This window comes from Polaromonas sp. (assembly GCF_029945895.1).
Taxonomy (GTDB): Bacteria; Pseudomonadota; Gammaproteobacteria; order Burkholderiales; family Burkholderiaceae_C; genus Polaromonas.
Map to the genome: position 1 here is coordinate 1 of NZ_JAQSDL010000084.1, position 165,999 is coordinate 165,999.

General features: G+C 64.5%; 146 protein-coding genes, 3 tRNA genes, 2 pseudogenes and 1 riboswitch. Of the genes and pseudogenes, 67 read left to right on the forward strand and 84 right to left on the reverse strand.

The window, feature by feature from the left end; all coding sequences use genetic code 11:
• The first annotated feature begins 278 nt into the window (after positions 1-278).
• The gene (locus tag PSV33_RS10660) at positions 279-572 is read left to right on the forward strand and encodes a DUF4148 domain-containing protein (RefSeq protein ID WP_300557699.1); all 294 of its coding nucleotides are present in this window, start codon (positions 279-281) and stop codon (positions 570-572) included.
• Positions 573-857: 285 nt separating this feature from the next.
• The gene (locus tag PSV33_RS10665) at positions 858-1,169 is read left to right on the forward strand and encodes a hypothetical protein (protein WP_300561450.1); all 312 of its coding nucleotides are present in this window, start codon (positions 858-860) and stop codon (positions 1,167-1,169) included.
• On the opposite strand, the gene PSV33_RS10670 is transcribed toward PSV33_RS10665, so the two are convergent.
• Positions 1,156-2,067: a LysR substrate-binding domain-containing protein gene (locus PSV33_RS10670; RefSeq protein WP_366945593.1), complete on the reverse strand. Its 912-nt coding sequence runs from the start codon at positions 2,065-2,067 to the stop codon at positions 1,156-1,158. The genes PSV33_RS10665 and PSV33_RS10670 overlap by 14 nt on opposite strands.
• 221 nt (positions 2,068-2,288) lie before the next feature.
• Here PSV33_RS10670 and PSV33_RS10675 point away from each other — a divergent pair, with 221 nt between their 5' ends.
• Positions 2,289-2,573 (forward strand): DUF4148 domain-containing protein, encoded by a 285-nt coding sequence (locus PSV33_RS10675; RefSeq protein ID WP_300561454.1) that lies wholly within the window; start codon positions 2,289-2,291, stop codon positions 2,571-2,573.
• A gap of 101 nt (positions 2,574-2,674) precedes the next feature.
• On the opposite strand, the gene PSV33_RS10680 is transcribed toward PSV33_RS10675, so the two are convergent.
• The 5 genes from PSV33_RS10680 to PSV33_RS10700 form a co-directional block, all read right to left on the reverse strand.
• Positions 2,675-3,130 carry a MaoC family dehydratase gene (locus PSV33_RS10680; RefSeq protein ID WP_300561456.1) on the reverse strand — a complete coding sequence of 152 codons (456 nt, stop codon included), beginning with the start codon at positions 3,128-3,130 and terminating at the stop codon, positions 2,675-2,677.
• 74 nt (positions 3,131-3,204) lie between these two features.
• Positions 3,205-3,822 carry a ParA family protein gene (locus tag PSV33_RS10685; RefSeq protein ID WP_293595462.1) on the reverse strand — a complete coding sequence of 206 codons (618 nt, stop codon included), beginning with the start codon at positions 3,820-3,822 and terminating at the stop codon, positions 3,205-3,207.
• A 250-nt stretch (positions 3,823-4,072) separates the two neighbouring features.
• Complete coding sequence (locus tag PSV33_RS10690; protein WP_300561458.1) at positions 4,073-5,989, reverse strand: serine/threonine-protein kinase; 1,917 nt, start codon at positions 5,987-5,989, stop codon at positions 4,073-4,075.
• Positions 5,990-6,065: 76 nt separating this feature from the next.
• Entirely contained in the window at positions 6,066-6,953 is an 888-nt protein-coding gene (locus PSV33_RS10695; RefSeq protein WP_300561460.1) for an adenylate/guanylate cyclase domain-containing protein, read from the reverse strand.
• 148 nt (positions 6,954-7,101) lie between these two features.
• The gene (locus tag PSV33_RS10700) at positions 7,102-7,857 is read right to left on the reverse strand and encodes a sulfite exporter TauE/SafE family protein (protein ID WP_300561463.1); all 756 of its coding nucleotides are present in this window, start codon (positions 7,855-7,857) and stop codon (positions 7,102-7,104) included.
• 266 nt (positions 7,858-8,123) lie between these two features.
• Between PSV33_RS10700 and yghU the strand changes: the two genes are divergently transcribed.
• A complete protein-coding gene (gene yghU / locus PSV33_RS10705) occupies positions 8,124-8,993 on the forward strand; it encodes a glutathione-dependent disulfide-bond oxidoreductase (protein ID WP_300561465.1) in 870 nt (289 codons plus the stop codon).
• Positions 8,990-9,622, forward strand: a complete 633-nt coding sequence (locus PSV33_RS10710) for a glutathione S-transferase (RefSeq protein WP_300561468.1) — start codon at positions 8,990-8,992, stop codon at positions 9,620-9,622. Before yghU ends, PSV33_RS10710 begins: the two co-directional genes overlap by 4 nt.
• Positions 9,623-10,002: 380 nt before the next feature.
• Here the strand turns inward: PSV33_RS10710 and PSV33_RS10715 are convergent, their stop codons facing one another.
• Positions 10,003-10,887, reverse strand: coding sequence for an intradiol ring-cleavage dioxygenase (locus PSV33_RS10715; protein ID WP_300561470.1), 885 nt, complete (start codon positions 10,885-10,887; stop codon positions 10,003-10,005).
• Positions 10,888-11,160: 273 nt separating this feature from the next.
• Here PSV33_RS10715 and PSV33_RS10720 point away from each other — a divergent pair, with 273 nt between their 5' ends.
• Both PSV33_RS10720 and PSV33_RS10725 read left to right on the forward strand, forming a co-directional pair.
• Positions 11,161-11,286 (forward strand): hypothetical protein, encoded by a 126-nt coding sequence (locus PSV33_RS10720; protein WP_300561472.1) that lies wholly within the window; start codon positions 11,161-11,163, stop codon positions 11,284-11,286.
• 6 nt (positions 11,287-11,292) lie between these two features.
• Positions 11,293-12,963, forward strand: coding sequence for an FAD-dependent oxidoreductase (locus PSV33_RS10725; protein WP_300561476.1), 1,671 nt, complete (start codon positions 11,293-11,295; stop codon positions 12,961-12,963).
• Positions 12,964-13,058: 95 nt separating this feature from the next.
• On the opposite strand, the gene PSV33_RS10730 is transcribed toward PSV33_RS10725, so the two are convergent.
• The 4 genes from PSV33_RS10730 to PSV33_RS10745 all read right to left on the reverse strand — a co-directional run bounded on the left by PSV33_RS10730 (position 13,059) and on the right by PSV33_RS10745 (position 16,629).
• Positions 13,059-13,667 (reverse strand): hypothetical protein, encoded by a 609-nt coding sequence (locus PSV33_RS10730; RefSeq protein ID WP_300561478.1) that lies wholly within the window; start codon positions 13,665-13,667, stop codon positions 13,059-13,061.
• A 329-nt stretch (positions 13,668-13,996) separates the two neighbouring features.
• Complete coding sequence (gene pcaF / locus PSV33_RS10735) at positions 13,997-15,202, reverse strand: 3-oxoadipyl-CoA thiolase (protein WP_300561481.1); 1,206 nt, start codon at positions 15,200-15,202, stop codon at positions 13,997-13,999.
• A 67-nt stretch (positions 15,203-15,269) separates the two neighbouring features.
• The gene (locus PSV33_RS10740) at positions 15,270-15,911 is read right to left on the reverse strand and encodes a 3-oxoacid CoA-transferase subunit B (RefSeq protein WP_300561484.1); all 642 of its coding nucleotides are present in this window, start codon (positions 15,909-15,911) and stop codon (positions 15,270-15,272) included.
• A 1-nt stretch (position 15,912) separates the two neighbouring features.
• Entirely contained in the window at positions 15,913-16,629 is a 717-nt protein-coding gene (locus tag PSV33_RS10745) for a 3-oxoacid CoA-transferase subunit A (protein WP_300561487.1), read from the reverse strand.
• 93 nt (positions 16,630-16,722) lie between these two features.
• Between PSV33_RS10745 and PSV33_RS10750 the strand changes: the two genes are divergently transcribed.
• Complete coding sequence (locus tag PSV33_RS10750) at positions 16,723-17,541, forward strand: IclR family transcriptional regulator (protein ID WP_300561490.1); 819 nt, start codon at positions 16,723-16,725, stop codon at positions 17,539-17,541.
• A 298-nt stretch (positions 17,542-17,839) separates the two neighbouring features.
• Here the strand turns inward: PSV33_RS10750 and PSV33_RS10755 are convergent, their stop codons facing one another.
• Positions 17,840-18,061 carry a hypothetical protein gene (locus PSV33_RS10755; protein ID WP_300514193.1) on the reverse strand — a complete coding sequence of 74 codons (222 nt, stop codon included), beginning with the start codon at positions 18,059-18,061 and terminating at the stop codon, positions 17,840-17,842.
• Positions 18,062-18,239: 178 nt separating this feature from the next.
• Here PSV33_RS10755 and PSV33_RS10760 point away from each other — a divergent pair, with 178 nt between their 5' ends.
• Entirely contained in the window at positions 18,240-18,674 is a 435-nt protein-coding gene (locus tag PSV33_RS10760; protein ID WP_300561493.1) for a DUF1841 family protein, read from the forward strand.
• Between the two features lie 126 nt (positions 18,675-18,800).
• On the opposite strand, the gene PSV33_RS10765 is transcribed toward PSV33_RS10760, so the two are convergent.
• Entirely contained in the window at positions 18,801-19,466 is a 666-nt protein-coding gene (locus PSV33_RS10765) for a c-type cytochrome (protein ID WP_300561495.1), read from the reverse strand.
• Positions 19,467-19,602: 136 nt separating this feature from the next.
• On the opposite strand from PSV33_RS10765, the gene PSV33_RS10770 reads away from it, so the two are divergent.
• The 6 genes from PSV33_RS10770 to PSV33_RS10795 are packed head-to-tail and all read left to right on the forward strand — an operon-like array spanning position 19,603 to position 28,572.
• On the forward strand, positions 19,603-20,445 hold the full coding sequence (locus PSV33_RS10770) for a MoxR family ATPase (RefSeq protein ID WP_300561498.1): 843 nt from the start codon (positions 19,603-19,605) through the stop codon (positions 20,443-20,445).
• A gap of 7 nt (positions 20,446-20,452) precedes the next feature.
• Positions 20,453-20,692: a hypothetical protein gene (locus PSV33_RS10775; RefSeq protein WP_300561499.1), complete on the forward strand. Its 240-nt coding sequence runs from the start codon at positions 20,453-20,455 to the stop codon at positions 20,690-20,692.
• Positions 20,689-21,294 carry a GNAT family N-acetyltransferase gene (locus PSV33_RS10780; RefSeq protein ID WP_300561501.1) on the forward strand — a complete coding sequence of 202 codons (606 nt, stop codon included), beginning with the start codon at positions 20,689-20,691 and terminating at the stop codon, positions 21,292-21,294. Before PSV33_RS10775 ends, PSV33_RS10780 begins: the two co-directional genes overlap by 4 nt.
• A gap of 13 nt (positions 21,295-21,307) precedes the next feature.
• Positions 21,308-22,528 carry a VWA domain-containing protein gene (locus PSV33_RS10785; protein ID WP_300561504.1) on the forward strand — a complete coding sequence of 407 codons (1,221 nt, stop codon included), beginning with the start codon at positions 21,308-21,310 and terminating at the stop codon, positions 22,526-22,528.
• 9 nt (positions 22,529-22,537) lie between these two features.
• Positions 22,538-24,520, forward strand: a complete 1,983-nt coding sequence (locus PSV33_RS10790) for a BamA/TamA family outer membrane protein (RefSeq protein WP_300561506.1) — start codon at positions 22,538-22,540, stop codon at positions 24,518-24,520.
• A gap of 5 nt (positions 24,521-24,525) precedes the next feature.
• Positions 24,526-28,572, forward strand: a complete 4,047-nt coding sequence (locus PSV33_RS10795; RefSeq protein ID WP_300561508.1) for a translocation/assembly module TamB domain-containing protein — start codon at positions 24,526-24,528, stop codon at positions 28,570-28,572.
• Positions 28,573-28,589: 17 nt separating this feature from the next.
• Here the strand turns inward: PSV33_RS10795 and PSV33_RS10800 are convergent.
• From PSV33_RS10800 to cysM, 5 genes are all read right to left on the reverse strand, one after another.
• Positions 28,590-28,665: transfer RNA gene (locus PSV33_RS10800), tRNA-Arg, on the reverse strand.
• Between the two features lie 393 nt (positions 28,666-29,058).
• On the reverse strand, positions 29,059-29,952 hold the full coding sequence (locus PSV33_RS10805) for a sigma-70 family RNA polymerase sigma factor (protein ID WP_300561510.1): 894 nt from the start codon (positions 29,950-29,952) through the stop codon (positions 29,059-29,061).
• An 8-nt stretch (positions 29,953-29,960) separates the two neighbouring features.
• Positions 29,961-30,410, reverse strand: coding sequence for a carboxymuconolactone decarboxylase family protein (locus tag PSV33_RS10810; RefSeq protein ID WP_300561512.1), 450 nt, complete (start codon positions 30,408-30,410; stop codon positions 29,961-29,963).
• Between the two features lie 248 nt (positions 30,411-30,658).
• Positions 30,659-31,189: an NUDIX domain-containing protein gene (locus PSV33_RS10815; protein WP_300561514.1), complete on the reverse strand. Its 531-nt coding sequence runs from the start codon at positions 31,187-31,189 to the stop codon at positions 30,659-30,661.
• A gap of 115 nt (positions 31,190-31,304) precedes the next feature.
• Positions 31,305-32,207, reverse strand: a complete 903-nt coding sequence (gene cysM, locus PSV33_RS10820) for a cysteine synthase CysM (RefSeq protein ID WP_300561516.1) — start codon at positions 32,205-32,207, stop codon at positions 31,305-31,307.
• 40 nt (positions 32,208-32,247) lie between these two features.
• Here cysM and PSV33_RS10825 point away from each other — a divergent pair.
• The 3 genes from PSV33_RS10825 (at position 32,248) to PSV33_RS10835 (ending at position 35,087) form a co-directional block, all read left to right on the forward strand.
• A tRNA-Leu gene (locus PSV33_RS10825) sits at positions 32,248-32,332 on the forward strand.
• A gap of 291 nt (positions 32,333-32,623) precedes the next feature.
• On the forward strand, positions 32,624-33,919 hold the full coding sequence (locus PSV33_RS10830) for an amidase (RefSeq protein WP_300561518.1): 1,296 nt from the start codon (positions 32,624-32,626) through the stop codon (positions 33,917-33,919).
• Positions 33,920-34,031: 112 nt separating this feature from the next.
• Positions 34,032-35,087 (forward strand): S1C family serine protease, encoded by a 1,056-nt coding sequence (locus PSV33_RS10835; protein ID WP_300561519.1) that lies wholly within the window; start codon positions 34,032-34,034, stop codon positions 35,085-35,087.
• A gap of 68 nt (positions 35,088-35,155) precedes the next feature.
• Here the strand turns inward: PSV33_RS10835 and PSV33_RS10840 are convergent, their stop codons facing one another.
• Positions 35,156-36,094, reverse strand: coding sequence for an NAD-dependent epimerase/dehydratase family protein (locus PSV33_RS10840; RefSeq protein ID WP_300561521.1), 939 nt, complete (start codon positions 36,092-36,094; stop codon positions 35,156-35,158).
• Positions 36,095-36,160: 66 nt separating this feature from the next.
• On the opposite strand from PSV33_RS10840, the gene PSV33_RS10845 reads away from it, so the two are divergent.
• Positions 36,161-37,204 (forward strand): CDP-6-deoxy-delta-3,4-glucoseen reductase, encoded by a 1,044-nt coding sequence (locus PSV33_RS10845; protein ID WP_300561524.1) that lies wholly within the window; start codon positions 36,161-36,163, stop codon positions 37,202-37,204.
• Between the two features lie 636 nt (positions 37,205-37,840).
• Here PSV33_RS10845 and PSV33_RS10850 read toward each other — a convergent pair.
• The 9 genes from PSV33_RS10850 to PSV33_RS10890 form a co-directional block, all read right to left on the reverse strand.
• Complete coding sequence (locus PSV33_RS10850) at positions 37,841-38,833, reverse strand: tripartite tricarboxylate transporter substrate binding protein (RefSeq protein ID WP_300561526.1); 993 nt, start codon at positions 38,831-38,833, stop codon at positions 37,841-37,843.
• A 183-nt stretch (positions 38,834-39,016) separates the two neighbouring features.
• Positions 39,017-39,745, reverse strand: a complete 729-nt coding sequence (locus PSV33_RS10855; RefSeq protein ID WP_300561528.1) for an ABC transporter ATP-binding protein — start codon at positions 39,743-39,745, stop codon at positions 39,017-39,019.
• Between the two features lie 14 nt (positions 39,746-39,759).
• Positions 39,760-40,527 carry an ABC transporter ATP-binding protein gene (locus PSV33_RS10860; RefSeq protein ID WP_300561530.1) on the reverse strand — a complete coding sequence of 256 codons (768 nt, stop codon included), beginning with the start codon at positions 40,525-40,527 and terminating at the stop codon, positions 39,760-39,762.
• Between the two features lie 10 nt (positions 40,528-40,537).
• Positions 40,538-41,656: an ABC transporter ATP-binding protein gene (locus PSV33_RS10865; RefSeq protein WP_300561533.1), complete on the reverse strand. Its 1,119-nt coding sequence runs from the start codon at positions 41,654-41,656 to the stop codon at positions 40,538-40,540.
• 9 nt (positions 41,657-41,665) lie between these two features.
• Positions 41,666-42,595, reverse strand: coding sequence for a branched-chain amino acid ABC transporter permease (locus PSV33_RS10870; protein WP_300561535.1), 930 nt, complete (start codon positions 42,593-42,595; stop codon positions 41,666-41,668).
• A gap of 264 nt (positions 42,596-42,859) precedes the next feature.
• Positions 42,860-44,200, reverse strand: coding sequence for a replication-associated recombination protein A (locus tag PSV33_RS10875; RefSeq protein ID WP_300561538.1), 1,341 nt, complete (start codon positions 44,198-44,200; stop codon positions 42,860-42,862).
• Between the two features lie 21 nt (positions 44,201-44,221).
• Complete coding sequence (gene lolA, locus PSV33_RS10880; protein ID WP_300561540.1) at positions 44,222-44,935, reverse strand: outer membrane lipoprotein chaperone LolA; 714 nt, start codon at positions 44,933-44,935, stop codon at positions 44,222-44,224.
• Between the two features lie 107 nt (positions 44,936-45,042).
• Positions 45,043-47,388, reverse strand: coding sequence for a DNA translocase FtsK (locus PSV33_RS10885; protein WP_300561544.1), 2,346 nt, complete (start codon positions 47,386-47,388; stop codon positions 45,043-45,045).
• Between the two features lie 70 nt (positions 47,389-47,458).
• Positions 47,459-48,136 carry a Crp/Fnr family transcriptional regulator gene (locus PSV33_RS10890; protein WP_293595424.1) on the reverse strand — a complete coding sequence of 226 codons (678 nt, stop codon included), beginning with the start codon at positions 48,134-48,136 and terminating at the stop codon, positions 47,459-47,461.
• Positions 48,137-48,339: 203 nt separating this feature from the next.
• Here PSV33_RS10890 and trxB point away from each other — a divergent pair, with 203 nt between their 5' ends.
• The 3 genes from trxB to rpmG all read left to right on the forward strand — a co-directional run bounded on the left by trxB (position 48,340) and on the right by rpmG (position 49,945).
• On the forward strand, positions 48,340-49,281 hold the full coding sequence (gene trxB / locus PSV33_RS10895) for a thioredoxin-disulfide reductase (protein ID WP_300561546.1): 942 nt from the start codon (positions 48,340-48,342) through the stop codon (positions 49,279-49,281).
• Between the two features lie 251 nt (positions 49,282-49,532).
• A complete protein-coding gene (rpmB, locus tag PSV33_RS10900; RefSeq protein ID WP_096666509.1) occupies positions 49,533-49,766 on the forward strand; it encodes a 50S ribosomal protein L28 in 234 nt (77 codons plus the stop codon).
• Between the two features lie 11 nt (positions 49,767-49,777).
• The gene (rpmG, locus tag PSV33_RS10905; protein ID WP_007863188.1) at positions 49,778-49,945 is read left to right on the forward strand and encodes a 50S ribosomal protein L33; all 168 of its coding nucleotides are present in this window, start codon (positions 49,778-49,780) and stop codon (positions 49,943-49,945) included.
• A gap of 298 nt (positions 49,946-50,243) precedes the next feature.
• Here rpmG and PSV33_RS10910 read toward each other — a convergent pair whose 3' ends face one another.
• The gene (locus PSV33_RS10910; RefSeq protein WP_300561548.1) at positions 50,244-51,443 is read right to left on the reverse strand and encodes an acyl-CoA desaturase; all 1,200 of its coding nucleotides are present in this window, start codon (positions 51,441-51,443) and stop codon (positions 50,244-50,246) included.
• A 195-nt stretch (positions 51,444-51,638) separates the two neighbouring features.
• Positions 51,639-52,892 (reverse strand): RsmB/NOP family class I SAM-dependent RNA methyltransferase, encoded by a 1,254-nt coding sequence (locus tag PSV33_RS10915; RefSeq protein ID WP_300561549.1) that lies wholly within the window; start codon positions 52,890-52,892, stop codon positions 51,639-51,641.
• A gap of 48 nt (positions 52,893-52,940) precedes the next feature.
• Here PSV33_RS10915 and PSV33_RS10920 point away from each other — a divergent pair, with 48 nt between their 5' ends.
• A complete protein-coding gene (locus tag PSV33_RS10920; RefSeq protein WP_300561552.1) occupies positions 52,941-53,183 on the forward strand; it encodes a DUF1653 domain-containing protein in 243 nt (80 codons plus the stop codon).
• Positions 53,184-53,301: 118 nt separating this feature from the next.
• On the forward strand, positions 53,302-54,918 hold the full coding sequence (locus PSV33_RS10925) for a peptide chain release factor 3 (protein ID WP_300561555.1): 1,617 nt from the start codon (positions 53,302-53,304) through the stop codon (positions 54,916-54,918).
• A 95-nt stretch (positions 54,919-55,013) separates the two neighbouring features.
• Here the strand turns inward: PSV33_RS10925 and PSV33_RS10930 are convergent.
• Positions 55,014-55,957: pseudogene (locus PSV33_RS10930) on the reverse strand (esterase-like activity of phytase family protein).
• A 165-nt stretch (positions 55,958-56,122) separates the two neighbouring features.
• On the opposite strand from PSV33_RS10930, the gene PSV33_RS10935 reads away from it, so the two are divergent.
• Positions 56,123-58,003 carry a 7TM diverse intracellular signaling domain-containing protein gene (locus PSV33_RS10935; protein WP_300561558.1) on the forward strand — a complete coding sequence of 627 codons (1,881 nt, stop codon included), beginning with the start codon at positions 56,123-56,125 and terminating at the stop codon, positions 58,001-58,003.
• Here the strand turns inward: PSV33_RS10935 and PSV33_RS10940 are convergent.
• Positions 57,970-58,437: an Lrp/AsnC family transcriptional regulator gene (locus tag PSV33_RS10940; RefSeq protein WP_300561561.1), complete on the reverse strand. Its 468-nt coding sequence runs from the start codon at positions 58,435-58,437 to the stop codon at positions 57,970-57,972. The genes PSV33_RS10935 and PSV33_RS10940 overlap by 34 nt on opposite strands.
• Positions 58,438-58,539: 102 nt before the next feature.
• Here PSV33_RS10940 and mdeB point away from each other — a divergent pair, with 102 nt between their 5' ends.
• Positions 58,540-61,224 carry an alpha-ketoglutarate dehydrogenase gene (gene mdeB / locus PSV33_RS10945; protein WP_300561565.1) on the forward strand — a complete coding sequence of 895 codons (2,685 nt, stop codon included), beginning with the start codon at positions 58,540-58,542 and terminating at the stop codon, positions 61,222-61,224.
• A gap of 92 nt (positions 61,225-61,316) precedes the next feature.
• On the opposite strand, the gene PSV33_RS10950 is transcribed toward mdeB, so the two are convergent.
• The 3 genes from PSV33_RS10950 to PSV33_RS10960 all read right to left on the reverse strand — a co-directional run bounded on the left by PSV33_RS10950 (position 61,317) and on the right by PSV33_RS10960 (position 63,829).
• A complete protein-coding gene (locus tag PSV33_RS10950) occupies positions 61,317-61,871 on the reverse strand; it encodes a fasciclin domain-containing protein (RefSeq protein WP_300561567.1) in 555 nt (184 codons plus the stop codon).
• A gap of 135 nt (positions 61,872-62,006) precedes the next feature.
• Positions 62,007-62,600, reverse strand: coding sequence for a phosphoribosylglycinamide formyltransferase (purN, locus tag PSV33_RS10955; RefSeq protein ID WP_300561568.1), 594 nt, complete (start codon positions 62,598-62,600; stop codon positions 62,007-62,009).
• A gap of 38 nt (positions 62,601-62,638) precedes the next feature.
• Positions 62,639-63,829, reverse strand: coding sequence for an MFS transporter (locus PSV33_RS10960; protein ID WP_300561570.1), 1,191 nt, complete (start codon positions 63,827-63,829; stop codon positions 62,639-62,641).
• 155 nt (positions 63,830-63,984) lie between these two features.
• On the opposite strand from PSV33_RS10960, the gene PSV33_RS10965 reads away from it, so the two are divergent.
• Genes PSV33_RS10965 through PSV33_RS10975 form a run of 3 tightly spaced genes read left to right on the forward strand, consistent with a single transcriptional unit; the run spans position 63,985 to position 67,729 of the window.
• Positions 63,985-65,166 carry an acyl-CoA dehydrogenase family protein gene (locus tag PSV33_RS10965; RefSeq protein WP_300561573.1) on the forward strand — a complete coding sequence of 394 codons (1,182 nt, stop codon included), beginning with the start codon at positions 63,985-63,987 and terminating at the stop codon, positions 65,164-65,166.
• Positions 65,167-65,178: 12 nt separating this feature from the next.
• Positions 65,179-66,294 carry an acyl-CoA dehydrogenase family protein gene (locus PSV33_RS10970; protein ID WP_300561574.1) on the forward strand — a complete coding sequence of 372 codons (1,116 nt, stop codon included), beginning with the start codon at positions 65,179-65,181 and terminating at the stop codon, positions 66,292-66,294.
• 58 nt (positions 66,295-66,352) lie between these two features.
• Entirely contained in the window at positions 66,353-67,729 is a 1,377-nt protein-coding gene (locus PSV33_RS10975; RefSeq protein WP_300561576.1) for an alpha/beta fold hydrolase, read from the forward strand.
• 386 nt (positions 67,730-68,115) lie between these two features.
• On the opposite strand, the gene PSV33_RS10980 is transcribed toward PSV33_RS10975, so the two are convergent.
• Positions 68,116-68,673: an HNH endonuclease gene (locus PSV33_RS10980; protein WP_300511629.1), complete on the reverse strand. Its 558-nt coding sequence runs from the start codon at positions 68,671-68,673 to the stop codon at positions 68,116-68,118.
• Between the two features lie 159 nt (positions 68,674-68,832).
• Between PSV33_RS10980 and PSV33_RS10985 the strand changes: the two genes are divergently transcribed.
• The 5 genes from PSV33_RS10985 to PSV33_RS11005 all read left to right on the forward strand — a co-directional run bounded on the left by PSV33_RS10985 (position 68,833) and on the right by PSV33_RS11005 (position 76,496).
• Positions 68,833-69,867, forward strand: coding sequence for a bifunctional riboflavin kinase/FAD synthetase (locus PSV33_RS10985; RefSeq protein ID WP_300561578.1), 1,035 nt, complete (start codon positions 68,833-68,835; stop codon positions 69,865-69,867).
• Positions 69,868-69,976: 109 nt separating this feature from the next.
• Positions 69,977-72,823, forward strand: a complete 2,847-nt coding sequence (gene ileS, locus PSV33_RS10990) for an isoleucine--tRNA ligase (RefSeq protein ID WP_300561581.1) — start codon at positions 69,977-69,979, stop codon at positions 72,821-72,823.
• The gene (gene lspA / locus PSV33_RS10995; protein ID WP_300561583.1) at positions 72,823-73,320 is read left to right on the forward strand and encodes a signal peptidase II; all 498 of its coding nucleotides are present in this window, start codon (positions 72,823-72,825) and stop codon (positions 73,318-73,320) included. Before ileS ends, lspA begins: the two co-directional genes overlap by 1 nt.
• 269 nt (positions 73,321-73,589) lie before the next feature.
• A complete protein-coding gene (locus PSV33_RS11000; protein ID WP_300561586.1) occupies positions 73,590-75,257 on the forward strand; it encodes a Na/Pi cotransporter family protein in 1,668 nt (555 codons plus the stop codon).
• Positions 75,258-75,275: 18 nt separating this feature from the next.
• A complete protein-coding gene (locus tag PSV33_RS11005) occupies positions 75,276-76,496 on the forward strand; it encodes a multidrug effflux MFS transporter (protein WP_300561588.1) in 1,221 nt (406 codons plus the stop codon).
• A gap of 127 nt (positions 76,497-76,623) precedes the next feature.
• On the opposite strand, the gene PSV33_RS11010 is transcribed toward PSV33_RS11005, so the two are convergent.
• The 4 genes from PSV33_RS11010 to PSV33_RS11025 all read right to left on the reverse strand — a co-directional run bounded on the left by PSV33_RS11010 (position 76,624) and on the right by PSV33_RS11025 (position 81,423).
• Positions 76,624-77,436, reverse strand: a complete 813-nt coding sequence (locus PSV33_RS11010) for an NUDIX domain-containing protein (protein WP_300561590.1) — start codon at positions 77,434-77,436, stop codon at positions 76,624-76,626.
• Positions 77,437-77,501: 65 nt separating this feature from the next.
• Positions 77,502-78,869, reverse strand: a complete 1,368-nt coding sequence (locus PSV33_RS11015) for a DUF1501 domain-containing protein (RefSeq protein ID WP_300561592.1) — start codon at positions 78,867-78,869, stop codon at positions 77,502-77,504.
• Between the two features lie 20 nt (positions 78,870-78,889).
• Positions 78,890-80,344, reverse strand: a complete 1,455-nt coding sequence (locus PSV33_RS11020) for a DUF1800 domain-containing protein (RefSeq protein ID WP_300561595.1) — start codon at positions 80,342-80,344, stop codon at positions 78,890-78,892.
• An 83-nt stretch (positions 80,345-80,427) separates the two neighbouring features.
• Positions 80,428-81,423: a quinone oxidoreductase gene (locus tag PSV33_RS11025; RefSeq protein WP_300561598.1), complete on the reverse strand. Its 996-nt coding sequence runs from the start codon at positions 81,421-81,423 to the stop codon at positions 80,428-80,430.
• A gap of 166 nt (positions 81,424-81,589) precedes the next feature.
• Between PSV33_RS11025 and PSV33_RS11030 the strand changes: the two genes are divergently transcribed.
• Positions 81,590-82,489, forward strand: coding sequence for a DMT family transporter (locus PSV33_RS11030; protein WP_300561601.1), 900 nt, complete (start codon positions 81,590-81,592; stop codon positions 82,487-82,489).
• Positions 82,490-82,698: 209 nt separating this feature from the next.
• On the opposite strand, the gene PSV33_RS11035 is transcribed toward PSV33_RS11030, so the two are convergent.
• On the reverse strand, positions 82,699-83,532 hold the full coding sequence (locus tag PSV33_RS11035; RefSeq protein WP_300561603.1) for a hypothetical protein: 834 nt from the start codon (positions 83,530-83,532) through the stop codon (positions 82,699-82,701).
• Between the two features lie 107 nt (positions 83,533-83,639).
• Positions 83,640-84,737 carry an SMP-30/gluconolactonase/LRE family protein gene (locus PSV33_RS11040; RefSeq protein WP_300561606.1) on the reverse strand — a complete coding sequence of 366 codons (1,098 nt, stop codon included), beginning with the start codon at positions 84,735-84,737 and terminating at the stop codon, positions 83,640-83,642.
• Between the two features lie 126 nt (positions 84,738-84,863).
• On the opposite strand from PSV33_RS11040, the gene PSV33_RS11045 reads away from it, so the two are divergent.
• Positions 84,864-86,084 (forward strand): MFS transporter, encoded by a 1,221-nt coding sequence (locus PSV33_RS11045; protein WP_300561609.1) that lies wholly within the window; start codon positions 84,864-84,866, stop codon positions 86,082-86,084.
• Positions 86,085-86,226: 142 nt separating this feature from the next.
• On the opposite strand, the gene PSV33_RS11050 is transcribed toward PSV33_RS11045, so the two are convergent.
• On the reverse strand, positions 86,227-87,021 hold the full coding sequence (locus tag PSV33_RS11050) for an SDR family oxidoreductase (protein ID WP_300561612.1): 795 nt from the start codon (positions 87,019-87,021) through the stop codon (positions 86,227-86,229).
• Between the two features lie 36 nt (positions 87,022-87,057).
• On the opposite strand from PSV33_RS11050, the gene PSV33_RS11055 reads away from it, so the two are divergent.
• Together PSV33_RS11055 and PSV33_RS11060 are read left to right on the forward strand one after the other, a co-directional pair.
• A complete protein-coding gene (locus PSV33_RS11055; protein ID WP_300561615.1) occupies positions 87,058-87,645 on the forward strand; it encodes an SH3 domain-containing protein in 588 nt (195 codons plus the stop codon).
• 8 nt (positions 87,646-87,653) lie between these two features.
• Positions 87,654-88,718 (forward strand): M48 family metalloprotease, encoded by a 1,065-nt coding sequence (locus PSV33_RS11060; RefSeq protein ID WP_300561618.1) that lies wholly within the window; start codon positions 87,654-87,656, stop codon positions 88,716-88,718.
• Between the two features lie 47 nt (positions 88,719-88,765).
• Here PSV33_RS11060 and PSV33_RS11065 read toward each other — a convergent pair whose 3' ends face one another.
• From PSV33_RS11065 to PSV33_RS11105, 9 genes are all read right to left on the reverse strand, one after another.
• Positions 88,766-89,635, reverse strand: coding sequence for a DMT family transporter (locus PSV33_RS11065; protein ID WP_300561785.1), 870 nt, complete (start codon positions 89,633-89,635; stop codon positions 88,766-88,768).
• Between the two features lie 78 nt (positions 89,636-89,713).
• A complete protein-coding gene (locus PSV33_RS11070) occupies positions 89,714-91,324 on the reverse strand; it encodes a gamma-glutamyltransferase family protein (protein ID WP_300561621.1) in 1,611 nt (536 codons plus the stop codon).
• A 55-nt stretch (positions 91,325-91,379) separates the two neighbouring features.
• Positions 91,380-92,375: a tripartite tricarboxylate transporter substrate binding protein gene (locus PSV33_RS11075; RefSeq protein ID WP_300561624.1), complete on the reverse strand. Its 996-nt coding sequence runs from the start codon at positions 92,373-92,375 to the stop codon at positions 91,380-91,382.
• 99 nt (positions 92,376-92,474) lie between these two features.
• On the reverse strand, positions 92,475-93,986 hold the full coding sequence (locus tag PSV33_RS11080) for a tripartite tricarboxylate transporter permease (protein ID WP_300561627.1): 1,512 nt from the start codon (positions 93,984-93,986) through the stop codon (positions 92,475-92,477).
• Positions 93,987-93,996: 10 nt separating this feature from the next.
• Positions 93,997-94,485: a tripartite tricarboxylate transporter TctB family protein gene (locus tag PSV33_RS11085; protein WP_300561631.1), complete on the reverse strand. Its 489-nt coding sequence runs from the start codon at positions 94,483-94,485 to the stop codon at positions 93,997-93,999.
• A gap of 136 nt (positions 94,486-94,621) precedes the next feature.
• Positions 94,622-96,427, reverse strand: a complete 1,806-nt coding sequence (locus PSV33_RS11090; RefSeq protein WP_300561634.1) for a GspE/PulE family protein — start codon at positions 96,425-96,427, stop codon at positions 94,622-94,624.
• 52 nt (positions 96,428-96,479) lie between these two features.
• Positions 96,480-97,262 (reverse strand): spermidine synthase, encoded by a 783-nt coding sequence (locus PSV33_RS11095; protein ID WP_300561636.1) that lies wholly within the window; start codon positions 97,260-97,262, stop codon positions 96,480-96,482.
• A 36-nt stretch (positions 97,263-97,298) separates the two neighbouring features.
• A complete protein-coding gene (locus PSV33_RS11100; protein ID WP_300561638.1) occupies positions 97,299-97,799 on the reverse strand; it encodes a DNA-deoxyinosine glycosylase in 501 nt (166 codons plus the stop codon).
• A complete protein-coding gene (locus PSV33_RS11105; RefSeq protein ID WP_300561640.1) occupies positions 97,793-98,641 on the reverse strand; it encodes a TatD family hydrolase in 849 nt (282 codons plus the stop codon). Before PSV33_RS11105 ends, PSV33_RS11100 begins: the two co-directional genes overlap by 7 nt.
• Positions 98,642-98,779: 138 nt before the next feature.
• Here PSV33_RS11105 and PSV33_RS11110 point away from each other — a divergent pair, with 138 nt between their 5' ends.
• Genes PSV33_RS11110 through PSV33_RS11125 form a run of 4 tightly spaced genes read left to right on the forward strand, consistent with a single transcriptional unit; the run spans position 98,780 to position 102,834 of the window.
• Positions 98,780-99,679 carry a trypsin-like peptidase domain-containing protein gene (locus PSV33_RS11110; RefSeq protein WP_300561642.1) on the forward strand — a complete coding sequence of 300 codons (900 nt, stop codon included), beginning with the start codon at positions 98,780-98,782 and terminating at the stop codon, positions 99,677-99,679.
• 11 nt (positions 99,680-99,690) lie between these two features.
• Entirely contained in the window at positions 99,691-100,701 is a 1,011-nt protein-coding gene (locus PSV33_RS11115) for a MoxR family ATPase (protein WP_300561645.1), read from the forward strand.
• A gap of 2 nt (positions 100,702-100,703) precedes the next feature.
• The gene (locus PSV33_RS11120; protein ID WP_300561648.1) at positions 100,704-101,759 is read left to right on the forward strand and encodes a DUF58 domain-containing protein; all 1,056 of its coding nucleotides are present in this window, start codon (positions 100,704-100,706) and stop codon (positions 101,757-101,759) included.
• 31 nt (positions 101,760-101,790) lie between these two features.
• Positions 101,791-102,834, forward strand: a complete 1,044-nt coding sequence (locus PSV33_RS11125; RefSeq protein WP_300561788.1) for a VWA domain-containing protein — start codon at positions 101,791-101,793, stop codon at positions 102,832-102,834.
• 641 nt (positions 102,835-103,475) lie between these two features.
• On the opposite strand, the gene PSV33_RS11130 is transcribed toward PSV33_RS11125, so the two are convergent.
• The 6 genes from PSV33_RS11130 to PSV33_RS11155 form a co-directional block, all read right to left on the reverse strand.
• Positions 103,476-104,687, reverse strand: coding sequence for a hypothetical protein (locus tag PSV33_RS11130; RefSeq protein WP_300561651.1), 1,212 nt, complete (start codon positions 104,685-104,687; stop codon positions 103,476-103,478).
• Between the two features lie 14 nt (positions 104,688-104,701).
• Positions 104,702-105,460, reverse strand: a complete 759-nt coding sequence (locus PSV33_RS11135) for a hypothetical protein (protein WP_300561654.1) — start codon at positions 105,458-105,460, stop codon at positions 104,702-104,704.
• Between the two features lie 33 nt (positions 105,461-105,493).
• Positions 105,494-106,066 (reverse strand): hypothetical protein, encoded by a 573-nt coding sequence (locus PSV33_RS11140; RefSeq protein WP_300561658.1) that lies wholly within the window; start codon positions 106,064-106,066, stop codon positions 105,494-105,496.
• Between the two features lie 13 nt (positions 106,067-106,079).
• A complete protein-coding gene (locus tag PSV33_RS11145) occupies positions 106,080-106,370 on the reverse strand; it encodes a DnaJ domain-containing protein (RefSeq protein ID WP_300561661.1) in 291 nt (96 codons plus the stop codon).
• Between the two features lie 201 nt (positions 106,371-106,571).
• Positions 106,572-107,255, reverse strand: coding sequence for a lipoprotein-releasing ABC transporter ATP-binding protein LolD (gene lolD, locus PSV33_RS11150; protein ID WP_300561663.1), 684 nt, complete (start codon positions 107,253-107,255; stop codon positions 106,572-106,574).
• A gap of 21 nt (positions 107,256-107,276) precedes the next feature.
• Positions 107,277-108,530 carry a lipoprotein-releasing ABC transporter permease subunit gene (locus PSV33_RS11155; RefSeq protein WP_300561666.1) on the reverse strand — a complete coding sequence of 418 codons (1,254 nt, stop codon included), beginning with the start codon at positions 108,528-108,530 and terminating at the stop codon, positions 107,277-107,279.
• A 92-nt stretch (positions 108,531-108,622) separates the two neighbouring features.
• Between PSV33_RS11155 and PSV33_RS11160 the strand changes: the two genes are divergently transcribed.
• The 4 genes from PSV33_RS11160 to PSV33_RS11175 all read left to right on the forward strand — a co-directional run bounded on the left by PSV33_RS11160 (position 108,623) and on the right by PSV33_RS11175 (position 112,493).
• Positions 108,623-109,687: a hypothetical protein gene (locus PSV33_RS11160; protein ID WP_300561669.1), complete on the forward strand. Its 1,065-nt coding sequence runs from the start codon at positions 108,623-108,625 to the stop codon at positions 109,685-109,687.
• Complete coding sequence (gene recJ / locus PSV33_RS11165; protein ID WP_300561672.1) at positions 109,684-111,420, forward strand: single-stranded-DNA-specific exonuclease RecJ; 1,737 nt, start codon at positions 109,684-109,686, stop codon at positions 111,418-111,420. The genes PSV33_RS11160 and recJ overlap by 4 nt, the downstream gene beginning before the upstream one ends.
• Positions 111,421-111,533: 113 nt before the next feature.
• Positions 111,534-112,184 (forward strand): Crp/Fnr family transcriptional regulator, encoded by a 651-nt coding sequence (locus PSV33_RS11170; RefSeq protein ID WP_300561675.1) that lies wholly within the window; start codon positions 111,534-111,536, stop codon positions 112,182-112,184.
• A gap of 111 nt (positions 112,185-112,295) precedes the next feature.
• Positions 112,296-112,493 (forward strand): DUF2892 domain-containing protein, encoded by a 198-nt coding sequence (locus tag PSV33_RS11175; protein WP_300561677.1) that lies wholly within the window; start codon positions 112,296-112,298, stop codon positions 112,491-112,493.
• Positions 112,494-112,839: 346 nt separating this feature from the next.
• On the opposite strand, the gene PSV33_RS11180 is transcribed toward PSV33_RS11175, so the two are convergent.
• Positions 112,840-113,511, reverse strand: a complete 672-nt coding sequence (locus PSV33_RS11180) for a glutathione S-transferase (protein ID WP_300561680.1) — start codon at positions 113,509-113,511, stop codon at positions 112,840-112,842.
• Between the two features lie 91 nt (positions 113,512-113,602).
• On the opposite strand from PSV33_RS11180, the gene PSV33_RS11185 reads away from it, so the two are divergent.
• From PSV33_RS11185 to PSV33_RS11210, 6 genes are all read left to right on the forward strand, one after another.
• Complete coding sequence (locus tag PSV33_RS11185) at positions 113,603-114,463, forward strand: 3',5'-nucleoside bisphosphate phosphatase (RefSeq protein WP_300561682.1); 861 nt, start codon at positions 113,603-113,605, stop codon at positions 114,461-114,463.
• Positions 114,460-115,365: a DMT family transporter gene (locus PSV33_RS11190; protein ID WP_300561685.1), complete on the forward strand. Its 906-nt coding sequence runs from the start codon at positions 114,460-114,462 to the stop codon at positions 115,363-115,365. The genes PSV33_RS11185 and PSV33_RS11190 overlap by 4 nt, the downstream gene beginning before the upstream one ends.
• 21 nt (positions 115,366-115,386) lie before the next feature.
• Positions 115,387-116,022, forward strand: coding sequence for an L-threonylcarbamoyladenylate synthase (locus PSV33_RS11195; RefSeq protein WP_300561688.1), 636 nt, complete (start codon positions 115,387-115,389; stop codon positions 116,020-116,022).
• Positions 116,023-116,190: 168 nt separating this feature from the next.
• The gene (locus PSV33_RS11200; RefSeq protein ID WP_300561690.1) at positions 116,191-116,859 is read left to right on the forward strand and encodes a site-2 protease family protein; all 669 of its coding nucleotides are present in this window, start codon (positions 116,191-116,193) and stop codon (positions 116,857-116,859) included.
• Between the two features lie 13 nt (positions 116,860-116,872).
• The gene (locus tag PSV33_RS11205) at positions 116,873-118,219 is read left to right on the forward strand and encodes a tryptophan--tRNA ligase (protein WP_300561692.1); all 1,347 of its coding nucleotides are present in this window, start codon (positions 116,873-116,875) and stop codon (positions 118,217-118,219) included.
• Positions 118,220-118,424: 205 nt separating this feature from the next.
• On the forward strand, positions 118,425-119,009 hold the full coding sequence (locus PSV33_RS11210) for a response regulator transcription factor (protein WP_300561694.1): 585 nt from the start codon (positions 118,425-118,427) through the stop codon (positions 119,007-119,009).
• A 33-nt stretch (positions 119,010-119,042) separates the two neighbouring features.
• On the opposite strand, the gene PSV33_RS11215 is transcribed toward PSV33_RS11210, so the two are convergent.
• The 6 genes from PSV33_RS11215 to PSV33_RS11240 form a co-directional block, all read right to left on the reverse strand.
• Positions 119,043-120,464 carry an ATP-binding protein gene (locus tag PSV33_RS11215; protein ID WP_300561696.1) on the reverse strand — a complete coding sequence of 474 codons (1,422 nt, stop codon included), beginning with the start codon at positions 120,462-120,464 and terminating at the stop codon, positions 119,043-119,045.
• A 170-nt stretch (positions 120,465-120,634) separates the two neighbouring features.
• A tRNA-Ser gene (locus PSV33_RS11220) sits at positions 120,635-120,722 on the reverse strand.
• Between the two features lie 37 nt (positions 120,723-120,759).
• A complete protein-coding gene (serS, locus tag PSV33_RS11225; protein WP_300561698.1) occupies positions 120,760-122,100 on the reverse strand; it encodes a serine--tRNA ligase in 1,341 nt (446 codons plus the stop codon).
• A gap of 48 nt (positions 122,101-122,148) precedes the next feature.
• The gene (locus PSV33_RS11230) at positions 122,149-123,090 is read right to left on the reverse strand and encodes a threonine/serine dehydratase (protein ID WP_300561699.1); all 942 of its coding nucleotides are present in this window, start codon (positions 123,088-123,090) and stop codon (positions 122,149-122,151) included.
• Positions 123,091-123,106: 16 nt separating this feature from the next.
• Positions 123,107-124,099 (reverse strand): 4-hydroxy-3-methylbut-2-enyl diphosphate reductase, encoded by a 993-nt coding sequence (ispH, locus tag PSV33_RS11235; RefSeq protein WP_300561701.1) that lies wholly within the window; start codon positions 124,097-124,099, stop codon positions 123,107-123,109.
• A gap of 119 nt (positions 124,100-124,218) precedes the next feature.
• Positions 124,219-124,707, reverse strand: a complete 489-nt coding sequence (locus tag PSV33_RS11240) for an FKBP-type peptidyl-prolyl cis-trans isomerase (protein WP_300561703.1) — start codon at positions 124,705-124,707, stop codon at positions 124,219-124,221.
• Between the two features lie 157 nt (positions 124,708-124,864).
• Between PSV33_RS11240 and radC the strand changes: the two genes are divergently transcribed.
• Positions 124,865-125,539, forward strand: a complete 675-nt coding sequence (gene radC / locus PSV33_RS11245; protein ID WP_300561705.1) for a DNA repair protein RadC — start codon at positions 124,865-124,867, stop codon at positions 125,537-125,539.
• A complete protein-coding gene (locus PSV33_RS11250) occupies positions 125,539-126,201 on the forward strand; it encodes a Smr/MutS family protein (protein WP_300561707.1) in 663 nt (220 codons plus the stop codon). The genes radC and PSV33_RS11250 overlap by 1 nt, the downstream gene beginning before the upstream one ends.
• 208 nt (positions 126,202-126,409) lie before the next feature.
• On the opposite strand, the gene PSV33_RS11255 is transcribed toward PSV33_RS11250, so the two are convergent.
• From PSV33_RS11255 to apbC, 17 genes are all read right to left on the reverse strand, one after another.
• Positions 126,410-126,826, reverse strand: a complete 417-nt coding sequence (locus PSV33_RS11255; RefSeq protein WP_300561710.1) for a group II truncated hemoglobin — start codon at positions 126,824-126,826, stop codon at positions 126,410-126,412.
• A gap of 2 nt (positions 126,827-126,828) precedes the next feature.
• Positions 126,829-129,372 carry an FtsX-like permease family protein gene (locus PSV33_RS11260; protein ID WP_300561712.1) on the reverse strand — a complete coding sequence of 848 codons (2,544 nt, stop codon included), beginning with the start codon at positions 129,370-129,372 and terminating at the stop codon, positions 126,829-126,831.
• Positions 129,373-129,520: 148 nt separating this feature from the next.
• Positions 129,521-130,501, reverse strand: a complete 981-nt coding sequence (locus PSV33_RS11265; RefSeq protein ID WP_300561714.1) for a formate dehydrogenase accessory sulfurtransferase FdhD — start codon at positions 130,499-130,501, stop codon at positions 129,521-129,523.
• 65 nt (positions 130,502-130,566) lie between these two features.
• Positions 130,567-130,962, reverse strand: coding sequence for a hypothetical protein (locus tag PSV33_RS11270; protein ID WP_300561716.1), 396 nt, complete (start codon positions 130,960-130,962; stop codon positions 130,567-130,569).
• Between the two features lie 46 nt (positions 130,963-131,008).
• Positions 131,009-132,190, reverse strand: coding sequence for a formate dehydrogenase subunit gamma (locus PSV33_RS11275; RefSeq protein ID WP_300561718.1), 1,182 nt, complete (start codon positions 132,188-132,190; stop codon positions 131,009-131,011).
• A 12-nt stretch (positions 132,191-132,202) separates the two neighbouring features.
• Entirely contained in the window at positions 132,203-132,424 is a 222-nt protein-coding gene (locus PSV33_RS11280; protein ID WP_300561720.1) for a hypothetical protein, read from the reverse strand.
• Positions 132,421-133,044, reverse strand: a complete 624-nt coding sequence (gene fdh3B / locus PSV33_RS11285; protein WP_096669558.1) for a formate dehydrogenase FDH3 subunit beta — start codon at positions 133,042-133,044, stop codon at positions 132,421-132,423. Before fdh3B ends, PSV33_RS11280 begins: the two co-directional genes overlap by 4 nt.
• Positions 133,045-133,135: 91 nt before the next feature.
• On the reverse strand, positions 133,136-136,111 hold the full coding sequence (locus PSV33_RS11290) for a formate dehydrogenase subunit alpha (RefSeq protein WP_300561725.1): 2,976 nt from the start codon (positions 136,109-136,111) through the stop codon (positions 133,136-133,138).
• 33 nt (positions 136,112-136,144) lie between these two features.
• Positions 136,145-136,351 (reverse strand): twin-arginine translocation signal domain-containing protein, encoded by a 207-nt coding sequence (locus tag PSV33_RS11295; RefSeq protein WP_300561727.1) that lies wholly within the window; start codon positions 136,349-136,351, stop codon positions 136,145-136,147.
• A 240-nt stretch (positions 136,352-136,591) separates the two neighbouring features.
• Positions 136,592-137,212: a molecular chaperone TorD family protein gene (locus PSV33_RS11300; protein WP_300561730.1), complete on the reverse strand. Its 621-nt coding sequence runs from the start codon at positions 137,210-137,212 to the stop codon at positions 136,592-136,594.
• 9 nt (positions 137,213-137,221) lie between these two features.
• Positions 137,222-139,309: a 4Fe-4S binding protein gene (locus PSV33_RS11305; RefSeq protein ID WP_300561732.1), complete on the reverse strand. Its 2,088-nt coding sequence runs from the start codon at positions 139,307-139,309 to the stop codon at positions 137,222-137,224.
• A complete protein-coding gene (locus tag PSV33_RS11310) occupies positions 139,239-139,937 on the reverse strand; it encodes a DUF3306 domain-containing protein (RefSeq protein ID WP_300561734.1) in 699 nt (232 codons plus the stop codon). The genes PSV33_RS11305 and PSV33_RS11310 overlap by 71 nt, the downstream gene beginning before the upstream one ends.
• Positions 139,930-140,520 (reverse strand): DUF3305 domain-containing protein, encoded by a 591-nt coding sequence (locus PSV33_RS11315; RefSeq protein ID WP_300561737.1) that lies wholly within the window; start codon positions 140,518-140,520, stop codon positions 139,930-139,932. The genes PSV33_RS11310 and PSV33_RS11315 overlap by 8 nt, the downstream gene beginning before the upstream one ends.
• Before the next feature lie 74 nt (positions 140,521-140,594).
• On the reverse strand, positions 140,595-143,471 hold the full coding sequence (gene fdhF / locus PSV33_RS11320) for a formate dehydrogenase subunit alpha (protein ID WP_300561740.1): 2,877 nt from the start codon (positions 143,469-143,471) through the stop codon (positions 140,595-140,597).
• Positions 143,468-145,282: an NADH-ubiquinone oxidoreductase-F iron-sulfur binding region domain-containing protein gene (locus PSV33_RS11325; RefSeq protein WP_300561743.1), complete on the reverse strand. Its 1,815-nt coding sequence runs from the start codon at positions 145,280-145,282 to the stop codon at positions 143,468-143,470. Before PSV33_RS11325 ends, fdhF begins: the two co-directional genes overlap by 4 nt.
• Positions 145,283-145,323: 41 nt before the next feature.
• Positions 145,324-146,295 carry a LysR family transcriptional regulator gene (locus PSV33_RS11330; RefSeq protein WP_300561745.1) on the reverse strand — a complete coding sequence of 324 codons (972 nt, stop codon included), beginning with the start codon at positions 146,293-146,295 and terminating at the stop codon, positions 145,324-145,326.
• Between the two features lie 25 nt (positions 146,296-146,320).
• On the reverse strand, positions 146,321-147,412 hold the full coding sequence (apbC, locus tag PSV33_RS11335; protein ID WP_300561748.1) for an iron-sulfur cluster carrier protein ApbC: 1,092 nt from the start codon (positions 147,410-147,412) through the stop codon (positions 146,321-146,323).
• A 171-nt stretch (positions 147,413-147,583) separates the two neighbouring features.
• Here apbC and metG point away from each other — a divergent pair, with 171 nt between their 5' ends.
• A complete protein-coding gene (gene metG, locus PSV33_RS11340; protein ID WP_300561751.1) occupies positions 147,584-149,665 on the forward strand; it encodes a methionine--tRNA ligase in 2,082 nt (693 codons plus the stop codon).
• A 19-nt stretch (positions 149,666-149,684) separates the two neighbouring features.
• On the opposite strand, the gene PSV33_RS11345 is transcribed toward metG, so the two are convergent.
• On the reverse strand, positions 149,685-151,436 hold the full coding sequence (locus PSV33_RS11345) for a 7TM diverse intracellular signaling domain-containing protein (protein WP_300561754.1): 1,752 nt from the start codon (positions 151,434-151,436) through the stop codon (positions 149,685-149,687).
• Between the two features lie 144 nt (positions 151,437-151,580).
• Here PSV33_RS11345 and PSV33_RS11350 point away from each other — a divergent pair, with 144 nt between their 5' ends.
• A complete protein-coding gene (locus tag PSV33_RS11350) occupies positions 151,581-153,251 on the forward strand; it encodes a SulP family inorganic anion transporter (protein WP_300561755.1) in 1,671 nt (556 codons plus the stop codon).
• 58 nt (positions 153,252-153,309) lie between these two features.
• Here the strand turns inward: PSV33_RS11350 and PSV33_RS11355 are convergent, their stop codons facing one another.
• Positions 153,310-153,831, reverse strand: a complete 522-nt coding sequence (locus PSV33_RS11355; RefSeq protein WP_300561758.1) for an outer membrane protein assembly factor BamE — start codon at positions 153,829-153,831, stop codon at positions 153,310-153,312.
• 126 nt (positions 153,832-153,957) lie between these two features.
• Between PSV33_RS11355 and PSV33_RS11360 the strand changes: the two genes are divergently transcribed.
• The 11 genes and pseudogenes from PSV33_RS11360 to panB form a co-directional block, all read left to right on the forward strand.
• Positions 153,958-154,182 (forward strand): DUF3460 family protein, encoded by a 225-nt coding sequence (locus PSV33_RS11360; RefSeq protein ID WP_300561761.1) that lies wholly within the window; start codon positions 153,958-153,960, stop codon positions 154,180-154,182.
• A gap of 162 nt (positions 154,183-154,344) precedes the next feature.
• Positions 154,345-155,142, forward strand: a complete 798-nt coding sequence (locus PSV33_RS11365) for a ScpA family protein (RefSeq protein ID WP_300561791.1) — start codon at positions 154,345-154,347, stop codon at positions 155,140-155,142.
• A gap of 326 nt (positions 155,143-155,468) precedes the next feature.
• A complete protein-coding gene (locus PSV33_RS11370; RefSeq protein ID WP_300561764.1) occupies positions 155,469-157,142 on the forward strand; it encodes a ShlB/FhaC/HecB family hemolysin secretion/activation protein in 1,674 nt (557 codons plus the stop codon).
• Positions 157,143-157,189: 47 nt separating this feature from the next.
• Positions 157,190-159,436: a filamentous hemagglutinin N-terminal domain-containing protein gene (locus PSV33_RS11375; protein WP_300561767.1), complete on the forward strand. Its 2,247-nt coding sequence runs from the start codon at positions 157,190-157,192 to the stop codon at positions 159,434-159,436.
• Between the two features lie 213 nt (positions 159,437-159,649).
• Positions 159,650-160,324 (forward strand): hypothetical protein, encoded by a 675-nt coding sequence (locus tag PSV33_RS11380; protein WP_300561770.1) that lies wholly within the window; start codon positions 159,650-159,652, stop codon positions 160,322-160,324.
• A 107-nt stretch (positions 160,325-160,431) separates the two neighbouring features.
• Positions 160,432-160,545, forward strand: a riboswitch (TPP riboswitch).
• 94 nt (positions 160,546-160,639) lie between these two features.
• Positions 160,640-162,541 (forward strand): phosphomethylpyrimidine synthase ThiC, encoded by a 1,902-nt coding sequence (thiC, locus tag PSV33_RS11385; protein ID WP_300561773.1) that lies wholly within the window; start codon positions 160,640-160,642, stop codon positions 162,539-162,541.
• Positions 162,542-162,568: 27 nt separating this feature from the next.
• The gene (thiO, locus tag PSV33_RS11390; protein ID WP_300561776.1) at positions 162,569-163,633 is read left to right on the forward strand and encodes a glycine oxidase ThiO; all 1,065 of its coding nucleotides are present in this window, start codon (positions 162,569-162,571) and stop codon (positions 163,631-163,633) included.
• A complete protein-coding gene (gene thiS, locus PSV33_RS11395; RefSeq protein ID WP_300561778.1) occupies positions 163,630-163,839 on the forward strand; it encodes a sulfur carrier protein ThiS in 210 nt (69 codons plus the stop codon). Before thiO ends, thiS begins: the two co-directional genes overlap by 4 nt.
• A gap of 7 nt (positions 163,840-163,846) precedes the next feature.
• A complete protein-coding gene (locus PSV33_RS11400) occupies positions 163,847-164,629 on the forward strand; it encodes a thiazole synthase (protein ID WP_300561780.1) in 783 nt (260 codons plus the stop codon).
• Between the two features lie 8 nt (positions 164,630-164,637).
• Positions 164,638-165,831, forward strand: coding sequence for a thiamine phosphate synthase (locus PSV33_RS11405; RefSeq protein ID WP_300561782.1), 1,194 nt, complete (start codon positions 164,638-164,640; stop codon positions 165,829-165,831).
• A 19-nt stretch (positions 165,832-165,850) separates the two neighbouring features.
• Positions 165,851-165,999, forward strand: a pseudogene (panB, locus tag PSV33_RS11410) (3-methyl-2-oxobutanoate hydroxymethyltransferase); the annotation flags it as partial.

The window sequence follows — 165,999 nt, forward strand, 5'->3', positions numbered from 1 at the left end:
CGGCGGCGGCAAATCCGCCGTCGTCCACGACTTGCTGGAAGGCGCGCATGGATAAAAGTCGGTCCATAGGGTTATTACCAGGAGTTCAAGCTCTTATTGTTCCATAAACAGCAATTAGTAATTGATTGATTTGCTATTTTTCTTTGTTATTGGCAACAGTACAGTTCATACATCGATGAGCCGCAACCAATAAACGACTCACCGAGGCTGGACAGACGGGGATCAACAAGCCCGCCATGCCCGGAAATGTTTATTCATTCTCACAAGGAAATTTCATCATGAACGCATCCAAATTCTTCGCTGTTGCCGCTCTTGCCACCGTTGCCTCTTTTGGCGCCCACGCCGACGAGGCTGACGGTTCGCAATTTGCCGTCCAGTTCAACTCGACCCGTTCCGTGGCCGAAGTCCGCGCCGAAGCCGCCGCCAAAGTGGCCACCCACAGCCAGGAGCCTGCCGGCTCGCGCGTGGCAGCCACCGTGCAGTCTTCCACCGACCGCGCCACTGTCCGTGCACAAGCCGCTGACGCTGTCCGCCTGGGCCAGATCCCGCGCGGCGAAGCCAGCTACATGTAATTGAGTTGACCGGCCGATTTGCGGCTCCTTTCAAAACCGCCCGGGGCTCGCTCCGGGCGGTTTTTTCGTTCCGGAACCCCCCGGACGCGCCCGGTGCACTGCCGGCCCCTTGCAGCACCGTTGCGGCAAATGTCACATCGGGTTAGGGCCACCTGCCTACCCCGTCACAGGGTAGACCCTAAAATCGGTTAGCACGCTTACGTTTGATGGCCGCGATCCGGCTCACCAACGTTTCCCTCGCCCTCCCCCTGCGGTCTACCCGACCTCAGGAATCCACAGGTTCCCATGGCTCTTTCCTCCATTTTTGCCGCGATGCGGCCAGTTGCCGGCGCGCCCGACGCTCCGGACCGGATGCCGATTGAGCAGATCCGGCATCAACTGCACCAGACCCTGCATGACTGCAAGAACATTGACGCTCAACGCATCATTTTCAGGATCAACACCGCCGATACCCCGGCCGATCTCTGGCTGTTGCGCTGCGATCTGTACCAATGCATCTCGCGCGCACGCGATCAGGCGGAAGCCGCCAGACGCATCAACGCCCTGCTGGGCACCTTCCGCGGCTGGCTGCCTGCAGCCCAGCTCACCCCGATTTAGGACGACCGGTCCCTTCCTGCGGAGCAATCTCCGCCAGGAAATCAAGGAAGGCCCGGGTCCGCGACGGCATGAACTTGCGCGTGGGCAGCGCGGCGTAAATCGTGAAGCGACCAAACACCCAGTCCGGCAAAAGATGCACGAGCGAGCCGCGCTCCAGATGCGATGCCACCAACATGCGTGACAGGAAGGTGATGCCGGCGCCATCCAGCGCGGCCCGCAGCAACACGTCAAAGCTCGTGGTTTGCAGGGAAGGCCGGAGGTCCACGTCCACGGCTTCACCGCCGGCTGCCGGTTGCAGGCGCGTCTGCCGGCCATAGTGGCCGGAGTTCTGCGGCCACTGGAATTTCAGGTAGGTGTGGCCAAGCAACTGGTCTGGAGTCTCCGGCGTTCCGGCACGCTGGAGATACCCGGGCGATGCGCAGGCGATCCAGTCGGTCGTGGCCAGCGGCCGGGCCACGATGTCTCCGTCAAAGCCCTCGTCCACCACCAGGAAGGTCACGTCAAACTCCTCGATACGCGGCTGGGGGAAGGGATCGATCTGCAGATCCAGCATCACCCCGGGGTGACGCGCTTGCCAGGTGGCAATGCGCGGCGACAGGAAATACGAGGCCAGCACTGGTGTTGCCAGCACGTGAAGGGTGCCCTGCAATTCGCGCGTGTGTTCAGCCGCCGCCGACTCGGCGTCTTCCACCTCGTGCAGGATGCTGCGCACCCGCAGCAGGTAAGCCTCACCTGCATCAGTGAGCGCCAGCTTGCGTGTCGTGCGCTGGAGCAGCCGTACGCCCAGGTGTTCTTCCAGGGCCGCGATCATGCGCGTGACGCCAGCAGGCGACATGTCGAGGGAGCGTGCCGCTGAGGCGAAACCACCCTCGTCAATCACGCGCTGGAAGACCCTCATTGAACTGAAACGATCCATAGTGCAACAGATTGTATTCTTGATTCTTTATTGTTTCAATTACTGAAATGGTTAATTGATGACTATGTAGTTTTAATTTGACCGATACAGGTTTAAAGTTCAACCCATCGATGAGCACAAACCGACTCACCGAGACTGGACAAGACGGGAATGATGATGCCCACCTTGGCCGGAACTCTGTACCAACCCTGAAAGGATTCATCATGAAAACCACCCAACTGTTTGCTGTCGCTGCTTTTTCCACCCTTGCCGCCTTCGGCGCCCATGCCGACGAGGCTGACGGTTCGCAATTTGCGGTTCAGTTCAATTCGACCCGCTCTGTCGCCGAAGTCCGGGCTGAAGCACTCAACCCGGTGAAAATCACCAATGGCAGCACCGGCTTTGTCGGCGTGACCAACTCCGGCCTCGAGCGTAGCGCCGTGCGCGCCAAAGCCATCGCAGCATTGCGGAACGGGGAAATCCCGCAGGGCGAAATCGGCTACATGTAAGCCTGCCGCCCGGGAGGCCTGCCGCTCCCGAAAAAAAAGCCCGCTGCTTGACTGCAGCGGGCTTTTTTGCGTGGCTCAGATGGCTCAGGCCTGATGGCTTGTCAGGGGTAACGTCGCACCAGAGATTCGGCCACACACACCGGCCTGGCAGATCCTTCCCGCTCGACCGTCACTTCCCAGGTCATCTGCTGCCCGTCATTGTCAACCGGCGCGCAGGCTAGCAGCTTCAGACGGGCGCGCAAGCGACTGCCAACCGGCACCGGCGCCGTAAACCGCACCCGGTTGAGCCCGTAATTGACGCCCATGCGGGACTGAACGATCTCCAGGGACGATTCAAAAAATTTAGGCAACAGCGACAGGGTCAGGAAGCCGTGTGCAATCGGCCCGCCAAACGGACCTTCTCTGGCTTTTTCCGGGTCCACATGGATCCACTGGTGGTCGCCAGTGGCTTGGGCAAACAGGTTGACCTGCTCCTGGGTGATGGTCAGCCAGTCGCTGATCGCGACTTCCTGGCCGACACAGGCCGCCAGTTCGGAGAGGGTCTGGAAGGTTTTCATGCCCGGACTTTAACGTCCGCACCGATGGCGGCCTGTCCAGCCAGCGACATGGCCGGCCCCGCAAGCCGCCCCTGTCACTGGTCCAGCCAGCGGCAGATGCCCTGCCATTGCTGCAGGTCTTTTTCCACCCGCCCCGGGGCGACATCGAACACGGTCAGGCCGCGGGCCGCCAGATGGATGTAGTTCTGGGTATCGCGCACATAACCGAGCACCGGCAGGCCCAGGCCTTCAACAAAAGCACGCAGCTTGTCAGCCGCAATGGTGCGGGCATCGACGCGCATGCCGACGATGCCGACCTGCATCTTGCCGGCATGGCGGTGTTCGGCGAGCTGGTCCAGAAAGCTGCGGGTGGCAAAAATATCAAACACGCTGGGCTGCAGCGGCACGATCACCTTGTCGGCCAGCTTGAGCACGTCGTTAAAACGCCAGCCATGCAGGCCGGCGGGGGTGTCGAGTACCACGTGGGTCGTACCCTTGGGCGGTTTGACGATCAGGTCGGCGTTGACATCCCAAGTCGAGATCGGCCGCGCCGCGGGCGGCCGCAAGCCCAGCCAGAGCCGGGACGACTGCTGGCGGTCTGCATCGCCCAGCATGACCGCATGGCCCTGGCTGGCGAAATAACCCGCAATATTGGTCGACAGCGTCGTTTTACCGACGCCGCCCTTCGGATTGGCAATCACAACCACAGGCATGCGAATCTCCCGGAATTTGGACCCTATGGTAACGGCTGGCCACAACATTGGCCAAACCGCGGGAAGGGCTGGCGGCTGCCCACAGATCGGCCCGGTTTGGCCCGGGCTGCAGCCATGTCCGCCACGTCACCCCACCATGTGAGTCAAATACCTCCGCAGCCCTTGACAGGCGGGCGTGTGCAGCTCCTGTTTTTATAGTGACGGTGACAAGCGCAGCCATGCGGCACTCGGATCGCCTCTCAAAACCGCCTCAATTGCGCTGGTCCTGCGCCTCCCGGCGCATCTTTTCCATCGCGCGCCGTTCGACGCAGACCGGGTGCCTGCTGTAAGCCGGTTTGGCACATTGTTCGTTCATGCAGATCTGATACCCAAGCAGCACACGGCCTTCACAGGCCTGCACCGGACTGGAAGGCTGCGCCGGGGCAGCAGCAGGCGCTGTCACTGCAGCGCCCGCGCCCTCCGGGCCCGCTGCGGGCCGCGATGGCGCTGGCTTGTCCGTGCGCACCGGGCTGGCGCGTTTGACCGACGGAGTGACGGAGGCCGGCGCTGCTTCCACCTTCGCTGGAGGCGGTGATCCCGGCGCCCTTGCTGAGGGAGCAGGGTTGACCGGGGCCGCATCGGCAGCGGTGGGCGCCGCAGTTGCATCAGCCGGCGCCGCCACCACGGGCGCCGGCGGGCTGGACAAGCCCTTGAACAGCACGCCGGCCAGCACCAGGGCCGCCACCCCGGCCAGCGCGAACAGAGGCGTCCTTGAGCGGGGTGCCGGCGGCGTGGGTGTGCCTGCCTCCTTCGGCGCCGCCGCTGCGCTCATCGGCGGCGGGCTCATGTCGGCAGCAGCATCGACCGAAGCCGGAGCCGAAAACGGCACCGCTGCAACATCCTGGCGCCCGTCAGGCTCTTCGGCGTCCGGCCTGGCCGCAGTCGTTGCGGCGGGGCCGGGCGGCGTGTCTGGGGTCGGCGGCGGGACCGCTCCGGCGTTGAGCCCCTGCAGCCGCGTCCATTCACTGACTTCTTCAGAGAAAGCGCCGGTGCCGGTGCCAGAGCCGTCGGCCTCCACCATGCTCCCCAGTTTCCGCAGGCGCCGGCGCGCCAGATCGGCGTAGATGCCGGAAGGAAATTTGTCCAGAAACACTTCCAGGTCTTCCAGGTCCCCGGAGTCCTTGATGTCCTTCCAGTAGACCAGCTCAAGCTCCTGCGTCACGGTAGAGCCGGTGCCGGTGTCGGTGCCGGTCGTGTTGAGTTTGACGGTGGAGCCACCCGCGCGGGAGCGGCCGGTGTCGGTGGCCGTGCCTGCGCGCCCGCCAGACGCGCTCACCGGCGGCACGATGGTCGGATCCGTTGCCTGGCCGCTGGCCTCCAGCAACGCAGCCGAAAATTCCTGCGCCGTCGCAAAACGCTGGTCGCGTTTTTTGGCCAGTGCCCGCACCATCACCGCATCGATGGCGGCCGGCAACAGCGTGTTGAAGCTGCTGGGCGCTGCCGGCGTGTGGTTCACGATCTGCTGGATGATCGCAAAGTCGGTATCGCCGTCGAAGGGCCGCTTGCCCGTGAGCAGCTGGTACAGCACCACCCCCACCGCAAACAGGTCGGCCCGCGCATCGATCGGCAGGCCCTGCACCTGCTCGGGCGACATGTATTTGAGGGTGCCCACCATGGTTCCCTGGGTGCGTGTGGCTTCGCTGGAGTCCTGGATGCGGGCCACGCCGAAATCGGTGAGTTTGACCCGGCCATCGGCTTCGATCAGCAGATTGGCAGGCTTGACATCGCGATGCACGACGTTCTGCCGGTGCGCATAGTCCAGCGCAGACAGCAGGTCCCGGACCATGCGCAGGGTTTCCTCCAGCGAATAACGCCGGCCCGCGTCCAGATGGTGTTTGAGGTCTTCGCCCTGGATGAACTCCATGACCAGAAAGGCCATGTCGCCATGACGGTCCGAGTCATACACACTGACAATATGGGGGTGCTGCAAGCGCGCGGCCGAATGTGCCTCGGTGCGAAACCGCGCCTCGTACTCGGCAGCGGCCTCTTCCGACAGGTTTTCAACCTTGATGGTCTTGATCGCCACGCGGCGGTTCAGGTTGGGATCGCGCGCCTCGTAGACCAGCCCCATCGCGCCTTTGCCCAGCACGCGAATGATGTCGTAGCGTCCCAGCTTGTTCAGGCTCATGGGGTGAAGGGGGAAAAGAAAAAAAAGGGGAAGGGCACTGGATACGTTTGGAAACACCAATTCTAGGGTCGGAGCGTCAGCTCCGGATAGAAAAACTGATCAAGGGGCTGCCTTCCTTGCGTTCGCACCCTGCGCTGATCTGGCCGTTGCCGACCAGGTAACACTCGGTGCGGCGCAACACCACGGCTTCGTTCTGGTTGCCGAAGTAGACCCAGGTGCCATAACTGGAGGCATCGCTGAGCACGAACTGCCCACCGCGCCACTCCAGCGTGGCGTGCATGCGGGACACCCGCGGATCGTTCAGGGCCAGTGAGGCGTCGGCACCCCGGCCGATGGACATCCTGGCGCTGCCGGCGTTGATTTGCACGGTCTGCGCACCGGTCACCAGCTCCAGTACCAGCGGCCCGGCCTGAGTGGCCATCGAGCGCCCCATCATGGTGGCATCGTCATCCCGGCCAGCCTGCCATTCCACCCGGTACACCAGACCCGCTTCCGCCTTGCCGCGCAGGTGCATGGGCCCCAGGCTGCGCAAGGAAGCGCGCTGCACGGGCCCCAGGGCCGACCAGACGTTGTGCGTGGTGAGAATCTGTGCGGCGCCGGCCAGGTCGGCCAGGCGCGCCGCCGAATTGACGGTATCGCCGAAGCAGTCGCCGTCGATCTCGATCACCTCGCCGGACTCCATGCCCATCTGCATCTGCACCGGCGCGCCATTGCCACCGGGAAGGATGGGTTTGTCGAGGAGGCGTTTCTGGATGGCAACGCAGGCGGCCAGCGCGTCGCCCTCCTGCGAAAACACCACAAACAAGCCGTCGCCAAGCAGCTTGACGACACGGCCGCCGTGCTGCTGAAAGACCTGGCTCAGCGCGCCCACCAGCTGCGTCACAAAGCGCGAGGCGGTTTCGTCCCCCAGCCGCTCGAACATGCTGGTGCTGCCGACAAGATCGGCAAAAACGACGGTCGTCATGAAAACTTTCTGGAAAACCAGAAGGTTGAACAAGCCGGCACGCACACGGTGTCAGACGGCAACACGTAACCTTTTGTTCTCATGTGGGCGATTTTTACAGAAAATCAGCCCCTCCCGCGTGTGACGTTTTTACCGTGAGACCCCGCGGTCAGCGCAAACCGTCCCACAGCAACTTGCAGCCGGTGAGGAACATGCCGCCGTACAGCACCCGGTAAAAAAGCAGCTGGCTGATGCGCCTGGCCATGCGCACACCAGCCCAGACACCCACCGGCGCCAGCGGCAGCAGGACCAGCGAGGTCGCCATGTTGCGCAGGTCCAACAGCCCCAGCCAGGCATAGGGAATCCACTTGGAGAGGTTGATCACAAAGAAGAAAAAGGCCAGTGTGGCGGTGAACTTGAGCGGGCTCAGGCGCAGGGGAATGACGTAGGCGCTGATGGGCGGGCCGCCGGCATGGGCCACAAAACTGGTGAAACCCGAGGTTGCGGTCAGCAGCGCACCCAGCCATTTCGGCGGCGGCGGGCTGTCGGGCCGGGGCGGAAACAGCAGGCGCTGTGCCAGAAACAGCAGGGTGAAAAAACCCACGATGCCGGCCACCATCTTGCCGTCGAGCAGGCTGAACAACAGCGCGCCTGTTAGCGTGCCGACCAGGCCGCAAGGCACCAGGAACTTCAGCAGTTTGAGGTCGAAGTCCTTGCGGAAAGCCGCCATGCCGAGCAGGTCCATCAGCAGCAGCACCGGCATCAGGATGGCCGCCGCCTGCGGCACGGTCACCGCCAGCGCCATGAGGGGAACGGCCAGCGAGCCGAAACCCGCCCCGAAGCCGCTTTTGCTGATCCCCAGCAAGAGCACGGCGGGTACCGCCACGCCGTAAAAAAAGGGGTCGGTGATGAATGGAAAGGGCACGGGCTTGCGGGGGAGGTGGAGGCTGCTGATTATCACGCCTGCAAGGATGGCGGCGGCGCCGGGCCGTCCATCCGACAGACCCGTGCCGCATGGGTGTTGATGCATCAAATCAGGCCCCAGCCCCTGCTGGGCGGGCGCGAATAGCTATTGTTTCAGGAGCAGCTTGCGGCATGGCAGCGCTGACGAAATGACGCCTTGCAAGATCGACTGTTTTTTCATGCTGCGGTGCTGTGCAGACAAATCCAAACTCAGGCAATATGGCCCGCATGAACGACTCTGCCTCCTACACCCCTCCCAAAATCTGGTCGCCGCCACCCTCCAGCGGCGGACGTTTTGCCAACATCAACCGGCCCGTGGCCGGCCCCACCCATGACAAGGAACTCCCGGTGGGCCGCCACCCCTTGCAGCTGTATTCGCTGGGCACGCCCAATGGCATCAAGGTCACGGTGATGCTGGAAGAGTTGCTGGCCCTGGGCCACAGCGGCGCAGAATACGACGCCTGGCTGATCCGCATCCACGAGGGCGAACAGTTCGGCAGTGGCTTTGTGGCGGCCAACCCCAACTCCAAGATCCCGGTGCTGGTGGACCACAGCGGCTCTGTCCCCCAGCGGGTGTTCGAGTCGGGCGCGATTTTGCAGTATCTGGCCGAGAAGTTCGGCGCGTTTTTACCCGCCAGCGGAGCGCCGCGCGCCGAATGCCTGTCGTGGCTCAACTGGTTGATGGGCAGCGCCCCCTTCCTGGGCGGTGGCTTCGGCCATTTCTATGCCTATGCGCCCAGCAAGATTGAATATGCCATCGACCGTTATGCAATGGAGGTCAAACGCCAGCTGGACGTGCTGGACCGCCGTCTGGCCGAGGTGCCGTATCTGGCGGGTGACGACTACACCATTGCCGACATGGCGGTGTGGCCCTGGTACGGCGCCCTGGTCAAAGGCCAGCTGTACGAAGCGGGCGAGTTCCTGCAGGTACAGACCTATGCCCATGTGCTGCGCTGGACGGACGAAATCGCCAGGCGCCCCGCCGCCAGGCGCGGCCGCATGGTCAACCGCACCTGGGGCGAGCCCTCCAGCCAGTTGCATGAGCGCCATGATGCGAGCGACTTTGACACCCGCACCCAGGACAAGCTGGCCCCATGATCACCCTGTACGACTGCGCCACCGCTCCGAGCCCGCGGCGCGCCCGCATCCTGCTGGCTGAAAAAGGCGTGGCCCACGACACGGTGCAGATTGATCTGCGCACCAACGAGCAGATGGGTGAAGCCTTCCGCCGGATCAATCCACAGTGCACCGTGCCGGCGCTGCGTATCGACGACGGTACGGTGCTCGCCGACAACGCCGCGATTGCCGCCTGGCTGGAAGCGTACTGCCCCCAGCCCCCTTTGCTGGGCAGTACCGCGCTGGAAAAAGCCGACATCGCCAGCTGGCAATGGCGCGTCGAGTTCGAAGGCCTGACGGCCATCGCCGAGTGCCTGCGCAACAGTTCTCCGGCCATGGCCAACCGCGCCCTGCCCGGGCCGGTGGACTACCCGCAGATTCCCGAGCTGGCCCAGCGCGGACTGCTCCGTGTACAGCAGTTCTTTGCCATGCTCAATGAACGGCTGCAGGGGCGCGCGTTCATTGCGGCAGACCGGTTCAGCGTGGCCGACATCACCGCCGTGGTGGCGGTGGACTTTGCCCGCATCGTCAAGGTCAAGCCCGGCGAGCAGCACCCGGAACTCATGCGCTGGCGTGCGGCCATGGCGCAGCGGCCGTCCATGGCGCTGTAGGGGCGCTCGTCCCCTGCCAACAAGGACAAGCCGACCGCCAGCTGATGGGCAAGGGCAAGACCTCCTGCCTGCCTGCCTGCCCGCCCCCCTCCTGCCGGCGATTTGCGGGGGCTGAAACCCAGGTTTTGATAAAAATGTAGCTATTACGCCCGTGGATATTGCGCCAACAGCTATCAAAATCAGAGCAAACCGGGCCTGTTGAAACCCGTTCCCGCACCAACGCTATGCCCTGCCCCGCGCCGATACACATGGCGCACAACGCGTAGCTGTCGCCGGTGCGGTCTGCCACGGCAGCCAGGTAAGCCTTGTCTTCAGGCCGCATGCGCTGGCGCAGCTCGCTCCTGCCGGGTTTGTCGATCCGGAAAAAGGGATGGATCGCTTTATGGGGCCGGTGGACGCGGTTGAATCGGTTGAATCGGTTGAACAGGTTGAACAGGTTGAACTGGGTTAAGGACAAAGTCGAAGTCCAGGCTGTAAACACCGTCGGGCTGTTTGATCCAGTCGGCCACCAGCGACTGGCGCACGCCGAACACCGCGTCCGAGTCGAGGTAAGGGTCGCCGCTGCGGAACACGTGCGTGACCAGCTTTTCATACCCCGGCGCCGTGATCATGAAATGCAGGTGCGCCGGCCGCCAGGGGTGACGCTTGGTGGCGCGCAGCATCTCGCCCACCGGCCCGTCGACGGGAATGGGGTAGGCCTCGGCCACGATGGTTTTGAAATGGAAGCGTCCGTCCGTACCGGAGGTAAGCACACCGCGCGCCCGGTGTTTGTCCAGGCCCGGGTATTGCACGTCGTAGTTGCCCTCGGCGTCGGCCTGCCAGACCTCCACCACGGCGTCGGCCACCTCTTCGCCGTCCCGGCCCAGCACCCTGCCCCGCACGATACAGGGCTCACCCGCCGCACCGTTGGCCACATCGGCACCGTGTTCGTAATGCGGCGCGCCTTCAACATGGAAGGGGCCGAACACCGTGGCTTCGGTGCAGCCCTGCGGCTTGTCATTGTTCATGGCCACGGTCAACATCGACAGACCCAGCGTGTCGCTGAGCAAAATGAACTCCTGGCGCTTGTCGTCGCATTTCTGTCCAGTGGCGGTGAGAAACTCAATGCCCGCCAGCCACTCTTCCTCGGTCAGCTTCACTTCACGGGCAAAGGCATGCAGATGCTGCACCAGGCTGGTCATCAGTTCCTTCAGCCGCGCATCAGGCGTGCCGGCAAAACGTGCAAGCACCGCCTGGGTGATCGTGTCCTGGTTGAGGTTTCGCACGTCAGGCTTTCCGCCATGCCGTCTCGGGGCGGGCTTGCGTTCTCTGGGGGGTCGGCGAACAAAGGTGATCGTGGGGTTGCATGGGTTTCATCAGGTGAGCTCTCTGAGCCAGAAATGCAGGAGGCGGGCAGAAGTTGGGGAAGGAGAATCCGGCGGGCGACAATGACTTTTTCACGCGGCGGAAGAAACGTCCTGCAGTCTGCCCCACATTGCAGACCACCACAAGGGCTGGCAAATGGAGACTGGGCTCGCTGCACGGAAATTGAACTGTTTGTGCGGGTGGCCGAAACCGCCAGCCTGGCCCGCGCCGCCGAAGTGCGCACCTTCATCGACTTCGCCGCCGCACACTTCGCCAGGCAGGACGATGAGCGCGCGTGGACGGGTCGTTTTGGCGTGTAATGATCCATGCGCAAACTGATTCAAACCGATGTACTGATCGCCGGCGGCGGCCCCTGCGGCCTGATGCTGGCCAACGAACTCGGCCGCCGCGGCATACCTTGCCTGCTGGTGGACCCCAAACCCGGCACCGCCTTCAACCCGCAGGCCAACGCCACGCAGGCGCGCACCATGGAACATTTCCGCCGCCTCGGTTTTGCCGGCGAGATCCGCGCCCAGGGCCTGCCGGCCGACCACCCCACCGACATTGCCTACTTCACGCGTTACACCGGGCATGAGCTGGCCCGCCTGCACCTGCCCACCGCCGCGCAGGCGGTGAACAACATCAAGGCCATGGGCGGCTCCTGGAGTGCGGCCGAGTTGCCGCACCGGGTATCGCAGAAGTTTGTCGAAGCCACCTTGCGCCGCCACGCTGAAGTCCTGCCCGGCGTCGATGTGCGTTACGGCTGGGGCCTTGAAGATTTCGAGGACCGCGGCAGCCATGTGCAGGCGCAAGTGCGCGCCACCGCCGGCGGCGAGTCCCTGGACGTGCAGGCCGCGTACCTGGTCGGCGCCGACGGCCCGCGCAGCCTGGTGCGCAGCACGCTGGGCATCGCCTGGGATGGCGCCAGCGGCGTCAGGCGCGAGTTCATGGGCGGCAAGATGTTTGCGGTCTACCTGCGCGCGCCGGATTTCTACACCGTCTTCCCACATGCTCGCGCCTGGATGTATGTGTCGGTCAATCCCCAGCGCCGCGCCTTCATGGCCTCGGTGGATGGTCAGTCGGAGTTTGCCTTTCACGCCGCCGTGCATGAGGGCGAGGATGCCGAGGCCTGGTCCGCCGAAGATGCGCAGCGCATCGTCGACGAAGCCATGGGCGTGCATCTGGCCATCGAGGTCTTGTCGGTCGGCACCTGGACCGCCGGACATTCGCTGGTGGCGCAGAGTTTTCAGCGCGGGCGGGTCTTCCTGGGCGGTGATGCGGCCCACCTGTTCACGCCGACCGGCGGCCTCGGCTACAACACCGCGGTCGAAGACGCAGTCAACCTCGGCTGGAAACTGGCCGCCGTGGTGCGCGGCAAGGCGCTGCCGCAGTTGCTGGACAGTTACGGACCGGAGCGTCAGCCGCTGGCCGAACGAAACACCGGCTATGCCCGGCGTTTTGCCGATTCGGTCGGCAGCTTCCGCGCCACCGCCCTGCTGGAGCAGGAAGATGCCAACGGGCAGGCCGAGCGCGAACGTGCCGCCAGCTACCTGAACCAGCACGTGCGCCTGGAGTTCAACATTCCCGGCGTGACCTTCGGCGGACGTTACGACGGCTCGCCCCTGATCGTGAAGGACGGCAGCACACCACCGCCGGACGACGCCGGCCACTACCAGCCCAGCGCCAGCCCCGGTGGCCGCGCGCCGCACGCGTGGCTGGAGGACGGCCGCTCGCTGTACGACAGTTTCAACTTCGAATGGACGCTGCTGGCCCTGGGGCCGGAGGCACCCGACACGCGCGGCTTTGTGGACGCAGCGGCGGCGCTGGGCCTGGATCTGGAGGTGGTGGCGCATCCGTCAGAGGCGCTGCGGGGGCTCTACGAAGCGCCGCTGGCCCTGATCCGTCCGGACCAGATCGTGGCCTGGCGCGGCAACAACGGCCGGCAGGCCCTGCAGGTGCTGAAACAAGCCAGCGGGCATGCCGACGGCACGTTCTGACCAGCCTCAACCGCTACTGATTTGATAGCTGTTCGCGCCCGTCTGATATGGGCTGGTTCCCGATTTGACTGAAATCCTGTTAGCACCCCGTCTGTTCAGCGGCCTACCACCGCCAGATAAGCCTTCCGTGTCTCCGGGTCCACCGACGTCAGCAGTTGCTGGTAGGGCGTCTTGTGCCGGGCCAGCACGCGGGCCGAGGCGACAGCCCGGGAGCGGCAGTACCAGTGGCAGGTGTGCTGCAACAACAACAGTTCGGCCGTGAGCGTGTACGCCTTGTCACGCGGCGCGCGGCCCTGTGCATTTTTTGCCGCGCGCTCCATCCCCTCTGCATGAACAAGCAGGGCGCGCCGCATGTCGAAGGTGTTGTCAGGAAAAAACCGCTCAGCCTCGGGCAGAAACGCCGGCAGCTTGCTGACGCGGGCCTCGGCTTCGTCCACCGACGAAAAATCCGTGGCAAGACACCGTAACTGCTCACACAGTTGCTCCTCGGACAAGGCCAGCATGCGCCAGAGTCGGGTCTGACGCTCTGGAGCTTTCTCCTCCAGCGCCTTGAAGTAGCCTTCGATCAGGTTTTCCATCAGCCGGTCCAGCTGGTAGCGACCAACAAAGCCGTCCAGCAAGGCAACACGCCGGGTCCGGTTTTCCGATTTGAGCTTCCAGGCGCCTAAGGCGGTGACCATCAGCAGCAGAACAAGAATTTCCATGACAACACGGGTCTGTCCACAGAGGACGCAAGTCTAATACCGCCATCCGAAAATGGCGAATCACTGGAAACGCGGCTTCTCCGCCATGGCGACCGCCCGCGTTTTTTCAGGCGTCGAGGCGCTGCCCGTCGGACGCCCCGGCCGAGGCCCATGGGATGCGCTTGCCCATTGTTTTTCCCGTTTTTTGATCGGGCTGCAGTGAGCCGCAGCACGGTCTGTGGCGCGACTGGCGCCTGCCCGTGCGGCAGGTGGGCCACCAGGGCCCGCCCCTTCACCCAGGAAGCGTTGCGGCCGGGGCGCACCGTGGCGCCGGCCTTGTCTGGTTCAGCTCACACCCGTTCCAGCACCAACGCAATGCCCTGCCCCACGCCGATACACATGGTGCACAGCGCATAACGCCCGCCGGTGCGGTGCAGCTGGTTCACTGCGGTGGTGACAAGGCGTGCTCCCGAGGCTCCCAACGGATGGCCGAGTGCAATCGCGCCGCCGTTCGGGTTGACGCGCACGTCGTCGTCCTGCAGGCCCAGCAGCCGCAGCACCGCCAGGCCCTGGGCGGCGAAGGCTTCGTTGAGTTCGATCACATCCATCTGCGCCAGGCTCAGGCCGGTCAGCGCCAACACCTTCTCGGTGGCAGGTGCCGGGCCGATGCCCATGATGCGCGGCGGCACGCCGGCGGTCGCCATGCCGACGATGCGCGCGCGTGGCGTCAGGCCGTTCTGCTTCGCGGCCTCTTCGTTGGCGATCAGCAGCGCGCAGGCGCCGTCGTTCACGCCCGAGGCATTGCCCGCCGTGACACTGCCGTCAGGCCGTACCGCGCCCTTGAGCTTGGCCAGGGCCTCCATTGAGGTTTCGCGCGGGTGTTCGTCCTTGCTCACCACCACGGGGTCGCCTTTTTTCTGGGCAATGGTCACCGGCGTGATCTCGGCGTCGAAGAAACCCGACTTCTGCGCGGCCACCGCCTTGAGCTGGGAGGCCAACGCCATCTTGTCCTGGTCTTCGCGGCTGATCTTGTATTCCAGCGCCACGTTTTCAGCGGTTTCCGGCATGGCGTCCGTGCCGTATTTTTCCTTCATCAGCTTGTTGACGAAGCGCCAGCCGATGGTGGTGTCGTACATCTGCGCGGCGCGGCTGAAGGCACTCTCGGCCTTGGCCATCACAAAGGGCGCGCGGCTCATGCTTTCCACACCGCCGGCAATCATCAAACGTGCCTCGCCGGCCTTGATGGCACGGGCCGCCGTACCCACCGCGTCCATGCCCGAACCGCAGAGGCGGTTGATGGTGGCGCCCGGCAGCTCCAGCGGCAGGCCGGCCAGCAGGGTCGCCATGTGGGCGACGTTGCGGTTGTCTTCACCGGCCTGGTTCACGCAACCGTAGATCACGTCGGTCACGGCCAGCCAGTCGACATTCGGGTTGCGCGCCATCAGCGCCTTGAGCGGCACGGCGGCCAGGTCGTCGGTGCGCACGCTGCTGAGCGCGCCGCCATAACGGCCGAAAGGAGTACGGATGGCGTCGCAGATAAAAGCTTGGGGAGTCATGGTGGTTCTCTCGGATGGGTTGTCAAAGGGCCTGGACAGGCTGGCCCGAACGGAAATTTTCGCGGCCTTACACCGCAATGGGAAGGCCGACCAGCTTCTCCAGCTCGTCGTGCGCCAACCCCTCGACTTTATCCACCAGCCGCAGGCCTTGCGGCGTGCATTCCAGAGTGGCCAGGTCGGAGTAAATGCGTTTGACACAGCCGATGCCGGTCAGCGGGTAGCTGCAGGTCTTGACCACCTTGCTTTCGCCTTTTTTGGTCAGCAGGTCCATCATGACCCAGGTCTGACGGGCACCGATGGCCAGGTCCATGGCGCCACCCACCGCCGGAATGGCGCCAGGCTCGCCGGTGCTCCAGTTGGCCAGATCGCCAGTGGCGGACACCTGAAAGGCACCTAGCACGCAGATGTCCAGGTGGCCGCCGCGCATCATCGCGAAGCTGTCGGCATGGTGGAAATAGGCGCCGCCCTTGAGCAGCGTCACCGGCTGCTTGCCGGCATTGATCAGGTCGAAGTCCTTCTCAGCCTCGGCGGGCGCAGGGCCCATGCCCAGAATGCCGTTCTCGCTCTGCAGGATGACCTCGATGCCTTCGGGCAGGTGGTTGGCGACCTGCGTCGGCATGCCTATGCCCAGGTTCACATAGGCGCCGTCATGGATGTCGCGCGCCACGCGGGCGGCCAGCTGCTCTTTGCTGCGTTTCTGGTAAGTCATGTCAGGCTGCCTGTTTGAAGCCGCCGGCCTGCGTGGCGACACGGTCAATTTTCACGATCTGCTGCACAAAGATGCCGGGGGTCACGATGTGCTCGGGGTCCAGCGCACCGAGCTCCACGATCTCGTGCACGGTCGCCACTGTGTGTCTGGCCGCCGTCGCCATGACCGGGCCGAAGTTGCGCGCCGCCTTGCGGTACACCAGGTTGCCCCAGCGGTCGCCGCGCTCGGCCTTGATCAGCGCCACGTCGCCGTAAATCGGCATTTCCAGCACGTAGTGCCGGCCGTTGATTTCACGGGTTTCCTTGGGCGAACCATCGGCATGTTTTGCCAGTTCAGTGCCGTAGCCGGTCGGGGAAAAGAATGCGCCTATCCCCGCGCCCGCCGCGCGCAGACGCTCGGCCAGGTTGCCCTGCGGCACCAGTTCCAGCTCGAGCTTGCCTGCGCGGTACAAGCCGTCAAACACCTGACTGTCTGCCTGACGCGGAAAACTGCAGATGATCTTGCGTACCCTGCCCATCTTGAGCAACGCCGCCAGTCCCGATTCGCCATTGCCGGCGTTGTTGTTGACGACCGTCAGGTCTTTGGCGCCTTGCTCTATCAGCCCGTCAATCAATTCGTTCGGAATACCTGCTGTGCCAAAGCCGCCAATCAGCACGGTCGCTCCGTCCTGCACACCGGCCAGCGCCTCAGCCACCGAGCGGGCTGTCTTGTTGATCATCAAGCTGTCTCCGTCGGAAAAATGACTCGTCTGATATTTGTTCTTATGTAGAACAAATGTTCGTATAATGAATTTTAGGAGATTTTGACAGCCATGGCAATTGCAGCTTCCTCCCTGCGTCCCGACAGTGCGCCCGGTCCCGTGCCGGGCGACAGCTATGTCCAGTCCTTTGCGCGCGGGCTGGAGGTCATCCGCTCCTTCAGCGCACAGTCGCCCCGCCAGACACTGAGCGAAGTGGCCGCGCGCAGCGGCTTGACCCGCGCCGGTGCGCGACGAATCCTGCTGACCCTGCAGACCCTGGGCTATGTGAACAGCGACGGCAAACATTTTTCGCTGACCCCGCGCATCCTGGATCTGGGCTTTGCCTATCTGTCGTCCATGCCGATCTGGAACCTCGCCGAACCGGTGATGGAGGGTCTGGCCGAAGAGGTGAGAGAGTCGTGTTCTGCCGCCGTGCTGGAAGGCACGGACATCGTGTATGTGATGCGGGTGGCCACCCACAAGATCATGAGCATCACGCTGGGGGTGGGCTCGCGCCTGCCGGCTTACTGCACCTCCATGGGACGCGTGCTGCTGGCCGGCTTGCCGGAGGGCGAAGCGCTGGCCTGCCTGAAAGCCTCGGAACTGGCGCCCCTCACCCGCCACACGGTGACCGATCTGGACGCCTTGCGCCAAAAAATAGCGCAGACGCGCAGGCAGGGCTGGTGCCTGGTGAATCAGGAACTGGAAGAAGGCCTGGTGTCTATGGCCGCGCCGATTCAGGACCGGCAGGGCAAGACGGTGGCAGCCCTGAACATCAGCGGCCAGGCCAACCGGACCAGCGCCAGGGCCATGCAGGAAAGCATGCTGCCGCCCCTGCTCCAGGCGGCGCAAACGATTTCACGCCTGCTGGCGGTGCAGAACAAGGGATGAGCAGGGCAGGCAATTCGCGCCTTTGGAGGGCAAAGCGTTACACGCAGTGAACGAACGTGGCTCTTCAATCCAGCCGGGGCCGCGCAGTACACGCAGCGACAAGCGTGGGGGCTCTTCTCTTTTCAAGCAGGGGCCGCGGGTCCGACTTTGCCGGCCCGCAGGCGCAGCGGCCCCCTCGGGGCTGGTGGCAGCGGCTCCGAACCTGCCTGGGCAGGTTGGACAGGCGCCAGAAGCAAAGCCTCCGGCGAGCGGCGGCCTGCAAGGTGCGGGCGCTACACGCAGTGAGCAACCGTGGGGACTACGACTTGCGCGAACCCATCACCAGCACCACGGCGCCCAGGACAATCGCGCCAATGCTGAGCCACTGGGGCACATTGATCGACTCTTTTTCCTTGACGACCAGTTCCAGCGGGCCAATGTTGGCTTTGGTGGTGTCTTTGGTGAAGCTGAAACCGCCGGTGAAAAAACCGGCCAGGCCCAGCACGATCAGGACAATGCCTGTGATTCTGACTGCATTCATGAAGTTCTCCTCGCCGGATGATGGTGATGTCGGCGCGCGCTTGCCGGAATCACGCTGCCATGAAGCTAATCTAGCCGATAAAGGCCTGCGGGGCCGTAGGACATTGCCGATGGACGATTCCGGCGTCCGGAAAACACCACGGCGGCAGCGGCAACAGAGCCCATGCTACGCTTGCCCCATGTTCACGCCTTCGCAAGCCGACGTTCGTCGTTTTTTCTGCTCTGTTTACGCCAAAGCCCGCTCAGGGCAAGCGCTGGAAGCTATTGAAATCATAGCAAGTCAGTGGCTGGACGAGCACCCCGAGTACCACGCCGATTTTGCCGATGCCGATGCGGCGATGGAGAAGATGTACGACGTGGAAGGCGGCAGGACCAACCCCTTCCTGCATCTGTCCATGCACCTGTCGATCAGCGAACAGTGTTCGATCGATCAGCCGCGCGGCATCCGGCAGGCCGTCGAGTTGCTGACCGCCCGCCGCAATTCGCTGCACGACGCCCACCACGAGGCCATGGACTGCCTGGGTCAGATGGTCTGGGAAAGCCAGCGGGGGGGCAGGCCGCCCGACGGCGACGCCTACCTTGCCTGTGTGCAGCGCCACGCCACTAGAGATTAGCCCCCCACGGTCGCTGGCTCCGCGGCCCCCGCTTGAAAAGAGAAGAGCTTCCTTTGCGCGCCTGTGTCGGTGGCTCACAAAAAAAAGCCGCTGGGTCAGCGGCTTTTTCGTGGATGCAAGGTGCGCTTAACGGAACTTGCTCTGCGGAATGGTTTTCAGGTCCCCTTCCACCGATGCCAGGTAGTTGGCCAGCTGCTTGAGTTCTGCATTGGTGTACTGCTTGGCCATGCCGGCCATGATGGCGTTGCCGCGGCCGACCTTGGGGTTGTTCTCGACCTTGTAGGCCTTGAGCGCCACAAACAGGTAGTCGGCATGCTGGCCGCCGAGCTTGGGATAGGACGGGTCGATCGGCTTGCTGAAGTCGGCGCCATGGCAGGATGCGCAATTGGCCTTGCCGAGCAGGGCAGCAACGGCAGGGCTTGGCGTTTTGGCGGTGTGCGCTGCGGCAGCTGCACCTTCGGTCACGCCATGCTGGGAGTAATAAGCGGCCAGGTCGGCAATGTCCTGGTCGTTCAGCGATTCAGCGATGCCACGCATCGTGGGGTGTTTGCGTTCGCCCTTTTTGTAGGCATGCAGGGCCGCGTCAATGTACTTGGCGTTCTGGCCCGAAATCATGGGGACTTTATAGACCTCTGGAAAGTTGGCCTGGTAACCCTTGATGCCGTGGCAGCCAATACACATGGCATTTTTGCTCTCGCCGGCCTTGACATCACCCTTGATGTCCTGGGAATGGGCGGAAACCGTCACAAACGAGACAGCCAGAGCGAATAAGGTGGTGAACAGCTTGGTCATTTTGCGCGCACAATCAGGTGAGAATTTGTTATAAAAAACAACCGCTGATTATATCTGCGACCGCCGCGGCCCGGTTCTGCCCCGGCTTGATCACCGCAGATTCACCCAACTTTCCTGTCCTTACCTCCTGCCCATCATGAAATTCCAAGGCTCCAAAAACTACGTCGCCACCCAGGACCTGATGCTCGCCGTCAACGCCTCCGCCACCCTGAAAAAGCCGCTGCTGGTCAAGGGCGAGCCCGGCACCGGCAAGACCATGCTGGCCGAGGAAGTGGCCGAAGCCCTGAAGTTGCCGCTGTTGCAGTGGCACATCAAGTCCACCACCAAGGCGCAGCAGGGCCTGTATGAATACGACGCGGTGTCGCGCCTGCGCGACTCGCAGCTCGGCGACGAGAAGGTCAAGGACATCCACAACTACATCATCAAGGGCGTGCTCTGGCAGGCCTTCACGGCCGATGAGCCGGTGGCGCTGCTGATCGACGAAATCGACAAGGCAGACATCGAGTTCCCGAACGACCTGCTGCGCGAGATCGACCGCATGGAGTTCTACTGCTACGAAACGCGCGAGTTGATCAAGGCCAAACACCGGCCGCTGGTCTTCATCACCTCGAACAACGAGAAAGAGCTGCCCGACGCCTTTTTGCGCCGCTGCTTCTTCCACTACATCAAGTTTCCCGATGCCGACACGATGAAACTGATCGTCGATGTGCACTTCCCCGATCTCAAAAAGGAATTGCTGGCGGCGGCCATGAAGACCTTTTACGATGTGCGCAACCTGCCCGGCCTGAAGAAAAAGCCATCCACCAGCGAGCTGCTGGACTGGCTCAAGCTGCTGGTGGCCGAAGACATTCCGCTGGAAGCCCTGCAAAGCAAGGAAGACAAGGTGTCCGTGCCGCCACTGGTGGGCGCGCTGCTCAAAAACGAGCAGGACGTCACCCTGTTTGAAAAACTGGTGTTCATGCAACGCCACAACCGCTAGACCGGCCATGGCAAGCGACAAGCGCAATCTCCTGATCGAAGGCCTGTCCGACGCCGTCGGTTTTGTCGGCGGCGCCCTGCTCGGCTTCTGGCTGGGCCGGATGTTTGGCCTCGACATCTTTGCCGCGGGTTACGGCAACAGCGCCATCGGCGGCATCGTGCTGGTGGGCCTGGGCGGCGGGCTGGGGTTGCAGATCGCGCGGCGCTGGCGCCGTGCGCAGGCAAAAAAACAGGGCAAAGAGCCATGAGTTTTGTGCAACCCGTCATTCTTTCCGGGCGCGGCGTCGAGCTGGTGCCGCTGGCACTCGACCACGAAGCCGGCCTGCGCGCCGCGGCCGCCGACGGTGAACTCTGGAAGCTGCGTGTCACCTCGGTGCCGGAGCCAGACCAGACCCGCACCTATATTGACGACGCGCTCAAGGCCCGCGACGCCGGCCACCGCTTCGCCTTCGCCGTGCGTGATCAGGCCAGCGGCACGGTGTTGGGCAGCACCAGTTACCACGACATTTTGCCGGCCGTGAAACGCGTGGAGATTGGCTACACCTGGTACGCCGCGCGTTGCCAGCGCACCCATGTCAACACCACCTGCAAGCTGCTGATGCTCACGCACGCGTTTGAAACCCTGGGTTGCCAGGTGGTCGGCTGGCGCACCGACAATTTCAACTTCGCCTCGCAGCGAGCCATCGAGCGCCTGGGCGCCAAAAAGGACGGCGTGATCCGCGGTCACGCGCTGCGCCGCGACGGCACGATTCGCGATACGGTGATGTACAGCCTGCGCTCGGGCGAGTGGCCGGAAGTCAAGGCGCAGCTGCTGTACCTGCTGGACAAACCACGCGCGCCCAAAGGCTGAAAGGAGTCCTGCCATGTTGATCGACTTCTTCTACACCCTCCGTTCGGCCAAGCTGCCGGTCTCGGTCAAGGAATACCTGATGCTGCTCGAGGCCTTGCAGGCCGGCGTGGTCGGGCCCAACAGCGGCAAGGATGCTGCGGACGGCGAGATCGGCGAGGGCGCGTACAAAATCGACGACTTCTACTACCTGAGCCGCACCGTGCTGGTGAAGGACGAGAAACACTACGACAAGTTTGACCGCGCCTTCGCGGCCTACTTCAAGGGTGTGGAGATGATTGCCGACTTCACCAAGGACATTCCGCTCGAATGGCTGCGCAAGAACCTGGAGCTGGAACTCAGCGCCGAGGACAAGGCCAAGATCGAGAAGATGGGTTGGGACGAGCTCATGGAAACGCTCAAAAAACGTTTCGAAGAGCAGAAGGAACGCCACGAAGGCGGCAGCAAGTGGATAGGCACGGGCGGCACCTCGCCCTTCGGCGCCAACGGTTTCAACCCGCAGGGTATACGCATCGGCCAGGAAAAAAGCCGCAACAAAAGTGCGGTAAAGGTGTGGGACCAGCGCGCCTACAAGGACTACGACGACACGCAGGAGCTGGGCACGCGCAACATCAAGGTCGCGCTGCGCCGCCTGCGCAAGTTCGCGCGCGAGGGCCATGTCGAGGAACTGGACCTGGACGACACCATACGTTCCACCGCCGCCAACGCCGGCTGGCTGGACATCAAGATGGTGCCCGAGCGCCACAACAACGTGAAGGTGCTGCTGCTGATGGACGTGGGCGGCACCATGGACGAACACATCAGCCGCGTGGAAGAACTGTTCTCGGCCACCAAGACCGAGTTCAAGCACATCGAGTTCTATTACTTCCACAACTGCGTCTACGACTTTATGTGGAAGAACAACCGGCGCCGCTTCAGCGAGAAGTTCGCGACCTGGGACATCATCCGCAAGTACAACAAGGACTACAAGCTGATCTTTGTCGGCGACGCGACCATGAGCCCTTACGAAATCCTGCAGCCGGGCGGCAGCGTCGAATACAACAACGAGGAGGCCGGCGTCGAATGGATGCAGCGGCTGACCAACGCCTTCCCGAAATTCGTCTGGATCAACCCCGAGCCGCAGGGCGTCTGGCAGTACCGCCAGAGCATCAGCGTGATCCAGCAGCTGGTCAACCAGCGCATGTACCCCCTCACCATCAAAGGCCTTGAAGAGGCAATGCGCCTGTTGTCCAAGTAAACTGGAAATGTGCCCCACCCCAGTTTCTGCCGCACGTACCGGGCGCTGACCCGGTTCCTGATCGCCGCGCCACTCGCCTCGCTTCTCCTTGTCCTGGCCACGGCCGCCGCAGCGCAGCCGGCTGCGGCCGTGCCATCGGCACCGCCGATGGAAGTCAACACCTCGCCCGCTTCGGGCGTGACGCAAACCGCACCCGCCCCCGCCGCCCCGCCCGCCAGCGTGACCCCGCCGCCCACCCCGGCAGGCTCGGTCGGGCCGACGCAGGCGCAGACCGAGGTCACCGCCTTCGACATTCAGGTACGCGCGCCCGACGGCGTGCGTGAGCTGCTCGAGCGCCACCTCGAACTGCAGCGCTACCGCGCAGTGACCGACCTCGACGATGCCGAGCTGGCCCGCCTGATCGTGCTGGCCGAGCGCAATGTGCGCAACCTGGTGGGCACACTCGGTTACTTCAGCCCCGAGATCCGCATCACGCAGGAAGGGGCCGCCGCGCAGCACCCCACCATTGCGATTGCCGTGACACCCGGCGAACTCACCCGCATCCAGGACGTGGCCATCGATTTCACCGGCGACATCGCCACCTCGTCCGACACCGACGCAGTGGCGCAGCGCGAGGAAATCCGCAGCGACTGGCGCCTGCCCGCCGGCCAGCGCTTCACCCAGGACAACTGGGACAGCGCCAAAACCCAGGCTCTGCGCGGACTGGTGGCCAGGCGCTACCCGGCGGGCCGGCTCGCCGACAGCCTGGCCGACATCGACCCCGCCAGCGAGAGCGCGAAGCTCTCGCTGCGGCTTGATTCCGGACCGCTGTACCGGCTGGGGCCCATGCAGGTCAGCGGCATCCAGCGCTACGACCCGCTGCTGGTGCCGCGGCTGGCACGCCTGCCGCCCGGCTCGGTGTACGACCAGAACCGGCTGGTCGAAGCCCAGCAGCGCCTGGCTGCCAGCGGTTATTTTGATTCGGCCGCGATTTTTGTCGATCCCGACAGCGACCCGGCGGCCGCCCCGGTGCAGGTGCAGGTGCGTGAGGCAGCGCTGCAGAAAGTGGTGTTGGGCGTGGGCATCACCACCGACAGCGGGCCGCGCGCGTCGGTGGAACACACCCACCACCGCGTGCCCGGCATCGGCTGGCGCGCCGTCACCAAACTGCAGCTCGAGCGCAAGTCCCCGTTTGCACAAACCGAATGGACCGGCATCCCCGATGACGACGGCTGGCGCTGGGGCGCGCTCGGCCGGGCCGAACGCCTGGACGACGACGAGCTCGTCACCCGCGCGCAGCGCCTGCGATTCGGCCGCTCGCAGGCCGGCGAACGCATCGACCGCAACCTCTACCTGCAGTACGACCGCGCGAGTGTGCAGACCCGGCAGGCCGGCGCCCTGGCCGGCAGCGACATCGGCGACGGTTCGGCCCTGAGCGCCAACTACGTCTGGACCGGCCGCTATTTCGACAGCCTGCCTTTTCCCAGCAAGGGTTACGGGCTGGGCTTTGAACTCGGCGGCGGCGTGACGCTGGGCAATGAACGCAAGCCTTTCCTGCGCACCACCGGACGCTGGCTGGGCGTGAAGTCGCTGACCAGTGGCCGCCTCGCCCTGCGCGCCGAAGCCGGCGCGGTGGTGGCTGCGGACTCGGCGCGCATTCCCGCCACACAGCTTTTTCGCACGGGCGGCGACAACACCGTGCGCGGTTACGGCTACCGCGACATCGGCGTCGAGCGCGCCAGCGGCGTGACCGGGCCGGGCCGTTACCTCGCCGTCGGCAGCGTCGAGTGGCAAAGGCCAATACGGCGCAACGGCCTGCCCACCGAATGGGAGCACACGCTGTTTGTCGACGCCGGTTCGGTCGCCGAAACGCCGAAAGAGCTGAAGGCCAGGGTCGGCGTGGGCACCGGCGTGCGCTGGCGCAGCCCGATCGGTCCGCTGCAGATTGACCTGGCCTACGGTTTGACCCCCAAAAAACTGCGGCTGCACATGAGTGTGGGTTTTGTTTTCTGATGGTCATGCCCGCCACCGCTCCCCGCAACGCTCCCGATAGCGCGGCACCACCGCCACGGCGCCGCTGGCGCAAGGCGGTGGCCGCGGCATGCAGCGCCATGGTGCTGGCGCTGCTGCTGGCCCTGGCGGGCCTCTGGGTGTGGTCGGGCACCGAAGGCTCGCTGGCCAGCGCGCTGCGCTGGGCCGGGCGCGCGCAACCGCTCAGCGCCGAAGGGGTGAGCGGCTCACTGCGCGCCGGCGGCCAGGTGCAGACATTGCGCTGGCAGCAAGAGCGCCTGCAACTCGTCGCCAGCGATGTCCAGCTGCGCTGGCACCCGCTGTCGCTGCTGACCGGCACCCTCCGGCTCGAGCGCCTGGCCGCAGCCAGCCTGACGGTGGACGACCAGCGCCCGCCGGCTGAAGCCGCCGCCGCTCCGCCGGTCTCGGTGGCGCTGCCCTTTCGCATCACCCTGGATGAACTGGCCATCGACCGGCTGCTGTGGCTGGGCCCGCCCGCGCTGGAAGCCAAAGCCATTCGCGCGCGTTATGCCTTTGATGGCGTGCACCACCGGATCGAGCTGGCGAACGCACTCATCGCTGACGGACGTTACAGCGGCCGCGCCAGCCTGCTGGCCACCGGTGCACTGACGCTGGACGCTGCCATGTCGGGCGTGCTGGAAGCCACCGTGCCCGGCAGCGCGGCCCGCGTGCCACTGGCGTTTCAGGCCACGGCCCAAGGCCCGCTGGCTGACTTGCAGGCCAGCGGCGCCCTTCAGCAGGTCGGCACACCCACCCGCCCCGGCGCCACGCCGCAGGCCAGCGCCACCGCGCGCATCACGCCCTGGGCGGCGCAACCGCTGCCGCAGGCCGATGCCAGCTTTGTCGCGCTCGACCTGGCCAGCCTCTGGCCGGGCGCGCCGCAGACCGGGCTCAGCGGCAAGCTCAGTGTGCGGCCCGACAGCCGCCGCAGCGACGCCTGGCAACTGCAGACCACCCTCAGCAACAGCCTGCCCGGCCCCTGGGACCAGCAGCGCCTGCCGCTGGACAAGCTGCAGGCCGAGGGCGAGTGGCGCGGCGGCGTGGCCATGGTGCGCAGCCTGCAGGCCCGGCTGGCTGGTGGCGAGATCACGGCCAGCGGCCAGTGGTCGCAGGCGGCCCCTGCCACCGCCTCCCCCACAACGCCCGCGGCGCCTGTTGCTGCCGGCGCGCAGGGCTGGCAGGTGCAGGCCACGCTGAAAAACATCAACCCCGCTGCGCTGCACACCCAACTGGCGGCACTGCCGGTGGACGGGCGCGCGGACGTGAATGGGCAGGCGGGCGCGATCGAGTTCGATGCCGCCGTTGCAGCCAGCGGCAAAACCGCCGCACCGCCCACCCGTTCCGCCCGTTCCGACCGTTCCGACCGTTCCGACCGTTCCGACCGTTCCGCCAACAACCCATTGGCCGCCCTGCGCCTGCGCGACGCAAGCGCCACCGGGCGCTGGGCGGGCGACACGCTGACGCTGTCGGCACTGCAACTTCGCACCGACGACGCCGAGTTGGCCGGCACGCTGCAAGTGCAGCCCGCCGCCCGCAGCGGCAAGGGCCGGCTGGACCTGACCGCGCCCGGCCTGGCCGCCCAGCTGCAGGGTGAACTGCAGGCCACACGGGGCGCGGGCCGGCTCAGCCTGCGCGGCCGCGATGCGGCCCTGGCCTTGCGCTGGCTGCAGCGCCTGCCAGGCGCACCGGCCGCCCTGCAACAGGCCTCGGCCAGCGGCAGCGCCGAACTCCAGCTCGGCTGGCAAGGCGGCTGGCGCGACCCGTCGTTGCAGGCCAGCCTGAGCCTGCCCGCCTTGGACTGGCGCAATGGCGTCGCCCCTGCCAGCCCGTCTTCCAACACATCTTCAAACCCATCTTCCAGCACATCTGAAAAAACTTCGACTCCCACCCGCCCCGCAGCCCCTGCCGGCGTGCTGCAGTTCCGCGCTGTCCAGGCCACCCTGTCGGGCCGCCTGAGCCAGGCCGAACTCAAGCTCCAGGGCCGGCTGCACCAGCAGCAGCGCCGCTACGCCCTGCAACTGGCCGCCAGCGGTGGCCGCAGCGGCCCGGCCCCGGCCAGCCTTGCCGCATGGAGCACCGCGCCGTGGCAAGCCCTGGTGCAGCCACTGCAGCTGTCGGTCGAAGACCCGGCCCTGGGCGCTGGCGCCTGGCGCCTGGCCACGCAGAAAGCGGTGCCGCTGAAGTGGACGCCAACATCGGCCGGCGGCGCACTGGAAGCCGGCGCTGGCCAGGCCCTGCTGACTGCCCCCGCGCGCGCAGCCGCGGCAGGTTCCCCTTCACAAGCCACCCTGGCCTGGCAGCCGGTGCGCTGGCGCGCCGGCGAGTTGCTCACCGCTGGCACCCTCACCGGTTTGCCGCTGGCCTGGCTGGAGCTTGTCGCCGGCCCGCAACTGGCGGGCGCTGGCCTGGCCGGTGATCTGGTGTTCGACGGCCAGTGGGACGCGGCGCTGGGCAGCACCCTGCGCCTGAAGGCCAGCCTGGCGCGCAGCCGCGGCGACATCACGGTGCAGGCCGAAACCGCGCAAGGCAGCGCCACACGGGTCGCCGCCGGGGTGAAGGAGGCGCGCCTGACACTGGAAAGCAACGGCGACGCCCTCACCCTGGGCCTGCGCTGGGACAGCGAGCGCGCCGGCAACGCCGACGGCCAGCTCACCACGCGGCTGGCCAGAAGCAGCGCCGGCTGGGCCTGGCCGGCAGATGCGCCGCTCAACGGCCGCCTGCGCGCGCAACTGCCGCGGATCGGTGTGTGGTCCGTGCTGGCGCCACCGGGCTGGCGGCTGCGCGGTTCTCTGGCCGCCAATGTGGCCCTCAGCGGCAACCGCGCCGCGCCGCAGCTGGCCGGCACCTTGCAGGCCGACGACCTGGCATTGCGCTCGGTGGTGGACGGCATCGAGTTCGGCAAGGGCACGCTGCGCGCCACGCTGGACGGCACCCGCATGCGCATCAGCGAGTTCACCCTGCAGGGCGCTGGCGGCCAGGGCACCGGCGGCCTGCTGCGCGCGCAGGGCGAAGCCGGCTGGATCAATGGCAAACCGGAGGTGCGGCTGGACGCCAAACTGGAACGCCTGCGCGCCAGCCTGCGCACCGACCGGGCGCTCACCGTGTCGGGCGACCTGCGGGCCAGCCTGGTCGGCAAGGCGGCGACGCTGACCGGCAAGCTGCTGATCGACCAGGCGCGCATCCTGTTGCCCGACGAAAGCACGCCGCAGCTCGGTGACGACGTGGTGGTGCGCAGCAGCAGCGGCGCAGCCGCCGGCAAAAAAGCGCCGGCCGAGGCCCATGCGCCCGCCGCCGCGCCCGCCAGCCAGGACAGCCGCAGCCTGAGCCTGGCGGTGCAGATCGACCTGGGCCAGGACTTCCGCATTCGCGGCAAGGGGCTGGACACGCGCGTGCAGGGCGTACTCGCGCTCAGCGGTGAGTCCCTGGGCAACGCGCGCCTGAACGGCACGGTGCGCACCGTGGGCGGTCAATACCGCGCTTACGGCCAGCGCCTGGATGTCGAGCAGGGGCAACTGCGTTTTACCGGCGCCATCGACAACCCGACGCTGGACATCCTGGCGATTCGCCCCAACCTCACGCAGCGCGTGGGGGTGCAGATCACCGGCACGGCGCTACTGCCGCGCGTGCGCCTGTACGCGCAGCCCGAGCTGTCCGACGCAGAGAAACTGTCCTGGCTGGTGGTGGGCCGCGCCTCGGCCAGCGGCGGCGCCGAAGCCGCGCTGCTGCAGCAGGCGGCGATTGCGCTGCTGGGCAGCAAGACCGGCGGCATGTCCGGCGGGCTGGCGGCCTCGCTGGGGCTGGACGAGCTGTCGTTCCGCGGCGCATCAAGCAACACCGACGGCAGTGCTGCCGAAGGCGCGGTTACGCTGGGCAAACGTTTTTCGCGCAACTTCTATGCGGCCTACGAACGCAGCCTGTCGGGCGCACTCGGCACGCTGTACCTGTTTTACGATTTGTCGCAGCGCTTCACCATCCGGGCCGAAGCCGGCCAGCAAAGCGCGGTGGACCTGATCTACACGGTGCCGTTTGACTAGGGCCGTGAATTGCAAGATGGTGCCCTTGGCAGGAATCGGACCTGCGACCTATCCCTTAGGAGGGGATCGCTCTATCCACTGAGCTACAAAGGCAGACGCGTAGTTTAACAAGGGTGAACAGGCCGGTGCCGGCTGGCCGCGCTGCGGCGGGGAATCGCAGGCCTTCTTGGGCGGGCGCCTGGAGGCAATCCGGCGCAAGCATGAGCTTCTCCACCGCCTCCAGATCCATGCAGGCTCTGGTGGACTGGAGGACTGGGGGATTGCCCGTGAACTGACCGGGCAGCGCCGCAACCGTGTTTTTGTCCATGAAGCTTGTCTGAACATCCTCTACGAAGGGGCGAGCCCCTTTGAGTTCAGTCAAGGCAGACGCGGGGAAGTATCGCTCCTGCTTTGATAGCTGCTTGCGCCCACCGCATCAGGTCTGGAGAGCTCAAACACCTGTGCAAATACCGTTTCAGGCGCATTTGCCGCCGCAGCGCACCGGCCTCACGCCAACACCTCCGGCCCAAAGGCCAGCCCGTCGAGCTTGTCGGGGTTGCGCAGGATGTAGATATTGGTCGCCTGGCCTTCGTCGTTGTAGGCAAAGGTGATGGCGGTCACGATCTCGCCGTTCGCGCGCAGCTGGATGGCGCGGCCGCCGTTGATCTCGCAGGGCACCCATTCGTAAGCCGCCCAGTAGCGCGCCAGCTGGGTGGTGACCAGCGTGAGCACGCTGCCCTTGCCCTGAAACACGCCTTCGACGGAGGGGACCTTGCCGCCGCTGTCGGCGCTGACGGCGATGTCGTCCGACAGCAGACTGGCCAGCGACTCGGTGCTGCCGCCGGTAATGGCCTCGCGAAAAGCGGCGAGCAGCTCGTCCTGCACCTTGGGCGGCGTCACGTGGCGCACCCTGCCCTGGGCGATGTTGACGCTGGCGCGCGAGACCAGCTTGCGGCAGGCGGCTTCTTCCATGTCCAGTATGCCGGCCACCTCGGCGTAGGGCGTTTCAAAAATCTCGTGCAGCAGGTAGGCGGCGCGCTCCCTGGGCGTGAGCCGTTCGAGCAGCAGCAAAAAGGCCATGCTCAGCGACGAGGCCAGCAAGGCATGCGTTTCGGGTGTCTCTTCGGTGCGGGTGTGGATGGGTTCGGGCAGCCAGGTGCCAACGTAGTCCACCCGGCTGCGCTGCGCGTCGCGCAGCATGTCAATGCAGTGCCGCGTACACAGCGTGGTGAGCCAGGCCGCCGGCGTGGCAATGCTGGCATGGTCGGCCCCCAGCCACTTGATGTAGACGTCGTGCACGGCGTCTTCGGCATCAGCCCGTGAACCGAGGATGCGGTAGGCCAGGCCGAACAGGTGCCTGCGCCTTTCTTCAAACACGGCCGTGGGGCTGATGCCTTGCATGGTGGGGCCTAATGCGCCGAGACCTGGGTGCGGTTCCAGAGGTTGATCATGGCAATCGTGGCGGTCAGCGCGCCGATCTCCTTGTCGCTGAACGACTTGCGCAGCCGGCCGCGCAGGCTGGCGTAGTCGGTTTTGTGGTCAAGCACGGTCAGCGCTTCGGTCCAGGCCAGTGCGGCTTTTTCGGCCTCGCTGAAGTCGCTCACATGGGCCCAGACAATGAGGCGGTCCAGCCTGTCACTGGTTTCGCCGTCTTCACGGGCCTCGCGGGTGTGCATTTTCACGCAAAAGCCGCAGCCGTTGAGCTGCGAGGCGCGCAGGTGCACCAGGTGGTGAAGCTTTTTCTCCAGGCCCAGGCCGTCAATCACCTCTCTCACCTTGAGCAGGACGGGGAAGACTTCCGGAATGACGAGGTCCAGACGGATGGGCGCGGTATGTGCAGCAGTGGCGGTGGCAGTCATGGTGTTTTCCTTTAAAAGTTGGAGGTGACACCGTATTGACGATCCAGCGTTGCAGCTTGTGACGTGGGGGCAGAAAAAATAAAAGGTCTGAAGCCGTCCAGCTTCAGGCGATGGCGATGGCGATGGCGGTAGACAGGTTCCATCTGACGGCCATCACCCGCTACAACTTTAATAGCTGCCTGCGCCCATCCAGCAAGGGCTGGTGGCCAAAAAGATCTTGAAGCTTCCGGCCGCCCGGGCCAAGACCCTCAGTCCCGCTTGGCCCACTCCACAAACTCCGGCTGGTAACCCCTGGACTTCAAAAAGTCTGCCAGGGCGTACCCAGTGCCGGCCGGCCAGCACTTGACGTCTTCATGGGCGTACAGCCGGTAGTCCACCAGCTCGGGCGAGAGTTTGACTTCACCGTGGCCGACGGCGCTGTAGGCAATGATGATCTGGTTCATGCGCTGGAAGTCGTAGACGCCAATCAGCTGGAGGTCGGTCACGTCCAGGCTGGTTTCTTCCTTGATCTCGCGGGTGATGCCGCCCTCGGGCGTTTCGCCGGCTTCCATGAAACCAGTGATCAGCGCGTACATCTTGCCGGACCATGCGGCGTTGCGCGCCAGCAGGATCTTGCCCTGGTGCTCGATGACCGCGGCCAGCACCGGCACCGGGTTGTTCCAGTGGGTGTAGTCACAGGCCGGGCAACGCAGGCGCACGGTCTCGCCGCTGTCTTCCAGCTGGGAAATCATCGCCAGCGGGGTGGCGCAGCTGGGGCAAAACTTGAATTCGTGGCTCATGGCATGCAGACCTTTTTGCTTCTTTTTTGATAGCTGCTTGCGCCCGAAGGACAAGGGCAACAGCCACTTTTTATATACAAACCCGGCTCAACCGTTCGCTCGGAGCTTGTCGGCATCAGGCCGGAAACACGCCGGTGGAAAGATAACGGTCGCCGCGGTCGCAGACGATAAAAACAATCACCGCGTTTTCCACGGTTTTGGCAATCTCCTGCGCCACCCAGCAGGCGCCGGCGGCCGAGATGCCGGCGAAGATGCCTTCTTCGCGCGCCAGACGGCGGCACATGTCTTCGGCGTCGCTCTGGCTGACCAGCACGGTCTCGTCAATATGGCGGGCATCGTAAATTTTCGGCATGTAGGCTTCGGGCCACTTGCGGATGCCGGGAATGCGCGAACCTTCGCTGGGCTGCGCGCCGATGATGCGGATCGCCGGGTTTTTTTCTTTCAGGAAGCGAGACACGCCGGTGATGGTGCCGGTGGTGCCCATGGCGCTGACAAAGTGCGTGACCTTGCCCGCTGTGTCGGCCCAGATCTCGGGGCCGGTGGTCTCGTAGTGGACGCGCGGGTTGTCGGGGTTGGCAAACTGGTCCAGCACGCGGCCCTTGCCCTCGCGCTGCATCTGGTCGGCCAGGTCACGTGAGTGCTCAATGCCTCCGCTTTTGGGCGTGAGGATCAGTTCGGCGCCGAAAGCCTTCATGGTTTGCGCGCGTTCAATCGACAGGTCCTCCGGCATGATCAGCACCATGCGGTAACCCTTGATGGCCGCGGCCATGGCCAGCGCGATGCCGGTGTTGCCGGAGGTGGCCTCGATCAGCGTGTCGCCCGGTTTGATGTCACCGCGCTCCTCGGCGCGCTTGATCATCGACAGCGCGGGCCGGTCTTTCACCGAGCCGGCGGGGTTGTTGCCCTCGAGCTTGCCGAGGACGACGTTGTGGCGTTGGGTGTTGCTGTCAGCCTGGATGCGTTGCAGTGCCACCAGGGGCGTTTTGCCAATGGCGTCTTCAATGGTCGGATAATTCATACCCTGCACTGTGCCATAATTTGCCTCTTTGCTTCTTGCAGCCCGGGTGGTGAAATTGGTAGACGCAGGGGACTCAAAATCCCCCGCCGCAAGGCGTGCCGGTTCGATTCCGGCCCCGGGCACCACCTCCTCTGAATACTTGTTTGTTGGCTCTCGCGAACCAGCACGCCTTTGGGCGATATTGACAAAGCGCACTTCGTGCGCGGGTTCGATCCCGGCCCCGGGCACCACCTCCTCTGAATACTTGTTTGTTGGCTCTCGCGAACCAGCACGCCTTTGGGCGATATTGACAAGGCACACTTCGTGCGCGGGCTCGATTCCGGCCCCGGCACCAGATACAGGCCCTTCCAGTTTTGGCGGGGCCTTTTTTGTGGGCGTTTGCGCGCAAAAACGCAGAAGCACAGATACTGGCGGACATGACCACACGCTCCGCCACACCCCTGCACCAACTCGACGCCTGGCAAGCCGCCAGCCTGCTCACACGCCGCGAACTCAAGGCCGTGGACCTGGTCCGCGCCTGCCTGGACCGAATGGCCGAACGTGAGCCGCAGCTGCAGGCTTTTGTGCAACGGGGCGCCGATGCCGCGCTGGCAACAGCCCGCGAACTCGACGCCGGGCCGGTGCGCGGCCTGTTGCACGGCCTGCCGTTTGGCGTGAAGGATCTGTTCGACACCTTTGACCTGCCCACGGCTTACGGCTCGCCGATTTATGCCGGGCAACAGCCGCCGGCCGACGCGGCGGCGGTGGCGTTGTGCCGTGAAGCCGGTGCGGTGCTGCTGGGCAAAACCGTGACCACCGAGCTGGCCAACATGTTCCCCGGCGCCACGCGCAACCCGCACAGCCCGGCGCACACGCCGGGCGGCTCGTCCAGTGGCTCGGCCGCCGCCGTGGCCGATGCCATGCTGCCGCTGGCGCTGGGCACACAAACGGCCGGCTCGCTGATTCGGCCGGCGGCTTTCTGCGGCGTGGTCGGGTACAAGCCCAGCCACAACCGGGTGCCGCGGGCCGGCGTCAAAAGCCTGTCGGAAACGCTGGACACGGTGGGCGGCTTTGCGCGCAGCGTGCGCGACGTGGCACTGCTGGGCGCCGTGCTGACCGGTGATGCGCGGCTGGCCGACCCCGCTGCTTTTGCACAGACGGCCGCGCCGCGCATCGGCTTTTGCCGCACACCCGAGTGGGCGCAGGCCGATGAGGACACGCAGCAGGCCTGGGCCCAGGCCGAAGCCGCGCTGGCCGGCCACGGCACGCCCATGGCGCTGCCGCCCGGGTTGTCGGACCTGGTTGCCGTGCAGAAGGAGGTGCAGGCCTTTGAGACCGCGCGCTCCCTGAGCGATGAGCGCCTGCGGCACCGCGACTGGCTCAGTGCGCCGCTGCAGGCGCTGATCGCCGCGGGGCTGGCCATCCGTGGTGAAACACATGCGCACAACCTGCGGGTGACCGCGCAGGCACGGCGCCAGGTGCAGGACTTGTTTGGCCCCCACGACGTGTTGCTGGCTCCCAGCAGCATCGGCGAGGCGCCGGCCGGGCTGGACGGCACGGGGGACCCGCTGTTTTGCCGCAGCTGGACGCTGCTGGGCCTGCCCTGCGTGCACCTGCCTTTTGCCCGCGGTCGCAACGGCCTGCCGGTGGGCCTGCAACTGGTGGGCGCTGCTGGCGAGGACCACCGCCTGCTGGCGGCAGCGCACTGGGTGCACGCGCGCCTGCGCCCCTGAGTGCCCGCCGCAAGGCGCAGGGGCCGGGCAAATTTGACCCAGCGCCTTGCCATGGCATTGAATTAGGCGCATTCTCGAATCGCAGTTTTTTCTGCGGCTTCGGGAGTCCGTCATGCGCTCACTTCCTCGTTGGACCCAACCCCTTGTTGCGGCCTTCCTGCTGGGTGCCCTGCCCCTGCAGGCGGCCACGGTGCAGCCGCCGACCGCACAGGAAATGATTGCCGCGCTGGCCAGGGCCAATGCCTCGGTGGTGGGCGTGCGTGTTTTGGTGGACGAGGAGGCGCAGTCGGCCAAAACCCTGGGTCAGCAGCGCCGCGGCTCCGGAGTGATGATTGCGCCGGACGGCCTGATCCTGACCATTGGCTACCTGATGCTGGAGGCCGAGCAGATTGAAATCGTCACCCAGGACAACAAGACCCTGCCGGCGCGCGCCGTGGCCTACGACCTGGCGACCGGTTTCGGGCTGCTGCGGCCCTTGCTGCCCCTGCGCGCTGGCAGCGGCGTCAGTGCCGCCGTGCTGGGCAGCAGCCAGCCCCTGCAACCGGGCGAGGCGCTGATGGCGGTGACCGGCCCGCAGGGCAGAGACGACGGCGAGGTCAGCATGACGCAGCTGGTCAGCAAGCGCGCGTTTTCCGGCAACTGGGAGTACCACATCGACACGGCCCTGTTCACCAGTCCGCCCCTGCTGGGCAACGGCGCCAACCACAGCGGCGCACCGCTGTTCAACCAGAAAGGGGAGCTGGTGGGCATTGGCTCGCTGCTGGTGGCCGACGCCAGCGGGCAGAACCAGCGCCTGCCCGGCAACATGTTTGTGCCGGTAGACCTGCTGCGCCCCATCCTGGCCGACATGCAGCGCTCCGGCAGCAGCGCCCAAAGCCACCGGCCCTGGCTGGGCCTGAATTCCAGCGACCAGGGCGGGCGCATCCAGATCGTGCGCGTCAGCAAGGACAGTCCGGCCGAACTGGCCGGGCTGGAAGCCGGCGACGTGGTGCTGGCGGTGGACGGCGCCACCGTCGCCACGCTGGAGGCTTTTTACAAAAAGCTCTGGAGTCGCGCCACCCCCGATGCGGAGGTCTCCCTGACAGTGCTGCAGGGCGCCGAGGTCAGGACTCTGGTGCTGAAAGCGCAGGACCGGCTGCTCACACTCAGGAAACCATCCGGCATCTGAAATTTCAGGTCAAATCGGCCACCAGCCCTTGTGTAGCGTTCGCAAACAGCTCCTGATTTAATAGCAAATCAGCAGGCGGGCGGTAGCACCAGCCCTTGTGCCACTGTCGGGTAACGCAGCGCCACGCGCAGTTCCTCTTTGAGCCGCGTGTTGTCAAGCCGGCGCGACTCGCTCATGAAGCTCAGCAGCATCAGCGGCAACTCGTCCTGCGCGGTGCTGCGCGCCACCCGCGGCGGGCGCGGCAGGCGATACAGGTCGGCGGCCAGGTCGAAGTAGTCGCCCATCTTCAGCTCGGTGTCGTCGCTGGCATTGGTGCTGCGCTGCGGTTTGCCGCGCCACAGGGCCGCCACGCAGGCGCGCGCCAGGTCGTCGGCATGGATGTGGTTGGTGAACACGTCGTCGGCCGGCGCCAGCACCGGCGTCCCCTTGAGCAGGCGCCCGCGCGGCGTGCCACCCTCGCGGTCCGGCGCGTAGATGCCCGGAATGCGCAGCGTGTGCACCCGCACACCGCTGGACCGTCCAAAAAAGCGCAGCTGCGCTTCGGCATCGACGCGGCGCCAGGCGCGCGGCGTGTGCGGGTTGACGGCGCGGGTTTCACTCGCCCACTCTCCCTGGCAATCGCCGTACACGCCGCTGGTTGAGCCATACACCACCGCCTGCGGCAAGCCGCGCAGGCGCAAGGCTCGCAGCAAGGCCAGCGTGCGCGGGTCGCGGCGCCAGTCGGGCAGGTTTTCGCCGGGCGGCGGCGCCAGGTGCACCACGCGGGTGGCCAGCCCGGCCAGCCGGCGCAGGGTGGCGGATTGGTCCAGGTTGCCGGCCAGCGGCGTGATGTGACGGGCGCGCAGTTCAGGGCAACGCTCGGGCGACGAGGTCAGGGCCAGCAGCCGCACACGCGGCGCCAGCTGGCGCGCGACACGCAGGCCGACGTCGCCGCAGCCGATGATCAGAATGCGCTGGCGGCGAAAGCGCGAAGGCAGGGCACCGAGGGGACTTTGGTTTGAGGGCAAAATTGGGGAATGGGCTGGGAACAGCCAGAGTTATAAAAAACAGGATTACGTCAGAGGATAACCAGTATGACTTTCAACGTCACCGTGCTGCCCAGCGGCCGCTCGTTCACCGCCAACCCCGACGAAGCGCTGCTGGCCGCGGCCATCCGCCAGGGCATAGGCATGCCTTATGGATGCAAGGACGGCGCCTGCGGTTCCTGCAAATGCAAAAAGATCGAGGGCACGGTCGTGCACGGCCCGCACCAGCTCAAGGCGCTGAGTCACGAGGAAGAAGCCGCGGGCTTCATTCTCACCTGCTGCGGCGTGGCGCAAACCGACGTGGTGCTGGAGTCGCGCCAGGTGACCGACGAAAGCGCCTTCCCGATCAAGAAAATGCCGGCCCGCGTGAGCAGCCTGGCGCGCGCCTCGCTCGACGTCGTCGTGATCCGCCTGCAGCTGCCGGCCAGCGATGTGTTCAAGTACCACGCCGGCCAGTATGTGGAGTTTTTGCTGCGCGACGGAGATCGCCGAAGCTACTCCATGGCCAATGCGCCACACACGCAGGCGGACACCCCGGGCATCGAGCTGCACATCCGCCACATGCCGGGCGGCAAGTTCACCGAGCAGGTGTTTGGCACCATGAAGGAAAAAGACATCCTGCGCATCGAAGGGCCTTACGGCAGCTTCTTCCTGCGCGAAGACAGCAAAAAACCCATGGTGCTGCTGGCCTCGGGCACCGGTTTTGCGCCCATCAAGGCGCTGATCGAACACATGCAGTTCAAGGGCATCACCCGGCCCGCAATACTGTACTGGGGCGGCCGCCGCCCGGCCGACCTCTACATGAACGACTGGGTGATGGCCAAGGTGGCCGACATGCCCACCCTGACCTATGTGCCGGTGATCTCCAACGCGCTGCCGGAAGACAACTGGACCGGCCGTACTGGCTTTGTGCACCAATCGGTGCTGGAAGATTTTCCCGACCTGTCGGGCCACCAGGTCTATGCCTGCGGCGCCCCCATCGTGGTCGATTCGGCCCGCGCTGACTACAGCGCGCTCGGCGGCCTGCCGGAAGAAGAGTTTTTTGCGGACTCGTTCACGACGGAGGCGGACAAGGCCAAGGCTTTGGCGTGAAAGCTCGGAGTTGAGGCGTCACGCTGCGTCCCCGGTTCACCCTGGACAGTAGGACGGACTCCCCACTCCCACCCCTAGCCCCTGCCCTCGCCCCGCTGGGCGATGGAGGGGACTTCATTTGGCTCCGTGTGCTGCTCTCACGTGCAAACATGACGGTCCCGTACTCCGACGATGACGCGCAAAGCGCGTCATCGCCTCCCCGAACCCGAACCCGAACCCGAACCCGAACCCGAACCCGAACCCGAATCCGCATTTGTCCCTCCACCCGTCGGGCTGGGCCGAGGAGCGCAGGCAAAAGCGGATCAGGGCTCGCGATTGTCTGAGCCGAAGGCGAGTTCGAGCGAGACCCCGCTTTTACCGAGCACCGGAGGTTGCCCGTAGCGAAGCGGAGGGACCCAGACCATCGGGTCGCCTTTCTTTCCGTTAGGTTTCTTTGGCGAGACAAAGAAAGGTAACTCGCCCGCCGGGGCGAGACCCGGCTTGCTGGCAAACCACGAAAAGTGGAACAAGGTAGTCAGCACACATGTATCCCGGATCAGGTCCGGGATGACAACTGCGAAGCACACTTTAGCTATGAATTACATAGCTATCTGCGCACATCCCATAAGGGCTGAAGCCTCAAAAGGCTCAACAAAATCAATCCACCCGAGCCCCGGAAGCCTTCACCACCTTCTCATACTTGGCCAGCTCGCTTTTCATGAAAGCGCCAAACTGCTCGGGCGTGCTGGCCACCGGTTCGGCCAGCAGGGTGGCAAAGCGGGCTTTGGCTTCCGGCGAGTTCAGCGCGGCGACAAAGGCCTGGTTCAGTTTGGCGACCACGTCTTTCGGCGTGGCGGCCGGGGCCACCAGGCCCCACCAGGTGTCGATGGCAAAACCCTTGAGCGTTTCGGCCACGGCCGGCACATCGGGCAGCGCCGCGCTGCGTTTTTCGGTGGTCACGGCCAGCGCCTTGAGTTTGCCGGCCTTGATGTTGGCGGAGGCGGTCGCGAGGTTGTCAAAGTTGAAGTCCACCTGGCCGCTGAGCAGCGCCAGCTGCGCCGGGTTGCCGCCGTTGTAGGGAATGTGCAGCGCAAAAATGCCCGCGTCTTTCTTGAACATTTCCCCGGCGAGGTGGCCGGCGCTGCCGTTGCCGCCGCTGGCGTAATTGAGTTTGCCCGGGTTGGCCTTGGCATAGGCAATCAGGTCCGCCAGCGTGTTGATGTTCAGGCGTCTGGCGGTGTCAGCGTTCATCACCAGCACGTTCGGCACGCGCAGCATCTGCGTGATGGGCGCAAAGTCGGTGGCCGCGTTGTAGGGCATCTTGCTGTAGAGCCACGGGTTGATGGCGTGGGTGGCGACGGCGGCGATGCCGATGGTCAGGCCGTCGGGTGCTGCCTTGGCGATGGCGTCCACCCCGATGTTGCCGCCTCCGCCTGGGCGGTTTTCAATGATCACGGTACCCAGCGAGTCCTTGACGCGCTCGGCCATCAGGCGCGCGGTCACGTCGATCGGGCCGCCGGGTGCATACGGCACGATGATGCGCATGACCTTGGGCTGCGCGGTGGCAACAGTGGAAGACAGGGCCAGCAGGGCAAAGGCCGTGAGGGCCAGCGTACGGGCCGCGAAGGAAGGGAGGAATGAAGATGTCATGCCCCGATTGTGCAAAAAAATGCCGGCCGCGTCACTGTGACAATCCCGGACAACTTCGATCGGAGCCAACCTGTACCGTCTTCCGCCGACGCGTCCCGAACCGGTGAACTCAGATGACGCTATGAATCAAATAGCTGCTTGCGCCCACCCCATAAGGGCCAGGCGCGCACAATTCTTGAAGAATCACTCGCCCAGATAAGCCGCTCTCACCCGCGGATCATTGAGCAGCTCCTTCGCCTCGCCATTCATCGTGACCAGGCCCGACTCCATGACATAACCGCGGTCGGCAATGCCCAGGGCCCGGCTGGCGTTCTGTTCGACCAGCAGCACGGTGACGCCCTGCGCCGACACGTCCCGGACCACTTCGAAAATCTTGTCGACCATGATGGGGGACAGGCCCATGGACGGTTCGTCGAGCAGCAGGACGCGCGGACGGCTCATGAGCGCGCGGCCCATGGCCAGCATCTGCTGCTCGCCGCCGGACATGGTGCCGGCGAGCTGGTCCTTGCGTTCGCGCAGGCGCGGGAACAGCGCAAACATCTTTTCCATGTCAGCGGCGATTCCAGCCTTGTCATCGCGGATGTACGCGCCCATCTGCAGGTTTTCCGTGATGGTCATGCGGGTGAACACGCCGCGGCCTTCCGGCACCATGGCCAGGCCTTCCTTGACCAGGTCCCAGGCGCCCTGGCCTTTGATGCTTTTGCCCAGGTATTCGATGTCGCCGCCCAGCAGCGGCAGCGTGCCGGTGATGGCCTTCATGGTGGTGGTCTTGCCGGCGCCGTTGGAGCCGATCAGCGTGACCAGCTCACCCTCCTTGACTTCGAAATCGATGCCCTTGACCGCCTGGATGCCGCCATAGGCCACTTTGAGGCCGGTGACTTTGAGCAGGGTGGTATGACTTGTAGTGGCCATGTTCTTGGTTTCCTTCAATGACCTGTGCCCAGATAGGCGGTGATCACTTTTTCATTTTTCTGCACCTCGGAAGGCGGGCCTTCGGCAATCTGCTTGCCGTAATCGAGCACGGTGACACGGTCGCACAGGCCCATGACGAGCTTCACGTCGTGTTCGATCAGCAAGATGGTGCGGTTGTCCTTGCGGATCTGGTCGATCAGCTCGCGCAGCTGCACCTTCTCGGTGGCATTCATGCCCGCGGCAGGTTCGTCAAGGGCAATCAGCTGCGGGTCGGTCGCCAGTGCCCGCGCGATCTCGAGGCGGCGCTGGTCGCCGTAGCTCAGCGTGCGCGCCTTGAAGTCCGCGTATTTGCCGATGCCGACGTAGTCGAGCAGTTCCTGAGCGCGCCTGGAAATCGCCGCTTCTTCGGCCTTGAAACCGGGTGTGCGAAAAACCGCACCGATCAGGCCCGATTTGGTGCGGATGTGCCGTCCCACCATGACGTTTTCCAGCGCCGTCATGTCGGCAAACAGGCGGATGTTCTGGAAGGTGCGCGCAATGCCGGCCTTGGCCACCTCATGCACGGCCGACGGCTTGTACGGCTTGCCGGCGAGTTCGAAGGTGCCGCTGTCGGGCGTGTACAGCCCGGTCAGCACGTTGAAGAAGGTGGTCTTGCCGGCGCCGTTGGGGCCAATCAGGCCGTAGACCTGGCCGCGTTCGATGTGGATGCCGACGTCGCTGAGGGCCTGCAGGCCGCCAAAACGCTTGGACACGCCCGAGACTTTGAGAATGGTTTCGCTCATGACCTTGCCCTTATTTGCCGTTGCCGGTGTTGACCAGCGATTTGCCATGGTCAGGCGCCGGCCACAGGCCGCGCGGCCTGGACAGCATGATGGTGATCATGGCCAGCGCAATCAGCAACTGGCGCAGGATGGCGGAGTCGAGACGGCCGCCCGTCATGGCCTGCAGCGGCCCGGCCACGTGACGCAACACTTCGGGCAGCGCGGCCAGCAGCAGCGCGCCGAGAATGACACCCGGCAGGTGGCCGATGCCGCCCAGCACGACCATGGCCACAATCATGACCGACTCCATCAGGCTGAAGGACTCGGGCGAGACAAAACCCTGGAAAGCGGCAAACATGGAGCCGGACACGCCGCCAAACGTCGCGCCCATGCCGAACGCCAGCAGCTTGAGGTTGCGGGTGTTGATGCCCATGGCCTTGGCGGCAATCTCGTCTTCGCGAATCGCCATCCAGGCGCGGCCGATGCGCGAATTTTCAAGCCGGTGGCAGATGACCACCGACACAATCACCAACACCAGAAACAGGTAGTAATACATCGAGACCGATGCCACCTCGATGCCGAAGAAGCTGTGCGTCTTACCGAGGTCGAAACCAAAAAACTTGATCGAATCGATCTGGTTGATGCCCTTGGGCCCGTTGGTCAGGTTGATCGGGCGGTCCAAGTTGTTCAGGAACACGCGGATGATCTCGCCGAAACCCAGTGTGACAATCGCCAGGTAGTCGCCACGCAACTTGAGCGTGGGCGCGCCGAGGATCACGCCGAAGAGGCCGGCGAGAGCCGCCGCCATCGGAATGATGGCCCAGATCGGCAGGTGCAGGCCGTTCGGGAATTCAGCTGCAATCCAGGGAAAAGCGCTGGCCAGATGAGGAGACCCCAGAAGCGCGAACAGATAGGCACCGACCGCGAAGAAAGCGACATACCCGAGGTCAAGCAAGCCCGCATATCCCACAACGATGTTTAACCCCAGCGCCAGCAGCACATACAGCAGCGCCATGTCCAGAATACGGACGTATGCGTTGCCACCCGTTTGACCAAAAAGCCGGGGCAAAATTTCCTGTAAAAATAACGGAAGCACCAGCAGCAGCACGGCCACCACCAGGAAAGAAAGGAGTCTGTGTTTTTTCATCATGGTGGTCTCCTAGGCCCTGTCCGCCACACGTTCTCCGAGCAGCCCTGAAGGCCGCAGCGTGAGCACAAAAATAAGCACGATGAAGGCGAAGATGTCCGAGTACTGGCTGCCCAGTACACCCCCGGTCAGCGGGCCGATGTAGCCGGCGCCAATGGCTTCGATCAGCCCGAGCAGGATGCCGCCCAGCACCGCGCCGCCGAGGTTGCCGATGCCGCCAAACACGGCGGCGGTGAACGCCTTGAGGCCGGGCAGGAAGCCCATGGTGTGCTGCACCGTGCCGTAGTTGGATGCGTACATCACACCGGCCAGTGCGGCCAGCACGGCGCCGATGATGAAGGTCGCCGAGATGACGGTGTCGGGCTTGACCCCCATCAGCGCGGCCACTCGCGGGTTCTCGGCGGTGGCACGCATGGCCCGGCCCAGCCGGGTGTAGTTGACCAGGTACATGAGGATGGCCAGCGACACCGCCGTGGCACCCAGAATGAAAATTTGCGTGACAGTGATCACCGCGCCGGCGAACTGCAGCGGCTCGGACGGCAGCAGCGTCGGGTAAGGCTTGTAGTTGGGCTTCCAGATGATCATGGCCAGGGTCTGCAGCAGGATGGACATGCCAATGGCGGTGATCAGCGGCGCCAGCTTGGGCGAGTTGCGAAGCGGCCGGTAGGCGACTTTTTCAATCGCGAAATTGAGCGCACCACACACCACAAAGGCGATCAGCAGCGAGATCACCAGAATGACCCAGCCCGGCGTGCCGGGCATGGCTTCCTGCATCCACACAATGATGGTCCAGCTGGTCAGCGCGCCCACCATCAGCACCTCGCCATGCGCGAAGTTGATCAGGTTGATGATGCCGTACACCATGGTGTAGCCCAGGGCGACCAGGGCATACATGCTGCCCAGCACCAGCCCGTTGATGATCTGCTGAAGCAAAACTTCCATAACTCACTCTCCCGATTGGTTGAAATTGTCAACGCCGCCTGGCGGCCACGACCCCCCGGGATCACCGTGAGGCCGTGTGAGTTAACAAAAAGCCCGCCTATCAACACCAGAAGACAACTGGATTGGGTGGCGAGCTAATCCGCAAATTGTAGCCATGCGTCTCTAGCGAGAAACGGGCCAGCAAGCCGGTTTTCGCGGGGTTTACCCTTGAGAAACCGCATTTATCGAACCGGATCAGGCTTTATCAGCAGGATTTGTTTTTCATTAGTTTTTCTGCTTGTTCAGCAGCTTCAACTCATTCAGCTTATCGGCAATCCGGATCTCCAGACCCCGGTTCACGGGGCGGTAAAACACCGGGACCGGCATGCCATCGGGAAAGTAGCTTTCGCCGGCAGCAAAGCCGCCCTCCTCATCATGGGCATAGCGGTAGTTCTTGCCGTAGTCGAGGTCTTTCATCAGCTTGGTCGGCGCATTGCGCAGGTGCAGCGGCACCGGTCGGGTGCCGTCTTTTTTCACCAGGGCGCGCGCCTCGTTGAAGGCCTTGTATACCGCGTTCGACTTGGGGGCGATGGCCAGGTAGACCACACATTCGGCCAGCGCCAGCTCGCCCTCGGGCGAGCCCAGCCGCTCGTACACCTCGGCGGCGTCCAGCGCCAGCCGCAGCGCACGCGGGTCGGCCAAGCCAATGTCTTCGCTGGCCATGCGGATCAGGCGCCGCGCCATGTATTTGGGCTCGGCGCCGCCGTCGAGCATGCGCACCAGCCAGTACAGCGCGGCATCCGGGTCGGAGCCGCGCACCGACTTGTGCAACGCCGAGACGGTGTCGTAAAACTGCTCGCCGCCCTTGTCGTAGCGGCGCATGCGTTCGCCCAGCACCTTGAGCAGCCAGGCCGCCGAGACCTCCAGGCTGCCGCCCTTTGTTTCACGCTGGGCCGCCACGTTGAGCGACTCCAGCGTGTTGAGCAGCCGCCGGGCATCGCCGTCGGCGTAGGCCACGAGCTGGCCGGCAGCATCAGACGCTATGCTTTTGATAGCTGGTAGCGCTTTCTCGGCAAGGACTCTGGCAATGATTTGCTTGAGATCTTCTTCCCCCAGGGGCTGCAGCACATACACCGCGGCGCGTGACAACAGGGCCGAGTTGACTTCAAACGAGGGGTTCTCGGTGGTCGCACCGATGAAGGTGAACAGGCCGCTTTCCACATGCGGCAGGAACGCATCCTGCTGGCTTTTGTTGAAGCGATGCACCTCGTCGACAAACACGATGGTGCGTTTGCCGCCCTGCCCCTGCCAGATGCTGGCCTGCTCGACCGCTTCCCGGATTTCCTTGACGCCGCCCAGCACGGCCGAAATGGTGATGAAGTGGGCGTCGAAACTGCTGGCCATCAATCGTGCGATCGTGGTCTTTCCCACGCCGGGCGGGCCCCAGAGGATGCAGCTGTGGGGTTGGCCCGACTCAAAGGCAATACGCAGCGGCATGTCCGCGCCGAGCAGGTGCTGCTGGCCGATCACCTCACCGAGGTTTTTCGGACGCAGGCGCTCGGCCAGCGGGGCCGCGGCCCGGGCATCGGCGTCCTGCCCGAAAGGGGTCCCGTCGAGAGCGGCCATGCCTGTCTTCTTCTGTTTGTTCTATTGGCGAATCACGTCCGCGCCGGCAGGCGGCTTGAACTCGAATACGCTGGCGCCCAGGGCCGGATTGACCTCGAACTGGGTGAAGGTCATCACCGAGCGCTGGCCGAAGCTGTCGAGGATTTCCAGCACCGCCAGCTCGCTGCCCTTGCCGGTGTTCCTGAAACCCACGGTGATGCTCTGCACCTGGCCGTCCCGGGTTCTGGGTGAGGCCTGGACCCACTCGAGTCCGGCCCGGTCGGGCTGCGGCACCAGGGTGAAATCGGCCTGCAAGGCCTTGATGTCTGCCGCCGCCGCGATCACGGCGGCGGGCGTGCCGCCGAGCACCTGCGTGAGTTTGCGGGCGGTCACCTGGTTCAGGTCCACGTCGTGCAGCCACAGGGTCTGGCCGTCGGACACGATGCTTTGCTCGAACGGCTTTTTGTAGACAAACTTGAACCGGTTGGGCCGCAAAAATTCGAAGCTGCCGCTGGAGGTCTTTGTCTTGGCGGTTTGCCCTTCGCGCGCGGGGCTGGTCACCACCTGGGTGAACACAGCGCGCCCGCTTTTCGTGTTCTTGACAAAAGCCTCCAGGCTTTCCAGGCCGTTGGCAGTGTTCACCTGCGCGCTGGCAGCGATGGCAAAAACAGCCAGAAAAGCGGCCGATGCGGCCCGGAATGCGCCCCCCAGGGGGCGGCGGGCGGCGAGGGCGGGAAATGGAAGGGAATGGATCATGGCAAATGGAGGGGTAAGCCCCGTTGGGTGAACAGTGCTTGTGGGACTCATGCGACGGGCATTGGTTGCCTGAAGAATGTATCGCTGCGGTAAATGCCCCGCTGTCGTCATTCGGCGCGTGCGGGCACCAGAATTTCACGCTGCCCGCTGCCCGACATCGCGCTGATCATGCCCGACTTCTCCATCTCCTCAAGCATGCGGGCGGCACGGTTGTAACCGATCTTGAGGTGGCGCTGCACCAGCGAGATCGAGGCCTTGCGGTTTTTCAGCACGATCTCGACCGCCTGGTCGTACATCGGGTCCTTGTCGCCCTCGCTGCCGCCGTTGCCGTCACCCAGCAGGTCGCCCTCGCCGTCCACGGTACCGCCTTCGAGCACACCGTCGATGTAGTTGGGCTCGCCCTGCTGCTTCAGATAGGCAACGACGCGATGCACCTCATCGTCGCTGACAAAGGCGCCGTGCACGCGAATCGGAAAACCGGTGCCGCTGGGCATGTACAGCATGTCGCCCATGCCCAGCAGCGCTTCGGCGCCCATCTGGTCCAGAATGGTGCGGCTGTCAATCTTGCTGCTGACCTGGAAGCTCAGCCGCGTCGGAATGTTGGCCTTGATCAGGCCGGTGATCACGTCCACGCTGGGGCGCTGGGTGGCCAACACCAGGTGGATGCCGGCAGCGCGCGCCTTTTGCGCCAGCCGGGCGATCAGCTCCTCGATCTTCTTGCCGACCACCATCATCAGGTCGGCCAGCTCGTCGATCACAACCACGATGTAGGGCAGGCGCTCCAGCGGCTCGGGCTGCTCGGGTGTCAAGCTGAAGGGGTTGTAGATGAACTCGCCGCGCACCTTGGCTTCGTCGATCTTGACGTTGTAGCCGGCGAGGTTGCGCACACCCATCTTGCTCATCAGCTTGTAGCGTTTTTCCATCTCGGCCACACACCAGTTCAGGCCGTGCGCGGCCTGGCGCATGTCGGTCACCACCGGGGCCAGCAGATGCGGAATGCCTTCGTAAACACTCATCTCGAGCATCTTCGGGTCGATCAGCAGCAGGCGCACATCACGGGCATCGGCCTTGTAGAGCAGGCTCAGGATCATGGCGTTGATGCCGACCGACTTGCCCGAGCCGGTGGTGCCGGCCACCAGGCAATGCGGCATCTTGGCGAGGTCGGCCACCACCGGCGCGCCGCTGATGTCCTTGCCCAGGCCGATGGTCAGCATGGACTTGGCTTCGTTGTAGACCTGCGAGCCCAGAATTTCACTGAGCTTGATGGACTGGCGCTTGGCGTTGGGCAGCTCGAGCGCCATGTAGTTCTTGCCGGGAATGGTCTCGATCACGCGGATGGACACCAGGCTGAGCGCACGGGCCAGATCCTTGGCCAGATTGACAATCTGCGCGCCCTTGACACCGGTGGCCGGCTCGATCTCGTACCGCGTGATGACCGGACCGGGCGCCGCTGCCACGACACGCACGTCCACGCCAAAGTCCTTGAGCTTTTTCTCGATCAGCCGCGAGGTCATCTCCAGCGTCTCGGGTGCCACGGTTTCCTGACGTATCAGCGCACCGTCGAGCAGATCCACCTGAGGCAGCTTGGAGTCGGGCATCTCGCTGAACAGCGGCTTTTGCCGCTCCTTGGCAACCCGCTCGCTTTTTGGAATCTCGACCAGCGTCGGCTCGATCAGAACCGGCACCGGGTGATGCTCCTCGATCTCGGTGCGTTCTTCCTGCAGGACTTCCTCGCGTTCGCGGGCTGCGACGCGGCCCACGGCCAGATCCTCGGCGATCTCGCGTTTTTCGCGGCGCGACTCGATCAGCTCGTCCAGCCATGCGCCTATGCGCTGGGCCGTGTGAGCCCAGGAAAAAGCAAACACCACAGACACCGCAATCACGCCGACAGCAATCCAGACCAGGCCGGACCCTGTGAAACCCAGCCACTTCACGCTGGCGGGCCCCGCCAGGTAACCCAACACCCCGCCTGCATGGCCGGGCAGCCTGAATTCAAAGCGGTACAGCCGCGACCATTCGAGCGCCGCGCTGGCCAGCAGCAGCAGCGCCAGACAGGACCAGAACCTGACGCGATCAAACGCCGTGCTGGCCGCCGGCTGGCCACGCAGACCGCGCGCCAGCGAGCCCAGCCAGGCGCGCACCCCCGCAGCCAGCGCCCACCAGACGGAAAAACCGAACAGGAAATAGCTGGCATCGGCAAGATGCGCGCCCAGGCGTCCTCCCCAGTTGCGTGTAACGGCCTGGCCCGCCTTGAGCGCGCCGGCCGCTTCGGTGCTGCCGGTGGTGGACCAGGCCGCATCCTGCGGCGAATAGCTGAGCAGGGCTCCGATCCAGAAGACCAGCGCGAGCAGGCCCAAAATCAGGCTGACTTCATGCGCGAAGCGTTTCACACCACCTGCGGGACCGGCGGTGGCAGAGGTTCGGGAGTTCAGGGTATCAAGCGAATAAGTCATAGGGCAAGGACTGAGCTTACCTCAGTTAACCTGCCCTGCACGGCGCAAAAAGGTGACAGAAAAGCTGTCGTCAGCCCAGGGTATTGAGCCTGTCCTTGACCCACATCGAGCCATCGGCGCGGGTCTCGATAAAGCCGCGCTCTTCCAGGTCTTTCATCACGCGGCTGACCATCTCGCGCGAAGCCCCGACCATTTTGGCGAGGTCCTGGCGCGAGACCTTCTCGCGGATCACGGTGTTTCCCTCGCGGTCCGGCACCGCCGACTCCAGCAAGGCTCGGGCCACGCGGCCGTAGACATCCATCAGGGCCAGTGATTCAATCTTGCGGTCGGCCTGGCGCAGGCGTTGCACCAGACCTTTCATGACCGCGTAGGCCATGGAACTGTTTTCGGGCAGGCAACGGGCAAACTCCGGCCGGCCGACCACCAGCACGTCGGTCTGGACTTCGGTGCGCACGGTGGCCGAATGGGGTTCGTTGTCGATCAGGCTCATCTCGCCAACGTAGTCACCGGGGTGCAGTGTGGCCAGGATCACTTCGCGGCCACGTGCATCGGTCGTCACGACGCGCGCCCGTCCTGTCAGGATGATGGCCAGTGCATTGGACTTCTTGCCCTGCTCGACAATGGCCTCCCCCCGCTTGTAGCGGCGCTTGATCACGGCCTGGGCCACGGATTCGGCCTGACTGGTTGTCAGCATCGAGAACAGAGGTACCCGACGAATCAGTTCAAGGTTAGACACCATCGTAGACATGACAGACTTCTCCAGACCGCGCGGTGAAAGGGCTCCAAAAGCCTGCCGGCGCCCGAACAAGGGCCCCAGGATGCAAACTTCTGAAACGGGTTCTTACAATAGCGTGTGTTGTGCCAACTATTTACGCCCATCGGGGGTTTTAAACCCTGTGGTCAGCCCCGACTCTAACTGAGTTCAAATGCTTTCCCCTACAGATTTTCACCATGCGACATTCTAAAGTTCTCATTCTGGGGTCTGGCCCCGCAGGCTACACCGCGGCTGTTTATGCGGCGCGCGCCAACCTCAACCCGGTGTTGATCACCGGGATCGCGCAAGGGGGGCAGCTGATGACCACCACGGACGTGGACAACTGGCCAGCCGATCCGCTGGGCGTACAGGGCCCGGCGCTGATGCAGCGTTTTCTGGAACATGCCGAGCGCTTCAAGACAGAAATCATCTTCGACCACATCAACAAGGTCGACTTCAGCCAGCGTCCCTTCACATTGACCGGCGACAGCGGCACCTACACCTGCGACGCGCTGATCATCGCCACCGGTGCGTCCGCCAAATACCTGGGCCTGGACTCCGAGACGGCCTTCATGGGCCGGGGCGTGTCGGGTTGTGCCACCTGCGACGGTTTTTTCTACCGCGACCAGGAAGTCTGCGTGGTCGGCGGCGGCAACACCGCGGTGGAAGAGGCCTTGTACCTGTCCAACATTGCGAGCAAGGTCCACCTGGTGCACCGGCGTGACAAGTTCAAGGCCGAAGCCATCCTGATCGACAAGCTCCACGAAAAGGTGGCTGCCGGCAAGATCGTGCTGAAGCTGCACCAGACACTCGATGAAGTGCTGGGGGATGCCGCCGGTGTCAATGGTGTGCGGCTCAAACACACGCAAACCGGTGCCACTGAAGATCTCCCCGTACAGGGCTGTTTCATCGCCATCGGCCACCAGCCGAACACCGACATTTTTGCCGGCCAGCTGGACATGAAGGACGGTTACATCGTCACCCGCGCAGGCTTGCAGGGCTTTGCCACCATGACCAGCGTGCCTGGCGTTTTTGCCGCCGGTGACGTACAGGACCATGTCTATCGCCAGGCCATCACGAGTGCCGGCACCGGCTGCATGGCGGCCCTCGACGCCCAGCGTTTTCTGGAACAGAGTTAGGCCTCCACGCTTGTCGCCTCGCGTACTGCACTGCCCCCCGAGGGCGCGCTACGCCTGCGGACCGGTGAAGCCGGCCCTGCGGCCCCTGCTTGATTTTTTCCGGGGAACGGCAGGCCATCAGGCTCTCCGCCTTCACCGCAGGAAACTTGAGACTTGAGGGCTGCTGGTTTTCAGGTTATAATCGCAGGCTTGGCTGAGTATCCGACGGGTGCCAGCATCCCTTTTTTTCTTTTTTTATACGGAGAGTGCTCATGGCACGCGTCTGTCAGGTTACGGGCAAAGGCCCGATGGTGGGAAACAACGTTTCTCACGCGAACAACAAAACCAAGCGCCGGTTTTTGCCTAATCTGCAATACCGCCGTTTCTGGGTCGAGACGGAAAACCGCTGGGTGCGCCTGCGTACGTCCAGCGCCGGTTTGCGCCTTGTCGACAAGCTCGGCATCGACGCGGTCCTGGTGGACCTTCGTGCCCGCGGTGAAATCTAAGGAGAGTCATCATGGCAAAAGGCGCACGCGAAAAAATCAAGCTGGAATCGACTGCCGGCACGGGTCACTTCTACACGACCACCAAAAACAAGAAAACCACGCCCGACAAGATGCTGATCATGAAGTTTGATCCCAAGGCACGCAAGCATGTGGAATACAAGGAAATCAAGCTGAAGTAATTCAGCCTGAACCTGCAGCACTTGTGCTGCACCCTGAAAAAACCCGCCCTGACCGAGTGTCCTGGCGGGTTTTTTCATGGCCGTACCCGTCTGCTCGGCCGTCGCCATGGGCCATCCGGCAGGCCTTCACGGCGTGGGCCCAGGGCTGTCCCGCAACAAGGCAGCCTCCCGGACTTGCTCACGGCCGCCCCTTCCGTGTCGATGGGCGGAACAAGGGCCAAAGAAAAACCGCCAGGGCGCGGAGCACCGAGGCGGTTTGCAGCGTGGGGGAGCAAGCCCCCCCCCCCTGACAGCGGTATCAGGCGCGTGCGGCGCGCAGCTTCATCGAAAAATCCTGCAAGGCGGCAATGCCACTTTCCTCGGCGCGGCGGCACCAGGCCTGCAGGTCGGCAGCCAGCTGCTCGCGCGATGCCGACCTCGACAGCCACATCTGGCGCAACTCTTCACGCATGGTGACCATTTTGTCGAGCACCGGGTGCTCGGCACGGGCCTGCGCCACCTGGGGCTTGGCGGCGGCAGGTACCTTGTCATCGTCACGATGCAACCAGCGGTTGGCCGTCTGCAGCACCGAGATGTCGGCCTTGCGGGCCTTGAGCGCCTCGATTTCGGCCTTGCCGGCGCGGCGCAGTTCACGCGCAAAGCCGGCCATCACCTCATAGCGGTGGGCAATCAGGGCTTCGAGGGTTTTCTCGTCGGCCACAGGCTGGATGTCCCCGAGCTGAAGCCGGGGCGGAACCTTCTTGACCGTCGCCAGGCCGACTTTTTCCATGGCGCGGATGTACACCCAGCCGATGTCGAATTCGTAGGGCTTGACAGAGAACTTGGCCGAGGTGGGATAGGTGTGGTGGTTGTTGTGCAGTTCTTCGCCGCCGATGATGATGCCCCAGGGCGAGACGTTGGTGCTGGCATCCGGCGCCTCGAAGTTGCGATAACCCCAGTAGTGGCCAATGCCATTGATGATGCCGGCGGCCGTCACGGGGATCCAGATCATCTGGACAGCCCAGACTGCCAGACCGGCTGCGCCGAACAAAGCCAGATTGATGATCATCATCAGGCCAACACCCTGCCAGCTGTAACGGGTGTAGAGGTTGCGCTCGATCCAGTCGTTCGGCGTTCCATGGCCGTACTTGACCATGGTCTCCTTGTTCTTGCTTTCAGCACGGTACAACTCGGCACCTTCCCAGAACACCTTCTTGATGCCGTAGGCCTGCGGGCTGTGCGGATCTTCCGCCGTTTCGCATTTGGCGTGGTGCTTGCGGTGGATGGACACCCACTCCTTGGTGACCTGACCGGTACCCAGCCAGAGCCAGAAGCGGAAAAAATGCGAGGGGATGGCGTGCAGGTCCATCGCGCGGTGCGCCTGGTGGCGGTGCAGATAAATCGTCACGCTGGCAATGGTGATATGGGTCGTCACCAGGGTGTACAGCACAATTTGCCACCAGCTGGCGGCGAGCAAACCATTGGCCAGCCAGTCAAGGGCGGCATCAAACAAGACCATGAGAATCCTTTAAACAGTCACCAGCCACGCATATCAAAGTTGTCTCCGGAGGCTGCGCCGGACAACTTTCCATTGTAATTGGGCCCGTGCCAAACATCAAGCCGGAGCACCCGCACCAAAACCGGCAAAAAACGAACAAAATCGCCGATTAACCGGAAACTTCGGCTTACTCGCCTTCTTTTTCCGTCAAATATATCAAATCTTTTGCCATACCGCGGCGAAAAACCCGTCCGTCTGATGCAGGTAGGGCCAGAGCCGCAGGTAGGGACCCCGGCAGAGTGTTTCCGCCTTTTCTACCCCTAGATGGGTCAACAAGGGTCCGGTTTCAAGGACGGCGAATTCTTTATTCGCGGCGCTGAAGGCCTCGGCGATCGCCTCGTTTTCCTCGCGCAGGATGCTGCAGGTGGCATACACCAGCCGTCCGCCCGGCTTGAGCAGCCTTGCGGCGCTCTGCAAGATGGCGGTCTGCTTGGCGGTCAGTTCCTCAATGGCCTGGGGGTTGTGCCGCCATTTGAGGTCGGGGTTGCGGCGCAGGGTCCCCAGGCCCGAACAGGGCGCATCGACCAGCACCCGGTCAATCTTGCCGGCCAGGCGCTTGATGCGCTCGTCCCGCTCGTGCGCGATCGCCACCGGGTGGACATTGGACAGACCGCTACGGGCCAGCCGCGGTTTGAGCGCGTCGAGCCGGTGGCCCGAGGTGTCAAAGGCGTAGAGCCGGCCGGTGTTGCGCATGCTGGCGCCCAGGGCAAGCGTCTTGCCGCCTGCGCCGGCGCAGAAGTCCACCACCATTTCACCGCGTTTGGCATCGACCAGCAAGGCGAGCAACTGGGAGCCCTCGTCCTGCACCTCGATCGCGCCGCGGGTGAACGCGTCCAGCTTGTTGAGCGCCGGTTTACCGGCCAGCCGCAGCCCCCAGGGGGAATACGGCGTGGCGACGGCCTTGATGCCGGCCTTGGCCAGCTCCTTCTGGATGTCGGCGCGCTTGTCTTTCAGGGTATTGACCCGCAGGTCCAGCCCGGCCGGCGCATTGAGGCTTTCCACCAGCGGCCAGAAGTCGTCGCCGAGCTGGGCCTTGAGTGGCTCGACCAGCCACGCCGGCAGGTTGTGGCGGTGCGGCTCCATCAGGTCGTCCGGCTTGACCTGGTCGCAGCGCGACAGCCAGTCTTTTTCCTGGTCCGTCAGGGCACCGAGCAGGAAATCGCGTTCGGCTGCAAAACCCAGAATGGCGAGGCGCCGCTCGGTCGGGCCGCTGCCGTGCTGGGCCAGATAGGTGTAGAGATTTTTTTTGCGCAGGACACCGTAAATCGTCTCGGCCACGGTCGCGCGCTCGCGCGGGCCGAGGCGCTGTTCACGAAAATGGCGCGACACCACCATGTCGGCGGGGTGTTCAAATCTGAGGACCTGCTTGAGAAGCGTGGCACAACTGTCGAGTAAGGCGTTAGGATGCATCCCCCTATTGTCCCACTGCGGGCCCGCAGCACGCCTTTTTGCATCTGGATGACCATGCCTGACAACCTTCCCCCGCTGATCACCACCCCGCCCGGCTTGTACCGTCATTACAAGGGCATGCTGTATGAAGTGGTGGGCACGGTGCGCCACAGTGAAACCCTCGAACCGCTGACGCTCTACCGGGCGCTTTACGGCGAGCATGGCCTGTGGGTGCGACCGGCCGCGATGTTCAATGAAGAGGTGGTGATCGACGGCGTGAGGCAACCACGCTTTACACGGCAAGCTGGTTAAAAACAGAAGCGGCCGCAGCGCAGGGCCGCCCCAGGCAAGGCCAGCCCCCTCGGGGCGCAACGTATGACTCGCAGTGAAAAGCGTGGGCGTCTTAGCTGGTCAACGATAATCGTGGGTTATGTCCGAATCCACTGAAATCGAAAAACAGGTCAAGCGCCGCCGCACGTTTGCCATCATCTCCCACCCTGACGCCGGCAAGACCACGCTGACGGAAAAGCTGCTGCTCTTTTCGGGCGCGATCCAGATCGCCGGCAGTGTCAAGGCGCGCAAGGCCGCGCGCCACGCCACCTCCGACTGGATGGAAATCGAAAAGCAGCGCGGCATCTCGGTGGCCAGCTCGGTCATGCAGATGGAATACCGCGACTGCGTGATCAACCTGCTGGACACCCCCGGTCACCAGGACTTTTCGGAAGACACCTACCGCGTGCTGACCGCGGTGGACGCTGCGCTGATGGTGATCGACGCGGCCAATGGCGTCGAGCCGCAGACACGGCGCCTGCTGCAGGTCTGCCGCGCCCGCAACACGCCCATCCTGACCTTTGTCAACAAGATGGACCGCGAGGTGCAGGACCCGATGAGCGTGATGGACGAGATCGAGCAGGAGCTCGGCATGACGGTCGTGCCCTTCACCTGGCCGGTCGGCATGGGCAAGCTGTTCCACGGGGTCTATGACCGGCGCGAAAAGCGCATGCGTGTGTTCAGTCCCGGCGAGGACAAGGCCGGCGGCGACGATGAGATCCTGGCCGGCCTGGACAACGCCGAAGCGGCCCGGCGTTTTGGTGCCGAGTTCAGCCAGGCGCAGGGCGAGCTCGAACTGCTGGAAGGCGCCTCGCCGGAGTTTGACCGTGCCGCGTTCCTCGCCGGCAAACAGACCCCGATGTTTTTCGGCTCGGCGATCAACAACTTTGGTGTGCAGGAAGTGCTGGACGCGCTGGTCGACCTGGCACCGGCGCCGGCCGACCGCAGCGCCCTGCAGCGCGTGGTGCATCCGGAGGAGAAGAAATTCTCGGGCGTGGTCTTCAAGATCCAGGCCAACATGGACCCGGCGCACCGCGACCGCATCGCGTTTTTGCGCGTGGCCAGCGGCGAGTTCACACGCGGCATGCGCCTGAAGGTGGTGCGCAGCGGCAAGGAAATCCGGCCCAACACCGTGGTGAGTTTCATGAGCCAGCGCCGCGAACTGCTGGACACCGCTTTTGCGGGCGACATCATCGGCATTCCGAACCACGGCATCCTGCAGCTCGGCGACACGCTCACCGAAGGCGAGGCGCTGCAGTTCACCGGCCTGCCCTTCTTCGCGCCGGAAATGTTCCGTGCAGTCGAGGTCGCCGACCCGCTGCGCAGCAAGCAGCTGCGTGCCGGCCTGACCCAGCTCGGCGAGGAAGGCGCGATCCAGGTGTTCCGGCCGATTGCCGGCTCCCTGCTGCTGCTGGGCGCGGTGGGCCAGCTGCAGTTTGAAGTGGTGGCGCACCGGCTCGAGCACGAATACGGCGTCAAGGCGCGCATCATGCCGAGCAACTTCAACCTCGCGCGCTGGGTCACCTGCGACGACCCGAACGAGCTGAAAAAATTCATCGACGCCAATGCGCACCGGGTGGCACTTGACGCGGTGGATGCGCCCACGCTGCTGGTGGACCACAGCGCCACCTTGCGTGCGGTGGAACAGCAGTGGCCCAAGATCCGCTTCCACGCGCTGCGTGAACACGCGGGCCTGGTGTTCCAGTCGAAAATATAGATTCCGAGGCCTCCCTCAGCCCCCCACAGGCCTCCAGCCCAGCAAGGACGGGCGCAAGCAGCTATTGATTCAATAGCATCTGCGCCCTGCCCCCGTCACTGCGCCTTGAGGAAGTCGCCGACTTCCAGCAGGATCAGCGCGTTGTCGTCGGCCTTGTTCGGCTCGCGGCTGCTCGAAAACGGCAGGTTGTTGTCATTGCCCACGATGATGTGCGTGGCATCCACCACATCCACGTTTTCGATCGTGAGAAGGGAAAAGTCAACACCCCATTGTTCAGCGGCTTGCGCGCCAGCCTGTTCGGGTCGGCAATCACCATCAGGTCGATGTAGCCAATCTTGCGCACCGCCGCGCCGACATTGGCCTGGCTCAGCTCGATCTTGTAGACGCGCTTGAATTTGGCGAGGCCATGGAAGCAGTCGGGGTGTTTCTGGCCTTCCGGGCAAGCCTTGTCGGCCGTGCCTTCGCCGTTGTCGCGTTCGATGATCAGTCCCGTCGTGCCGTCGATCATGTTGAAGTCGCCGATCGCATGGCTGGCGCCTTCCAGCACATACTTTCAGTGGCGGCCGGTCCAGGATTCGCTTTTGACATCGAACTCAAGCACGCGCAGGTAGTCCCTGCCGTCGAGTTTTTCGTTGCCCTTGGTGGACGTGTCCCACAAGGCGCCTTCGAGCAGCGCATACAGCTTGCTGCCGTCTTTCGAGGACGCCATGCCTTCAAATCCCTTGGAGCGACGCACCTGGAAATCCACCACGCCACCGGGTGCACCCGGCGTGATGCCCGAATGGCCTTGAAGAGGCTGACCGTTGAATGGCCGCGACACGCCGGTAGGGCGTCCGGCCGACAGGCCTTGGACCGTGCCCAAAGCCTCGACGCGTTTGCCGGTGGTGAATTTTCCGGCGTTCCTGAGATCCTGCGGGGCGTCCTTGGGCGCGGCCATGAAGGACTGTGCTGGCAGCAGTGCGTGGCAGGCCAGCGTGGCCGGGTAGGCGGTCTGTGCCTGCAGCGGTGCGGCCGCCAGCGCAGCAAGAACCGGCTGCATCGTCAGGCGACGGACTCGGGTGAAGCGAAAACAGGGCATGTGATATCCGTTGTTGAGAAAAGACGCATGGGGGTCATTTCCTGTGACATCGTGATGACCGGGCGGACCGCTATCGGACAAGCGACACTTATGCAATAAGCTATGCGAATGTTCGGAAAGGCCAGCTTGCGCGTTTTTTTCCTGGTTCTGCTTGGCCTGGTGCTGCGGGCAGGCCACACGCAGGACTTTGGCCGTCTTTACAGCGACAGCGTCACCATCACGCTGGCTGAACCGCTGCAGTGGGTGGCCGTGCCCAAAGGCAGCATCACCTCGCCTGACGCCTTCACCGCCGCCGGCCCGTGGCCCTTGCAGCCCTACGCCGACGGCACGGAGCTACCCACCTCCGGCAAGCATGACGTCTGGGCCACCTTCTCGTTGCCGGCCACCGAGTCGCTTCAGACCTGGTTCATCCGGTTGCCGGGCCAGGCGCTCATCAAGGCCAGCCTTTTTTCCCGTGGTCCCCGGGACGAGTGGCTGGTCCAGTCCGCCGGCGAAGTGATTGCGCCGGCCGACTGGTCCTTGCGCACGCGTGTGCCCAGCTTTGAACTGCAAACCCGCACGGATCGCGTACAGACCTTTTACATGCGCTTTGAGAACAACCGGGCCCTCACCGGGCAGCCCATGCTGCTGTCTCCCGTGGAGTACGTTGACGGCGCGTCCCGGGTGGGGGTGGTGATCGGCCTGATGTGGGGCATGTTCAGCGTGCTGGCCGCGCTGAGCCTGGCCGCTCTGGCGATGGCGCGCAACCGTGTGTTCCTGTGGTTTTGCGCCGTGGTGGTGACGCTGATGTTCACGCAGCTGGTGCTGATCGGTTATGGCGGCTGGCGCATCTGGCCAGGCAGTGCTCACCTCAACCAGGTCATGGGCTGGGTTTCGGCCGCGCTGAGCATGGCCGCCGGGGCATGGTTCTGCGCCCAGGCCAGTTACGCCAGGAGCGCCCACCCGCGGATTTACCGGCTGCTGGCCACGGTCGCGGCGGGCAGCCTGCTCATGGCCGGGCTGATGGCAATTGATCGGGACTTCATCCCGCGCGACCTGCGCAATCTGTGGCTGGCACTGGCCACCCTGGCGATCCTCGGCAGCCTGGTGTGGATGTCCCTGCGTGGGCAGGCGTGGAACCTGTTGTTGTTGGTGGGCACGGCGCCCATCGCGCTGGCGGCGCTGGCCCGGCTTTCGCACAACGCGGGCTGGGTGCAGAACGTCGAGGCGGCACAGGCCGCCGGTGTCCTGTCGGCCATGGTCGGGCTGCTCTGGATCTTCCTGGTGCTGGCGTGGCGCAGCCGGGCGGCACTGTTTTCCAACCAGCGCGGAGCCGCCCTCGCTACCTATGATCCGGCCAGCGGACTGATGCTGCCCCGGGTCATCGACAACCGGCTGGCGCAAATGCTGGTGCGCGCGCGTCGCAAACGCTCGGAATGCGGCCTGATCATGCTGAGCTGGCTCGACCAGGCCCCCAGCCCGGACGAACTGAGCGATCACAAGCGCAGCACCGCGCTGTCGCGCGTCGGGGAAATCCTGCGCCGGGCTGCACGCGACATGGACACAGTGGTTCGCTACGACGAGAACCTCTTTCTGATGCTGATTGAGGGCCCGGTCAACCGCGAGGCCGTCACCGAAGTCGCCACCAAAATCCAGGCCGACTGCATCCGCCTGTCCGAAAAACTGGACGACCCCAACGCCTTCAACCTGCACATGGCCATCTGGCATGGCAACCCCGGCGACCAGACCGGGCAGCAAATCATCGACAGCCTCAAAACCCGCTTGCGGCGAATGACGTCGGGACCGAGGCGTTACGTCCAGTTTGTCGATGCTGGCGGCGAACCTGCGAGCGTTCCGGCGGAGGCCGGTGCCAGGCGGGAAGACCTGGTCGCCAAAATCAATGCGATCGAAGTCTCGCACCCGGCCCTGACCAGCGAAACGCAGGCACAGCTGCTGGATCCGGCCGCACAAGCCGGGCTCCAGGAACACCCCCGTCAGGGCGCAGGCAGCGGCAACGCGGTCTTGTAGCGCACCTGCTTGAGCGCAAAACTCGAGCGTATTTTTTCAATGCCCGGAATCGGCGTGAGCTGCTCGAGGATGAATTTTTCGAGCGCAGCGATGTCGGCCACGGCGACGCGGATCAGGTAGTCGCTGTCGCCCGTCATCAGGTAACACTCCATGACCTCGTCGTGCTCGGCAATGCGCCGCTCGAACCCGGCGAGCGAGTCCTTGTTTTGCGAGCGCAGGCTGATGGAAATAAACACACTCAGACCCAGCCCCAGTGCGGCGGCATTGGCGATCGCCACATAACGGTCGATCACCCGGGCCGCCTCCAGCGCTTTGACCCGGGCCAGGCAGGGGGACGGGCTCAAATGCACGCGCCTGGCCAACTCTACATTGGACAGCGAACCGTCGCGCTGCAGTTCGTCGAGTATCCGCAAATCCAGTGCATCCAGCTTCATGGCGCTTCATCTCTCCAGTTTGCAGCATTTTATGCCGTTAACAAGGCCCTTGACGGCGCATTTTGACAGCTCATAGGGGGGCCATCGGCCTATATTGAGAGTATGAATGCACCCGTCCCCCTCCACGCCCTGCAGCCAGCTGCCCTGACCACACCCGACACCGATCCGCAGGAAACCGCCGAATGGCGCGAAGCGTTCATGGCGCTGGCCGCGACGCAGGGCCAGGCCCGGGCGCGTTACCTGCTGGATGAGCTGGCCCGGCTCGCACGCGAGCAGCGTATCGGCTGGAAGCCGGAACTTGCCACCCCTTATGTCAACACCGTGGGGGTCAACGAGCAGCCGGTGTTTCCCGGCGACCTGGCGATGGAAGAACGGCTGGCCTCGCTGATGCGCTGGAACGCCCTGGCCATGGTGGTACGTGCCAACCAGGCCGAGTCCGGCGGATCGGCCGAGCTGGGCGGCCACATCGCCAGTTATGCGAGCGCGGCCGACCTGTTCGAAACCGGCTTCAACCACTTTTTCCATGCGCGTGAAGGACTCGGCGAAGGCCAGCACAGGGGAGACCTGGTGTTTTTCCAGCCGCACAGCGCGCCCGGCGTGTATGCCCGTGCCTACCTCGAGGGCCGTCTCAACGAGAAGGATCTGGGTTTTTACCGGCAGGAACTCTCTGCGGCCAGGCAAGGCGACGGTTCGGCCAGAGGCCTGTCGAGCTACCCGCACCCTTACCTGATGCCGGACTTCTGGCAGTTCCCGACCGGCTCCATGGGGATCGGTCCGATCAGTTCGATTTACCACGCGCGTTTCATGCATTACCTCACGCACCGCCGCCTGCTGGACTGCGCCGGGCGCAAAGTGTGGGGGGTGTTCGGCGACGGCGAGATGGATGAGCCCGAATCCATGAGCGCGCTGACGCTGGCCGCACGCGAAGGCCTGGACAACCTGGTCTGGGTCGTCAATTGCAACCTGCAGCGGCTGGACGGCCCGGTGCGCGGCAACGGCCGCATCATCGACGAGCTTGAAAAACTGTTTGCAGGCGCGGGCTGGAACGTCATCAAGCTGGTCTGGGGCAGCGACTGGGACGGCCTGTTTGCGCGCGATCTGACGGGCGCGCTGACCCAGGCCTTCGCCCACACGGTGGACGGCCAGATGCAGACTTTTGCCGCGAAAGACGGCCGCTTCAACCGCGACAACTTCTTCGGCCAGAACGAGGAGCTTGCGCGCCTGGCGCAAGGCATGACGGACGAGCAGATCGACCGGCTCAAACGCGGCGGCCACGACTTGGTGAAAATCCACGCCGCCTACGCCGCGGCAGCCAAGCACACCGGGCAGCCCACAGTCATCCTGGCGCACACCAAAAAAGGCTACGGCATGGGCAGCGCGGGCCAGGGCAAGATGACCACACATTCGCAGAAGAAGTTTGACGAAAACGACTTGCTCGAATTCCGCAACCGATTCAACCTGCCGCTCAGCGACGAACAGGCCCGGCAGCTGGCGTTTTACAAGCCGGCCGCAGACAGCCCGGAAATGCAGTACCTGCATGCCCGACGCACCGCGCTAGGCGGTTATCTGCCCAAACGCGACACCCATGCCGAAACGGTGGCGATCCCGGCCCTGCCCGCCTACGCCAACTTTGCGCTGGCTGCCGACGGCAAGGAGATGAGCACCACCATGGCCTTTGTGCGCATGCTGGGCGGCCTGCTGAAAGACGCGTCACTCGGCCCGCGCATCGTGCCCATCGTCGCCGACGAGGCACGCACCTTCGGCATGGCCAATCTGTTCAAACAGGTCGGCATTTATTCGAGCGTCGGCCAGAAGTACGCGCCGGAAGACATCGGTTCGGTGCTCAGTTACCGCGAGGCGCTGGACGGACAGATCCTGGAAGAAGGCATCAGCGAGGCCGGCGCCCTGGCCAGCTGGACGGCGGCTGCCACCAGCTACAGCGTGCACGGGCTGGCCATGCTGCCCTTCTACATTTACTACTCCATGTTCGGCTTCCAGCGCGTCGGCGACCAGATCTGGGCCGCGGCCGACCAGCGCGCGCGCGGTTTTTTGCTGGGTGCCACCTCGGGCCGTACCACGCTGGGCGGCGAGGGCCTGCAGCACCAGGACGGCTCCAGCCACCTGGTGGCCGCGACCATTCCCAACTGCAAGGCTTACGACCCGGCCTTCGCCTGCGAGCTGGCCGTCATCATCGACCGGGGTACACAGGAAATGATGGTGGAGCAGCAGGACGTTTTTTACTACGTCACGCTGATGAACGAGAACTATGCCCAGCCCGATCTGCGGCCCGGCTCGGAAGCCGGCATCGTTCGCGGTTGCTATAAATTTGGTAGCTATTCACGCACATCCGACAAGGGCCGGAGCCCGAAAAAGCTTGAAAACGTGACGCTGATGGGCTCCGGCGCGATTTTGACCGAGGTCATCAAGGCGGCACAGCAGCTGACCGAACGCGGCATCGACGTCACGGTGTACAGCGTGACCAGCTGGAGCGAACTCGCGCGTGACGGCGCGGCCTGCCAGCAGCGCGCGCTTCAGGGCCAGCCGGCGTCCGCGCCCTTCATCGCAGAACAGCTCAAGGACAGCGCAGGCCCCATCATTGCCGCCACCGATTACGTTCGCGCTGTGCCTGAAAGCATCCGCGCCTTCCTGCCACCGGGCCGCAGTTACCTGACGCTGGGCACCGACGGTTTCGGCCGCAGCGACACGCGTGCAGCCCTGCGCGGTTTCTTCGGTGTGGACGCGGCCAGCATTGTCGGGGCGGCGCTGCACCAGTTGGCACAGGCCTGAAACAAGGTCCCAACAGACAAGGCCCCCGCGCGGCGCACACCGTGCGGGGGCCTTTCATTCCAGGCCGGCCCCGGGGGCAGGCGCAGCGGACATCACTTCGGCAGCAGCACCTTGTCGACCACGTGGATCACGCCATTGGACTGGTACACGTCGGCGATGGTCACGGTGGCCGAGCCGCCTTTTTCATCCGTCACCATGACTTTGCCGCCCATGGCCTTGGCCGTCAGCGTGCCGCCAGCCACGGTTTTCAGCGATGCCGACCCCTTGCCCGCGGCAATCGCCTTGGTCAGTGCGGCGGCGTCCATCTTGCCGGCCACCACGTGGTAGGTCAGGATGCCGCTCAGCGTGGCCTTGTTCTCTGGCTTGAGCAGCGTGTCCACGGTGCCGGCAGGCAACGCGGCAAAGGCGGCGTTGGTCGGCGCAAACACGGTGAACGGGCCGGGGCCTTTCAGGGTCTCGACCAGGCCGGCGGCCTTGACGGCGGCGACCAGGGTGGTGTGGTCCTTGGAATTGACGGCGTTGTCGATGATGTCTTTCGAAGCCAGCATGGGCGCGCCGCCGACCATCACCTGGGCGAAGGAAGAAGCCGCAGCCATGGACATGACCACGGCGAGACCGATGGACGCCAGTTTGTGTTTCGTTTGCATGTAGATACCCTTTGAAGTTGAACAAAAAGCCGACATCCAGGATGGGACATCAACGGCTGTGTTGGATACGGCCGCGCTGGGCGACTGGATTCAACCGCGTCCGGTACTCGGGTATCTTTTTGTATCCGCCGCCGCTCAGGGCTGCGCCTGCAGCCAGTCGTGCACCGCCTGGGGGTACAGCAGGTGCTCCTGCACCAGCACACGCGCGGCCAGCGTGTCTGCGGTGTCGTCCGGCAGCACCGGTACCACCGCTTGCGCCAGGATGGGCCCGTGGTCCAGCTCGGCCGTCACCTGGTGCACCGTGCAACCGGCCTCGCGGCAACCCGCATCAATGGCGCGCTGGTGCGTGTTCAGGCCCGTAAAGGCCGGCAGCAACGACGGGTGAATGTTGACCAGCCGCCCCGCGTAATGCCCGACAAAACCCGGCGTGAGGATGCGCATGAACCCGGCCAGCACCACCAGGGCGGGCTCATGGGCGTCGATCAGCGCCATCAGCGCGGCATCAAAGTCCTCGCGCGATTCAAACGCCTGGTGGCGCAGGACCTGCGTGGCCGCGCCCAGCGACTGCGCGAGTTGCAGCCCGGCCGCGTCGGGCCGGTTGCTGATCACCGCGGCAACCCGGGCACCGAACTGCTGCTGCCACTGCTGCGCCTGCGCGGTCCGGACGATGGCCGCCATGTTCGAGCCACTGCCCGAAATCAGGATCACGATGTTTTTGGGCTGGGGCATCCGGTTTGGCATGGGTGCATGGATTATCGCAACCCCGATCACGCCCGCGGCTGCGGCGGCCTGGCCAGGGCAAACAGCGCCAGCGTCACCACACCCATGCCGACCAGCAGCCAGAGCAGCCCGGTGTAGCCGCCCAGCCCCAGCAAGGCCCAGGCCGTCAGGAAGGGCGCCGCCGCGCGGGTGCACAGTGCAATGCCCGACATCGCGCCAGTGATGCGTCCCACATGTTCCCGGCCATAAAAGTCGGGAACGATGTTGCTGCGCACAATGGTGATCAGGCCGTTGGCCACCCCAAACAGCACGGCAAACCCCACCAGCACCAGCGGCTGGCGGCCGAGTGCAAAAATCCCTAGCGCCAGCGGAAACAAGGCCAGCACCACGAGGCCCAGCGCCCGGTGGTTCAGCCCCCGGCCCAGCCACAGGAAGGCAAAACGCCCCGCCACCTGGGCCGGACCGAACCACACCATGACCGCCACCGCCTCGGTCTGCGACAGCCCGCGCGATTCGAACGCCGGCATCAGGTGCGCCCAGATCGTCGACAGCGCAAACGCATACAGCGTGAAAGTCGCGGTCAGCAGCCAGAAGGTGCGCCCCTGCATGGCCTGGCGCAAGGTCGCCTGGTCCTGCAGCACCGCGCCGGCCGGCACGGTGCCGGGCACGGTGGGGCGCTTCCAGGGGCCGCGCAGCACCCAGGCATGCAGCGGCGCCACCAGCAGCAGCACCCCGGCCATCACCAGCAGCGCAGGCCGCCAGCCCAGGGTGAGCAGCAACCACGCCGCGGCGGGAAAGGAGAGCGTGCTCGCAAAGCCGCCGACCAGCGTGATGGTGGTGATGCCCTGGCGGTAGCGGTCAGGGAAACGTTTGGTGATCTCCATGAAAGCGGGCTCGTACAGCGTCATCGCCATGGCCAGCCCGAGCAGCGCCCACGCAGCGTACAGCAGCGGCAGGCTGTGCGCCTGCGACCAGAGGGCACAGCCGGCCGCGCCGAGCAGCGCCCCGCCGGTCAGCACAAAACGCCCGCGTCCGCGGTCAATCGCGGCGCCGACCGCATAAGTCGCCAGGCCCCAGACCATCAGGCCCAGCGTGAAGGCCCCCATGATGTCGGGCTGGCTCCAGCCCATGTCGCGCTGCATCGGCAGCACAAAGGAAGAAAAGCCGTAATACATGACGGCCCAGACAAGAATCTGGCCGACACTGAGGGCGCTGATGATGGTGCGGTAGGAAGGCAAAGTGGAGTGATTATCCGGGGCGGCAAAAAACGCTGGCCTGCGCCCGATTCTGCAAGGCGGAATCGCTCGCTATTTGTCCCAACTGGGACATAAAATTCCGAACGACCGTGCTAAAAATGCGGCAGTAACTTGAACCCCACGGAGACACGCATCTTATGGATCTCGCTTTCACCCCCGAAGAACAGACATTCCGCGAAGACATTCGCGCCTGGGTTCATGCCAATCTGCCGGCCGACATTTCGCACAAGGTGCACAACGCCCTGCGCCTGAGCCGTGACGACATGCAGCGCTGGGCAAAAATCCTCGGCAAAAAAGGCTGGCTCGGCCACGGCTGGCCCAAGGAATTTGGCGGCCCCGGCTGGAACGCGGTGCAAAAACACCTGTTCGAGGAAGAATGTGCGCTCGCCGGCGCGCCCCGCGTTGTGCCTTTTGGCCCGGTGATGGTGGCGCCGGTGATCATGGCCTTTGGCACACCCGAGCAGCAGAAACGTTTTCTGCCCGGCATCGCCAGCGGCGAGGTCTGGTGGAGCCAGGGTTACAGCGAACCGGGTTCGGGCTCGGACCTGGCCTCGGTCAAATGCCGCGCCGAACGGCAGGGTGACAAATACATCGTCAACGGCCAGAAAACCTGGACCACGCTGGGCCAGTACGGTGAGTGGATTTTCTGCCTGGTGCGCACCAGTACCGAAGGCAAGCCGCAGACCGGCATTTCCTTTTTGCTGATCGACATGAAGTCGCCCGGCGTGACCGTGCGCCCCATCGTGCTGCTCGACGGTGAGGCCGAGGTCAACGAGGTCTGGTTCGACAACGTCGAAGTCCCGGCAGAGAACCTGGTCGGCGAGGAAAACAAGGGCTGGACTTACGCCAAACACCTGCTCAGCCACGAGCGCACCAACATTGCCGACGTGAACCGCGCCAAGCGCGAGCTTGAACGCCTCAAACGCGTCGCCAGAGCCGAGGGCGTTTATGACGATCTGCGCTTCCGCGACGAAATCGCAAAGATGGAAGTCGATGTGGTGGCGCTGGAGATGCTGGTGTTGCGTGTGCTTTCCGCCGAGAAGTCCGGCAAGAACTCGCTGGACATCGCCGGCCTGCTGAAAATCCGCGGCAGTGAAATCCAGCAGCGCTACACCGAACTCATGATGCTGGCGGCCGGCCCTTTCAGCCTGCCCTTCATCGAGGAAGCCATGGAAGCCGGCTGGCAAGGCGACTTTCCCGGCGGCATCACGGCCGACGCGCCGCTGGCCTCGACCTATTTCAATATGCGCAAGACCACGATTTACGGCGGATCCAACGAGGTTCAGCGCAACATCGTGTCGCAGTTCGTGCTCGGTTAACAAGGACACATCATGGATTTTGATTTCAGCGACGATCAGGAACAACTGCGCGATGCCGTGGGCAAATGGGTAGCCAAGGCTTACGACTTCGAACGCCGTCGCGGCATTGCCAAGGCCGGCGGTTTCTCGCGAGAGGCCTATGGGCAGCTGGCCGAACTCGGCCTGACCGGTCTCTACATTCCGGAGGACGACGGTGGACTCGGCATGGGCCCGGTGGAAGGCATGGTCGTGATGGAGGAACTCGGTCGCGGTATCGTGCTCGAGCCGCTGGCCCAGGCGCTGATTGCCGGCGCTGTGTTGTCCGGCTACGCACCCGCCGATGTCAAAGCCGCCTGGCTGCCAAAAATCGCCGGCGGCGAAGCGCTGGTGGTACTCGCCGCGCAGGAGCGCGCCGCCCGCTACCAACTTGATGTCTGTGAAGCAAAAGCGGCTCCAGCCGGCGCTGGATGGACGCTGACAGCTACCAAAAACATAGTGCCCGCCGGTGACCAGGCCGATGCCTTCATCGTACCGGCGCAGGCCAAGGGCAAGATCGCGCTGTTCCTGGTCGAGCGCACGGCCCAGGGCGTCACCACCCGCGGCTACGGCACACAGGACGGCGGCCGTGCGGCCGACGTGGTGCTTCAGGACGCGCCGGCCACGCTGATCACGCTGGACGGCCTGGCGGCGCTGGAGCATGCCACCGACATCGGCATCGCCGCCACCTGCGCCGAAGCCGTCGGCGTGATGGACAAGACCCTGGCCATCACGGTCGAGTACATGAACACGCGCAAGCAGTTCGGCGTGGTGATCAGCAGCTTCCAGGCGCTGCGGCATCGCGTGGCCGACATGAAGATGCAGCTGGAGCTGGCCCGCTCCATGAGTTATTACGCCTCGCTCAAACTCAACGCGCCGGCCGCCGAACGCCGCGCCGCCATGGCGAGAGCCAAGTACCAGCTCGGCGTCTCCATGCGTTTTGTTGGCCAGCAGGCGGTGCAGCTGCATGGCGGCATCGGCGTGACCGACGAATACATCGTGAGCCACTACTTCAAGCGGCTGACACAAATGGAGATGAGTTTTGGCGACACTCTGCACCATTTGGGCGAGGTGTCGGCGAGAATGCAAGACACCGCAGGCGTATTCGCCTGATCACGATCACAACAAGCATCAGCCCGCCCTCGCGGGCTTTTTTCATCGGGAGACAACCATGACCTCACGCCGCAGCCTATTTGCCATCCTCGCCAGCAGCCTGCTGCTGGCGGCCTGTGCCACAGCGCCCAGCCTTGAATCGCAGCCACCGATTGTTTTTGTGCACGGCAACGGCGACAGTGCCTCGATCTGGCAAAGCACGGTCTGGCGTTTTGAGTCCAACGGCTGGCCGCGCGAACGCCTGCACGCCATCGATCTGCCCTACCCGCTGGCGCGCGACGATGACGGCAAGGCCCAGCCGGGACGCACCTCGACCGCGGAACACATGGCCTACCTGAAGGCGGAAGTCGACAAAGTGCTGCAGGCCACGGGCGCCCGCCAGGTGGTGCTGGTCGGCAACTCGCGCGGCGGCAACGCCATCCGCAACTACATCTACAACGGCGGCGGCGCCGCGCGCGTGAGCCACGCCATCCTGGGCGGCACACCGAATCACGGCGTCTGGGCGACGAAAGGCTTCCGCGAAGCCAACGAGTTTTCCGGCACCGGGCCTTTCCTGACAGGGCTCAATGCGCCCAAGAATGCCGCCGGCGACGAAGTCAGCGGCCCGGTCAAGTGGCTGACCCTGCGCTCTGACAACAACGATAAATTCGCCCAGCCAGACGGCCTGTGGATAGGCGCCAAAGGCACACCCACCAACGTCAGCTTCGAGGGCCCGGCGCTCAAGGGTGCGACCAACACCGTGCTGCCGCGTGTGGACCACCGCGAGACTTCTTTTTCTCCTGCTGCGTTTGAGGCGACCTACCGCTTCATCACCGGCCGGGCGCCCCAGTCTTCAGCGATCCAGAGTGAAACACCGGTGGTGCTGAACGGCAAGATCACCGGCATGGGCCTGCGCCCGACCGACCCGGCGTCGGGCAACTATTCGAACAACCTGCCGCTGCCCGGCGCGCAACTCACGGTCTACGCCACCGACCCGGCCACCGGCGCACGCGTGGGCAACGCGGTGCACAGCAAAACGGTTGGCGCCGACGGCCTCTGGGGCCCCTTCACCGCCCAGCCCGGCACGCCTTATGAATTTGTCATCAGCGCGCCAGGGTATGCGACCACCCACATCTACCGCAGCCCGTTTGCACGCTCCAGCCAACTGATACACATGCGCGCAGACCGATCCGCCGAGGCCGACAAGAGCGCCAAGTCCAGCGTCACCCTCACCCGGCCGCGCGGCTACTTCGACGCCGCGCGCGACAAGATGTCCTTCGACGGCAAAGCGCTGCCTGGCGTGCCGCCCGCGGGCGCAGGCGTGTCGAGTTCCAAGATCAACCTGAGCCAGGAAGGTGTCCGGCCGATTGCGGCGGAGTTCAACGGCGAAAAAATCACCGGCCGGACCTGGCCCATGGCGGAGGGGCACCTGGTGGTGCTGGAGCTGACCTACTGAGTTTCTGAAATCACCGCTCGGCAATGGGGCTGAGCGTGTCGAAGTCCGCTCGGTGGCAAGGTCACCCTCGCCTATTGTGTGAACAGGGTTCGCTATCACTTTAATAGCTGCTCACGCAAGCCCCCAAAGGACTGGGGGCAATTTCTCGCCGTACGTTAGCTACACCGGCCTGTCTGATATCCGAAGCAAGGAAGGCCAAGCCCCGGGGCTTGCTGTGCAGGCTAGCGGCAAGAAAGTGTCCGGCGAATGACGTGTAAAAAGCTGCATTGAAAGTTAGCTGGATAGCTCCCGAAACAAAGGCGGGCAGGGTCTCAAGCCGGATGAAACTTGCCCATCCGTTCGCGGATATCTGCACTCAGCAAATTTTGCAGCAGAAGCCGTCCAGCTCACACCAGCAGCCGCGACGTCCTCGGCACATGCGCCATCAGAAACTCCATCTGGTCCGCCAGGATGCGGCGGTTGCGCAGAATGAAGTCTTCCCAGAGGCTGGGAACATACGGTGTGTAGAGCAACGGCATGTGTGCCTGCTCGGGGGTGCGGCTGCTCTTGCGGTGGTTGCAGGCGCGGCAGGCAGTGACCACATTCATCCAGGTGTCGATGCCGTTCTGCGCGAACGGGATGATGTGCTCGCGGGTCAGGTCTTCTTCATGGAAATGGTCGCCGCAGTAGGCGCACACGTTGCGGTCACGGGCGAACAGCTTGCTGTTGGTCAGCCCGGGCTTGAGGTCGAAGGGGTTGATGTTGGGCACGCCCTTGGTGCCGATGATGCTGTTGACGTTGATGATGGACTGGTTGCCGGTGATGGCGTTGTGGCCGCCATGAAACGTGGCCACCTGCGCACCCATCTCCCAGCGCACTTCATCCGAGGCATAGTGCAGCACGGCTTGTTCGAGGCTGATCCACGATTGTGGCAACCCCTGGGCTGAGAGCTTCAAGACCTTCAAACGAACCTCCATTAGTCAAAAACCACATGGAAACCGGACTTAAACTGCTTGAGCCCTCAATATACAGGGAATTTGTGACAAAGCCTGGTCACAAGCCCTTTCAAGGCGCCCGGGCCGCATGGGACCGGCGCCAAGTGCTATTAAAACGATAATAAAACGATGAAAGTTTTCCGCGGCTACCTCCACCCCCAGCTGGCGGCGCAGTGCGCGCTGACGATCGGCAACTTCGACGGCGTGCACCGCGGCCACCAGGCCATGCTGGCACTGCTGAAAAACGAGGCTCAGCACCGCGGCGTGCCCAGCTGCGTGATGAGTTTTGAGCCCCATCCGCGCGACTACTTCGCGGCTGTGACGCGCAAGCCCGAACTGGCGCCGGCGCGCATCGCCACCCTGCGCGACAAGCTGACCGAGCTGGCGCGTTGCGGCATCGACCAGTGTGTGGTGCTGCCCTTCAATGCGCGGCTGGCGTCCCAACCGGCCGAAGCCTTCATCGAAGACGTGCTGGTCAAAGGCCTGGGCGTGCGTTATGTGCTGGTGGGTGACGACTTCCGCTTTGGTGCCAAACGCGCGGGCGACTACGCCATGCTGGACGCAGCCGGCGAGCAACTGGGTTTTGACGTGGCCCGCATGAACAGTTATGAAGTGAGTAACACCCGGGTCTCCAGTTCAGCCGTGCGGGAAGCCCTGGGCCAGGGCCAGATGAGCCGCGTGGCCAGCCTGCTGGGCCGGCCATACAGCATTTCCGGTCATGTGGTGCACGGCCGCAAGCTCGGGCGCGAGCTCGGGTTTCGCACCCTGAACCTGCGCTTTTCCCACTGGAAACCGGCAGCCAGCGGAATTTTTGCGGTGCAGGTGTTTGGCCTGACGGACCAGCCCGTGCCCGGTGTGGCCAACCTGGGCATCCGGCCCTCGCTGGACCCCGCCGACGTGAACGGCGGACGCGTGTTGCTGGAGACCCATTGCCTGGCCTGGCCGGCCGGCTTGGGGCCGGAGGAGGCATACGGTAAAATCATTCGGGTGGAACTGCTACACAAACTGCACGACGAACTGAAATACGACGGTCTGAACAGCCTCAAGGCGGGCATCACCAGAGACTGCGATGATGCGCGGGCATTTTTTGCCGAGGCCGCAAAGTCATTTTCAGCGTCCATGCACACGGAAACCAGCCGCCAGACCACGCGCGACCGAATTTAGACGATCTCGTCGCTCCTGGCCCCGCCCCTTCCTCCGGGCGACCGGCTTTCTTCCCGACCCGTATTTCCGGCGGCTTGGCCTCATCAGGCCGCTTCAACAAGAGCATCCCATGTCCGACAACAAGACCGATTACCGCAGCACCCTGAACCTGCCCGACACACCTTTCCCCATGCGCGGCGACCTGCCCAAACGCGAAGCCGGCTGGGTCAAGGCGTGGGACGACAAGGGCATCTACAAGAAGCTGCGCGACGTGCGCGCCGGCAAACCGAAGTTTGTGCTGCATGACGGCCCGCCGTATGCCAACGGCCAGATCCACATCGGCCACGCAGCCAACAAGATCCTCAAGGACATGATCGTCAAGGCGCGCCAGCTCAAGGGGCTGGACGCCGTGTATGTGCCGGGCTGGGACTGCCACGGCCTGCCGATCGAAAACGCCATCGAAAAACTCCATGGCCGAAATCTTTCAAGAGACGACGTGCAGGCCAAGAGCCGTGCTTTTGCCACCGGGCAGATCGCGCAGCAGAAAGAAGACTTCAAGCGCCTGGGCGTGCTCGGTGAATGGGCCAACCCCTACCTGACCATGAACCCCGGCAACGAAGCCGACGAGATCCGCGCGCTCAAACGCATCATGGAACGCGGTTTTGTCTACCGCGGCCTCAAGCCTGTCTACTGGTGTTTTGACTGCGGCTCCTCGCTGGCCGAGTTCGAGATCGAATACGCCGACAAAAAATCGCAGACCCTGGACGTCGGCTTCCCGTGCGACCAGCCGGACAGGCTGGCCGCCGCCTTCGGCCTGAAGAGCCTGACCAAGGACGCCTTCGCCGTGATCTGGACCACCACCGCGTGGACCATTCCGGCCAACCAGGCGCTGAACCTGAACCCCGATCTGGACTACGCGCTGGTCGATACCGAACGCGGCATCCTGCTGCTGGCCGCCTCGCTGGTGGACAAGTGCCTGGAGCGTTACCAGTTGACCGGCACGGTGCTGGCCACCACGGCCGGCAAACACCTGGCGCTGATCAATTTCAGACATCCGCTGTACGACGTGAAAGACAGCAACGGAAACCACGGCTATCGGCGCCTGAGCCCGGTCTTCCTGGCCGACTACGCGACCGCCGACGACGGCACCGGTATCGTGCACTCCTCGCCCGCCTACGGCGTGGAAGACTTCAACTCCTGCGTGGCCAACGGCATTGCCTACGACGACATCCTGAACCCGGTGCAGGGCAACGGCCGTTACGTTGACGAGCTACCGTTGTTCGGCGGCCTGAACATCTGGAAAGCCGCACCGATGGTGATCGAGGCCCTGCGCGACGCCGGCCGCCTGTTTGCCACGCATGACATCGTGCACAGCTACCCGCACTGCTGGCGTCACAAGACGCCGGTGATCTACCGCGCCGCCGCCCAATGGTTCATCCGCATGGACGAGGGCGAAGGCGTGTTCACCCAGGACAAGGCGCCGCGCACCCTGCGCCAGCTGGCACTGGCCGCGATCGAGGAAACCAGCTTCTACCCGGAAAATGGCAGGGCCCGCCTGCACGACATGATTGCCGGCCGGCCCGACTGGTGCATCAGCCGCCAGCGCAACTGGGGCGTGCCCTTGCCGTTTTTTGTCCATACCGCCACCGGTGAATTGCACCCGCGCACCATGGAGATCATGGACCAGGCCGCCGCCATGGTGGAGGCCGGTGGCATCGAGGCCTGGAGCAAGGCCAGCGCCGAGTCCATCATCGGCGCCGACGGTGAACATGGGGCCCCCAACTACATCAAGAGCACCGACATCCTCGACGTCTGGTTTGACTCGGGCACCACCCATTTTCACGTGCTCAAGCGCAGCCATGCCGAACAGTCGGCCTGGCCGGCCGACCTGTATCTCGAAGGCCACGACCAGCACCGCGGCTGGTTCCACTCCTCGCTGCTCACCTCGTGCGCGATGTACGACCACGCGCCCTACAAGGGCCTGCTGACGCACGGCTTCACGGTGGACGGCAAGGGCCGCAAGATGAGCAAGAGCGAAGGCAACGTCGTCGCGCCGCAGGAGATCTCGGGCAAGCTGGGTGCCGAAATCATCCGCCTGTGGTGCGCATCCACCGACTACTCGGGCGACCTGGCGATCGACGACAAGATCCTGGCCCGTGTGGTGGACGCCTACCGCCGCATCCGCAACACGCTGCGTTTTCTGCTGGCCAATGTCAGCGACTTCGACCCGAACCAGGACACCGTGCCGCTGGAGCAGATGCTGGAGATCGACCGTTACGCGCTGAGCCGCGCAGCCCAGCTGCAGGCCGACATCCTGGCGCACTACGAGGTCTACGAGTTCCACCCGGTGGTCTCCAGGCTGCAGATCTACTGCAGCGAAAACCTGGGCTCCTTCTACCTGGACATCCTGAAAGACAGGCTGTACACCACCGCACCGAAGTCGCTGGCCCGACGCAGCGCGCAGACGGCCTTGCACCAGATCACCCACGCCATGCTGCGCTGGATGGCGCCGTTCTTGAGCTTCACGGCCGAAGAAGCCTGGCAGGTGTTCGGCAGTTCGGAGTCCATCTTCATGGAAACCTATGCCGACCTGGCCGCGCCCGATGAGGCCCTGCTGGCCAAATGGACACGCATCCGCGAATTGCGTGATGCGGTCAACAAGGACATCGAGGCGCTGCGTACCGACGGCAAGGTCGGCTCATCGCTGCAGGCCAGAGTGAGCCTGGAGGTCACCGCCGACGACCACGCCCTGCTGGCCAGCCTTGGCGAGGATCTGAAGTTCGTCTTCATCACTTCCGCTATTGATTTAATAGCTGGAGACGCACAATCCATAAGGACTGAAGCCAGTTCTGCCGTCAAATGTGAGCGCTGCTGGCATTACCGCGAGGACGTGGGCCACGACGCCGCGCACCCGACGATCTGCGGCCGCTGCACCAGCAACCTGTTCGGTGCAGGGGAAGAAAGGAAGTACGCCTGATGACCAAAACCACCTTCGGAACCACCTCCCCCAGCCTGCTGCCCTGGCTGGGCCTGGCGTTGATCCTCCTGATTGCCGACCAGCTCACCAAGGTGCTGATCCTGGGCTATTACCAGCTTGGGGACGCGACCTATGTCACCTCTTTTTTCAACGTGGTGCGGGTGCACAACACCGGTGCCGCGTTTTCCTTCCTGGCTTCCGCGTCGGGCTGGCAACGCTGGTTCTTCACCGCCATCGGTATCGCTGCGGCGCTGTTCATCCTGTGGATGCTCAAGTCGCACGCGGGGCAAAAGCTGTTCTCCTTTGCACTGGCCTGCATTCTGGGCGGCGCCGTCGGCAACGTGATTGACCGCACCTTGCACGGCTACGTGGTTGACTTTCTGGACTTCCACTACGCCGGCTGGCACTTCCCCGCGTTCAACGTGGCCGACAGCGCCATCACCGTCGGCGCCATCTGCCTGGTGCTGGACGAATTGCTGCGCGTGAAGAGAAGTTAGCCCCCCACGCTGCGCCGCTCCGCGGGTCGCGGCACCTTGCAGGCCGCCGCTCGCCAGAGGCTTCGCTTCTGACGCCTGTCCAAACCGGCTCAAGCAGGTTAGGAGCTGCAGGCGCCAGCCCCGAGGGGGCGCTGCGCCTGCGGCCCGGCCAAGCCGGTTCCGCGGCCCCGGCTTGCAGGAGATTGCCATCGTGCTTCCCCGCATCGCCTCCTGAGGCTTCGAAGAATGCCTCCCGGCCAGCGCGCGGAGGTTATAGTGATTCCCAGTTTATGAAGCATCTGTTGAATCTGCTGGCCGCCATAGCGCTGCTGGTCTGGGGTACCCATCTGGTTCGCACCGGCATCCTGCGGGTGTTCGGGGCCAACTTACGCCATGTGTTATCCCACAGCATCGGCAACCGGTTCACCGCCGCCCTGTCGGGCATCGGCGTGACCGCGCTGGTGCAGTCCAGCACCGCCACCTCACTGATCGTGTCCTCCTTTGTCGGCCAGGGGATGATTGCACTGCCGCTGGCCCTGGCCGTGATGCTGGGCGCCGACATCGGCACCAGCCTGATGGCCGTGGTGTTCTCGTTTGACTTGTCCTGGCTTTCGCCGCTGTTCATCTTTACCGGAGTGGTGCTGTTCATCTCGCGCCAGACCACCAATGTCGGGCGCTTCGGCCGCATCCTGATCGGCCTGGGGCTGATGCTGCTGGCGCTGCGCCTGGTGACCGACTCGACCGCAGTGCTGACCTCGAACACGGCCGTCAAGGCCCTGCTGGGCACGCTCAGCAGCGACATGCTGCTGGAGATCACGGTCGGTGCGGTGCTGGCGGTGGTGTCCTACTCCAGCCTGGCCATCGTGCTGCTGACGGCCACGCTGGCGGCCTCAGGCGTGATTCCGCTGGACGTGGCGCTCGGGCTGGTGCTGGGCGCCAACCTCGGCAGCGGCCTGCTGGCGGTGCTGACCACGGCCCGCTCGGCCATCGAAGTGCGGCAGGTGCCTCTGGGCAACTTTCTTTTCAAGCTGCTCGGCGTCGCTGCCGCCGCCCCCCTTGTCGGCCTGTGGCTGCGCCATGTGCGCCCCCTCCTCGGTGAGGCCGCCACCACGGTCGTCCTGTTTCACCTGATGTTCAACGTGCTGGTCGGGCTGGTGTTCATCACCTCGACGCAGGTGGTGGCACGCTGGGTCGAGAAACTCCTGCCGCGCCCGGTCAAAGGTGCCGCGGCCGGCGGCCGCCCGCACCATCTGGACCCGTCGGCGCTGACGACCCCGTCTCTGGCCATCTCGTGCGCCGCCCGCGAAGCGCTGCACCAGGCTGACGTGGTGGAAAGCATGCTGATCGGCATGCTGGAAGTCATGCGCCGCAACGACCTGCGGCTGGCCGAAGACCTGCGCAAGATGGACGACACGGTGGACGAGCTGTATTCGGCCATCAAGTACTACCTGACCAAGATTTCGCGCGAGGCCCTGGGCGAGGAGGAAAGCCGGCGCTGGACCGACATCATCAGCTTCACCATCAACATGGAGCAGATCGGCGACATCATCGAACGCGTACTGATCGACATCGAGGACAAGAAGATCAAGCCAGGCCGCAACTTCTCGGAAGCCGGCATGGCCGAGATCTGCGAGTTGCACCAGCGCCTGCTCGACAATCTGCGCCTGGGCATGAGCGTCTTCCTCAACGGCAGTGTGCGCGACGCGAAAAAGCTGCTCGAAGAAAAAGCGCGTTTCCGCGACCTGGAGCGCGCCTACGCCACCACCCATCTGGGCCGCCTGTCCGAGCGCACCATGCAGAGCATGGAAACCAGTTCACTGCACATCGATTTGATCAGCGACCTCAAACGCATCAACTCGCACATCTGCTCCATCGCCTACCCCATCCTCGACTCCGCCGGTGCGCTGGTGCCCAACCGTCTGCGCCAGAGCGCCTTCAGTGATTCCGTCTCCCGCTGACCGCGGGAACATGTTGCGATGAATCCCGACGCCCAACAGCTCTGGCGCGCCCCGCGCTGGGCACTGGCCGCGCTGCTGGCGCTGCTGGGCATGCTCGGGCCGTTTTCCATCGACACCTACATCCCGGCGTTCTCGGGCATTGCGCATTCGCTGGGCGCGACGCCGGTCGAGATGCAGCAGACGCTGTCGGCCTACCTGTTCGGTTTTGCCTTCATGAACCTCTTTCATGGCGCGCTGGCCGACAGCTTCGGCCGCCGCCCCGTGGTGCTGTGGGGCATTGCGATGTTCACCCTCGCCTCGGCCGGTTGCGCGCTGTCGCAAAGCATTGAACAGCTGGTGTTTTTCCGGGCGCTGCAGGGCCTGTCCACGGGCGCCGGCATTGTGGTCTCGCGTGCCGTGATCCGGGACATGTTCCCGCCCGCGCAGGCCCAGAAGATGATGAGCCAGGTGACAATTTATTTTGGCGTGGCACCGGCGATAGCGCCCATCATCGGTGGCTGGCTGTTTGTGCACCTGAACTGGCACGCGATCTTCTGGTTTCTCACCGGCGTCGGCGTGCTGCTGTGGAGCGCCAACTACCGCCTGCTGCCCGAGACACTGCATGTCTCACAGCGCCAGCCCTTCAATGTGAAACACCTGATGCGCGGCTACTGGCAGCTGGGTTCGAGCGCGCGCTTCCTGCTGCTGGCGCTGGCGAGTGGGGTGCCCTTCAACGGCATGTTTCTCTACGTGCTGGCGGCGCCCGAGTTCCTGGGCTCGCACCTGGGGCTGGCGCCCACCGAATTTTTCTGGTTTTTTGTCCTGACCATTTCCGGCATCATGGCCGGCGCATGGGTCAGCGGCCGCATGGCGGGCAGGGTCGCGCCCAAGCAGCAGATCCGCCACGGCTTTGTCATCATGCTGGTGATTGCGGTGCTCAACCTGGCGGCCAACCTGCTGTTCAAGGCGCACGTTTCCTGGGCGCTGTTCCCGATTGCCGTGTTCGCCTTCGGCTGGGCCCTGATGGTGCCGGTGGTAACGCTGCTGGTGCTGGACCTCTACCCCGAGCGGCGCGGCATGGCGTCGTCGCTGCAGGCCTTTATCGGCTCCACCGCCAACGGCCTGGTGGCCGGCGTGATCGCGCCGCTGATCATGCATTCCACCGTGGCACTGGCGGCAACGTCGCTGCTGATGATGGGTATCGGCCTGCTGGCCTGGCTTTACCTGCATCACCGGTGGCCCGAAATCGGAAGGAGTTAAGGCCCCCACGCTCCGCCGCTCCGCCGCTGCGCGGGTCGCTGCCCCCCGAGGGGGCGCTGCGCCTGCGGACTGGCGAAGCCAGATCCGCGGCCCCTGCTGAATTTAAAGCTCCCGCGCTGCTGACGTGTTATGCCAGCAGCGCGGCCTGGATCAGGGCTGCCTCGAGCGTGAACTCACCGTCGCGCATCTTCTGCAGCAGCTCGTAGCCGTCCATCAGCGCGAAACACGCGACCTCGCCGTCCTGGTTCACCGGCGTGACACCATCCGGCACGGTGCAGTGGTACCAGTCCAGATATTCCTGCAGATAACCGGCACCGCCGCCATCGCGGGCAGGACGGCAGGTGTGGATGCGCCCGCCGTAACGCAGCGCCTGGAGATCGGCCAGATGCAGGCCGGCCTCTTCCCAGGTCTCGCGCGCCAGCGCGCTGTCCAGTGTGTCTTCGGCAGACACCATGCCACCCATCAGGGTGTCCCAGAGGCCGGGATCGTTGGGTTTGTCGAGGGCGCGCTGCTGCACCCAGAAGCGTCCGTCGCTCGTCTGCCCGACCAGATGCACGGCCCGCGTGACGATGCCCAGCGGCCGCACCGCCGCCCTTTCCACCGTGCCCAGCACCTGCCCCTGCGCGTCGGCCACGGCCAGTTGTTCGTCGCGCCAGGCACCTGCCAGACCCAGCTGGTGCAAGGCTGCGGCGATCTGGTGGAGTCCGGCGCTCAGCTCTCCCTGGAGGTGCCAGCCAGGCTCTCCGAATCGCTCCTCTTTTAATAGCTTCTCGCGCCCGTCCGGTAAGGGCTGGAGCACGATTTTGCTTAAAAACTCGGGCTCGACCGAGCCGATCACTACCTCGCCCGCCCACAGCGGCACGCGCGGCCGCAAAGGAGGCTGCGTGGCGGCGGCGTGCAGGGTGCGCAGGTAGTCCGGATCCGGTGTGGGCAATTTCATGGCCCGTATTACAACGCAAGCCCGTGACAGCTGTCGCACTGGCACCGGGGCCAACGCCGGGTGGCTCAGGTTTTTGCCATCAGGCCATCGAGCCGGCTGTCCCAGCGCGCGCCCGGCAGCGCCGTGGCCAGTGCCGCATCACCCAGCGCAAAAGTGCGGCGCAGCACCTGGGCCAGCACGGCACGGTAGTCGTGGTGGGCCGGCAGGTCGCGGCCTTCGTTGAGGTTGCCCCGCGCCAGGCCCGTCCACTGGCCGTGCCAGCGGCCGCCGCTCACACGGTTGCCGATCAGCCACATCGCATTGCCGAAACCGTGGTCGGTGCCGCGGGTGCCGTTTTCCGCCGTGGTGCGGCCGAACTCGCTCATGACCACGATCACGTCGCCCGGTTCGGAGAAGTCCCGACGCAGCTGCGCCACACCGCGCGCCAGGTTGCCGAGGTTGTTGGCCAGCAGGCCGGTGACCGCGCCCTGGTTGGCGTGGGTGTCCCAGCCGCCGGCCGACAGGAAACCCAGGCGAAGGCTGCGGTCGTTTCGCATCAGCGTGCCCAGGTGTTGGGCATCGAGCTGCAGGCCCACCGGGTCCGGTGCGCCGTTGCTCGCCGCCAGCATTTGCGCGGACTGGGCCTGGGCACCAGCTGGGGTGCCGTCGCGGTCCAGCTGGCGGTCCGCCATGGGCATGCCAGCCTGACCCATGGCGTTGCGGCGGACGTCGGCAGCGGCTTTTTCGCTGCTCAATTCCTGCGCGCTCTGCATGCGGCTGCCCGCCCCCTGGCGGAAGGCCCGGCTGATGTTGTCGTCACCGGCATAGAGGTCCAGCAGGGCCTGGCGCGTTTTGTCGTTGGCCAGCACACCGGTGCGTTCGGCGGCCTGCCCGCGCGGGATCAGCTTGACCGACGCCGGCCCGCCGAGAATCGCCGGGTTGGCCTCGCCCACGCCCAGTGCCGCTGCGGGGCCTTTGGCGCCGGCACGCAGGCCGGCCACCTGGTTGAGCCAGCCCGGCGCACTGCTGGTGCGCCCGGGCTGTGCAATTTCCATCTGGTACTGCGCGTCGAAGTGCGATCGGTTTGGTGCAGGCAGGCCGGCCGCCGGAACAAAACCCAGCACACCCTGCTGCCACAGCGGCAACAGGGGCGCCAGCGCCGGATGCAGCGCAAAGGTGTTGTCCAGCCGCAAGGCGGTTTGCGTACTGCCATCCGGTGCGGCAATCGCGATATTCGGCCGCACGGCGTAGTAGTCGCTATCGGCATAAGGCACCAGCGCCGACAGACCATCGTAGGCGCCGCGCAGCAAGACCACCACCAGGCGGCCGCCGTCGAGCGAGGTGGTCCCCGGCGCCAGTGCCTGCGCCCAGGCGCCCGCGCCCAGGGGCAGTGCTGACAGTGCGCCCGCCTGAAGCAGGCGGCGTCGTTGCAGGAAGAACAGATCTGGATGCATGAAAACTCCTCGGCGCGGTGTTATTTGCGCATGAAATCGGGGCTGGCCAGCAACAGGCCGGTGCGCAGCGGCGCGGCCTCGCGGCCAATACGCTCGCGTGTCGGGCCGCCCAGAAACACGTTCAGGTAGCCGGGTTCTGCCATGCGCTGCGCCAGGCCCAACGCATAATCCGCGCGCCGGGTCAGGGCCTCGGGCGCCAGCCAGGTGGCGGCATCGGTCTTGTAGCCGTCCGGGGTTTGCCAGCCATGCATGGGCTGGCCGGCCTGCGTCAGAAAACCCAGGGTCTGCATCAGGTCGCGCCGGTCCTTCACGCCGCCGGCAACGGTCAGCGCCGAGCAGGCATAGTCCAGCGGCGTCTTGAAGAGCTGGTTCCCGGCTGCCCAGAACTCCGGCGCCGACACAAGCGTGCGCATCACGGCGCGGATGTCGCCTTGCGTGGCCAGAAAGGTCTTGCTCAGGCGGTCCACCAGCGCCGGCGGCGGCTGGTCGGCCACAAAAAAGCTGGCCAGGCGCGTCGCAATTCTTCGCGCCGTGGCCGGCTGGCGCGCCAGAAACCGGATGGCCTCCTCGCCTTCGGCCATCCCCTGCGCGGCGTAGGAACGGCCCAGCAAGGTCTTGTCACCGTGGTCGTGCAGGCGCTCGACAAAACGAAAACCCTCACCGCCCCGAATATTCACGGTCCAGCCGGTCAGGATGCGGGCCAGCTCGCGCACGTCGGCCTGGGTGTACCCGCTGTTCACACCCAGGGTGTGCAGCTCCATGAGTTCACGGGCGTAGTTTTCGTTGAGTCCGCGGCTGTTGCTCTGCGCCTGGTCCAGGTAAAGCAGCATGGCCGGGTGCTGCGCGCTGGCCAGCAGCAGGTCTTCAAAACGCCCGAGCGCGTGGGGCCGGATCACGTTGACGACGTAGTGCCCGACAAAAGGCCGCACCGTGCCCTTGCCGACAAACACGTTGAGATGGTTGAACCAGAACTCGGTCATTCGGGCCAGCAGGGGGTCCTCGACAGCCGGGTTACTGCAGGCCACCAACCGCCAGGCTGCGGCACTCTGGGCCATCTCGCGGCTAAACACCTCCGCACCGCCCGCGCCGGGCAATGGGGTTCGCCCGGCAGCGTCCGGCCTGGCCTGCTCGCGCAGGGTTTTGCGGGCTTCGCGTTCTTCATGGAATTCGCGGACGATGTCGTTCAGCGGTGCATTGATGCGCGCCAGCTCGGCCGGCAGCCGGGGCGGCCGCTGGCTGGCAGCGTAGGCGACGTCAACCTGCTGCAGCGCCCAGGCACGGGGGCCGGCCTGGGCTGCCTGCGCCAATGCGGGTGTGGGCGCATACCCGAGCCGCGAGGTGGCACGCCAGGCGGCCGCCGTGTTGGCGGAAGGCGCGCCGGCGTCGGTCTGCGCCCGCAGCGCGGGGCTGCCGAGGCTGGCCAATGCTGCCAGCATTCCTGCAAGCAGTCGGTTGAGCGTGGTGGCTGTGGGCATGGTCACTCCTGAAGCCCCATTTAACGCCGGGACCAGGCCTGGCGTTGAACCGCAGCCGCAGCTTTACACAGCTTTGCCGCTGCCTACAGCGTGAGGATGGTGCAGCCGGTGGTCTTGCGCGCTTCCAGCGAGATGTGCGCCTGCTGCACCTCGGCCAGCGGGAAACGCTGGTCAATCGGAATATTCACCTTCCCGCTGCTGACCATGGCAAACAGCTGGTCGGCCATGTCCTGCGTGCTTTCGCGCGTGGCGATGTGGGTGAACAAGGTGGGGCGCGACACATACAGCGAGCCCTTGGCGGCCAGCAGGCCGATTTCCAGCGGCTCGACCTTGCCCGAGGCGTTGCCGAAATTGGCCAGCAGGCCAAACGGGCGCAGGCAGTCGAGCGACTTGAGGAAGGTGTCCTTGCCGACCGAGTCGTACACCACCTTCACGCCCTGGCCGCCGGTGATCTCCTTGACGCGGGCGACAAAATCCTCTTTCGCGTAGTTGATGACAAAGGCCGCGCCTTGCGCCTTGGCCAGCGCGCACTTGTCGTCCGAACCGGCCGTGCCTATGAGTTGCAGACCCATGGCCCGGGCCCACTGGCAGGCGATCAGGCCGACACCGCCGGCCGCGGCGTGAAACAGCACAAAATCGCCAGCCTGCAAGCCGCCTTGCGGCTGGGTGCGGTTCAGCAGGTACTGCACCGTCAGGCCCTTGAGCATCATGGCTGCGCCGGTCTCGAAGGAAATGTCGTCGGGCAGCTTGCAGACACACTTGGCCGGCATCACGCGCAACTCGCAGTAGCTGCCGGGGGGCTGGCTCGCATACGCCGCGCGGTCACCGGCCTTCAGGTGCGTGACACCCTCGCCGACGGCCTCGACCACGCCCGAGGCCTCCATGCCCAGCTGCAGCGGCATCGGCAGCTTGTACAGGCCGGCGCGCTGGTAGACGTCGATGTAGTTCAGGCCCACCGCCTTGTGACGGATGCGGATCTCGCCGGGGCCGGGTTCGCCGACAGTCACCTGCACCAGCTTGAGTTCTTCGGGACCGCCGTTCCGGTCAATCTGGACGGCGAGCGAGGTGGTCTGGGCCATGGGGGTTCCTTGGAATGCGATGGAAGGGCTGCAAAAAGAAGAAAGCGGCCTGCATCCTGCCACGAATCAACGTGATCTGCTCGCCGCAGCCGCAGCGGACCCGGGCACCGGGCGGGTGTTCAGGCTTTCTTCAGCAATCGCGCCGCGTGCTGGGTACAGTCGCCGCATGACGCCCGGCCTGACTCCTCGCACTGCCCTGCTCCTGATCATCCCGCCGCTGCTCTGGGCCGGCAATGCTGTGGTCGGGCGGCTGGTCAACCAGCTGGTGCCGCCCATCACGCTGAACTTCCTGCGCTGGGCGCTGGCGTTTGTCATCCTGCTGCCGCTGGCCAGCTGGGTGCTGCGCCGCCGCAGCGGCCTGTGGGCCCACTGGCGGCGTTTTGCGCTGCTGGGTCTGCTGGGGGTGGGCGCCTACAACGCGCTGCAATACCTGGCTCTGCAGACATCGACCCCGCTCAATGTGACGCTGGTCGCGGCCAGCACGCCGGTGTGGATGCTGGGCATAGGCTGGCTGTGTTTTTCCCAGAAGGTGTCGCGGCGGCAGATCATGGGGGCACTGCTGTCCATCGCCGGCGTGCTGGTGGTCCTGTCACGCGGCCAGTGGTCCCTGCTGACCCAGGTCCGGCTGGTCCCCGGCGACCTGTATGTGCTGCTGGCCACCATGGCCTGGGCGTTTTACAGCTGGCTGCTGGCCAAACCCGCGGAGCCGCCGGAGATCCGCAACGACTGGGCGGCCTTCCTGATGGCGCAGATGATTTTCGGGCTGGGCTGGTCCGGCCTGTTCGCGGCCAGCGAATGGGCGCTGACCGATGCCCACATCCAGTGGGGCTGGCCCCTGATCGCCGCGCTGCTCTATGTCGCACTCGGCCCGGCCATCCTGGCCTACCGCTGCTGGGGCGTGGGCGTGCAGCGCGCCGGTCCCGCAGTGGCGGGCTTCTTCGCCAACCTCACGCCGCTGTTTGCAGCCCTGATGTCGGCCGCGTTCCTGGGCGAGTTGCCGCACCTGTACCACGGGCTGGCGTTCGCGCTGATTGTGGGCGGGATTGTGGTGTCGGCGCGGCGATAAGCCGCTCACCAGTCCCGATCGGTGACGTAACACGTATGCCTTCATCCCACGGCCGACAATGGTTCGCTGCATCTGGAGGAGAAGGTCTTGCGGATTGCCAGCGCCAGCCAAGGCACTATGGACTGGTCGGCGCCGGTCGGTGATGCTGCCCTCGGCGTCCGTGCCGGCCAGGCAATGATTGACGCGCAGCAAGGCGAGGTGCGAAAAAACTAATCGAGTCTCGAAAGCGTGAGCGCAAGCGCTGGAAAGTCCTGGTTGTTGATGCGCGTCGCAAGCTTGGTGCCCGTCATGGTGCTGCCGGTCATCTCGAGTTCATAGGTCATTGCACTCCGGTTGGACTGCATTGCACCGTCATTGGCATACACAATGACGGTAACCCTGTTGCCCTGTCGGCTCCAGCGCGCAGGATACTTGTCCGCATAACTCGCCGCGCCCTCGCCCTGAATGGTCAGCCTTGCGCGTTCGCCAGCTTCCGTGACCACCTGCCAGACGCCCACCGGCGTGGACTGCGCCGCCGGTCTTTGAGGGGCAACGCTGGACGGTAGCGCCGGCTCAGCTTTCGTGGTCGAGGCCTGCTTGCCCGAGCCAGCGCCAATACACTGAAAACTTCCGTCGGGTGAGTCCTTGATTTCAGACTTTCCAAAACCGATGCTGCCCTCACAGGCCGCATAGCGATAGTCCTGGATGCCGCTGGCGCGCGTGCTGGCTCCCGCTTCAATGTTGTTGGAGTGGGTATAAAAACTGTTTCCCGCGGGCCCGTCACCGCACCTCTTTTTGGTGTACTTCTGCTCGCCACACCAGACCACAAAAACCTTGTAGTTGCAGCTGTTCCTGAAAACAATGTCCTGTCTGTCGCGCGATGCGGAAACACAGTCCATGGCGCTCCGGCCGGGGTTGCCGGCCGCTGACGCGCCCGCCGCAAAGAAGGCCAGCAATATGGCCAGCAAATACCGATGTTTCATTTTCTCTCCCCAGAGAGTTATCCGGAAAGTTGGCCATCTCCCTGCGGGGCCAACACAGAAGGGGAGCTTAGAGGCAGGCATCTGATTGCGCCATCCCCGGAACAGGGGGTGCGGAAATACACAGTCCAGGCTTGAACACCCCGTGGTTGCGGCTTGACCCTGGGTGGGTCGTCGCCGTACCGGCTGGTTTACTTCGCCAGCCAGCCCAGGCCTTTGGCGTGCAGGCTCTGGATGTAAAGCCTGTCAGCTGTTTCCGTGACGCCGGTGGTTTCCGGGTAAGCCCCGCTGGGGTCCTGCAGGTCGGCGACGATTTTTCCGTCTTCGGTGAATGCCAAGACATGCCCGTACGAGGACGGAATGGGCCACATCGCGCGCGGCAGCCGCAGGGTGAGCTTGCGTAGAAAAGGATGGTCCGCGAGTTTGTCGACCGTCGGGTTTCTGGGCTTGGCCAGGCCCAGCCAGATTCTGCCGTCCAGGCCGCGCATGAGGTTGTCGGGGTAACCGGGCAGGTTGTCCAGCAGCACACTGGCTTGCGGATTCGGTTGCGCCACGTCCAGCTGGCTGGCGTCCACGGAAATTTTCCACACACGGTACTTGCCGGTTTCGTTGACGAACAGGAACCGGCCGTCCTGGCTCAAGGCCACACCATTGGCAAAACTCAGGCCCTGGGCAAGCACCCGGGTGGCCCGGGTCGCCGGGTCGTATTCCAGGATTCGCCCCGTCGAGGACTGCTCGAGAATGTCCAGCACACTGGCTTCAAAGGTGCCGCCCCACGCGGCCGGCGAAAAACGTGTGGAGGCATCGCTGACATACATTTTCCCGTTGCCGGCCACAACGACCGCGTCCGCATAACGGATCGGGTCTGCCCCGACCCGGTCGGTCAGCAGCGTGATTTTTCTGTCCGGACTGATGGACAGCAGGCCCTTGACCGCATCGGCCGCTATCAGCTGGCCTGCGGCGTCAAAATCAAAACCCAGCACCCTGCCGCCGGTGTTGGCGAACACCTCCTGCGCACTGCCGTCGGGATTCATGCGCAGGATGTTGCCGCTGGCGACGGTGGCGTACAGCTTGCCGTCCCTGGCGATCACCACATGCTCGGGCCCTTCTTCCGCACCCAGCGAAATCATTTGCAGCCCCGCCAGTCGGGTGTTGACCGCGTGCGTTCCGGTGTAGCCAGGGGGCGTGTTTGCGTTCCAGCTCACGGGCTCTATCGGTACCGGCCACCCACTCAGGTACGCACCCGCCGCCACCACCATCAAGACCACGATCCATGTTGCCTTTTTCATGGCTGCACTATAGCCTTGAGCGCAGCCTGCAGCCGACCATGCAGGCCTTCGTTGACAGGTCCGCCAATGGCCAGCCGTCGCGCGGAGACCGCGGCATGATGCCCGTTTCCGGAAAACACCCACCCCATGACACCTGCGCTTCCCCGTTCCCTGCTGACCCTCACCAACGCCAACCTCGCGGCGCAGTCGGCCGAGCAGCTGAGTCTGGCGGCGGTGCCCATCGTCGCTGTGCTGGCCCTGGGCGCCGGGCCCGGCGACATCGGTCTGCTGGCGACCGCCCAGACCCTGCCCTTTCTGCTGCTGTCGATTCCCCTGGGTCTGCTGGCCGACCGTACGTCGCGGCGTCGCCTGATGGTGTGGGCCGAAACCTTGCGCGGCCTGGCCATGTTCGGCCTGCTGGCCGCCGTGATGTCCGGCCAGCTCTCCATCGGCCTGCTGGCCGTGCTGGGATTTCTCGGTGCGGTCGGCACGGTGGGTTTCAGCGTGGCTGCGCCTGCGCTGGTCCCCGCGCTGGTGCCGCGTGAAGCCCTGGCGCGTGCCAATGGCCGGCTGGAGCTTGCCCGAAGTGCCGCGTTTGCCGCCGGGCCCGCGCTGGGCGGCGCGCTGGTCACCTGGGCCGGCGCACCGGCTGCGTTTGTGCTGGCGGCCGTGTTGTCAGGGTCTGCGGTGGTTTTGCTGCTGCAACTGGTGGAGCCACCGCGCGCCCTCATGGCCAGGCGCCACCCCCTGCTCGACATACGGGACGGCGCCCACTGGGTCTGGGGTCATGCGCTGTTGCGGCCCATTTTTCTGACGGCTGTGGCCTGGAATATCTCCTGGTTCGTCCTGCAGGCCGCCTACGTGCCCTACGCCATCCGTCTGCTCGGCCTGAGTGCTGCGGCCGTGGGCATGACACTCGCCGCGTATGGCGCCGGCATGGTGGTGGGCGCGCTGCTGGCGCCGCACCTGGTTGCGAAGCTGCCCTTCGGCCGGGCCATTCAGCTGGGGCCGGCCGTGTCGGTGCTGGCAGCGCTGACCATGCTCGCCACACTTGCCCTTCCATCCGGCGTGCTGGCGGGCCTGGCATTTTTTCTTTTTGGCGCCGGCCCGATTGTCTGGACCATCACCTCCACAACCTTGCGGCAGACCGTCACCCCCGGCGCGATGCTGGGGCGCGTGTCGGCGATTTTTCTGGCCGCCAATACCGGGGCCAGGCCGATCGGCGCCGCACTGGGCGGCTTGGTTGGTGCGACCTGGGGCGAACCCGCCTGCCTGGTGCTGGCCCTGGCGGGGTTCGCCGTGCAGGCGTGGGTTATTTTCGGCTCGGAAGTCAGGGTGCTGCAGCGCCTGCCCCAGGCATTGGGCTGAGCAGCGTGCCCGTCAAAAAGCGTCCGTCAGGCGCGATGTGAACCCACACGCACCCACACAAGGCACGCCGCCATCCAGTGCCCGACCGGACGCGTTCCGGAGATCGAGGAAGTTGCGAAGGAACGCCCTCTGCGGATCAGGTTCAATAGGTCCCGGGATAAGCCCCACCATCGGCCAACACGTTCTGACCCGTCATGTACGCGGCATGGGTGCTGCACAAGAAGGCGCAGATCGCACCGAACTCGTCGGGCGTGCCAAAGCGGCCAGCTGGAATTTGCGCCTGTTGCGCGCGGCGGACCTCTTCGACACTCTTGCCGGACTTCTCGGCAGCAGCACGCACGGTGGTAGCGATGCGGTCGGTGTCGAACTTGCCGGGCAGCAGGTTGTTGATCGTGACACCCTGGGCTGCCAGTTTGGTGCGTGCCACGCCAGCAACAAACCCCGTCAGCCCGCTGCGCGCACCGTTGCTCAAGCCCAGAATATCAATCGGCGCCTTCACCGAGCTGGAGGTGATGTTGATGATGCGGCCGAAGCCGCGCGCCGCCATGCCGTCCACCGTGGCCTTGATCAGCTCGATCGGGGTCAGCATGTTGGCGTCCACCGCCTTGATCCAGGCGTCGCGGTCCCAGTCGCGGAAGTCGCCTGGTGGCGGACCGCCGGCGTTGGTCACCACGATGTCGAAGTCCTTGCGCACCGCGAAGACCGCCGCGCGGCCTTCAACGGTTGTGATGTCTGCTGCAACAAACTGCACGCTGGCGCTCGCCGGTCGGGCGCTGTCAGCTATCAATTTTGCAGCAGTCGCTTCCAGGACCTCGGCGCCCCGCGCGACGATCAACACATTCACACCTTCGCGCACCAGCGCCTGGGCACAGCCCAGACCGAGGCCCTTGCTTGCGCCGCACACCAATGCCCATTTGCCTGCGATACCTAAATCCATAATAATTTCCGCTTCTTCGTTGAAAGTTGATGGGCCATGATACTGAGTAAATCCAAGCGCGTTCACTGGCTGGGCTCTTGCTCCCTTCTGCTGGCCGGCGCCCTGGCCCATGCACAAACGGAAGCAGTGCTGGTCAAGCGCAGCACCGAATTGCGCGAGGCACCTGGGGAAACATCGCGCAGCCTGGCCCCGCTGGCGGCGCGCACACCGGTCACGCGCTCCGGTGCGCGCCAGGGCGCATGGATCCAGGTGCGCACCGCCGAAGGCGCCAATGGCTGGGTCCACATGTTCGACGTGGCCCCGGCCAGCAGCGCCACGGCGCCCAGCACCGGCGCCAATGCACTGCGCGGCCTGACCAGCTTCTTCAACAAGGGCAGCGCCCAGGGGGGGACCACCACCGCCACCTCCACGGTGGGCATACGGGGACTCGGCGCGGAAGACCTGGCGCGCGCGCAACCCGACATGGCGGCGGTGGCGCAAGCCGACACGCTGCGCATGGATGCCGACCAGGCCCGGCAGTTCGCCAGCGCAGCGGCACTGAGCAGCCGGCCGGTGGAGGCCCTGCCCAACCCGGCGCCGGCGCCGCTGCAAAACACCGGCCCTGCGGGCAATAACAACAACTAGGAGCCGCCATGACGCAGCCACCCCTTTCCCCGCAACCGGCCTGGCTGTTGACGCTGGCCCTGACAGCCGGTCTGGCCTGTTTGCCAGCGCACGGCCAGGACGCCGGCAAGGCCCTGAACCTGCTGGGCTCTTTTCTGCGCCAGGCGGCCCCTGCCGAAGCGCCGGCGCCAGCCCAGCCGTCCACGCCCGGCGGGATGCTGGGAAACATGCTGGGCGCCAGCTTCGCGCCGGCCGGCGCTGGCCAGGCGGCACGGGCCGGTGACCTGATCGGCCTGCTGTCGCAGTCGCTGGAACAGATTGATGAACCGAAGGAAATTGAAATCGGCCGCCAGCTGGCCGCCGTCTTGCTGGGCAGCAAGCCGCTGCATCCCGACATGGCGCTGCAGCGTTACGTCAACCAGCTCGGGCGCTGGATCAGCCTGCAGTCCGCGCGGCCGCAACTGCCCTGGACCTTCGCGGTGCTGGACGATGCCGGCTTCAACGCCTTTGCCGCGCCCGGCGGTTATGTGTTCGTGACCAAGGGGTTGATCGAGCGTGTTGCCGACGAGGCCGAGCTCGCCGGCATCCTGGCGCATGAAATCACCCACGTGACCGCCAGACACCACCTGCAGGCAATCGCTAAGACCGCACGCGCCGGCCTGCTCACACAGGTCATCGGATCGCAGGTCAAGGGGGAGCTGGCAGGCGCGGTGTCGGCCCAGTTCCTGAGCCTGGGGCGCGACCTGTATTCACGCGGGCTGGACCAGAGTGATGAATTCGACGCCGATCGCAGTGGTGTCGCACTGGCCGCGCGTGCCGGTTTCGACCCCTACGGCCTGGTGGCCGTGTTGCAGCAGCTGCGCACCGCCACGCCTGACAACCCCCTGTTTGCACTGTCGCTCAGCACCCACCCGCCCGCGCAGCAGCGGCTGGACCTGCTCGAGCAGGCCATGGGCAACCGGATGGATGGCCTGAGCGGACAGCAGGCCGTCACCGTGGCCCAACGCATGGAAGGCCTGGCAGTACGGCGAAATACCAACGCCAGCGCCGCGCCGTCTGGTCCCGCCCCCAAACGCACGCCCGTCAAGAAATAACCAGCACGTTCACCTGCCGCTGCGCACGCAGTGAGCGACCGTAGGGGCTATTTCCCGCGGGAGAACACGAAGATGCCGGTAATCACCAGCACCGTCCCCGCCGCCACCCAGGCGGTAAACGGCTCGCCCAGAATCAGCACCCCCATCAAAATGGTGGACATCGGGCCGACCATGCCGGTCTGCGCGGCCATGCTGGCGCCTATGCGTTCAATAGCCATCATCACCATCAACACCGGGGCCGCCGTGCACAGCGTGGCATTGAGCACCGACAGCCAGACCACCTCGGGCGCGACCGCCGCAGCACTGAACGGTCTGAGCAGCACGAACTGCAGGATGCAGAACAGGCAGGCGACCGTGGTGGCCAACCCCACCAGACGCAAGGCGCCCAGGCGCTGGACCATCTCGCCGCTGTAGACCAGGTAGAGCGCGTAACTGACGGCGCTCAGAAACACCAGAAGCGCACCCCAGGCGGCCTCCGGCCCCAGCAGGGTGATCTCGTGGCCGAAGACCAGCACCACGCCGCTGTAGCTGATCGCCATGCCCATGATCTGCGGGGCGCTGATGCGCCTGCGGTACAGCACCAGACCCAGCAGCAAGACCAGCGTTGGGTTCAGGTAGAGGATCAGCCGCTCGAGCGAGGCGCTGATGTAGGCGAGCCCGGCAAAGTCCAGAAAACTCGCCAGGTAATAACCGGTGAAGCCCAGCCAGAGCACACCCAGCCAGTCCTTGCGGGTCAGGGCCGCCTTGCCCCGGCTGGCCCACCACGCCATGACCGCAAAGATCGGCAACGCAAACAGCATGCGGTACATGATGAGCGTGACCGCATCGACGCCGTAACGGTAGGCGAGCTTGACGATGATCGCCTTGCCGCTGAAGGCGATGGCGCCGAGGGTTGCCAGCAGCAACCCGGTCGCTATGCTTTTAGGAGCTGTCTGCGCCCGCTGGTCTTGGGCTGGGAGTGTTTTTGACTCTGAACTTTTGGACAAGAGGAAATTCTAGAAACCGACGGCCTGACCGTCGCGCCGGCTGTCACTGGCCGCCACATAACCTTCGACCTTGGGATCGCCCGCGCGGCAGATGAACTGGCCCGCGCCGAAGTCCTGGTAGGAGTCGTTGATCACTTCCATGCGGTGGCCGCGCTCCGACAGGCCCTGCACGGTTTGCGGGTTCATCGCCGCCTCGACATTGATTTCAAAACCGGCGTTGTAGCGCCAGCGCGGCGCATCACAGGCGGCCTGCGGGTTCTGCCCGTAGTCGAGCATGCGCACCAGCGTCTGCATGTGGCCCTGGGGCTGCATGTTGGCACCCATGACGCCGTAAGACATGACGGGCTGTCCGTCCTTCGTGAGGAAGGCCGGGATGATGGTGTGGAAAGGCCGTTTGCCCGGCGCCACCTGGTTGACGCCGGTCTGCAGGCTGAAGCCGTGGCCGCGGTTCTGCAGGCTGATGCCGAACTCGGGCTCGACACAACCCGAGCCAAACCCCATGTAGTTGCTCTGGATGAAGCTGACCATCATGCCGTCCTCGTCGGCTGCGGTGAGGTAAATGGTGCCGCCCTTGACCGGGTTGCCGGCGCCGAAGTCCTGCGCTTTTTTCATGTCGATGAGTTTGGCACGGGAGGCAAGGTAGCTGTCATCGAGCATTTGATCGACGCTCACCTCCATTGACGATGGCTCCGCCACGTATTTGTAGACGTCGGCAAACGCCAGCTTCATGGCTTCAATCTGCAGGTGCTGTGAATCCACCCCGTCCACCGCAAGGCCTGCGACATCGAACTTGTCCAGGATGCCCAGCGCAATCAGTGCCGAGATGCCCTGGCCGTTCGGCGGAATTTCGTGCAGCGTGTATCCGCGGTAGTCCTTGCCGATGGGCTGGACCCACTCCGGCTGGTAGGACGCAAAGTCTTTGGCCGTCAGGCTGCCGCCGTTTTGTGCGGAGAATTTTTCAATCGCCTGCGCAATCTCACCGCCGTAGTAGGCCGCACCCTTGCTCTGGGCGATTGCCCGCAGCGCCCTGGCCGCCGCCTTGAACTGGAACAGCTCGCCCACATTCGGCGCGCGGCCCCAGGGCAGAAAAGACTGGGCAAAACCGGGCATGGCTTTGAGTTCATCGGTAGCGGCCGCCCACTTCTGTTGCACCACCGGCGGCAGCAGGTAGCCCCGCTCGGCGATTTCAATCGCGGGCTCCATCAGGTCGGCAAACGGCAGCCGGCCAAAACGCTCGCTCATGGCGACCCAGCCGGCCACGGCACCGGGCACGGTCACCGAATCAAGACCGCGCTTGGGCGGGGTGACGGCGCCGTCGCCGTATTTGCGCTTGAAGTAATCCGGCGTCCAGGCCTGCGGTGCACGCCCCGAGGCGTTGAGGCCATGCAATTCCTTGCCGTCCCACAGGATGCAGAAGGCGTCGCTGCCCAGGCCGTTGCTGACCGGCTCGACGATGGTCATGGCAGCGGCCGCAGCAATCGCCGCATCCACCGCGTTCCCGCCCTTGAGCAGCATGCGCAGCCCGGCCTGCGCGCCCAGCGGGTGCGAGGTGGACACCACATTGCGGGCAAACAGCGGAATGCGGGTGGAGGTGTAGGGATTGTTGTAGTCGAAGTTCATGGACGGCTCTGAAAAAAGAGGGCTGGCGCCAGGCCCTGGCGCCGGATTAGCGTTGTCAGTCGGTGGTGATCTTGCGCTCGGAAATGATTTTTTTCCACTTGGCGTTGTCGGTCCTGACCATGGCCGCAAAAGCCTGCGGGGTGCCACCGGTGGGCTCGGCGCCCAACCGGGCAAAACGATCCTTCACGTCGGGGTCGGCCAGCGCCGCATTGAGCGCCTGGTTCACCCGCGCCGTCAGCTCGGCATTCAGGCCTTTGGGGCCGTACACGCCAAACCAGGTCACTGACTCGAAGCCCGGCAGGCTCTCGGACACCGTCGGAAGGTCAGGTGCGAGCGCCGTGCGTTTGAGGCTGGTCACGGCCAGGGCGCGCAGCTTGCCGTCCTTGACATGCGGCATGCCGGTCACAAAGGAGTCGAACAACACGTCGAGCTTGCCGCTGATCAGGTCCGGCATGGCCAGCGCCGTGCCCCGGTAGGGAATGTGAAGAATGAAGGTGCCCGACTGCGCCTTGAAGTACTCGGTGGTCAGGTGCACGATGGTGCCGTTGCCGCTGGACGCGTAGTTCAGCCGACCCGGATTTTTTCGCGCATGGTCCATGAACTCCCGCATGGTCCTGGCCGGCGAAGACATGGGCACCAGCACCACGTTGGGCGAACTCGCGACATAGGCGATCGGCGTGAAATCGGTCTCGGCGTTGTAAGGAATTTTCGGGTTGATGGCCGGGCCTATGCTGTGGGTGCTGGAAGTCGCCAACAGCAGCGTGTAGCCATCCGGCGCGGCCTTGGATGCAGCGTCGGCGCCTATGGTCCCGCCGGCGCCGGGCCGGTTGTCGACCACCACGGTCTGCCCGATTTTTTCACCGAGCTTCTGCGATAGCGCGCGCGCCAGGATGTCAGTGGCGCCGCCTGCCGGAAAGGGCACGATCATGCGGATCGGCCGCGAAGGGTAAGCCGTGCCCGGGGCGGCCGCAGAAGTCTGTGCCGCAACGGGCATCGCGGCCGCAATTGCCAGGCTGGCGGTCGTCACGAAAATGATATGTCTACGTTTCATTTCGACATTGTGCAACGGTTTTCCCATTGGCACTGTTCAAACAGTTTCACTCAAAAAAAACGGCACCCGAGGGTGCCGTTGGGATGTTTCATCGAGTCATCATTCCTCGACAAAAGCCTCTTCACGCTTGTTCTTGACCGACGGCAAAAGCACGATCACCAGCAGCAAGGCCCCGGCAGCAAGCAGGCCGGCAGACAGCGGACGCGTCACGAACACGCTCCAGTCGCCGCGTGACAGCAGCAGCGCACGGCGCAGGTTTTCTTCCATCATGGGGCCGAGGATGAAGCCCAGCAGCAACGGCGCGGGTTCCGTCCCCAGCTTGATGAAGAGGTAGCCAATCACGCCAAAAATACCCACCATCCAGATGTCCCAGGTGTTGTTGTTGGTCGAGTAAACACCAATCGCGCAGAACAACACAATCGCGGGGAACAGGAAGCGGTAAGGCACGGTCAGCAGCTTGATCCAGATGCCGATCAGCGGCAGGTTCAGGATGATCAGCATGGCGTTGCCGATCCACATCGAGGCAATCAGGCCCCAGAACAACTCGGGGTTGCTGGTCATGACCTGCGGGCCGGGCTGGATGTTGTGGATCGTCATGGCGCCAACCATCAGGGCCATGACCGCGTTGGGAGGAATACCCAGGGTGAGCAGCGGAATGAAGGAGGTCTGCGCACCGGCATTGTTGGCCGACTCGGGACCGGCCACGCCGCGGATATTGCCCTGGCCGAAGGGGACTTCGCCCGGTTTCATCTTGATTTTCTTTTCCAGCGTGTAGGCAGCAAACGCGGCCAGCAGCGCTCCACCGCCAGGCAGGATGCCCAAAGATGAACCCAGAATGGTGCCGCGCAACACGGCTGGTGTCATGTCCTTGAAGTCCTGCTTGGTCGGAAACAGGCCAGACACCTTGGCGGTGAACACTTCACGTTCGTGCTCGGGCTGGGCCAGATTGCTGATGATCTCGCCGTAGCCGAACACACCCATGGCGATCACGATGAAACCGATGCCGTCGGTGAGTTCGGGAATGTCAAAGCTGAAACGTGCCACACCAGAGTTCACGTCGGTGCCCACCAGGCCCAGCAACAGGCCCAGCACAATCATGCCGACCGCCTTGAGCAGCGAGCCCGAAGCCAGCACCACGGCACCAATCAGGCCCAGCACCATCAGGGCGAAATATTCGGCCGGGCCGAACTTGAACGCCAGTTCCGTCAGCGGCGGCGCAAAAGCGGCCAGGATCAGGGTGCCGACGCAGCCGGCAAAAAACGAGCCCAAACCAGCCGCGGCGAGGGCCGGCCCCGCTCGCCCCTTTCTGGCCATCTGGTAGCCGTCGATACAGGTCACCACGGACGAAGACTCGCCGGGCAGGTTCACGAGGATGGCGGTGGTCGAACCGCCGTACTGTGCGCCGTAATAAATGCCGGCCAGCATGATGAGTGCGGACACCGGGGGCAAGGCGTAGGTGGCCGGCAGCAGCATGGCAATGGTGGCCACCGGTCCAATGCCGGGCAACACGCCAATCAGGGTACCGAGCAGGCAGCCGGCGAAAGCGTAGAGCAGGTTGATCGGCGTGAATGCCACGCCAAAACCCAAAGACAAGTTTGCGATCAGATCCATTTTATTTTCCTTAGCCGGTGATGAAGGACGGCCACACCGGGAACTGCAATTTCAGCGCAAGAACAAAGGCCAGATAGCTGCCAACGGCCAGGATGGTCGCCAGAATGAGGGTCGTCTTGAATTTCCAGCCGGGCTCGGCCATGCTGGCAATGAAAGTCAGCGCATAAATCGCCACGATCATGCCGAAGGCCGGAAACTTGATGGCCGGCAGGCCCGCCAGCAAAATGCCGAACACCACGTTGGCGGCAATGATGTAGAACAAGGGCTTCCAGGCCCACTTGCCGATCCTGTCTCCGCCCACCGTCTCGACCACGAGGGCCTTGAACGTAATCACCGCCCCAATCAGCGCCAGCAGGACGCCCAGCATCAGCGGGAAATAGCCCGGCCCCATGCGTGCGCCGGTGCCGACGTTGTAAGTCGTTGCACCCCACGCAAATGCCACACCGACACCCATGAACATGAGACCGGCAAAAAAGTCTTTCTGACTCTTGATATTCACGGTTTGGCTCCTCTGACTAAAGAATGAATCGGTGGATTGTGCATGTAATTGCCCCTGAAGGGGATGTGGCTTTCACTTACGCAAAAAAGGCGCAGAAAGCGCCAAAAGAGTCCACCTGTCCCCCCGGGGACAGGGTTCAGGCCATCGGCGGTGTCGTGGAAAGTATTTCCTCGATGGTGGTCAGGCCTTCCGCCACCTTGAGCGCACCCGCCAGCCGCAGCGGCCGCATGCCGTCGGCCACGGCCTGGCGCCGCAGCGCGTCGATGCTCGGCTCTTTGGTGACCTTGTCCTTGAAGGCCTCGGTCACCGTCAGCAGTTCATACAGCCCCATGCGGCCGAGAAAACCGGTCATCCGGCAGTCGACACAGCCGACCGGCTTGTAGGGCTGGTAGGCACCGTTGATCTGCCAGGGCTTGACGATTTCGGTGAGCGTCTCGCGCGAACTGCCTTCGTCTTTCTCGCGGCACTGCGGACACAACGTGCGCACCAGCCGCTGCGCCAGCACGCCCAGCAAGGTGGCATTGATCAGATAGGAAGGCACGCCGAGTTCCATCAGGCGCGACACCGCCGAAGGGGCGTCGTTGGTATGCAGCGTGGAAAACACCAGGTGGCCCGTCAGCGCGGCCTGCACCGCCATTTCCGCGGTCTGCAGATCGCGGATCTCGCCGACCATGATGATGTCCGGGTCCTGCCGCATCAGCGCGCGCAGGCCTTCAGGGAAATCGAAATCGAGGTGCGCCTGAACCTGCGTCTGGTTGAAGGCCGGCTCGATCATCTCGATCGGGTCCTCGATCGTGCTGACGTTGACCTCTTCGGTGGCGATACGTTTGAGCGTTGAATACAGGGTGGTGGTTTTGCCCGAGCCGGTCGGGCCCGTCACCAGCACGATGCCGTAGGGCCGCTTGACGAGCTGTTCCCAACGCGTCGCATCGTGCTGGGAAAACCCGAGTGCATCGAGGTCCTTGACGGTGGTGTCCGGGTCAAAGATCCGCATCACCATTTTTTCGCCGAAGGCCGTCGGCAAGGTCGACAGCCGCATTTCGATTTCGTCGCCGCGCGGGTTACGGGTCTTGATGCGGCCATCCTGCGGCCGGCGCTTTTCGACCACGTCCATGCGGCCTAGCAGCTTGATGCGCGCCGTCATGGCGTTGTGCACCCCCATGGGCAACTGGTAGACCGGGTGCAACACGCCGTCGATGCGGAAGCGGATCACGCCCTGGTCGCGCCGCGGCTCGAGATGGATGTCACTGGCGCGCTGGTCAAAGGCGTATTGCCAGAGCCAGTCCACCACCTGCACCACGCCCTGGTCGTTGGCGTCGAGCTGCTTGTTGGTTTTGCCCAGCTCCACCAGCTGTTCGAAACTGGCGGCACCGGCATTGCCGCCTGCTTTCATCGCCGCTTTCACCGACTTGGCCAGCGCAAAAAATTCGGCGGTGTAGCGGGCAATTTCGGTCGGATTGGCCACCACCAGGCGCACGCTGCGTTTGGACTGGCGCTCGACCTCGGAGACCCAGTCGGTGACGAAGGGCTCGGCGGTTGCGACCACCACCTCGGACGTGGTGACCTGCACCGGCAGCACCTTGTGGCGTTCGGCATACACCGCTGACATGGTGTCGGCCACCTTGCCCACATCCACCTTCAGGGGGTCGATGCGCAGATAGCCCAGGCCGGCCCGGCCGGCCAGCCACTGGGAAATGGTTTCAATGTCCAGCGGCTTGCCGTCGGCCACGCGGGTCATGCTGACGCTGGCCAGCCGGATCAGCGGGTGTTGCGCGCTCTGCACCTGGGAGCAGCGCGCAATCGTGCGTTGCGACTCGGCCGCCGAAATCACCCCGTCCTCACTGAGCCACTCCACCAGTCGGCGCCAGTCCAGTGGTCCAGCCGGGGCGGCGGACCGGGGTGTGGATTCAGAGGGGTTTTTGGGAGGCACGGCAGCACGCATGCTGGCACTTTAACTGATCGCCCCTTGCGGCAGAAAACTTCTCAGGCAAGGCTCAGAAAACGGGTTTGAACAGCCTCAGCCACTTTTTGGCGGGCAGGCCGAAGCGGGACTCGATCCCCTCGGCCCTCTGCGAAAGTTCTGCCCGCCCGGGTCGGGTCGGCTCGCGTTGCGCCGCCACGACGGTGTTGCCCTCCCGCGTTGGTTTGAAGGCCCAGACAGACTCGGGGCCAAAAGCTTCGGCGATTTTTTCCAGCGAGCTGATGTAGCTGGAGTCGCGCCCGAACAGGTTGACTGTCATGACGCCATCCTCACTGAGCAGTTCGCGGCAATCGGCATAAAAGTCCGCGCTGTCGAGCACCGGCGCTGCAGCTTCGTGGTCGTACAGGTCCACCTGCAACGCGTCCACCGTGCCATGGTGCTCCGCCTTGCGGATTTCCTGCGCAGCGTCGGCCACGATGACCTTCAGGCGCAGGTCATCGGCGGGGAGCTTGAACCACAGCCGGCAGGCGGCCAGTACCTGCGGGTTGAGCTCGATGGCCGTGGTTTTCATCTTCAGTTTTTTGTAGCAGAACTTGGTCAGTGCTGCCGAGCCCAGGCCCAGCTGCATCGCGTGGCGCGCGGCCACCGCTCCGGGCTCGGCAAGCAGCAGCCAGGCCATCATGCGCTGGACATACTCCAGTTCGATGTCGAAAGGTTTGTCCAGCAGCATCGACCCCTGCACCCATTGCGTGCCCAGATGCAGGTAACGGACGTCGCCGTAATCGGAAAAATTCACCTCGGGCAGTTCTGCCTGTGGAAGCCGGGAGTGGTGGTTGCTGGTTTCTTTGCGGGCCATTAGGTCAATCGGTCAATCGGTCAATCGGTCATTCGGTCATTCGGTCAATCCGTGTTTTTCAAATACGTCACGCCAGGCAGCGAGTTTGCGCTCAAACGACCAGGAGGCGTTGGCCGGGCTGGTGGAGGGCAATTTATAAACGGGCCGACCCAGCAGCGCGGTGTACCGGGCATGTTTGAAACTCTCCCCGCCATTGTGGGCGATCGCCTCCAGCGCCGGGCACTGTCGCTGCATTTTCGCGAAATCGTTGACCACCGGATGGCGGATGCGGCTGTCCAGGCTGCCCTCGCGCTCGCAGGCCGCATACACGTCCCAGAGGCCCAGCCCTCTGTCCAGCAGCCATGCGCTACGGTTTTGATAGCTGTCTGCGCCCACTGGTATTGTGCTGGATGACCAAATGGCTTGCAGGATTCTCCAGAACTGGTTTTGCGGGTGGCCGTAATACTGCTGCGCCGCCAGCGAGGCGACGCCGGGAAAACTGCCGAGGATCAGCACGCGGGTCCGGCTGCTGACCAGCGGCGCCAGGCCCGTCAGCATGCGGACAGGGCCTGCAGCCCGGGCAGCGCCGCGCCGGCGTTGGCCGTGGTCGCCAGCGCCAGGGCGTCGACCGTGATGCCGCGCAGTTCCGCCACCACGGCGGCGATACGCGGCAGCTCGGCCGGTTCGTTGCGCCCCTGGGCCTGGCCCGCGCCGCGCTGCTGCGCCGTGGCGTACAGCCAGTGCGGCGGAATGTCCGGCGCATCGGTTTCCAGCACCAGCGCCTCCAGCGGCAATTCGGTCGCCAGGCGCCTGAGCTGCAATGCCGGCTCAAAAGTGACGGCCCCGCCAAAACCGAGCTTGAGGCCCAGCTTGAGGAATTCATCGGCCTGTTGCCGGCTGCCGTTGAAAGCGTGGGCAATGCCGCGCCAGCCTTCCTGCGGCGCGAGCTCGCGCAGATGTTTGAGCAGCTTGTCGGCGGAGCGGCGCACATGCAGGATCACCGGCAGGCCGTGCTTGCGTGCCAGCAGGAGCTGCTCGCGGTAGAAAAACTCCTGGCGCTCGCGCAAGGGGCTTTGTGTCAGGGCCGGCACAAAATAATCGAGCCCGATTTCACCCACCGCCACCAGCCGGGCGTCGGCTTTGCGCAGGGCAAGTTCGGCATCGAGCAGGGCCAGGTCGCCCTCCTGCGCCTGACCGACAAACAGCGGGTGAATGCCGAGGGCATAACTGTCGCCGAAATCGTGCGCCAGTGTGCGTACGGCTGCAAAGTCAGCCACCCCGACCGCCGGCACAACACAATGCACCACGCCGGCGGCTGCCGCCCGCGCCCGCACGGCGACACGGTCCCTGTCAAATTCCCGGGCATCGAGGTGGCAATGGGTGTCTATCCAGCGCGGCATATTCCCATGATGCCTGATCGCCGGCCCGCCGCGATGACCCCACGGATGCCTGAAGAATGTGCAGGGTTGGATCAGACGTGATACCGTGCATTCGTCAGTCCGGAAATCCCCGGGAAACCCTTTTGACAGGTGACACGGATGCGCAGGCCAGCCCTCTACAGCAGCTCCAGCAGCCCCCCTCCGGCGGAGGTGCCCGGGCAGCAGGCGCAAACCGGGCCCGTCATTGAGCATGCCCCCGGAACACGCTTTTTCTCGCTGTCCAGCCCGCGCCTTCTCTGGGCCGCGCTCGCGGTGATGGCCTTGCTGCTGGCCCTCAGCCTCTCGCTGGCGCTGCGGCCGCAGCCACGCAAGCTGACGCAGGCCGACATCCATGCAGCCGTCCTGAAAACGCTCGAAACCGCCCAGCTGCCCTCAGCCGTCGCCAAGGCCTACGACACCATTCGCCCCTCGGTGGTGCGCGTCACCGGCTACGGCAAGAGCAAGAACGGCAAGGAGGACGTGGAGGTCGGCGTCGGCACTGGCGTGGTGATTGTCGACAAAGGCATCATCCTGACCAACCTGCATGTGGTGCAGGGGGCGCAGACCATCAAGGTGGTGTTTTCCGACGGACTGGAATCCACCGCACACATCACCGGCGCCCAGCCCGAAAACGACCTCGCGGTGTTGCAGGCCCACAAGATTCCCGACGACATGATTGCGGCAACCATGCGCTCCACCGGTGACCTGGCGCCCGGCGACCATGTGCTGGCCGTGGGTTACCCCTTCGGCATCGGGCCATCGGCCTCGGCTGGTGTGATCTCCGGCCTCAAGCGCACCTTCCGCTCACCCGAAGGCAAGCAGGAAATGCGCAACCTGATCCAGTTCGACGCCGCCGCCAACCCCGGAAATTCGGGCGGCCCGCTGGTCACCATGGACGGCGAAGTGGTCGGCATCGTCACCGCCATCCTCAACCCCAACCAGCAGCGAAGTTTTGTCGGCATCGCTTTTGCCGTGCCGATTGAAAACGCCGCGTCCGCCGTCGGCCTGACCCCTTTCTGAAGGACCTCCCCATGCAAACACCCGCCACTTCGCAGGACCCGCACACCGCACAACTGATGGAGCAGATCCTCTACGAGGTCAAACGTGTGGTCGTCGGCCAGGACCGCTTTCTCGAACGCGTGATGGTGGCCATTCTGGCGCAGGGGCACCTGCTGGTCGAAGGTGTGCCGGGCCTGGCCAAAACCCTGACCGTCAAGACCCTGGCCAATACCATCCAGGGCAATTTCAAGCGCATCCAGTTCACGCCCGACCTGGTACCGGCCGACCTGGTGGGCACCCGCATCTACAACCAGAAAACCGGCGACTTCAGCACCTCGCTCGGTCCGGTGTTCACCAACCTGCTGCTGGCCGACGAGATCAACCGCGCGCCGGCCAAGGTGCAAAGCGCCCTGCTGGAGGTCATGCAGGAGCGCCAGGTCACGATCGCCGGCGAGACGCACCGCGTGCCCGAGCCCTTTCTGGTGATGGCCACGCAGAACCCGATCGAAACCGAAGGCACCTATCCGCTGCCGGAAGCGCAGGTGGACCGTTTCATGATGAAGGTGCTGGTGGACTACCCGACCGACGAGGAAGAGTTCGTGATTGTCGAGCGCGTGATCGGGCCGGCCGTGGCCGTTTCCAGCGTCGCCACCACCGCGCAGCTGGCGGAGCTGCAGCGCGAATGCCGGCGCGTCTATGTGGACCCGTCGCTGATCCAGTACGCCGTGCGACTGGTCTCCGCCACCCGCACACCCGAAAAACACGGCCTGAAGGACCTGGCCCGCTTCATCACCTTCGGCGCCAGCCCGCGCGCCACCATCAACCTGACCGAAGGCGCGCGCGCCCTGGCCATGCTGCGCGGACGCAGCTATGTGCTGCCTGAAGACATGACGGACCTGGTGCCCGATGTGCTGCGCCACCGGCTGGTGTTGTCCTACGAAGCGCTGTCCGAAGGCCTGAGCGCCGACACTGTCGTCGCCAGAATCATGGCGAAAGTACCAGCGCCCGCACGCCCTCTCGAGCATGAAAAACTGGCTGCCTAGGCATGCCCCACGGTAGCTCGCTGATCATGAAAAACTGGTTTCGCAAAGCTGTTCGGGCTGAGCCTGTCGAAGCCGCAAGCACTTCGGTAGCTGCGACGGCCGCTCCCACCCCAGGCCATGGCGCCGAGCACGTGCTGCGCCGCCTCGAATGGACGGTGTTGCGCCGGCTCGACGGGCTGTTGCAGGGCGACTACCGCACGCTGATGCGCGGCACTGGCATGGACCTGGCCGACCTGCGCGAGTACCAGCACCACGACGACGTGCGCCACATCGACTGGAACGTGACAGCGCGCCTGCAGTCGCCGCATGTGCGCGTGTTCACCGAAGACCGCGAAATGGCCAGCTGGTTTTTGCTGGACCTGAGCCCGTCCGTCGATTTTGGTTCGGGCGACCAGCGCAAAAGCCAGGTCTCCGCCGAGTTTGTAGCGGTGCTGGCTCGCGTGCTGACACGCCACGGCAACCGTGTGGGCGCCATGCTGTACGGCGCCGGCGTGGACACCGTGCTGCCGCCGCGCGGCGGGCGGGCGCATGTGTTGCAGCTGCTGCACACGCTGCAGACCCGGCCCGCCACCACCGGCACGGTCACCACACGCCTTGACGATTTGCTGACCTCGGCTGCCCAATTGGTGCGCCGGCGTTCCACGGTGTTTGTGGTGTCCGACTTCATCAGTGAACCCGGCTGGGAAAAAGCGCTGGGGCAGCTGGCGCAGCGCCACGAGGTGGTGGCCGTGCGCCTGCTGGACCCGCTGGAACTTGAACTGCCCGACCTCGGTCTGATCCCGATACGCGATGCGGAAACCGGCGAGCAGTTGCTGGTCGACACCCACGACGCGGGTTTTCGCAAGCGCTTTGCCCGCATTGCCGCGCAGCGCGAAGCCGATTTGCGCCAGGCGTTGGCGCAGGCCGGCGTCGACACGCTGGAATTGTCTACCGACGGCGACCTGGTTGACGCCATCATGCGTTTCACCGAACTGCGCAAGCGCCGCGGCCAGGTCTCGGGCGCCGCTGGCCGAGGTGGCCGCGGCAAGCTGCCCGGCCACCTGAAGGTGGCGGCCTGAGCCCCAAGGAGATGACACCATGACCTCCCCCATGACCTTTCTCTGGCCCCAGTTCTTGTGGCTGATGCTGGCCCTGCCCCTGCTGGTAGTGGTTTATGTCTGGCTGCTGCGCCGCAAAAAGAAAATGGCGCTGCGTTATGCCAGCCTGTCCATCGTGCGCGAAGCCATGGGCACGGGGCAGAGTGTGCGGCGTCACATTCCGCCGCTGTTGTTCCTGCTGGCCATCGCCGCGATGCTGCTGGCTGCCGCGCGGCCGTTCGCCGTCGTCACCCTGCCCTCGCAGCAGGAGACCATCATCCTGGCGATGGACGTGTCGGGAAGCATGCGCGCCACCGACGTGTTGCCGAACCGCCTGGTGGCCTCGCAAAACGCCGCCAAGGCCTTCCTGGCCGACCTGCCGCGCAGCGTGCGGGTGGGCATTGTCGCGTTTGCAGGCACCGCCTCGGTGGTGCAGTCGCCCACCCTGAGCCGGGAAGACCTGGTCACGGCCATCGACAAGTTCCAGCTGCAGCGCGCCACCGCCATTGGCAACGCCATCGTCGTCTCGCTGGCCGAATTGTTTCCGGATGCCGGTATTGACCTGGCGTCGCTGACCTACGGCCGCAACCGCAACAGCGGCATCGCGATTGACCAGGCGCCGAAAGAGCAAAAAAAGGAGTTCACACCCGTGGCCCCCGGCTCCTACACCTCGGCCGCCATCATCCTGCTGACCGACGGCCAGCGCACCACGGGGGTGGACTCGATGGAGGCTGCCAAGATGGCGGCCGACCGCGGTGTACGCATCTACACCGTGGGCGTCGGCACCGTCGACGGTGAGACCATCGGTTTTGAAGGCTGGTCCATGCGCGTCCGGCTCGACGAGGAAACCCTCAAGGCGATTGCCAACAAGACACAGGCTGAATACTTCTATGCCGGCACCGCGGCGGATCTGAAAAAAGTCTACGAGACCTTGAGCTCGCGCCTGACCGTGGAGAAAAAGGAAACCGAAATCTCCGGCTTGCTGGCGCTGGTGGCGTCGGTGCTGGCGCTGCTGTCGGCGGGCTTGTCGCTGCTTTGGTTCAACCGGATTCTTTGAGCCTGCTGCTCCCCGGCATCACGCTGCGTCCATGCTTCGCCCAGGACAGTAGGCGCAACTCCCCACTCCCAACCCCCCGCCCTTCCCTCGCCCCGCTGGGCGATGGCGGGGAGCCTCATTTGGCTGCGGGTGCTGCGCTCGCGTGCAAACATGACGGTCTGTTGAGTCCGACATGACGCGCTTCGCGCGTCATGTCTCCCCGCCTCCGCATCCGTTCTCGCATTTGTTCCTCCACCCGTCGGGCTGGGCCGAGGAGCGCAGCCGAAAGCGGATCAGGGCGAGCGATTGTCTGAGCCGAAGGCGAGTTCGAGCTCGACCCCGCTTTCGGTGAGCACCGGAGGTTGCCCCGGAGCGCAGCGCAGGGGACCCAGACCATCGGGTCGCCTTTTTCTTTGCTTACTTTCTTTTTGGCGACGCAAAAAGAAAGCAAGTTGCCACCGGGCAACCCCCGGCTTGCAGGCAAACTGCAGCGCTTCAAAAAAATGAGTAGTGGGCAAACATGGATACCGGCTCAAGTCCAGGTTGGCAAGGCACAGAAAACATTCGCTATAAATTCAATAGCTATCTGCACACGTTCAATAAGGGCTACAACCCCAAATCACTTGAAAAACCACGTTTCTTCCACCGCAGACGGCAAGCACCTACTGCACATGGCATTCCCGCCGCAACAGCGCCACCGCGTCATTGAGCGCGTGAATCGCATCGCTTTGCAGCGTGGGCTGCGCCTCTTCCACGAAGTCTTCCCACAAACTGGCGTAAGCGTCCTGATGTTGCGCCGGGGCGTGGTCGAGCAGGTATTGGTGGGCCAGCGCAGGATGGAAACCTGATTTCCAGATCTTGCGCACCAGGGTCGCAGCACTTTTTTCGGTCAACATGGTTTTGGGGGGCGCGCCGGCGGCCACGCACAGCAGCAGGGTCAGCAGCGAGCCATCGTCGCTGTTGCCGCCGGTGACCTTGTTCCATGCCGCAGACGCCTGGCGGTCGTGGTGGTCGACTTCATGGAGGGCGTCTTCCACCCAGAAATAACGGCCCATGAAAGCAGGGCTGCGGTCGAACAAGGCGCGCGCCGGCAGGGCCGCATCGAGAATTTTGGGCGCGTCGGCCAGCACCGACTGCCGCACCGCTTCCACCGCCGGCCGCAGATGCATGGGCAATTTTTTCGGAACAACGACCGGTAGCGCCGCCGGCACCACGGCGAACTTCTTGCGCAGGGCGGTGATCATTTTTTCAAACGCGACCCAGTCCGGCATCTCGGTGCGGCCAGCCGCCAGCACCAGCAAGGCGCTGCGTATCACCGCTTCGGCATCCTTGCCCGCCTCTTCGAGTTCGTCCGCGTCCATGCCCAACTCGCCGGCGAGCCAGAGCGCCGCGTCCACCACCTGCGCCACCTGGCTGCGTCTGGCGAGTTCGCCCTGGTAGTCGGCCAGATCGCGCAGCGACCACTTGGCCAGCAGCGGAATGTGCTCGTCGCGAAAACCACCGCGCTCGCTCATGCCAAAGTGGCTGTTCTGCGGCATGGCGATCAGGGCCTTGAGCATGTCCGAGCCACCCTTGGAGCGCGACAGCAGCGAAAAATCGCGCAGCGACTCGGCTGCCTGCTGCACATCGCCGTCGCAGCTGGCTTCGAGGTACAGGCTGACCAGGTTCACCATGCGGTCGCGGGCTTTTTCAAGCTCCGGGCGCAAAAACTCGTTGCCGAAATAACGCGCGATCTGCACCATGCCCTTGGGGCCCTCGATCCGCATGGCCCCGATTTTTTCCGGACCGATGATGCCGTGCAACACACCGTGCTGCAGCGCCTTTTCGAAAAAAGGGCGCGCGTCGTAGAGCGAGACGGCGGTCGGCGAAGGCATGGGCGTGTGCAAGGTCAGATCGCCGATTCCTCGTCGGACTCGCGCGCTGTCGGCGTTGCCTTGCCACGGTCGGTGTCGCCGGTCTCGACCTTGCCATCGTCCTCGGTGTCTTCCTCGTCGTCCTCTTCCTCCGAAGCCGTGGCCTGATGCGCACTGACCTTGGCGCGCAGCACCATCAGCATTTCGATGAACAGGTCGGGCAATTGGTAACGCAGGATCCAGGCGAGTTCCATCCAGTCCTTGTCGGCGATTTCATCCTGCTGCACGCGCGGCTTCTCGTAAGCCGAAGCCAGCAGGGCGGACTGCGACAACATCTTGCCGTACTCGTCAGCCGGCTCGAAGCTGCCGCTGCGCGCGAAACCCTCGACACGGCTCCACTGATCCGAAAAATAGTCGGCGAGAGCCTCGGCGCCGCCGTCGAGGTCACCGATGGCCGTGAGGAATTCCACCGGGTCCGCATCCTCCCGGAAGATCACCGCGTTGACCATGCCGCGCAGGTGTGTGCGGGTCAGGTCCTTGTAGAGTTTTTCGATCACCACGGCGCGCGCGAACTGCGCCGGTGATACCAGCAGGCTGACCACCGACTCCTTCGAGTTGTCGTATTCGCGGATCACGGCCAGCACATCCTTGGGCGGCAACTGCTCCAGCACCACCATCAGCGCGGCATCGCCTTCGGCATCGGCCAGTTCCACCAGCGCCGACTCGGCACCCACGATGTCGCCGGCCGCAATCAGGCTTTGGGTTTTTGCTATCAGGGCAAGATGCTGGGTCATCAGGGTTTCACTTTCGGGTTCCAATTGCTTGCATCAGTCTTTGGCGTCAAAGCCCTGCTGGACCAGCCAGTCGGCGCCCGCCTCCTGGCGTGTCCGGGCGTCGCTGCCCTGACCGCCCTCGCCATCGTCCTCAAAAATCACCAGGTCCTGGTCGTCGTCCCGGTCGCTGTCTTGGTCTTCATCCTGGTCTTCGTCGCTGACGATGATCGCGCTGGCCACCGGCAGACCGGCCATGTACTCCAGACCGGCCGTCACCGCCAAAAACCTCTCCCCACCCGGCGACCGCAGCACGATCTCGGCCAGTTCCCGTGCCCAGGGCGCCAGCGCCAGGCTGCCAGCCAGGCTGCTCCAGGGCGGAAACACATCCTCGTCATGCGTGAGCAGGTGCTCCATGGCGGCTTTCCCGGTGAAGTCAAAACCCTGGTGAAAAACGACGGCCACCATTTCCGGGCTGATATCCATCATCTGCACCAGAAAGGCCATCTCCTGGCGTTTGCCGGCCAGGCGCTGCTGCAGCACGTCGCGCCCTTCGGAGTCGAAGCGCAGGTCCTCCATCTCGGACTGGTAGGCCGAGCGCAACTCAAGGAAGTAGGGGGAGATGCTCATGCAGCCGGGGTTTTCATGGTTCAGTTCCTTGGGTCAGCGGGTCGAAATAGTTTTGCCAGATGTCAGTCGCGGTGGCCAGCGGGCTGTCCAGCAGGTTGCGGCGGCGGTTGTCGTCGTAAGCCTGGCGTTTTTCAGTGTCCGACAGCACTTCGTACGCTTCCTGCACCGCCCGAAAACGCGCCGGCGCCTGCGGATCAGCATTTTTGTCGGGGTGCCAGAACGAAGCCTTCTGGCGAAAGGCCTTCTTGACGTCGGCCAGCCTGGCAGCGCTGTCCAGCCCGAGGGCGGTGTAGTGATCGGTCATGCGCAGGTGAGGTTGTGCTGGACCGAAGGCAAGGCGCTGCCACGGCATGTTGAAGGGCTCACCGGCAGGGAAAAGCACAGGCGCGGGCGACGGGGAGACCCAGGATTATGCACGCCCGGCCCTTTTCAGGGCGGGAGGCCGTTGAATGCCCTTGCGCCCGACCGGCCGGGCCGGGTTAAGCGCTCAAGACGGCCCGGGGCCTCAAGCCCACGCCGACAAGCGCCCCGACACCAGCCTGAAACGCCGGCCACAGCGCGCCGCCAGCGTTTCGTCATGAGTCACCATCACAAAGGCCGTGCCGTGCTCGCGGGCGAGTTGCAGCATCAGTTCGAACACGCCGTCGGCGGTGCTCCGGTCCAGGTTGCCGGTGGGTTCGTCGGCCAGCACACAGGCTGGCCGTGTGACCAGCGCACGCGCAATCGCCACACGCTGTCGCTCGCCGCCCGACAGTTCAGCCGGGCGGTGGTGAATGCGGTCTTTCAGGCCCACGCTGGCCAGCATCGCGCCGGCGGTTTGCGCCGCCTTCTCGCGATCCTCACGCCGTATCCACAGCGGCATGGCCACATTGTCGAGCGCGCTGAACTCCGGCAGCAGGTGGTGGAACTGGTACACAAAGCCCAGATGCCGGTTGCGCAACTCGCCCTGTTCGGCCGGCGACAGCGCAGACATCTGTTGCCCCTTGAGCTCGACGCTCCCGCTGGTGGGTGCATCCAGTCCGCCCATCAGGTGCAGCAAGGTGCTTTTGCCGGAGCCGGAGGCGCCGACGATGGCCAGGGTTTCACCGGCAAAGACCTGCAGGTCCACACCGTGCAGCACGGTCAGGTCGATCGGGCCTTCGTGGAAGCGTTTGGTCAGGCCCTGGGCCTTGAGCACGACCTCATTCATAGGAGACACCCAAAAAATCTTTTATTCATATCTGAGAGCCTCTGCGGGGTTCACGCGGCTGGCGCGCCAGCTCGGATAAATGGTGGCCAGGAAAGCCAGCACCAGTGCAATCACGACGATGGGCATGATGTCGGCGTACTGCGGTTCACTGGGCATGCGGCTGATCAGGTAGATGTCTTTAGGTAAAAAGCTGGCGTTGAGCAGGCGCTCCAGCGCGGGCACGATCACGTCGATGTTGAGCGCAATGCCCAGCCCCAGCAGCAGGCCGGACAAGGTGCCGATCACGCCAACCATCGCGCCCTGCACCATGAAAATGCCCATGATGCTTTTGGGGCTGGCGCCCAGGGTGCGCAGGATGGCGATGTCGGCGCGTTTGTCGGTGACCGTCATCACCAGGGTGCTGACCAGGTTGAAAGCGGCAACGGCCACGATCAGGGTCAGGATGATGAACATCATGCGTTTTTCAAGCTGCACGGCGGCAAACCAGGTCTTGTTCTGCCGCGTCCAGTCGCGGATCAGCAAATCACCGCTGAGGCTGCGCGACAACTCGGCCGCCACTTCGCGCGCCTGGTGCAGGTCCTTGAGCTTGACGCGGATGCCGGTCGGGCCTTCAAGGCGGAAAATCCTGGCGGCGTCGTCCTGGTGCAACATCACCAGCGCCGAGTCGTATTCGAAGTGGCCCGAGTCGAAGGTGCCGACCACGGTCATCTGCTTGAGGCGCGGCACCACACCCGCCGGCGTGACCTGGCCACTGGGGGCAATCAGCGTCACCTGGTCACCCTCACGCACCCCCAGCGAACGTGCGAGTTCGCCGCCCAGCACCACGCCGAACTGGCCGGGCACGAGCCTGGCCAGCGTGCTGACCGAGGCGGCAGCGAGGTCGGTCACCTGGCCCTCCAGCGCCGGATCGATGCCGCGCACCAGCGTGCCCTTCATGTCTTCGCCACGCGCCAGCAGGGCCTGTGCGGAAATAAACGTCGCAGCACCCACCACCTGCCGGTTGGCCTTGATTTCGGACAGTGTTTTCTGCGGGTCCGGCAGCGCCGCGCCATTGGGTGCAAACACCTCGATGTGCGAGATCACGCCCAGCATGCGGTCGCGCACTTCCTTCTGGAAGCCGTTCATCACGCTGAGCACAATGATCAGCGCAGCTACTCCGAGCGCGATGCCCAGCATGGAAACGCCCGAGATGAAGGAAATAAACCCGTTGCGCCGCGTGGCGCGGCCGGCGCGGGTGTAGCGCCAGCCCAGAATCAGTTCATAGGGGATTTGCATGGGACGATTGTGGCATCAGCCGGGGACCTTCCACATAACTCCCGCCCTGCACGGGTTATGCAGAGGGGCCTTGCATCCCGGACAATAGGGGCATGCCCGACTCCCTCCCCCCGCCCTCACACCATGGGGTGTTGCCTTTTGCCGCCTGCGCTTCTGACGACTGGCTGCCTGCCGTCCAGGCCATGCCAACCGGTGCTTTTCGCAACTTTGGCAAGTTGCTGCAGGGCATGCAGCCGGTCCACACCGACAGCGGCGATGTGCGCTCGCTGTCGCCGCCGCACGAGCGGGTGCTGGCCCGGGCGCTGGGCCTGCCCGCGTCCGACGGCCTGATCCCCTGGGCCGCCTGGCAGCACCTGCAGGCCGGCGGCACGCCCCCGGACCGGGCCTGGGCGGTCATCACGCCTTGCCATTGGGCCATGGGCCGCGAACACGCCACCATGACCGACCCGGCCGCGCTGGACCTGGCGGAGGGCGAGTCGCGCACGCTGCTGGCGGCCATGCAGCCCTACTTCGAGACCTACGGCATCACGCTGCACTATGCGGACCCGACACGCTGGCTCGCCGAAGGCGAGCTGTTTCGCCACCTGCCCAGTGCCTCGCTGGACCGCGTGCTGGGCCGCAATGTGGACCCCTGGCTGCCCGGCGCTGGAAGCGTGGGGGCCCGTTTCGGCGCCGGGCCGCCCCAAGCCGAAACAGCCCCCTCGGGGGGCAGCGTATTCCACGAAGCGAAAACCGTGGGGGCCAAAGCAATGCGTTTGCTGCAGAACGAAATGCAGATGCTGCTTTACACCCATGCGGTCAACGACGCGCGTGCGGCCAAAAGGCAGCTGACCGTCAACTCCTTCTGGATCAGCGGCAGCGGCGCCCTGCCTGATACCTTCCATGCCAAAGTGCAGTCGGCCACCACGCTCTCGCGCAGCCTGGCCCACGCCGCATTCAGCGACGACTGGGCCGCTTACGCACAAGCCTGGATGGCGCTTGATGCCGGCGAAGGCGCGCGGCTGCTCGCCCTGCAGCAAGGCGGCGCGACGGTCCGGCTGAGCCTGTGCGGTGAACGTCATGCCATCACCTTCGAAACCGCAAAAACCGGAATCTTCTCCAGAATGAAACGTCTTTTTGGCCAGCAGTCCTTGTCTGCTCTGCTCGAGCAGCTATGAAAATAATAGTACGTGAGGCACCGCCGCGCAGCGTCTGGGCGCTGCAGCAGGCTGGCGTTCACCCCTTGCTGGCGCAGTTGTATGCGGCGCGCGGGGTGCGCACCGCCGACGAGCTCGACGACGGTCTGGCCCGGCTGCTGCCGCCAGCGTCCATGAAAGGCACTGCGGAGGCCGCCGTGCTGCTGGCTGACGCCATCGCCGCGAACAGGAAGATCTGCGTGGTGGCCGACTACGACTGCGACGGCGCCACCGCCTGTGCCGTCGCGCTGCGCGGCCTGCGCCTGCTGGGCGCCACCCAGGTCGGCTACATCGTGCCGGACCGCGTGGTTGACGGCTACGGGCTGACCGCAAGCATTGCGGAGCGCGTCAAGGCCACGGGCGCCGACCTGCTGGTCACGGTGGACAACGGCATCGCCAGCATCGACGGCGTGGCGCGCGCACGCGCGCTGGGCATGCAGGTGCTGGTGACCGACCACCACCTGCCGGCGTTGAAAGACGGTGCCATCGTGCTGCCCGACGCCGACGTGATCGTGAACCCGAACCAGCCCGGCTGCACGTTCGAGAGCAAGGCCATGGCCGGCGTCGGCGTGATGTTTTATGTGTTGCTGGCGCTGCGTGCCGAGCTGCGAAAGCGCGGCATGTTTGATTCAGCCAATCAGCCCAAACTGGATGTCCTGCTCCCGCTGGTGGCACTCGGCACGGTCGCCGATGTGGTCAAACTCGACACCAACAACCGCCGCCTGGTGGCGCAAGGCCTCAAGCGCATACGCAGTGGCGCCCTGCCGGCTGGTCTGGCGGCGCTGTTCACCGCCGCCGGCCGCGTCGCGGCGGTGGCGACCAGTTTCGACTTCGGGTTTGCCGTCGGCCCGCGCATCAACGCCGCCGGCCGGCTCAGCGACATGACGCTGGGCATCGAGTGCCTGCTGACCGACGACGCGGGCCGCGCCGGGGAACTCGCCAAAACCCTGGACGGCATCAACCGTGAGCGGCGTGACATCGAGGCCGGCATGCGCGAGCAGGCCCAGTTGGCCGCCGACGCGATGATCGACGAAGACGCTCACGGGGAATATGGGCCGCCACCGGCGATTGCCATCTTCGACCCCGACTTTCACGAAGGCGTGGTCGGCATCGTGGCCTCGCGCATCAAGGACAAGCTGCACCGGCCGACCTTTGTGTTTGCGGCCAGCCAGGCGCCGGGCAAGGAACATGAACTCAAGGGCTCGGGCCGCTCGATCGCCGGCTTTCACCTGCGCGACGCGCTGGACCTGGTGGCCAAACGCCACCCCGGCGTCTTGTTGCGTTTTGGCGGCCACGCGATGGCGGCCGGCTGCACGATTGCCGAGGAACACTTCGAGGTGTTCGAGCAGGCGCTGCAGCAGGTGGCGCACGAGTGGCTGGACGCGGCCACCTTGCTGCGCCGCCTCGACACCGACGGCCCGCTGGCACCCGAGTACCGGCGCGCCGACCTGGTGGACACGCTGCACAAGGAGGTCTGGGGCCAGGGTTTTGCGGCGCCGACCTTCAGCGAGGAGGTCGAGGTCATCTCGCAGCGGCTGGTGGGCGAAAAACACCTGTCGCTCAAGCTCAAGCACCAGGGCCAGCCGGTGGACGGCATCTGGTTCGGCCACACCGAGTCGCTGCCGGCACGAGTCAAGCTGGCCTTCCGGCTCGATGCCGACGAGTGGCAGGGCATCAAACGTGTGCGTTTTCTGGTGGAGGCAGCAGAAATTTGAGTGATTTTGGCCTCCAGCCCAACAAGGACGTACGCGAGCAGCTATTTATTTGGTAGCACTTTAGGCCGGCGCAGCCTGCCATCACCATCACCCCCGGAAGTGAGCGTCATCCCATGAACGACCCCCTCGTCTTGTACCCCGCCCTGGCCCAGGTCGTGCCCGCGCTGGCCGAGCTGGGGCCGGAGGCCGGCCCGCTCAGCGTGCCGGCCGGCACCGTGCTGTTCGATGAAAACGCGCCCTGCCAGGGTTTTCCGCTGGTGCTCAGCGGCGAGATCAAGGTCTCGCGCCATTCCGGCGACGGGCGTTCGCTGGAACTCTACCGGGTGGTCCCCGGCGAGTTGTGCCTGGTCTCCAGCGCCTGCCTGTTTCGCAGCCAGCCGCTGTCGGCCCAGGGCCTGACCACCAAGCCCACCACCCTGCTGCTGATTGCCCCGCCGGTGTTTGCCCGCTGGCTGGAAACCCCGGTGTTCCGCAATGCGGTGCTGGGACTGTTTGCCGAACGCATGGCCGACCTCACCGGCTTGATCGACGCCGTCGCCTTCCAGCGACTGGACCAGCGGCTGGCGGCAGCCCTGCTGGGCCGTGGCCAGGACCTGGCGCTGACGCACCAGGCGCTGGCCGACGAGCTGGGCACCGTGCGCGAAATCGTCTCGCGCCTGTTGCGCCGCTTTGAGCGCGAGGGCTGGTTGGAGCTGGCGCGTGAGCACATCCACATCCGCGACAGCGCTGCACTCCGCGCCATGGCCGCGGCCCTGCACGCCTGAGTTCCGCACGGCCCAACAGGCCGCTGCGTGACCCAGGTCACAGACCCGGGCCGCGCCGGGGCGCCCAATGCAGGTGTCAGCTTTTGTTTCCGCTTTTCAAAGGAGCCCACCATGAAATCCAACGTCGGCGGCATCGACCGCACCCTTCGCATCGTCCTCGGCCTGGTCCTGATCGGGCTGGCCGCCACCGGCACGGTTGGCCTGTGGGGCTGGATTGGTGTCGTCCCCCTGGCCACCGGCGCCATCGGCTGGTGCCCGCCTTACGCCCTGTTCGGCTGGAACACCTGCTCCATGAAAAACAAGGCGTGACGCGCCAGGCCTGAGCTCAAGCCGGGGCGCCGCCTGCGCCTTGCGCGGCGCGTCCCGCGCTGTAGCTTTTGTCTGACGACCCCTGACAGGGCATGCCTACAGTCGCAAGCCGCGGCCCGGTCCATGATCTGGGACAGAAGGTGCACCCGCCGGTGCTTCCATAAAACTCCCAGAGGAACAACATGAACACCATCATTTACATCGTCGGCCTGGTCGTCATCATTGGCTTCATCCTGTCCTATTTCGGCTTCCGCTGAAATCCACACCGGCGCGACCAACGCTATTTAATTGATAGCTGCTTGCGCCCGTCCTTCATGGGCTGAAGGCACAAAAGACTTGAACATTTTCAGTGCAGCAGGGTGTATTCCCCGCCGCGCTGAATGGCCCGCTGGTAGGCCGGACGCGCGTGAATGCGCTCCAGAAAGGCCATCAGCTTCGGGCGGCTGGCGTCCAGCCCGCCGCGCGCTGCCGCTGCCTCCAGCACAAAACTCAGCTGGATGTCCGCACCGCTGAAAGCTTCACCTGCAAACCAGGTGCTCTTTCCCAATTCCCCCTCCAGATAATCCAGGTGCTGCCTGATTTGCGGCTCGATGAAGGCCGCCTTGGTCTTGCTGCTGATCGCCTTGGCGATCGGTTTGGCAAAAAACGGCATGGGCGTGGTTTCTATCTTGTCGAACACCAGCTTGAGCAGCAGCGGCGACATGGCCGAGCCCTCGGCGTAGTGCAGCCAGTAGGTGTAGCGCAGCCGCGCCGGCGTTCCGGGCGCCGGAGAGAATTTTCCGGCTCCGTAACGCTCCACCAGATAGTCGATGATGGCCCCCGACTCGGCCAGGGTCAGCTCACCGTCGGTGATGACCGGCGACTTGCCCAGCGGATGCACGGCGCGCAGGGCCGCGGGCGCCAGCATGGTTTGGGGGTCGCGCTCGTAACGCTGGATCTCGTAGTCAACGCCCAGTTCTTCGAGCAACCAGAGGATGCGTTGCGAGCGGGAGTGATTGAGGTGATGGACAGTGATCATGGGAGCATCCGGTGAAGTTCAGGAAGTGTTGCCATGGTAGGCCATGACACGGCGCGCCACGCCAGCAGGGCATAAAGCCTAAAATGAAGCGGTGACCCTCAAAAACATCCTGAACGCTGATCTGCACTGTCACTCCGTGGTGTCCGACGGCACCATGACCCCTGAAGCGCTGGCCGAGCGGGCCAAAACCAACGGCGTCGAACTCTGGTCCCTGACCGACCACGACGAAATCGGCGGCCAGCACCGCGCCGCCGCCGCGGCCCGGGCGCAGGGCATGCACTACCTGACCGGCACGGAAATTTCTGTGACGTTTGCCGGTGAAACCGTGCACATCGTCGGCCTCGGATTCGACCCCGACGACGCGGCCATGCAGCAGGGCCTGCGCAAGACGCGTGGCGGCCGCGAACAGCGCGCCATGGAAATGTCCGACTCGCTGGCCAAAGCAGGCATTCACGGCGCCTACGAAGGCGCACTGAAGTTTGTCGGCAACCCGGACCTGATCTCGCGCACCCACTTTGCGCGCTTCCTGGTGGAAACCGGTGTCTGCAAGGAAACCTCCGAGGTGTTTCGCAAGTACCTGACCGAAGGCAAACCCGGCTACGTGCCGCACCGCTGGGCCAGCTTGCAGGACGCCGTGACCTGGATCACCAGCGCCAAAGGCGTGGCAGTGATCGCCCACCCGGGGCGCTACAAATTCACTCCCAACGAAGAATACGCGCTGTTCACCGAGTTCAAGTCCCATGGCGGGCAGGCCGTGGAGGTCGTGACCGGCAGCCACAGCACGCAGGAATACGTGAAATACGCCGAAACCGCCCAGGAGTTCGGCCTGGCCGCCTCGCGCGGCAGCGACTTCCACAGCCCCGACGAAAGCCACACCGACCTGGGCACCCTGCCCTTTTTGCCCGGCCACCTCACGCCCGTCTGGGAGATCCTGGAAGACCGCATCCTGTGAGCCGCACACCTTCAGCCCTTGCAGGCATTGCGCTGGTGATTGCTGCCACCGCCTTTTTTGCAACGCTGGACACCACCACCAAGTTTGTCAGTGCCAGCGTGCCGCTGTTGATGGCCCTGTGGTTTCGCTACTTTTTCCAGGCGCTGGCCACCACGGCCGTGGTGCTGCCGCTGCGCGGCCTGAGCGTGCTGCGCACCGCCCACCCGAAATTCCAGTGCCTGCGTGGCCTGCTGCTGCTGTGCAGCAGCCTGTTCGCCTTCCTGAGCCTCAAGTACATGCCGGTGGCCGAGTTCACCGCCATCGGCGCCATCGTGCCCCTGCTCATCACCCTGCTGGCCGCCACCGCGCTCGGGGAAAAAGTCTCGGCACTGCGCTGGTCGCTGGTGCTGGGCGGATTTGCCGGCACGCTCATCATCATCCGTCCCGGCGGCGAAGACTTCACCTGGACGCTGTTGCTGCCGCTGGGCATGGTGGCGACCAACACCGGCTTCCAGGTGCTCACCAGCCGACTGGCCAAAACCGAAGACCCGATCACCATGCACCTGTACACCGGCTGGGTCGGCACGCTGCTGGCCTCGCTGGCCCTGCCTTTTGTCTGGATCACCCTGCCCTCGTGGTCACTGTGGGGCTGGCTGCTGTTGATGGGTGTGGCGGCCACCGTCGGCCATTTCATGCTGATTCTGGGTTACATGCGGGCGCCGGCCGCCACCCTCACGCCCTACCTGTACGCGCAGATCGCCTTTGCGATGGTCGGCGGCTGGATGGCCTTTTCGCATGTGCCGGACGGCTGGTCCATGATCGGCATGCTGATGATTGCCATCTGCGGCGCGCTGGGGGCCTGGCTGACGGCGCGCGAAAGCCGGGCGCTGAGAGAGTTCAGTGTGCGGCCGGCCGAGTCCTGACATCATTGCGGAACACACCCCATGGCCCAGTATTTCGAGATTCACCCTGACAACCCGCAAGTGCGCCTGCTCAGGCAGGCGGTGGCGCTGCTGACGCGCGGCGCGGTCGTGGCCGTGCCTACGGACTCCAGCTACGCGCTGGTCTGCCACCTTGACGATAAAGCCGCTGCCGACAGCCTGCGCCGCATCCGCGGCGTGGACGACAAACACCACCTGACCCTGCTGTGCCGCGACCTCAGCGAACTGGCCAACTACGCACGCGTCGACAACAGGCAATTCCGCCTGATCAAGGCCGCCACGCCGGGGCCCTACACCTTCATCCTCGAAGCCAGCAAGGAAGTGCCGCGGCGCCTGAGCCACCCCTCGCGCAAGACCATCGGCCTGCGTGTGCCGGGGCACAAAACCCTGCAATGCCTGCTGGAGCTGCACGGCGCGCCGCTGCTGGCCACCACGCTGATTCCACCTGGTCAGACCGAGCCGCTGAACGACGCCAGCGAGATCCGCGACCACATGGAGCACGACCTGGCGGCGGTCATTGATGCCGGCGCCTGCCCCAAGGAAGCCACCACGGTGATCGACCTGACCCCCATGGGCCAGGGCGGCGAGCCGGTGGTGGTGCGGCAGGGGCGCGGTGACCTGGCTGCGCTCGGCTTGTAGAGCCCCCACGGTCGCTCACTGCGAGCCAGCGGCAGCTCCCTGCCCCTTGCACTGGAAGAGGGGCCGCTACGCCCGCGGCCCCGGCTGGTCTGAAGAGACCCCCCTGGGGGCAGCGCAGTACACGCAGCGAGCGACCGTGGGGGCACCATCCTCTGAGACAATCCATTCATGGATATCGCCAACCTGATTCAAACCGTCGCCATCTACGCACTTCCCGTGCTGTTTGCCATCACCGTGCACGAGGCGGCGCACGGTTATGTGGCCCGGCATTTCGGCGACAACACCGCCTGGATGCTGGGCCGCGTGACGCTCAACCCGCTCAAGCACATTGACCCGGTGGGAACCATCCTGATGCCGCTGGTGCTTTACTTTGCGACCTCGGGCGCCTTTTTGTTCGGTTATGCCAAGCCGGTGCCGGTGCAGTTCGGCAAGCTGCGCAACCCCAAGCGCGACATGGTCTGGGTGGCGCTGGCCGGTCCGGGCGCCAATCTGGCCCAGGCCCTGCTGTGGGGAATTGCGCTCTACCTGCTGCAGGGCGCGGCCATCACCGAGCCGTTTTTCATCAAGATGTGCCAGGCCGGCATTCTGGTCAATGTGGTGATGCTGGTGTTCAACCTGTTTCCCTTGCCGCCGCTCGACGGAGGTCGTGTACTGGTGGGCCTGTTGCCGTGGAAACAAGCCATGCTGGTCTCGCGCGTGGAGCCTTGGGGGTTCTTCATCGTGATGGCGTTGGTGATTGCCGGCGTGATCACCAACCTGTGGATGCGGCCGCTGATGACGCTGACCTACGCCCTTCTTGAAATCGTGCTGACGCCTCTGGCGATGCTGGTGCAATGACCCTGGACAAATGATGACAACCAAGCCTTCCGACCCCGCCGTGCGCCCCGCCACTTCGCCTTCGCCCCAACGCTTTCTCACCGGCATCACCACCACCGGCACGCCGCACCTGGGCAACTATGTCGGTTCGATCCGGCCCTCCGTCGCAGCCAGCACAGGCGTCGGCGCAGAGAGCTTTTATTTCCTGGCCGACTACCACGCGCTGATCAAGTGCGACGAGCCCGCGCGCATCCAGCGCTCGACGCTGGAGATCGCTGCCAGTTGGCTGGCCGCCGGGCTGGACCCGGAGCGCGTGACCTTTTACCGCCAGTCCGACATCCCCGAGATTCCCGAACTCACCTGGCTGCTGACCTGCGTGACGGCCAAAGGGGTGCTCAACCGTGCCCACGCGTACAAGGCATCGGTGGACAAGAACACGGCAGCCGGCAACGACCCGGATGCCGACGTCAGCGCGGGCCTGTTCATGTACCCGGTACTGATGGGCGCCGACATCCTGATGTTCAAGGCGCACCACGTGCCGGTCGGCCGCGACCAGATTCAGCACATCGAGATGGCGCGCGACATGGCGCAGCGTTTCAACCATCTGTATGGTGAACACTTTGTGTTGCCGCAGGCGCTGATTGAGGAATCGGTGGCACTGCTGCCCGGCCTGGATGGCCGCAAGATGAGCAAGAGTTACGACAACACCATCCCGCTGTTCACGCCGCGCGAGCAGCTGAAAAAACTCATCGCCGGCATCGTCACCGACTCGCGCGCACCGGGCGAGCCCAAGGACGTTGAAGGCTCGGCCCTGTTCCAGATTTACCAGGCCTTTGCCAGCGAGCTTGAGACCGCCGCGCTGCGCCAGGCCTACAACGAAGGGATTGCGTGGGGTGACGCCAAGCAGCTCCTGTTCGAGCGGATTGACCAGGAAGTGGCGCCCATGCGCGCCCAGTACGAGGCGCTGATGAAGGACCCCGCCAGGATAGAAACCATCCTGCAGGCCGGCGCCGACAAGGCACGCCAGCTGGCAGCGCCCTTCCTGCGGGAACTGCGCCACGCGGTGGGCCTGCGCAACCTGGGTGCCCGGGCAAGCGCCGCCCCCCAAGAGAAGGCCGCCAAGGCCTCCCTGCCGGTCTTCAAGCAATACCGCGAAGCGGACGGCAAGTTTCATTTCAAGCTGGTCGATTCCCAGGGACAGCTGTTGCTGCAAAGCCACGGCTTCGACGCCCCCAAGGAGGCCGCGCAGGCGATTGGCCTGCTGCAGACCCACGGCGCCAGCGCACTCGACGGATTGCGGGACAAACTGCAGCCTCTGTCCGGAATCACCGCGCCAGCACTGGATCTGGCCTTGCAACAGCTGGTCGAAGCGCGGTCCTGACGATCGGAACGCGGCTGTCAAAACACCTCCTGCAGCCGGAGTATCAGGTTGACGAGTAATGAAAAAGGATGCGTTTTTAGCACTGAAACGTGAACTAGTTCCGGACTTAGAATCTATCGTTTCCTCGCCAACTTGACAGTCAGCAGGTAAGCTTACTTTTTGTTCCAGTTATTGACAGTCTTTCACACTCTCACCAGCAGGCCCCATGCGTATTTTTGTCATTGATGACCATCCACTCATGCGCGAAGCGGTGGTGATGCTTATTCGCCGTCTGCATACAAAAGCGAGCGTCATCGAGCTGGACAGGCTGGCGGCCATTGGCGCGGCTGTGGAACAGCATGGCATTCCGGACATCATCTGCCTCGACCTCAAACTGCCGGACACCCATGGCGTGTCCGGCGTGCGGGAGGTGCGTCAGCAGTTTCCCGAGGTGCCCATCGTCGTGTTGTCAGCCGCTCCGGCACAGGACTACCAGGACCTCTCGCTGGAAGCCGGCGCCGATGTCTACATTGAAAAATCTGTCGGTGCGACCGAGATCGCCAAGGTTCTGAAAACTTTTCTGGACGACAGCGCCGACCCGGAAGCCAGCACCGAACCCGAGAAACTGTCCAAACGCCAGAAGCAGTTGCTGGTGATGCTGGACAAAGGCATGAGCAACCGCGACATTGCCGCCGAGCTGCAGATCAGCGAACACACGGTGAAAGTTCATTTGTGGCGGCTGTTTCGCAGGCTCAACGTCAAGAGCCGCTCACAGGCCAGCCACCTGGCCCGCACGCAGGGCCTGCTCTAAAGCCTGCTCGGGCCTCGGAGCCCGGGCGCCGCTTCAGTGGTGAATGTCCGGCCGCCCGCGAGCGACCTCCCCTTCGTCAAAGGCCTCCATGTCGAGCCGGAACACCGTGCCCTGCCCAGGCCGTGACTGCATGCTCAGGCGGTGGTTCAAGGCGCCACACAAACGCGTGACAATGGCCAGGCCCAGCCCGAAGCCTTCCTCGGTGCCGTTGTGCCTGGCCACGCGGTAAAACTCCTGGAAAATCGCCTGCTGGTGCTCCGGTGCCACGCCCACGCCGGTATCCCACACCTCCACACGCCAGCCGTCCTCACCCGGGCGAACCGCCAACAGCACGCCACCCCGCTCGGTATGGCGGATCGCGTTGGACAGCAGGTTGCCAAGCAGGCGCTTGAGCAGCACCGGGTCGGAGCGCACCGCCCCCGCCAGCACATGGCTGCGCAGGTCCAGCCCCTTCTCCCTGGCCAGCGGGGCGTACTGCATCTCCAGCTCCCCGACCATCGACGGCAGGTCCACCCGCTGCCAGTTCACCTCGACCACGCTCGCATCGAGCTTGGCCAGATCAAACAGCGAGTTGAAAAGCTCATTGACGGCCTGCGTGGACTGCACAATTTTGGGTGTGATCTGCAACACCAGTTCCGGCTCGGCGCGTAGCCAGTCGGCATACAGGCTCAGGGCATGCACAGGCTGACGCAAATCATGGGCGGCACTGGCGATGAACCGGTTTTTCGCCTCGACCGCCTCCAGCGCCGTGCGTGTCTTGTCGGTCAGCGAGGCGATCAGCTGCGCATTGGCAAACTGCAGCTCCAGGTTGGAACGCTGCACGCGGTGCAGGCGTTGCCCAGCCATGCGCACCGCCGACCAGTAGATCAGCACCAGCAGCACCAGTGCATAGGTCGTCACAGTGCCGGGAAAGGGCCGCTCTACCGCCACGCTCCAGGCCATCGCGGCCAGGATGGTGTAAGCCAGCCCGTTGATGTACCCCATGAAACAGCGCAGGCACGCGGCAAACGCCCCCACCGAAAAACCCGCCATGCCCACCAGCACGATCAGGCAGATGAACTGGTCAAAGTCCGGCGCCTTGCGAAAGTACAGGAACATCGACGAGCCCCAGACCACGGCCCCCAGGGTCCAGGTCCAGCCATAACGTGCAATGAAGGCCCGCTGCCGGTCGATGCCCGAACCCGCATAGTCGCGCTGGTAGATCCGCACCACCTGGAAGCGCATCACCATGAGCAGCACGGCCGCCAGCGTCCAGCTCAGCAAAGCGAAGTGGTTGACGTTGTTGTAGAGGACAAGCACGATGACGGGAATCACCAGCGCAGCTGAATTGAGCGCCGGCCGCGCATTGCGCATGAAGTTGCGCGTCAGCTTGGCATCCACCCAGTCATCACGCGCGGCGATGTCCGCCACGACATGGCGGCTGTCACCGGGTAAAAGCGGGGCGGCGGAATCCATGGCTGGAGTTTAGCGGCGGGCACGACGATGTATCCGCCGCGCCACCCCGATCACGGCAAATCCTCCATTCAGGAGCCAACTTCTCCGGCGCCCGGATGCAAAAAAGCCCCGTCAACACTGGGTTTGCGGGGCTTTTAGGGGTCCATGCTGGACTGTATAAAACGAATCCTTGGCGGAGAGGGTGGGATTCGAACCCACGGTACCTTGCGGTACGCCTGATTTCGAGTCAGGTACATTCGGCCACTCTGCCACCTCTCCTAAATCGAACCGCAATTCTAGCAGGCTGGCGAACCGGTCAGCGAGCGGGCGGTGCCAGTACCGTGATGCCGCCCATGTAAGGCTGCAGGGCAGCCGGCACCGCAATGCTGCCGTCTTCGCACTGGTAGTTTTCCAGCACCGCGACCAGCGTGCGGCCCACGGCCAGGCCGGAACCGTTGAGGGTGTGCACAAATTCGTTTTTACCCTGGGCGTTCTTGAAGCGGGCCTGCAGGCGGCGGGCCTGGAAGGCTTCGCAGTTGGAGACAGAGCTGATTTCGCGGTAGGCGTTCTGGCCCGGCAGCCAGACTTCCAGGTCGTAGGTCTTGCTGGCGCCGAAGCCCATGTCGCCGGTGCACAGCAGCATCACGCGGTAAGGCAGGCCCAGCTTTTGCAGGATGGCTTCGGCGTGACCGGTCATGGCCTCGAGTGCGTCGTAGCTGTGGTCGGGGTGCACGATCTGCACCATCTCGACCTTGTCGAACTGGTGCTGGCGGATCATGCCGCGGGTGTCGCGGCCGTAGCTGCCGGCCTCTGACCGGAAGCACGGCGTATGCGCGGTGAATTTGAGCGGCAACTGCGCCTCGGGCAGCACCTCGTCGCGCACAAAGTTGGTCAGTGGTACTTCGCTGGTAGGAATCAAATAGAGCGCCGTGCTTTCGGCTTCTGCTGCACCTTCCTGCCCGCCCTTTTTGGCGGCAAACAGGTCTTCTTCAAACTTGGGCAACTGGCCGGTGCCGCGCAGGGAGTCGCCATTGACGATGTAGGGCACATAACACTCGGTGTAGCCGTGTTCGGCCGTCTGCACATCGAGCATGAACTGCGACAGCGCCCGATGCAAACGCGCCAGCTGTCCCTGCATGACGGTGAAGCGAGAACCGGTGAGCTTGGTGCCGAGTTCGAAGTCCAGCCCTAGCGGCTGGCCCAGGTCCACATGGTCTTTCACTTCAAAGGCATAAGCCGGTGGCTCGCCACCCCAGCCTTCCACCGGCGTCCATTTGCGCACTTCAACGTTGCCGGCTTCGCCCGCGCCCTGCGGCACGCTTTCATGCGGCAGATTGGGCACGGCCAGCAGCAGCGCCTGCATCTCGGCCTGGATCTGCTCGAGCCGGACGCTGGAGGCTTCGAGCTCGATCTTGGAGCTGCTCACCTGCGCCATCACGGCGCTGGCGTCTTCGCCTTTGGACTTGAGCTGGCCGATCTGTTTGGACAGGGTGTTGCGCTGGTTCTGCAGCTCCTCCGTCCTGATCTGCAAGGCCTTGCGCTCGGCCTCCAGCGCCTGGAAGGCTTCCACGTTCAGGAAGGCTTGGGGGCTTTTGCGGGTTTCCAGCCGGCGAATAGCCGAGGGCAGGTCTTTACGGAGCAGGTTGATGTCTAGCATGGGCTCATTGTATTTTGTGCCGCGGCAGGCCGGCCACCGGGGCGGGGTTCAGTTCAGGCTGGCCGGGTCGAGGTTGGCGCCGCAGATGATCAGGCAGACTTTTTCGTCCGGCCGCGGCAGATAGGCGCCGCTGTGCAGCGCAGCCAGCGGCAAGGCCGCGGCCGGCTCCACTGCCAGCCTGAGCTCCTTCCACAGCCACAGCTGGGCGGCCCGGATGGCGTCGTCGCTGAGCAGCAGCGCATCACGCACATGCGCCTGGGTGGCCGCCCAGGCCAGGTCGCCAATACGTTTGGCGCCGAGCGAGTCGGCAGCCACACCGCTGACGGCCACGTCGACCGGCTGCCCGGCTTCACGCGCCTTGAACAGCGTGGGCGCCAGTTCGGGCTCGAGTGCAACCACGCGGGCGCGCTGCTCGAACCAGCTCGCCACCCCGGCGATCAGGCCGCCGCCACCGACGCTGACCAGCACGGCGTCGGGCAGGCCGGCCTGCTGTTCGATCTCCAGCGCCAGCGTGCCGGCGCCGACCACCACTTCGCTCTGGTCGTAAGCATGGGTCAGCAGCGCGCCGGTTTGCTGCTGGCGCGCCAGGCAGGCCTGCAGCGCTTCCGAGTAAGCCGCGCCGGTGACCACCACCTCGGCGCCCAGGGCGGCCAGCTTGGCGCGTTTGGCCGGGCTGGACACCTCGGGCACAAACACCTCGCAGCGCACACCGAGCTCACGCGCGGCGGCCGCGGTGGCAATGCCGGCGTTGCCGCCCGACGCCACAATCACGCCACTGGGCGGGATGGGGTTGGACAGCAGGCGGTTGAGCATGCCGCGCGCCTTGAAGCTGCCGCCGGTCTGCAGCTGCTCGAGTTTGAGCCAGACTTCGGCGCAGTCCACGCCGAGGGCCTTGCCGGGCAGCTTCCATACCGGGGTTTGACGAATAAAGTGGCTGTAGCCCTTATGGAATGTGCGCTGACAGCTCTCAATTTGATAGCGATAGGACATATCTGGCATACCGGGCCTAGGACTCGGCATGCAAATCACTGCCGATGGCGTCCAGCGCGGAGCCATGCAGCTTGAGCCCCTTGGGCAGCGGAAACTTGAGCGTCTCCTCGATGCCGGCCATCTTTCGAACCGACACCGCCCCCAGCGCCTTGATGCGGTCGATCACCTGCTTGACCAGGATCTCGGGCGCAGACGCCCCGGCAGTCAGGCCGACGCGGCTTTTGCCCTCGAACCACTCGGGCTTGAGCTCGGTGGCGTCGTCCACCATGTAGGCCTCGGTGCCGAGCTTGACGGCCAGCTCGCGCAGGCGGTTGCTGTTGGAGCTGGTCGGGCTGCCGACCACGATCAGGATGTCGACCTGCGGGCTCATGATCTTGACGGCGTCCTGCCGGTTCTGCGTGGCGTAACAGATGTCCTGCTGCTTGGGCGAGCGCACGTTGGGGAAACGCGCCTTCACCGCGGCGCTGATCTCGGCGGCGTCGTCCACACTCAGCGTGGTCTGCGTCACCACTGCAAGTTTTTCGGTCTGCGCGGGCTGGATGCGTGCCACGTCGGCCACGTCTTCCACCAGATGAATGCCGCTGTCGAGCTGGCCCATGGTGCCCTCGACCTCGGGGTGGCCCTTGTGGCCGATCATGATGAACTCGTAACCTTCCTTGTTGAGCTTGGCCACTTCGACGTGCACCTTGGTCACCAGCGGACAGGTGGCGTCAAAAATCCGGAAGCCGCGCGCTTCGGCCTCGCGCTCCGTGGCCTTGCTGACTCCGTGGGCGCTGAACACCAGAGTAGCGCCGGCGGGCACATCGTCCAGGTCTTCGATGAAGATCGCGCCTTTGTCCTTGAGCTCGTTGACCACATAGGTGTTGTGCACGATTTCGTGGCGCACATAAATCGGCGCGCCGAACTTGCCAAGCGCGCGCTCGACGATTTCAATCGCGCGGTCCACGCCGGCGCAGAAGCCGCGCGGCTCGGCGAGGATGATTTCCTGGGGTGAGTTCTTGGCCCCCACGCTTGTCGCTTCGCGTGCCTCCGGCGTTACGCTGCCCCTTTCACCTGACACAGGGGTTGATTTTCCCAGGGGCGGCCCGTCGGAAAATTGTCCTTCTGCGTTGATGTCCTTGTTGTCAGTCATAAAACGCCAATCACCAAAACTTCAAACACCACCGGCTGGCCGGCCAGCGGGTGGTTGAAGTCGAACTGCACCGCGTCGCCTTCCTCCTTGACCTGCTGCACGCTGCCTGCGTACTGGCCCATGCCGTCGGGCGTGGGGAACTGCACCACATCACCGACCTTGTACTGCTCGTGCGGGTCGCCCAGCTCATTGAGCAGCTTGCGCGCCACCCATTGCACCAGCTCGGGGTTGCGCTCGCCGAAAGCCTCGCCGGCGGCCAGCTCGAAGCTGGTGCGCGTGCCTTCCGGCAGGCCCAGCAGGCGCTGTTCGATGGCGGGGGACAGCTCGCCGGCGCCCAGGCTGAGGGTGGCCGGCTTGCCCGCGAAGGTGTTGATGATGTCGGCGCCTGGTTTTCCGTCCGTGGACGGCCCGGCCATGCGGTAGTGCAGGGTCAGGAAAGAACCGGGCTGAACGACGGGGGGAGCGGATGTTTCCACGGTGGACATAGGACTTTCGGGTGCCGGCCCGGCGGGCCGCCAACTGTTTGTAAACTGCCCCTATTGTAGAAAGTGCTGAACGGACAAAAAAAACACCCCGGTTTACCCCTGCTACCGCCCTGCCAGCCCGCGCCGTCTGTCCGTCAACCCACCCAAAAGCCTCGCCATGCTGCTCAAAGACCTGCCCGAGGACGCCCGCCCCCGCGAAAAGCTGCTGGCCAGAGGCCCCGGCGCGCTCAGCGATGCCGAGCTGCTGGCCCTGTTGCTGCGCAGCGGCATTCCCGGCAAAAACGCGCTGCAGATGGGCCAGGAGTTGGTGGACACTTTCGGCGGCGTGGCCGGCCTGCTGCACACCGGGCACGAAGCTCTCAAAAACATCAAGGGCCTGGGGCCGGCCAAACGCGCCGAACTGGTGGCGGTGCTGGAACTGGCGCGCCGGGCGCTGGCGCAGGAGCTGCAGGACAAGCCGCTGTTTTCCACGCCGCAGGCCGTGCGCGACTACCTGCAGCTGCAGCTCGGCAGCCGGCCGCATGAAATTTTTGCGGTGCTGTTTCTCGACAGCCAGCACCGGCTGATTGCGCTGGAAGAGCTGTTTCGCGGCACGCTGACACAAACCAGCGTCTACCCGCGCGAGGTGGTGGTGCGGGCGCTGGCCCTGCACGCTGGCAGCGTGGTGCTGGCGCACAACCACCCGAGCGGCGAAGCCCGGCCCTCGCGTGCGGATGAGGCGCTGACGCAGACGCTCAAAGCCGCGCTGGCCCTGGTGGACGTGCGGGTGCTGGACCATTTTGTCGTGACCCGCACGCAGGCCGTCTCGATGGCGGAACGGGGGCTGCTCTGATGGCAGTCCGACCACCGGCCATCAAGGACCTGAAGGGCCTGAAAGCCGTCAAGCTCGAGATAGAAACCCGGGCCCGGCAGGAGGCCGAACTCAAGGCGGCACGCGCGGCTGCCGCTGCGCAGGCAAAGGCCGAAAAGGAGCTTTTCTCACGCGCCATCGGCCCGGTCAAGGCGCTGCCAGCCCGGCACCGGCCCGGCCACCGGGCGCAGCTGGCACCGGCCCAGCCCGCGCCGATTCCGGTGCAGCAGCAGCGCGACGAGCTGGCCGTGATGCGCGAGGCCATTTCCGACGAATTTGATGTGGAAACTCTGCTCGACACCGACGAGGCGCTGAGTTTTCGCCGCCCGGGCATGGGGCCGGACGTGGTGCGCAAGCTGCGCCGCGGCGGCTGGAGCATCCAGCGCCAGCTCGACCTGCACGGCCTGCGCCGCGAGGACGCGCGTGACGCGCTCTCGGCTTTCATTCGCGAGGCCCACAAGGCCGGCATGCGCTGCGTGCGTGTGGTGCATGGCAAGGGACTGGGTTCGCCAGGCAAGACGCCGGTGCTCAAGGGCCGGGTGCAGAGCTGGCTGATCCAGAAGCAGGAAGTGATTGCCTTTGTGCAGGCGCGGCCGGCCGAGGGCGGCGCCGGCGCGCTGGTGGTGCTGCTGGCGCAGAGCTGAATTTTCCCGTTTTGCTATGAATTCAGGAGCTGTTGGCGCACGACACGCAAGGGCTGAAGGCCAATATCACCGATAAATGCCAGTGAAAATGCCGGTAAAAATGGCGGTGCGAAGCAGTGTGCGGGATTTTTGAAGTCAAAAGTGCCCGTGGCCCAGGTGGGGCGGGCGCAAGCAGCTACCAAATAAATAGCAACCTCCCGGACGGCGCCTAGGCTGGCGAATTGCGCATCCAGTCGGCGGTCTGGAAAAATGAGGTCTGCAAGCGCTCGCGCAGGGCTGGGTCGACACCGGTTTCGCCCATCGCCTGGTCCATGCAGGCCAGCCACTGGTCGCGCTCGAGGATGCCGATGACAAAAGGCATGTGGCGCAGGCGCAGCTTGGGGTGGCCAAAACGTTCGGTGTAGTGTTGCGGCCCACCGAGCCAGCCGCACAGGAACCAGAACAGGTGTTGCCGCGCCTTGGCCAGGTCGCTGCCGTGGGCTGCGCGCAATGCAGCGTAGCCGGGTTCCAGGTCCATCAGGTCGTAAAAACGGTCCACCAGCGCCTTCACGCGCGCTTCGCCGCCTATCCAGTCGAAGGGGGTGGCGAACGGCGCGGCACCCGGTGGTTTTTCTTCGGCCTGCATGCTCATTGCGCCTTGCGCAAGGTTTCCACGACGGGCGTGTTGAGCACGGAGCGCAGGCCCCACCAACCCGCCGCCATCGCCAGCACAGCGCCGGCGAGGCTGCCCAGCAGCGGCACGGTCCAGGAGCCGGTCCAGCTGAAATCGAACACATAACGCGCCAGGCCCCAGCCCACCACCAATGCGACGATGGACGCGAGGAAGCCGGCCAGCAGGCCGACGCCGGCGAGTTCGGCGCGCTGCACCTGGCGCAGCAGCGAGGCGCGCGCCCCGACGGCACGCATGATGGCGAACTCATGCGCGCGCTCTTCGCGCGTCGCCGTGATGGCCGCAAACAGCACCACCAGGCCGGCGGCCAGCGTGAAACCGAACAGGTACTCCACCGCGCGTATCACCTGGTCGAGCACACGCTGCACCTGGGCGATGGTGCTGCTCATGTCGACATTGGTGATGTTGGGAAAGGCCTTGACCAGTTCGTTGTCAAAGCTGCGCGGCTTCACCCCGCCCTGCGAGGGCACACGCTCGGGCGCGCGGAAGGCGCTGATGTAGGACACCGGCACATCCGTCATTTTCGCCACCGGGTACATCACGAAAAAGTTGACCCGCATGGAGCCCCAGTCGACCTTGCGCAGGCTGGTGATTTTTGCCTCGCTGAGTTGGCCGCCGATGTCGAAACGCAGGCTGTCGCCCAGCTTGAGGCCCAGCGTTTTGGCCAGCCCGTCCTCGACACTGATGGCACCGGCCTCGTAGGCCGTCCAGCGGCCGGCCACCACCTGGTTGTGCGAGGGCTGCTGCGCGGCATGGGACAAATTGAACTCGCGGTCCACCAGGCGCTTGGCGCGGTCATCCTCGAAATCGTCCGGGGTGACGTCCTTGCCATTGACCGCGACCAGGCGGCCACGAATCATGGGGTACCAGTCAAACTTCGTGACACCGCCATCGCGCAGGGCCTGCTGGAATGCATCGCCCTGCTCGGGTTGCACATTGATGACAAAACGATTCGGCGCGTCGGGCGGCGTGGCGCGGCGCCAGCTGCTGATCAAATCGGTACGCAGCAGCACTAGCAGCATCAGCGCCAGCAGGCCGACCGCCAGCGCGCTGACCTGCACCACGGCATAGCCGGGGCGGGCCGACAGCTGGCGTGTGGCCAGCACCAGCCAGCGTGGCGCGGTGGTTTCGCTGACGCTGACGCGCAGCAGCTTGACGGCCGCGAAGCTGGCCACGGCAAACACCACCACGGCCCCGGCAAAACCGCCGACGGCAATCAGGCCAAGCTTGAGGTCGCTGCTGGCGGCCACCAGCAAGGCCGCAAAACCGAGCACCCCGACCAGCAGCACGGCGAGAGAGGCCGGACGCAGGTTGCCGACATCGCGGCGGATCACGCGCAGCGGCGGCACCTGGGCCAGCTGCAACACCGGCGGCAGGCCGAAAGCGAGCAGCAGGGTCAGCCCCATGCCCATGCCAAACGCCACCGGCCAGAAGGTAGGCGCCGGCAAGGCGGTTTCGACCAGGCCGGCCAGCAGCAGCACAAAACCGTAGTGCACGGCAAAACCGATCAGCACCCCGAGCGCACTGGCTGCCAGGCCGGCCAGAACGAACTCAAAGGTGTAGGCCAGCGCGATGGTGCATTGCGGCTGGCCCAGCACGCGCAGCATGGCGCAGTCGTCCAGGTGTTTGGCTGCAAAGCCCCGTGCCACGATGGCCACGGCCACGGCGCTCAGCAGGGCGGCCAGCAAGGCCACCAGATTGAGGAATTTTTCGGCACGGTCCAGTGTCTGGCGCATCTCGGGGCTGCCGGTTTCCAGCGACTCGATGCGCACACCGCGGAAGTCGGCCTTCTTGATTTCCTGCGTGGCCCACTGGACAAAGGTCTTCACCGCGGCATCGCTGCCGGCCACGGCAAAGCGGTAATTGGTCCGGCTGGCCGGCTGGATCAGGCCGGTGGCCGCCAGGTCGGCACTGTTGATCATCACGCGTGGTGAAAAATTGGCAAAACCGCCGCCGCGGTCCGGCTCCTGGACAATCACCCGCGCCAAGGTGAAGCGCGCGTCGCCCATCAGCAGGGGCTGGCCGATGCGCAGGCCCAGCGCATCGAGCAGCGATGCATCGGCCCAGGCCGTGCCCGGGGCGGGAATCTCGCGGGTGGCCGCGCCGACAGCCTCGGGGCTGGTTGCGACCTGCAGGGTGCCGCGCAGCGGATAACCTTCTGGCACCGCCTTGAAGGCCACGAGTTTGCTGCTGCCGCCGTCTTCCTCGCTCGCTCGGCCCATGGTCGGGAAGGTCACGGTGGAGGCAACTTGCAGGCCCAGGCTGCGCGCCTTGGCGATGAACACCTCGGGGGTCATGCCGTCGCTGCGCAAAACGGCATCACCGCCGAGGAGCTGGCGGGCGTCGCGCTGCAGCCCCCCCTTGAGACGGTCCGCAAAAAACCCGACGGCCGTCAGGGCTGCGACTGCCAGCGTCACCGCGACGATCAGCAGCCGCAGTTCTCCGGCGCGCAGGTCGCGCAGCAGCGTGCGCCAGCCGAGTTTGAGGAAAAGGGTGTTCATCGCCTGACGATAACGCAAAGTGCACAGCCCCGGCGTCTGACGGTTTCTGCTGCCGGTCAGCCGGAACATGGGTTGGGCAAGACCACGCAGGGAAATGCCGCTCCGGGACCAGGGGGTCAGGCGATCAGGCGATCAGGCGATCAGGCGATCAGGCAGTCTCTGGCGCCCGGAGCCGGGGACCAGCGAGGTCCGGTTGCAGCTTGAGCCGCCCGGGCTGGGCATAACAGACAAAACGCCGGTTGGTCGCGCGGCCTATGGCGCACAGCCCCACAGCCTGTGCCACCTGGTGACCCATCTGCGTGATGCCGCTGCGTGAAACCACAATCGGCACGCCCATTTGCGCCGACTTGATGACCATTTCGCTGGTCAGGCGCCCGGTGGTGTAGAACACGAGTCCGGAAGGCTGGCGGGAGAGCGTGGTGGCTCCCTCTTCATCATCCGGGGCCGCGGGTCTGGCTTCGCCAGCCCGCAGGTGCAGCGCCCCCTCGGGGGGCAACGAACCACACGCAGTGGGGAGCGTGGGGGCCAACAGATGGACAGCCATCCAGCCAGCAATGGTGTCGATGGCGTTGTGCCGCCCCACGTCCTCGACAAACAGCAACATTTCCGGCTCCGCAGCCGCCAGGGAAAACAACGCGCAGGCGTGAACGGATCCCGCCGATTTGTAGGTGGTCTCCTTGAGTCGGATGGTGTTGACCAGTCCGTAAAGCTGGGCCTGGGTGATGCAGGCATCGGCCGGCAGTTCGATCTGGTCCACCTCGTCCATCAGGCCACCGAACACACTGCCCTGCCCGCAGCCGGTGGTCACCACCTTGCGCGCGGTTTTTTCCTCGATGTCGGCAATGCCGTGACGCGTCTTGACAGCCGCTGCGCCCACATCCCAGTCCACGGTGATGGACTCGATGTCTGCAGCGTCCCTGACCAGCCGCTGGTTGCGCAGGTAGCCCAGCACCAGCAGCTCGGGGTGGGCGCCCAGCGTCATCAGGGTGACCAGCTCGCGTTTGTCGACATACACCGTCAAGGCACGTTCGGCCGGAATGGCAATCTGGAGCGGCTCGCCGTATTCGTTAACCGCGTCGATCTCGCAGGTGAGCGGCGCACGGGCCTGGGTCAGGTAGGGCAAAGGCATGATCGGAGACTACAACAAAAAGGCCGGCACCTTGCGGGGCCGGCCTTTTTGCGGTGAGTGGGCACTCAGGATTTCTTTTCAGGGGCAATGGCTGCCGCAGGAGTCTTGCTGCTGGGCGGGCTGGTAGCGGTAGCCGCCGGCGAGTGGGCGCCTGAAGCCTCAAGTGGCTTGATTGCCTCAGGCGGCTTGTAGCTGAAAGCCCCAGGGTCTGCACACGCTGGCGTGGCAACCGGTGGCTTGGTTTCCTTGCCTGCCGCCTTGGCCGTCTTGAAATAACTGGCTGCCACCTTGTCCATGGATTTGCACAACAGGTAGCCATCGACCTTGCCGGCCCAGGCGGCCTTCGCGGCGACTTCCGCGGCCTTGGCTTTCGCTTCGTCGCTCAAGACAGGGGCAGGTATTTTGGCCAGTACCACGGTGGAGACGCCGGCAAACAAGGCGGCAATAAGAATTTTTTTCATGGAAATCCTCGCTGTTCGGATCTGATCGGGGGCCTGCTCCCAGGCCCTAGGCCTGGACGGCCTGGCTCGGTGGCGCCGGCTCGCTGCGTTGCGCTGGAATCTTGCCAGCCTTCACGTCGTCATACCAGTACTCGTGGTGTTCCCTGGCCCAGGTCTCGTCCACATAACCGGTTTTCATGCCGTCGTAGGCACCCTGCATGCCAATGGTGCCAATGTAGATGTGGCCAATGAACATCGCCATCATCAGCACCGTTGCCACGGCATGCACCATGTGCGCGATCTGCATCGTGTCGCGAACATAGATCAACCCGGGAACCAGCTTGTCGAGCACCAGGCCGGATGCCACCACGATGACACCGAGGAAAAACACGCCGCCCCAGAACACCAGTTTTTCGCCGGCATTAAAGCGGTGTGACGGCACTTCCTTGCCCGACAGCAAGCCGCCCCCCTTGAGCAGCCAGCCGAGATCGCCACGGCTTGGGAGGTTGTCGCGGACAAATGTAAAGAAGATGATCACCAGCGACACCGCAAACAGCGGACCGGCGAAGTTGTGCATGTTCTTGAGCAGATAGGTCAGCCAGCCGAAAAGAGTGAGGCCCATGACGGGCAACAGGAAGAATTTTCCAAATGCCATAACGATGCCGGAGATGGCAAGAATACAGAACGCAATGGCGTTGGCCCAGTGCGCTGAACGCTCAAACGGCGTGAAACGTTCGATCTTGCGACCGGTTTCGGCCCCGTGCAGATTGATCCGCCCCTTCCCAAGGTAAAACAGCGCAATCGCACCCACCACGATCAGTAGCAGGGCGCCACCGTAGGGAATGAGCCAGTTGTTGCGCACCTGCCGCCAGGCCTCACCCGCATTGGTCAAACGCGAGCCCGGGTATTGCACAAAAGGCTGGATCAGGTTGCCCGCCTCGGGCGCCTCGCTTTTTGGCAGGCTGCTGTAGCCGGTGACGCCCGACCCCACCTGACGCCACATCGGCGCATTGTTGCCCGGCTGGACCTTGGCGCGCTCGCCATTGGTCTGCTCGGCGTATTTGGGCTCTGCGCTGGCATCGGGTTTGACCTCGAAGATGTTGGCACTCTGGATACCGCCTGCGGGTGCGGGTGCAGCAACCGCTGCGGCCGGTGTGGCCGGTGTGGCAACAGGTTGTGCCGACACCGTAGCCGAGAAGCCAAACGCTGCAAAGAGAAGTGTCGCAAGAAATCGCGATGGGCGTTGCATGTGAACTCCCTGTTATTTCACGCGGTTGTATTCGTTCTGGCCGGCCTGCGCGCGGGTCTTGAGCTGCTGCTCCCAGGCGGTTTTGTCGCCGGCCTTCCAGCCCGGGGCATTGAAGGCGTTGTTGGTGCCCTGGAACGCGGCCGTATCGCTTTTGACGCCAGCAGCGGTTTGCGGCTTTTCGCCGCAAGCCGCAAGCCCGATAACGGCAACCGTAAGCAGTGCAAGACGCATCATGATTTTGCTCCTTGCACGGGAGGCTGACCCGCCTGTTTGGAACCGTAGGCCGTTCCCCAGCCCCACACTTCGGCGCCCTTGCCGCGCTGCACCACACGGGTGCGGAAGATGTCGGCAACCACATCGCCATCACCAGCAAGAAGCGCCTTGGTCGAGCACTGCTCGGCACAGGCAGGCAGCTTGCCTTCGGCCAGCCGGTTGCGGCCATATTTTTCGAATTCAGCCTGGCTGCCGTTGGCCTCGGGCCCGCCGGCACAGAAGGTGCACTTGTCCATCTTGCCGCGCACACCGAACGTGCCCTGGGACGGAAACTGGGGAGCGCCGAACGGGCAGGCATAAGAGCAGTAGCCGCAGCCGATGCAGACGTCCTTGTCGTGCAGCACCACACCCTCGTCGGTGCGGTAGAAGCAGTTGACGGGGCACACAGCCATGCAGGGTGCGTCGCTGCAATGCATGCAGGCCACCGAAATGGACTTCTCGCCGGGAACACCGTCGTTGAGCGTGACCACACGGCGGCGGTTGACGCCCCATGGGACTTCGTTTTCATTCTTGCAAGCAGTAACGCAACCGTTGCACTCGATGCAGCGCTCTGCGTCACAGACAAATTTCATGCGTGCCATGGTGTCTCCTTATTTTTTCCGCCGGGCCGCCCCAAGGAAAAAGCGGCCCCCTCGGGGGGCAGCGTGTTACACAAAGTGAAAAGCGTGGGGGTCATGCTCGTTCGACGTTGCAGACCGTCGTCTTGGTTTCCTGCATCATCGTCACGCTGTCGTAACCGTAGGTGGTCGCCGTATTGACCGCTTCGCCGCGCACCACAGGGGCGGCGCCCTTGGGGTAGTAGGCCAACATGTCGGCGCCCTGCCAGCGTCCCGAAAAGTGGAAAGGCAGGAACACCGTATCGGGTCCCACACGCTCCGTCACCAGCGCCTGGACATTCAGGCGCGCGCCCGTCGGCGTGCTGACCCAGGCGCGTTCGCCGTTGCGTATGCCCTTCTCGGCAGCCACCTTGGGATTGATCTCGATGAACATTTCCTGCTGCAATTCGGCCAGCCAGGGGTTGGAACGGGTTTCCTCGCCACCCCCTTCGTACTCGACCAGACGGCCCGAGGTCATGATCAGCGGGTATTTCTCATGCACCTTGTCGGCGATGTTCTTCTGCTGGATGGTCTTGTAAAGCGTCGGCAGGCGCCAGAAGGCCTTCTTGTCATCATGCGTCGGGTACTTGGCCATGAGGTCGGGCCGGTTGCCGTACAGCGGCTCGCGGTGCTGCGGAATCGCGTCCGGGAAGTTCCAGACCACAGCACGTGCCTTGGCATTGCCAAAGGGATGACAGCCATGGCCCTGCATGAACACTCGTATCAATCCACCTGAGGAATCGGTCTTCCAGTTCTTGCCTTCAGCTGCGGCCTTCTCCGGCTCGGTCAGTTCATCCCACCAGCCAAGCTTCTTGAGCAGCAGATGGTCAAGTTCCGGGTAACCGGTCTGGATATCGGCGCCCTTGGAGTGCGAACCGTCTTCGGCCAGCAGGTTTTTGCCTTCGCGCTCCACGCCAAAATTGGCGCGGAAGTTGCCACCGCCGTCCATGACATGTTTGGAGGTGTCGTAGAGGTTGGGGGAACCGGGGTGTTTCATTTCCGGGGTTCCGAAACAGGGCCATGGCAGACCGAAATAGTCACCGGTCGTGTCGTACCCCGTTTCCTTGTCCTTGCCGCCTTTGGACTTCAGCGTCTTGACGTCGAACATGTGCATGTTGCGCATGTGAGCCTTCAGGCGCTCGGGGCTTTGCCCGGTATAGCCGATGGTCCAGACACATTTGTTGATCTCGCGCAGGATGTCTTCCGGCACGGGCTCGTCCATGCCCTTGACCTTCTGCATCTTGTAGTTCTTCGACAGCTCCTTGGCGAAGCCGAGTTTTTCGGCCAGCTGGTGCATGATCATGTGGTCGCTGCGGCTTTCCCACAGCGGCTCGATGACTTTTTCGCGCCACTGCAGCGAGCGGTTGGAAGCCGTCACGGAACCGCTGGTCTCGAACTGGGTCGCAGCCGGAAGCAAGTAAACGGCTCGGTTGGGGTTGAGGTCTTCGGCCTTGCCCGGCATGGCCGCCATCGCGGCCGTGGCGGACGGATAGGGGTCAACCACCACCAACAGGTCCAGCATGTCCATGGCGCGTTTCATCTCCAGGCCGCGGGTCTGGGAATTGGGCGCATGACCCCAGAACACCACACCACGAAGGTTGGAGTCCTGGTCGATGAATTCGTTTTTCTCCATCACGCCATCGATCCAGCGCGACACCGTGATGCCGGGCTTGCCCATCATGGCGGGCGAGGCATAACGCCCCTTGATCCAGTCAAAGTCCACGCCCCAAGTCTTGGCGAAGTGTTTCCAGGAACCTTCGGCCAGGCCGTAATAACCTGGCAGCGAATCCGGGTTGGGGCCGACATCGGTCGCACCCTGCACGTTGTCATGGCCGCGAAAAATATTGGTGCCGCCGCCGGAGACGCCGACGTTGCCAAGGGCCAGTTGCAGGATGCAGGAGGCGCGAACCATGGCGTTGCCGATGGTGTGCTGGGTCTGGCCCATGCACCAGACGATGGTGGACGGCCGGTTCTTGGCCATCATCTCGGCGGCCATGTACACGCGTGCTTCGGGTACGCCGCAGGCTTCCTCGACCTTGTCCGGCGTCCACTTCGCGAGTACGTCTTCCTTGACCTTGTCCATGCCGTAGACACGGTCGTTGATGTACTTGGTGTCCTCCCAGCCATTCTTGAAGATGTGATACAGCATGCCGAACAGGAACGGGATGTCCGAACCGGAGCGGATACGGATGTATTCGTCGGCCTTGGCGGCTGTACGCGTGAAGCGCGGGTCCACCACAATCATCTTGCAGCCGGTTTCCTTGGAGTGCAGCATGTGCAGCAGGCTGACCGGGTGGGCTTCGGCGGCGTTGGAGCCGATGTACAACGCGCACTTGCTGTTTTGCATGTCGTTGTACGAATTGGTCATGGCGCCATAACCCCAGGTGTTGGCAACGCCAGCCACCGTGGTGGAATGGCAGATGCGCGCCTGGTGGTCGCAGTTGTTGCTGCCCCAGAAGCTCACGAACTTGCGCATCAGGTAGGCCTGCTCGTTGTTGTGCTTGGACGATCCGACCCAATACACCGAATCAGGGCCGCTGGCCTTGCGCAGCTCCATCATGCGCGCGCTGATTTCATTGAGTGCCGTGTCCCAGCTGATGCGCTCGTACTTGCCGCCCACCAGCTTCATCGGGTAACGAAGGCGGTATTCGCCATGGCCGTGCTCGCGCAGCGCAGCCCCCTTGGCGCAATGCGCGCCGAGGTTGATCGGCGAGTCGAACACCGGTTCCTGCCGGACCCAGACGCCGTTTTCGACAACAGCATCAACGGCACAACCCACCGAGCAGTGGGTGCAGACCGTGCGCTTGACCTCGATTTTTCCGCTGCCGTCCCCGGCGCCGGGCGTGGCCGCCTTGGCTTTCTTGACCAGCGTCAGCTGGGTGGCAGCCAGACCGACGCCGACCCCCAGGCCCGAGCGTCGCAGGAAAGCGCGACGGTCCATGGTCGGCAGGGCATTCGACAGTCCGCGCGACAGGCTTTGTACAAAACGTGCAGATCCGGCGCGCTGCGCCGTATCGCCATGAACACCGTGATTTTTTTTCGTGAGCAGCATGGAGCTCTCCGTAAGAGGGGAAACGGGGAAGAATCAGAGACGCGTGGTCTGGTAGTAGCGCTTGACGTGATCCGACAGGCTGTAGCCTCCGCCTTTTTCCGGCGCGGGCTTGGGTTCCTGGAGGGCCGCCTCGGGCACTTGCACCCCAGGCAGGGCAACTGCCACGGCGGCAACGGCGCCGGTGGCGGCAGCACCGAAGAAGAAGCCCCGGCGCGATGGTTTTGGCTGGCTGTCCTGCATAGTGGTCTCCAAGGAAGCACGCTGTTATGAACTGGTTTGCATACTTACTGACCTGCCTACTTTACGTCAGACCTGCACATGCGACAACGGTCAGGCTCAGCCAAATGCAACACCTAGGGGAAAACGATAGGGCATCTTAGTTTTTACCCCGAGGGTTCTAATCAAAAGAAAGTGTCGCATTTTGAGAAAAAGCTGCTGCGCGGCGCGTGCGGAGCCCTGCCTGGCATGGGCCCGGCCTGCTCAGGCCAGCATGTCGAAGCCCTGGGTTTCAACGCTGAGAAAAGTGTGTGTGAAACCGGCCAGACTGCGGTAGAAATCCGCCTTCGGATGGGCACTGACTGCATCGCACAGGGTGGTGGCCCAGGGCTGCAGATGGCGTGCGAAAAACTCGCGCTGACGCGTCAGGTTGGCGACCGCCACATCGTCCCCCGCGATCAGGTAGCGCATCACCTCGCACAGATAGGCGATATGGTCTTCGGTTTCGGGCATGGTTTCGTCACGCGCCAGACCCAGTGCTTCCAGATCGGTGCGCAGCGCCGCCAGCGGCTTCTCGTTGAGGAAACCACTGAGGTAATGGGAGCCAAACAGGTAGACCTCGGGCTTGCCGACGCCGCCAAACAGCGCTTCGTATTCCCGGGCGATCTCCGCGTCCGACAGCCTGCGGGCAGCACCGACGAGTTCAGACCACGAGGCTTCCAGCAAGGCGCCGGCAGCAGGCGCTTCGGTCACGGCCACCCGCAGGTTGTCAAGCAGGGCAGCCGGCGGCGGCGCGTAATACAGCGCAGCCAGCAGTCCATAAATTTCAGCGCGGGCGGTTTCTTCATCCAGAGTGGACGCTACGAGTTGGGCGGGCTGGGTCATGGGATGAATTTAGCGGATGTCCGTGATCTTGATTTCGTTGTCGGCGGAGTAGATGTCAATCACGCGGCAGTCGCTGCACATTTTCAGGCGTTCGGCAGCCGCTCCCTGGAACATGGCATGTCCGGCCAATTTGCCCAGCATGGACTCGATCGCCTTGAGCGTACCGAACGGCTTGCTGCAGCGTATGCACTGGTAGGGCTGGCTCTCGTTGAGCACACGCGCTTCCTTGCGCTGCGGGGTGAGCAGCAGGCGCGGCTGCAGGGTGATGGCGTTTTCCGGGCAGGTCGTCGCGCACAGACCGCATTGCACGCAGTTTTTCTCGATGAATTTGAGCTGGGGCCGCTCCGGGTTGTCCTGCAGTGCGCTGGCCGGACAGGCGCTGACGCAGCTCAGACACAAGGTGCAGGCATCCTTGTTGATGGACAGCGTGCCCAGCGGCGAACCAGCGGCCGGCAGCGCAATCGCCTCGGGCCTGGCGGTGGCCTGCGTCATCAGGTGATCCAGCGCCAGCTCCAGGGTGGCACGTTTGTCGGCCTGCACGGCAAAGCCGGCCGCCTGGCCGACGCCCTGGGCCGGCGCCGCCTGCAACTCGGCGTCGAGCGTGCCCAGATCACGTGCGTCCCTGGCTTCGAGGATGCGAAAGTGTTCCCCCTGGTAACCGAGGCCTCCCAGGATGGCCTGCGCCACGTCCATCTGCGCGCGCACGGCCTCGCGGTACTGGGGCGCTTCCTCGTGCGTCATCAGAACCCACACCTGGGAAGCGCCATGGGCGATGGCTGAGAGCCACAACTCCAGGCCCACCGACACGGTGTGCCACAAGGCCAGCGGCAAGACGCGCGCCGGCACGCCGTGCGTGGCCGGATCGAGCCGCGCCATGCGGCCCAGGTCACCCAACAGCCGGGTGCCCGCTTCCTGGCTGTGCAGCAGCAAGGCCGCCTGCTTGCCGCCGGCACGCGCATAGGTGCCCAGCAGGGTCTTGATCTTCGCGCCCTGCTCCCCGGGGCGCGGGTAGGCAAAGGTCAGTGCCCCGCTCGGGCAGACCGTGGTGCAGGCACCGCAGCCCACACACAGATTGGGATTCACAACGATTTGCTGTCGGTCACGCTGGCTGCTGATCGCCGAGGCCGAGCAGACGTCGATACAGGCGGTGCAACCGGTTTTTTCATTGCGGCTGTGGGCACAGAGTTTTTGCTTGTAGTTGAAGAACTTCGGCTTTTCGAACTCACCCACAAGGGAGCGCAGCTGCAGCAACGTGCTGGTGTCCTGGCCATCCCAGCGGAAATAACCCTGGGGCAAGGCATGTTGCGTAAAGGCCGGGGTGGCGCGCAGGTCCAGCACCAGATCGAATTTTTCGCTCAAAGCCTCGGGGGCGCGGCCGAAATCGATCGCCCCGGCCACACCGCACGCCTTCACGCAGGCGCGGTGCGACTTGCACAGGGCGTTGTCGATCTGGTAGTCGAAACCGATGGCGCCTTCGGGGCAAACCGCCAGACAGGCATTGCAGCGGGTGCACAGGTCGAGGTCGATCGCGTTGTCGCGCTGCCAATGGAGCTCGAAAGCGCCCAACCAGCCGGTCAGGCGCTGGATCTTGCCGGCGAGCACCGGATAACGCCGTTCCTGCAGGCCGCCGTCCCGGCCCGTTCCCAGACTGAACAGCGTCACGTCCAGCGCGTCGGACAGCAGGCCGGCGGCACGCTCGGCCACGTCGAGCTCACCAATGATGAGCACACGACCGGCGCTTTTGTAGGTCACGGTGGCCACGGGCTCGGCATCCGGCAGATGGGCGACAGCAAGCAAGGCCGCTATCTTGGGGCTGGCCTGCGCAGCATCCCGGCTCCAGCCGCCGGTTTCACGGATGTTGACAAACTTGATGACGGACGTCGCGCCCTCGGTCTGCTGGGCCAGTTCGGCGAACAGCCGGGTCTCCTGGGTACAGGCCACCACCACGTCGTCGCCGGACTGAACCGCCTTCTGGAAGGCGCCGGCTTCGCGGCGGCACAGCGCCGAATGCAGCGTCAGTTTTTCATCAAGTGCCGTGCCCAGCGTCTGGGGCTGGAGCGGCATGGTCTGGTTGCAGTCGCAGATCAGTGTGGGCATGGTTTTCTTGGCTGTCGCCGGAGCCAGGCTGCGGCTCGGGTTGGCTGGAGTGTTCTTGGGAAATGGCTGGATCCGGGGTGGGCAGGCCTTCCCGGGACTGTGCCACGGTTTCATCTTTGGGGTTATTCGCAGTTTCCCGTGGTGCAGTGGCCGGTGCCGCCTTCCCCACCTCTTTGTCTGCCTGCTTTTCCTTGTCCTCATCCTCAAACAGATTGAGGAATTTGGCGCTCGCCATCTGCCGGAGCATGGACTCGGGAATGGGATCGGACTTGGAATAGTCGTCGATGTAGATGTCCAGGCCGTCCATCACATTGAAGTGCGGATCGGCGAACAGCTTTTTCATCGCGGCATTGCGAACTTCGGGCCCGACATCACCGGCCATGAAGGGCTTGAAATCGGAATCCCGGGTCAACAGCTTCGCGTCTTCCAGTGTCAACAACTTCTTTTCGGGCGGCGCAGCGGCATCGGTCGGGGGGGGTACCGCTTCCGGGGGAACTGGCGCTCCCGTCCGGGCTGCTGCCACAGGCGCAATCGCGGCAGGCGCCGGTTCGTCGAGCGGCTTGCCCTGCAGGGCGTCCGTCTTGCGCCGCGCCCACCGGCCCAGGAATCCGGAGGCTTCGTCAGCCATGGCCACCGCCTCCGCCAAACTTTTTGTCGGTGCTCACGCGCGCCGGGTTGCCAAAACGGTCCTGCAGCGTCTTGAAGCTTTGCGGGCGCTGCCGGCGCTTGGCCTCCAGCACGTAATGGGCATCGACAAAAGCCTGCACCCACTCGACCACATCGCGCGGCGCAGCCACCTGCTCCACGGTTTCCTGCGCGTCCAGCCAGCGCCCGGCGTCGTGGTAACTCAGGGTCACGGTCTGCGGCACAGCCACCGGTTCGTCGGCCAGCGCCGCCTCTTCCTCCATGCGCCAGACGACCCAGAAGCAGGGCTGGGGCGTGGTGACATTGAGGTAGTAACCTTCGGCGTCGTCGGTGAACAGTTCCACCTTGAACCCGGGGTGCAGCCAGCGTTCTTCCTGCTCGTCCTTGAGCAACAGGCGCGGCTGCGCACCAAAATTTTCCTCGTGCGGGACGATGTCGGCCAGCGACCAGCGCCAGGGCTGCCAGCGGTTGTCGATGTGCTCGCGGCGCATGACCACCGCCACTGCCACAGAGGGGCGGCGAAGGGCCGGATCGGCGCCGGGAAGCTGCAGGACGAATTCAGACATGCATGCAGTGTACGGCTGTCTTCACGCACATTTTCAGCACAACTCTTTTGCCGCTCGTGCCGAAGGTCAAAGGGTCAATGCCCTTTGGCCGTGCCGGTTTGATAGCCGGCAAACCCTGCAAGCTGCCCGCCCCGATGAATGGCCACGGCGCAGTACTTGAACTCGGGGATTTTCCCGAAGGGGTCCAACGCTGCGTTGGTCATCAGGTTGGCGGCGGCTTCGTAATAGGCAAACGGAATGAACACCGCCCCCTGCGGCGTGCCGTCATCGCGCCGCACATGAAGTACCACCGCCCCGCGCCGCGATTGCACGGTCACCGCATCGCCCGGCGCCAGCCCCAGCGCCAACAGGTCGGCGCCGCACAGCGAGGCCGTGGCCATGGGTTCGATGGCATCGAGCACGGCGGTTCGCCGCGTCATGCTCCCGGTGTGCCAGTGCTCGAGTTGCCGCCCCGTGATGAGCACAAACGGATAGTCGGCATCGGGCCGTTCGTTCGCGGGAATGATGTCGGCCGGGACCAGGTGGACGCGGCCGTCTTCGGTGGCAAAGTGATCGATGAACACGATGGGTTCCCCGGGGTCGTCTTCGCTGAGGCAGGGATAGGTCACGCTGGACTCGCGCTGCAACCGCTCCCAGCTGATGCCCGAGATCGCGGTGTGCATGGCCTGACGCATTTCCTCATAAACTGCGGCCACGCCATCGTGCATGCCTGCGTAATTCCAGCGCAGCCCCATGCGGCTGGCGAGTTGCTGGATGATCCACAGATCGGGTTTTGCATCCCCTGGCGGCTCGACAGCCTGCTGGCCGAGCTGCACCATGCGGTCGGTGTTGGTGACGGTGCCGGTCTTTTCCGGCCAGGCCGTGGCGGGCAACACCACGTCGGCCAGCCACGCGGTTTCGGTCATGAAGATGTCCTGCACCACCAGATGCTGCAGGCTGGCCAGCGCGTGGCGCGCATGGTTCAGGTCGGGGTCGCTCATGGCCGGGTTTTCGCCCATGATGTACATGCCGCGCACCTTGTGCGGGTCGCTCTCGGGCGCCAGCGCCTTGTGCATGATTTCCACCACGGTGTAACCGGGAGACCCGTCAAGTCTGGTATTCCAGAAATTCTCGAACCATTGGTGCGCGGCGGCGTTGTCCACGCGCTGGTAGTTGGGAAACATCATGGGGATCAAACCCGCGTCACTGGCGCCCTGTACATTGTTCTGGCCGCGCAGCGGATGCAGGCCGGCGCCGGGTTTGCCGATCTGCCCGGTCACGGTGGCCAGCGCGATCAGGCAGCGCGCGTTGTCGGTGCCATGGACATGCTGGCTGATGCCCATGCCCCATAGAATCATGGCGGCTTTGGCTTTGGCGAAAGCACGCGCGACTTCGCGCAGCGTTGCAGCCGGGATGCCGCAAACCGGCGCCATGGTCTCCGGGCTGTAGCCCTTGACGTTTTCCCGGAGCGCTTCGTAGTTGCTGGCGCGCCTGTCGATGAAGTCCTGGTCCACCAGGCCCTCGTCAATCACCGCATGGATCAGCGCATTGAGCATGGCCACGTCGGTATCGGCCTTGAACTGCAACGTGCGCCAGGCGTGTTTGCCGATATCGGTGACGCGCGGGTCGGCCAGCACGATTCTGGCGCCCTTCTGCGCGGCGTTCTTCATCCAGGTGGCGGCCACGGGGTGGTTGGCCGACGGGTTGGAGCCGATCACAAAAATAAGGTCCGAATGCGCCACATCGTTGACCTGGTTGCTCACGGCGCCCGAACCCACGCCTTCCAGCAGGGCTGCCACGCTGGAGGCATGGCACAGGCGCGTGCAATGGTCCACATTGTTGGAACCAAAGCCGGTGCGCACCAGCTTCTGGAACAGGTAAGCCTCCTCATTGCTGCCCTTGGCGGAGCCAAAGCCGGCGAGCGACTTGCTGCCATGACCATCGCGCAGGCCATTGAACCCGGCACTCGCCAGACCCAGCGCCTCGTCCCAGCTCGCTTCGCGAAACACCTCCGACCAGTCCGCCGTGTTGCGGTTCAGATGCTGCAAGGCAGCCGGGTCCTTGGAGACACCCGCCTTGCGGATCAGGGGTTTGGTCAGGCGCTGGGGGCTGTGCGCATAGTCAAAACCAAAACGCCCCTTGACGCACAGCCGCGAATGGTTGGCGGGTCCGTCGCGACCATCGACGCTGACAATTTTGTTGTCTTTTACCTTGTAGGTCACCAGGCAGCCGACGCCGCAGAAGGGGCACACGGAGTCGACCTTTTTATCGACAAGCTGCGATCCCATCAGGGTCTTGGGCATCAGGGCGCCGGTCGGGCAGGCCTGCACACATTCGCCGCAGGCCACGCAGCTGCTGTCGCCCATGGGGTCGGCCAGGTCGAAGGCGATTGCGCTGTGCGATCCGCGCATGGTGTAGCCGATCACGTCGTTGACCTGCTCCTCGCGGCAGGCGGTCACGCAACGCTTGCACTGGATGCAGGCGTCCAGATTGACGGCCATGGCCGGGTGCGACAGGTCGGCGGCCGGTTGGGCACGGCGCAGGACCTTGAGTGCGGGGCGCACGGAAACGTCCAGGCGCGCGGCCCATTCGCTGAGCTCGCCATGCTGCAGCGACTCATCGGTTTCACTCCATTTGTAACCGGTGTCGGGCATGTCAGAGAGCAGCATCTCGAGCACCATCTTCTGGCTCTTGACGGCGCGTTCGCTGTTGGCCTGCACCTCCATGCCGGCCGTGACGTTGCGGCAGCAGCTGGGCGCCAGCGTGCGCTCGCCCTTGATCTCGACCACACAGGCACGGCAGTTGCCGTCGGCGCGGTAGCCGTCCTTGTAGCAGAGGTGCGGAATGTCCACACCATGGCGCTGGGCGGCCTTGAGGATGGTTTCGCCCTCAAAGGCATGGAGGGTCTTGTCGTCAAGCCTGAACTCGACGGTTTGCGGCAGCACTTCAACAAGTTTGGCCGGCGCGTTCATGCGGGAGTCCCAATTTCATGCGGAAAATATTTCTGGACGCAGCGCACCGGGTTGGGCGCAGCCTGCCCCAATCCACAGATGGAAGCATCGGTCATCACCTGGTTCAGATCGTCCAGCGTGACGTGGTCCCACAAGGAAGACTCCATCAGCGTGGCTGCCTTGACCGTGCCAACGCGGCAGGGCGTGCACTGGCCACAGCTTTCATGGGCGAAGAAACGCATCATGTTGAGTGCTGCATCCCGCGCCTTGTCCTGGTGCCCCAACACGATGACGGCAGCCGAGCCGATGAAGCCGCCGTGCGGCTGCAAGGTGTCGAAGTCGAGCGGCAGCCTGGCATGGCTGGCCGGAAAAATGCCGCCAGAAGCGCCGCCCGGCAGGTAGGCATACAGGGTGTGGCCCTCCTGCATGCCGCCGCAATACTCGTCGATCAGCTCCAGCAAGGTGATGCCAGCGGGCGCCAGCTTGACGCCGGGGTCCTTCACCCGGCCGCTGACGCTGAAAGAGCGCAGGCCTTTGCGGCCGTTGCGGCCAAAGCCGCTGAACCACTGCGGGCCTTTTTCGACAATGTCGCGCACCCAGTACACGGTTTCGAAGTTGTGCACCAGCGTGGGCCGCCCGAACAGCCCGACCTCGGCGAGATAGGGCGGACGCAGGCGCGGCTCGCCGCGTTTGCCTTCGATGCTTTCAATCATGGCCGACTCCTCGCCGCAGATGTAGGCGCCCGCACCGCGCCGCAGTTCGATCAGGGGCAGCGGGCACGGCGGATCAGCCAGCAGTTTGGCCAGCTCGGCTTGCAGCATGGTGCGGCAGTCGTGGTATTCGTCGCGCAGGTAGAGGTAGCAGGCCTCTGTGCCCACCACCTGCGCCGCGATCAGCACGCCTTCCAGGAAACGGTGCGGATCGCGTTCCAGCCAGGTGCGGTCCTTGAACGTACCGGGCTCGCCTTCGTCGATGTTGATCGCCATCAGGCGCGGGCCGGGCTGGCCCTGCACGATGCGCCACTTGCGCCCGGCCGGAAAACCCGCGCCACCCAGGCCGCGCAGGCCGGAATGTTCCATGGCGACAAGCACCGCCCCGGCATCTTCTTCCCCATTAACCAGCGCCGCCGCAAGCGCATAACCACCGTGGGAGCGGTAGGTGGCGTAGTCGGTGAAAGCCGGCACCACCTGGTCGGCCGAGCCCGGGACACTTTTTTCCGCATGATCAGATGCTACGAAATTAATAGCTGCTTGCGCTTTCCCCTCCTGGGCCGGAGGCCGATTTGTCATCAGAACCACGGCCTCGGCCGTGGCCAGCGGCAGCGCCTGCTGGTGCACCAGAACAGCCGGCGCCTGCTCACAGCGTCCCAGGCACGGCGCGGCGATCACCCGCACCTCCTGCCCCAGCAGCGCGGGCAGGCGCGCCAGCAGGTCCTGCGCACCGGCCAGCTCGCAGGCGAGCCCGTCGCACACACGCACCGTGAGGCGCGGCGCCGGGCCGTCGCCCTTGACCACCTCGAAGTGGTGATAAAAGCTCGCCACCTCGTACACCTCGGCCATGGGAATGTTCATCTCCCGCGCCAGCGCCACCAGGTGCCGCTCATGCAGGCAGCGCCAGGCGTCGTTGAGTGAATGCAAGTGTTCGATCAGCAGGTCGCGCCGGTGGCCGCCCTCGGGTCGCCCGCCAATCAGCGCGCGAACTTCGGCCAGGGACACCTCGTCGGCCTGGCGGCCCTTGAGCTTGCTTTTGCGGCGGATGCGCTCGCGCATGTCGTCCAGCGTGGCCAGGGCCACGGCGGGAACAGGTTCAGGGGGGACCGGGGAAGCGTTCATGACGCACTGTCGCCGCTGGGCCCGGCCGCGTCAAATTGAATTCATGTATGCGCTGATTCAGGATCTGAATGCAGTGCCCCGCTGTGCTGCGCCGCGTGACGCAACCACGCCCCGTCCCGGGCCAGCACCAGCGCAGCCTGCAAGGCCCGCGAGGGGGTCGCCTTGGCCAGCGTGAAAAAGCCGACGGGTGTCGTCAGCTCCGGCTGGACCAGCGGCAGGGCTTCGAGTTCGGCATAACTGCGGACCGCGCCCACCAGCGCACCCGGCAACACGCTGCAGACCTCGCCGGCAACCACGCTGAGAGCCAGCGCCAGGATGGAATTGGTCTCCATGACCGGCCTGACCGCCAGCCCGAGGCCGGCAAAGGCGCTGTCCACAATGCTGCGGTTGTGCATCTCGGGTGTCAGCAGGCACAGCGGCAGCTGCGCCGCATCGCGCCAGTTCATGGCCGGCCCCACATGCAGCCCGCTGCCCGGCCGGCCGGGCGCCGCCGCGCGCCGCACCAGGAAGTAGTGTTCGGTGTACTGCGGCAGCAGCTCGAAACGGCGGGTGTGCTGGTTCAGGCGTTCGACAAAGCCGAGGCCCAGATCCAGCGACAGGTTCTCCAGGCCGAGTTCAATTTCCTGTGAGCTCAGCGACCGAACCACGGGCGCGATGCCCGGGTAACGTTGCCGGAGTTGGGCCGCGAAACGCGTCGCCACCGGCACGGCCGTCGGCACCACGCCCAGGTGCAATGCACCCTGCGGCTGGCCGGCACTGCTGCGCAGTTCCTGCTGAAGCAATTCGTGTTCGTGCAGCATGCGTTGCGCGGTGGCCAGCACGCGCTCGCCTTCCGGCGTGAGGCCGGCGTAGGTGCGGCCGCGCTTGACGATGGCGATGCTGAATTCCTTCTCCAGCGCACGCAGGGCGTTGGACAGCGCCGGCTGGGTGATGCCGCAGGACTGGGCGGCGCGAGCGTAATGCCGGTGCTCGCTGAGGGCCACCAGATAACGCAGCGAAGCGAGCATGTTCATGGTTGGCCCCCGACACCCGGGAAGATCAGGTGTTTTTCGAGATCGTGATGGTCGGGAACTTGGCGGAAAAGTCTTTCGCCTTGGCGGCAATCGTGATGGCCACCTGACGTGCCACAGCCTTGTAGATGCCGGCGACCTCGCCGTCCGGGTCGGCCACCACCGTGGGTCGGCCGTTGTCGGCCTGCAGGCGGATCTGCATGTCCAGCGGCAACGCACCGAGGTAACTCATGCCGTAGTCGGCCGCCATCTTCTTGCCGCCGTCCTGGCCAAAAATATGCTCGGTGTGGCCGCACTTGCTGCAGATATGCACCGCCATGTTTTCGACGATGCCCAGGATGGGCACGCCCACCTTCTCGAACATCTTGATGCCTTTTTTGGCATCAAGCAGCGCGATGTCCTGCGGCGTGGTGACGATCACTGCGCCCGTCATGGGCACGCGCTGGGACAGCGTGAGCTGGATGTCGCCGGTGCCCGGCGGCATGTCGACGATCAGATAGTCCAGGTCTTTCCAGTTGGTCTGGCGCAGCAGCTGCTCGAGGGCTTGCGTGGCCATCGGGCCGCGCCAGATCATGGCCTCGTCCTGGGCGACCAGAAAACCGATGGACATGACCTGGATGCCGTAGTTCTCCATCGGCTCCATGTTCTTGCCGTCCACGCTTTCCGGGCGGCCCTCGATGCCCATCATCATGGGCTGGCTGGGGCCATAGATGTCGGCGTCAAGCAGGCCGACGCTGGCGCCCTCAGCAGCCAGGGCCAGCGCCAGGTTGACGGCGGTGGTGCTTTTGCCAACACCGCCCTTGCCGGAGGCCACGGCCACGATGTTCTTGACGTTGGGCAGCAACTGCACGCCGCGCTGCACGCTGTGGCTGGCGATCCTGAAGCTCACATTGACCGACACGTTGGTCACGCCCGCCACACCCTTGGCGGCGGCAATCAGCAGCTTGCGGATACCGGCCAGCTGGCTTTTGGCCGGGTAACCCAGTTCCACATCAAAGGACACGTCACCACCGGCGATCTGCAGGTTTTTCAGGGCCTTGGTGCTGACAAAATCCTTGCCGGTGTTGGGGTCAAGCACGCCTTGCAGGGCGTTCAAAATTGCCTGTTGTTCTACAGCCATCGGGATAGGTCTCCGGGTAAATCTGACAGGGCAGCCTGGGCCGCCGGAATTGCCGCCAAGTCTAACGCCGCAAAACAAACCGGGGTGCCGTGAGGGATTGGCGCCGGGGCTCAGGCGCGGACGCGCCTTAAAATCGCCGGTCTGCCTCTTCAAAGCCACAAAGCCCTCTTTATGTCCCAGCGCCGCCTTTTCGTCACCACCGCCCTGCCCTACGCCAATGGCAATTTCCACATCGGCCACATCATGGAGTACATCCAGGCCGACATCTGGGTGCGCTTCCAGAGGATGCAGGGCCATGCGGTAAATTTTGTCGGCGCTGACGACGCGCATGGCGCACCCATCATGATCGCCGCAGAAAAAGCCGGCAAGACGCCGCAACAATTTGTGGCCGACATCGCCGCGGGACGCAAGCCCTACCTCGACGGATTTCACATCAGCTTTGACAACTGGCATTCCACCGACGCGCCGGAGAACCACCAGTTGGCCCAGCAGATCTACCGGGACCTCAAGAAGGCCGGCCTGATTTCGACAAAAACCATCGAGCAGTTTTTCGACGCCGAAAAGAACATGTTCCTGCCCGACCGCTTCATCAAGGGCCAGTGCCCCAAGTGCGGTGCGAAAGACCAGTACGGTGACAACTGCGAGGTCTGCGGCGCCGTGTACGCGCCGACCGACCTGATCAACCCGTACTCCGCCCTGTCGGGCGCCACGCCGGTGCTCAAAAGCTCCGAGCATTTCTTTTTCCGGCTGTCCGACCCGCGCTGTGTCGAGTTCCTCGAGCAGTGGACGCAGGACGGAAAACTGCAGCCCGAGGTGGCCAACAAGGTCAAGGAGTGGTTCTCGGTGCGTGACAACGCCGACGGCACCCAGAGCGAAGGCCTGGGCGACTGGGACATCTCGCGGGACGCCCCCTACTTCGGCATCGAGATCCCGGATGCCCCGGGCAAGTATTTCTATGTCTGGCTGGATGCGCCTGTGGGTTACCTCGCGTCGCTGAAAAACCTGCTGGACAAGCGGGGCGAGGACTACGCCGCCTACATGGCCGACCCCGCGCTGGAGCAGTACCACTTCATCGGCAAGGACATCGTCACCTTCCATACCCTGTTCTGGCCGGCCATGCTGCATTTCAGCGGCCGCAAGACACCGGACAACGTGTTTGTGCATGGTTTTCTGACCGTCAACAACGGCGAGAAGATGAGCAAGAGCCGTGGCACCGGGCTGGACCCGCTCAAGTACCTGAGCCTGGGCATGAACCCCGAGTGGCTGCGTTATTACCTCGCCGCCAAGCTCAATGCGCGCAATGAAGACATTGACTTCAACGCCGACGATTTCATGGCGCGGGTCAACAGCGACCTGGTGGGCAAATACATCAACATCGCCAGCCGCGCGGCCGGCTTCATTGCCAAACGCTTCGCTGGCCGGCTCGGGGAGATCTCCGCCGACGGCGATGCGCTGCTGTCCGTACTGCGCGACCAGAGCGACACCATCACGCAGCTGTATGAATTCCGTGAATTCGCCAAGGCCCTGCGTGAAGTCATGCTGCTGGCCGACCGCGTCAATGCCTATGTGGACCAGAACAAACCCTGGGAACTGGCCAAAAAAGAAGGCATGGACACCCGCCTGCAGGATGTCTGCACGGTCTGTATCGAGGCGTTCCGCCTGCTGACGATTTACCTCAAGCCGGTGCTGCCGGCGCTGGGCGCGCAGGTCGAGAACTTCCTGAAAACCGCACCGCTCGGCTTTGCCGATGCCGCAGTCCTCCTGGGCAGCGGGCACCTGATCGGTGACTACGCCCATTTGATGCAACGTGTCGACATCAAGCAACTTGACGCACTGTTTGAGCCTCCAGCCCAGGCGGAGCAGGCGCCAACAGCTATTGAATCCATAGCACCCGGCGGCGAGGAGATGGCACCTGTCATCACCATCGACGACTTCAGCAAGATCGACCTGCGGATTGCCAGAATCGTCAATTGCGAAGCCGTCGAAGGTTCAACCAAATTGCTGCGCCTGACGCTGGACGTGGGCGAAGCTACCCTGCGCAACGTCTTCAGCGGCATCGCCAGCGCCTACAAGCCCGAAGACCTGATCGGCAAACACACGGTGATGGTGGCCAACCTGGCGCCGCGCAAGATGAAGTTCGGCATCAGCGAAGGCATGGTGCTGGCCGCCAGTCACGCCAATGAAAAAGCCCAACCCGGCATCTTTGTGCTGGAGCCTCTGCCCGGCGCGCAGCCCGGCATGCGCGTGCGGTAGGGCAAGCGCTCAGCCGCCCTCAGACAACAAATCGCAGGGCCTTGCCCGGACGGGCCGCCATCTCGGTGACCGCCGCATCCAGCGCCTGCAGCAACAGGGCCACCCCCGCCGCCTGAAACGGCGCCGCAGCGATGGCAACCTTGAGCTGCAGCACCGCGCCCGGCGGCAGCAGTTCACTCGGCGCCAGTCCGCGCGCAATCAGGCGCTGCCCCATGTCCGAGATCTGGTCGCGCGTGACACGGCCTTGGAGGATCAGCACAAAATCACCGTCGCGGTGGCGCGCCACGGTGTCGCCCTCCCGGGCCACCTGGGTGATGCAGGCGCCGGCATGGACCAGCGCCATCTGCGCCACCTGCAGGCCGTACTCGTCGCGGATCGCCTGGAGGTTGCCGATGCGCACGCGCAGCACTGCCCCCAACGCGGGTTCGCGCAACTGGGCAATGAGCAAGCGGTGCAGACGCTCCAGCATCACCCGGTGGTTGACCGCGCCGGTCAGCGGATCAATCCGGGCCATGGCCTCGACGCGAGCCCGGTTGTCGCGCCGTTCCTGGGTGCGCAGGTACAGGGCAACCAGCAGCAGCGGAATCTCCAGCGCCACGCCCAGTTGGGCCCCGTATTGCGTCATGAAAGACACCGGCAGCAGCTGCATGTTGCGCAGGACGGGAAACACGGCGCCGGCCAGCACCGCCAGCACGCCGGCCAGCACCCACAGGCCGACGCGCGGCGTGCGCCAGGCGTACCACAGCGCCACACCGAGATAAACCACGAAACTCGCCAGGTAGTAGGGGCCGGAGATCGCAAAAAACGGGTTGCGTCCGACAAACAGGAAACACCCAGCCAGCACGGCGCCCAGGCCTCCCATCGCCAGCATCAGGTGCGTGGCCCAGCGGGCACCGCGCCCGACCACCAGTTCGCGCATGAAAAAGTGGCCCAGCGCCGCGCCTGTCACCGGAAGCACGTTGGACGCCACGTCATTCCACCAGGGGTTGTCGGGCCAGAAATACTCGCCGGCCAGCCCCGTGAGCGAGAGCTGGCCCAGAGCGATCACCAACACATAGGCCGCATAATAAAAATGGATGGAGTCGCGCCAGAAATAGGCGTTGACGGTGCAGATCACGAGCACCAGTGCCACGAACCCGGCATAAACGCCCAGCAGGAAATGCCAGCGCTTGCCCGACTCCTGGAAATCGCGGGCAGGCCACACGGTCCAGCGCACGCTGATGGGATGGCTGTGCTGCACCCGCAGGTAGCTGGGCCGGGCCTCCCCCGGCTGCTGCACCAGCTCGAACGCCGGATGCAGGTAAGGCAAGGGCCACTGCGACACCGGAATCGAATCGCCCGAACGCTCCACACGCCAGCCACCCTCGGCTGCCGGCCGGTACAGGTCCACCCGGTTCATGCCGGGGTGCGGCACCGCCAGCACCAACGCGGTCGGCGCACTGACGGCAGGCAGTGCCAGCTGGTACCACAGGGCAGCAACGCCGCCGGCCGGCATGATGCGGTCGGCGCTGGCCGGCGTGGCCTCGCCACCGGCAAAACGCTGCTGGACCTGCGCCAGCGTCTGCTCACCCGACAGGTCGACCAGGACCAGCGCCTCGCCCTGCTGGCCCAGCCATCCGGAGGCGGGGGCGGCGCCGGACTGCGCCAGCACCGGCGGGCTGGCCACCAGCCAGCAGGCCGCCAGCAACAAGGCAAGACACGCGCGCAGGACCCGGCCAGGACGGTCCGTGACCCGACAGGACAAACACCAACGGCTGGGGGAAAGTGACATGGAGCGTGCGTGCGCGGCTTAAGATGAGCAACCGCAGGTATTTGAATAAGAAAAGACGTCCCGCACTTTAGCAAGGGACTCCCGGCCTGACCATCCCACAGATGGAGGATGAATCCGGCCGGCATGTCACCCTGGAGTCTTCTGATGAACTTGCCCGCCTACCTCGCACCCTTTCGCCCCCGCATCCTGTCGGCGCTGCGCGGCTACACGCGCGAACGTTTCGGCAAGGACCTGGGCGCCGGCCTGACCGTCGGCATTGTGGCCCTGCCGCTGGCCATGGCCTTTGCGATTGCCTCGGGGCTGTCGCCGCAGGCCGGCATCTGGACTGCCATCATTGCCGGCGGGCTGATTGCGCTGCTGGGCGGTTCGGCCGTGCAGATTGGCGGGCCGGCGGGCGCCTTCATCGTGATCGTCTACGGCATCGTCGAGCAATACGGCCTGCCCAACCTCCTGATTTCCACCGCCTGCGCCGGCGTGCTGCTGTTCCTGCTCGGGTTTCTCAAAATGGGCACCCTGGTGCGGTACGTCCCGGTCAGCATCGTGGTCGGTTTCACCAACGGCATTGCGGTGCTGATTGCGCTGTCGCAGCTCAAGGACCTGCTGGGCCTGCAGATTGCCAGAATGCCGGCTGACTTTTTCTCGCAGATCAAGGCGCTGGCGACCCACATGGATTCCTTCAACGCCAGTGCCCTGGGCCTGGGCGCGGCCTGTTTTCTGGGCCTGGTGCTCTGGCCGAAACTGTTTGTGAGCCGCTCCCTGGGCACCAACGGCTTCACCGCCCGCCTGATCAGCCGGATGCAGGCGGTCGAGGGCGTGCAACTGCTGCGTGCGACCCGCGCAGTGTCCCGCGTGCCTGGACCCATCGTGGCGCTGATCACGCTGACGGTGTTTGCCTGGCTGCTGCACCTGCCGGTGGACACCATAGGCACACGTTTTGGCGGCATTCCGCAGGCCCTGCCGGACTTTACTTTGCCGGCTTTTTCATGGGACACCGTGCGCCTGCTGCTGCCGCCCACACTGACCATTGCGATGCTGGGCGCGGTGGAGTCACTGCTGTGCGCGCGTGTCGCCGACCAGCTCTCCGGCCTGCCCAAACACGACCCCAACCAGGAGCTGATGGCGCAGGGCATCGCCAATTTCGTCGTGCCTTTTTTCGGCGGGATGCCGGCCACCGGCACCATGGCCCGCACCGTGACCAACCTGCGCGCGGGCGCCAGCTCGCCGGTGGCCGGCCTGACCCATGCCCTGACGCTGATGCTGGTGGTGCTGGTCGCCGCGCCGCTGGCCATGCATGTGCCGCTGGCCGTGCTGGCCGGCTTTCTGGTGCATGTGGCCTGGAACATGGGCGAGTGGCGCGAGTTTGCGCACCTGCGCCAGTACAGCAGCCACTACCGCCTGCTGATGCTGGGCACCTTTCTGCTGACCGTGGTTTTTGACCTGACGGTGGCCTTGCAGGTCGGCCTGCTGCTGGCCTGCGTGCTGTTTGTACGGCGCATGAGCAGTCTGTTCCAGGTGGTGGAGACGGGACGCACCGACGATTCGGTCAACTTCCAGCTCTACGGCTCGCTGTTTTTCGGCGCCGTCGCCAAGATCGACCCGGTGCTGTCAGTGGTTGAAAGCGCGCCACAGGGCCTGCTGGTGCGTCTCGATGTCCAGTCCTTGCAATCGCTCGACGCCTCCGGGCTGGACGTGCTGGTGCAACTGCACAAGGCCGTCGTGCTGCGCGGCGGCCGGCTGGTGATCTCGGGCCTGAACGCCCAGCCGCGCGCGGTCATGGCGCGTTCGGGGTTTCTGGCGAAGGTTGAAGAGCTATGAAAACAATAGCTGCTTGCGCTTACCCCATAAGGGCTACAGCCATTTTTGATGCCTGACTTCAGCGGCTGGGGCCGCTCGGACCGGTCACCTCGGCGTCCACCGAGGCGGTGCGCACAACGCGCAGGTCCCGGTCAAACACCACGGTGAAAATTCTCGGCGTGACCGGGGGCGACAGGTAACGCCAGTCGTAGTGGGTCTCCTGCTGCAGGGCATAAGGCGTGACCTTCATCGGTTTGCCCAGCATCTTGCGCACCTGCTCCATGGGCATGCCTGGCAGGACCAGCGCGAAGTTCTGCGGCGTGAGGACCTGGCGCAGCGCGCTCATCTTTCCGTCAGCGCCTATGGTGATCATGTAGTTGACCTGGCCTTCGGGCTGGCGGTTGTACTCCAGCGTGCGCGCACCGGGCTGGGCGGCCACACCGGGAAAGGGGTTGCCGGCCAGGTCGGCGGCGCTCCAGATTTTCTCGGGCTCACCGAAGCGGGCGCGCACATCGGCTTCAGTGGACACACCTTCCTCGAGTTCGGCGATGCGCTGCGGGTCGCAACCCACCATCCCCAGCAATACTGACAGCAGTCCCATGAGCGCCCAGGTCCTTGTGTGCGGCCGGCCAACCGCTGCGCGGCCCGCCCTGAAAACGAAAAAAGGCAGGCACATGGTGGTCCCCGGTAAAATCGGCCAATTCACTATTTCAGGCAGTTTAGTCCCATGTCCATTTTCGCCCGCCCCCACTACACCTCGGAAGTAACCCTGTTCATCGAGGAACTCAAGGCGAAAAAACCCACGCTGGAGGCCGAGCAGCGCGCGGGGCGCGCGATCTGGTGGGACAAGAAACTGGACCGTTCCGAGCAGGCGGACTACCAGGATGCGCGCGTGGCCCAACAGCCCTATGTGTATGGCACCAGCGGCCACCCGAACAGCGAACAGGCCTGAAACCAATAGCCAAAAAGGCCTCCAGCCCTTGCTGGATAAGCGCCGGCAGCTATTGTTTTCATAGTTTCTGACGCAACGCCCCCTCCCATGTCCACGATCACCGAACTGCCGCCCTCACCGTCCGAGCCGGGATCGCCCCCCGACGCACTGGCGCTGGCCGGCATGCCCGCGGTGATCGACCAGGTCGCGCTGGCCCGCCTGTATGGCGAGCCGCTGTTCGCGATGCCGCAGGATTTGTACATCCCGCCCGACGCGCTGCAGGTGTTTCTGGAGGCCTTCGAGGGCCCGCTGGACCTGTTGCTGTACCTGATCCGCAAGCAGAACTTCAACATCCTCGACATCCCGATGGCGGCCGTGACGCGCCAGTACCTGGTGTACGTCGACGAAATCCGCGCCACCAACCTGGAGCTCGCCGCCGAGTACCTGCTGATGGCGGCGATGCTGATCGAGATCAAGTCGCGCATGCTGCTGCCGCCGAAAAAGGTCGCCGACGGCCAGGAGCCGGAAGACCCGCGTGCCGAGCTGGTGCGCCGGCTGCTGGAATACGAACAGATCAAGCTGGCCGCCCACAAGCTCAACGAGATTCCCCAGTTTGGCCGCGACTTCCTGCGCGCCCAGGTCTATGTGGAGCAGGCGCTGCAGCCGCGCTTCCCCGATGTCAGCGTGGTCGATCTGCAGGAAGCCTGGCGCGACATTGTCAAACGCGCCAAGCTGGTCCAGCACCATGTGATCTCCCGCGAAGAGCTGTCGGTACGCGAACACATGAGCATCGTGCTGCGCAAACTGCAAGGCCAGAAGTTCGTCGAATTCGAACACCTGTTTGAAACGGCCCGCGGCATGCCGGTGCTGGTGGTCACCTTCATCGCGCTGCTTGAACTCTCCAAGGAAGGCCTGATCGACGTGACCCAGGCCGAGGCCTACGCACCGATCTACGTGCGCCTGGCCTACACGCCGGCCTGATCCGGGGCCTGCGGCTTCCCGCCCCGGCCGGGGACTCCAACGACGACGTGGCATGGCCCCTGGTTGGGGCGGTTCCTCCCTGGCGGTGTTGGCAACATGCCGGCGTCGGGTGTGAACCCATGGTCGCCACGCCAGCCAAATCATCTCGTTTTTGCCTCAGCCCATGCAGTTGACCTAGATCAAATGCCCCCCTTTCGGGCTTACATCTCGGCGCCATCTCCTACACCCGCTTACGAATGTCGCGGTCCAAATGCAACAGAGCGTTGAAATAGGCGCGGAGATGGAAAAGAGGGCCCCCAAGCCCGATCAATAACGAGGAAAACGTCATGCTGCAGAACAAACTACTTCCCCTGGCCTTGCTGGCGCTCAGCCAGGGCGTGCTGGCCCAACAGCCGCCCACGGCCGGCAGCCAGATGCAGCAACTCCCTGCCCCGCCGGCCCCCCAGAAAGCGCCGCCCGAAATCCGCATTGAACGAGGAACCCCGCCCGTCGCCGCCACGGCGGATGAGGCAAAAATCCTGGTCCGCAGCCTGCGCGTCACGGGCGCAAAAGCGTATACCGAAGCCGATCTGATCGCGGTCACCGGTTTCACCCCCGGGACCGAGCTGACGCTTGCCGATCTGCGCGCGATGGCTTCAAAAATCACCACGTACTATGCAAAAAACGGCTATTTCGTGGCCCGCGCCTTCCTGCCCGCGCAGCAAATTGCGGACAACACCGTCACCATCGAGGTCAGCGAAGGCCAATACGGCAAGATCATCCTGCGCAACCAGAGCAGGCTTTCCGACGATCAGGCCTACCGGCTGCTTGGCGGACTGAACAGCGGCGACCCCATCCTCAATGACCCCCTGGAAAGCCGCCTGCTGCTGCTCTCGGACACACCGGGCGTGAATGTCAAGTCGACGCTGGTGCCGGGCGCCACGCCGGGCACGTCCGACCTCATTGTGGACCTCACACCGGGCAAAAGCGTCAGCGGCAGCGTTGACGCCGACAACGCCGGCAACCGTTATACCGGCGAATACCGCGCCGGGGTGACCGTCAACCTCAACAATCCCCTGGGGCTGGGCGACCAGGCGAGTGTGCGCGCCGTCACTTCCGGCTCGGGGCTCAACTACGGTCGTGCGTCTTATCAGGTGCCCTTCGGCAAAACAACCGTGGGCGTCGCTTACAGCCGGCTGGAGTATGAACTGGGCGAGGAGTTCGCTCCCCTGCAGGCCAACGGCACGGCAGAGATTGCCAGCCTCTACGCGATCCGCCCGCTGATCCGTTCGCGCAACAACAACCTGTACGGCCAGCTCGCGTACGAAGCCCGGACTTTCCAGGACAGGATTGACAGCACCGTCCCGAGATCGGTCACCGACCGGAAAGCCGATGTGTTGTTGGCCAGTCTTTATGGCGACCACCGGGACAACCTGGGCGGCGGCGGCATCAGTGCCTATTCGCTGACCTGGTCAATCGGCAACCTCGACATACAAACGCCGTCGGCACTGGCCGCCGATGCGGCAAGCGCCCGCACCAACGGCTCTTACAACAAGCTCGCCTTCACCGCCTCGCGGCTGCAACGCGTGACCAACGTCATCTCGCTGTATGGGTCCCTCAGCGGGCAACTTGCCTCGAAAAACCTCGACTCCTCGGAGAAGATGGACCTGGGCGGCATGAGCGGTGTACGCGCCTATCCCCAGGGTGAAGCCTCTGGCGACGAGGGCTACCTGGTCAACCTCGAAGCCCGGCTGCTGTTGGGCAAGTTATCTGACCGGGTTCCAGGCCAGGTGCACCTGATCGGCTTCATCGATGCCGGCAGCGTCACCATTCACAAAAATCCCTGGACTGCCGGGACCAACCACCGAAACCTGGGCGCTTACGGCGTGGGCGCCAGCTGGGGCGAACCCGGCAATTTCCTGGTGCGGGCGTACTACGCCCGCAAGCTGGGGAACGAGGCGGCGATCTCCGCCCCCGACAAGTCAGGCCGGTTCTGGATTCAGGCCATCAAGTATTTCTGACATCTGACCGCTTCTGCGCCACCACGACAGCACACCAAGGACTCACCATGAACCGCATTCACCAATCCATCTGGAGCGACAGCTCAGGCGCCTTTGTCGCCGTGTCTGAAAACGCCGGCGGCGCAGGCAAGAAAAAATCATCCACCGCAACCGGACGTCCCGGCGCAGTGCGCTTTGCCGTCAAGGCCCTGTCAGCCTGCCTGATGCTCGGCTTGGGCGCCTCTGCCTACGCCTTGCCCACAGGGGGTGTGGTGGCAGCCGGCGGCGCCAGCATCACCAGCGGCGCGTCCACCACGACCATCACACAGTCCACCGCCAACGCGGCCATCAACTGGCAGAGCTTTGGCATTGCCGCCGGCCAGACGGTGCAGTTCATACAGCCCGGCAGCACATCGGTGGCCCTGAACCGGGTTCTGGGCGGCGATCCGTCCAGCATCATGGGCAACCTCTCGGCCAACGGCAGGGTCTTTCTGCTCAATCCGAACGGCGTCCTGTTTGGCAGCGGAGCACAAGTCAACGTTGGTGGCCTGGTGGCATCCACCATGAGCCTGAGCGATGCGAAATTCATGTCCGGCGACTATAGTTTCACCGACGCAGGAAACGGCTCCGTCGTCAACCAGGGCAACATCACCGCCGCCGACGGCGGCTACGTGGCGCTGATGGGCAAATCCGTCAGCAACCAGGGCGTGATTTCAGCGCGGCTGGGTTCGGTGGCGCTTGCCGCCGGCAACGCCGTCACCATGGACGTGGCCGGCGACGGCCTGCTCAATATGTCGGTGGCTCAAGGCGCTGTCAACGCGCTGGTTGAAAACGGCGGGATGATTCGCGCCGATGGCGGCCGCGTGCTGCTGACGGCGCAGGCGGCGGGCGACCTGCTGCACACCGTGGTCAACAACAGCGGCGTGATCCAGGCACAAACCATCGGAAACCGAAACGGCACCATCCTGCTGCTGGGTGACATGCAGACCGGCACCATGAATGTCAGCGGCACGCTCGACGCCAGCGCGCCGAACGGCGGCGGCGGCGGATTTATTGAAACCTCGGCGGCACACGTCAACATCCGCGACGATGTACGCGTCACGACTGCGGCGCCGCAGGGTCTGATGGGCACCTGGCTGATCGACCCGCAGGACTTCATCATCGGCGCAGGCGGCAACATTTCCGGCGTCACACTCTCGGCGCAACTGGTCAACAACAGCGTCTCCATCGTGACGGCACCCGGCCCTGGCAACGGTGATATTTTTGTCAATGACGCGATCACGTGGACGGCAGCCGGCGCCCCGACGACCCTGACCCTCACGGCCGCCAGAGACACCAACATCAATGCCGCAGTCACGGCCACCAACGGCAGCTTTGTGGCCTGCTGCGGACGCGATGTCAACGTCAACGCCGCCATGACCACCACCAACGGCAGCATCCTGCTGAGCGCCGGGCGCAATGTCAATGTGAACGCCGCCGTCACCGCCACGGACGGCAACCTCATGATGTGCGCGGCCAACGACGTCAACATCAGCAACAAGATCACCGTGACCAATGGCACCTTGGACGCGGCCCGCAGCCTGGGCCTGCCCCGTGGCCTGACCCTCAGCGCGGACACGGACGGCACAGGCCCGGGCGTTGCTGGTGGAACCGTGGTGTTCGCCGCGCTGGCCCCCATGGCAGCCGTCACCAATGCCCCCGTGGTTGTCACCTACAACCCCGTCTCGTACACCACGCCGACGGACTATTCGACCAAGTTCACCCTGACTGCGGGTGCGACGCTGACGCAGCGCATGCTGGTCTTTCCCGACGCCACCAGGTACTTCGACGGCACGACCAATGCCGTTCTCACCACATTGAAAGGCGACCCTGCCGGCGTGAGCCTGATTGCCGGTCCCGGCGCAACGGCCACGTTCGACAATGCGACCGCTGGAACCAACAAGTCCGTCACCTTCACCGGCTATACCCTGGGTGGCCCCAACGCCAGCCAGTACGCACTCGCCTCCAGCTGCTGCGCGCCCATCGTCCAGAAGACCACCGGAACCATCCGGCCGGCGATTCTCCCGACGACCGTCAGGGGCGTCACTGTCAACCCGGATGGCAGTATCGATCTGCCGTACGTCGAACTGGCCATGCCCGCACTCGCCACTTTGGCGTCGTATCGGTCGGGCCTGATGCCAACCTACCTGTCCGACGCGGGCGACGTGTTTTTTGTCACCAAGGAAGAAGAAGCGGCAGCACCGACGGTGATCCCGTTCACCCCGCCTCCTCCTTATATCGCGCCACGTTATGCACCCCGGCCTGCCCGTAACTGATCGCCACGAACCCCGCGTATCTCTCGTGAAACAACGGTTTCCGGCATGCCGATGCAGCTGACGAAAGCACACCAACCCTCCGGCCTGAAACGGGCCGGACTCTGCCTGGCCTTGCTGGCGGCTGGCCTTGCGTGTCCTTCGGCTTTTGCCGGCGGCGATGCCGGGCAGCAGCCTGGTGCTTCCGCGAGTGCCGCAAAACCATCAGCCCCCGCAATGGCCAGTTCTTCCGCGCGTGACCCGGCGACCAGTCAACCCAGACGCGCCCAGTTCGGCCGGGAGCGTGCTTCCCCGGAGGCCTCCCGGCTCGCCGACTGGGTCGTCGAGTCCGCTGACAGCCAGGGCATGCCTTTCATGATCGTGGACAAAGTCCAAGCCAGGGTGCTGATGTTTGATGCCGACGGCCGGTTGCAAGGCGCGGCGCCGGCGCTGTTGGGCCTGGCAGTGGGTGACGATTCCGTTCCCGGCATCGGTGAGCGCAAGCTCTCGACCATCCGCCCCGAAGAGCGGACAACACCCGCCGGTCGTTTCGTCGCGTCCCTGGCGCGAGACATCCATGGCCAGGAAATGCTGTGGGTGGACTACGACACGGCGATCTCGCTGCATCGGGTCGTTAAAGGCACACCCAGCGAACAGCGGGCGCAGCGCCTGAACAGCGTGACAGCGGCCGACAACCGTGTTTCCTACGGTTGCATCAATGTTCCGGCGAATTTTTACGACAAAGTGGTGAGTCCGGCATTCACCGGAACCAACGGTGTTGTGTATATCCTGCCGGAAACCCGGTCGGCGCGAGAAGTTTTCGGCTCTTACGACGTCCATCCAGGCGGTGTCCAGATGGCCAGAGAACAAGCCGCGACGCCGACGAGCGGCTCTGCTGCCACCCGGAAGTGATACCGGCGATCGCCGCCGTCGTGCAAGTCGCCCGACGCGGAAACAGGACGCGGATTCCCGGTGAGCCATTGCAGCGTTGCACGCTGCCTGGAACCCTGCACTAGAATGGACCTGCTCCGGGGTGCAGCCCGACCATGGTGGTCGGGTCGCTGAGATGGCCAACCCAAACCCGTGAACTTGAATCGGTTCGTACCGACGTAAGAAGAGCTGACTGCCACCGGTCCCCCGGCCCAGTCAACAACCAACACCACAGCGCTGGTGCTGGCCACACCTTCGGAGCATTTTGTGCCTGCCAGCACGTGAAGGAATGCCCCGATGAACGCTCCCGACAAATTTTCCCAGTTGCTGTCCCTGACACGTGAGCCGTTTCCGGCTTCGCGCAAGATCTACGTGCCGGGACAGATTCACCCGGACCTGCGCGTACCGATGCGCGAAGTCAGCCTGAGCAACGGCGAGTCCGCCACGCTGTACGACACCTCCGGCCCCTACACCGACCCGGGCGCTGACATCGACGTGCGCCGCGGACTCGATGGGCTGCGGGCGCCGTGGATAGCGGCACGCGGCGACACCGAGGTCTACACCGGCCGCACCGCGCAGGCGGTCGATGACGGCAAGCGCCGCCAGGACCGCGATGATCCGCAAGACCCGGAGGCGCAACGCATCGCCGCCCTGCGCGCCCAGGCCGCCGGCCTGCAGCGCACGCCGCGCCGCGCCAAGGCCGGCGCCAACGTCAGCCAGATGCACTATGCGCGCCGCGGCATCATCACGCCCGAGATGGAGTACATCGCGCTGCGGGAAAACACGAAACGCGAATGGATGGCCGAGTACCTGGGCGACGCAGAGCGCGCGGCCCGCGTGCGCGGCAACCCCATGGGCGCACAACTGCCCGCCTTCGTCACGCCCGAGTTCGTGCGCGACGAGGTGGCGCGCGGCCGGGCCATCATCCCGGCCAACATCAACCACCCTGAAGTCGAGCCCATGGTCATCGGCCGCAACTTCCTGGTGAAGATCAACGCCAATATCGGCAACTCGGCGGTGACCTCCAGCATTGATGAAGAAGTCGAGAAACTGGTCTGGGCCATCCGCTGGGGCGCCGACAACGTGATGGACCTGTCGACGGGCAAAAACATCCACACCACCCGCGACTGGATCATCCGCAACTCGCCGGTGCCCATAGGCACGGTGCCAATTTACCAGGCGCTCGAAAAAGTCGGTGGCATCGCCGAAGACCTGAGCTGGGAGATTTACCGCGACACCTTGATCGAGCAGGCCGAGCAGGGCGTCGACTACTTCACCATCCACGCCGGCGTGCGCCTGCCCTTCATCCCGATGACGGCCAACCGCCGCACCGGCATCGTCTCGCGCGGCGGCTCCATCCTGGCCAAGTGGTGCATGTCGCACCACAAGGAAAACTTCCTGTACACCCACTTCGAAGAGATCTGCGAGATCATGAAGGCCTACGACGTGAGTTTTTCGCTGGGCGACGGACTGCGGCCAGGCTCCGGGGCCGACGCCAACGACGAGGCGCAGTTTGCCGAACTGCGCACCTTGGGCGAGCTGACCAAAATCGCCTGGAAGCACGATGTGCAAACCATGATCGAAGGCCCCGGCCATGTGCCCATGCACATGATCCAGGCCAACATGGACGAGCAGCTCAAACATTGCCACGAAGCGCCGTTCTACACCCTGGGCCCGCTGACCATCGACATCGCGCCGGGTTACGACCACATCTCCAGCGCCATCGGCGCGGCCATGATCGGCTGGTTCGGCACGGCCATGCTGTGTTACGTCACGCCCAAGGAACACCTGGGCCTGCCCGACCGCAACGATGTGAAGCAGGGCATCATCGCCTACAAGATCGCTGCACACGCCGCCGACGTGGCCAAGGGGCACCCGGCTTCGCGCGCGCGCGACGAGGCGCTGTCGAAAGCGCGTTTTGAGTTCCGCTGGCACGACCAGTTCAACCTGTCGCTGGACCCGGACACCGCGCGTCAATTCCACGACGAAACCCTGCCCAAGGAAGTCAGCAAGGTCGCGCATTTCTGCTCCATGTGCGGGCCGAAATTCTGTTCGATGAAAATCAGCCACGAAGTGCGCGAGTTTGCGGCGCAGCAAGGTCTTGACGAGGCTGCGGCGCTGACGCAGGGAATGCAGGCAAAATCGGCCGAGTTCCGTGACGGCGGCAGTGAAATTTACATTCCCATCCAGAAACTCTGAAACACGCTGACAAGGGCGGACACATCCATGCACATCGGTATCGCAGGCGCAGGCTTGCTGGGGCGGCTGCTGGCTTTCGAGCTGGCCCGGACCGGCCATTCGGTCGAGGTATTTGACCCGGCACCCGGGCCGCAGGCGCCGGCGGCTGGCAGGTACGCCGCCGGCTGGACGGCCGCCGGCATGCTCAGCCCCACGGCCGAGCTGGAGTCGGCTGATGAACAGGTGTTTGCGCTGGGCCTGCGTTCGCTAGACCTCTGGCCAGCCATCGTCGCTGCGCTGGACCAGCCGGTAGAACTTCACAGGCGCGGCAGCCTGCTGCTGGCGCACCGCGGCGACGAAGGCGCGGCCCGCCGCGTGGTGGACCTGCTGCAGCACAAGGCACCAGCCGCCCACGCACCGCAGCGGCTCGACGCACCGGCCCTGCGCGACCTTGAGGCCGAAGTCCATGGCGTCGCGCACGCCTGGCTGCTGCCGCACGAGGGCCAGATCCATACCGTGCAGGCCATGCAGGCGCTGGCCCATGCCGCCGCTTCGGCTGGGGCGCGTTTTCACTGGAATTCTGCGGTGCAGCGCCTGCAGGCCGGTGAAATCCACCTCGCGCAGGACGTGAAGAAATACGACTGTGTGTTCGATGTGCGCGGCACCGGCGCGCGACCGGAAAACTCCGCCACCGGACAGGACGAAGGGTTCACGCCGGAAGTCCGTGGCGTGCGCGGTGAAATCATCTGGCTGCATGCGCCCGGTGTGGCGCTGCAGCGGCCGGTGCGCCTGCTGCACCCGCGGCACCGCGTCTACCTGGTGCCGCGTGCAGGGGATCACATCGTGGTCGGCGCCAGCGAGATTGAAAGCGAGGACCGTTCACCGATCTCGCTGCGCAGCATGGTCGAACTGCTGGCGGCCGCGCACAGCATCATTCCAGGACTGGCCGAAGCGCGTATTGTTCACACGGAAACAAACCTGCGCCCTGCCCTGCCCGACAATTTGCCCCGCGTCGAACAGAACCCCGGGCTGGTGCGTATCAACGGCCTGTTCCGCCACGGCTGGCTGATCGCGCCGGCGCTGGTTGAGCAAACGCTCAAGGACCTGGCATGACCAACATCACCGTCACCCTCAACGGCGAAGCCCGTGAACTGCCAGCCGGCAGCTCACTCGCCGATGTACTGGCGGCCAGTGGCCAGCCGCCCGCGTCTTTTGCCAGCGCCGTCAACGGCGAGTTTGTGCCGCGTGATGCGCGTGCGAGCACCACACTTTCGGACGGCGACGCCATTTTTACCTTTCAAGCCATCACGGGAGGCTAGACGCACCATGACTTTTTCCATTGCAGGTATCGAGCTCAAGAGCCGCTTTTTCCTGGGCACGGCCAGCTACCCGTCACCGCAGGTGTTGCAGGATGCGATTGCCGCCTCCGGTGCCGAAGTGGTCACCGTCGGGCTCAAGCGCCAGATGGCGGCCGGCGGCGCTGGCACCCAGAACGACTTTTACAGGATGATCCGGAGCAGCGGTGCCCGCCTGCTGCCCAACACCGCCGGCTGCCGCAGCGCGCGCGAAGCGGTCACCCTGTCGCAGATGGCGCGTGAATTGTTCGGCACCCACTGGATCAAGCTCGAAGTCGTCGGCGACGAACACACGCTGCAGCCGGACCCTTTTGAACTGATCACGGCCGCGGCCGAGTTGGCGCGCGACGGCTTTGAAGTGTTTCCCTACTGTACCGATGACCTGGTCAGCTGCCAGCGACTGCTGGACGCGGGCTGCCGCATCCTGATGCCCTGGGGCGCGCCCATCGGCTCAGGCCAGGGACTGGTCAACCCCTACGCGTTGCGCACGCTGCGTGCCCGCCTGCCCGATGTGCCGATGATCGTGGATGCCGGCATCGGCTCACCGGCCGACGCGGTGCAGGCCATGGAACTCGGTTACGACGCCGTGCTGCTCAACTCGGCCGTGGCCCATGCGCGCGACCCGGTGCAGATGGCGCGCGCCTTCAGGCTCGGCATCGAGGCCGGGCGGCTGGCGTACGAAGCCGGGATCATGGCCCAGCAGGACATGGCGGTCGCCTCCACTCCGGTGACTGGCCGGCCTTTTGTTCTATGAGCGCCGTCATGACTCCCGCTGTCTGGACCTTCGCCACCCACGCGAAGGAGATACAACAAGGCATCGAGCACATCAGCGCGCCGCCGGGGCCTGCCCTGCTCTGCCTGAATCGCCATGAAGCTGCCACGCTGATGGGCCTGCCCGCACTGGATCAGCCCTCGGCCGTCATACAGGCCGCAGCCCGTTTGCGCGCTTCCGTTTGCGAGGCGGTGGTGATCACCGGCGACGAAGCCGACTATGCCGACACGCCGCAGGCCAGCGGCTGGCTGGGTCATCCCGCCATGACCGGACACCCCAAGCGCCACACCGATGCGGGCGCGGTGTTCGCCGACGCTGCCGCGCAGGCGCTGATGAAGGGCTTTGTGGCGATCGAAGCCATCGTTTTGGCCTGCATGGCGAGAAACGATGCCCTAAGCCAGCACACCGATGCCGGGCCGCTACAGCCGCGCGCTGACTTTGCGCAACGCAGCGCCAACCTGCCCTTTTTCAGCCTGCCGCAGGCAACACCGGTCAACGGCTTTGCCGCGCTCAGCGACCCGGACCTGGCCCTGTACGCCGTGGTGGACAGCGCCGCCTGGGTGGCCCGCGTCGTGGCCGCCGGCGTGCGCACGGTTCAGTTGCGCATCAAGGACGCGGAAGGTGAGCAGCACCGCGCGATGGTGCGCGAGGAAATTCGCCAAAGCATTCGCGCCGCCACTGCAGCCGGCGCGCAGCTGTTTATCAACGACCACTGGCAGCTTGCCATCGAAGAAGGCGCGTACGGCGTCCACCTGGGGCAGGAAGACCTGCACGTCGCCGACCTCGCAGCGATCGCACGCGCCGGCCTGCGGCTGGGCATCAGCACCCACGCCTACTGGGAAGTCTGCCGCGCCTGGGCGCTGCGGCCCAGCTACATCGCCTGCGGGCCGATTCACCCGACCCAGGCCAAAGCCATGCCCTGGGTACCCCAAGGCAACAACAACCTGGCCTATTGGTGCACGCTGTTGCCCCTGCCTGTCGTCGGCATTGCCGGCATGGACGTGGTGCGGACCGAACAGGCCGTGCGGGCCGGCGCCGCCGGTGTGGCGGTGATCAGTGCCATCACTGCGGCTGCCTCGCCGGAGGCCGCCATCGGGCAGCTGCAGCAGGCCGTGCAACGCGGTCGCAAGCAGCCGCACCTGACGGCACCGCTGCTGCCCCAGCCCACCCTGTTGCCCACCTGACCTTTTGCAAAGGCCCAACATGACCCAAGCCCCTGCCCACGCGCACGCCGGCCCCGCCGCCAGCCCCTATGGCACGTTGCCCGCCGCGCCGCCCCCGGCCGTGCGCAAGCCCCTCAGCCTGCCGCGCCTGCGCGAGATGCATGCCCAAGGCGAAAAAATCACCATGCT

Excerpts from the sequence above, each read along its gene's own strand:
- PSV33_RS10660 (WP_300557699.1), top strand. The coding sequence starts at position 279 with ATGAACGCATCCAAATTCTTCGCTGTTGCCGCTCTTGCCACCGTTGCC.
- PSV33_RS10665 (WP_300561450.1), top strand. The coding sequence starts at position 858 with ATGGCTCTTTCCTCCATTTTTGCCGCGATGCGGCCAGTTGCCGGCGCG.
- PSV33_RS10670 (WP_366945593.1), bottom strand. The coding sequence starts at position 2,067 with ATGAGGGTCTTCCAGCGCGTGATTGACGAGGGTGGTTTCGCCTCAGCG.
- PSV33_RS10675 (WP_300561454.1), top strand. The coding sequence starts at position 2,289 with ATGAAAACCACCCAACTGTTTGCTGTCGCTGCTTTTTCCACCCTTGCC.
- PSV33_RS10680 (WP_300561456.1), bottom strand. The coding sequence starts at position 3,130 with ATGAAAACCTTCCAGACCCTCTCCGAACTGGCGGCCTGTGTCGGCCAG.
- PSV33_RS10685 (WP_293595462.1), bottom strand. The coding sequence starts at position 3,822 with ATGCCTGTGGTTGTGATTGCCAATCCGAAGGGCGGCGTCGGTAAAACG.
- PSV33_RS10690 (WP_300561458.1), bottom strand. The coding sequence starts at position 5,989 with ATGAGCCTGAACAAGCTGGGACGCTACGACATCATTCGCGTGCTGGGC.
- PSV33_RS10695 (WP_300561460.1), bottom strand. The coding sequence starts at position 6,953 with ATGACGACCGTCGTTTTTGCCGATCTTGTCGGCAGCACCAGCATGTTC.
- yghU (WP_300561465.1), top strand. The coding sequence starts at position 8,124 with ATGAACGACTCTGCCTCCTACACCCCTCCCAAAATCTGGTCGCCGCCA.
- PSV33_RS10710 (WP_300561468.1), top strand. The coding sequence starts at position 8,990 with ATGATCACCCTGTACGACTGCGCCACCGCTCCGAGCCCGCGGCGCGCC.
- PSV33_RS10725 (WP_300561476.1), top strand. The coding sequence starts at position 11,293 with ATGCGCAAACTGATTCAAACCGATGTACTGATCGCCGGCGGCGGCCCC.
- PSV33_RS10730 (WP_300561478.1), bottom strand. The coding sequence starts at position 13,667 with ATGGAAATTCTTGTTCTGCTGCTGATGGTCACCGCCTTAGGCGCCTGG.
- pcaF (WP_300561481.1), bottom strand. The coding sequence starts at position 15,202 with ATGACTCCCCAAGCTTTTATCTGCGACGCCATCCGTACTCCTTTCGGC.
- PSV33_RS10740 (WP_300561484.1), bottom strand. The coding sequence starts at position 15,911 with ATGACTTACCAGAAACGCAGCAAAGAGCAGCTGGCCGCCCGCGTGGCG.
- PSV33_RS10745 (WP_300561487.1), bottom strand. The coding sequence starts at position 16,629 with ATGATCAACAAGACAGCCCGCTCGGTGGCTGAGGCGCTGGCCGGTGTG.
- PSV33_RS10750 (WP_300561490.1), top strand. The coding sequence starts at position 16,723 with ATGGCAATTGCAGCTTCCTCCCTGCGTCCCGACAGTGCGCCCGGTCCC.
- PSV33_RS10755 (WP_300514193.1), bottom strand. The coding sequence starts at position 18,061 with ATGAATGCAGTCAGAATCACAGGCATTGTCCTGATCGTGCTGGGCCTG.
- PSV33_RS10760 (WP_300561493.1), top strand. The coding sequence starts at position 18,240 with ATGTTCACGCCTTCGCAAGCCGACGTTCGTCGTTTTTTCTGCTCTGTT.
- PSV33_RS10765 (WP_300561495.1), bottom strand. The coding sequence starts at position 19,466 with ATGACCAAGCTGTTCACCACCTTATTCGCTCTGGCTGTCTCGTTTGTG.
- PSV33_RS10770 (WP_300561498.1), top strand. The coding sequence starts at position 19,603 with ATGAAATTCCAAGGCTCCAAAAACTACGTCGCCACCCAGGACCTGATG.
- PSV33_RS10775 (WP_300561499.1), top strand. The coding sequence starts at position 20,453 with ATGGCAAGCGACAAGCGCAATCTCCTGATCGAAGGCCTGTCCGACGCC.
- PSV33_RS10780 (WP_300561501.1), top strand. The coding sequence starts at position 20,689 with ATGAGTTTTGTGCAACCCGTCATTCTTTCCGGGCGCGGCGTCGAGCTG.
- PSV33_RS10785 (WP_300561504.1), top strand. The coding sequence starts at position 21,308 with ATGTTGATCGACTTCTTCTACACCCTCCGTTCGGCCAAGCTGCCGGTC.
- PSV33_RS10795 (WP_300561508.1), top strand. The coding sequence starts at position 24,526 with ATGCCCGCCACCGCTCCCCGCAACGCTCCCGATAGCGCGGCACCACCG.
- PSV33_RS10805 (WP_300561510.1), bottom strand. The coding sequence starts at position 29,952 with ATGCAAGGCATCAGCCCCACGGCCGTGTTTGAAGAAAGGCGCAGGCAC.
- PSV33_RS10810 (WP_300561512.1), bottom strand. The coding sequence starts at position 30,410 with ATGACTGCCACCGCCACTGCTGCACATACCGCGCCCATCCGTCTGGAC.
- PSV33_RS10815 (WP_300561514.1), bottom strand. The coding sequence starts at position 31,189 with ATGAGCCACGAATTCAAGTTTTGCCCCAGCTGCGCCACCCCGCTGGCG.
- cysM (WP_300561516.1), bottom strand. The coding sequence starts at position 32,207 with ATGAATTATCCGACCATTGAAGACGCCATTGGCAAAACGCCCCTGGTG.
- PSV33_RS10830 (WP_300561518.1), top strand. The coding sequence starts at position 32,624 with ATGACCACACGCTCCGCCACACCCCTGCACCAACTCGACGCCTGGCAA.
- PSV33_RS10835 (WP_300561519.1), top strand. The coding sequence starts at position 34,032 with ATGCGCTCACTTCCTCGTTGGACCCAACCCCTTGTTGCGGCCTTCCTG.
- PSV33_RS10845 (WP_300561524.1), top strand. The coding sequence starts at position 36,161 with ATGACTTTCAACGTCACCGTGCTGCCCAGCGGCCGCTCGTTCACCGCC.
- PSV33_RS10850 (WP_300561526.1), bottom strand. The coding sequence starts at position 38,833 with ATGACATCTTCATTCCTCCCTTCCTTCGCGGCCCGTACGCTGGCCCTC.
- PSV33_RS10855 (WP_300561528.1), bottom strand. The coding sequence starts at position 39,745 with ATGGCCACTACAAGTCATACCACCCTGCTCAAAGTCACCGGCCTCAAA.
- PSV33_RS10860 (WP_300561530.1), bottom strand. The coding sequence starts at position 40,527 with ATGAGCGAAACCATTCTCAAAGTCTCGGGCGTGTCCAAGCGTTTTGGC.
- PSV33_RS10865 (WP_300561533.1), bottom strand. The coding sequence starts at position 41,656 with ATGATGAAAAAACACAGACTCCTTTCTTTCCTGGTGGTGGCCGTGCTG.
- PSV33_RS10870 (WP_300561535.1), bottom strand. The coding sequence starts at position 42,595 with ATGGAAGTTTTGCTTCAGCAGATCATCAACGGGCTGGTGCTGGGCAGC.
- PSV33_RS10875 (WP_300561538.1), bottom strand. The coding sequence starts at position 44,200 with ATGGCCGCTCTCGACGGGACCCCTTTCGGGCAGGACGCCGATGCCCGG.
- lolA (WP_300561540.1), bottom strand. The coding sequence starts at position 44,935 with ATGATCCATTCCCTTCCATTTCCCGCCCTCGCCGCCCGCCGCCCCCTG.
- PSV33_RS10885 (WP_300561544.1), bottom strand. The coding sequence starts at position 47,388 with ATGACTTATTCGCTTGATACCCTGAACTCCCGAACCTCTGCCACCGCC.
- PSV33_RS10890 (WP_293595424.1), bottom strand. The coding sequence starts at position 48,136 with ATGTCTACGATGGTGTCTAACCTTGAACTGATTCGTCGGGTACCTCTG.
- trxB (WP_300561546.1), top strand. The coding sequence starts at position 48,340 with ATGCGACATTCTAAAGTTCTCATTCTGGGGTCTGGCCCCGCAGGCTAC.
- rpmB (WP_096666509.1), top strand. The coding sequence starts at position 49,533 with ATGGCACGCGTCTGTCAGGTTACGGGCAAAGGCCCGATGGTGGGAAAC.
- rpmG (WP_007863188.1), top strand. The coding sequence starts at position 49,778 with ATGGCAAAAGGCGCACGCGAAAAAATCAAGCTGGAATCGACTGCCGGC.
- PSV33_RS10910 (WP_300561548.1), bottom strand. The coding sequence starts at position 51,443 with ATGGTCTTGTTTGATGCCGCCCTTGACTGGCTGGCCAATGGTTTGCTC.
- PSV33_RS10915 (WP_300561549.1), bottom strand. The coding sequence starts at position 52,892 with ATGCATCCTAACGCCTTACTCGACAGTTGTGCCACGCTTCTCAAGCAG.
- PSV33_RS10920 (WP_300561552.1), top strand. The coding sequence starts at position 52,941 with ATGACCATGCCTGACAACCTTCCCCCGCTGATCACCACCCCGCCCGGC.
- PSV33_RS10925 (WP_300561555.1), top strand. The coding sequence starts at position 53,302 with ATGTCCGAATCCACTGAAATCGAAAAACAGGTCAAGCGCCGCCGCACG.
- PSV33_RS10940 (WP_300561561.1), bottom strand. The coding sequence starts at position 58,437 with ATGAAGCTGGATGCACTGGATTTGCGGATACTCGACGAACTGCAGCGC.
- mdeB (WP_300561565.1), top strand. The coding sequence starts at position 58,540 with ATGAATGCACCCGTCCCCCTCCACGCCCTGCAGCCAGCTGCCCTGACC.
- PSV33_RS10950 (WP_300561567.1), bottom strand. The coding sequence starts at position 61,871 with ATGCAAACGAAACACAAACTGGCGTCCATCGGTCTCGCCGTGGTCATG.
- purN (WP_300561568.1), bottom strand. The coding sequence starts at position 62,600 with ATGCCCCAGCCCAAAAACATCGTGATCCTGATTTCGGGCAGTGGCTCG.
- PSV33_RS10965 (WP_300561573.1), top strand. The coding sequence starts at position 63,985 with ATGGATCTCGCTTTCACCCCCGAAGAACAGACATTCCGCGAAGACATT.
- PSV33_RS10970 (WP_300561574.1), top strand. The coding sequence starts at position 65,179 with ATGGATTTTGATTTCAGCGACGATCAGGAACAACTGCGCGATGCCGTG.
- PSV33_RS10975 (WP_300561576.1), top strand. The coding sequence starts at position 66,353 with ATGACCTCACGCCGCAGCCTATTTGCCATCCTCGCCAGCAGCCTGCTG.
- PSV33_RS10985 (WP_300561578.1), top strand. The coding sequence starts at position 68,833 with ATGAAAGTTTTCCGCGGCTACCTCCACCCCCAGCTGGCGGCGCAGTGC.
- ileS (WP_300561581.1), top strand. The coding sequence starts at position 69,977 with ATGTCCGACAACAAGACCGATTACCGCAGCACCCTGAACCTGCCCGAC.
- lspA (WP_300561583.1), top strand. The coding sequence starts at position 72,823 with ATGACCAAAACCACCTTCGGAACCACCTCCCCCAGCCTGCTGCCCTGG.
- PSV33_RS11000 (WP_300561586.1), top strand. The coding sequence starts at position 73,590 with ATGAAGCATCTGTTGAATCTGCTGGCCGCCATAGCGCTGCTGGTCTGG.
- PSV33_RS11005 (WP_300561588.1), top strand. The coding sequence starts at position 75,276 with ATGAATCCCGACGCCCAACAGCTCTGGCGCGCCCCGCGCTGGGCACTG.
- PSV33_RS11010 (WP_300561590.1), bottom strand. The coding sequence starts at position 77,436 with ATGAAATTGCCCACACCGGATCCGGACTACCTGCGCACCCTGCACGCC.
- PSV33_RS11015 (WP_300561592.1), bottom strand. The coding sequence starts at position 78,869 with ATGCATCCAGATCTGTTCTTCCTGCAACGACGCCGCCTGCTTCAGGCG.
- PSV33_RS11020 (WP_300561595.1), bottom strand. The coding sequence starts at position 80,344 with ATGCCCACAGCCACCACGCTCAACCGACTGCTTGCAGGAATGCTGGCA.
- PSV33_RS11025 (WP_300561598.1), bottom strand. The coding sequence starts at position 81,423 with ATGGCCCAGACCACCTCGCTCGCCGTCCAGATTGACCGGAACGGCGGT.
- PSV33_RS11030 (WP_300561601.1), top strand. The coding sequence starts at position 81,590 with ATGACGCCCGGCCTGACTCCTCGCACTGCCCTGCTCCTGATCATCCCG.
- PSV33_RS11035 (WP_300561603.1), bottom strand. The coding sequence starts at position 83,532 with ATGCCTGCCTCTAAGCTCCCCTTCTGTGTTGGCCCCGCAGGGAGATGG.
- PSV33_RS11040 (WP_300561606.1), bottom strand. The coding sequence starts at position 84,737 with ATGAAAAAGGCAACATGGATCGTGGTCTTGATGGTGGTGGCGGCGGGT.
- PSV33_RS11045 (WP_300561609.1), top strand. The coding sequence starts at position 84,864 with ATGACACCTGCGCTTCCCCGTTCCCTGCTGACCCTCACCAACGCCAAC.
- PSV33_RS11050 (WP_300561612.1), bottom strand. The coding sequence starts at position 87,021 with ATGGATTTAGGTATCGCAGGCAAATGGGCATTGGTGTGCGGCGCAAGC.
- PSV33_RS11055 (WP_300561615.1), top strand. The coding sequence starts at position 87,058 with ATGATACTGAGTAAATCCAAGCGCGTTCACTGGCTGGGCTCTTGCTCC.
- PSV33_RS11060 (WP_300561618.1), top strand. The coding sequence starts at position 87,654 with ATGACGCAGCCACCCCTTTCCCCGCAACCGGCCTGGCTGTTGACGCTG.
- PSV33_RS11070 (WP_300561621.1), bottom strand. The coding sequence starts at position 91,324 with ATGAACTTCGACTACAACAATCCCTACACCTCCACCCGCATTCCGCTG.
- PSV33_RS11075 (WP_300561624.1), bottom strand. The coding sequence starts at position 92,375 with ATGAAACGTAGACATATCATTTTCGTGACGACCGCCAGCCTGGCAATT.
- PSV33_RS11080 (WP_300561627.1), bottom strand. The coding sequence starts at position 93,986 with ATGGATCTGATCGCAAACTTGTCTTTGGGTTTTGGCGTGGCATTCACG.
- PSV33_RS11090 (WP_300561634.1), bottom strand. The coding sequence starts at position 96,427 with ATGCGTGCTGCCGTGCCTCCCAAAAACCCCTCTGAATCCACACCCCGG.
- PSV33_RS11095 (WP_300561636.1), bottom strand. The coding sequence starts at position 97,262 with ATGGCCCGCAAAGAAACCAGCAACCACCACTCCCGGCTTCCACAGGCA.
- PSV33_RS11100 (WP_300561638.1), bottom strand. The coding sequence starts at position 97,799 with ATGCTGACGGGCCTGGCGCCGCTGGTCAGCAGCCGGACCCGCGTGCTG.
- PSV33_RS11105 (WP_300561640.1), bottom strand. The coding sequence starts at position 98,641 with ATGCCGCGCTGGATAGACACCCATTGCCACCTCGATGCCCGGGAATTT.
- PSV33_RS11110 (WP_300561642.1), top strand. The coding sequence starts at position 98,780 with ATGCGCAGGCCAGCCCTCTACAGCAGCTCCAGCAGCCCCCCTCCGGCG.
- PSV33_RS11115 (WP_300561645.1), top strand. The coding sequence starts at position 99,691 with ATGCAAACACCCGCCACTTCGCAGGACCCGCACACCGCACAACTGATG.
- PSV33_RS11120 (WP_300561648.1), top strand. The coding sequence starts at position 100,704 with ATGCCCCACGGTAGCTCGCTGATCATGAAAAACTGGTTTCGCAAAGCT.
- PSV33_RS11125 (WP_300561788.1), top strand. The coding sequence starts at position 101,791 with ATGACCTTTCTCTGGCCCCAGTTCTTGTGGCTGATGCTGGCCCTGCCC.
- PSV33_RS11130 (WP_300561651.1), bottom strand. The coding sequence starts at position 104,687 with ATGCCTTCGCCGACCGCCGTCTCGCTCTACGACGCGCGCCCTTTTTTC.
- PSV33_RS11135 (WP_300561654.1), bottom strand. The coding sequence starts at position 105,460 with ATGACCCAGCATCTTGCCCTGATAGCAAAAACCCAAAGCCTGATTGCG.
- PSV33_RS11140 (WP_300561658.1), bottom strand. The coding sequence starts at position 106,066 with ATGAGCATCTCCCCCTACTTCCTTGAGTTGCGCTCGGCCTACCAGTCC.
- PSV33_RS11145 (WP_300561661.1), bottom strand. The coding sequence starts at position 106,370 with ATGACCGATCACTACACCGCCCTCGGGCTGGACAGCGCTGCCAGGCTG.
- lolD (WP_300561663.1), bottom strand. The coding sequence starts at position 107,255 with ATGAATGAGGTCGTGCTCAAGGCCCAGGGCCTGACCAAACGCTTCCAC.
- PSV33_RS11155 (WP_300561666.1), bottom strand. The coding sequence starts at position 108,530 with ATGCAAATCCCCTATGAACTGATTCTGGGCTGGCGCTACACCCGCGCC.
- PSV33_RS11160 (WP_300561669.1), top strand. The coding sequence starts at position 108,623 with ATGCCCGACTCCCTCCCCCCGCCCTCACACCATGGGGTGTTGCCTTTT.
- recJ (WP_300561672.1), top strand. The coding sequence starts at position 109,684 with ATGAAAATAATAGTACGTGAGGCACCGCCGCGCAGCGTCTGGGCGCTG.
- PSV33_RS11170 (WP_300561675.1), top strand. The coding sequence starts at position 111,534 with ATGAACGACCCCCTCGTCTTGTACCCCGCCCTGGCCCAGGTCGTGCCC.
- PSV33_RS11175 (WP_300561677.1), top strand. The coding sequence starts at position 112,296 with ATGAAATCCAACGTCGGCGGCATCGACCGCACCCTTCGCATCGTCCTC.
- PSV33_RS11180 (WP_300561680.1), bottom strand. The coding sequence starts at position 113,511 with ATGATCACTGTCCATCACCTCAATCACTCCCGCTCGCAACGCATCCTC.
- PSV33_RS11195 (WP_300561688.1), top strand. The coding sequence starts at position 115,387 with ATGGCCCAGTATTTCGAGATTCACCCTGACAACCCGCAAGTGCGCCTG.
- PSV33_RS11200 (WP_300561690.1), top strand. The coding sequence starts at position 116,191 with ATGGATATCGCCAACCTGATTCAAACCGTCGCCATCTACGCACTTCCC.
- PSV33_RS11205 (WP_300561692.1), top strand. The coding sequence starts at position 116,873 with ATGACAACCAAGCCTTCCGACCCCGCCGTGCGCCCCGCCACTTCGCCT.
- PSV33_RS11210 (WP_300561694.1), top strand. The coding sequence starts at position 118,425 with ATGCGTATTTTTGTCATTGATGACCATCCACTCATGCGCGAAGCGGTG.
- PSV33_RS11215 (WP_300561696.1), bottom strand. The coding sequence starts at position 120,464 with ATGGATTCCGCCGCCCCGCTTTTACCCGGTGACAGCCGCCATGTCGTG.
- serS (WP_300561698.1), bottom strand. The coding sequence starts at position 122,100 with ATGCTAGACATCAACCTGCTCCGTAAAGACCTGCCCTCGGCTATTCGC.
- PSV33_RS11230 (WP_300561699.1), bottom strand. The coding sequence starts at position 123,090 with ATGTCCTATCGCTATCAAATTGAGAGCTGTCAGCGCACATTCCATAAG.
- PSV33_RS11240 (WP_300561703.1), bottom strand. The coding sequence starts at position 124,707 with ATGTCCACCGTGGAAACATCCGCTCCCCCCGTCGTTCAGCCCGGTTCT.
- radC (WP_300561705.1), top strand. The coding sequence starts at position 124,865 with ATGCTGCTCAAAGACCTGCCCGAGGACGCCCGCCCCCGCGAAAAGCTG.
- PSV33_RS11250 (WP_300561707.1), top strand. The coding sequence starts at position 125,539 with ATGGCAGTCCGACCACCGGCCATCAAGGACCTGAAGGGCCTGAAAGCC.
- PSV33_RS11255 (WP_300561710.1), bottom strand. The coding sequence starts at position 126,826 with ATGCAGGCCGAAGAAAAACCACCGGGTGCCGCGCCGTTCGCCACCCCC.
- PSV33_RS11260 (WP_300561712.1), bottom strand. The coding sequence starts at position 129,372 with ATGAACACCCTTTTCCTCAAACTCGGCTGGCGCACGCTGCTGCGCGAC.
- PSV33_RS11265 (WP_300561714.1), bottom strand. The coding sequence starts at position 130,501 with ATGCCTTTGCCCTACCTGACCCAGGCCCGTGCGCCGCTCACCTGCGAG.
- PSV33_RS11270 (WP_300561716.1), bottom strand. The coding sequence starts at position 130,962 with ATGAAAAAAATTCTTATTGCCGCCTTGTTTGCCGGCGTCTCCACCGTG.
- PSV33_RS11275 (WP_300561718.1), bottom strand. The coding sequence starts at position 132,190 with ATGCAACGCCCATCGCGATTTCTTGCGACACTTCTCTTTGCAGCGTTT.
- PSV33_RS11280 (WP_300561720.1), bottom strand. The coding sequence starts at position 132,424 with ATGATGCGTCTTGCACTGCTTACGGTTGCCGTTATCGGGCTTGCGGCT.
- fdh3B (WP_096669558.1), bottom strand. The coding sequence starts at position 133,044 with ATGGCACGCATGAAATTTGTCTGTGACGCAGAGCGCTGCATCGAGTGC.
- PSV33_RS11290 (WP_300561725.1), bottom strand. The coding sequence starts at position 136,111 with ATGCTGCTCACGAAAAAAAATCACGGTGTTCATGGCGATACGGCGCAG.
- PSV33_RS11295 (WP_300561727.1), bottom strand. The coding sequence starts at position 136,351 with ATGCAGGACAGCCAGCCAAAACCATCGCGCCGGGGCTTCTTCTTCGGT.
- PSV33_RS11300 (WP_300561730.1), bottom strand. The coding sequence starts at position 137,212 with ATGACCCAGCCCGCCCAACTCGTAGCGTCCACTCTGGATGAAGAAACC.
- PSV33_RS11305 (WP_300561732.1), bottom strand. The coding sequence starts at position 139,309 with ATGCCCACACTGATCTGCGACTGCAACCAGACCATGCCGCTCCAGCCC.
- PSV33_RS11310 (WP_300561734.1), bottom strand. The coding sequence starts at position 139,937 with ATGGCTGACGAAGCCTCCGGATTCCTGGGCCGGTGGGCGCGGCGCAAG.
- PSV33_RS11315 (WP_300561737.1), bottom strand. The coding sequence starts at position 140,520 with ATGTCTGAATTCGTCCTGCAGCTTCCCGGCGCCGATCCGGCCCTTCGC.
- fdhF (WP_300561740.1), bottom strand. The coding sequence starts at position 143,471 with ATGAACGCGCCGGCCAAACTTGTTGAAGTGCTGCCGCAAACCGTCGAG.
- PSV33_RS11325 (WP_300561743.1), bottom strand. The coding sequence starts at position 145,282 with ATGAACGCTTCCCCGGTCCCCCCTGAACCTGTTCCCGCCGTGGCCCTG.
- PSV33_RS11330 (WP_300561745.1), bottom strand. The coding sequence starts at position 146,295 with ATGAACATGCTCGCTTCGCTGCGTTATCTGGTGGCCCTCAGCGAGCAC.
- apbC (WP_300561748.1), bottom strand. The coding sequence starts at position 147,412 with ATGGCTGTAGAACAACAGGCAATTTTGAACGCCCTGCAAGGCGTGCTT.
- metG (WP_300561751.1), top strand. The coding sequence starts at position 147,584 with ATGTCCCAGCGCCGCCTTTTCGTCACCACCGCCCTGCCCTACGCCAAT.
- PSV33_RS11345 (WP_300561754.1), bottom strand. The coding sequence starts at position 151,436 with ATGTCACTTTCCCCCAGCCGTTGGTGTTTGTCCTGTCGGGTCACGGAC.
- PSV33_RS11350 (WP_300561755.1), top strand. The coding sequence starts at position 151,581 with ATGAACTTGCCCGCCTACCTCGCACCCTTTCGCCCCCGCATCCTGTCG.
- PSV33_RS11355 (WP_300561758.1), bottom strand. The coding sequence starts at position 153,831 with ATGGGACTGCTGTCAGTATTGCTGGGGATGGTGGGTTGCGACCCGCAG.
- PSV33_RS11360 (WP_300561761.1), top strand. The coding sequence starts at position 153,958 with ATGTCCATTTTCGCCCGCCCCCACTACACCTCGGAAGTAACCCTGTTC.
- PSV33_RS11365 (WP_300561791.1), top strand. The coding sequence starts at position 154,345 with ATGCCCGCGGTGATCGACCAGGTCGCGCTGGCCCGCCTGTATGGCGAG.
- PSV33_RS11370 (WP_300561764.1), top strand. The coding sequence starts at position 155,469 with ATGCTGCAGAACAAACTACTTCCCCTGGCCTTGCTGGCGCTCAGCCAG.
- PSV33_RS11375 (WP_300561767.1), top strand. The coding sequence starts at position 157,190 with ATGAACCGCATTCACCAATCCATCTGGAGCGACAGCTCAGGCGCCTTT.
- PSV33_RS11380 (WP_300561770.1), top strand. The coding sequence starts at position 159,650 with ATGGCCAGTTCTTCCGCGCGTGACCCGGCGACCAGTCAACCCAGACGC.
- thiC (WP_300561773.1), top strand. The coding sequence starts at position 160,640 with ATGAACGCTCCCGACAAATTTTCCCAGTTGCTGTCCCTGACACGTGAG.
- thiO (WP_300561776.1), top strand. The coding sequence starts at position 162,569 with ATGCACATCGGTATCGCAGGCGCAGGCTTGCTGGGGCGGCTGCTGGCT.
- thiS (WP_300561778.1), top strand. The coding sequence starts at position 163,630 with ATGACCAACATCACCGTCACCCTCAACGGCGAAGCCCGTGAACTGCCA.
- PSV33_RS11400 (WP_300561780.1), top strand. The coding sequence starts at position 163,847 with ATGACTTTTTCCATTGCAGGTATCGAGCTCAAGAGCCGCTTTTTCCTG.
- PSV33_RS11405 (WP_300561782.1), top strand. The coding sequence starts at position 164,638 with ATGACTCCCGCTGTCTGGACCTTCGCCACCCACGCGAAGGAGATACAA.